Raw genomic sequence first — 230,686 nt, 5'->3', positions numbered from 1 at the left:
TAAACGTTAATGTGCCTGAAATAAATGTAAGTGATTTAAATTTATCTAATACTTGTGTCGTTAATATTTCTTTAACATCATAGTCTTTGACATTAAGTCTAATTGTTGATTTTTGATTTATATTTTTAATTGATAAATAACTTGTGTGGTTATTTTTTAAACTGTGCTCAATTTCTTTAAAACGATCATTAATATAAAGTATTTGTTTGCGCACAGACTTGATTGTTTTGTGACTCATACCATTGAAGAATTCTAAAGTCATATTAAGTTTATGAATAATTGAATGTAAATCGTTCAAAATTGGTGCAACGTCAAAATGATAGACAAAATGGAGCTTGTGAACTTCATCGTCATGCACTTCAGAACTTTGAATGATTTCAAAAATAGTAGTGAATAATTGTTCATTTAAATCATGTATCTCATTGACTGTTGTTTTTAACCCGAAAACATCTATAGGCGGTATATCTAATTTTTCAAGTATTCTTTGTTGTTCTAAATGATCGATAGATTTAAGCAGCTTATCATTTTCTGTCTTACCAATTAAGCCGAGTTGATATTTGATATCAGAATAACTCAATTCATTGGTTACTTGGCTTAAAGCATAGTCAGGCAAGCGATGTGCTTCGTCGATAATGCAATCATCAAATAATTGATAAATAGAATTATCATGTGCAGCATGTATTAAATGGGCATGATTTGTAATACCAATTTGAATATTTTGAGCATTTCGTTTAATGAAGTTGAAGTAATGTATATCATTTCGAACAGGTACATAAGTCTCTAGCTTTTGTTCGAAATACATTTTTTGTCCGCCCTTTAAGTCTAGCTCTTGAATATCACCTGTGTCTGTTTCGGTAATCCAAATTAATAATTGCATTTTTAATATACCGACTTCATAATTATTGGCTTCTTCTTTCAAGATTTGGCTGATTAAACCTAATGAAATATAATCACGTTTACTTTTTATTAAAGTAGCATTTATTTTGAAATTTAAAGCTTGCTTAAGCGCAGGTATATCTTTTTCCAATAATTGGTTTTGTAATAATTTAGTATTAGTTGAAATCATTACGTGTTTACCAGTTTCAATGTTATACATTAAAGAAGCGAGTAAATACGCAAATGACTTGCCACTTCCAAGTGGTGCTTCAATCATTGCTTTTTCACTATTCATTAACTGTTCTAAAATAATCTCTGAAAGATATAATTGTTGTGGTCGATAGGTCAAATTAAGTTCCTTAGTAATCAAGGTATATAAATCTTTCAAAGTGCCATCAAAATCTACTGTTGGTGCTTTGAAATCTTTTTGTTTTTTATAAATAATTTGTTCGAATTGGTCATAAACATCCTCTAGTGACTTATCTTTATGATTACGTACCATCTCAAATAAAATATCATGTAAATCATATTTTAAATTCTTACTTAAATAATATAGTTGTTTCAAAGTATCTAAAGGCAACATTTCGAATTTCTCAAATGCGAGTATCATAAGTTGCGCTGTTGTAGCAGCATCTTCGTCAGCACGGTGTGCGTTGTTTAGAACAATGCCATGTGCTTCTGCTAACTCACTTAACTGGTAACTTTTATCTGTTGGAAAAGCGACTTTAAATAATTCTAACGTATCCATTACTTTTTTGGGACGATAGTTGATATCACAATTTTTAAAAGATTTTTTTATAAAGTTCAAATCAAAAGCAACATTGTGTGCCACGAAGATACAACCATCAATTTGTTTATAAATATCTTCAGCTATTTCATGGAAATATGGTGCTTGATTTAACATTGCTTCTTCTATTGATGTTAATGCTTGTATAAAAGGAGGAATTTCTAAATCTGTTTTAATCATTGAATGGTACGTGCCGATTATTTTATTTTCACGAACAAAAGTAATACCTATTTGAATGATTTCATCATAGTCTAATTGGTTTCCTGTTGTTTCTAAATCCATAACGGCATAACACGGTTTTGTCATTCTCATTCCTCCTTTCAACGAGGTTAAAATTCTATATCTGCACTGATTAAACGATGTTGATTGTTTTCTTCATCCAATACAAGTAAAAAACCATCTTCATCAATATCAAGCGCTTCTCCGTGGAATTGTCTACCATTCTCGGTAAATCTTAATGTTTTATTCCAAATATTCGAGGCTGCTATGTATTCGTCTCGAATAGTTAAAAATGGTTCTGCAAGAAATTGTTTATATCGATATTCAATATGACTTACAAGCGATTGTAAAAAATAGTAGCGGTTAATTTTTTCGTCAGCATGAATGCGGACACTTGTAGCTTTTTGTTGTAGTTCATTACTAAAATCTTCTTGTAAATGGTTCATATTAATACCAATGCCGCAAATAACCGCTTCAATACTATCACTATTCGCAACCATTTCTGTCAAAAAGCCACAAACTTTTTGTTTATTTATATAAATATCATTTGGCCATTTAATGGTAACCGGATCGATACTGAACTGTTGTATCGCATCTCTTATGCCTAGAGCCATAAATAAATTAAATTTTGTTATCATTTCAAAAGGTACATCAGGTCTTAAAACAATCGACATCCACAAGCCCTTTCCTTTGGAAGAGGACCAAGGCCTATTGAATCGGCCTTTACCTTGTGTTTGTTCATCACTTAAAATAAGAAAGGTATTTGTATTACCTACTAATTTTTGCTTAGCCAGTAATTGAGTTGAATTAACACTTTCCAATATTTCAACATGATCAAATACATTTTGTGCTTTTAGCATTGGTAATACAATGCCACTATACCATTTATCAGGTAATTGGATTAAGCGATGCCCTTTATGATTCACTGATTCAATCTGACACCCTTCTAATTTAAGTTGATCTATTACTTTTTTTACAGCTGTACGTGAAATGCTTAGTTGTTCTGCTATAAATTGACCCGATATGTAATCAGGTTGGTGCTGATATAACATTTGAACAACACCTTTACTATACTTGGACATGTGTTTTCACCCACTTTAGCAGTTCTGGTTTAAAGTTTTTGACCTCACCTGATAGTATGGCACATTCAACTTGACGTAATATGGGTTTAAGCCATGCACCACTTGGTTTATCTAATACTTGTAATATATCTTTACCATTTATATCCATTTCTTTTCTTGATGAAATCGGTAACTTTTGGCTAATTTCATTGATGGAAGCAGCATTAAAAATCAATGGAGATACTTTTATAATATTATTACTATTGAGCATACGTTCATAACTTAGTACTTGTAGTATATCTTCTTTTCCGAAATCATAAACAAATAACTTCAAACTTTGTTTGCTGTGGATTTCTGGCATTTGTTGTAACATGCGTTCGAGTCTAGTGATATATTTCTTTTCATTGTTGCTAATTTTCAAATCTGACAGCTGTGTGTCAACATCGGGTTGTTGTGCTTTTAAGAATGCAATTAACATTGATAATGATATTGATTCTTCTAATATGAATTTTGATAAGTCAAAACGTTTAAAAAATGGTATATAATTAAATGCATTAAAGTACTTTAAATTATTGAAACTTTGGGCCACATATTGACCTAATGTTAATTTTTTAAGTTCAATTACGATACGTTCAATAGATAAATGCGCAATATCTGCTATATGGGCATGCATACCATTAAATGTAGCTTTCTCCAACGTAAACCCAAGTTGTGATTGAAAGCGCAAACCTCTAATAATACGTAATGCATCTTCGTTAAATCGTTCTGCTGGATCTCCAACTGTCTTGATTAATCGCTGTTCTATATCTTTTAGTCCATCAAAGTAATCATGGATTTGATAATTCACATCCATAGCAATGGCATTCATTGTAAAATCTCTTCGTTTTACGTCTTCGTATAAGTCTCTTACAAAAAAGACTTCATTAGGTCTACGATGATCATCATACTCACCTTCAGCACGAAAAGTTGTCACTTCATATTGATCGCCATTATAGACGACATTAATCGTGCCATGTTCCCTACCAATAGGAATGGTCTTATCAAATACTGCTTCAATTTCATCTGGTGTGGCACTAGTCGTAATATCGATATCATGAATTGATTTTTGCATTAAGTAATCTCTAACTGCCCCACCAACATAAAATGCTTGGTACTGATGTTTTTGTAAAGTTTCTAAAATTGGCTTTGCCGCTTCGAATAATGTTTTAGTCATTGTTACCCTCTAACATTTTTTTGTAGTAATACTCATATTGATCTGCAATTAAGTCAGACGAAAAGCGTTCTGAGACATCTGCTAGCATTTGTGTTTGCATTGTTTTATAAAGCTTTGCATCTGTGAGTAATTTTAAGGCATACTCACTTGCGCTTGTACTATCACCTACATCAACTAAAAAACCAGTATCTTCATGTTTAATGACTTCTTTAATTCCACCAGCCGTAGATCCAATTGGCACTACTCCAGATTTCATTGCTTCAAGTAGTGTTAGACCAAAACTTTCTTTTTCACTTAGTAGTAAGACTAAGTCTGAAATTTGATAAAATTCACTAACCCAATTTTGTTTTCCTAAAAAAAGAACTTCATCTTCAATATTTAGATCACGTGCTTTTTGTTTCATATCCATTAATTCTGGACCATCGCCTAATAATAATAATTTTGACGGCATAGATTTATGTACTTTTGCAAATGTATCGATAATTGTATCAATACGTTTTACACTTCTGAAGTTTGAAACATGAATTAAAACTTTCTCTTCTGGTTTTATTCCATAACAAGCTTTTAATCGTTCATCTTCTTCAGTTTGTACATCGGGTTTTGTTGGAAATTCATTTTCCCGAACAAAATTATATATTGGAATAATTTCTTTGTTTGTTTCAATGATATCATTAGTTTGTTTTGCGAGTGACTGGCTTACACTCGTCACAATATCGCTTTCTTCTATACCAAATTTAATTGCGTTTTTTAAAGAATGATCATAACCTAGTACAGTTATATCAGTCCCATGCAATGTAGTCATAATTTTAATGTCTTTTTTGGACATTTGTTTTGCTAAAATACCACAAACTGCATGAGGGACTGCATAGTGCATATGTAACAAATCTAAATCATACTCATTGATAACCTCAGCAATTTTAGTACTTAAAGTTATGTCATAAGGAGCATACTGAAAAACAGCATACTGATTGACTTCAACTTGGTGAAACGTGATATTTGGTAATGGCTTGCGTATTCTAAAAGGTATATTAGATGTAATAAAATGGATGTCATGCCCACGTTCAGCAAGTTTTATGCCTAATTCAGTGGCGATGATTCCAGAACCACCCATAGATGGGTAACAAGTAATGCCTATTTTCATAAGGTGGGACACCCTTTCTATTTCAAATTAAATTATTTTCGTTCAAAACGATCTTTATCACGTGTATTAAATTTTTTCATTGTTTCATCAAAGCTTTCTGTCATATCAATATCTAAAGAATTGGCAATACATAATAAAACGAATAAATTATCACCTAGTTCTGCTTTAATTGTATTTTCGTCTTCTGTCTCTTTTTTCTTTTTCTCACCATGGTAGTGATTAATCTCTCTTGCCAGTTCACCAACTTCTTCAGTTAATCGCGCAAGATTAGCTAAGGGAGAGAAATACCCTGTTTTAAATTGACCAATATAGTCATCCACTTCAGTTTGCATATTTTTCATAGTCTTCATCATATACGCCTCACATTCTAACGGTTTCTTATATAGTATAGACTAATTTTAGGCTTCATGCATTATTCCTGCAATAGTTAACCGTTATATTATTTACTATTTGACTATAATCGTTTTAATTTGTTTATTTCATTATTACACGTAATTAAGTAGTAACCACTTCTTTTTAAAAGTGAGTAAATTAATATTTTTGCTTAGATGTGTTTTTTGGTGAGATTTAAATCCGAAATAATAAGAATGTCAGTTTAAACAAAAATGGAAGCAAGACAGAAATCTAATTTTTCTAATAAGATTTCGTCGTTTCACTCCTGCAAAGATGACTAAAAAAATAAGGTTGAGACATAATTATATGTCTCAACCTTATTTATATTATTATTCACTTGATCTAGCAATAAGAATAAATCTTGCAAGCTCTGCTAATGCAACTGCAGTTGAAGCAACATAAGTCATTGCCGCTGCTGTAAGTACTTTTTTAGCATGGCGGTGTTCTTTTTCATTAACAATGTCTAAGCTTTTTATTTGTTTCATAGCTCTACTACTTGCGTTAAATTCAACTGGTAGTGTAACAATTGAGAATAATACTGCAAGAGACATGAATGCAATTCCAATCCATAATGCTGTAGAACCTAAAGTACTTTGCATAGTAGTTAAAATAATACCTGCAAATACTGCTAAGTAACCAACTGAGCTACCTACGTTAGCTAGTGGTACTAAAGATGTTCTGAATCTTAAGAAGAAATAACCTTCTGCGTGTTGTATCGCATGACCAACTTCGTGGGCTGCAATTGCTGTACCAGCAACTGAAGGTCTACTGAAGTTAGCTGGTGATAACACGAGAACTTTTTTTCTAGGGTCGTAATGATCTGTTAAGAACCCTTTTCCTTCAACGACATCAACATCATAAATGCCGTTTGCATGAAGTATTTCTATAGCAACTTCTTGACCTGTCTTACCACTTGTCGATCTTACTTGTGAATATTTTTCATAATTAGACTTAACTTTGTGCTGCGCCCATAAAGGCAATACCATTAGAATAACAAAATATATAATCATATAGATAAAAGACAAAAATCCTCACTCCTTTATAAACATTTTACTGTGAACGTTAATGATGGTCAAATATTTTATCCTTTTTAAATCGAGTTAAATTTAAATATAGCACTAAAGGTATGACACTTAACCAAAACGCGAGGTAAGCAATACCTTCAACATGGTTAGCAATGAAATCATAGTAAGGATATTGCATAAATACATAATCAATAATGTCATTATGGAATACCCATATCACAGCAATAGTAAAAGCAAGAATAGTAATTTTAAATCTTGGGTAAAAGAAAAATGCCTCTATAGCCATAATACCGTGAGAAAATATAAGCATACAGCCAATAATTGTAACTGAGTCGTATTGTATAAACATAATGATGTTCATAATAACTGCCCATACACCATATTTTATCAGCGATACAAAAGCTAAAGCTTCAATAATTGGTAAGTTCTTACCTGCGATAAGTCCGATTAATGCAATACATAAAAATAATGAAGCGGTTGGACTGTCTGGCACAAACGGTATGAACTGCCAACTCGATACACTCAGTTGATTACCATACCATATATAACCATATATCGTGCCTAATAAATTACAAATAAGCAGAAAGTAAAGTACACCTTTATTATAAATGAGTAAATGCCATAAAGATTTTATATTCATAAGGTCAATCCTTCATTGTTTTATTTACATTTCTTAACTCAAAAGTATTAAGGATTTGAGTTAATTGATAAAACAGTGCTTTATCATGCAATTGTAAACTTAAATCAATATTATCTTGTAAATGCGTGATAATAGAGGACTCGCTTTGCTTTGATAGCGGGATACTATAGATGTCTTGCATATACATAGCATAGTATGGTGAATGTAACAATTGCATTAATAATAATTCATCTAAACGAGTCTCTCGAGATTGTGCTTTGCTAAAATGCAGTTTGATATCAAAAGACACAGCATCATTTGCTATATAATTGAAGATTTCGTCACTATTAATCAACTGCTGGTTTTTAAGTGTAAACCTGATTCCTTGTTGCTCAGTATCTTCCATAGCAATTTCCAAAATATGATGATCGGAAATGAGTTCATCCACAAAATGAATTTGTTGTAGTAACTCAGGTGAAGACTTAATTAAGTTTAATACCCACACACTAATCCTAGATTTAAACTGATATTGAAAAAGCAGATATTCAATGAAATTAGCTTTCACTTGTTGTAGGGTATTACTCATCTTACTCACCTTCCTTGACTAGAAAGATAATAATCTTTCTGCTTCATCATGCCATGTTTCATTGCTTGGATCTAATTCCAGTAATTGATTTAGCATTGTTTTTGCTTGTTCAATTTGTCCGATTTCAACTAGATAGAAATAATAATCACTTAGAAACGCAGATTGCGTGTGCAATGTTGGATATGCTAATTCAAAGAAATGTTGTGCTTCTTTGTCACGTTCCTCTTGTCCTAACGCAAATGCTAAATGCCACATAAACACGGGATCTAAATCTTCTTCATCAACATATTTCAATAATGCTATAAGTGCCTCGTAGTCTTCTTCTTGTCTATATAAATCACTTAGGATTAAAAGTGGTTCTTGGTAAGCATTATCAACTTCTAAGGCTTGCAATAATAATTGTACACCTTCATTAGCATCGCCATGTTCAATTGCTATACTGCCTGTTGATACCATCAACTCTTTATAAAATTGACTTAATCTCAAGCCTTCTTTACCAATTTCAATGGCTTCTGCATGGTTATGTTCATTTTCATAAAGTTGTTGCAGATAAAAATAGCCTTGTAAGAAGTCAGGATCTTTAGATAATAGTGTTTGAACTAAATTAATTGCTTCTTGAGAGAGCTCATTTTTTTCATAAGCAATCGCTTTTTTAAAGTAATCTTCAGAAACCATTTCTTCTTCATTGATTTCATCGAACATTTTAATCGCATCACTGTAGTTTCCACTTTGCAAACTACAATCTGCTAAGCGAGAAAATAAATTTGTGCCATTCACTTGATATTCGCCTGTTTCAAGCACAGTTTCGTATTCAGAAACTGCACGTAAGTATTGTCCGTCAAAATACAATAATTCAGCAAGTGCATAGTGTATAATTGGATCATTTGGTTCTATATCTATGGCGTCGACTAATTTATCTATCGCAACTTCTAACATATTTAATTGTTGATATAAATCAGCTTCTAACATTAAACGTTCAGTTGATAATTCAACTTGGTTTAAATATTCTAAAGCTTCATCAGTTTGATTCTCAGCCATTAAACCTTCGATGAAGTAGATAAGTAGTTCACTTTCATCAGGATATTTATGGTATAACGTACGGAATACTTCGAGCCCTTGAGGCATTAAACCGTAATTATATAACGTTTCACCAAGTATAAAAAGTGCATCGTCCTTTGGAGAACTTAATGCTTCATTCACACGAGTGTCTAAGTTATCTAATTTTTGTAAGTTGATATCGTCTATGAGTTTATAGATATCTTCCATACTTTTATCCCTCTTTTTCTAATTGTTTTAACTTCGTTAAGAAACCTGGGAAAGAAACATTTACAGCATCAAATTGATTAATAGTTAACGATTCATCTGTTAATAATGATGAAATAGCAAGCATCATACCTATACGATGATCAGTAAAACTATCGACTGTTGCTGTTTGCTCCATAGTTGAAGGATGTATAATCATACCATCGCTTGTTGGTTGTAACATAAATCCTAATAAATTTAGCATATTCGCAGTCGTATCAATACGATTTGTTTCTTTAACTTTCAATTCTTCTGCATCTTTTACAATACTTGTACCTTCAGCTTGTGAACATAGTAATGCTACAATTGGAATTTCGTCAATTGCTCTTGGCACTAAATCTCCATCAATTTGGAGTGGTTTCATATCAGGTGAATATTGTATGCGGATTGAAGCAGTTGGTTCTGGACCATCTGTTTGATTGAATAGCGTAATGTTCCCTTCCATTTGTTTCACGATATCTATAATACCTGAACGTGTTGGGTTTATGCCAACATTGTGAATTGTAATATCACTGTCTTTTGTTATCAAGCCCGCCACTATAAAATATGCTGCTGAAGAAATATCACCTGGCACATGAAAATCTACGGATTGAATATGTTCGATTCCTCGTTTTGGCATTTCTATCGTTTTCCCATCAGTAGTAATAGGAATATGGAAATGTTGGAACATCGTTTCTGTATGATTGCGTGTTGTACCTAATTCTTTAACAGTTGTCGGCTCTTCTGCAAACAAACTGGCGAATAAAATTGCACTTTTCACTTGTGCACTCGCAACTTCCATTTGATAAGACATGCCGTTAATTTGTGCAGGTTTAATGATTAGCGGTGTGTAATTATTATCGACGCCTGTTATATTAGCGTTCATTAAGCTTAAAGGTTTCATAATTCTGTCCATCGGTCTTTTACCAATAGATTCATCACCTGAAATAACAGTTTCAATGCCTAAACCACTTAACAGACCAGCCACCAAACGTGTCGTTGTACCAGAATTACCTGTATAAAGTACTTGATGAGGCGTTTTGAAGTGTTTATAACCAGGAGAATTAATTTCTATTTTATCTTCGCCAACAGTAATTTCAACACCTAATTGTTGGAAAATTTCCACTGTATTCAGGCAATCTTCACCAAGAAGTGGTTTATATATTGTAGAGGTGCCAGATGCAAGAGAACCTAACATAATGGCTCTATGTGTCATAGATTTATCTCCTGGTACTTCTATTTCACCAATCAATGGTCCGTTAATATCAATTGTTTTACTGTTTGTCAAAAAATCCACCTACTTTTTAAAATATGTTAGGAAATCTGTGAATGCATGTAGAAGTGTTGGCTTATCTATGTGTTTTACCACAGGATTGCCAATGCCATCCAATAATACCATTTGAATCCCTTGTTGATCATTTTTCTTATCTTTTAACATGAGTTGATATAAGGTTTCAAACTCAAATTCATTAATGATATCTAATGGGTAATTTAATGAGACTAAATAATTAAAATAATGAGATATATCAAAATCTCTATTTAAGACTTTATTAGCAACAATAAATTGATAAATAATGCCTATCATCACTGCATGGCCATGAGGAATTTTAAAGTTGTATTCAACTGCATGTCCAAATGTGTGACCTAAATTTAAAAATTTACGGACATTGGATTCCTTTTCATCTTTGACGATAATATTTAATTTCGTTTGGATTCCTTTAAATAAATAATATTCAATTTCATTTAACGAAGCGAGTGCTGGCTGATCAGAGTATTGTGTTTCAATATTTTGTACAGCTTCCATGTCACTCAATAAGGCATGTTTATAAACTTCTGCATACCCACTTAAAATTTCTCCATAGGGTAAAGTTGTTAGAAAGTTCAAATCATAAATAACGGCATTAGGTCTATAAAAGGCGCCTATTAAATTCTTACCATGTTTAGAATTAATACCTACCTTGCCTCCTACACTTGAATCATGTGCAAGAATAGTCGTTGGTACTTGAATAAAATCTACACCTCTTAATAAGGTTGCAGCAAGGAATCCTGTAAAATCGCCAGTAGCACCACCGCCAACTGCGATTAAACAAGTATCACGTGTTAATTGTTTACTGAGTAATACTTCAATCGTTTCTTCATAAAAGGCTAACGATTTTGTCGTTTCACCAGAAGGAATGATAAGTTTATGTGCGCCATATTCAGAACTGATAAAATCTATCTTTTCATTCCAATTATTATTTACCGTTTCATCAACTACCAACACAACATCTTTATAATCATTTATATATTGATGTAATTGATCTAATGCATGGTGTTCTACAATAATTGGATAGTTATTGGATGTATAAGTAGTTTCTAATTTCATATGCTCACCTAGTTACTTCATAAATTTTAAATTGCTACTTAGTATTCTATATTTAATAAACGACGCTCATCTATTTGTGATTTTAACTGTTCTATATGATTACTTTGAAATTCTTCAAGTAATGCTTTTGCAATTTCAAATGCTACAACATTCTCAACTACAACACTTGCTGCGGGTACAGCACAGCTGTCAGAACGCTCAATAGAAGCTTTAAATGATTCTTTTGTATTAATATCAACGGAGTTTAGTGGTTTGTAAAGTGTTGGGATTGGTTTCATTACACCATTAACCACGATAGGCATACCATTAGACATACCACCTTCGAATCCACCTAAATGATTTGAACCTCTGTAGTAACCATTTGTAGTATCATACAAGATTTCATCTTGAATTTCACTGCCTGGTTTTTCAGCTGCTTTGAATCCTTCACCAAAGCTTACCCCTTTAAATGCATTAATACTTACAACGCCTTGGGCAATTCTACCATCAAGTTTACGATCGTAATGTACATAACTGCCAATACCTACTGGTAAGCCTTCGACAATTGTTTGAACTACACCGCCTATTGTATCGCCTGCTTTTTTAGCTGAGTCAATTTTATCACGAATTTCTTGAGCTATCTCATCATTTACAACACGAACATCATTTTTATCAATATTAGCTTTAATCGTTTCAAGGTCATATTCGATATCATCTTTGATGCCACCAATTTCAACCACTCTACTATAAAAGTTAATATCTAATTGTTTTAATAAAATTTTAGAAACTGCACCTACTGCAACACGTGCAGCAGTTTCTCTTGCTGAAGAACGCTCTAACACGTTTCTTAAATCTCTATGATTGTATTTCATACCACCAATTAAATCAGCGTGGCCAGGGCGTGGTTTAGTAATTACACGTTTCATATTGTCTTGATCTTCTTCACTTATTGGATCAGCACCCATGATTTTCTTCCAATGTGTAAAGTCATCATTTGTAACAATCAATGTGATTGGACTACCTAAAGTATAGCCATTACGCACTCCTGAAACAATTTCAACTGCATCCTTTTCAATTTGCATACGACGACCTCTGCCGTATCCACCTTGTCGTTTAAACATTTCTTCATTAATATCTGCTACGTTGATTTCTAGATTTGCTGGTACACCTTCAATAATTACAGTTAACTGTGGTCCATGTGATTCACCAGAAGTTAAATATCTCATACTTTTCCCACTCCGTTCCTTTAGTACTTTAAATTATAATATTCTCTATATCTTATCACATTCAATTGTTCAAATTAACAGAAAAATTTACAAATATTGAATCTTATGAAAACTTCCATGTTTTAAGTGTAACATTTGAATATTTTTTATAGTAATAACTTTAGATTTTATATAGAAATATTAACATTTTCCAATATTATCTATTTAATAGGAGGAAAAGAAAGCAAAGGTTCAATTTGATTTCTTACTCTCCATCTACAACATTTTATACACTATACTAAGTATAGTGTATAAATAAATGTTAAACATAAAATAAAAAAGCTAACTGAATTTTTCAGTTAGCTTTTTTATTATAATAATTCATTTCATAAAGCCTATGATTTATTGAAGTTAACGTTATTCGTATAACCATGCTTCACGTGATCCAGTATAATCACTTAATTCTTCAGCTTTAAACCAAAGGTTAATTTCTTTTTTAGCTGATTCTACCGAGTCTGAACCATGAATAATGTTTCTACCTACAGTTAAACCTAAGTCTCCTCTAATAGTGCCTGGTGTAGCTTCAGATGGATTAGTTTTACCAATAATATGACGCGAAATATTTACTGCATCTTCACCTTCAACTACCATAGCGAAAACTGGTGCAGAAGTGATGAAGTCAATCAATTTGTTATAGAACGGTTTATCTGTGTGTTCTGCATAATGTTCTTCTGCAAGTGACTGTGGTACAGTCATAAATTTACCGCCTACAAGCTTTAGTCCTTTACGTTCAATACGAGAAATGATTTCTCCTACCAAATTGCGTTGTACCGCGTCTGGTTTGATCATTAGAAATGTTCTTTCCATAATGTGTGAATCCCCCTGTTTGTTATGTATCAATTGTACAGTAATAATGTACATGACTATGTATCAATAAAATATTATGTTTTGAGATACATTAATATATTAACAGGTAATTAAAGCGCTTTCAATGCTTTTCATGTAATTATAAATTTCTTTTCCCCACTTTTTTAATTAATTTCTTAAATAAAGGTTTAGCAGCTTCGCTTTCCAATTGATCAAGTAGGTTTAATGCTTTTTCTAAATATTTATCACTGATTACTTGTGATTCTTGTATAACATCAGATGATTGAATGCGCTGGATACAATAGTCAAACGTCTCTTGATCTGTATCTGGAGTAAGTTGTTGTATTTGTGCTTTAAACTCTGGGTGCTTTCTCATTTCTAATAATACAGGTAAAGTGATATGACCATTCATTAAATCACTACCAACTGGTTTCCCTAATTTTTTTTCTGTACTTGTAAAATCGAGGATATCATCAACAATTTGAAAACTCATGCCAATATAATGACCAATCATTTTTAAATTATGAACTGTTTTCAAATCAGCACCAGAAGCAATCGCACCTACTTCTGTAGATAATTGTATCAGTAATGCTGTTTTGCGATTAATTCTGCGCAAATAACTCGTGATTGTTTGATAACCATTAAATTGATCTTGAAATTGAAATAGCTCCCCCATACATACTTCAACGATGGCATTTGAAATCACCGAATGAATACGGTTATCTTCAATGCTAGAAATATGTTCAAGCGCTGATGCAAGTAAAAAGTTACCGGCAAGAATAGCAGTATTTTGATCCCACTTTTTAGCTATAGTCAAGCTTCCTCGACGTTTATCACTCTTATCTACGACATCATCGTGAACTAAAGTTGCCATATGAATTAATTCAAGCGCAACAGCTACACGATAAACATCCTCATTCATTTCTTTACCAAACTGGCTACTTAAAATTACAAAGGCAGGTCTAACGCGTTTACCACCTGAAGAAAACAAATGATAAGAAGCATCTTCTAGTACTTTATCATTGCTTATAAGAGATTGTTCTAATCGCTTTTCGATTTTCTTTATTTCACTATTCATGTTTAACTTTGACACGTTAATCACCTTTGGTTGATTCATTTTTATTTATAGCCAAGGTGCATCGCTGCAACGCCACCTGTAAAGCTACGTATTTTTATATTACTGAAACCTGCTTGAGTAAACAGACGTTTTAACTTTTCTTTATCTGGAAAATCAAAAGTAGATTGTTGTAACCATTCATACTCATCTTTGGATTTTGCAAAAATTTTACCGAAAATAGGCATTATAAATTTAAAATAGAGTTTATAACCTTGTTTGAATACTGGTGTTGTAGGTTGGCTAGTTTCTAAACAGACAACCATACCGCCTGGTTTAAGCACTCTGTATAATTCTTTAAGTGTAGCTAAATAGTCAGGTACATTACGTAAACCAAATCCAATGGTTACATAATCAAATTCATTGTCTTCAAATGGTAGATTCATTGCATCGCCATGTACAAGTTGTATATTATGCATATCTTGTGTTTTACCTTTGCCGACTTCGAGCATGTTTTCACTGAAATCTACACCAATGACTTCGCCTGTGGGGCCTACAGCCTTACTGAGTGAGATAGACCAATCAGCAGTACCACAACATACGTCTAAAGCTTTACTACCAGGTTTAACGTTCATTTCTTTCATAACCCGTTTTCTCCAAGTCTTATGTTGCTCAAAGCTAATAATATTATTTAGGCGATCGTATTTGCCAGAAATATTTTGAAAAACGTCATGTACTTGTTCTTTTTTTGCTTTATTATCTGCCATAGTTAATTACCTCTTTTTTGAATGTATTTCAGTCTTTATTTCACCTAAAAATGTAATTAATTCATCTTTAGAAAATTTACTTAAATAAGAAGGATGTTTTTTAGCTAAGTTCGCTAATAATTTATCATTGAGTGATTCAAGATTGGCATCAGGAGCAAAATGTTGAATTGTAATACGTGGAAATAGGTTTTCAACTTTTAATATATATTGACTGATGTTCTCTTTAGTAAGTGCACCGTGATGTATTGACGACTTCATTTCGTTCACTTCAACGATTGCTGCACTTATTTCTTTTTGATAAGTTGGAGCGTTTAACTTTGCTAATAATGTATAAAAATGTGCGCTCAATAAGTCACCAATTAAAATAGACTTTTTAGACGATAACGTTGTAGAAACTTCGTCTAAATGACGCATCGCAGTATCTATTGTGAGGCAAGCCAATCTAGCTTCTTCAGGAATATCATATGAATCGAGAATTTGCGCTAAGTTTTCATCAATAGCTATAGATTCATAATAATGTATACCTTTAAGTCTATATACAATTTGTTTTTCTAATATGCTTAATGTCGTTTCCATGTTCACACCTCACGTTATTATCCATATACATATTAACATTATATAGAGAAAAATAAAATCAACGATAGTTATAGTGGTAAATATTTATGTATGAAGTATTTGTATAAATACATTTTTAGAGTGATGAAGCGATTAATATTTTGACTTATGTATGTATAATTTAATTTATATTAAGCGCTGTGACAATTATAATATTTAATTTATTTCAACGTTATATCGAATGATATCATATTAAGTATAAATAAATGCAAATTGTTTAACGTTCTTAAATTAAAAGTGTATAAAAAAAGAAAAAGCCCCTTATAAAAGGGCTTTAGTTTTAGTAAAGAATTATTTAACTGCGTCTTTTAATGCTTTACCAGCTTTGAATGCTGGAACTTTGCTTGCAGGGATATCAATTTCTTTACCTGTTTGTGGGTTACGGCCTTTACGAGCAGCACGTTCGCGTACTTCGAAGTTACCGAATCCAATTAATTGTACTTTTTCACCTTTAGAAAGTGATGATTGAATTGATTCGAATACTGCATCTACAGCTAAACCAGCCTCTTTTTTAGTTAAATCAGCTTGCTCTGCAACAGCATTAATTAAATCTGTCTTGTTCATTATGAATTCACCTCCCCTAGGGTTTATAATGATACTTAATATCATTATGGTATGACTTTAACACAACGAATACTGCAACTGCAATGATTTATGCGCAGAAAACGTTGAAATAATAGGATTTTAACAACAAATTGCTATATATTTGTTAAAAAGTGTAATAATGCTTCATTATTCTGATTTTTTTCCACGGCCCATAAGATCTTTAACACTCTCATCTACAGGTCTGTTTTCAAATAATACACTGTAAAGTGCATTCGTTATTGGCATGTCAACATCTTGCGCTTTTGCTAAATGATAAACTGATTTTGTGGTGTACACACCTTCGACAACCATATCCATCTCATCTAACGCTGTGTCTAATGATTTTCCTTCACCCAATTTAAATCCTAAAGTGTAGTTTCTAGAATGCGTAGATGTACATGTAACGATTAAGTCACCAATGCCCCCTAAACCTAAGAAAGTAATAGGATCAGCACCTAGTTTTTCACCTAAACGGCTAATTTCAGCTAAACCTCTTGTCATGAGTGCTGCTTTAGCATTATCACCAAAGCCCATACCTGAAATCACACCGCTTGCTACAGCGATGATATTTTTTAAGGCGCCACCTAATTCAACGCCTACAAGATCATCATTTGTGTAAACACGTAAATAATCATTCATGAATAAGTCTTGTGTTAATTTACTTACTTCAGGTGACTTAGAAGATGCAGCAACTGTCGTTGGTTGTTTAATGACAACTTCTTCTGCATGACTTGGGCCTGATAATACACCGATACCTGCATTATGTTCTGCTGAAATAGAATCTTCTAGCATTTCAGAGACACGTTTATAAGTATCATTTTCTATTCCTTTTGCTACATGTATAAATGTTTTTGGAGTTGATAAAAGTGAATCAATTTCGCTTGCTACTGTTCTAATAGCTTTTGTAGGCAATGCCATTAAAAAAACTTCAGAAAAATTTATAGCAGCTTTAATATCTAATGTTGCTTTGATTGAATCATTAATCTTAGCTGTTTTTAAATATTTACTATTGATGTGTTGTTTATTAATTTCATTGATTGTTTGTTCATTTTTACCCCACATCAATACTTGGTGTCCATTTTCAGCTAAAACATTTGCTAAAGCTGTACCGAAACTTCCTGTACCAAAGACTGTTACTTTAGACATGAATATCTCCTCCGATAATTAATTTCTCTTTCTAGGTATAATATGCACAGGTGTACCTTCAAAACCGAATGCTGCTCTGATTTGATTTTCCAAATAACGTTTATAAGAAAAGTGCATTAATTCTACATCATTTACAAAAACGATAAAGGTTGGTGGTTCAATTGCTACCTGCGTAGTATAGAAAACGTTCAATCTACGACCTTTATCAGTCGGAGTTGGGTTCATAGAAATAGCGTCAGTGATTACTTCATTTAAAGTTGAACTCTTCACGCGTTTTTTATGGTTTTCGCTGGCTTGTGTAATATAAGGGAATAACGTTTTAAGTCTTTGACTTTCTTTTGCAGAAACAAATGCAACTTCAGCGTAATCTAAGAATTGGAATTCTTTACGAACCTCATCTTTGAATTTTTTCATAGTATTCGTTTCTTTATCAACTGTATCCCATTTATTTACTACGATTACAATAGCTTTACCTTCTTCATGAGCATATCCGGCCACGCGTTTATCTTGTTCTATAATGCCTTGATCAGCATCAATAACAACTAAAATAACGTTTGAGCGTTCGATGGCTTTTAGGGCACGTAATACAGAATATTTTTCCGTATTTTCATATACTTTACCTTTTTTACGCATACCCGCTGTATCAATTAAGACATAGTCTTGGTCGTCATAAGTATATTGAGTATCGACTGCATCACGTGTTGTTCCTGCTACGTTCGAAACGATAACACGTTCTTCACCTAGTATTGCATTGACTAAGCTAGATTTACCAACATTTGGACGTCCGATAATAGATAAGCGAATCGTATCGTCATCATATGGATCAGGTTCTTCTTCTTTAAAGTGTTTGACAACTTCATCTAAAAGATCACCTAGACCTAAACCATGCGAACCAGAAATTGGATAAGGGTCGCCAAAGCCAAGCGCATAGAAATCATAGATTTCATTTCTCATTTCTGGATTATCTACTTTATTAACTGCTAAAACAACAGGTTTTTTTGATTTATACAACATTTGAGCAACAACTTGATCACTTTGTGTTAAACCTTCACGTACGTTAACCATAAAAATAATGACATCAGATTCATCAATTGCAACTTCTGCTTGTGCTCTTATTTGTGTTTGGAATGGTGCGTCACCAATTTCAATACCACCTGTGTCGATGACGTTAAAATCATGTGTTAACCATTCGCCTGATGAATAAATTCTGTCTCGAGTCACACCGGGTGTATCTTCTACGATAGATACACGCTCACCTACGACTCTATTGAAAATTGTAGATTTGCCTACATTGGGCCTGCCTACAATTGCTACTATAGGTTTAGTCATAACTAACTTCCTCTCTTTTTTAATCTCTATAATTCTATCATAAGGGGAAAGCAAATCAAAAGAAATATTTAATCTGTACTAATATTATTAGGTTAGCTTTAAAAAAACTGTTTTTAGAGATTACATAAAAATAAATCTTGTCCTAAATAGATGTTAGGACAAGATTTAAAATTGGTGTTAAATTTATACGTTAAAACTTGAAGTCTTTTAATTTATCTCCGAAAACATCACCTAAAGTAGGGTTGTCATCATCGTCAGAACCACTTTCCAAGTATGATTTCGTAGTGGCACTATCACTTTCAACTACATTTTCCGCTTCTAATGTTGCTTTAATAGATAACGAAATACGTTCTTTTTCTACGTCGACACCTAGTACTTTGACACCTACGACTTCTCCAGGCTCTAATACTTCGCTTGGTGAACCGATGTGAGTATGTCTTATTTCAGAAATGTGTACTAAACCTTGAACGCCTGGTTTAATTTCAACAAAGGCACCGAAGTTAGTTAGTCTAACAACAGTTCCTTCGATGACATCACCTTCGTTAAACTCACCTTTTATTGATTCAAATGGACTTGGTAAAGTATCTTTAATTGATAATGAAATGCGCTCTGAATCTCTATCAACTGATTTTACTTTTACGTTAACTGTATCTCCAATAGATACTACGTCTTCTGGAGATTTAACGTGTTCATGAGATAATTCAGAAACGTGAACAAGTCCGTCTACGCCGCCGATATCTACAAAAGCGCCAAAGTTAGTTAAGCGTGCAACTTTACCTTCGATAACATCGCCTTCATTAAGTGAATTTAATAAATCGTCTTTTTTCTCTGCATTTTCTAATGCCTCTACAGCTTTACGACTAAGAATGACACGATTATTAGCAGGATCTAGTTCTTCCACTTTTAGTTTAAGAACTTGTCCTTCGAAATCAGAGAAATCTTCAATGAAGTCTGTTGAAATTAATGAAGCTGGAACAAACCCTCTTTGACCAACATCGACTACTAAACCACCTTTTACTACTTCAGTGACTTTAGCTTCAATCGTTTTATTGTTGTCTAATTGTTCTTGTAAAAATTCATATGATTTTTCTGTTTCAAGTTGACGTTTAGAAAGAATATAAGCACCTGTCTCATTTTCTTCGTCATACTCTACTTTTGTAACATATGCACCAATTTCATCACCAACTTTGACAGCATCACCTGGGTTGTCTATATGATGCGTAGAAAGTTGACTAATAGGGATAATACCATTAAATTTAGCACCGTTAATGTTTACAATTACTTGTTTTTCATCAATTTCTTGAATCTCACCAGTAACCGTATCCCCTTCTTTAATCTCTTTGATCATTGATTCGTTGAATTCTTCAGTCATCTTGTCTGCCTCCTTATTACACTACATAATTATAACATCTTATAAACTGACAGAATTGTCAAGAAATTCCCCTTTATTATAGGAATTCAAATTCTATTTGTTAAAAAGTTGTAAAATCAGGGTTTATAGCTAACTAAAGCTTTGAAATTTTTACCTAAAATTTACATTTATTTATATATATGCAGATCTAATTGATATAAAAATGTACCTTATTTATATACCCTACATTAGTTATTATATAACCTTTTTACACAATTTAAAAAGAAACGGCACTATAATACGCTGTATTTATAAAAAAACTATTATTTTATTTAATTTCAGTAACTAATGATAAAATTTCTTCAGTTACTTTTTCAATACTTTTACCAGTTGTATCTACCGTAATTGCATCATCCGCTTTTTTCAAAGGTGAAATTTCACGTGTCATGTCATAATTATCTCGATCCGCAATTTCTTGCTTTAATTGTTCTACATTAGAGTCGATGCCTCTTTGTTCATTATCTTTTTGTCTACGCATTGCACGTTCTTCAACAGAGGCAATCATATAAATTTTTAAATCTGCATCTGGCAATACAACTGTTCCGATATCTCTACCATCCATAACAATGCCCTTTTGAGCTGCTAATTCTTGTTGCTTCTTAACTGCAAAAGTACGCACAGCTTCTTTAGATGCTACAAAGGAAACATTGTTTGTTACATTATTTTCTCTTAAAAAATCAGTAACATCATAGTTATCTAAAATGACTCTCTGACCTTTTTCTTCATCATATGTTAATGATAATTCAGATGAATCTATCAATTGCGAGAAGTCTTCAGTCTTGTTTTGTTGTAAATATTTATAAGTTATAGCTCGATACATTGCGCCAGTATCTACATAAATCATAGATAATTGTGCAGCAACGCGTTTAGCTATTGTACTTTTCCCTGCTGCAGCAGGTCCATCAAGTGCGATATTAATTAATTTCATTTTAGTAAACCTTCCTTGTTGTTTTATGTATAATATTTTATCATAAATATGTAAGTTATAAATAGGAGGAATGCCCATATGAAAAAACTTCTTCTCATACATACTGGTGGGACGATTAGCATGTCACAAGATGAAACTAATAAAGTAGTAACAAATTCAGACAATCCAATATCCAACCATCAAGACATTATTAAACAATATGCTGATGTAACAGAAATTACGCCATTTAACGTTCCATCCCCACATATGAATATAAAGTATGTAGAAACATTAAAGCTTATTATTGAAGATGCTAATAGGGATGAAAATTATGATGGGTTTGTTATTACACATGGTACAGATACGTTAGAAGAAACGGCATACTTATTAGATCTTACTATAAATGTTTCAAAACCGATAACAATTACGGGTGCTATGCGTTCTTCAAATGAAATTGGCTCAGATGGTTTATATAATTTTATCTCAGCTATTAGAGTGGCTTCAAGTGATAATGCAGCAGATATGGGTGTTATGGTTGTATTTAACGATGAAATTCATACTGCACGAAATGTGACTAAAACGCATACCTCCAATACGAATACATTCCAGAGTCCTAATCATGGACCATTGGGCGTAGTGACAAAAAATAGTGTTCAATTCCACCATAAACCATACGAACATTTAGTTTTAAATGATATTAACCATGATTTAAACATTCCTTTAGTAAAGGCTTATATGGGTATGAATAATGATGTATTAAACTTTTATAGTGAGCATCAAGTTGATGGTATTATTATCGAAGGTCTAGGACAAGGCAACCTTCCACCTACTTGTTTGGAAGGCCTAGAAAAGTGTTTAGATAAAGAGATACCAGTTGTGCTTGTCTCACGCTCATTTAATGGTATTGTTGGCCCAATTTATGCCTATGAAGGTGGCGGTGCTACCTTAGCTGAAAAAGGCGTTGTTTTTTCAAATGGATTAAATGGACCGAAAGCAAGACTTAAACTTTTAGTAGGTTTAAGTAACCAATTAAACGCTAAGCAGTTAAAAAAATATTTCGAATCACAGTTATAATGATTTAAAAAAAGAAATGATGGTTTCTACTTTATTAAACGTAGGAACCATCATTTTTTAATTGATTTTGCAGAGCTGGGCATGAGACAAAAATGTCATTAGAAAAATTTAATTTCTGTCTTACGCTCTAGTTTGTTATATTATTATGATTCAAGTGGTGTTTGTTTTTTAGATAAAATACTTTGAGTGATAATACCGCCGTGGTATTTGCCGTTTTCTATAAATATTGTATTTGCATCATTGCCTGCCGCAATGACACCAGCGATATAGCAATTTTCGACATTTGTTTCATAAGTTTCTCTATTATAAACTGGTGCAGTACCAAACTCATTACTATTGATATCTATACCAATTGATTGTAGGAAATCATAGTCTGGATGATAACCAATCATAGCAAAGACATAATCATTAGGAATTTCAATTGTTTGATTTCCTTGCTCATAAAACACACTATCTTCTGTTATTTTAGTAACATTTGAATTAAATGCCATGTTAATTTTTTCATGACGTACTAAAGATTCAAAATTCGGTAGAATCCAAGGTTTAATTGCTTTTGGATAATCTTCTCCGCGATAAATAACTGTTACGTTTGCTCCAGCCTTTTCTAACTCTAGAGCAGCATCTACAGCTGAGTTTTTACCTCCGACAATTACAACATTTTGGTCAAAGTAAGGATGTGCTTCTTTAAAATAATGCATTACTTTTGGAAGCTCAGCTCCATCTACTTCAAGATGATTATGATGACCATAATAGCCAGTTGCTACAGTAAGGAATCTACATTGATAGACATCTTTAGTTGTTGTAATCGTAAAACGGTTATTAATTTTTTTCACTGTGAGGACCTCTTCGAAAGCGTTAACTCGCAATTGATGATGCTTAACCACTGCTCTGTAATATACTAAAGCTTGATTTCTGTGTGGTTTGCTTTCTTCAACAATAAATGGAATATCCCCAATACTTAATTTATCACTTGATGAAAAGAAAGTTTGATGCGTTGGATAATTATAGATTGCATCTACAACATTTCCTTTTTCAATAACTAAAGTATCAATACCTTTTTTCTTTTGTTCAATAGCAGCACTTAATCCGCAAGGACCGCCACCAATAATTATACTTTCAACTGTTTGCATAGTTTATTTGTCCTCCTTATACCACCAATATATTATACCAGTAGTTTAGAAAAAACCAAATGATAGAAATCGAATATTCTTGCACAAATTATATTGACGCTTTATTAATCTTAAAAACTAAATACAAAAACGACCAAACTCACTAATTTAAAGAGTTTGGTCGTTTAATAGGTTTTTACTTATAACATGATGAACTATTGTGGAATAACAAGGCGTTGTCCATTATGGATTTCATTTCCTTGTAGATTATTGGCTTGTCTGATTTTTTCAACGTTTTCTGGAGAACCACTACCATAATATTGAATAGCAATTCTATATAGATTTTGACCATTGACTACATGTGATTGTTGGCCAGAGTTACTATTTGCTTGTTCGCTATCTTGGTTGTTAGTTGCTTGTGATTGATCTGAAGATGAATTGCTTTGAGCGTTAGATTGATCACTTTGTTGATCTTGACCGCTCTGACTGTTTTGGTCGCTTTGACCTTGACTGTCTTGCGTACTATTTGTTGCATCTTGTGAACCGTTGCTAGCTGAATCAGAATTAGCATCACTGTTTGCTTGGTCAGCGTTTTCGCTATCAGAATTGGCAGAATCTGAACCACTATTGCTGTCTTCTGAGTTTGAAGATGAGTCATCTTTGTCTTCATCTTTATTGGCTTTATCATCTTCTGATTTTTTATCTTCATCTTTATCTTTTTCAGAATCAGACTTACTATCTTTATTATCAGCTACTTTTTTGTCATCGCTATTTTTGTCACCTTCGTCATCGCCAGTTAAAGCCATGCCACCGAAAATAGCAATTGCAGCTAATATTAATATCGCAGCCAATATTGGTAATAATTTACCTAATAAACCGCCTTTTTTCTTTTTCTTATTATCGTCGTCATTGTTATCACCATTATTACCATTGCCGCCATTACCATTACCGCCGTTGCCATTACCATTACCGCCGTTGCCATTGCCACCGCCAGCTTTAGAATGTGCCGCTGCGGCAGCACCTGTTCCGGCAGCAGCTGCTCCACCAGCTACAGCAGCGCCTTTTTTCTTAGAACCATTTTTTTCTTTGTTCTTTTCATCTTTATCTTGTGCTTCGTTTTCGCTGTGATTATCTTTATTGTCTTTGTTGCCTTTGTGCTTGCCAGCAGCATAAGCACCTGCACCAGTTGCAGCGGCACCTCCAGCTACAGCAGCACCTTTTTTCTTAGAGCCTTCTTTATCTTGATCTTTTTTATCTTGATCTTCTATATCTTGTTCATTTTTATTCTGCTCGGTTGCTTTATTGTTATTATCTTGGTTGTTATCTTGGTTATGTTCATCTTTATTATCGCTATGCTTTCCAGCAGCATAAGCACCTGCACCGGTTGCGGCAGCGGCACCTCCAGCTACAGCAGCACCCTTTTTCTTAGAACTATTGTTATCATTTTCTGAATGCGAAGCATCATCTGATTTGTCTGCTCGTTCGTTATCAGAGTTGTTGATATTTTGTTCATTATCATTTAAGTCATTTTCTGCTGAATCTTTATTATCATTGTGCTTTCCAGCAGCATAAGCACCTGCACCAGTTGCAGCAGCGCCACCAGCTACAGCAGCACCTTTTTTATTAGATTCATTATCTTTTTGTGATTCAACGTTTTCGTTGGAATCATTTTGGTTTCCTTTGTTATTTTGATTGTTCGTAGATTCGGGGTTTAAATCATTATTCTTCGAAGGATCTTTTGTTGAGTTATTATTATCATAATCTGCTTCTGATGCGTTATTATCTTGTAGTGATTGATCATCGCCTTGAACTTCACCTTTATCTTGTTCAGGCTGATTATTTGGATTCTGATTTGTTGCTGTGTCACGTCTGCGCTGTCTTCTTTGAGCGTTTCTAGGAGGGAATTGTTCGTCTGTCTTATCAGAAACTTCCTCTTTTACGTTGTCAACTGAACCGTTAACGGAATCCTTTGCATTGTCTTGATGTTCTTTTGGATCAATGGATTGACGATTTTTTTCAAAATCATCTTTAAAATTGTTGTTAGACAAATTCATCATCCTTCCTTGTTTTAATTTAAGTATATACTGTTATACCCTAAAAATAAGTAAATATGTATAACTTTTTATGCAAAAAATTACTATTAAGCTAGTATATATGTAGTATTATAGCTTGTTTGAAAAAGTGAAGTAAAGTATTTGTCTATTATTTAAACAAATTTTGTATTTTTTCATTAAAATCCATTTTTCTTTTTACTTTTTTTCTATTAATTAAATTAATTACATTTAAATCAGAATCATTATCACAGCATTGATCAGGTCTTTTACTTAACGTTTCACCAAAGAATTCCATCATATAAGTGCGTCGGCATTGGTCTAGGTTTTTGTATCCTAGCATACGTATATAACCTTGGCGTTTTCGCTGATAGGTCCTGTCGAATATCGTACGTAACTCAGCAAATGAGTAATAGCTATTTAAAATTTCTAATATTTCAAATTTGTCCGGAGTTACAAAGGCACCTGTTTCAAAAGCATCTATGTCATTAGTGGTCATCATATCCGTAAATAATAGTGTTTCTAGTAAAAAACTATCATCAGGTTGAAATAAACTAATTGCTTGACTGTCTGCCCCATCACGACCAGCGCGACCAATTTCTTGCATATAGTTTGATGGACTTGTCGATAGGTGGTAATGAAAAATAGAACGTATATCTTTTTTATTAATGCCCATACCAAATGCACTGGTTGCCACGATGATAGGTATTTCATTATTTAAAAATTGATGCTGAACTGTGTGCCGTTCTTGATAAGATAAATCTCCATGATATATTCCTGTTAAAAAACCATAATTATATATTTCTTTTGCTAAAGTTAGACACACTTTTTTAGAAGAAACGTAAATAATTGTAGGTCCTGAATTTTCTAATGCTGGTAGTAACCATTTTAATTTAGCTTCATCATCTTTGAAATTTTTATGTGCTAAAGAAATATTGTCTCTGTTCATACTCGTTTTAATAACATGAAAAGACTTTTTTAACATATTGTTTAAATCATAAGTTAAATAATTCGGTGCAGTTGCTGTAAGCGCAAGCACGGTTGCTGTCGGAAAACGGGAGATAATTTTACCTATAAGTGCATAGTGAGGTCTGAAATCATATCCCCATTCAGATAAGCAATGTGCTTCATCTAATACGACCATGCCGATATCCAAATTTTTAATGAGTTTAAAATTTTGTGGTTGGAGTATAAATTCTGGACTTAAATAGATAAAACGACTTTTTGTTAGTGCTTCAATGTTTCTTTTTCTCTCGTTTTCATCCATACCTGAATGAATACAACAAACATGATGTTCACCGTGTAATTTGAGTTGCATGACTTGATCATCCATCAAAGAAATGAGGGGTGAAATGATGAGTGTCGGTTGTTGACGTATGTAGGTTGGTAATTGATAACAAAGACTTTTACCACTTCCTGTAGGTAAAATACCTAATGTATCTTCATTGTTCAATACACTTTCTATAATCTCTTGTTGACCAGGTTTAAAATCCTCAAATCCGAACCACTTTTTCAGCTCATGTTGCAACATTGATTTCACCTCTCTCAATTCCAACGATAATCAATTTCAATTCAAAATAGCTGAGGTCCGGAAATATTTCTTTATAATTGCGTAGCCTCTCACTACGATGTGAAATGTAGTAAGTCATGAAATCAGTATAAGTTGAATGTGTTAAATAATCTTCATAATTCGATATGTAGCCTTTTATAAATAGTTCTAAAATATGATCATCTATCGTATTAGGTTTAACATTTTGTTGTGCAGCCAGTTGTTCGAAGTTTAATCCATTTTGTAAACCTAAGTAAGTTTGCTCTGTTTTATTTAATAATGATGGTAGCACAATGAGTTTGTTTAACAGTGGATAGTTAGACTCGTGCTCAATCTCGTACATTAAAGTGACCAAATCTGTAAATTCTAATTCAAATAAGTGTTCTTGTGGTATGTCTTCTATTAAACTGATTTGTTGTCGTGTATACATACTTTCTTCAAAACCTTGTAGGTAATAGTGAATATATATTGTATTATTTTTATTCAGTATAGATTGGAATAATGTTGTAAGTTCTGCAACGAATTGTTCTTGTAATTGATTGCTTATAATTTCTTTATATACAAATTTAACTTGTTGGTGTACAGTACTATGTTGAGTAATAGGTACGAATTGATAGACCTTATGTTGTGTGTTAGATAGGGTCTGAGTTAACAATTGTATGGCTTTAAATGTATTGGTTAAACTATCAAACGTATGTCTCGGATGATTAACGATATTTTGATAGCTATTATGTTGATCATTAAATTGATTGAGGTATCGCTCGAACGACTGATATTTCAAGTTAGGCATGCTGTGATATAATGATAAGAGTTGTTGACTACAGGCATCAAAAAAAGTTTGATGTGACTTTTTCCCTGTGATAATATTAAATATACTTTTTTCAGTTTTGTAATTGTGTGCATGTGTTTGTGCAAATTGGATTATATTATACATGTTTACTCCCTCATTTTATAAAACGAAAACATTTGAAAAAACTTAGTACAGTGACTACAATAATAATTGTGCTATTAGTGTAGCATTTTTGTCAAAGGAGGCGAAGAAATTGGCTAAATATACAATTGTTGATATGGATACATGCATTGCATGTGGTGCTTGTGGTGCCGCTGCCCCTGATATATATGACTATGATGATGAAGGTATTGCCTATGTGATACTAGATGACAACAAAGGTACAGCAGAGGTGCCGGAAGAATTATATGAGGATATGGAAGATGCGTTAGATGGTTGTCCTACTGATTCAATTAAAATTGAAGAAGAATCATTTGATGGAGATGCATTAAAGTTTGAATAAAAGCAAGGTTAGTTCCATAAAAGTAAGTATTGCCGTTTATACTTAATTATATATAATAAGCATTTGCCTGAAAACAGTGATTACTATCTATAATTACTAATGGCTATGTTTAAGGTTAGCGTGTTCTCATTATGTGGAACATGCTAATTTTTATGTCTAAGATGGTTCTGAATTATTAATAGTTAATTTAAAATATAAAAACAGGGTGATTTCTGTATTACTTCAATAGAAATCACCCTGTTTTTATTTATCTGAGTATTAATCTCCAGATATTTTTAAATTTATTTTGGTAATACATTTTTTAAACGTTTAAATAAAACAATGAACACTATAGAAATAATAGCGCCTTTAATAATGTTGAATGGAATAACGCCAGATACAATAACAATCTTAACGTTTTCAACAACATCAGATAAATTCATAATCATGCCATATAAAGGTAACAACACAAAGTAATTTAAGATACTTAAAATAATTGTCATCACAATAGTTGCTACAGTAAAACCTATAATTTGTGATTTAAGGTTATATTTGTTTTTAGTGACATAATAAGCTGTCAGTAAAAAACTGGATGCTGCTAAAAAGTTAGCAACTGGACCAACTGGATCTCCAAGATTGAATAAAAAGTTCAATAAATTTTTTATAAATTCCACAATAATACCAGCGAGCGGTCCGAGTGTGAATGTAGCTAATAATGCGGGTACATCACTAAAGTCTAAAGTTAAATAAGGCGGTAAAAATGGTATTGGAAATTTTATAAACATCAATATAAAAGAAACCGCACTTAACATACTTATCGTAATAAGTCGTTTTGTTTGTTGTTGCATATTAAATTATCTCCTTCCATTCATCTTTTATCGAATAGGAGGATTTAATAGCACAACAAACAACCCTCCATCTTCTCCCATCCAGACTTTACTGTCGGCTCTAGATTTTCACTAGATCAGCCATTTATTTAAATGAAAATAAATGGGTCGCAGGCTTTAATTACTGCCGGTTGGGAATTGCACCCTACCCCGAAGATGAATATCTTAAATTTTTATAAATATATCATAGCTTATTACTCAGATAAAAACAATACTATTGCTCTAAATATGTTAAAAAGGAGTGAAAGCGACTGAATTATAGGAAATATACACTCTTTAGTAAGTTTGTAAGCATAATTGATAATAAAGACCGACGAAATAACAATAATGATTTCGTCGGTCTTTATATTATTGTTTAATTTAAACAGTAACACTCAAGTAAGTGCTATAACATCTCATTATCAGTTAACTTTGGTAATTTGATAATAAAGGTTGTTCCTTGACCTAGTTTACTTTTAACGTCAATACTGCCTCCATGTTCATCTACAATCATTCGACATATAAATAAACCTAGACCTGTACCTTGTTTACCACGTTTACGTGAAGAATCAACTTTATAAAAACGTTCGAACACTTGTTGTAGATGTTCTGGCGCAATACCAGAGCCCGTGTCAGTAATATATAATATATTTTCTGTTTCTGACTCTCCATAACTGATAGCGATGGCATCTCCTGTTTCGGTATACCTTGTTGCATTGTCTATCAAATTAGTTAATACTTGTTCAATTCGATCTAAATCATAATACCACAACTGTTCGTGCGTATTTGGATTTAAATTGATGCTTAAACCTAAACTTTCTGCATGACTATGGTATTTTTGTTGCATTTTATTTAGTAATGTATCAATAGGCTGAACAGATTTTTCTACTGATAGACCCTCAGCATCCATACGTGCAACACTGAGTAGCTCATTTACGAGTCGATTTAAGCGTTTAGTTTCATCTAGTACAATAGAAAGTGATTCATGTATCTCATCAGGCTCTGTGACGATTCCATCCACAATAGACTCAGTATACCCTTGTAATAATGAAATAGGCGTACGTAATTCATGTGAAACATTAGCAATAAAATCTTTTTTCATTTGATCTATGTTATGTTCGTTTGTCATATCACGAATAATAGCGACAATACCACTACGACCATCTGGCTGAATTTGATCAATATAACTCGTTATTATTACTAAATAACGTGTGTTTATTTCATATTCTTCAAATTGTGTTTGCTTGTTTTTGAAAGTACGTTCATTTTGTTTATCAAGCTTTTTCAGTTCATGTTCATCCAGTATTTGAAGTGTATTTTGAGCCATCTTATTAGAAATTATAATTTCTTTTTTATCATTGTATCCTAATACACCTTCAATCATAGAATTGATTAGGCTATCACGAATATTTTTAGAAGATGATAAGGCATCTATATGTTGTTGAATTTCTGAACTCATCGTATTAAACGTACGAGATAATTCACCAATTTCATCACGTGTATTGACAGGTACGACTTGCGCATAATCTCCTTTAGAAACTTTCAAGGCCTGTGTCCGTAAATTTCGTAACGGTTTTGTTATACGAGATGATAAGAAAAAGGCAAAAACGGTTGTAATAGCTAAGAAGATAATAGCTATAATTAAAATAATAACTGTAATTACGTTATTGGTTTCTTCAACAGTTTTTAAATCTTGATATATAAATACGCCACTGTAGTTATTATTTTGATTATTATCTTGTTCAGTCAAGTTTTTAGCAGGATAACCAATTAACACATAAGTTCGCTGTTGCCCATTGATTTTAACAGTAACATGTTCCGAAATTTGTTTTCCTTTATCAAACACTTGGTTATAATCTTTATTGTTTTTAATTTCTTTAAACATCTTGTCTTTAATTTTATCTTTATGTTGGCTCACCATATGCTTATCATTCATAATAATAAGTCCATCTGGATTTTCTATCAATTTACGACTGTATTCAATAGCTGTAGCTTTGTCATCAGCGCTTTCCACCAATTGACTGATACGCTGTGCATCTTTGAGTAATGAATCTTCAGTTTCTTGCGTAAAATAGGACTGAATAAATGTTATGAGTGCAGCACTTAGTAAAATTAAAACTGTCGTTACTATTAAAATAATAGTTAACCACAGTTTTATCACTACATTATTTAGCCGATTCATCATTGGACTTAACCTCGAATTTATAACCGACGCCCCAAACAGTTTGAATCATTTGAGCTGCCGCATCAGATACTCGATTTAACTTTTCTCTTAAACGTTTAACGTGAGTATCTACAGTACGCAAGTCACCGTAGAATTCATAATGCCATACTTCTTTTAGAAGTTGTTCACGATCAAAGACTTTGTTAGGTGTTTTAGCTAGAAATATTAACAGTTCGTATTCTTTTGGTGTTAAATTAACTTGGTTATTATCTGCTAATACTCTGTGTGCATCGTTATCAATGACAAGGTGGTCAAATTCAATTAAATCACGTGCATGTGGTTCACTTTGTTCTGTATGCGCTACTTGTGTACGTCTTAACAACGCTTTGACACGTAATACCACTTCACGAGGAGAAAATGGTTTCACGATATAATCGTCTGCACCAGATTCGAATCCTTCTACCCTATTTGTTTCCTCACCTTTAGCAGTCAACATAATAATTGGTGTTTCTTTGTGTTCTCTGAGACGTGAGGCTACAGTGATACCATCCATCTCTGGAAGCATGAGGTCTAATAAAATACATGAATAATCATGTTCCATCGCCATTTTATATGCTTCATTACCATCACTTGCTTCATATATCTCAAAAGATTCTCTTTCAAGGTATAATTTTAATAATCTTCTGATTCGATCTTCATCATCTACGATAAGTATTTCATTTGACATACGTATGTACCTCCCACACTGCTAACTTTCAATTTAATCACATTATATCATACGTTTAGCAGGAAAAGTGATTACGAAGGAAAAGATTGTGAAACCTTTCTCATAGTTTGAATCAAGCTAAACGTAATAACTATTATTTACCGTGTTCTGCAAGTTGACGCATCACTTTTACTTCATGAGGTGTTAAGACTCTGCCCTCACCTGCATTAAGCCCTTTAAGATTAAGTGGTCCAACTTCAATACGTTGTAATTTTGTAACTTCGTGACCAAAGTGTTCAAACATGCGACGGACTTGTCTATTGCGTCCTTCTGTAATTGTAATTTCAACAAGTGTTGAATTTTTATCTTTGTCTTGGTTTTTTACTTTTACAGTAGCTGGTTGTGTATGACCATCTTCCAGTTCAACACCATGTTCTAAAGCTTTAACTTCTTCACGCATTAAATAGCCTTTCAATTTAACGACATATTTTTTCTTAATTTTATAACTCGGATGTGTCATTAAATTAGTGAATTCGCCGTCGTTAGTTAATAAAAGTAAACCTGATGTATCATAGTCTAAACGACCCACTGGATAAATTCTTGTTTTAATTTGTTTAAAGTAATCTGTAACCACTTTTCTACCTCTATCATCAGATACACTAGTGATAACTTGTGCTGGTTTATAAAATAAAATATATAGTTTATCTTGTTGTTCCAATTTAATACCCTCAACTTCAATCGTATCAGAAGGTTTAACTTTCGTACCTAATTCTGTTACAACTGAGCCATTAACTAACACTTTGCCCTCTGTGATTAATGTTTCAGCTTTTCTACGTGAGGTGTGACCACTGTTTGCAATACGCTTTTGTAATCTTTCTGTCTCTTTATTCATTATTTTCTCCTTTTTGATTTACTAAATTACTGAAGAAAGCTTCTATTTCTTCATCTTCCTCATCAGTTGTTGGTAAATCATCTAAATGTTCAATGCCAAATACGTTTAAAAATAGTTCTGTAGTATAGAGTTGTTGACTTCTGGAATCCGCTTCGTCTTTAGCTTCTATTAATCCTCGAGCGATTAAAGTTTTAACAGCACCGTCAGAATTTATACCTCTAATCATCTCGATATCGCTTCGTGATAAAGGTTGATTGTAGGCAATAATAGACAATGATTCCATTGCTGCTTGAGATAATTTCATTTTTGATTTTTGTTCTATTAATTTTTCAATATAATTTGCTGCATCCTTTTTTGTTGTAAGTACATAAGTTTGACCAAAATGTTGAATTTCTAAGCCATCTGATATGTATTCAGAAACGAGTTGTGACAATTGTGTTTGGTCTATGTCTAAAATTTCGAGTAATTGTTTTTCATCTAAACCTTCGTCACCTGCTGTATAAAGTAATGCTTCTAGTATACCTTTATCGTTCAATGCCATAGTTTACACCTCTTATAATATTGATATCGTCGAAATTTTTGAGTTGTTCTATATTTACAATGCCTGATTTAGACATTTCAAGTATTGCTAGAAAATGTGTGACTACCATTTCAACAGGTTCTGTAAAATTAAACAAACTAAAAAAATTAAACGAATCATGTTGTTGTAAACGCGCATTAACTTGAGAAGTTGCTTGTTGAATCGTAAATGTTTCTTTACGGATATCTACAGTTTTTGGTGTATTGAATTCAACGCGATTTTTAACTTTTTGATAAGCGATGATTAAATCTGTTAAATCAATTGTGTTATTTGAATCCCAAGTTTCATTAGATTCTAGGTGTGTTAAATCAGTTGGATGCTTTGAAAAGTAAAAAGCACGCTCAGATTTTTTTTCGTTTAGAATCTCAGTATATTCTTTATAATTTTGATATTCAATTAATCGTCCCACTAGGTCTTCACGTGGATCCTCTTCTAATTCGTCGGATTCTTCTGTTTGAGGCAACAGCATTTTACTTTTAATCATAAGTAGTTCAGAGGCCATAACCAAATATTCACTAGCGACATTAATCTCTAATTGATTCATCGCATGTATATATTGCATATATTGTTCTGTTAATTCTTTCATGGGAATATCATAAATATCAATTTCAATTTTTTGAATGAGATGCAATAATAAATCTAAGGGACCATTAAAAGCATCTAGTTTTACTTCATACATAGTATCTACCTCATATAGCAAGTTATGTGCGTATTTCACTAAAATATTATAGCATGTTTAATGAAAACATTTAAATTTGGAGCGGTTTTAATTATGGAAAATGCATTGCAAGATTTTTATTATCAATTTCATACGGAACAACATTATTTTTTGTGTCACGACATTTTAGAAGAAGCTTGGAAAGAGAATCCGCAATTCAGTAAAGATGATGCGATTGTAAGTTTGATTTTGTTAGCAACCGGTTGCTATCATTATCGTAGACATAACAATGTTGGCGCGTTACGTTCTTTTAAAAAAGCATTAAGTGTTATAGAACAAAGTGAACAATCCATTGATTTAGGTATCTATACAGATGAATATATAAAAATTATTTTAGAATTAATTCAGTCTGTGGCTAATGCTAAGCAATTTGTGCCTATTCAATTACCAATAACCAAAGAAATGGAACAGGATATTTTAAAAAAATACCCTAATTTTGTCAAAATGCCACATGTGATAGAAGATAGTTATATTGTAAATCATCATTTAGAAAGAGATCGTTCAGAAGTTGACAAAGCGCGACAACAGGCACTTGATATACGCCATGCAAACAAAGAATAAATTTAAGTCAAATGAATAAAACAAGTCCTATTAAAATGATGGCGCAAACAAAAAAACACAAGCTAGCTATTCAACGAATAAACTGGTTTGTGTTTATGCACGTGGATGAAATTCATTATACATTTTGCGGATTTGTGATTTTGAAACATGTGTGTAAAGTTGTGTTGTCGAAATATCAGAATGACCTAACATTTCTTGTACAGCACGTAAATCAGCACCATTTTCAAGTAAATGTGTAGCAAACGAATGTCTTAATGTATGTGGTGTCAACGTTTTATTGATATTCGCTTTCACACCATTTTGTTTAATCATTTTCCAAATAGCTTGTCTTGATAAAGGTTTACCATGCATATTTAAAAACAATACATTTGTCACAGTACGCTTCAATAATTGAGGGCGCGTTGTATCTAAATATGTATTTAAATATTCTATAACTGCATCACCTAATGGGATAATGCGTTCTTTGTTCCCTTTACCAAATACTTTGACGAAGCCCATGATTAAATTGATATCTTCAAGTTCTATGTGTATAAGTTCAGAAACGCGCATGCCTGTAGCATATAATAATTCTAACATTGTACGATCTCTATAACCGTTAATTTTTGATAAGTTCGGAGTCTCTAGCAAAGCAAGTACTTCATCTATTTCTAAGACATCCGGTAATTTCCTATCATATTTTGGTGTTTCAATTAATACAGTTGGATCTTTTGCAGCATATTTCTCTCGTAATGCGAATTGATGAAAACTTCGTACTGTAGATATGAAACGTGCCAATGATTTTGCTGAAGCACCCTCGTCGTGTAAATAACCAAGACATTGGTTAATTAATTGTCTATCTACAAAATCTATATGTCCTATTTTTTGTTCTTCTAAAAATGTGGCATATTTTTTTAAATCTCTTCTATATGCGCCAATTGTATTCGAACTCAACCCTTTTTCTAGTTGGATAAATCTCAAATATTCCTCAATTATAGTATCCAATGGTACCACCTCTATTTATTAAATAGTGTATGATGTTGAGCTTATTTGCCTAGAGCTTGACAATCTGAGCATACACCATGGAATGTTAAGCGATGGTCTGAAATTCTAAAGTTAAAATCTTGCTCTACTTTTTCTTCCACTTGAGGCAATAAATCTTCTTCGATTTCCTCTACTTTACCGCATTCCATACAAACAAGATGATGGTGGAAATGTTTAGCGCCTTCTTTACGTAAATCAAAACGGGCAACACCATCACCAAAATTAATTTTATCCACAACTTTTAATTCTGCTAATAATTCTAGCGTCCGATAGACAGTCGCAAGTCCTATTTCAGGTGCTTTATCTTTAACTTTTAAATAAACGTCTTCAGCGCTTAAATGATCTTTCTCATTTTCAATTAAAACTCTTAAAGTTGCTTCGCGCTGCGGAGTTAATTTATAAGATGATTGTTGTAATTGTTGCTTCACGCGATTTAATCGTTCTTCCACGGAAGCCTCACTCCCCTACTAATAATTATAATCATTTCAATTTACATAATGATTTATATATATAAAATACCAATAATTGATAAAATACGCAAGTTTGTAGGCGAGTTATTTATAATGATTATAATTAAGTAATAGATATTGTAAAGCAATAATCGTTTTAGCATCTTCGATTTCTTTGTTTTGGAGCATGATTGTTATTTCTTCAATATTATATGTTTCGATTTCAATAAATTCATCATCATCTAAATTCATTTCACCTATTTTAAGGTCTTTGGCAAGATAAATAGAAATCTTTTCATTAGAGAAACCAGGAGAACCATACATTTCAGTAATCAATTCCAAATTTTCGGCAATATAGCCCGTTTCTTCTTCTAATTCTCTTTTGGCAGCCGATTCTCTTTCTTCATTAATTTCTAATTTACCAGCTGGTATTTCTAATAATGTTTTTTCAGCAGGTTTGCGATACTGTCTGACGAGAATAACTTGATTATCTGGATTTATTGCACATACTGCAACTGCCCCATTATGGTAGACCAATTCACGTTTTGACGTTTGTCCATCGGGTAATTCTATATCATGGACTTCTAAATCAATAATTGCGCCTTTGTAAATGGACTCTTTATGTAATGTTTTCTCGAATAGATTCATTATAATCACGTTCCTTTTATTTGAATTAGGTTATTGTTAAGATTAACACGATAGTGTTTCAGGCGATAGCGAAAGCGATAAAAGCGATATTTATAGAAATCTAAGTGCTAATATTTCATTTCTATCTAAAGTTTTTGCGCAATGTAATAAAGTAATTCATAACGACTTACTTTATTACATCTATGCCCTATCATTAAGTGTATCGAAAGGAGAAACGACATGCAAAAAAACATTTTAAAAAGTGGTATCGAAATCTCAGAATTAGGTTTAGGTTGTATGAGTTTAGGCACTGATTATAAAAAAGCAGAACCAATTATAGAACGTGCGATTGAACAAGGCATCACATATTTTGATACGGCTGATATTTATGATAAAGGTGTAAACGAAGATATTGTTGGAAAAGCCTTGAAAAAATATCAAAATAGAGATGATATTGTGATTGGCACAAAAGTGGGTAATCATTTAGCTGATGATGGTACTACATTTTGGGATCCTTCTAAAAACTATATCAAAGATGCTGTGAAGGACTCATTACAAAGATTAGGATTAGATCACTTAGATTTATATCAATTACATGGTGGCACAATCGACGATCCACTAGATGAAACAATTAGTGCATTTGATGAATTGAAAAAAGAAGGTATTGTGCGTGCGTATGGCATATCGTCAATTCGACCTAATGTGATCGATTATTATTTAAAACACAGCGATATCGAAACTTTAATGTCTCAATTTAACTTAATTGATAATAGACCAGAAGTATTATTAGATGATGTGCATGCTAAAAAGGTTAAAGTACTTGCGCGTGGTCCTATTTTCAAAGGATTGTTAACTACTAATAGTAATCAAGCGTTAGATTCAAAATTTGCAGAAGGTATATTTGATTACACTTACCAAGAGTTAGGTGAAACGATAGCTTCTATTAAAGAAATCGAAAATAATTTAACTGGTTTAACATTTAACTATCTTACGTCACATGATGCTCTAGGATCTATTATTATGGGAGCTAGCAGTGTTGATCAATTAGATGAAAATGTGAAGAATTACGAATTATCAAAAGAAATAAGTTTAGAAAAATTAAAAGCTGCACGTAATCGTGTTAAGAATTTGGAATATACACAACATTTAAAATAATAAATCACAACACTAAAAAGAGTTAGTTTGATGCTTGTGAAAGTAGATGTCATGTTCTTCATCTATTATCGTTAAAGTACAGCTAACTCTTTTTATATTGCCATTTAAGTTCATAATAGATAAATAGAATAGTAGTAATTAAGCTTTATTTTTAAACAACATAGTGAAATGTTTTTCGATAAAGCGTGGTGCAAGTTGATACAGTTTTAACATAAAATGCATCCATTTAGGTTCGTTAATTTCTGTTTTGTTCGTGAGCATCCCTTTTACGACTTGCTGAGCCAATTTATCTGAATCTAGCATGATACTTTTATATTTTTGTGCAAATGCTAAAGATGGATCTGCCTTTTCATGAAATGGTGTAGCAATGGGACCAGTATTTACAGTTAAGACATGATAGTTGGGCTTTTCAATGCGAAGTGCATTCAAGACTTGGTTAAAAGCTGCTTTACTTGCCCCGTAATGTGCAGCATAAGCTTGTGTTAAAAAAGCAGACTGGCTGCCAATACCAACGATAGATGGATGAGTGCTTAGAAATGGTTGTATTGCAGTCATAAGTATATTGAAGTTCATTATATTTAAAGTATACGTTTCTAACATTTCATCAATACTATGTTGTTCTATTGATTTAAAATAACCTAACCCAGATGAATAAATTAAACCATCGATTGATTGGTCTTGAAGATGATGCTTAAGCTTTAGAATTTGAGCTTGTGATTGTAAGTCGCATTGTATGATTGATAAATGTTCTGTACCATATTGCGCAATAATATCATCTAATTTTTGTGGATTACGTACGATTACTGTCACAAACACTCTTTTTTTTAATAGTATTTTTAATATTGCTTTACCTAAACCACTCGTTCCTCCAGTTAAAATATAATGTTTGCCAATCATAATTATCCCTACCCTTTGTCAATGTACAGTTAGTATAATTGAAATGGCTATGGTATGTCATGTATATAATATAAATATTAGTTATATTATAAATCTATGTTAGTATAGAAACATAAAAACTAAGAGGAAGTGAAATATTCACATGAAACTAGTATTTTATGGTGCTGGTAACATGGCTCATGCCATTTTTACAGGTATCGTTAATTCAAAAGTGATTGATTCTAACAATATTTATTTAACAAATCGTTCTAACGAAGTTGCACTTAAAGATTATGCAGAAAAATTAGGTGTGAATTATAGTTATGATGATGAAGCATTATTAAAAGATGCTGATTATGTATTTTTAGGTACAAAACCTTATGATTTTGATGTATTATCTGAGCGTATTAGACCTAATGTAACAGAAAATAATAAATTCATTTCTATTATGGCTGGTTTACCAATAAGCTATATTCGCGAAAAAATTGGTGCTGATAATCCAATTGCTCGTATTATGCCAAATACAAATGCGCATGTAGGTCATTCTGTAACAGGTATTAGTTTTTCTAATAATTTTGGACCAAAATCTAAAGAAGAAGTTGATGATTTAATCAATGCATTTGGTTCAGCAATAGAAGTTTCTGAAGATAACTTGCATCAAGTTACTGCGATTACAGGAAGCGGTCCAGCCTTTTTATATCACGTATTCGAACAATATGTTACTGCGGGCACGCAACTAGGTTTAGAGAAATCTCAAGTCGAAGAATCTATCCGTAATTTAATTATAGGGACAAGTAAAATGATTGAACGATCTGAATTGAGTATGGAACAATTGAGAAAAAATATAACTTCTAAAGGTGGTACTACCCAAGCAGGCTTAAATGCGTTATCAGAACATGATATTGAAGGTGTGTTCGAAGATTGTTTACGCGCTGCTGTTAATAGAAGTATTGAATTATCAAGTCAAGATGACGATTAGTTAAATTAAAGTATAAATACAAGTGCTATTTTAACTCATTTATAAATATAAAATAATAACACTAATTCATTGTATGTTGCATATGAATTAGTGTTATTTTAATTTCGTAATATTTCATCACTTTATTTTACAACTAAACTCGTGGAAAGTGTGCACAAAGCATGGAGTAACATAATGTCAATATATATTAAAGGCACTGTTGATATCTTGAAAGCGCAAGTTCCTAAATTAAGAACTTGCGCTTTCGTTATATATCTATATTACTATTTTAAATTAGCTGTAATTAAAATGACCATGAATCAAAATCGTTAACAAACATGAATGGTGGTGTTGTGTCTCGTGATTTTAATGACTGACTGATCGTTTCTACTTCTTCTTTTGTATAGCGATTACTTATGTGTGTAATTAAACTATATTCAACTTGAGCTTCATCAATTAAATCAAATACATCGTCAATATGACTGTGGTGATAATTGTTTGCTAACATTTTATCTCCTTCTATATAAGTACTTTCATGTACCATTACTGTTGCATCTTGAGCAATTAACAACTCATTTTTACAAGGCATCGTGTCGCCAAATATAGCGATAACAGGACCTTTAACAGCATCGCCTTTAAATTGATTAGAATCATAAATTAATCCATTATGTTCAAAAGTTTCATTAATTTTAATATCTTGATACTTAGGTCCCGGTTCCAAACCAATATCCTTTAAGGCTTGAACATCAATTTTCCCCGGGGTATAAGGCGCTTCAATTCTGTAGCCATAAGATGTAATCCCATGATTTAATAGATGCGCGTTCACATTAAAACCGTTGTGATGGTAGTTTAATTGTTCTTCAATTTCTATGTATGTGATTGGATAATTTAATCTGGATTCAGATAGTTGTAAGGCCGTCTCTATAAATTGTTGAATACCCTTTGGTCCAACTACAGTGAGTGGCTTACCTTCTCCACCCTGAAATGAACGACTCGTTAGTAGTCCGGGCAAACCAAATATATGATCCCCGTGCATATGTGTAATAAAAATATGATCAACTTTACCCAATTTGATTGAATGATGCAGTATTTGATGTTGAGTCCCTTCACCCACATCAAATAACCAAACATTATTTGAGTATGGTTCTAAATTTAATGCAATTGCTTGGGTGTTTCTTTCTTTGGTTGGTAGACCTGCACTCGTGCCAAAAAATGTGATTTCCATGCATATGCCTCCTCTTCTTGTTCACATTTTATCACACAAAAGAATAAAAAATATATTAAAATTAAATACTTCCGAGCAAAATTGTAGGAACAATACTGAATATTGGTCTATAATAAATAGAGATTTATAAAAAGAATTGAGGTTTTGATCTTGAATACTAGAAACAAAGATATTCCATGCTTAATAACAATTTTTGGAGCAACTGGTGATCTTAGTCACAGAAAATTATTTCCATCATTATTCCATTTGTATCAACAAGAAAACTTAAATGAACAAGTTGCAATCATTGGGATAGGTAGAAGAGACTTAACAAACGATGATTTCCGTAGTCAAGTGAAATCATCAATTCAAGAACATGTTAAAGATACAAAACATCTTGATAAATTTATGGAACATGTGTTTTATCATAAACATGATGTCAGTGATGAAGCAAGTTATCAATCATTACTAGAAGTGAGTAATAAATTAGATACTGAGTTCCAACTTCAAGGTAATAGATTATTCTACCTTGCTATGGCTCCTAATTTCTTTGGTGTGATTTCTGATTATTTGAAATCATCTGGATTAACCGATACTACTGGTTTCAAACGTTTAGTTATCGAAAAACCATTCGGCACAGATTTAGAGTCAGCAGAGCAACTTAATGAACAATTACGTCGTTCTTTTAAAGAAGAAGAAATTTATCGTATTGACCATTACTTAGGTAAAGACATGGTACAAAATATAGAAGTACTTCGTTTCGCAAATGCGATGTTCGAACCTTTATGGAATAATAAGTACATTTCTAACATTCAAGTAACATCTTCAGAAGTATTAGGTGTTGAAGATAGGGGTGGTTACTATGAATCAAGTGGTGCTTTAAAAGATATGGTTCAAAACCATATGTTACAAATGGTTGCATTATTAGCAATGGAAGCACCAATTAGTTTACACAGTGAAGATATACGAGCTGAGAAAGTTAAAGCGCTCAAATCATTGCGTAAATTAGAATCAGAAGAAGTTCGTCAAAACTTTGTTCGCGGTCAATATGACGAAGGTACAATTGATGGTCAAAAAGTAAAACGTTACAGAGATGAAGAACGTGTTGCTGAAGATTCCACAACCCCTACTTTCGTTTCAGGTAAATTGACTGTCGATAACTTTAGATGGGCTGGCGTGCCATTTTATATTAGAACAGGTAAACGAATGAAGAGTAAAACGATTCAAGTCGTTGTAGAGTTTAAAGAAGTTCCTATGAATTTATATTATGAAACAGATAAAAAATTAGATTCAAATTTACTTGTCATCAACATCCAACCTAATGAAGGTGTATCATTACATTTAAATGCGAAGAAAAATGTTCAGGGGATTGAAACAGAACCTGTTCAATTATCTTATGCAATGAGTGCACAAGATAAAATGAATACTGTCGATGCGTATGAGAATTTATTATTTGATTGTCTAAATGGTGATGCTACTAACTTTACCCATTGGGAAGAGTTAAAATCTACTTGGAAATTTGTAGATGCAATACAAGAAGAATGGAACCAAAATGAACCTGAATTCCCGAACTATGAAGCGGGATCAAACGGTCCATTAGAAAGTGAATTACTCTTAAGTAGAGATGGTTTCCATTGGTGGGACGATATTCATTAAGATGTTTATCTTTCTATAACATAAGGCAACAGCACAAGTGTAAAACATCACTTGTGTTGTTGCTTTTTTCTTAACCTTTTTTTGTGTTATGATTTAATCTATTGAGTAAATTACATAAATTTTACAACTTTACTTATTTACATTTTACTCTATTCAATATTTTTGAGATGTAAGTATAAGTGAAATGATGTAGAATATAATTAATTAGGTAAACAATGCTAACGTTTTCCAACAATAAATTTAAAAGCAATGATGACGAATGAGTCATTTGAAAATTAGGAGTGAAAGTTTTGGACGTTATCAAGCAAATACAACAGGCAATTGTTTTTATAGAAGATCATTTGCTAGAGCCTTTTCATTTGCAAGAACTCAGTGATTACGTTGGTCTTTCACCTTATCATCTTGATCAATCATTTAAAATGATTGTTGGTCAGTCTCCAAGTGAATATGCGAGGTCACGTAGAATGACTTTAGCAGCAAAAGAGATTATTAGTGGTTCAAGTCGTTTAGTGGATGTAGCTAAAAAATACAATTATAGTGATACAAACGCCTTCGCCAATGATTTCAGTGATTTTCATGGGGTGTCACCCATCCAAGTTAATACCAAACGCGAAGAACTTAAAATGCAACCAAGACTTTATATAAAACTGACAACAACAGAAACTGCACCTTATAATTACAGATTAGAAGATACGCAAGGCTTGTCATTAGTAGGTTACAATCAATTTTTAGATGCAGATGAATTAGAAAATCCATATAAAGTGCCTGATTTTTTAGAAGATTTATTAGTCGATGGAAAAATAAAAGAGCTTGAACGTTATAATGATGTAAGTCCACATGAGTTATTCGTAGTTAACTGTCCACTAGATCAAGGCATGGAAATATTTGTGGGTGTACCAAGTGAAAGATACCCTGCTCACTTAGAAAGCCGTTTCCTACCTGAAAGACAATATGCTAAATTTAACTTACAAGGTGATTTAGACTATGTCATTAACGAAGCTTGGTATTACATCGAAACAAGTCTTCAAATGACCTTGCCATATGAGCATAACAGCTTGTATGTGGAAGTTTATCCCTTGGAATTATCTTTTGATGATGCTGTGACTAAAGTTCAGCTATGGATGCCTGTAGATCAAGAACAATATCATGACAACGAACTATAAAAACCTCTGACATAATTTGAATTCAAAATAATTCAAATATCGTTAGAGGTTTTTTGTAGACTTAAATATAATAATTTTTTATAAAGCTATTACAAAAGCTTCAAATGGACGTAATGCATTTAAATTTAATTTGTTGTCTTTGTAATTATGCAATTCAATATTATTTTCATTTATCGTTTCATTGAATTCCAATGTGGCAGACTTATCAGTTAAGTTTCCTACTACAAGTACACGTTTCCCATCTAATTCTCTAATATAAGCAAATACATGTTCATTTTCAGCATCTATCAGATTGAACGTACCATACGTAAAAATATCATGTGATTTTTTCAGTTGTATAAGAGATTTGTAAAAATTCAATATTGAATTTGAATCCTGTTGCTGTGATGATACATTAATTTCAGTGTAATTAGGGTTAACTGGGAACCAAGGTTCATGTTCAGAAAAACCACCGTTTATACCGTTAGACCATTGCATTGGTGTACGAGAATTATCTCTATTTTCCATTTTATGCTTGTTTAATAGTTCGGTTAAATCGCCACCTTGAGCCTTAACAATATTATATTCATTCACTACTGCAACATCGTTAAATGTTTCCACACTTTCAAATGGATAATTTGTCATACCGATTTCTTGTCCTTGATATATGAATGGTGTGCCTTGCTGTAAGAAATATACAACCGCATGACTTGTAGCTGACTCATACCAAAATCTTTCATCATCACCCCATGTAGATACACGTCTAGGTTGATCATGATTTTCTATAAACAATGCATTCCAGCCTATATCTTCAAGTTTTTTTTGCCATCTATTTAACACATCTTTATATGCTTTAACATCAAATTTAATATCCCCCGTATTCCATAAACCTAAGTGTTCAAATTGGAAAATCATATTAAACTTACCTTTGTCTTCACCGACCCATTCATCAGCATTATCAGGATTCACACCATTTGCTTCACCTACTGTCATAATATCATAATGACTTAAGGATTCATCCTTCATTTCTTGTAACCAATCATGTATGCCAGGTTGGTTCATATCTACGTCAAACGCGGGTGTATATGTTTTGCCTTCAGGAACTGGTAAATCCCCAGCTTCGAATGTTTTCTTAATATGGGTAATTGCATCCACTCTGAAGCCATCAATCCCTTTTTCAAACCACCAGTTCATCATGTTAAAAACAGCTGCTTTAACGTCTTTATTCTCCCAATTTAAATCAGGTTGTTTTTTACTAAATAAATGGAAATAGTATTGACCAGTTGTTTTATCATATTCCCATGTAGAACCATTAAATATACTTTCCCAATTATTAGGTTCAGATCCATCAGCTTTTGGATCCTTCCAGATATACCAGTCTCGTTTTGGATTATCTTTACTAGATTTAGATTCTATAAACCATGGATGTTCATCCGATGTATGGTTGACTACTAAATCTAGAATGAGTTTCATACCGCGTTGGTGTACACCATCTAACAATTGATCGAAATCTTCCATCGTTCCGAATTCATCCATGATATCTTGATAATCACTAATATCATAACCATTATCATCATTTGGTGATTTATACATCGGACTTAACCAGATGATATCGATACCTAAATCTTGTATATAATCTAGTTTTTCAATAACCCCTTGTAAATCACCAATCCCATCGTTATTTGAATCGTTAAAGCTTCTAGGATAAACTTGATAAGCTACTGCCTCTTTCCACCACTGTTTATTCATATTATTGCTCCTTTTTTAAATATTGAGTTGATACCCTTTTGATAATATCTGTTGGAATAACTTTGTTAAAATCGACAATATGTTCTCCGCTAATTAATTGAATGATTGCGTCGCCTGCTGATTCACCTAATAAGTCAGGATGAATATTGACTGCAGTTTGTGGTGGCGCTGCAAATTCAGTTAAGTATGAATCATTGAAGGTTGCTGTTTGTAAATCTGTTGGTACACGAATTTGTAATTCATACAATACGCTAAGAACAATATGGTTGAACATCGTATCTGATGTAATAATGACTGAAGGTAGTTCGTTATGTGTGAGTAAATGATGAAAGTATGATTTTATGCTTTGGTAATTCATATCAAAATATTCAATAAGGCCTTTTTGTGTATGTTGTTTAAGAACATTGGTAAATCCTTCGATTCGATCTTTAACAACTTCATAATTTCCACGTTCAGCTAAAAATAAGAACTTAGTATGCCCTAGACTTACGAGATAGCGTGTTAATTGCTCAGATGCTTCAACATTATTGTTATCTATATGAATGATTTGTTTATCTAATAAAGGTTTCCCCACCACGACGTATGGCATACTTTGTTGAGTGAGTATCTGTTCTATCACATCGTTTTCTTTTGAGTATAATAAAATAAACCCATCTACTGCATGATAAGAAATCATGTGACTTACTTCTAATTCTATATTTTCGTATTGTTCATTTGTGGTTGATATTGTTGCATAACCATGTGCTTTGCATGATTTATATATACCTGAAAGGACATCTATGATAAATGGATTTTGTCTTGTTTCATTACGTCCGCTTTTTTGAATGATACCTATTGTTTTAGATTTTTTTGTAACTAAGGTCCTAGCTGCATGATTTGGTTGGTAGCCTAGTTCTTTCATCACCGACAATACTTTTCATCTAGTGGTATCACTTATACGATTGTTACCACTGATGACACGTGAAACTGTCGATGGAGCTACATTTGCTGCTTTCGCAACATCCTTTATAGTTATCAAGATTAAGTCATCCTTTGCTAATGTGTATAAGTGGAGCGTTTTCAAGTCTATAATTATAATGATAAGTAAGTATAAAAGGAAAGTCAAAGGATTTGTGCAAACGATTGCACATAGTTGGTGTTTTTTGTAATTATGGATTAAATTTTTTTAGAAATTACATTAATTGCTAACTCAATGTAATAGTAAGCCTGATTTTGAAAATCTGCATAAAAAAACTACTAGTAAAGTCCGTAGACTTTGCTAGTAGTTTCAAACGCGAAGTAGCTTCACGTCTTTTATAATGTTATATGAAGATGTGAATTAGTCTTCAATCCATTGTGTATGGAATACGCCTTCACGGTCTTTACGTTCGTAAGTATGCGCACCAAAATAATCACGCTGAGCTTGAATTAAGTTAGCTGGTAAGTTTTCTGAACGATAACTATCATAATAGTTAATACTTGCAGAGAAACCTGGTGTTGGAACACCATTTTGTACACCAGTAGCTACAACATCACGTAATGCATCTTGATAGTTTGTTACGATATCTTTGAAGTATGGATCTAATAATAGATTTTGTAATTCTGTATCATTATCATATGCTTCTTTAATTTTTTGTAAGAATTGTGCACGAATAATACAACCTTCACGCCAAATCATAGCAAGCTCTCCAAGTTTTAAATTCCATTCATTGTCATCACTAGCTTTTCTCATTTGAGCAAAGCCTTGTGCGTATGAACAAATTTTACTCATATATAGTGCTTTACGGATTTTTTCAAGGAATTCTTCTTTGTTTCCTTCAAATTTAGTACTTGGTCCATTTAATTGTTTCGAAGCATTCACACGTTCTTCTTTAATTGAAGAAATAAAGCGTGCAAATACTGATTCAGTAATAATTGTTAATGGAATACCTAATTCTAAAGCGTTAATAGAAGTCCATTTACCTGTACCTTTTTGGCCAGCAGTATCCATGATTTTTTCAACTAATGGACCATTACCATCATCATCTAATTTAGTGAAGATGTCACCAGTGATTTCAATCAAGTAACTTGAAAGTTCACCAGCATTCCAGTCTTTGAATGTTTGTGAAATTTCTTCATGTGACATACCAAGTAAGTCTTTCATCATTGCGTAACTTTCAGCAATTAATTGCATATCTGCATATTCAATACCATTGTGTACCATTTTAACGTAGTGACCGGCACCATTAGGTCCAATATAAGCTACACATGCAGCGCCATCTTCAGCTTTAGCAGAGATTGCTTCTACAATGTCTTTAACTTTATCAAATGCTTCTTGTTGTCCACCAGGCATTAATGAAGGACCAGTAAGCGCACCAACTTCACCACCAGAAACGCCCATTCCGATGAAGTTAACACCACTTTCAGCTAGTGCTTTATTACGTCTGATTGTATCTTGATAATTAGTGTTACCACCATCGATTAAAATATCATCATTATCTAGTAATGGTAATAAGCTATCGATTGTTGCATCTGTTGCTGGTCCTGCCTTCACCATTAATAAAATCTTACGGGGTTTTTCTAGAGAATTCACAAACTCCTCTATAGAGTACGTCGGATGTATATTTTTACCTTCAGATTCTGTTACCATTTCATCTGTTTTAGAAGATGAACGGTTAAAAACTGAAACGCTATATCCTCGTGATTCAATATTCCAAGCAAGGTTTTTACCCATTACGGCTAAACCTACTACACCAATTTGTTGTGTCATTTAACTAACCTCTCTTATTAAAGTTTTCTCATATATTGTATCACAAAGCATCACTCATATTCACTTAATCAGTTTTCAGATTTTTGAGTAGTTATTTCAACTATTTTTATAAGCTGTTCTGCTAGAAGATTTAAAGCATTAATTGACATACGTTCTTCAGTTGTATGTATGTGTTCGTAACCTACACCTAAGATGACAGTAGGTATACCCAATTGATTAATTATATTACCATCAGATCCCCCGCCAGCCATAACTGTGTTCGGTGTTAATCCTAATGCAATTGCGCTGGCTTTAGCTACGTTAGTAACTATGGCATCTTGTGAAATTTTAAAGCCAGGATAACTATTAATAATTTCAACTGTAGCTGAGCAACCATATTTTTCTGCTGTTTCTTCAAAAATAGATTTCATATGAGCTACTTGAGCATTTATACTTTCGTCTGAATGTGATCGAGCTTCAGCCATAAGTGTTACTTTGTCAGCTATAATGTTTGTTGCAGACCCGCCTTCAAAACGTCCTATATTAGCTGTCGTATATTCATCTATTTGACCTAATTTCATCGCACTTATAGCTTTAGCGGCAATATTAATCGCGCTTACACCCTTGTTAGGTACACTCGCGTGAGCCTTTTTGCCATGAATTGTAGTATTGATTTTCATTTGTGTGGGAGCATTGATAACAGTTGTTCCTACGTCTACACTTGCATCGATAGCATAGCCGTATTTAGCATCGAGTAAAGATGTATCTAATGCTTTTGCCCCTTCCAAACCAGATTCTTCCGAAACAGTAAGTACAAATTGAATCTTACCATGTGCTATGTCTTGTTCAGTTAATATGTAAATTAATTCTAAAATAGTAGCTAATCCAGCTTTATCATCAGCACCTAAAATCGTAGTTCCATCTGAATAGATATAACCATCATCTTTAACTATTGGCTTTACATTAATCCCCGGCACAACTGTATCCATATGACTTGTGAAATAGATATTATCTATATTGTCATCATTTGTCGTTGCTTCTAATGTGCAAATTAAATTATTTGCTCCCAAATTTTCATGTTGCCCAGCATTGTCTTCAACTACCTTTAACCCTAAGTTTGCAAATTTAGATTTGAGTAACTGTTGAATTTCAATCTCATTCCCACTCTCAGAATTAATTTGCACTAATTCCAAAAAAGTAGCTAGGAGTCGTTGTTTATTTATCATTTGAAAATCCCCATTCCATTTTTTATATGCTTTATGTTTAAGTGTAACGAAATGTGTCCGTAAGCAAAACTAATATGTTTCAATTCTAGAGGATTCATATGATATAATATTATTATAAAATAGTTTAAAATTGAATATGTTGTAATTGAATTATATTGATATTTACAGTGTGCTTTATCTATTTTTTAATTCCATATTCTAGATTTGGAGGAATCATCTGTGAGTAACAACAAAGTTTTAAGAGTTATTATTATAGTTATGTTAGTAGCTATTATTCTTGCACTGGTATTGACAAGCGTTGTTCCATTAGTGAATTAATCATAATGGATTTTGAAAGCATCAATTTTTAACTAAACGTTATTTTATTATTTAAAGCGATAAATCACTAATATATGCATAGTCGAAGAATACAGTTACAAAAATGAATAAAAGCCATACAAAATCCTTAAATTATAAGAATTTTGTATGGCTTTTATATTTAGGTTGTTGTGATTTTAGAATCATTATGTAATCTTAATGATCCAAATTGTGATTTTAATAATAAATATGATTCAAGTTCATTTAAAAGTTGTAATAGGTTTGCACGCGTTCGAAAAGCTTCATGTGATGTAGGTAAGTCTAATTCATTTAATTCTATTCGAATTTCATATAACGAATGCAATCTTAACGCAGTATAATCATTACTATTTACATTTGTTCCTACTTCAGCAAATAAATTAGATATTTTGGATAATAAGCAATCTTTGGTTTCAATATTTTGAAGGATTAGAGCCATTCTTCGTAATAGTTCTAACTGTTCTTCCCGCATATCAAAATAATGATAATAAGAATTTTCATTTCTAACATAGTGATTCTTAACATCTCTAAATGCGATTGATTTAGCTTTGCGAATCGTAACTTTTAACTTTTCAAAAGATATATCTAAGCTGGGATTTGGATTTTTACAAGCTTTACTGAACATTTGAAAAATTTCAGTAAATTGATTTTCAATCTGTTGTTTATATTGTTTTAAATTACTATCTAAGCTTGGCATAATAACGTTCATTAAGAATGCGATGCCGAGCCCAACAATTAATAAGATAATTTCATTGAAAAATAAATCCATGTCAATCGTTTTAGCATTGAAAACATGAAGTAAGATAACACAACTTGTAACAACACCTTCTTGAACTTTAAATACAACAGTTAAAGGAATAAAAAGTAGTACAATAATACCTAAAACAATTGCGTTTTGTCCTAATAAATTAAAAACAATAGAGCCAAGTGCTAGTATCATAAGACAAGATACAAAACGAGATACAATTGCTTGTAGCGAATGAACCTTTGTATGTTTAATACAAAGAACCACTAAAATGGCACTAGATGCAAAATTATCTAAACCGATTAATTTTGCAATAATAATACCTAGTGCCATTCCAATTGCAGTCTTTATCGTTCTAAATCCGATGCGGTATGGATTCAAACGTGTCATGTGTTAGTCCCTCTATTTTTCGTCACAATAAGTGTCGAATGTGTTTTGTAATTGAGTGATGACATCCATTACGTCATGACCTTCAATTTGGTGACGTTCTACCATTTGAGCAATTTTACCATCTTTGATTAATGCAAATGATGGACTTGATGGTGCATAACCTTCAAAATAATCTCTTGCTTGTTGTGTTGCTTCTTTGTCTTGACCAGCGAATACAGTTACAAGGCGGTCAGGTGTTTTATCGTAATGTAGAGCATGTGTTGCTGCTGGTCTAGCGATACCTCCAGCACAACCACATACTGAGTTAACCATCACAAGTGTCGTTCCTTCTTGCTGTAATACTTTATCTACTTCTTCTGGAGATGTTAATTGCTCATATCCAGCTTGTTCTATTTCATTTCTTGCTTGATTAACAACATCAGTCATATATAAATCAAAATTTAAATCCATATTAACGTCACCTTTCATTTCTGAATTATTACTTTTATTCTACTAATATATGCGCAATACTTCAACATGTGTGATTATTATATATAATAATATTGCTTAAATTCATAAAAATTATATCGTGAACGGTTGATAAAACATATGTTAATTCAGCAAATTAAATGAAAAATGAGTGTGAAACTTTAGTCTCACACTCATTCTACAGAGTTAAATATATTAATATATGCTTGTATGTTCAATTGAATATTGTTCAATACGTGTTTTTACAAAATTCATGAATCTACCTGCTTGAAGGCCATCTAAAATACGATGATCAATCGATAGACATAAATTAACCATATTGCGAATTGCAATCATATCATCAATTACGACAGGTTTTTTAATAATAGATTCAATCTGCAATATTGCTGCTTGAGGATGGTTGATGATACCCATAGATGAAACAGAACCAAATGTGCCTGTATTATTCACAGTAAACGTACCACCTTGCATATCGTCAGAGCGTAATTTTTTGTTACGCGCTTTATTAGCAAGCTCATTAATTTCACGGGCAATACCTTTAATTGATTTCTCGTCTGCATTTTTAATTACAGGAACATATAATTTGTCTTCATCTGCGACAGCTATAGAAATATTTATATCTTTATGCATAACAATTTCTGAATCTAACCAGCTACTATTTAACAGTGGATACGCTTTTAAGCCTTCTGCAACAGCTTTTACGAAAAATGCAAAGAAAGTTAAATTATATCCTTCGCTATCTTTGAAGCTTTGCTTATGATAATTACGTGTTTTCACTAAATTTGAAGCGTCCGATTCTACCATCATCCATGCATGTGGTATTTCATTAACACTATTTACCATGTTTTGAGCGATTTGCTTACGAACGCCATTAACTGGAATTGATGATCCTGGAGAAGGTTCATTGTAATACGCTTGTTTTGTAACTTTAGGTGAATCTTTAGGTGCTACAACTGTTGAAGGCGTTTTGTTTGTGCCTTTTTTAATTACTTTTTCAATATCTTTTTTCGTAACTCGACCTTCAAACCCAGTACCAATCACTTCAGATAACTCGATTTGATTTTCTGAAGCAAGTTTAAATACCACTGGTGAAAAGCGACCATTGTTTTTAGGTTTATTTTCATTTGAAGCATTATTCACATTATCATCTATGTCATTTGAAGCAACATCTTGAGCTTCATTAGATTCTGTTGCTTGATGTGTAATTGGGTTGTTCGTTTCCTGAGATTCATCACCTATATCAACAAGACATATGACTTCATTTACTGCTACTGTTGCGCCTTCTTCTACTATAATTTCTTTAATTGTTCCAGAAAATGAAGACGGCACTTCTGCTGTCACTTTATCAGTGATGACTTCGCATAATGGATCATATTCTTCAACTGTGTCGCCTACAGATACAAGCCATTGTTCTATTGTTCCTTCATGCACACTTTCACCGAGTTTAGGCATTTTAATTTCCATGATTGTGCCTCCTTAAAATTCTGCAAGTTCTCGCATTTTAATTTTTATCTTATCTGGATTGATCATAAACTCGTCTTCAAGAGTTGGTGCAAATGGCATTGATGGAACGTCTGGTCCAGCAAGTCTCATTATAGGTGCATCTAAATCAAATAAACAGTTTTCAGATATAATCGCAGATACTTCAGAAATAATACTACCTTCTAAGTTATCTTCTGTGACTAATAATACTTTACCAGTCAATTTAGCACGTTCAATAATTGTTTCTTTATCTAAAGGATAAACTGTTCGCAAGTCAACAACTTCTACATTAATTCCATCTTCAGATAACATATCTGCTGCTTGAATACAGTAATTTACACATAAGCCATAAGTGAACACAGTAATATCATCGCCCTCACGTTTAACATCCGCTTTACCTATAGGTACAGTATAATAGTCTTCTGGTACTTCTTCTTTTAGTAAGCGATATGCCTTTTTATGTTCAAAGAAGAGCACTGGATCATTCGTCTCAATTGATGACAATAGTAAACCTTTTGCATCATAAGGTGTAGAAGGAATAACAATAGTCAAACCAGGTGTCGATGCAAATATCGCTTCAACACTTTGCGAATGATAAAGCGCACCATGAATTCCGCCACCAAACGGCGCACGAATTGTAATCGGACATTGCCAATCGTTATTGGAACGGTATCTCATCTTAGCAGCTTCACTAATGATTTGGTTTGTAGCTGGTAAAATATAATCAGCAAACTGAATTTCAGCAACAGGACGTTTACCTAACATTGCAGCACCTATACTTGTACCAACTATATTAGATTCTGCTAATGGTGTGTCTAATACACGCGCTTCACCATATTTTTCTTGTAATCCTAAAGTGACGCCAAATACACCACCTTTTTTGCCAACATCCTCTCCTAATACGAAAACGTCATTATCTTTTTCCATTGATTGGTCTAGCCCTTGTTGGATGGCTTCTAAATAGGATAATTTAGCCATTGTTTGAGCCTCCTTCTTCATAAACATGCGTATAAGTTTCTTCTGCTGATGGATAAGGTGCTTGCTCAGCTTCTTTAGTTGCTTGATTGACTATTTCTTTATGTTCTTTCTCTAAATCATCTAACCAGTCTTCATCAATAAAACCTTCTTCAAGTAAAAATGCTTTAAATTTAAGGTTACAATCTAAAGATTTAAGTTCATCACGCTCTTCTTTTGGACGATACTTATCATCATCATCAGATGAATGAGCAGTCATTCTTGTACACATAGCTTCAATAAGTGTTGACCCACCACCATTTAAAGCGCGTTCTCTAGCTTCTTTCATTACTTTATACATAGCTATTGGATCATTTCCATCCACATGCTCACCATGTATTCCATAGCCAATGGCGCGGTCAGAAAGTTTTTCAGCACCATATTGAAGTGAATCAGGTACTGAAATCGCGTATTTATTATTTTCGATTACACAAATAAACGGTAATTTATGTACTCCTGCAAAGTTCAAACCTTCGTGAAAATCACCTTGGTTTGAACTGCCTTCACCGACAGTTGTCATTGCTATGTTCGGTTTCTTATCCATTTTCAAGGATAAAGCAGCACCAACAGCGTGTAAAATTTGAGTTCCTACTGGAGAACCTTGAGAAAGCATGCCTATGTCACTTTGACCAAAATGAGAAGGCATTTGTTTTCCACCCGAGTTGATATCATCACGTTTACCAAAAGCAGCTAACATAGAATTTAGTGGTGTCATACCTAAATAAGTTACAAGTGCTAAATCTCTATAATAAGGTGACGAAATATCACCTTTTTGCATAGCGTAAGCCATACCTATTTGTGTTGCTTCTTGTCCTTGGCAGCTAATGACAAAGGGGATTTTGCCTGCACGATTTAGTAGCCACATACGTTCATCTATTTTACGACCTAAGTCCATCCATTTGTACATTGCTTGTAGGTCTTCTTTTTCTAAGCCTACTGATTTATAATCAAACATTTTATTGCCTCCTTATTAAACGTGAATCGATCTATTCTCAACTTTTAATCCTAATTCCATTAGTACTTCAGAAAGAGAAGGATGTGCATGGGTTGTTAAACCAAGTTCTAATGTTGAACCATTCATAAATTGGAATAATGATACTTCATTTATCAGTTCTGTAACATGAGGTCCAATCATATTCAGTCCTAATACAGTATCATTTTCTTGATCGATTACGACTTCACAAAAACCACTTTGATTTCCTGTTTCCTCAATTACCGCTTTACCAATTGCTTTAAACGGCACTTTTACTGCACGTGCTTTAATATTTTCTGCTTTGGCTTGTTCTATATTTTTGCCAATACTCGCTACTTCAGGTTTACTATAAACACATCTTGGCATTTTTAGATAATCTACCGGTAGTGGCGATGATTCAAACATATGTTCGATAGCGGTGATCCCTTCTTTTGAACCCACGTGTGCAAGTTGCAATTTACCAATACAATCACCAGCAGCGTAAATATGCTTATCTTCAGTTTGTTGATATTCATTGACGGTGATATGGTTTTTATCAGTCAGCTTGATTTTAGTATTGTTTAGTCCGATATCATCAGTATTCGGTTTACGACCTATCGAAACAAGAGCCTTATCGAATGTAATTGATGCATCATTCAGGGTTATTGTAATTTTATTTTCATCAATTATAATATTTTCTTCACCTAGTTGCGTATTTTCATAAAACATTACGCCGCGCTCAGTTAATTCTTGCTTTAATACTTTTGCTACTGATTTACTTTCAGTTGGTAGAATACGTTCTCCAGCTTCAATCACTGATACATCGACACCAAAATCTACAAGTAATGATGCAAATTCTAAACCAATTACACCACCTCCAACAATTGCGATAGAACTTGGTAGATGCTCAAGATTTAAAATATCGTCACTAGATAGGACGATATTATGATCAAATGGCAAAAATGGTAGTTCCATTGGTTGAGAACCAGTACAAATCAACACGTTATTATTAGGGATTAACTCTGACTCACCATCTTCAAATTCTACTGAAACAGTACCACTTTGTGGTGAAAATATTGAAGGTCCTAATAAACGACCCGTACCATTAAATACATCTATTTTATTATGGTCCATTAAATGTTTCACACCGTTAAACATTTGATTTACGACTTCATGTTTACGTTCCTGAACGCGTGAAAAGTTCAATTTAAAATCGTTTATATCAACGCCAAATTCACTTGAATTTTTAACTGTATGCATAACTTCTGCTGATTTTAAAAGTGCTTTTGTCGGGATACATCCTTTATGTAAACAAGTGCCTCCAAGTAATGACTTTTCTACAAGTGCAACTTTTTTGCCAAGTTGAGATGCTCGGATTGCCGAGACATAACCGGCTGTACCTCCGCCTAATATTACTAAATCATATTTTTCTTCTGACATGCTTGCACTCCTAACTATAAACTTTAGCACTTTCTATACCTTCTAAAACAAGCGATGTGCGAGTCGCTAAAGCATCCATTTCTTTTTCACCGGGATAAATTGTTACTGGTGCTATCCAATCGACATAAGATTGGATTAAGGATGTTAGTGTTTTATTATAACTCAGTCCTCCAGTAAGGATGACTTGATCAACGTTTCCTTTAAAAACGATTGCGCGTTCGCCAATCGCCTTCGCGACTTGATATGCTAAAGCATCAAACGCTAGTTTTACATCATTATCTGATTCATATTTATGTGACAACCCTTTTAAATCATTTGTATTAAACATATTAACAAAACCACCTTTTTTGCTCAAAAAGTGATTCATTTCTTGTGGTGTAAAATTGCGTTTATAGCCATATTCATATAACAAATCATTTGGTATCGAACCTGCACGTTCAGGACTAAAAGGACCTTCGCCTAGCAAGCCTACATTCACATCAACGACAAGACCCTGTTTATGTGCTCCAACAGTTATACCACCACCCATATGCGCAACAATAACGTTAACTTGTTTATATGTTTTATTGGATGTATTTGCATATAAGCTTGCAACAGCTTTTTGGTTTAATGCATGAAAAATACACCTTCGTTTTATACCTTTAATACCTGTAACTCTAGCAATATCCATTAATTCATCTACAACTACAGGGTCAATTGTAAAAACAGGTATTTGAAGATCTTGACTTAATTCATAACCGATAACACCACTTAAATTAGATGCATGGTTGCCGTATTTAAATGTTCGAAGATCATTATACATTGTTTCGTTAATTGTATAGACACCGCCACGTATAGGTTTTAATAATCCTCCTCTACACGCAATTCCATCAAAGTCGCTAAAATTTACGTCAGCTACTTTTTTCACAAAATGTTCAATTTCAAATCGTCGATGTTTGATTTGCTCTATCAGATTTAAGGAAGTAATTTCAAAATCATGCCGTATTGTTTCGTTATAATTGCAATACGCATCTGTGTAAATAGCAACCTTAGAAGATGTGCTTCCTAAATTAAGCACTAAAATTTGAGACATTGCCTCACCTTCTTTATTGAAAATAAAATAGAAAGTATTAACTCTATCTGCTAAGAGAACATAGTTTATTTATTATTATGCAACGGCTAGTTTACAAGATTCAAATTTGAAATAAGTAGTCAATATTGAAAAGTCATCGCACATAAAAGGATTATATTAAACTATTTATAATATCCACTTATATTTTACATCAAATAGACAAAATATAAAATTAATAACCTATTTTTAATCGCAACAAGTAAAATGAGGCTTTCATAGCAAGGTTAATTTAAAACTTTTAGGGCTAACAACAATGAATCGAGTTTATTTTGTTTATTATCAGCTCTAGAAGTAAGTACAATTGGGAATTTTGCGCCTAAAACTAGACTTGCTACACGTGCATCAGCAAAGTATGTGAATGATTTGTATAACGCGTTACCAACATCAATATGCGATACAAGCAATGCATCTACGTCACCAGCTACTGTAGACTTAATATTTTTCTTAATAACACTTTCCATGCTTATCGCGTTATCTAAAGCTAGAGGACCGTCAACAATTAAATAATCATCCCAATCTCTATTAAAAATATTTTTGATTTTTTCAGAATCTGTAGAAGATGATATTTTTCTTGTAACTTTTTCGACAGATGATAATAAACCTACTTTAAACTGTTCATAACCCAATGCCTTACTAAATAGCGATAAATTTTTAATGATTTGTCTCTTTTCTTCTACTGAAGGTGAAATGTTTAAAGCAACATCACTCATCATTAATGTTTTATGATAATTCGGTATATCGAAACATGCGACATGACTTAGAAAACCATGATTTTCTAAGAAATTTTTATTACTTAAAACAAAAGATAATAATGAGGAAGACGTTAAATTACCTTTCATTAATATCGAAACTTTTCCGCGTGATAAATCTTGTGCACATTGTTTAAATAATTCATTTTCATCTTCAAATGTATAAATGTGAATTCTGTTTAATAATCGTGCATCTATATTAAAAGATCTTATGATTTCAGTTAAATCATGTGTATCATATAAGAACACTTCTATATCTGTTAAAGTTAGTGCTTCTGTCACGACTGAGAGCATCTTTTCATCATTTGCATATAAAATGGCTATATTACCCTTTAAAGTTGTAGTCGGATTAATTAAATGTTGATATTGCATGAAAACCAACACCTTTCCATATAAGTAAAGTAGTATTTATACGTTCGCATTATTAATCATTAAGATGATTTTGTTCTATCATTTCCTTAGCATTTTGACGCGTAAGCTCAGTAACACTAGCTCCGGAAATCATTCTTGCTACTTCATCAATACGTTCTTCACCGGATAATTCTTTAACATGAGTAGTAGTTCTATCATCTTTAGAAGTTTTACTAATAAATAAATGTTGATCACTCATTGTAGCTACTTGTGGTAAATGAGAAATGCAGATTACTTGTATGTGTTGTGCTAGGTCTTTCATTTTCTGAGCCATTTTTTGTGCTGCTTGACCTGAAACACCAGAATCTACTTCATCAAATAAAATAGCTGTTTGACCTCTTGTTTTTACAAAGATTGTTTTGAGCGCCAGCATAATTCTAGATAATTCTCCTCCAGAAGCGATTTTATTTAAGCTTTTAAGCGGTTCACCTTTATTAGGACTAATTAAAAATTCTACAAATTCAATGCCTTCACGGTTAGGTGCATCTAAAGGTTTAAAGGAAATTTCTAAGTTCGCGTCCTTCATTTGTAAGTTTTGAATTTCATCCACAATATTGTCTCGCAGCGACTGAGCTACAACACGACGTTCTTGAGATAATTTTTTACCTAATCTGAAAACTTTATCATAAAGTGATTCTATTTCTTCACGTAATTGTGACGTACTCTCTTCATAATTCTCAATTTTGTTGATTTCATCGTCCAATTTATCTTGATAGACAATGAGTTCACTAATATCTTTACCATATTTACGTTTCAAGCTATTTAATACGTTCATTCTAGCTTCTAGTTCATTAAGATATTGTTCGTCAAATTCAGTATTTGTGAGTTCATCATATAGCTGATGTTTCGCATCATCTAAGGTGTAATAAAATTGATCTACATCTTCTTTAAGTCGATCATATTTATCAGGTAAGATATCACTAATTGACTGAAGTTGATTACTTAACTCATACAAACGATCGGTAATTGCATGTTCATCAGTTAATGTTAGATGTGCATTGTTTAGAGCTAAGCTTAAATTTTCAGAGTTTTGAATGCGTTTAATGTCTGTTTCAAGTTGTGAAACTTCTCCATCAGTTAATTGTGCTTCCTGTAATTCCTCATATTGAAATTTAAGTAAATCTAGTCGCTGAAGTAGTGCTTGATCTGCAGTTTGCAAATCTTCAAGCTCTTTCTTTTTAGCTCTATATTGATCAAAAGTAGATACATAATCATCAAGCAAAGGTTTATATGTATCCTCTGCATAATTATCTAATAATTGTAAATGATATTTTTGCTTTAATAATGATTGCGTTTCATGTTGACCATGTATATCTAACAATTCTTGCATTATTTTTCGCAAGTCTTGTAGTGTAACAATTTGATTATTAATTCTACACATACTTTTTCCAGAACTAAAGATTTCTCTTTTAACTAATAAAAAATCTTCGTCTATATCAATTGATAAATCACGTAAAATGGAAATAGCTTCTTTACTTTCATCGATGTCAAAGATACCTTCAATAATTGATTTCTTTTCACCATGCCTTACATAATTTGAAGAAGCACGCATGCCAATGAGTTGACCAATTGCATCAATGATGATAGATTTTCCTGCGCCTGTTTCACCACTTAATACTGTTAAGCCCTCACCAAAATGCACTTCTAATTCATCAATGATTGCAAATTGCTTAATAGATAAAGTTTGTAGCATCCTTATATCACTTCCTTATACTTATAATAAATTAAAGATGCGTGTCTTAATTTTTTCGCTCGCAGAATCATCTCTACAGATAATTAAACAAGTATCATCACCACAAATAGTCCCTAAAACTTCTTCCCAGTCAATTTGGTCTAAAATTGCACCGATTGATTGAGCATTACCAGGTAATGTTTTTAGAACTAGTAAATTGCCTGTTCCATCAATGTTTACAAAAGAATCCATTAAATATCGACCTAATTTTTCTAAAGGATGATATTTTCGATCATTTGGCAAACTATAGACATATTGTCCTGCAGGCGTCGGTACCTTTATAAGTTGTAATTCTTTAATGTCTCTTGAAACTGTTGCTTGAGTTACATTCAACTCGTACTCATTTAAACGCTTTACCAATTCATCTTGTGTTTCTATCTTTTCATTTGAAATAATTTCTCGTATCTTTATATGTCTCACTGATTTTTTAGCCATGTATAGCACCTCTATAAACGAATATTTATACATTTATTTTACCACAAGCATGTGAATTCTACTACTAAAGTTAATTCGAAATATCGTTAAATATATTACGTTAATTATGCTATATATCAGTAAAATGTCACTATAAAGCATACATATAATTGTTGTGAAAATTTAGTATATTATGTAAAGAAATTATTGAATTGATGAATAATTATTGAATAATATATATTTAATCAATAAAAAATCACACTACATATACGTAGCATGATTTCTTGAGCAGTTAATTGTTTTCTTCTACTGAGCAATATTTAAAGGTAGAAAACGTTATAAATAATTATCTAAAGTGTCGTATTATGATTCACGATTATTAAATAATTCAATAATACTTTCAAGATCTTGAGTATTATATGATTCTGGCAATTCATTTAAGCACTGATATGCAGCATCAGAGTGAAATTTCAGCTTCTCTTCTGCGCCAGTTTGACCTAATAAAGATACGTAAGTACTTTTATCATTTTCAATATCACTACCTACTGCTTTGCCTAATTTTGTTTCGTCGCCATAGATATCCAGTAAATCATCTTTAATTTGAAACATTAAACCTAAATGTTCACTGTATGTTTCTAACAAATCTGCCACAGCTTGCTCTGGTTCTGCAATATCTACTGCAGCCATAACCGCAAACTTAAGTAACTCACCAGTCTTAGCTTTATGAATTTTTTCGAGTGTATTTAAATCTATAGATGAGCCTTCACTTTGCATGTCTAATGCTTGTCCACCCACCATACCTAAGTGCCCACTCGCATAAGATAAACGTTTAACCAGTTTGATTTTAACTGTATCAGTTAGACTAGTGTCATTGGTAATGATTTCAAAGGCTTTGGTAAGTAGCGCATCTCCAGCAAGTATCGCTTTCCATTCGCCAAAAACTTTATGATTTGTAGGTTTTCCTCTACGATAATCATCATTGTCTAACGGTGGCAAATCATCGTGAATTAATGAATATGTGTGAACTATTTCTAAACCTAAGGCAGATGATAATCCGGATTTATATTCATTTGATAACATATCTAAAGTTAGTAATAATAAGACAGGTCTTATTCGTTTACCGCCTGCTTCTAAAGAATAACGCATACTTTCTTCAATATTAGTGTTGAGTGAAGACTCTGGAACAGTTGTAGATAACTTTTGATTAATTTCTTCTATTAAATTATTCATTTTGTTATTCGCCATCGTTATCAATCGTCTCCTCATTTTCAACATTTTCATCAGTCATGAGCTCATTAACTTTCTTTTCAGCATCTTTTAATGTTTCATCACAAGTGGCAGATAATTTCATACCACGTTGATATAAATTTAATGATTCTTCTAATGAAACATTTTCATTATCAAGTTTTTGAACGATGCCTTCGAGTTCTTTCATCATTTCTTCAAAACTTTGTGAATTACTATTACTCATCTTTACACCTTACTTTCTTAACTTGTGCATCAACAACGCCATCTTTCATCGTTAATACAATGTTATCATTTTCAGCTAAGTCATTCGTACTCGTTATTACATCATCATCTTTATTCACAATTGTATAGCCACGTAACATTGTGTTTGTTGGACTGAGATTATTTAAGCTTTCTAGTTTACTAGTAAGTTTATTTTGTTGATTGGTAATAAAATTATTTATGACTTTATTTAAATCTATGCGCTTTTGATTATTTGTTAATTGTTCTCTATTAATATTTTGTTTGAAATTCTTCAAGTTAAATTTATTAGTTAATAGTTGTAATTGTTGCTGTTCATTTTTAATTCTCAAATTCATTGATAGGCTTAACTGCTTTTCTAGGTCATCACGTTTTTGAATTTGTTGGTCATATAACAAAGTTGGTGTTTGAAATTTGTAATATGAAGATACATGTTCTAAGTGTTTTCTTTGTTGTTGCATATGTTGTTTGATAAAACGGGTGAGTGAAAGGTTCGTTTGCTTTAAATATTGACGTAATTCATATTGATCTGGTGTAGCCATTACTGCTGCTTGTGTTGGTGTAGCAGCACGCACATCAGCTACGAAGTCACTTAATGTAAAATCAGTTTCATGTCCAACAGCGGATATGATTGGTGTTTCACAAAAATATATTGCTTTCACAACATCTTCTTCGTTAAAGTTCCATAAATCTTCTATAGAACCACCACCACGACCTATGATAATTGTATCAACATTTAATTGATCAGCCTGTTGTATCTTTTCGACTATATCATTTTTAGCTTGTTCACCTTGTACTAAAGTATTAATTTGAACTTGTTCAGCTAGTGGATATCGACTATTTATCGTTGTATGAATATCTCTAATTGCCGCTCCAGTACCTGCAGTTAACACTGCTATTTTTTGGGGGAATTTAGGGATTAACTTTTTATGATTTTGATCAAAAAAACCATCTTTAGTTAATTTCTTTTTTAATTGTTCTAATTTTTGATATAAATTACCTACCCCGTCAATATGCATTTTATTAACATAGATTTGATAATTCCCTCTACGCTCATAAACAGAAACGCGTGCTTCTAATAGTACTTCATCACCTTCTTTAGGATCGAAATCAATTTTAGAAGCATTGCCTTTAAACATCATTGCACTAATGACACTGTTTTTATCTTTGACATTGAAATAAAGATGACCACTGCTATGCTTTTTAAAGTTAGACAGTTCCCCTTTAATCAATACAGATTGTAAATGTGGGTCTTGGTCAAATTTGTATTTAATATATTTAGTTAATGCGGAAACACTTAAATAGTCTGCCATTTTATATCACTCTTTTATTCAATATTGCTCAATACACCATTGATAAATTTATAATGATCATCATCGCTGAATTGTTTCGCTAACTCAACAGCTTCATTTATAATTACTTTTTGTGGTGTTGAACTATGTAACAATTCAAAAGTAGACATTCTTAAGATAATGCGATCTGTTTTCAATAAACGGTCTAGTGTCCAATCTTTTAAATGTGGTTGGATTTTTTCATCTAAAATCGTTTCATGATCTTTTACTCCAGTTACTAACCAGTTGATAAAATCGAATTCTAAGTCTGGGTTTTCATCTTTAATAAAACTAATTGCTTCTTCAATTGTTAATTCGCTATTTTTCATTTCAAGTTGAAAAAGAGTTTGAAAGGCTTGTGTTCTGGATTCTTTTCGACTCATTATAAACTCCTTCAAGCATTGTATTTTTATAAATCATTTGAGAAACGTAATAACAAATACATTAAAATATTCGTTATTACATATCTACAAAATGTATTTAAAGTAAATTTGCTTATATAATTTTAATTGGTTGGTTCAATATGTGTAATATGAACATTGATTTGGCTAGGTTCAATTGTAGTCATCGTTGTTACAGAATTAAAAATAGTACTTTGGATTGTTTTCGCTGTTTCTGAAATATTGATACCGTAAGACAATGAACAATATATATCAATATAGATACCATCTTCTCTTGTATCAACTTTAACACCTTTGCTCAGTTGCTTTCTAGTGAATTTTTCAATACTACTATTCTTTAATTCTTTAAAATGACCTTGTATACCTTTTATTTCAGCTGTTGCAATACTTGCTATAACTGTTAATACCTCAGGTGCAATTTCTATTTTTCCTAAATTGGAATGTGAGGTTTCTGATACTTTGACCATTTCACATACCTCCTATTTAGTTTGATCATCCATGATATTATATTTTTCAAGAAACTTAGTATTAAACTCTCCGCTTTTGAAAATGTCATTATTTAACAAACGAATATGGAATGGAATCGTAGTATCTATACCTAAAACGAGATACTCACTTAAAGCGCGTATACCTGTCATAATCGTTTCTTCTCTAGTTGGCTCATGTACAATGAGCTTAGCAACCATAGAATCATAATATGGTGGAATCGTATAATTAGTATAACATGCTGATTCAATTCTAACGCCAAAGCCACCTGGTGCTAAATATTGAGTGATTTGACCTGGTGAAGGCATGAAGTTTTTATATGGGTTTTCAGCATTGATACGGAATTCCATTGCATGACCTTCTATTTTGATATCTTTTTGTTTGAATGGCAATTTTTCGCCTCTCGCAACTTTCAATTGTAATTTAACTAAATCTACACCTGTAACCATTTCTGTTACTGGGTGCTCAACTTGGATTCGTGTATTCATTTCCATGAAGTAAAAATCATTAGAATCCAAATCATATATAAATTCAATTGTACCTGCATTTTCATAATTAACAGCTTTTGCTGCTCTGACTGCAGCATTACCCATTTCTTGACGTTTTTCTTCAGATAAAATTGGAGATGGTGCTTCTTCCACAAGTTTTTGCATTCTACGTTGTATTGTACAATCGCGTTCACCTAAATGGACAACATTACCAAAACTATCACCCATGATTTGAATCTCTATATGTCTGAAATTCTCAATAAATTTCTCGAGATAAAGTCCACCATTACCGAATGCAGTTTCCGCTTCTTGTTGTGTCATTTTAAAGCCAGTTTCCAATTCTTTTTCATCACGAGCCACACGGATACCTTTACCACCACCGCCAGCAGTTGCTTTAATAATAACTGGGTAACCGATATTATCAACAATGCCTTTTGCATCGTTGATATCCTTTACAAGACCTTCGCTACCTGGGACAACAGGTACTTCCGCGCGTTTCATTTCTTCCTTAGCAACGTCTTTAATACCCATCTTTTGGATAGATTCGTAACTTGGACCAATAAATTTCAGTTGACAGGCTTCGCATAGTTCAGCGAAATCACCATTTTCCGCTAAAAATCCGTAGCCAGGATGTATACCGTCACAACCTGTCGATGTTGCGATAGATAAAATGTTTGGGATATTTAAATAAGAATCTTTAGATTGTGTTGGGCCAACGCAATATGCTTCATCAGCAATTTGAGTATGTAAAGCGTCTTTATCTCCTTCAGAGTAAATAGCCACAGTTTGTAATCCTAAATCGTGACATGCACGAATGATTCTTACCGCAATCTCTCCTCTATTTGCAATTAATATTTTATTCATTATTTCACCTTGAATAACGGTTGGCCATACTCTACCATTTGACCGTCTTCTACTAGAATTTCAGCAATTTCTCCAGTTACTTCAGCTTGTATTTCATTAAACAATTTCATTGCTTCTAATATACACACTGTTGATTCGTTTGTAACTGAATCTCCAACTTGTACATATGCACTTTCTTCAGGTGATGGTGATTTATAAAATGTCCCTACCATTGGTGCGTTAATTGTTTGTAAGTTGTCTTCCACTGCGTTTGTATTTACTTCCTCTGAACTTTGCGTGCTTACAGGAGCTGACATTACACCTTGTTGCGGTGAACCTTGTTGCATTGGTTGTTGTGAAATTTGAGGTGTAATGATTTCAGTTTCTTTTTCTTTTTTTAAATTAACAACGTTGCCTTTATCTTCTATATTGATTTCAGTCAAGCTAGATTGATCAAGAATTTCTATTAATTCTTTAATTTCTTTAAAATTCATAAGTACTGACTCCTTCAGATTGTTTTCATTTACCTAGTTTATTTTACTTTAGTGAAATGTTCAATTCAAGCATATACATGCTTTCAATAATAAAGTGTTTATCCTTTATGTAGTTGTATATAGATATAATTTAATGAGAATTCTATTTATTATAACGTTTTTTTAACGGAATGGGGCTATGTTATTGTAATTAATTGATATAAAGTTTAATTTTTTTGAATAACACTACTATAACAGTCGTTTGTTTAATATAAAATGAAAAAAATAAAATAACCTTTCCAACGCTTCGTGAATTGGAAAGGTTATTAATAGGTATGAGATAAACTAAAAAATAATAACTATGATTATTTTTATAAGTATTAACCTCTTGAAATATAGCTACCGTCGCCTGTGTTAATTATAAGTGTGTCGCCTTCATTTACAAATAACGGCACATTTAATGTGTAACCAGTTTCTACTGTAGCTGACTTAGTTGCTCCGTTAGCAGTATCACCTTTGATACCAGGTTCTGTTTCTGTTACTGTAAGTTCAACAGTTTTTGGTAATTCAACGCCAAGTGTTTCACTTTCGTAAGTTTGAATTTGAACTTCCATATTAGCTTTTAAGAAATTCAATTCATTTTCTAAATAATCGGCTGCTAATTCTGTTTGTTCAAAAGTTTGATTATCCATGAAAACATGTGTATCACCATCTGCATATAAATATTGCATGCGGTGATTTTCAATCATAGCAGTTTCGACTTTTTCGCCGCCTCTGAATGTTTTCTCTTGAATAGCACCAGTTCTTAAATTACGTAATTTTGAACGCACAAATGCAGATCCTTTACCTGGTTTTACGTGTTGGAAATCTAATACTTTCCATATACCATTATCTACTGCAATTGTTAAGCCTGTCTTAAAATCATTAACCGAAATCATTCAGTTTCCTCCTCAATTATAAGGTCTTCTATAAAATAATAAGGTTTTTAGCGCATTTAGTAAAGCATTCACAACCATTTTCTGTAATTAAAACGTCATCTTCAATGCGAACGCCACCTAATCCGTCTAAATAAATACCAGGTTCAATTGTAACACAGTTATTTACCTCTAATTTAGCTTCTGATTTTCTAGATAAATTGGGTCCCTCGTGTACATCTAACCCTATACCATGTCCCAGTGAATGGCCAAACGCTTCTCCATATCCTTGTTCAGTAATATAATCCCTAGCAATAGCATCTAAAGCTTTGCCTGTAATACCTTGTTTAGCGGCTTCAATACCTTTAATATTAGCTTCTAAGACAATATTGTATATTTCTTTGAGTTTAGGATCTGGTTCACCTATAGCAAATGTACGTGTGATATCAGATGAGTAGCCTTTATAATATGCACCGAAATCTAAAGTAATCAGTTCGCCTTGATTAATAACTTTTTCACTTGCGACACCATGTGGTAATGCACCTCTGGCTCCTGAGGCAACAATTGTATCAAACGAAGTACCTTCTGAGCCAAGTTCTAACATTTTACTTTCTAATTTAGCTTTTAATTGCTGTTCAGTCATACCTGCTTTTGCAACAGTTAAGATGTACTCATATGTCTCATCAACAATTTCAGCAGCTTTTTGAATAAGTTTAATTTCACTATCATCTTTTACTTCTCTGATTTTTTCAATTAGACCAGAAACGCTGATTAAGCTGATGTAGGATTTACTTAATTGTAAGTATGTATCATAGCTGACTAAATCACCTTCAAAGCCTACATTCTGGACGTTTAACTTTTCTAATTGTGCTTTTACTTCTTCTATGAGACCACCTTTTTGTTTAATGATCTCAAATTGAGTGGCTTGGGATGTTGCTTGCTCTATGTACCTAAAATCTGTAATTAATAAGTTTTTATCTTTTGTAATAACGAGCGCGCCGCTCGTACCTGTAAATCCTGATAAATACCTTCTATTAAAATCGGTTAATACAACAATTGCTTCCAAATGTTTTGTTTCTAAGGCAGAATTCAGTTTATCTATTCTAGTCATCTGTCTTCCTCCTATTCAATAAATTTGTACATTTTCTTTTTATACATTAAAATGATAGCATAATTATTATGTGAATATATAGTTTTTGAATTAGGAGAGAGTTATGAAGAAAAAAATTGTAGCTATATTAAGTGCTTCATGTTTACTAGTAGGTTGTGGTAGTCAAAATTTAGGTCCTTTAGAAGAAAAGACCACACAACTCCGTGATGAAAATCATAAATTAAAAAGTAATATTCAAGAATTAAAACAAACTATCGACAAAGAAAAAACAAACGTCGCCTCACTAAAGAAAGACAAAGAAAACATTAAACAGGCTAAAAGTAATAAAACGAAAGTAACAAATTTAAAAGCATCATCTAAATATTATCAAAATATAGCAAAAGCAATTGATCAATATAATGATATTGAAAGTGATGTATCAAAAAATAAAAATGATAAAAAGGTTCTTAGCAAGTTGACTGACATAACGAATAAAATCGATTCTGCACACACTACATATGAAAATGATATTGATAAAGATAAAATGAGTGATGAAGATAAGAGTAAAAAGAAAAACATCACTAAATTAAATAAAGACCTTAGCTCAGCAATGAATGATATTAGAGATGGTTATAGTGAGAAAGATAAGAAAAAACTTAAAAAAGGACAAAAAACCCTATCAACTATTAGTATTGATAATAAACAGAGTTAACAACTAAATAGGAGTGTTATAAATTGAAACGAGCAATTTTTTATATAATAATCGCAATCGCAGCAATTGGGTTAATTCTCAATTTAGATGCGTTTATATTCAGTTTTGTTAGTATGGCAATTAGTTTTGCTGTATTTGCAGGGATTATATATGCGATATATTACTTCTTCTTTTTAACAGAAGATCAACGAAAGTATAAACGCGCACAAAGAAAGTATAAAAGACGCAATAGAAAAAAATAATTTTATTGCGCTATCTTACTCTTAAAACTTTTATTTAAATCTATCTAACTTTATATGTATAAAAAATGTGAGGATGCAGTCGTTAAAGACTGTACCCTCACATTTTTTGAGTCTAAACATATTATTTACGATAGTTCCATTCGTCAGCTTTATATTTTTCAATGAGTACATTTACTTCTTCTTGTTGTTTATGCGTTAGATTTAGTGGTTTAAAATCAATATTCAATCCTTTCTTAAAACCTATCTCAAAAGCCTCTTCCATTTCGGGTATTGTAATATGTCGGTCTGAGATATCATTAATCGCCACTGCTTTTTCTAGAAAAGATTGTTTCATTTTATCTTTTAAACGCTCGTTTTTAAAAATGAACATATCGAATAAATCATCAATGTCGACGTCTTGTAACAAGGAACCATGTTGTAAAATGACTCCTTTTTGACGTATCTGCGCACTACCCGCTATTTTACGACCTTCTACAACTAACTCATACCAACTAGGAGCATCAAAACACACAGCACTTCTTGGTTGTTTTAATTTCTCACGTTCTTCCTTTGAACGAGGAATTGAAAAAGATGCTTCGAAGCCTAAAGCTTGAAATCCTTCTAACAAACCTTCAGATATCACTCTGTATGCTTCTGTTACGGTCGAGGGCATCTCCGGATGTGATTCTGGTACAATAACACTATATGTAAGTTCTTTATCATGTAGCACGCCTCTGCCACCTGTTTGACGTCTGACTAAACCATATCCTTTTTCTTGTACTTTTTCTATATCTATTTCTTTAGTCAGTCTTTGGAAATAACCGACAGATAATGTTGCTGGATTCCACGTGTAAAATCTTATAACTGGATCAATTTCTCCTCTAGAAACAAAATTAAGCAGCGCTTCATCCATTGCCATATTGAAATATGGATCATTACTTCCTGTATTTATAAAATTCCAAGATTCAGTCACACTAAAAACCCCAATCAATAAATTAAATTGTTTTAATCCTCATTTTATGTTATCGTTTGCAATAATTGTCTAAGTTTGTCAGCATTATCCAATAAATTAAATGAAAAATTTTGATAAATTGTGCTAACAGTCTTATAATATATAATATCGGTTAATTAGGGAGGATGCAAGATGAGTAATTTTTGGTTTATAGCGTTAGCAGCATTAATAATAATCATCGCTTACATGCTAATCAATTATCTTCTTAACAAGAGAGCAGTCACAGAATTAAACCAAAATGAATTTCATAATGGTTTGCGTAAAGCTCAAGTTATTGATGTAAGAGAAAAAGTGGATTATGATTACGGGCACATTAACGGTGCACGTAACATTCCAATCACAATGTTTAAGCAAAGATATCAGGGATTGAGAACAGATCAACCTATTTATCTATGTGATGCAAATGGCATTGCAAGTTATCGTGCTGCTAGAACATTAAAGAAGAATGGTTATACAGATATCTACATGTTAAAAGGTGGATATAAAAAATGGACTGGAAAAATTAAGTCGAAAAAATAAATGTATAAATAAGTATTGCGTTTATAAAACTTGATGTGCATTAGCTTAACTCTACATAATCATTTTTATAGCGGATTATTGACCTTATTGGGTGAATAATCCGCTATTTTTAATATATATATAAATGTATCAAAAAATTTAGTCGTCGTTTCTTTACTGGATTTATTACTTTTTAAAATGACTATTATTATTTGATATAAGATACTTTGTAATGAAAAGCTTTTGATTAATCATAAGAATTTAATATAAAAAATACTACTCCTATTATAATTTTAAAGGAGTAGTATTTATATTATAGAAATAAGAATGCATTACTCAGACGTTCTATTCTTTTTCTGAACGTAAATTTTCAAATTTCAATACTGGATGGCGTGCAGCTTTCGTTTCATCCAATCTATCTATAATTGTAGTGTGTGGTGCTTCCAAGACTTTGTCCGGATCTTCTTTAGCTTCATTAGCTATTTCTATCATTTTATCACAGAAATAATCTAGAGTTTCTTTTGATTCAGTTTCTGTCGGTTCAATCATCATACCTTCATCCACGTTAAGTGGGAAATAAATTGTAGGTGGATGAACACCGAAGTCTAGCAAACGTTTAGCCATATCTAATGTACGCACACCGTGTTCTTTTTGTTTTGAACCACTTAACACAAATTCGTGTTTACAATATTGTTCATATGGTATTTCAAAGTGGTCTTTTAATCGAGCTTTAATATAGTTAGCATTTAACACAGCAGCTTCTGAAACTTCTTCAAGACCTTTATTACCCATCGTACGAATGTAAGTATATGCTCTTAAATAGATTCCAAAGTTACCGTAGAACGGTTTAACGCGACCAATTGAGTTTTCAATATCATTATCATATTTATATTCGTTATCTTCTTTGATAACCATAGGTTTTGGTAAGAAACTAGCAAGTTCTTTCTTAACACCTACTGGACCTGAACCTGGTCCACCCCCACCGTGAGGGCCTGTGAATGTTTTGTGTAAGTTTAAGTGTACAGCGTCAAATCCCATATCCCCCGGTCTTACTTTATCCATAATTGCATTTAAATTTGCACCATCGTAGTATAATAAGCCGCCTGCTTCATGAACGATATTTCTGATATCCATAATATTCTTTTCAAAAATCCCCAAAGTATTAGGGTTAGTTAGCATAATTGCTGCTGTTTTTTCATTAACTAAGCGTTTCAAATCATCAATGTCAACTTCGCCGCGCTCATTTGATTTCACAGTAACTGCTTTGAATCCTGCAAATGCAGCTGAAGCTGGATTGGTACCGTGAGCTGAGTCAGGAACAATAACTTCGTCACGGTGTCCTTCACCATTTTTTTGATGATAGGCTTTGAAAATCATTAATGCAGTCCATTCACCATGTGCACCAGCAGCTGGTTGTAATGTAACTTCATCCATACCTGTAATCTCTTTTAACTCTTCTTGCAGACTATGAATAATTTCTAATGAGCCTTGAACTTGTGATTCATCTTGTAATGGATGTGATTCTGCAAATCCTGGTATTCTTGCAATTTTTTCATTTATTTTAGGATTATATTTCATCGTACATGAACCTAATGGATAAAATCCTGAATCAACGCCAAAGTTTTTGTTTGAGAGTTCGGTATAATGGCGAACCAAATCTAATTCTGCAACTTCTGGTAATTCTGCTTTGTTTTTTCTGATGAATTTATCATCTAGTAATTTATCTACAGCACCATTATCAATTTCTTTCTGTGGTAACGAGTACGCATAACGATCCTTTTTAGAACGTTCAAAAATTAGTGGACTAGATTTACTTACTACCATTTAATTCACCTGCTTTCTTAACAAATGTGTCTATTTCATCTTTCATTCTTAATTCTGTTACTGCAATTAACATATGATTATTAAAGTCTTCAGAAGCTTCACTTAAGTCAAATCCTCCGATAATTCCTTCTTCAATTAGAGCATCATTAACTTCTTTTACTGATTTGTCGAATTTAACTACAAATTCATTAAAAGATGTACCGTTAGCAACTTCAAAACCAGCTTGTTTGAATTGATCTTTAGCATAGTTAGCATTTTCAAAGTTTCGTACCGCGATATCATAAATACCTTGTTTACCTAAAGCTGACATACAAATTGAGGACGCCAAAGCATTTAATGCTTGGTTTGAACATATATTTGATGTCGCTTTATCACGACGAATATGTTGTTCACGTGCTTGTAAAGTTAATACAAAACCACGATTGCCATCTCCATCTTCGGTTTGTCCTACCAAACGACCAGGTATTTTTCTCATTAATTTTTTAGTTGTTGCGAAGAACCCACAATGAGGCCCACCAAATTGAGCAGGTATACCAAATGGTTGTGTATCTCCGACAACAATGTCCGCTCCGAAACTACCTGGAGGAGTTAATAAACCTAATGCAAGCGGGTTTGCGTATACAATCATTAAAGCCTTTTTGTCTTCAATAAATGAATTGATTTTTTCTAAATCTTCAACAGAACCATAGAAGTTTGGATATTGTACAGCAACTGCTGCTGTATCATCGTCAACTGCTGCTTCAAGCTTGTCTAAATCTGTAATCGTACCATCTAAATCAACTTCAACGATTTCAAATTCTTCACGTGTTTTAACATAAGTTCTTAATACCTGTAAAGCTTGATAATGTAGCCCTTTTGATACAACAACTTTGTTTTTACGTGTTTGATTGAAAGCTAAAATACATGCTTCTGCAAAACTTGTAATACCATCATACATTGACGAGTTTGCTATATCCATATCCGTTAATTCACAAATTAACGTTTGAAATTCGAAAATCGCTTGTAATTCACCTTGAGAAATTTCTGGTTGATAAGGTGTATAGGCAGTATAAAATTCTGAACGTGAAATCATTGAATCAACAACAGCTGGAGCATAGTGATCATATACCCCTGCACCTAAAAATGATGAATGCGTTTCTTTAGTGATGTTTTTGTTTGCAATTCTGCTTAATCGCTTACTTAATGTTGTTTCTGATTCAGCATCAGGTATAGCTAATTCTCTTCCCAGTAAGATATCTTTTGGAACGTCTCCAAAAAGTTCTTCAATAGAATTGGCTCCAATAGTATCTAACATTTCCTTTTTATCTTGCTCTGTTAATGGAATATAACGATGACTCATAGTAACACCCCTTTGAATTATTTAGTAATTTGGTTTTTCTTAACAATTTTAGCTTTAAGTTGTCTTTTTCTAACTTGTACAATTACTTCTTTACCCATTTCAAAAGCATCGCGATTGATTAAAGCTAACCCAATTGATTTACCACTCAATGGAGACTGTGTACCAGAAGTGATTTCACCAATTTCATGGCCATCTAAATCATAGACTGTGTAACCAGTTCTTGGAATACCTTTGTCTATCATTTCTAAACCAACAGTTCTGCGTTTAGAACCATTTTCTTTTTGGTCTTTGAGTACGCTTTTACCAATAAAGTCAGCTTCAATCAATGGTTTTGCAGCAAATGCAATACCAGCTTCATATGGTGTTATAGACTCAGTCAAATCTTGACCATGCAGTGGCAGTCCAGCTTCAAGTCTTAATGTATCTCTTGCACCTAGTCCACAAGGTTGTACATTAAATTCAAGAATTTTTTCCCATAAGTAAGGTGTATCTTCTGCATTACAATAAATTTCAAATCCATCTTCACCTGTATAACCTGACTGTGAAAGGATTACATTCTTTCCAAAGAATTCAACGTTTTGTTTAAAATCAAAAGGCTTCATTTCTGCTACGTCAACGTTAACATGTTGTTTAACTAAATCACGTGCTTTCGGACCTTGAACTGCTAATTGACCATAATCATTTGAAGCATTAATTACTTCTGCATCAAAATTTTTGGCATGTTCTTTCATCCATTCAAAATCTTTATCTGTATTTCCAGCATTTACTACTAATAAATAAACTTTTTCATCTAATTTGTAAGTAATTAAATCATCAATAATTCCACCATTTTCATTACATAGCGCAGTATATTGAGCTTTAGTAGTAGTTAAGTTTTCAATATCATTTGAAAGAAGATATTGTACTAATTCATCTGCTTCAGAACCTTTAATAATAATTTCTCCCATATGGCTTACATCAAACAAGCCAATGTCAGTTCTTACGGCATTATGTTCTTCTTTTATACTTGAAAACTGAACTGGCATTGCCCAGCCACCAAATTCCACAATTTTAGCCCCGCTATCAACAAAATTTTGATAAAGCGGTGTATGTTTAAGTTCGTTAGACATGAAGAAACCTCCTAAAAATTTTATAAAAAAAAACAGAGTAGACTAAGCTACCCTGTTTATGATACTCCAGGAATGCGTCACAGTATTATCCTTTTGCCTGAGAGTTTCGTTGAACTTGCACCTTCGGCGATGGTCTAATGTTATATATAATATAACCTACCATTCTCTCTAATACTGGTCATTCGCATGTTAGCTCTTTCATGATTTCTTTGTGTAAATCTGAAAGAGGATTACTACTATTTACTTTTTTGAATGCGATTTCATTATATCTTGAAACCCTAGATGAATACAAGCTTTTTAAATCAAAAAGTGATTTATTATTAGCATTCGGTCTATTATTATCATTCTTAATTCTATTGTAAACAATTGTCAAATCACAATCTAACCAGATAATTTTAGTTTGTTGCTTTAACAAGGCATATGACTTCTCGCCTTCTATAATGCCACCACCAGTAGAAATGATATCAAAACGATCAATACACTCTGTTAAATATTTATATTCTAGTGATCGAAAACCACTTTCACCTAGTTGCTCAAAAATATCAGGGATTGTATTGTTCTCTTGTTGAACGATATAGGCATCTAAATCGACATAAGAGAGGTGATTAGCTTTAGCAAGATATTTACCTAAAGTTGTTTTGCCAGTCCCCATAAATCCTATAAGAATAATTGGCTCTAAAATGTTATTTTTCAAAAATATCTTCCTTTTTTATAAATAAGTTGATTTGTTTTTCATAATAAGATTCAATATTATCTAACGTTTTTAGCTGAGCGCTAAATTGGAACGTGTAGTTTGTTATTAAAGATAAATATAGCACAAATATGACCATCACAAAAGGATATATATAGCCAGATATATTAAAATTGAATTTGTTTTTCAAATGTCTTATCCTTATCAAAAATTTTTAAGTTAACAAGTAAAGATTTATTTTTTTAGAATTCGAAATTTTATAGCCTTTACGTTATTAAGTAATGTGATATTTCCCTTCCCATTAATAGACTTAACAATTTTATTATTTTTAAAGCTATAAGATATAAGTTTATTTTTGTCTTTAATAGAAAGTTGAGTTACTTTAGATTTATCTATCATTATATCCCCCTTGTTATTCATTAAATCTTGCGTTAAATCTCTCGCAAAAAATTCACTTTCTATATTTAGATGATCATTTGCTAGAACACTTAAGGCTGTAGTTGATTTGAATAATGAAGGAATTATAGTTAGTAACAATACAGTTATCATTAATGCAAAAAGCACTTCGATATAAGTGAAAGCTTTAATCTTTTTATAATAGCAAATTCCATTTTTTGTTTCCCTTTTTATTATACAAATTTTATTTTCTTTAAGAGTTAAACTATATTCATCCAAAATCAAACCTCTTTTCAATTCAGGTTCACTGTAATTATGCAATGAAAGTAATAGGATTCTTTTCATTTCAATTTCTGATAACTTTTCTTTTGTAGCTTGATTTAATTGTAATAGCATTGGTAAAAACACTAAACAGATAGTAGTGATGATTGAGAAAGAAATAATAGCATCTAAAAATAAAGAAGCCGTGACATTATATTTTTTCAAATCTCATCCTTCCTTTTTCAATATGGAAAATGATTTTATATAGTCGACCGTTTGTAGATAGGTAAAGTGTTCCGAATTTATTAGTATCACCATTTTTATCAAAAGTTAAATAATTTATATTTGTTCTCGGATGAATATAAGTATTTTTAGTTAATTTTATATGAGGATTTTCATGTTGGGGTTCTCTAACAATAATTTTCGAGGAAAAAGTATTGAATATTAAAGTAATTGGTTTATTATCTTTAATTGCTTTCGATTTTAAAAAATTAAATTGCATAATTAGATTAGTCATAGAGTGATTATTTGATTGGGGTGCGGAATTATTTATAGAGATATATCTTACTTGTAAAAATAATAATAAACTTATTATACCTAAAACCATTAACATTTCTATATAAGTAAAAGCTTTATTAGTTAGCAACTGCTTCACCATTATTTATTGAAATTGTCGAACCAGTTTTACATCGCTTTTGACTTTCGTTAATATATCCTTCTGAGACGAGTTCATCGATTGATGTTGGCTTTTTATTATATTTTAATGAATAAGCTTCAATTTGACTGTTTATCATTTTTATTTGAGCTTCACAACCAGCAGTTTGTATATGTGATGATTGTTTTGCAATGTTAGGTATGATTAAAATAAGCAATAAACTTATGATTAATAAAACAAGCAACATTTCTATAAGTGTAAATGCTTCTTTATTAAATAGTTTTTTTAAGTTTTTCAAAAAATGCATAGGCTCCTTTCCTTTTCATTTAATTGTTTGCATTAAATCAAACATTGGTAACATAATAACGAGATATAAAGATACGATGAGAAAAGCTAATAATGTGAAAATACAAGGTTGAATGAATTTTATGAGGAGTTGTAAATAACGTTCTATTTGTGCAATGACTATCTCACTATATAATTTCAATTCTATTTCAACTCTACCTTTTTTCTCGCCTTCTTCTATAAATTCTGTTAATTCTTTTTCAAAACATGCGATGTTAGTTAAAATTTCACTGAGTGTTAATCCATTTTGTGTTCCAAGTGTTATGCGATCAGCTAAAAAATTTAGATATTTATCATTGCGTTGTTCAGCATAAATTTGCACTATTTTTTGCAAATTTACGCCATTTTTATAAAATAAAGAGAATTCAGAAGCAATTCGATACGTTTTATAAAGTTTGAAAAATTTACGTATGATAGGCAATGCTAAAACAAGCTTATGTTTATGCTGTATTGATAAAGTATTGTAATAAAGGATAAAGGCTATTGTAGTAATGAACAGTAATATAATAAGGTAAGATATGAAAGTAGGAAAACAGAGAATACATGTTGACAAAAATTGTTGTAAAGTCGATATTTGGACATCCATATTGTTATATAAATTTTGAAATTCTGGAATAATCGTATGATTTAAAACGATCAACATAGTTATGAATAACGTTAATAATAATAATGGATATTGAAGTGTTTTTAATAAGGCTTTTTTAGCATTATAATTTCTCAATAAATAATCATGTGCATGGGCTAAACTCACAGGTAAATCACTAAATAGCTCTGAGAAATAAATAAGCATCACAACAGGTTGTGGATATTTTAATATTCGAAGGATTTGATGACAGTTTGCACCATTTTTTAATTCTTCTTCAATTAATGCAGTTACTTTAGATGATTTAACTTTAATATGTTTTAATAAAAACCTAAAGGCTTCAGAAAGTGTAAATCCATGTTCTAGTAAATCTTTCAATCTTATTAAAAGTTCTATTTGATTTTTTTCTGCTATTATCTTTTGTTTGGGTATTTTAAATATAGCGATCAACAGTTTCTTCACAAATAACACCTGCTTTAGACATTTGCTTTAAATGAAAGGATAAATTATGAAAATGGTTTGGTAATGTGTAATCATTATTTAAAAAATAACTTATATCGTGTTGTAGTAACTGTTCATAAATTAATTTTCTTTCACTGTTATATATTGTGATTAGTCTTTGGTTTAACACACTCAAAATAGATTGGTTAATTTCTTGTTTTGTTATGCCCATTTCTAATAATCTTAATAACGCGCCCTTACAATTGTTAGCATGTATTGTAGTTAATACTAAGTGACCACTTAAACTTGCTTGTATAACGTATTTTGCTATCGTAGGATCTCTAACTTCTCCAATAAGTATAATGTCTGGATCACACCTTAGTATTGCCTTAAAAGAACTCTCATAATTAATACCTGCCTTTTCATTGATAGAAACTTGAGTAACGCCCTCAACTAATTGTTCCACCGGATCTTCTACAGTTATGATATTTAAACCTAACTTTTCCTTTGCATACATAACCATTTGATACATTAAAGTACTTTTACCAGATCCAGTTGGACCGCTAAATAGTATTAAACCTTGCTTTTTATTCATTAATGTATACAGTTTTTCAATATCATGAGTGATATTTTGCTTTTGAAAATATTGAGGAATGATTCTTACAACACAACTTTCATTACCGAGAGACAATGGTAACGTAGAGATTCTTAAATAAAATATTTGTTTTAGTTTATATATGTATCTTCCACTTTGTGCCGAATTATGTTTTGATACATCTAATCCAGCTTGATATTTCATATAAGTAAGCAGCTTTCTATAAACATGTGTCCGAATTGATTCAATAAAAGTTAAATCATCCTGAATTCTAAATTTGATATACACTTCCTTTTCAGAAGGTATAAAGTGTATATCAGTAGCATTTCTCTGAATTGCTTTCTCAATTATGTTGTTAAATAATAGCTTCAAAAAAACACCTCCTACTTATAAACACGTAGGAGGTGATAGAATTACTTTACCTATTTTATTTTCAATCGTTTTTATAATTTGAATTGACGTGACGATATATTAACCGTGTAAATAAGGATTTAATTGCTCATCCTCTACTGTAGTGTGCGGCCCATGACCCGGGAATAGTGGTAAATCAGCGTCTAATTTGAACAATTTATCTAATATTGAATTAACCAAAGTTTCATAATCACCTTTATATAAATCAGTTCTGCCTATACCTTGATTAAATAATGTATCACCAACAACTGCAAATTCATTAAAGACGAATGATAAACTACCTGGAGAATGTCCTGGCGTGTGAAGCACTTCGAAATTAAAGTCAGCAATTTGTGCTTTACCCTCTTTAAGTTCTGTTGGTGTCGCTTTACTTTTTATAATTGGCATGCCGTATTGTTTGAATTTTTCAGAACCATTTTTTTCTGTATTTGTTAAAAAATCAAATTCTGATTTATGCATATAAACTGGCACATCATATTTTTTTATAATATCATCTAAAACACCAATATGATCAAAATGTGCATGTGTTAACAATACCGCTTTTAGTGATTTATTAATTTGATTTAGTTTTTTAATAATTAACTCGCTATCACTAGCAGGATCTACTAAAATGACTTGCTTATCATTTTCAATAAAATATGTGTTAGTATCAACTAAACCTAAGCTTAAACTCGAAATCCTCACCCTAGTTGCCTCCATTTTCCAAATGATTTTGGACAGCTTTTACCTTATCATTCATTTTGCGAGATTTATCACGACGATCATCAATCCTTATATTCGTACAGACACGGTCTAAACCTTTATCAAAAGGTAATTCATGAATTACTTGAACAACCTCTAATAGATCTTTTAAGTCACCTTCGATTAATGTGTTCATAGGTGTCAATTGATAATCTATTTTGCCTTGTGCTTTATATTCTTTTAATTTTGTTTGTATTTCTGCAATATATTTACTAACACTCGGACCATCTGTACCAACTGGTATAACAACTACATCAACAATAGCCATTATTTAACACCATCCTTTTCAATTATATAAGTATAAATTAACCCGGCTGCTCCGGTAATGCCAGCATCATTTCCAAGTTGTGCTTGAACTATTTCTGTACCTTGTTGTGCTGGTGTAAATGTTAAATTATGATACTCTGTTTTAATATTTTCAATTAATATCAAACCAGCTGTAGACATGCCTCCACCTAAAACAATATATTTAGGGTTACTTGTAACGCTAATAATACTACATAAGTAGGCAATATAATTTGCTACACGTTCCGTAATGAAAATACAAAATTGATCTCCAGCCTTAGCCGCATCGAATACTGCTTTTGCACTTACTTCATTATCTTTAATTAACTGCAAAATTGATGATTTAAAAGTTAATTTAGGATAATAAAAATTGACCAAATTAACTACACCAGTTGCAGACGCTACGGTTTCAATACAACCTGACTTGCCACAATTACAACGGAAACGCTGATCCTGATCTACTCTAAAGTGTCCAATCTCTGCACCAGAACCGTTATGACCGTGAACAATTTCTCCATTAGAAATAATACCGCCACCTAATCCGGTTCCTAGTGTTATAGCCACAACATCATCTGAACCATTTCCAGCGCCTTTATGTTTTTCACCTAAGGCTGCAACGTTCGCATCATTATCAACGTATACTGGACAATCTACAAACTGTTGGAATATATGTCGCACATTAACACTTTCAGTCCAATATAAATTAACTGCTCCATTTACTTCACCCGTTTCGAAATTCACGGGACCTGGGACACCTATGCCGACACCAAGGACGTTTGAAAAAGTATATTCAGATTCATCTATGTAATTTACGAAAGAATCATAAACCTTTTTTAATAGTAAATAGCCAGTAGCATCAGACGTATCTGTATCAATTGACCATTTTGCTAAACGATCAAGTTTTTCGTCAAAAGCACCTAATTTACATGTTGTTCCACCAATATCTGCTGCTAATATGATTTTATTCATTAATTTATTCATCCTTCTCTGTTTTTTTGAAAGGGTATGCTATCTTTCACTGTAGTTCAAAAACGCTTATATATCAAGGGGTTTGGAGATTTTACATCAATAAGTACTTCATATTTTTTTAGTGTTTTTAAAATAATACGTCCTTTTTACCCTTAAAATATTACTAGATATTTCCTTATGTACATTTTAATCTTAATCAATTATCAATTGCAATTATAATGAACAATAAACCCCTGTTTATCTAGTTAGGACTTTACTAATATTTATCTAATTTCATAAAATCTGATTATAATTTTATATTGTGGTGACTTATAAATAGAAAAAGGCAACACACATACGTGCATCATCCAATTAAGCCCGTTAAAAAAACCGTGGCATTATTCTTAAATTATATACGTAATAACCATCGAACCTACTTAAGTTAGCGATGGTTATTTTACTAAACTAATGGTTTATAACACAACCATCAGCATTTCATAATCAATCATGCTAGCCCTTTCTAGGCGTATGATCTAGCATGAAATTTTGGTCTTTTTAATCCTCAAAATAAATTTCCCCCTGTAAACACAAATGTTATAAGGTGGAAATTTTATTTATTCATTCTTCTTTGATTAATAATTAATATACATTTCAAATATTCATCATTTGTTAATAATTTATAATCGTATAATGATTTTATTTCTTGTTCCATCATTTCATACATATCATTTTTGTCTTTAAAATATATAATAAAACCAAACTTTTTTAAAAGCTGAAGTACATCATAAAAATTATTAATCTTTTGGTTCACTATTATCGCTCAATTCTTTATTTAAATTAATATAATCATTATTGCTAGGGTCTGCCTTTAACGCAGCTTTTATATATTTTTTTGCTTTATCATCATCTTCAAGAGACCTACTTGCAATCGCTAGTTGATAATTTAATAGACCAGAGTCAGGAAAATACCTTAAGCCCCTTTCCCAACTTGCTACACCTTCAGATTTTGAGTTTAAGGTTGCATTAATTAGTCCATGCAGATAATATGTTTCATCATCTGCATAGTTCTTATCTATCGTATCTTCAACCATGTCTTTAGCCTCATTATATTGACCTTGCTTCATTTCATTTGAAATAATTGTATTATATATATTATCTTCATTAATCGTGAAAATACGAATTTGTGCTGCAATAAATAATACAAGCATTAGAATTAATAAGAACCAAAATCTGTTTTTATTCGCTTTAAAATAATAGCCGATTAATGTAATTAATAGACCACCTACAAAGCCACCAATATGTGCGACAATGTTAATATTTTGCATAAATAAGGATAATCCTATCATTATTACAAGAACAATTAGTAACTGACCAATAAGTTTACGATTAAACTGTTTACCTACATACATAAATCCAAATATTGCACCAATCAAACCGAATATTGCACCACTTGCACCTGCAGAAACAGTGTCAATATTGAATGACAATGATGCAAAATTACCAAATAATCCAGCAACAATGTAGATGACAAGCATTCGCCAATGACCTACGATTGATTCCACAATTTTACCAAAAATGAACAAACTCAGCATATTCATTAAAATATGTTCAAAATCGTAATGTAAAAATATAGATGAAATCAATCTATACCATTCACCATGCACAACATTAAAGTGCACAAGCCCTCCTACATCTAACATTTTCAAATCTGAAAATCGATTTAAAAACAGCACCATTGCAAGCCAGATGATAATGTTGACTGCAATTAATGTGTAGGTTACAGGAGAAAACTTTAACATATGTTTCTCAATGGGATTATTATTTAACGCACGTTGTTTATATTGATATTTTGTAAGTTTAGTATCTCGATTATAAATTTTCTTCATTATGAAATTTGGCATTATTCTTTCAGCGTGACTTGCTTCTCTAATAATTTTCACTTTAAATTTCAGTGGTTGTATTTCATTTAAATTTTCATCAGTAAAAGTTTTATCAGTGAATATATATAATTCATAATTTTTAGGTGAAAAATCTAAAAATGAAACGATATTTTCTTCGTTTTCTTGAATTCTACTTTTAGCAAATCTAACTTCTTGAGTGGAATTAGCACCAAATTCAAAGATAGCAACAGACTGTTTTTTCTTGTTTGCTAACCAAATTTCACTATCATCTTGATTACGATGAACAACATGATAATTAAAATATTTAATCCAAGTGTAGATACACTTCCAATAATGTTTTTCTGTAATCATTTCTGCCTCCATAATTAAGTTGTTGCTATTATTAATTTTTCAACGGGCTGATCATGTGATTCAACCTCAAAGTCACCAAGTTGGAAATCATAAAGCAAACTTATCGTCGGTTGTGTATTTTGACTTAAAAACTTATCAAAATATCCCCCACCGTATCCAATGCGATATCCACTATGATTAAAGACCACTCCAGGAACAATTAATAAATCTAATTGATTTGAAATTTCTGTATCAGCTTCGACATGATTAATACCTTTATCATCTGGTCCGATATGATCAAGACTATCTACATGTTTAAATGCCATTTCTTTACTTTGATAGTTTGTTTCAGGTACAAAAACAGTCTTACCTTCATTAATCATTTGCTCAATGATAGAATATGTATTTACTTCATGTGGCATAGATAATACAATGCCTACACGCTTTGCTGATTTATATTCACTTGTATCAAATAAATGATTTGCAAGATATTGATCTGAAGATTGTTTTTTATCATTTGACATAAAAGATTTCATTAATTCAATTTTATCATGGCGTAACGCTTTTTTACTCATAACATGCACCTTCCCGTTAATTATACTCTTATTATTATAACGTTAATGAATTACAATGTCATTAAACTGCAATTTTAAAAGATTGGTCAATTTAATTTTCATAAAAAATAACCAGATTCTAATAAAAGAATCTGGTTCAAAATATAAATTATTTTGTTTCACGGTGCATAGTGTGTTTGTTGTCACGAGCACAATGTTTTTTCATTTCTATACGTTCAGGATTAGTACGTTTATTTTTTGTAGTAATGTAGTTTCTTTCTCCACATTCAGTACAAGCTAGAGTTACGTTTACGCGCATGCTAATTCCTCCTTACCTTTTCAAAATACGACCTACTAATCATACCATTTAGTTATAAAATTGAAAAGTATTAATTTTTCAATAAACACCACTATGTCGGTATTTTTAATAAATAGTACCTTAAAATGATTTAATCTTTGTCTTTTTCTTTAAAATAATAATTTATAACATCTTTACCTAAATCTCCGCCGTTTAACCAAGGTTCAGGTACAGGTTGGTTGGTATATACGATTGAAAATGCTAATTGTGGATTTTCAATTGGTGCATAGCCAACATATGTTGCATTTACTTTAGGATCGCCATCTTGGAATACTTCTGCTGTTCCTGTTTTACCTGCAGAAGGCACTTCAGTATCATTAAAGCTTTCATATCCTGTTCCTTCTTCTTCATTAAAGGCCATTTCAAATCCTTCTTGCACTTGGTTAACTTCCTCTTCAGTGTTATTAACCTTATTAAGTACATCACCTTTGAATTTCTCTTTTACTGGACCAAGAGTGTCTTTATTAGTAGCATCTCTTACTTCCAAACCGATATGCGGTTGTACTCTATAGCCATCATTAGCAATGGTAGAAACGTATTGTGATAATTGTAACGGTGTATATGTGTCGTACTGACCAATTGCTAAATCTAAAAAGTTACCTGGATTATCAGTTAATGGTTCAATTTGTCCACTTGTCTCATTAGGTAAATCAATACCTGTTTTAACGCCTAATCCAACTTGGTTTAAACCTTTACGTAATTTTTGACCTGCTTCTGAAATATCTGATGGCAATGTCATATTTGGTGTATAAGCAGATCCAGCGATTTTCAATGCTGTTTTAAACATATAAACGTTAGAAGAATGCATCAATGCTTCTTTATCATCAATAGTCACTTTACCATCTTGATTAAAATAAGAACTTTTCTTAAGTCCGCCAGCAAATTCTAATGGTTGGTCGACCATCTCATCGCCTACATCAATTGCATCGTTTTGGTATCCGGCTAACAGTGTACCACCTTTTATAGAAGAACCTACTGCATATTGTGAAGTAAATGTACCGATATCATAATCTGTTAAATCGCCATTCTTATCAATTTGTTTACCTGCCATTGCTAAGATATCGCCATTGTTTGGATTTTGGACTACAATCATTGCATTATCCATATCTTTAGCACCTTCACTGCGCAATTTGTCAATTTGTTTTTCTAGATACTCTTCAGTTTTTTTCTGGAGTTCTATATCAATACTAAGAACTAAATCATCACCACGTGAGCCTGGATTTATAACTTTCGAGTCAATAACATCTCCAGATTTATCTGTAGTATATTTCATTTCTTTCTTCTTACCTTTTAGAATGTCATCATATTGATATTCTAAATAAGATTTACCTACTCGATCATTACGTGAATACCCTTTAGATAAATACTTTTCTGTTAATTCTTTTGGTATGCCTTCTTCACTTGTAGAAACGTCACCAAATATACCTCTCAAGGTATCATCATATGGGTATTTTCTATCCCAATCCATTGTAGTATTGACTCCTGGCAATTCTGATAATTTTTGAGATACTGCTGCATATTCTTCGTCACTAACGTCTTCGTTTTTAATCATTTGTGGATCTAAAGCTGATCCAGACATCATTTCTCTATAAATAGATAGTATCTGCAAATCTTCATCAGTTAATGTATCGGTTTGTTTAGCACCAATCTTTTTATATAATGCTTCATCATAGTCATCTTGAGAAATACTGCCATCTTCTAATAACGCTTGCTCTTCTTTCATCAAATCTTCAGCTTTATTAGGGTGAATTTGAATCCAATAATCTTGCTTATCTCTGTCTGTAATTTTATCTGTATCCATTTCAATTAAGCGAGACAAATCTTTAGCAATTTTTAAAACTTCTGATTGGGATGTTTTTCTGCCTCTTGCATATGTAATCGCCTTTTTAGATGCATTATCAACGAGAACTTTACCATTTCTATCTAAAATTCGGCCTCTTGGCACAGCTTCATTAACAGTTAAATTTTCACTATTTTTAATAAGTTGCTCATAATGAGATCCTTCAGCAATTTGTAAATAACCCAATCTTAAAACAATTACTGCGAAAATGAATACAATAACACCAAAAACAAAACTAATTCTTTTATTCATTGTATTTCTAATCTTTTCATCATTTGATTTTTCTTTTAGTCTTTTTAGCAAAACAACATACCTCTATTCAAAAGTTCTCACTACAAATGATATATGAAATCAGACAATATTTCTATTATTTTAGTTAAAAAAATGACGACCTTCGAAAAGGCCGTCATAATCTACTGTTTAATTATTTAGCAGCGCTATATAATTCGTCAACTTTTTCCCAATTTACAACGTTCCAGAAAGCACTAATATAGTCTGGACGTTTATTTTGGTATTTAAGGTAATAAGCATGTTCCCAAACATCTAAGCCTAGGATAGGTGTTTTACCTTCAGTTAATGGGTTATCTTGATTAGGTGTAGTAACGATTTCCAATTTACCATCGTTTACAACTAGCCATGCCCAACCTGAACCGAAACGTGCTGCAGCTTGGTTAGCAAACTCTTCTTTGAATGCATCTAAAGAACCCCATTGTTCTTTAATTTTATCAACAACAGTACCTTTTTCTTCAGAGTTTGGAGTTAATAATTCCCAGAATAATGAATGGTTTAAGTGTCCTCCACCATTATTGCGAACAGCTGTTTGAATGTTTTCTGGTACACTGTCTAAGTTTGCAACAATTTCTTCGATTGATTTAGATTCTAAATCAGTTCCTTCAACTGCTGCGTTTAATTTAGTTACATAAGTGTTATGGTGTTTGTCATGGTGAATCTCCATTGTTTGTTGATCAATGTGTGGTTCCAATGCATCAAAACCATAAGGTAAGTTTGGTAATTCAAAAGCCATAAATAATCATCCTCCTAATTAATCTTAAATAAAGCATAACAAGTTATATTAGTGACAACAATTAATATGCTTGTGGAAGCAATTAATAGTCATAAAATAATATTTGTCATCTTTAGTTCCTTTATTAGTATATCTCAAATCAGACCTATTTAAACATATTTGACGAACTATTTTAAAAATTCAATTTAATTCATACTAATGACCTATGTTTAATTATCTCATTTTTTGTAGAAAGAATTATTTTGTGGTGATTTACAAGTTGTAAAGAAAGGTTTTTGTGTACTTATCTATTATGCAACTTATTCATGCATGTTTACCTAGTACTTAAATAAGTAGTCCATTACATTTATATAAAACAGCTTAACCTGTTAATTTTAAACGTAAAAATAAGCCAAACGTGTTTATGAACGTCGGCTTATTTTATATGTTCTGCGCTTAGTTTAAAAGAACTTAAGCTTTTTGGCATAATTCACAAACACCATAAACCTCTAATTTATGTGTATGAATATCTACTTGTGGTAGAAAAGCTTTAATTTGTTCAATTGGGCAAAAATCAATCACTTTAGTATCACCGCATGATTCGCAAATAAAATGATGATGGTGATGATCTGTACAAGCGATTCTAAATTTCATTTCTCCATCAAGTTCTGTACCTTCCACAATTCCTAAATCTTTAAAAAGGTGTAGGTTTCGATATATTGTATCAAAAGAAATACCAGGATAATTTCCATCCATTTTTTGTTGAATATGTTTTGCATTAATATATTTATCTTCAGCAACAAAAATATCTACCATTTCTCGTCTTTTGTTTGTATATTTATGACCGTTTGCTTTGATTATGTCAATAGCTTCTTCAGTTTTCATTTTTAACAGCCCCTTTTACCGCTCTTATTTTAAATTTCTGATACATCATCGTTATTGCGAGAATAAGCACTAGTAATACTACAATCACACCACCAGGAGAAATGTTCATATAAAACGCTAAGACCAATCCACTGATAACTGACAGTTCTCCAATAACAACACTTAAGATGATTAACTGTTTAAAACCTTTCGTCATGCGCATTGCGATAGCTACAGGTAATGTGATTAATGCACTTACCAATAAGATGCCTACAACACGCATTGAAGCTGATATGACCATAGCCACAATAATTATAAATAGAAACTGTATCCATTTAGGAATGCCAATGACTTTACTGTACTCCTCATCAAATGACAATATAAATAATTCTTTATAAAAAGATAATATAAAGGTAATCACAATGATCACAATAACGATAATAGTAACTAGATCACTTTCAGTTACTGCACTAATCGAACCAAAGAGTAAACCAACAATCTCTTGATTAAAACCATCGGCAAGAGATATAAAAATCGCACTCAGTGCTATACCTGCACTCATAATGATAGGAATCGCAATTTCTTGATAATTACTGTATGAAGTTCTAAGGTTTTCAATTAATAGTGCTCCTATAATAGCAAAAAGAATACCAAACCACATAGGATTTATAAATGTGAAGGCTGGTATAATTGTAATGACAAACATACCAAATGAAATACCACCTAAAGTGACATGACTTAATGCATCAGCAATAAGTGATAACCTTCGTACAACAATAAAAGCACCGATTAATGGTGCAATAAGACCAATAAGTACACCACTAATTAAGGAGTATCGCATGAAATCAAAATTAAGTAATGCTTCTATCATGATGAACAACACTCCCTACTATGCTGGTGATCTACAAATTGGATAGGGTGTCCATATATTTTCGATATTTCAACTTCATCCAGTGATTTAAAATCTTCAGTAGAACCGTGAAAATGTAAATGCTTATTCAAACACGCAACTTCAGTAGCTGTATCAGCAACAACACCTATATCATGTGTCACTAAAATTATTGTTACACCTTCATGTTTAAGTGTTTCTAGAGTTTCATAAAATTCACTTACATGCTTGGCATCGATACCACTTGTAGGTTCATCTAATATCAACACTGATGGCTCGCTAATTAATGCTCTAGCTATTAATACACGTTGCTGTTGTCCTCCTGAGAGCTCAGCTATGTTTTTATCTATCAAGTGTTCAATATTCAATCTTTGTAATACTTTTTTCACTTTTCCTTCATCGGTTTTATTAAACCATTGAATCATTTTTTTACGTTTAGTTAGTCCACTAATTACGACCTCTTTAACGCTTGCTGGAAACCCAGCTTTAAAAGCTTGCGCTTTCTGGGAAACATAACTGATTTTTAGCATAGATTGTTTTCCATTGTAATCTTTACCATCAACATAAATTTGTCCTTTTTGTATGGGCAATAATCCAAGTATAATTTTTAGCAAAGTTGATTTACCTGCCCCATTTGGGCCTACGATTGCTAGAAACTCCCCACGATTAATTTTGATATTTATATTTTCAAGTACTTGTTTATTGTCAAAATAATAATCAATATTTTTTAATTCGAATACTGGCGTAGACATGTTTTCACCTCATTTTATACTATACAACGTAGATGTCATTATGTAAATAGTAATCTTTACGACTTATCAAAAAAACGAACACTTTTTATTGATAAAAAGTGTTCGTGCTTTATATTAATTTTATTGATTTAAAAGTTTGTTTTGCAATTCAGGATCAAATTGTTGTTGCTTTAACATTTCAATCTCAAGTTTGTAAGGTGGCTTTTTACTTTTCTTATCTTCCCCTACGAAAGGCGTTTCTAAAATCTTAGGAACGTCTTTAAAACTATCATGATGAACGATGTAATTTAAAGCGTCAAATCCGATATAACCAAAACCAATGTTTTCGTGTCTATCTTTATGAGCACCAATATCGTTTTTACTATCATTCACGTGTACAACTTTAATTCTATCCACACCAACTATTTTATCAAATTCATTTAGTACACCATCAAAATCTTCTTTAACATTGTAACCTGCATCGTGCGTATGGCAAGTGTCAAAACACACTGATAATCTTTCATTATGATTGACGCCATCAATAATTCGAGCTATTTCTTCAAAATTTCTTCCGATTTCTGAACCCTTACCGGCCATTGTTTCTAATGCAATTCTTACATTATTATCATTAGTTAGCACTTCGTTAAGGCCTTCAATAATTTTTTTAATACCTACGTCAGCGCCTTCACCCACGTGTGACCCAGGATGAAGCACAATATCTTTTGCACCCAACGCTTGTGTACGTTCAATTTCACTTTGTAAGAATTCCACACCTAAATCAAAAACATGTGGTTTTATAGTATTAGCAATATTAATAATATATGGCGCATGAACAACAATATTTGAAAGGCCATGTTGTTCCATAATTTCATGACCTTTTTCAATATTTAATTCTTCGATGGGCTTTCTTCTAGTGTTTTGAGGCGCACCTGTGTAAATCATAAAAGTAGATTCGCCTAATTTATATGCTTCTTCTGCTGAACCTTCTAACATTTTTTTACCATTCATAGATACATGAGATCCCAATAACATAGTAGTCACCTATCCTTTTTTATTTTTCCTTTGTTGTCGACTTTGTTGTTTGCTATATTGTTTACGCTCTTTTAATTTTAAATCATCTAAATCACGTTTGAATTTCTTTTTATAACCAGGTTTAACTTTTTTCTTATTACTTTTCACTTTATGTTTTAATTCATTTGTTAAATGATCATCTTTATTTCTACGTTTTCGACGGGTATTGTGTGCTTTTACAGCTTTTAATTCACCATCTTTGATGTCGACATTTTCAAATTCATAACCACGTTGTTCAATCAAAGTAACATTTTCTTCTTCATCCGGGCTATATAATGTAATTGCGACACCTTTATATTGGCCGCGTCCAGTACGTCCAACACGATGGGTAAAGAAATCAATATCTCTCGGCACATCAAAGTTAATTACATGACTCACACCATCTATGTCTATACCACGTGAAGCTAAGTCACTCGCTATAACAAATTGGAATTCTAAGTTTCTAACACGTTTCATTTGTTGTTTACGTTCTCTTGGTGTTAAACCACCGTGAATCATCCCTAATTTCAAACCAGACGCAGCTAATTGTTTTGCTAATTCGTCTGCACTATCGCGACTATTACAGAAAATAATACATAGATAGGGATTTAAAATATCAATAAGTTTCAAGGTTTTTTCAACTTTCGCTTCACCTTTTGTTGGAATTAAATAGAACTCTATATTCTTTTTATTTTTTTGAGTATTTTCGATTTCAACATACTCGGGATTTTCTAAGTATTTGTTTAAAAATGGGTGCAATGATTTTGGTATAGTGGCACTGAAAACTGCAATATGCGCATTTTCATCTAATCTTGTAGCCACATAATCTACTTCTTCGATTAAACCTAAATCAATCATTAAATCTGCTTCATCAATAACCAAATAAGAAGCTAAATGAACATGTAAATCCCCATTTTTAGCTAAATCATTTATGCGTGTTGGCGTACCAATAACAAGTTGTGGTTGGTTTTTCGCTCTATTACGGTCTTTTTCTATATCTGTACCACCAATAAATAGCTTTACAGAGACTTCGTTTTTAAATTTGGCTAAGTGACTAGCTACATCAAATAATTGTTGTGCTAGCTCTCTTGTAGGGGCTACGATAATTGCTTGTGGTTCTTTATATTCTGTATTGATTGCATTCATTAGTGGTAATAAAAATGCATGTGATTTTCCTGTACCAGTCTGTGATTGACCTATTAAATTTACCTGCTTCATTATTTTTGGAATTACTCGACTTTGTATTTCAGTTGGTTGAGTAAAATTCAAATCCTTCACAGCGTCTAATAGACTTGGTTCTAAATTAAATTTCTCAAATGGGTGATTCGCCATGTCTTGGCCTCCTTAAATCTTCATCTTATCTATTATAAAGCATTAGCTTAAAATTTTGAACTAAATTATTTAATCATATTGCATATCGCATTCATTCGTTGTAAATAATAATAACTCGAACCTACCTGTCATAAGTAAATTCGAGTTATTCACGTATTATATATATTCAAATGGGTCTGTATTTAATTGAGATGCATTTATGTTGAAATCAATTTCTTCATCGTCTAACCATGTAATTAAAAGTTGACGCAACCCATCTTTCATCACATATTCGCTATAATGGTTAATATCTAATAAATTAATACCTGCAATTTTAGCGTCTAAAGCATCATGATACTTAATATCTCCAGTTACAAATATATCTGCGCCTTTTTTAGCTGCAGCATACTCAAAACCAATACCGGAGCCACCAATTACAGCAACCGTTTTAACCTGTGAGTTTAAGTCACCAGTAAATCGAACACTAGGCATATGCAATTGTTTTTTAACGTGCTTCACAAATGAATTTGCTGACATAGATGCTTTAAGTTCACCAATCATACCTAAACCATAATTTGATTCTTTTTCCATTTTTATAAAATCATAGACAGGTGTTTCATATGGATGATGTTGCGTGATTAATTGTTGCGTTAGATCGCGTTGATTGGCTTCTATCATAAATTCTAATTTATACTCTTCAACATGTTCTACAGAACCTAATTCTCCAATATGTGGATTTGCATGACCTACAGGTTTAAATTGTCCGTTACCTGGGCTTTCAAAGAAGCAATATTCATATTCGCCTTCTTGTGCTAATTCTGCTTCACTCAGACGTTTTTTGAAAGTCTCTAAATTTACTTTTGGAATAAATACTTGGACTTTAAAATATGGAATTGTTTCTGGGTTTAAAATATGTTGATTGTGTAATTCGATTTTATTAGCGAGCATCGCATTAACACCTTTTGGATAAACATCTAAATTTGTATGCAAGGCAATTAGATTAATGTTGTTTTGAATTAACTTACGTATGATAGCACCATAGCCATCTTGTTGTGTAATGTTTTTAACCCCTTTAAATATAAGCGGGTGATGACAAACTATTGTATTACATTGATTCGTCATTGCTTCCTCAACTACATCATCAGTACAGTCAAGCGCAGTCAAAACGCCTGTAACTGTAGAAGATGTATCACCAATAAGTAAGCCTACATTATCCCATGATTCAGCCGTATTCAATGGTACATGCTTATTAATAATGCGAAGTAATTGTTCGATATTCATTTATATCACCTCATTAATTAAATTAATTTCATTATTGATTTCATTTAAGCGTTCGGCGTGATGTTGTGGATTTAAATTCTGTTGTATTTTATATAATGCATCGCGTTCGCGTTCCCATTTTTTGAAAAATAAATTATTTTTATTTTTCAATAATTCAGGACCAAATTTTAATGCTTGTGATGATAACGGTTCAACATCTTCTAAATAATCTGCAACAATAATTTCATATATATGACCTTTTTCTTCTAATATATCCTCAGCTATAATATTGTAATTCATTTTCACAAGTTGTTTTCGTATGGCACCAGATTGGATGTTACTTTGCAAAATTAGTCTTGGTTGATTTGTTAATTTTTCAGAACCCTCATCCAGTATTTTAGCAATTAAAGGCCCGCCCATACCACAAATAGTAATCGATGAAATATCATCACTATTTTGTATGACAGATAAACCATCACCGAATCTAACATCAATAACTGAATTTAGTTGTTGATCAATGACATTGCGCTTTGATGCTTCAAACGGTCCTTTGATCACTTCACCAGCAATTGCCTTTTGCGTTAAGTTGTTTTCAATTGCAAAAATTGGTAAATATGCATGGTCCGAACCGATGTCCGCTAGACAATCGCCTTGTATATAAGTACTTACTTTTTTTAATCTTTGATTTAATGTAATCATAAAAAGTTCTCCTCTATGTATATGTAAAAAGCTCTTTTGTACATCGTTGTACAAAAGAGCTAAAAAGTTAGTCCATAAAGTCTTTTAGACGTTTACTTCTGCTTGGGTGTCTTAATTTTCTAAGTGCCTTAGCTTCGATTTGACGAATACGTTCTCTAGTTACACCAAACACTTTACCAACTTCTTCTAATGTACGAGTTCTACCGTCATCTAATCCAAAACGTAAACGTAATACATTTTCTTCACGGTCAGTTAGTGTATCTAATACATCTTCTAACTGTTCTTTTAACAACTCATAAGCTGCATGATCTGATGGGCTTTGGGCTTCTTGGTCTTCTATGAAGTCACCTAAATGACTGTCATCTTCTTCACCAATAGGTGTTTCTAAGGAAACTGGCTCTTGAGCTATTTTCAGTATTTCTCTTACTTTTTCAGGTGGTAAATCCATTTCTTCACCAATTTCTTCTGGTGCTGGATCACGGCCTAAATCTTGTAATAATTGTCTTTGCACACGAATTAATTTATTAATTGTTTCAACCATGTGAACCGGAATACGTATCGTACGTGCTTGGTCAGCAATCGCACGCGTGATAGCTTGACGTATCCACCATGTTGCATATGTTGAGAATTTGAAGCCTTTATTGAAATCGAATTTTTCCACGGCTTTAATAAGTCCCATATTACCTTCTTGTATCAGGTCAAGAAACAGCATACCGCGTCCTACGTATCTTTTGGCTATACTTACTACAAGACGTAGATTTGCTTCAGCTAAACGTGATTTAGCAACTTCATCGCCTTTTTCAATTCTTTTAGCCAATTCAACTTCTTCTTGTGCGTTTAATAAATTTACTCGTCCGATTTCTTTTAAATACATACGGACTGGATCATTTATTTTGACACCTGGAGGTGCACTTAAATCATTTGGATTTAATTTTGAATCTTTGTCTGAACTATCTTTTTCATTAACTAAACTTATATCATTATCTGTTAATTGGTCAAAAAGTTCGTCCATTTGATCAGAATCCATTTCGAAGTTTTGCATTTTTTCAGCAATTTCTTCATGACTCAAGTGTCCTTGCTTTTTACCTTTTTCAATCAATTGTTTTTTTACATCTTCTAAAGTTAGAGATGGGTCGATGGTTTGCTTTTTAACTTTAACTTTATTTCCAGACATGAAAAGGCCTCCCGAATATATAATATCAACTTGATACCAAAATATTTTATAGTCAAAATTTATAAAACTGAATTAAAATAACATTCTAGTATACAGGCTGTTAATCCTATTAATATACACATACATTCATTATTGAATTAATTCATCCTATTTTTATTATGATTTACAATTTTTTCTAAATAATATTTTTGCAATTCTAAATCACCTAACCTCGAAGCCTCCCGTAGCTTATGATTAAGCGATTCTATCGTTTCTTCATTTCTATTAGATGTTAGTGTATTTACATAGTCATCAATTTCATATTCAAATGGTTCTTCATTTATCATATAGTTATCTAATGATATAAATGCTTCCTTAATTTCATTGGAATCAATGTACTGTAAAACGTCACTAATATTAAATGTATCATGCTCAGAGTAAAACTGGTGTAAAACATTAAATATACGCTTAAAATACTCATTTGTAAAGTCTTCTACTTGAAGTAATTTGTGATAATTCAAGAAAGTGTCTTTATCATTCATAAAATGTTTTAATAAAGCACGTTCTGCTTTTTCGTTTTTGTTTAAGTTATTAAATTGTGGGACTGTTGGTAATTGATAGGATTGAGGTTGATAATAATCTTGTTGGTGTCCTACTTCATTATTTAGACTATCCAAGCTAACTTTAAACAATTCCGATACTTCTTGCAATATCTTTTTACGAAGTATTGATGACTTCATGAGTGATATATCATTCGTTATCTCTTTTAAATATCTTTCATAAGATAAATCATTATTGTCTATTTCATCTTGATGTATATGCACTTTATATAAAATATATGATTTCTTTTCATGTTCTACATAATAGTTAAATGCATCGGCGCCGTGTTTACCAATATATTCATCTGGATCCATATCTTTTGGGAGTTGGACCACAAATACATTAAATCCTTGTTCCAATAATGCTTGACCTGATTTTAATGTTGCTTCACTACCTGCAAAGTCACCATCAAACATTAAAGTTACATTAGATGTGAGTTTCTTGATGAAGGCAATATGTTCTTGTGAAATTTGTGTACCCATGCTGGCAACGACTTGTTTGATTCCAGCTTGATCAACTTTAATGACATCCATAAATCCTTCTAATAATATAATTTCATCATTTTTTCTTATCGATTTTCGCGCCTTATCAACATTGTATAACAATCTTCGTTTCTGGAAGATGGGCGTTTCAGGACTATTAAGATATTTGGGCTCTTGATTTGTATATGTTCTACCGGAATACCCTACAGTTCTACCTTGAGCGTTCATCAGTGGAAACATAACTCGATCTCGAAAGCGATCATAGTAACTAAAGTTCTCTTCATTTCTTGACAATAAACCCGCTTCATAGGCTAATTGAATGTCGTACCCTTTCTTTTGTAAAAAATCATGGCAAAAATGAGAATTCTTTGGTGCATAACCAATTTTTCTGGCATCAATTAATGCATCTGTAAAGCCACGTTCTTTTAAATAAGTTAAAGCTGCTTCACCTTCAACTGTTTTCTTCAGTGCATAGTGATAATATTCTTGCATAAGTTCATGCATTTCAATCATTTGCAAATCTTCAGATGCGACTTGGTGTGTATCATCTTGCCCTGAAGCACTTTGGTCAGTTTCAACTTCAATATTTACACGTTCACCTAATTCTTTTACTGCTTCTGTAAAAGATATATCTTTTATTTCTTGAGTAAACTGAAAAACATTACCACCTTTTTTACAACCAAAGCAATGACAAATTTGTTTATCTTCTGACACTGTAAATGACGGTGTTTTTTCATCATGAAAAGGACACAAACCAATGTAATTGCGTCCCCTTTTTTCTAATTTGACATACTCGCTAACTAAGTCGAGTATGTCAGTCTTATCTTTTATTTCATTTATTGTGGATTGTTCTATTCGCAACTTAATCACCTATTAGACATTAATTACAATATTATAGCTTTTTTCATTGATTTTTGAAACTATTTTGCTCAATAATGCTAATAATATCATTTGCAGTTTCTTCTATCGCTTTATCAGAAACATCAATAACCGGACAACCTATCTTATCCACAAGTTCATGGAAGTAATTTAATTCTTCTTCAATACGTTGTTCAGTCGCATATCTTGCACTGTCACCTAAACCGAGTTGTTTCAAACGTTCTTTACGAATACGGTTTAGCTTTTCCTCACTTATTTTTAAGGCAATGCATTTTGATGGGTCAACACTAAATAAGTCGTCTGGTGGCGTTACTTCTGGAACAATAGGTATATTCATCACTTTATAACTTTTATGTGCAAGATATTGTGAAAGTGGGGTTTTGGACGTTCTAGAAATCCCTAGTAATACGATATCTGCTTTTGATAAGCCTTTAGGATCTTTACCATCATCGTATTTTACGGCAAATTCAATTGCATCAATTTTTTTGAAGTAAGCCTCATCTAATTGATGTACTAAACCTGGTTCGAAATAAGGCTGTTCATCAATTTTATCTAAAAGAATATTCATCAATGGTCCCATGATATCTACAGATTTGATTTCATACTCTTTAATTTTTGCTTCCATATATTTTCTTATTTCCGGTTTAACTAGTGTGTAAACAACAATAGCTTCTGTATCTTTAGCTACTTGGATAACTTCATCTACGTTTTCTAAAGCCTCAATATATGGATATCTATTAATTTCACTATCGCATTGATTTGGATTAAATTGTGAAATACATGCTCTTGCAACAAGTTCGGCTGTTTCTCCTACCGAGTCTGATGCGACTATAATTTTTATATTTTCCATAAGTTAAATACCACCTATTCGTTTAATAATGAGACAAAGATTTTTGTAATTGTAGTTTTTGATATACGTCCTTTGACTTCATACTTGCCATTTTCTTTTTTTGTTACGATGGGTAACGAATCAATCTCTTTTTCAATCATTAAATTCGCTGCAAAAACGACTCTTTCATCTTCAAGAATAAAGCTTAAATTCGGCATGCGTGTCATAATAATATTCACAGGCATAGTGTGTATATCCTCACCAATCATAGATGCTCGTAATAAATCCTTACGTGAACAAACCCCAATAAAATCTCCATTACTATTGATTACGAATAATGTACTGACATCTTCTAAAAATATTGTACATATTGCATCATAAACTGACATTTCATTTTTGACCACAACAGGATGTGATGCATAATCTTTTACTATATATTGTTTTAATTGATCAGCTAATAATTTATTCTTTGGTTTACCAGAATAATAATAGCCTACACGTGGCCTAGCTTCTAAAATACCGGACATTGTTAAAATGGCTAAGTCAGGTCTTAATGTGGCACGTGTCAAACTAAGTCTTTCTGCTATATGCTCGCCAGTTATAGGACCGTTGTTTTTGACAATTTCAACTATTTGCTGTTGTCTTTTACTTAGTTCTATTGGACTTCACCCCTTCACTCATTCTTCTTAATTATACATGGAATTTTTAATTGCTACAAATACATATAATTACTTGCTAATAAACGCACAATACATTAATATTGAAATTAAAGCGAGTTGGGGATAGTGAAAGCCTAACAAGAACTATTGGCCACAACTAAATGATAGACAAAAGCGAGTGTACACACTAAGTTGGGTGGAACCGCGGGTTATCAAGAATAATTTAAATAAGCACGTATTTTTTATATGTGATTAAAATGATTAACTCGTCCCAAGACAATGATTAAGTTTTTTTGGCTTTTTCTTTGTCTTGGGGCGTTTTTATGTTAAAAAGGAGAGTTTTTTATGACAAAAGATATGGAAACAATTGTCTCATTAGCGAAACATAGAGGTTTCGTATTCCCTGGTAGCGATATTTATGGTGGTTTATCAAATACATGGGATTACGGTCCACTTGGTGTAGAATTAAAAAATAATATTAAAAAAGCTTGGTGGCAAAAATTCATTACTCAATCACCCTATAACGTTGGTATTGATGCAGCTATTTTAATGAATCCAAAAACTTGGGAAGCTTCAGGTCACTTAGGTAACTTTAATGATCCTATGATTGATAACAAAGACAGCAAGATTCGTTATCGTGCTGACAAAATTATTGAAGATCACATGGCAAATGTTAAAGGCGATGAAAACTTTGTAGCTGATGGCTTAAGTTTTGACGAAATGAAACGCATTATCGATGAAGAAGGTATTGTTTGTTCTGTAAGTGGTACAGCCAATTGGACTGATATTCGTCAATTTAACTTGATGTTCAAAACGTTCCAAGGTGTAACAGAAAGTTCTACAAATGAAATTTTCCTACGTCCAGAAACTGCACAAGGTATTTTCGTTAACTATAAAAATGTACAACGTACAATGCGTAAGAAATTACCATTTGGTATTGGCCAAGTTGGTAAATCATTCCGTAACGAAATCACACCTGGTAACTTCATTTTCAGAACACGTGAATTTGAACAAATGGAATTAGAATTCTTCTGTAAGCCTGGTGAAGAAATTGAATGGTATAACTACTGGAAAACATTTGCAAGTCAATGGTTAAAAGATTTAAACTTAAGCGAAGAAGCTACACGTTTACGTGATCATGACGCAGATGAATTATCTCACTATTCTAATGCTACAACAGATATTGAATATCGTTTCCCATTTGGTTGGGGTGAATTATGGGGAATTGCAAGTCGTACAGACTTCGACTTGAAACAACACAGTGAACATTCAGGTGAAGATTTCCAATACCACGATCAAGAATCAGGCGAAAAATATATTCCATATTGTATCGAACCTTCATTAGGTGCTGACCGTGTTACATTAGCTTTCTTATGTGATGCATACAACGAGGAAGGCGTTGAAGGAAGTAAAGATTCTAGAACTGTACTACACTTCCACCCTGCTCTAGCGCCATATAAAGCGGCTATCTTACCTTTAAGCAAAAAATTATCTGGCGAAGCTATCAAAATATTTGAAGAACTAAGTGCTAACTTTGCAATAGATTTCGACGAATCACAATCTATTGGTAAACGTTACCGTCGTCAAGATGAAATCGGCACACCTTATTGTATTACATTTGACTTTGATTCATTAGAAGATCAACAAGTTACAGTACGTGACCGTGATTCAATGGAACAAGTACGTATGCCAATTTCAGAACTAGAAGCATTTTTAACTGAAAAAGTAAAATTCTAATCTATTAATAAAATATACATCTACGATTTAACAAATAACTAATAAATGATAAGGCTGAGACAAAATACATGTCTCAGCCTTAATTATTAAAACTGAAATAATCCATGTTATTAATATAAAAAGAGTGCACCTTGAATTTAAAATCCAAGATGCACTCTTTTTTGAAATATACATTATTCTATTACCCTATTACCTCAAATCATTAAAGATTACTATCTAACCTATGTAGTTGGTTAATTAACTTTTGACTTTTAAAAAACATACCTGCATATTCACTATATAACATAATCATTAACTCTGACATTTCATCTACCACATCATCATGAATACTCAAAGAACTCATTTGACTAATTGGCAATTTTTGCAATATATCCAATAGATAAAGCGTTTTATTCATTAAAATGAGTGCATGTGGATCTTGATGTCTCACATTCGCAGAAATAGCACCATCAAATTTAAAACTATAGCCAATTAAACGAGATTGATCGTCATTATCTGTGATTACACATTTATCAAAAATTGCATTAAAGCCAAACTTTGTCATACATTTCAATAAAACAACGACTGACATGAGTTGGGCAGATACACCGTCTTTAATTTTCGACAATACAAAATGTAATAAATCATAACTATATTGAGAAATTTCATCACTTTCAATCGAGCGGTCAATTGTTTCAGCACTTAAACTCGCAAAACTACTTTCATAAATGTCTAAACGAAGGTTGTAATTTTGGTCTATTACATCCACAGAACTCAGTGTTCCCATACCCTTCCATTTAGAATAAATAAATAAGCCATACACAAATAATTGTGTATTAGCTTGTAAACCACTTTTGCTTTTTTTAGCTCTTCGTACCATAAGCGGCACTTTTGCACCATGTTCATTTAAAATTGTGATAATTTTATCGGATTCGCCATAATCAACCGTTTTAATAATAATACCTTTTTGCTTGATTAACACATTAGCTCACCGACTCCCAAATTAATCTCTATCTTCTAAATAACCCATTTGACGAATAAAGTTAACTTTATTTCGCCAATCTTTTTGGACTTTTACCCAAAGTTCTAGGTAAACTTTAGATCCTAGTAACATTTCGATATCTTGACGCGCACGTTTACCAACTTCTTTAAGCTTTTTACCGCCTTTGCCAATAACAATACCTTTTTGTGAATCTCGTTCAACAAATATTGTTGCTTCAATTCGAACTCTGTCTTCATCTTCTTTAACCATGCGATCTACATTTACACCAATAGCATGAGGGATTTCTTCACTCGTTAAATGTAAAATCTTTTCACGAATTAACTCGCCTACAACAAATTGTTCTGGGTGATCAGAGATTTGGTCGTCTGGATAGTATTTCGGTCCTTCTGGTAGATAAGATTTTATTACATTTATAAAATGATCTACATTTAAGCCTTCCAATGCTGAAATCGGTACAATTTCAGTGAAATCCATATATTTTTTGTATTTTTCAATTCTTGGCATAAGTTCATCTGGGTGTACTAAATCAATTTTATTTAATACTAAAAAGACAGGTGTTTTAATTGTTTTAAGCATATCCATAATATACTCATCACCACGACCTATATCTTCATTTACATTTACCATGAACATAATAGCATCTATTTCAGATAACGTGTTCGTAGCGACACGCATCATATAGTCGCCTAATTTATGTTTCGGTTTATGAATACCAGGTGTATCTAAGAAAATGATTTGAGCATCTTCTTGTGTCATAACGCCTTGAATTTTGTTTCTTGTCGTTTGTGCTTTATCAGACATAATAGCTATCTTATGTCCGATTACACGGTTAACAAATGTAGATTTCCCAACATTGGGTCTACCTATAATTGATATAAATCCTGATTTATGTCCTGTCATTAATTTAAATCCTTTCCAGAAAATCCTAATGGTAATAAGTCATTTACGGTTGATTCTATCATATCGCCCTTATGATTAGTCATATATACTGGCATATCATCATCGCATAGTTCTTTTAACACCTGACGACATTCGCCACAGGGTGAAGATGGCGCATCTGCATCAACAGTAACTGTAATTGATTCAAAATCACCTGGTTTATAACCATCTGATATTGCAGCAACCAAACTTGATCTCTCTGCACAAATAGCCATTGAGTATGCTGCGTTTTCAACATTTGCTCCATGATAAACTTTACCGTCTTTCGTTCTTAAATATGCACCAACTTTAAAATTACTATATGGTGAATATGAATTGGCTTGAGCATTTCTTACTTCTTTAAAATAGTGTGGTTGATAAGCCATAGTTAACACGCTCCTATTCAATATTAAGTGTTATTAAAAAAATCCACTTTATTATCTGTTTAATTACTTTGTTCTTTAAGTATAAACAAATTCTATAAAATTGCACTACAATTTAGAACACATATGGTAAAAAAACCACGAGTCCAATTGCAAATGCTGTAATAGAAGCTAGCACAACACTAAAAGCAGCGATATCTTTAGCCTTTTTGGCTAATATATGATATTCACCTGTAACTAAATCAACCACATATTCTACTGCTGTATTGATAGCTTCAAAAGCAAGTACAATACCTATCGCTATAATAATAAAAAGCCATTCTAATTGACTAATACCAAAAACAACACCACAAATAACAGTGGCAAGTCCTAATAAAAGATGCATTAAAAATTTGCTGTCTTTATTTAGTAATACTAACATACCTTGAAAAGCGTATTTAAAACGTTTCATGACTACCTCTAATCTCTTGTTAAACCATAAGCATTTAGAATTTGATCTTGTCGTCCAAACATTTCTTTTTCGTCTTGTTCATCTATATGATCATAACCTAATAAATGTAAGAAACCATGGAGCGCAAGGAAGCCTAATTCTCTTTCAAAAGAATGACCATAAGAATCAGCTTGTTCCTGAGCTACGTCAGTACAAATAATAATGTCGCCTAATACTCTTGGCATATCAAGTCCAATAATTTCTGGTTCATCTTCTTCTAAAGCAAATGATATAACATCTGTTACTTTATCTTTATCGCGATACATTTTATTAATTTCTTGTATTTCAGTTTTATCTACAAAAGTTACAGATAACTCCGCATCGCTATCAATTTGTTCTTGTTCTTTTGCAAAAGTGAGGAGTTTGTCAATCTGAGTTAACCATTCACTTTTAACTATCTCAGTATGATCACTAAAGTCTATTGTAAACATTTACTCTTCTCCTTCATAACGGTCAATAATTTTACTTACTAATGGGTGACGGACAACATCACTTTGATCCAGATAATGCACACTTAAGCCTTTAACTTCTTTTAACTTTTTAACAGCTTCTTTAAGACCACTTTTAACTCCTTTTGGTAAGTCTACTTGAGTTTGGTCTCCAGTAACTACCATTTTCGAATCAAAACCTAGTCGAGTTAAGAACATTTTCATTTGTGCTTGTGTAGTATTTTGTGCTTCATCTAAAATAACAAAAGCATCATCTAATGTTCTACCGCGCATATAAGCTAGAGGCGCAATTTCTATGATACCTCTTTCTATAAAGCGAGCTGTTTGTTCTCTTCCTAGAACAGTATTTAAACCGTCATACAGAGGTCTTAAGTATGGATCTACCTTTTCCTTTAAATCTCCTGGCAAGAAGCCTAGTGACTCTCCTGCTTCCACTGCAGGTCTTGTTAGCACAATACGCTTTACATTGCCTTTTCTTAACTGTTTCGCAGCATACACAACAGCTAAGAAGGTTTTACCAGTACCAGCTGGCCCTACGCCAAATACTAAATCATTATGATACATAGCATTTACATACATACGTTGACCCATTGTTTTTGCACGGATGGTCTTTCCGTATGCATCTTTAGTTATTTCTTCATCATATAAATCTAATAAGTATTGAATCGTACCATTATTTGCCATTTTCACTGCTGCTTCAACATCTTTTGAAGAGATTGAAATACCTTGTTGAATGACTTTCAAAAGGTTAATGAGTACTGATTCTGCTTTTTTAACATGCTCTACTTGCTCTCCTTTTACGGAGATTTCTTGACCTCGAGCATGTACAATGACATCAAACCCTTCCTCAACTAATTTAAGGTGTTCATCGTTATTTCCAATGAGCGCTTGAGCTTCATTGATGTCATCTATTTGAATAATTCCAGGCATATAGGTGCTCCTTTACAAATATATTCGTTTCATCTTATTTTATCCTATTAGATTTTAACTTACAAAAATTATTATCGTTCATTAAATTATTTTAAGCATTTAACAAATCAATCATATAATGATGATTACACCATCATTATATCACGAATTAACTATATATTATTTCAAAGTGTATTAAATAGAAGCTCATTTATCAAATTTTACATGATGTTTACATTCTTATTAGTCGTAAACTATTAGTTTAATTTATTATGGTTATTTACTCATTGAAATTATTGCAAAAGAAACACAAAAACGCCTTACAGAGTCATTATATATCGACTCCATAAGGCGTTTAATTCATAGACTATACTGCGCTATAATCTTTTGGGTCTTTCTAATACTTCTGACCAAATAATACCATTTACAACTTCATCTTCTGCAAACCTGTATTTTTCATTACCAACTGGACTCTGAATTGCCTGTGCGTCCATTAACTGTTTTAAACGGAAACGTTTTGTTCTCTCAGATAAATATTTATCTGAAATAATAGCACGTGCTCTTCTTTCAGTTCTCTTCAGTTTTTTCTCGTTTTCACGATCTATTTCTGTACGCACATCTTGTAACTCGCCCATTAAATCTGCTTCAAGTTCTTTCTGCAGTTTATCCTCTTCTTGCTCTTGCGAACGTTTTAATTTTTCTGCTTCAGTCTCGTTGTCTGTACGCATTGTTCGAGTCGATTGTTGAGGATTAGGCGATTCCATTTTTTCAGCTCTAGTTTCAACTGGTCTTGCAGGTTCTGTAGTTTTTTGCGGTTGCTGTTCAATATCTTTCCTCGTTGGTCCTTCATTCATTTGTTGTTCTATTTCTTTGAATGCTTTACCAATTTCATCTAGGAAACCGCCTCTTTTAGGTTGCTCACCATTTCGGTTAGGTTGATTGTTTATTGGTGGTTTTTGGTTTTTTCTATCTTTATGGCTATTATCGCTAATAGCGCTGACTATTGTAACAATCACAGATATTACAAAGATAATAATAGCTATATTCATTTAATCACCCCTAATTAATTTTCCGGTGATTCATCATCTTTTTGGTTCGTACGTTCATTGATTGAATTTCTCATACCTGTATCTGCTTCAACATTCTTAAGATTATAATAATCCTTAACGCCTAAGTTACCAGAACGTAAAGCTTCTGCCATAGCAAGTGGAACTTCTGCTTCTGCTTCAACAACTTTAGAACGCATTTCTTGAACTTTAGCTTTCATTTCTTGTTCTTGAGCTACAGCCATTGCTCTACGTTCTTCTGCTTTAGCTTGTGCAATGTTTTTGTCAGCAAGCGCTTGTTCAGTTTGTAAGTCTGCACCAATGTTTTTGCTAATATCAACGTCAGCAATATCGATTGATAAGATTTCAAACGCTGTACCAGAATCTAAACCTTTGCTAAGTACTGTTTTAGAAATATTATCTGGATTTTCTAGAACTTGTGTATGGTGTTCACTAGAACCAATTGTTGAAACGATACCTTCACCAACACGTGCAATAATTGTTTCTTCACCAGCACCACCTACTAAACGAGCGATGTTAGCACGAACAGTAATACGCGCTTTAGCTTTTACTTCGATACCGTTCATCGCAACACCTGCGATAAATGGAGTTTCTATTACTTTAGGATTAACAGACATTTGAACAGCTTCTAATACATCACGGCCAGCTAAATCAATAGCTGCGCCACGTTCAAATGGTAAGTTGATGTCCGCTCTTTGTGCTGCAATGTTAGCATCAACTACACGGTCAACGTTTCCTCCTGCTAAGTAATGTGATTCAAGTTGGTTTGTTGTTAAATTCAAACCAGCTTTATGTGCCTTAATTAATGGTGAGATAACTTTTCGTGGTGAAACTCTACGAAGTCTCATACCAACTAATGTACCAATACCTACTTTAACACCAGCAGCTATTGCTGAAATCCATAATCCGACTGGAACAAATGAAAATAGTAATAATAAAGCTATTACTACTATGACGACGATAACAACTAATCCGATCATACTTTCTCTCCTTTATGATTCGTTTTCTCTAACAACAACTCTAGTACCTTCAACTTCTAAAATGGTTACTGCTTTATTTCGCAAAATAAATGATCCATCAGAAACTGCGTCGATACGTTCATTGTTGAGTGTAATGATTCCTGCTGGTCTTAAATCTGTTAACGTAGTAGCAGTAAGACCAACTAAATGAGAGCGATCTTCATGTGAAGTGTAGCCTGCCTCTGCATTTGTAGAATCCTTCAAAACTACTTTATCTAAAAACGGTATCTTACGTTTGAAAATTTTCACTAGTATCACCCACTCTATGATTGATAATATCAATGCTACAACTACACTAGCAATCATATAAATTAAATTGTCACCTAAAGTAATAATACTAAAAATTATTAGCCCCATACCGATAATACCGATAATCGCACCAACAACAAAAAGTTCTATTATTACCAATATGACACCGATTCCAAATAAGATGATTGAATACAAGTTGACATCGCCTTTTACAAAAAACCCTAAAAAGAGTATTAATAAGGCTAATGTGGCAACGATACCCACAATATTTATCTTATTAGAGTATAATTGATATAAAAATCCTAGGAAGATAATACAAGTTAAAATTAAAGCTCCAAACGGACTGACGATAACGCTTGCAACATTATCAATCCAATTTCCTTGTTCAACAAAGTTGACTGAAAATATTGTATGTATACTACTCGAAGGAATCACTCTATCACCTCGCTCTCAACTTGATTATACATGAAATGAATGTATGATTATAGCGTTTATAGCATAAATGTTAATTATATTAATTTTTTCAAATCATGAACCTGAATTTATAAAAAAATAATAGTCTTAGCTGTTGAACAACTAAGACTATTACTATTTATAATTAATGTTGGTGTTGAGGGAGTCAACGACACAATTAATTATTAGAATATTCGTTTACGTGCAAGCTACTGTTAGTAAATACTATTTACGTTTACGCGCAGCTTCTGATTTTTTCTTACGTTTAACACTAGGTTTTTCGTAATATTCACGCTTACGAACTTCTTGAATTGTACCGCTTTTAGAAACTGTACGTTTGAAACGACGTAACGCATCTTCAAGTGATTCATTACTCTTAACTGTTGTTTTAGACATGTGTATTTCCCTCCCTCCAAATATCAACGAAACTTTATTATCATTTCATGGTTATGACCATGTATTAATCAGTATAATATATCTGATTAAAGTGGTCAATTAGTAAAATTTACATTTTTTTAATTTAAAGCATAAATTTGTACTGAAATGTAGACATCGAATAATTTAATACATGATAATTTTTAATGTTAATCTAATAAATCTTTTTCAAAACTTACAGCACTTAATACATAAAGTGGTGCAGTTTCTGCTCTTAAAATCCTTGGCCCTAGACCAATTTGATACGCCTTACCATCGAACAATGCCACTTCATCTTCTGATAAACCACCTTCTGGCCCAAATATAACTAATACATGGTCACCAGATTTCATTTCACGAACTACAGACTTAAAATTGTGTGTTTCACCAGTTTTCGCAGCATTTTCATAAGCGATGAGTACATAATCGTATTCATCGATATAATCATAAACTACTTTTAAACTCGCTTCATAAGTTATGGATGGTATTGCTAAACGATAGCTTTGTTCAGCTGCTTCTTTAATAATCTTTTGCCAGCGCTCTAATTTTTTATCAATCTTACTATCATTTAATTTAACCACTGAACGTTTCATACCAGCAGCTATGAAATGATTTGCGCCTAACTCTGTCGATTTTTGGAGCATCCACTCATATTTATCAGCTTTAATTAAACCACTACAAATCGTAATATGTTGAGGTAATTCAGTATCAATATCAATTTTTTCTACTAATGAAAGTTCAATACCTTCAGTAGCTATATCGATAATTTCACACTTATAAACATTCTGATCCACAAATGTAATAATTATTTTTTCACCAGTTTGATGACGCATCACATTGGATATATGATGTATGTCACCTTTATCAGTAATGAAAAAACGCTGATTTACATCAGCGTTTTGGTCAATAAAGTATCTTTGCATTGTTATTCGCTCACTTTCTGTCCAACGATACAAACCCAACTGTTATCGTGATTAATAGAAACAATTTCAAAACCACTACGCTTCATATGATTTACAATAGATTCATGTTTTTCTTCTATAATACCAGAAGTTATAAAATAACCATCTTTATTTAAAACGTTATAAGCATCTTCGATCATTTCTTCAATAATATGAGCTAAAATATTGGCGACAACAACATCAAATTTTTCAGTTTCCTCTGTTAGTAAATTTCCAGGAACTGCTTCAATTGCCTTATCACAATGATTTTTCATAAAATTTTCTTTAGCAACTTTCACTGCCATTTCATCAACGTCTAATGCTTTAATACGTTTAACACCTAAAAGATGTGCAGCAATACTTAATATCCCTGAACCTGTACCAACATCTATAACTGAATCACTCGGCTCCACATAAGTTTCAATTGCTTTTAAACACATGCTCGTTGTAGGATGATCGCCTGTACCGAATGCCATACCTGGGTCCAATTCTATGCACAATTCACTATCATCTTCTTTTTGATATGTTTCCCAACTAGGGACTATCGTAAATTGTTTTGATGCACGAAATGGATGAAAATAATTTTTCCATTCATTTTCCCAATCTTGTTCTTGAAGCATTTGCTCTTCGTAGTTAAAACTAGAGTTATCTAGAGATTCAACTTGCGAAATTTCATTGAAAAGCGCTTTTCTAAACGTTTCAGTATATTTCAGTTCATTGAAATACGCTTTAAGCCTGACCCCTTGCTTAGGATAATCATTAGCATTAAGCGCATATAGCTCGCCATATTTATCCTCAAAGTCGTGATTTAAGTCATGAGAGTCCTCTATAACGACACCATTTGAACCAAAATCTTCCAATATATTAGTAATTATAGGCGTTGCTTCATGATTAGCGATGATTGATATCTCGGTCCAATTCATATTCTAATCTCCTTTAAAGAATCTTTTAGCTTTGTCTCTAAAATTTGATGCTTGTTCAGAAATTTCTTCACCATCAATTTCGGCAAATTCTCTTAATAATTCTTTTTGTCGATCACTCATTTTACTTGGTGTTACGACATTTATATTGATAAATAAGTCGCCATAGCCGTAGCCATGAACATTCTTAATTCCTTTTTCTTTTAGACGGAATTGTTTTCCAGTTTGCGTACCTGCTGGAATTGTTAACATCACGCTACTATTAAGCGTCGGCACTTTAACCTCGTCACCTAGTGATGCTTGAGCGATACTAATATCAAGTGAATAATAAATATCATCGCCATCTCTTTCAAATTTTTCTGAAGGTTTAACTCTAAATACAATATACAAATCACCTTGAGGGCCACCATTTTCTCCAGGAGCACCTTCACCAGCTAATCTAATTTGTTGTTCATTATCTACACCTTCAGGGATTGTGACACTGATTTTAACATTTTTATTCTCAGTACCTTTACCTTTACATGTTGGACATGGTTCTTCAAACTCTTGGCCAGAACCACTACATACTGGACAAACTTTTTCAGTTCTAACTCTACCAAGTATTGTATTTTGTTCTACAGACACATGTCCAGCACCACTACAGTATTGACAAGTTTTCTTTTTAGTTCCTGGTTTAGCACCTGCACCATCACAAGTGTGACAAGACACATCTTTACGGATCGAAATTTCTTTTTCACTACCGAAAACAGCTTCATCAAACGTAACTGTCATCGTATACTGTAAGTCATCGCCCTTTCTTGGAGCGTTAGGATCACGTTGTTGACGTCCGCCACCAAAGAATGAACTGAATATATCTTCGAAACCGCCGCCACCAAAGCCACTAAAGTCTTGGCCACCGAATCCTTGGCCGCCAAAGCCACCTTGAGGACCATCATGTCCAAATTGGTCATAATTTGCGCGTTTATTTTCATCACTTAATGTTTCATAGGCTTCAGAGATTTCTTTAAACTTCTCATCAGAACCTTCTTCTTGATTAATATCTGGGTGATACTTCTTTGATAATTTACGATAAGCCTTTTTAATTTCATCTTTAGAAGCGCCTTTGCTGACACCTAAGACTTCATAATAATCTTTTTTGGCCACTAATATCTCTCCTTTTACAGTTTTATTAAATCATTTTTAAAAAAGGAAAAAGTCAAAGCCAATGTTCAATTGACTTTGACTTAATTTGGCTAAGCAATTGTGTCATATTTTTCTATTAATAACAATTAATTAGTCAATGACTATACTTATTTTTGGTTGTCTTGGTTGTCGTCGTCTTTTACTTCTTTGAAATCAGCATCTTCAACATCACTATCTTGAGAAGCATTTGCTTCTTCACCTTGTGCTTGTTGTTGAGCTTGAGCAGCTTGTTCGTATACTTTTGTTGATAAGTCTTGAACTACTTTTTCTAATTCTTCTTTTTTAGCTTTGATATCTTCAATATCTTCGCCTTCAAGTGCTGATTTTAATGCTTCTTTTTTCTCTTCAGCATTTTGTTTGTCTTCTTCGCTGATGTTTTCACCTAAATCAGTGATCGTTTTTTCAACTTGGAATACTAAGCTGTCTGCTTCGTTTCTTGTATCACTTTCTTCGCGACGTTTTTGGTCAGCGTCAGCGTTTTCTTCAGCATCTTTAACCATACGATCGATTTCATCATCTGATAGTGAAGAGCTAGATTGGATTGTGATATTTTGCTCTTTATTTGTTCCTAAGTCCTTAGCAGTAACGTTTACAATACCATTTTTATCGATATCGAAAGTAACTTCGATTTGAGGTACGCCACGTGGAGCTGCTGGAATATCAGTTAATTGGAATCTACCAAGTGTTTTATTGTCTGATGCCATTGGACGTTCACCTTGTAACACGTGAATATCAACTGCTGGTTGGTTATCTGCTGCTGTTGAGTATACTTGTGATTTAGATGTTGGGATTGTCGTATTTCTTTCGATAAGTGTGTTCATACGTCCACCCATGATTTCAATACCTAATGATAATGGTGTAACGTCTAATAATACTACGTCTTTAACATCACCAGTGATTACGCCACCTTGGATTGCTGCACCCATAGCAACAACTTCATCAGGGTTAACGCCTTTATTAGGTTCTTTACCTACTTCTTTTTTAACAGCTTCTTGAACTGCTGGGATTCTTGTAGAACCACCAACTAAGATAACTTCATCAATGTCTGAACTTGATAAACCTGCATCGCTCATTGCTTGGCGAGTTGGTACCATTGTTCTTCTGATTAAATCATCAGCCAATTCTTCAAATTTAGCACGAGTTAAATTAATTTCTAAGTGTAATGGACCATTTTCTCCAGCTGAAATAAATGGTAGTGAAATTTGAGTTTGAGAAACGCCAGATAAATCTTTTTTAGCTTTTTCAGCAGCGTCTTTAAGACGTTGTAAAGCCATTTTATCTTTTGATAAATCTACGCCGTTTTCTTTTTTGAATTCAGAAACTAAATAGTTAATGATTACTTCATCAAAGTCATCTCCGCCTAGTTTGTTGTCACCTGCAGTAGAAAGCACTTCGAATACGCCGTCACCTAATTCAAGGATTGAAACGTCAAATGTACCGCCACCTAAGTCAAAAACTAATACTTTTTCTTCTTGTTCTGTTTTGTCTAAACCGTATGCTAAAGCTGCTGCAGTTGGTTCGTTAATAATACGTTCTACTTCTAACCCAGCGATTTTACCAGCATCTTTAGTTGCTTGACGTTCACTGTCGTTGAAATATGCAGGAACAGTAATAACTGCCTTTTCTACTTTTTCACCAAGATAATCTTCAGCTGTACCTTTAAGGTTTTGTAATACCATTGCTGAGATTTCTTGAGGTGTGTATGATTTACCTTCAACATCAACTTTGTAATTCGTACCCATGTGACGTTTAATTGATTGGATTGTATTAGGGTTTGTGATTGCTTGACGTTTAGCAACTTCACCTACTTGAGTTTCATCATTTTTAAATGCAACTACTGATGGTGTAGTTCTTGCACCTTCAGGGTTTTGAATTACTTTTGGCTCATCGCCTTCTAAAATTGAAACACATGAATTTGTTGTACCTAAGTCAATACCTATTACTTTACTCATAAATAATTTCCTCCTGTTTGTTTGTATAAATTGGTGTTTTCATCAATATTAAAACCTATTGATTTACTTTAACCATTGAAGGTCTTAATACACGTTCTTTTAGTTTATAACCTTTTTGTAGCTCTTGAGTGATTTCGCCTGATTCAAAATCAGGGTTATCATCTTGAACTACAGCTTGATGAACGTTCGGGTCAAATTGATGACCTTCAGTTTCAATTAATTCTAAACCATTTTCTTTTAATGCATTAATTAAGCTTTCATGAATCATTTCCACACCTTTTTTAAGTGATTGGAATTGTTCATTTTCGCCTTCAATTTGTAGCGCACGCTCAATGTTATCTATTGTTGGTAAAATATCATTAAGCACATCTTGCGCTTTATATGCTTTCATTGTTTGATTTTCTTTTTGGATTCTACGCTTGTAATTTTCAAACTCTGCGTATAATCTTAAATACTTTTCTTCATTTTCTTGAACATCTTGTTTTAATTGTTGAATTTCTTCATCTTTAGGATCCACATCTTCAGTAGTTTCTTGTGAATCGTCCTCCTGCAGATTATCTTGTGATGCATCTGTAGTTTCATCAGTATTTACAGCAGATGTATTTTGCTCGTTATCTGTTACATCTTCATTTGCTTCTTGATCAAATACTGATTCATTTTTTTCTGTCATTTTCCGCCCTCCAATACAATACTTAATTACCAAATCGTATTTAGTAATCGTATTACGTTCTGATAATTCATTGCTGTTGGTCCGATAACCGCAATTTGCCCTTTTAATCTATCGTCAATGTGATACTGACTTGTGACGATAGAAATACCACTCAAACTTGATTCTATTTCATGTCCAATTTTGACGTTTATTGTCGAATTAGACATATCATCAAGTAATTGTGTAATTTTATTCGATTCTATATATTGCAAAATAGGTTGAATCGATGACACGTTCGTTTCATTCAACGCATCAATTAGTTTAACCTTTCCGCCCATAAAAATGCCATTACTTTGATTATCAAAATGAATCTCGATTGTACTTAGCATATCTTTGATAAAATGCTTCTCTAATTCAGAATTAACAAAAGCATCTAACTCATTTTCAAAACGATGATGATTCCATTCATCATATTTAGCAGTAACAAAATTCGAAATTTTTGTTAGTTCGTCATTAGATAACGGAACATCGGATGCTAAATGCAGATGTTCTACATGACCGGATGTGAACACGACTACCATTATAACCAAATAGGCATTTGCTCGAATCAAATGAATGTTATTAATTATATCTTTTTTGTGATTTGGACGCATTACCAACGTTGTATATTGAGATGCAATTGAAAGTTCATTTGCAAATTCGCTCAGTGCTGAGGAAATGTCATAATGATTATCAACTAGTAAATCACTCAAACGTTGAATTTTTGTTTGCTGTTGATGAGATGTTTGTTGCAATAATTGATTCACATAATATCTGATGCCTGACTGTGATGGTGATCGCCCTGATGAAGTATGTGTCTTCTCAATCAATTCAAGGTCTTCGAGATGCTTCATCTCGTTTCGAATAGTTGCAGGACTAAAATTCAATTTGTGTCGTTCAATCAGCGTTTTTGAACCAATTGGATGACCTAAATCAACATAATCTTCAACAATTGCATTAAGTATGCTCAATTGTCTATCGCTAATCATGTTTTCACCTCATTAGCACTCTTTTGTTCCAAGTGCTAATTATAATTTATCAAATTGGTCAAAGTAAGTCAATGTTAAAGCATTCAATTTTAATTTTTTTATACATTTAATAAAAATGCTTCAAAGACAATATTTCCAATGACTTTTCCACGTTCAGTCATTGTGATATGTCCGTTTTGCTCAATTAAAAGTTCACGTTGAATTAAGTCTTCTATAGTTTGACCATAGACTTCTTCTAATGTTTTTCCAAATTTCTGTGAAAACTTGTCTTTATCCACACCTATATTCATCCGTAAGCCTAAAAACATTTCTTCTTCCATTTGCTCTGTTTCGGTAGGAAATGTTGAATCTAATAAGGGGCGTTCATTATTTTGTACTTTTTTAATGTAATGGTTTACTGGATTTACATTATTATAACGCTCTCCATTTACATAACCACTTGCGCCAGCACCAAAGCCATAATAGCCTTCATTTTTCCAATACACTTTATTGTGTTCGGATTCATGTCCAACTTTACCAAAATTAGATATTTCATATTGATGCATCTCTGATTGTTCCATTCTTTCTAGTAGATATTCGTACATTTCTTCACCAATATCTTCATTAGGAACTTTCAATTGGCCTTTTCTATACATATTATAAAATTTTGTTTTTGGTTCTAATATCAAACCGTAACTCGATATATGATCAATATCCATCGACAAAGCCTTTTCTAGACTATCTTGAAAATCTTCTAGAGTTTGGTTCGGTAAATGATACATTAAATCTAAACTAATAGATGGAATGCCAACTTGACGAGCATTAGCAACCGATTGATAAATATCTTCTGTTTTGTGTGTTCTACCGAGTATGTCTAATAATTCTGGTTTAAATGTTTGAACACCCATAGACAACCTATTAACACCATAATCTTTAAGCAATTGAACTTTTTCAATTGTTAATTCATCGGGGTTTGCTTCAAAGCTAAATTCTCCTTTTATTTCAAAAGTATCTGTAATAGCTACTAATAATTTTTTGAGTTGTTGATAATCAAGTGCTGTAGGCGTACCGCCTCCAACAAAAACTGTTTCTAATTTTCTGACTTCACTTTGCTGCATTTCAGTGATTAAACAATCTAAATACGTATCAACTGGTTGGTTTTGTATAAAGTACTTGTTGAAATCACAATACGTACAAATCCTCACGCAAAAAGGAATATGGATATAAGCACTTTTCACTTCCATATTGCGTTCACCTACTTTCATTTTTTGAAGATGTGAGAACACAACAAAAAACTGGGGCATAAATCGAATGGATTTAAGGCCCCAATGTTTAATTTATATTAATCTTCATCCATCTTAAGAACTGCTAGGAATGCATCTTGAGGAATCTCAACGTTACCTACAGATTTCATTTTAGCTTTTCCGGCTTTTTGTTTTTCTAATAATTTTTTCTTACGGCTGATATCTCCGCCGTAACATTTAGACAATACGTTTTTACCCATCGATTTAATATTTGTACGTGCAACAATCTTTTGGCCAACTGCTGCTTGAACAGGGACCTCAAATTGTTGTCTTGGAATTAGTGTTTTTAATTTTTCAACTAACATTTTGCCACGGTCATATGCGAATTCTTTATGTACTATAAAGCTTAAAGCATCTACTTTTTCGCCATTTAGCAATATGTCCATTTTTACTAAGTCACTTTCTTTGTTATCAATAAATTCATAATCAAAAGAAGCATAACCTTTAGTATTAGATTTAAGTTGGTCGAAGAAATCAAAAACCACTTCTGATAATGGAATTTCGTAAATAATATTTACGCGAATATCATCCATGTATTCCATATTTACAAATTGTCCACGTTTACTCTGACATAATTCCATTACAGCACCAACATAATCATTAGGTACCATCATAGTAGCTCTAACAAATGGTTCATAAATCGTATCAATTTTGTCTCTTTCAGGCATATTAGCTGGATTATCAACAGTAACTTCTTCGCCTGTTTTCATAATACATTGATAGATTACTGACGGTGCTGTTGCAATAAGTGCAATACCAAATTCACGTTCAATACGTTCTTGAATAATTTCCATATGAAGCATACCTAAGAAACCAGTACGATAACCAAAGCCTAATGCTTGTGATGATTCAGGTTCGAATTCTAATGAGGCATCATTTAATTGTAATTTTTCTAATGCCTCACGCAAGTCATTGTAATCTTTGTTATCTATAGGGAATAAACCACAGAATACCATCGGGTTCATTTTTTTATAACCTTGTAGTGCTTGTTCTGCAGGACGTCTGACATGCGTGATTGTATCACCAACACGTGAGTCGTCAACATTTTTAATACTAGCTATAATGTACCCTACATCACCAACAGTAAGTTCTTCTACAGCTAATTGTTTTGGCGTATTAATACCAACTTCAGTAACTTCGAAATCCTTACCTGTAGCCATCATTTTAATGCGGTCTCCAGGTTTAACCGTACCTTCCACAACTCTTATAGATGAAATAACGCCTCTATAAGGATCATACTCAGAATCAAAGATAAGTGCTTTTAACGGTGCTTCAGGATCGCCTTGTGGTGGAGGAACAACTTCAACAATTTTTTCGAGTATATCTTCTATACCAATATTAGATTTTGCACTTGCTAGCACAACCTCGTCTTTATCGATACCGATGACATCTTCTAATTCCTGCTTCACACGTTCTGGCTCTGCTGCAGGTAAATCTATCTTGTTAATTACAGGCAATAACTCCAATTCGTTATCTAGAGCTAAGTAAACGTTAGCTAATGTTTGTGCTTCAATTCCTTGCGCTGCATCAACTACTAAGATTGCTCCTTCACAAGCAGCTAATGATCTAGACACTTCGTATGTAAAATCTACGTGTCCAGGTGTGTCAATAAGATGGAATGTGTATATTTCACCATCTTTAGCTTCATACTTTAAGCGAACAGCATTTAATTTAATTGTAATACCACGTTCTTGTTCTAAATCCATGGAATCTAGCAATTGCGCGTGCATATCTCTCGATTCAACTGATTTCGTGTTTTCTAAAATCCTATCAGCTAACGTAGATTTACCATGGTCTATATGTGCGATAATAGAAAAGTTTCTAATATTTTCGCGTTTATTGAAACGGTCTTGTTTATCCATGTATTATCCTTCTCACTTTCATAATTCTAGCCCGTAAATATGTATGACATTCTTTGATATAATAACGTTTTTAGTAGGTAATTGCAAATTTACTACGATTTTTTACTATTTTCCGTAAATAATTGATATACTTGATATTGTATTCTACTTTGCATTATAGAGTGAATGTTCTTCTTTTCCAAATAGTATTGTACCATTTTCATCGATTCTATGCGCCTGCGATAAATAAATGATTGCAGAAAGGCGCTCATTTTGATAAAATATTTCTTGTTGTAATCAAATTCATTTTGATAGCGAAATCATTATTAGGAGGTGACACACATGCCAAACATCAAATCTGCAATTAAACGTGTTAATACAAACCGTACTGCTGAAGAGCGTAACATTTCACAAAAAAATGAAATGCGTACAGCAGTTAAAAGAGCACACACAGCAATTGAATCAAATGCTGACAACAAAGCTGACTTAGTAAACTTCGCTTTGAAAAAAGTAGATAAAGCTGCTCAACGCAACTTAATCCACTCAAACAAAGCTGATCGTATCAAATCTTCACTTATGACAGCTGCTAAATAATAAAAAAGTTCAAGCCATGGCTTGAACTTTTTATTTGCGTAAATAAATATACGAATAACAAAGAAGTCTGAGCCACTGTGGCTTCAGGCTTTTTTGTATTATTAAAGAATTTAAACTTGTATTAACTTTCAAATAATATTAGCTCAAACATTTAAAATTAAAGTGATAGAATAAATAATTCTAATATTAAATGTTTATCCATATAAGAAGATTTTAATTTATAGTCTGTCTCCGCACAATTATCAATAATATTCAATAAACCTTCTAATTGATAATGTCTTGCCTGATTTAATGCTAATTTCACTCTATAAGGGTGTACATTTATTGTTTTTGCAATTTGTTGTCCACTATAACCCTTTTGACTCAATATTTTACTTTGATAAAATAAACGATAATTACTCGTAATAAGTGCTAATAATTTAATAGGTTCTTCCTTCATTGCAATTAAATCTTTTACTAATCGTATTGCTTTGGCCTTATTATTTTTTTGGATGTATTCTGTCAGTAAAAACACATTCTGTTCAAGACTCCTGTTTACAATTTGTTGGACATCTTGTTTGTTTATCGTTGGTCTATCTCCTAGAAAAAGAATCAATTTTTCAATTTCTTGCTTTACTATATTGAAATTAATACCAGTTAATTCTATAAATAAATCTAAAGCATCTTGTTTTATATCTTTATAATTTCCATGCAATTCATTTTTAATCCAATTTTTAATTTCATCTTCAGACATTTGTTCAATTTTTTTTAATTGAGCATGCTTCTTCAGAGACTTCACTAATTTTTTTCGTTCATCAAGTTTAGAATGATAAACTTCGAAGACAATCATGCTCTCACCATCGTATTTTTCTATAAATTCCATGAGTTGATCTATATTATGATTTACATCTTTAGGCGCTTTTTCACCAGTAAATACATATGCATTTTGAACTAATACTGCCTTTTTATCTGAGAAAAATGGCATCGTTAAAGCTTCTTCTATAATTGGCGATAAATCGCTTTCATATAGGTTATATTTAACAAAATTGAAATCATCTTTTGGAGTATCTAAATATTTTTCAATTACTTCTGTAGATTTCTTTTCAATTAATTCAGGCACTTCTCCGTATATTGTAATTATATTATTGCTCATATGTAGCACCCTTTCATCACTATTACACATTTAATCATTATATCATGCAGTGCTTTATCTCTCTACATAAAATCATTGTTTCAGATTAGCACTAAGTTCAAAATTAGAATTTAATGTAATAGAAATTTCTCCATTTTCACTTGTTTGTAGAACTTGAGAATTAATGCTTTTTAAGCGTTCTACTATTTCTTTGTTGGGTAATTTATATCTATTATTTCGACCAACAGAAATCAGACTTATTTTCGGCTGAAGTGTATCTATAAAAGATGCGCTAGAACTTGTTTTACTACCATGGTGTCCTACTTTTAAAATATCAATATTTTCAAGGTGATACTTATTTAACAATAACTGTTCATTATTTTTTGAAGCATCACCCATAAGTAAAATCTTGAATTTATCATATTCAATTAATGTAATAATTGATTGTTCATTTAGATCATTCGATGTTGTAATTGTGGCATCTAATAATTTAATTTTCGCTTTGTTAAGTGAAAAACTTTGCATTGATTTAAAGTCCAATAATTTTATGTTATAGCTTTTGCATATATTAACTAATGATTTTAGTTCTTTCAAATGGTAACTTTTTTTATTAATTATTATATTTTTTACAGGGTATTTTTCAATCAAAAAATTAAGTTCTCCCATATGATCTATATGTGGGTGAGTAACAATTAAATAATCTATTTTTTTAATACCATGTTTTTTCAAAGTCGGTAGTATATGAAACTTTGAGATATTGTGTTGGCTTGACTCTCCTTCTTGCAATAACTTGCCACCCGTATCAATCAATAAACTCTCTTGTCTATTTGTCTCAAATAAAATAGCATCTCCCTGCCCAACATCAAGCATTGTCAATTTATAATCATTAGATAATGGCAATATCGTAACGACTATATACAATAAAACAAATGAACAAATAAATAGACTATAAAATCTATGTGCAAATAATATTAAACACCCAAATATGAGCACAAATCCTAAAGTGATATTTAAGTCATTTAACTCTGGTATATACCATTTGTATGAACTTAAATTAATAAATATTTCCAAAAGAAAATCATGTAACTTTAAAATTAAATTAAGCAAATAAGTTAAAGTCATTATTTCAAATGGAAAGTGGCTTATAATAAAAAAGAAAATTACAAGTGGAAATAGTACAATAGTGTAAAAAGGAACAAAAATAAGATTTGCTAAAAAACCAAGCCATTGAATCTGGTTAAAATAAATAGCGATAATCATAAATGAGCCTAACTGAGCTATTATAGTAATAATTAGTAGCGATTTTATCGGTGAGGATTGAGCTATTAATGGCAATGTAAAAAGTATGAAGAATGTAATTAAAAAAGAAAATTGGAAGCCTATATTATAGGCGTAAGCAGGAGAAATAATCGTTAAGATTATAAATAAAAGTGCGAGTACATTCATTGGATTTTTTATAATTGCTTTAGGAATTATAATAATTATTAAGGCTGCTAAAATTGATCTCACAGCACTAGGAGCTAAATCAGTATAAAGAGCATATATCGGGAGAATAATAAATAATATCATCTTGATATAGGCTAACGGACACTTAAAAATATTTAATACGTATATTAAAATGCCTATGATCGCTGCAATATGAGTGCCACTTACTGCTAATAAATGATATATACCAATTTCTTTGAATTTATCTAATTCATTATTATTAATTTTTGAGGTATCTCCACTAATTAATGCAATAATTTTCTCTGGATGTTTGATCTTGGTGTGACTTAAACGTTCGAAAATATATTGTTTATGCCTATCTAAAATAGCATGATAATTCGAATTGTTTACTTTGCAACTTTCAAAATCAATTGTATTAATAAAAAGTGAAACCGGGCTATATGAGGACTGATTTAATGGTTTTAATATTGCTTTCACGTTACATGTCTTTTGATATAGCTGTATGTATTTATTACTGTTAATGTTGTTATTAACATAAAAGTAATAGTTATATTTTTTATTATTAATTTTAACTTTACCATGTAGCTTTTGATGTTCCAGAATAGGTTTAGTCACAAATTGTGCACCTACTTCGATATTTTGATTTAAGTAGGCTGCACGTGCTTTATTCTCACTTATTAAATTACTCTGAAACATCATATAACTAATGAATGGTATGATTAAAACAAATAAAATTTGGAACCACTTTAACCTTTTAAGTATCACTAAAAAAATTAAGATACCACATAAAAATATCGATAATAATTTAACATGTAGCCATAAAAGACCAACTAAATAAGCAATTACATAGTAAATCAGTGCCTATTTATTGGTAAGGTATTGTGCTACATGCTCTTGATTAAATGCTATTTTTTTATAATCGATACCTGATTGGTCTAGTAACTTTAATGCATATGAATGATTGTGATAGTCTTCAGCGTAATAAATTGTTTGAATACCAGCTTGGATGATTGATTTCGTACAATTTAGGCAAGGGAAATGTGTGACATATATCGTTGCTCCGTCTGTTGACACCCCTTGTTTGGCACATTGTAGTAATGCATTCATTTCAGCATGTATTGTACGTATACAATGACCATCCTCTAACAAACAATCCTCATCAATACAATGAACTTCGCCCGAAACTGAGCCATTGTAACCACCAGCAATGATTCTATTATCTTTAACAATTGTTGCGCCAACAGATAAACGTTGACAAGTGGAACGTAACGCCAATAAATGACTTTGAGCCATAAAGTATTCTTCCCATTTAATGCGATCCATGATGTTATACCTCCGTTAATAGTAATTATTTATTTTATGAGTAACTATAGGTTAATTTGTATTGAGTTATATTGCAATAAAAATCTATGTTGTAAAATATGAGCCTAATTTTTCAAGCGTCTTTGCTCCAATTCCTTTAACTTCTGTTAATTGTTCGATAGATTCAAAAGCACCATTTTGCTCTCTATATTCTAAAATAGATTTAGCTTTTGAAGGACCGATGCCAGGAACTGTTAATAGCTCTGGTTCTGAAGCAGTGTTAATATTTATTTTTTCCTGATTAGCGCTATTGTCAGTAACTTTTGTTGAATTTGAACTTACATTTTTATTTGTGGTATTAGTTTCATTGATTTGTTGATTTGAATTTATCGTTTCCTCTTTCTTTGGGATATAAATCAACTTTTGATCCACCAACTTTTCAGCTAAATTTATTTTTGACAAATCAGCATCCTCAGTAACGATTGCTCTATCTAAAAGTTGCTTAATTCTATCAGAAGATTTCATCATATAAATATCAGGATGCTTCACAGCACCTTTGATGTCCACAAAAATATCTTCTGTTTTAATCTTTTTAGCTTGTTCAGTACTATTTTTTGTATGCTTTGCATTGGTTTCTAGTTGTGTTTCTGTATTTGTGGTAATATCATCATTCGAATTTACTATTTTATGATCATTTTCATTTGTAAAAGTACTTTGTAGCAACCAAGCGATTAAAATGACCACGATAATTAAAATTGCTATAGCTACTGCTTTGTATTTACAAATGATTTCTTTTAGATTGTTCCACTGATCTAGCAATAAAAAATCACTCCTTTATACTATACACGTATAAAGGAGTGATTTTACTTTTATTTTTTGACAATGAAAAACAATCGATGTCCTTCATGACTATTATTCTTAATATCAAAATCGACAAACGTAGTAATTTGGCTAAACCCTACATTATTAAGCATTTCAATATAATCTGCTTCTGCGTATGTGCGTTGATAATGAGATTCATCGAACCTTGCATATTGATTGTCGTCTTGTTTAATAAAGAATGACATATCATGCCAAACGCTCAGTGGTTCCTCGCCTTGTACAGCTTCCCAAGCAAGAAAAACCTTTTCAGATTCATCGATATAACTTTGGTTATTAAATAATGTATTCATTTTAAAAGGTGTATGAACATCAAACATAAACACACCTTCTGTTTCTAAATGGTTAAAAACATGACTAAATGTGGTGAAGACATTATCTTTTTCAGGTAAATAATTTAAAGAATCACAAAAAATCGTAATTACATCAAATTTCTGATTCAATTCAAATTCAGTCATATCACCTTCTATCCAATTCACTTTGTTAGATTTCTGAGTTGCTATTGAAAGCATATCAACACTTAAATCCATACCTGTGATTTGGTCAAAGTCTGTTAGCAATGATGTTAAGCTGCCTGTGCCACAACCAATATCTAATATAGACGTCCTATTTTCAGCAAAATGGTTTACAATTTCTAACCATGATTCATAGGGTTGATCTAACGTTAGTTGATCATAGAACAAGCTCATTTCTTCATATTGCACCATAATTAATAAACAACCTGTCTATAACTCTCAAGAGGCGCATCACGATATAATTTCTCAATATTATAGTAATCACGTTCATCTTTATGGAATACGTGAACAACTACATTAGATAGATCAATAAGAATCCATCTGGCATCATTAAAGCCTTCCATTCGTTTTACTTCGATTTCAGCTTCGCTTGCTGCATCTTTTACCGAACGAGCTATAGCTTGAACTTGTTTTTCGTTATTACCATGACAAACTACAAAATAATCAGTCATGTCACTAATGCCTTTCATTTTTAAAGAAATAATATCTTCTGCTTTTTTATTCTCTGTTGCTTCGACAGCAATGTTTAATAATTGATCTGAATTCATTTAATCATCCTTTACTCTTTCGTCACTGTAATTGTAATAATTCAAGCATGCAATCGTGGCATCATAAACATTAATATCTTTATTAATTAAATATAGAACTGTTCGCTTAGAAATTTCATAAATGGTTTTATCTAAGCTACCTTGATTGTATGCTAAATCTCTAATTTCTTCAACGCCTGGGGTCTGACGACCTGGCTCTATATAATCAGCTATGAATATCAATTTCTCAGTTTTTGTCATTTGAGCGCGTCCAGTTGTATGATTTTTAATCGCTAATAAGACTTCTTCATCAGTGACATCAAACTGTTGATTCATTATTATAGCTGCTACTGGGCCATGTAATATTTCGGAACCATAACTCAGTAAATTACTATCTAATTCATTCTGTGTAACGATTTGATACATTGATCCTAAATCATCATATTTACAGTAATCATGTAATATACCTGCAAGTTCAGCCTTGTCTTTGTCGCCATCATAGATTTCTGCTAATTTCACAGCTGTTTCAGCAACTCTCAATGAATGGTTAAACCTTTTCTCGGGTAATTTATCTTTAACTAAACTAATTGCTTGATCAATTTTCATATAAACCTTCCTCTCGGATATATTGTTCTACACTAGGAGGAACTAAAACTTGAATATTTTCGTCGTTTTTAATTCTATCTCTGATTAATGTTGAACTAATATCAATACGCGGTATATTTATCGCTAACATACCAGGCTCTACTTCTTGAGCTGATTTATCTCTATTAACAATTACAAAAGTAATTAATGATTTTAACTCATCAATTTTATACCACTTTTCAAGTTGATTGTATTGGTCAGTACCTATAACAAAGTATAGCTTAGATTGAGGATGCTGCTTTAAAATATGCTCTACTGTATCATAAGTGTAGCTTTGCCCTTTTCGTTCAATTTCATCAAGACAAATTGTTCCAAATCCAAGTTCATTAATCGCACACTGAATCATATCTATTCTATACTGCACGTCTAAAAAATCATTATGCTCTTTTAATGGAGACATATAGCTCGGTATAAAATAGAACTTCTCAGGTTTTATTACGTTATTCACTTCACTTGCAACAACCATGTGAGCTGTATGAATCGGGTTAAACTGCCCACCATATAATACAATTGACTTAGTCATTATGGTAATTGTATTTGTTTGTTATCTTGAGATTCTTTGTACAATACAATCATAGACCCGATTACTTGTACGACATCACTTCTCGTCGCATCACTTAAGCTTTGTGCTAAATCATTTTTATCTTCATAATTATTTTGTAAAACATGTACTTTAATTAACTCTCTATTTTCTAAAATATCGTTAATTTGACTAACCATGTTATCATTTATACCTGATTTCCCAATTTGGAAAGTTGGGTCTACGTTATTTGCTTTACTTCTTAAAAATCTTTTTTGTTTACCTGTTAGCATAATATGCTCCTTTTATAAATGTTTTAGTACTGCTTCTTTCATTACTTGAATGTCTGGTGTTTGTTCGGTCCAAATCTCAAAACTTTCTGCGCCTTGGTAAACAAACATGTCCAATCCATTGTGTATAGGATTGCCTTTTTCTTCTGCTATTTCTAAAATTGGCGTTTTAAAAGGAATATAAACAATATCACTCACTAATGTATGTGAAGCTAATTGGTCGAGACTTATGGCTACATCTTTGTTTTGATTCATACCTGCAGGTGTAGTATTAATAATAATATCAAATTCAGCCAATGATTTTTCTGCGTCTGATAAACTAATCTTATTGATATCTAAATCCCAGTTATCAAAGCGACTCATAGTTCTATTAGCAACAGTTAATTTAGGTCGAACGTGTTTATTCAGTTCGTTTACAATACCTTTACTGGCACCGCCTGCACCTAAAATGAGTATATACGCATTTTGTAAATCCGGATAAGCCTGTTTAAGTCCTGTAACATAGCCTATGCCATCTGTATTGTAGCCTATCCATTTTCCGCCTTCAATTTTAACTGTATTAACTGCACCAACTGTTTTAGATTGGTCATCAATTTCATCTAAATAAGGTAAAATACGTTCTTTATGAGGTATTGTAACATTAAATCCAGAGAGCGCTTTGTCTTCTATGATTTCTTTAATAAGATGAAAATGTGCTTCAGGAATATTAATCGCTTCATATGTTGAATCATCATTTAAAGTCTCAAAGTTCGCATTATGCATAACTGGTGACAAAGAATGATCAATAGGATTGCCTATTACTGCATATTTCATATTAAACACACCTTACATTATTGAATTTCTTAATACAACATCTACATTTTTAGGTACTCGAACTATAACTTTGGCACCTTCATCAATCGTTATAAAACCTAATCCAGAAATCATCACATCTCGCTTCTCTTTACCTGTTTCTAATCTTACTGCTTTAACATTTTGTAAATCAAAATTATCAGGATTATGAGGTGGTGACAATAATGCACCTAACTGATTTTTCCACAATTCATTAGCATTTTCAGTTTTAGTTCTATGAATATTGAGTTCGTTTGAAAAATGACATACTAATGAACGTCTGCCACCACTAACATAGTCAATACGCGCTATCCCACCAAAGAATAAAGTTTGACCTTCATTCAATTGATATACACGTTGCTTAACTTCTTTTTTAGGCATAATCGTTTTAAGTTCATCGTCCGTTACCACATGTGTCATTTGATGTTCTTGAATCACGCCTGGAGTATCAAACATAAATGATGTATCATCTAACGGTATGTCAATCATGTCTAGCGTTGTTCCTGGGAATCTAGATGTAGTAACAACATCTTTTTCACCAACACTGCGTTCAATTAATTTATTTATAAGCGTAGATTTACCAACATTTGTAGTTCCTACAATATAAACATTGTCGTTATTACGTAATGTGTTAATAGATGCTAATAAATCATCTATTCCTTCATTTTTTTCTGCAGATATCAATACAACATCTTCAGTTTCTAAACCATATTTTCTTGCTGTTTTCTTCAACCATTCTTTAACTCGACGTTTATTAATCTGTTTAGGCAATAAATCTAACTTATTGGCTACTAAAATGATTTTTTTATTACCTACAATACGTTTGATTGCATTAATGAAAGATCCTTCAAAATCAAAGACATCTACAACATTTACTACAATTCCTTTTTCATCTGCTAAACCGTTCAATAAATTTAAAAAGTCTTCACTATCTAAACCAACATCTTGAACTTCATTGTAATTTTTTAGTCTAAAGCATCTTTTACATATGACATCTTCACGATGTAAATTATGTTCTGGCACATAGCCTGCCGCATCTGGATCTTCAGATTGAAGTGGCGCACCGCATCCGATACATTTTAAAATTTCAGTCAATCAATTTTCCTCCCATTTGATATAGCCTTTTTTTCTAAAGTGTTGTAATAATCTTCGCTCTATCATTCGGTTGAATTTCGTAATAAAACCATCCGTTTGTTTCACGGGTACCACCATAATTGTGAAGAGGCCACGTCTATTACCTCCAAATACATCTGTAAGCATTTGGTCACCAATCACAACAATTTCAGAAGGTTTTAAGTGCATTAATTGTGCGGCTTGATTAAAAGCACGACCTCTTGGTTTTTTTGCTTTGAAAATATAATCAACATTCAATGATTTTGAAAAACTACCAACACGTTTTTCATTATTATTAGAAACAATCGTAATTGTGATACCTAATGCATTTGCTTTCTCAAACCATTGTTTTACTGCTGCAGTCGGGTCTGCTTCGTCCCATCCTACAAGTGTATTATCTAAATCTGTAATAATTCCTTTCACGCCAGATGCTGCTAGTTTATCAATATCTATTTGAAAAACGGACTGCACATATTCATTTGGCATAAAATAGCTTTTTATTATACCCATTATTTATTTTCACCTTTTTATATAGTTTTAATTAAACGCTCAACAATTTCACTAGAAGATATTGCTGCTTTTTCTAAAAATACATCGAACGTAATACCAGCATCGCCGTCAGCTAAATCTGAAATTGCACGCGTAATTATGAATGGCAAATTAAATTGATAGCAGGTTTGTGCAATTGCAGTAGCTTCCATTTCTGCAGCCATTGCTTGTGGGAAGTTCGTTTTAATCGTCGTACGTTGCTCAGTTGTACCAATAAAGCTATCTCCACTCACAATTAACCCAGTTTTAGCTACAAGTTGTTGTTCATTTATTGCATCTGTTGCCTTTTTAATTAAATGCTCATCAGCAATAAATTGTGCTGGCATTTGCGGTATTTGTCCTAACTGATAACCAAACGCTCTTGCATCTGCATCATGATAAGCAACCATATCACTGACAACAACATCACCAACATTTAATGTTTTGTCTAAAGCTCCTGCAGAGCCTGTATTAATAATTACATCAGGTTTAAATTTCTCAATTAATAATGTCGTAGAAATTGCAACATTCACTTTACCAATACCACTTTGTGTAAGTACTATCTCTTTATCATGTAGACGACCTTTATAGAATATTACATGCGCAATTTTTATTTCTTCTAATGTTTCAAGTTTATCTTTTAAGATTGCTACTTCTTCTTCCATAGCACCTATAATACCTATCATTATAATTCACCTCATATTAAAATCCTAGCCTTAGTTATTCTACCACATTTATGTTCAGAGCTCGATCATTGTTCAACTTTTTATATTAAATTCTATATGTTATTTTCCCTATTTTTAAGTTAGTAATATTAATTTTTTTATACATTTGAATTCTTTATTTTTTTCCATATAAAAACTCTGAACAATACATTAGCAGTATGTATCGTTCAGAGTATTAAAATATTGATATATTAACTACCAAATAAACCTGATAAGCTTTGTAGAGAGAATAATGCTGCAGCAATTGTAACTATTACTGCCAATATACCAAAGAGTAACATCCACGTTGGATGATGATAATCTCCGACAATTGATTTTCGTTTACTAGCTATTAAAATCGTACCTAACGTAATTGGTAGAATAAAACCGTTAAGTGCGCCAGCAACAATTAATAAAGTGACTGGTTGACCTATGAATAAAAATACTAGTGAAGAAACAACAATAAAACTAATTACGATTATATTGGTTTTATTGTATATCGATTTATGTAGTGTTTTTAAAAATGTCGCACTCGTATAAGCAGAACCAATTACAGATGACATTGCAGCTGCGAATAATACGACACCAAAGATACTACGTCCAACTGGTCCAAGTACATGTTCAAAGACTGAAGCTGGTGGGTTTTCTGAACTTAAAGTAACACCTGTAACAACTACACCCAGTACCGCTAAGAATAATAAAGCTCTTAAAACGCCGGTAGTCAATATGCCAGAGATGGCGGCTTTGTTAATAAATGGTAAATATTCTTTGCCTTTAATTCCAGAGTCTAAAATTCTATGCGCCCCTGCAAAAGTAATATAACCACCAACTGTTCCACCTACCAAAGTAATAATCGGTAATACAAGCGCCAATGGTTGTTCTGGCATAACTAAATGTTTAGCCGCTTCTGCATATGGCGGATTGGCCTTGAACATTACGAATGCTATGACTACAATCATGAGCATACCTAAACACATTGTGACAAAGTCCATAATCTTTTGACCACTTTTACTAATAAAGATACCGATCGCTAGAACTGCTGTAATCGCAGCACCAATCTTCACATCTAAACCGAAAATGGCATTTAAACCAAGCCCAGCGCCTGCTATATTACCGATATTGAAAGCTAATCCTCCAATGGCTATCAGTATTGAAATAATTGTACCTAGCCCATTGAATATCTCATTTGCTACTTCTTGACCACGTTTACCGGTAACTACTAATACTCTCCAAATATTTATTTGCGCTCCAATATCTATAATAATAGATAATAGAATAGCAAATGCGAAACTTGAAGTAAATTGTGCAGTAAATACTGCGGTTTGAGTTAAAAATGCTGGTCCTATAGCAGATGTTGCCATTAAAAATACCGAACCTAATAATAACCTTTTATGGTTTTTTGTGAACTCAAAACCTTTTTCTTCAGAACTTAATCTTTCTTTCATAGGTTAGCCCCCTAGACTTTTTATAGAAACGCCTTCTTTCGTTAATCTTTCTCTAATTTGTGTTACAAACTCGAGAGCATGTGCACCATCTCCATGCACACAAATTGTATCAGCTTCTATGCTGATGGTCTTTTGGCTTTTTGCGACAACGGTTTGCGATTTCACCATGTTAACTACTTGCTCAATTGCTTCATTTGTATCCGTAATTAGTGCATCGTGTTCTTTCCTACTTACAAGTTGGCCATCGTCTTCGTAACGTCTATCTGCAAAGACTTCTGAAGCTGTTGTTAAACCAACTAATTTAGCTTCAGAAATTAATGACGTGTTAGATAATCCCACATATATTAGGGTCTTGTCAATATCAAATACTGCTTGTGCGATTGCACGAGCTATATCTTTATTTCTAGCTCCCATTTGATAAAGGGCACCATGCGGTTTTACGTGATTAATCTTCACGTTATGAATTTTACAAAATCCACTTAATGCACCAATTTGATAAACAACAATATCATAAATTTCATTTGGTGATAAATCCATATTTCTACGTCCAAATCCTTGTAAATCTGGCAATCCTGGATGAGCACCGATTCCTACACCATGTGCTTTGGCTAATTTAATTGTTTCATTCATTACATGTTGGTCACCAGCGTGAAAACCACAAGCGATATTTGCTGAAGTAATTAGTGGGATGATTTGTTCATCCCCTCCAAATGAGTAATTACCGAATGCTTCACCGAGATCACAATTTAAGTCTACTTGCATTAAGATACCCCCTTGATAATTTGATGTCTATCTAAAAATTTTATATCTACTTCTTTTGCATCTCCATCTGCATACAATGGATATGATAATACTGCGTATAAAAAGTCAGCAGTTGTTGTAAAACCGTCTATCACCATTTCATCTAAAGTGACTTTTAATTTATTGATTGCACGTTGTCTGTCGGGTGCTTTTACAATCACTTTTGCTACTAAAGAATCATAGTAAGGAGAAACAGTATAACCTTGGTAAAGTAAACTATCTACACGTACGTTAAATCCTTGTGGTAAGTGTAATGCTTCTACTTTACCTGGTGAAGGTTGGAATTGTCGTTCTGGGTTCTCTGCATTAATTCGTGCTTCGATTACATGTCCATCAAAAACTATATCTTCCTGTGTAAAAGGCAATTCACCATTTATCATCAAGTATAGTTGAGCTTGTAGTAAATCCCTATTCGCTCTCATTTCAGTCACCGTATGTTCTACTTGAATACGCGCATTCATTTCAATGAAATAATATGCTTCGTCTGTTACTAAAAATTCGATTGTGCCTGCACTTCTATAATTAGAAGCATTTGCGACTTTGACAGCATCAGTACACATTGCATTTCTAGTCTCTTCTGTTATTGCTGCACATGGTGATTCTTCAATTAATTTTTGGTTTTTTCTTTGTACAGAACAATCTCTTTCCCCTAAATGTATGTAATTATTCTTACCATCACCAATGACTTGAACTTCTACATGTTTCGCTACGGGAATGAACGATTCAACATAAATACGATCATCACCAAAATACTTTTCTCCCTCACTCTTGGCTTCTTTAAAAGCTTTAGCTAATTCACCAACTGTTTTAACAATTCTAATACCTTTACCACCGCCACCGCTAGCAGCTTTTAAAACTAGAGGGAAACCAATATCTTTTGATATTTTCTTCACTTCTTCAATTGACTCCACAGCATTCGTAGAACCAGGAATAATTGGCACGCCCGCATCATCAACTGTTTGACGAGCGGTGATTTTATCACCCATCATTTCCATCGTCAATTGTGTTGGGCCAATGAAATCAATATTATTTTCTTCTACTTTTTGTGCAAAAGAAGTACTCTCTGATAAAAAGCCATACCCTGGATGTATTGCAGTAGCGCCACTGATTTTGGCGGCGCTAATAATTCGATCTTGATTCAAATAACTCTCTAGTGGATTTGCCTCACCTATGCAAATAGCTTGATCAGCTAAACTCACATGTAAACTCGTTTCATCCCCTAATGCATATATAGCTACTGTTTCAACATCCATCTCTCTACATGCTCGGATAATTCTAACAGCTATCTCTCCTCTGTTTGCTATTAAACAACGATACACAGCAAACGCCCCTTTCTTTCACTTATTTTATTTTAATAATCGTCTGATTATATTCGACATTCTCACCATGTGCTACTACGATTTCCTCCACTACACCATCTATGTCACTTTTCACTTCATTCATTACTTTCATCGCTTCAATAAAACCAATCGTATCACCTTTATTTATTTCATCACCAACACGAATGATTGGCTCAGTAAGCTCCTTTTCATCTTGTTGGAAGAACGTACCTACCATTGGTGATTTAACTTCTTTAAAGTTGTCATGCTCCTTTGTTTGGCCGTCCGCTACACTTTGATTTTGAGTGAATGCTTGGTTGGCTAAAGTTTGTGAACTATGATCGGAAGAAAATGAATGTAATTTATTGTCATTAAAATCTATAGATATTTCACTTTTGCTATCTTTGTATTCAAATTTTTTAACTTCGTTTTCTTTTACTAATTTTATTAATTGCTCGATTTTTTCAAGATTCATTTTAATTCCCCTTTTAATAATTTTTTGATACGTGAAGCCGTTGGTCTGAATTGCGCTGTATTATAAATAGGTGTATCGATTGTATTTTCTAATACTTTCTTGAAATCTAATTCTTGTTGTTTTAATTTATTTGTTGCTTCTTCAATCGTTGTCCATTCAAAATGTAGCATGTCCCCCGGTTGTTTCTGTGCTAAAATATGTAAATCTGAAGCACATACAGTAGCAATTTTTGTATAACCACCAACTGTTTGTTTATCATTCAATAGAATAATTGGATTGCCATCGTTCGGAACTTGAATGCTACCTAAAGCTACTGGTTCAGAAATGATATCCGCAGAATTAATTGGTGAAATTATCTCACCTTGTAATCGATATCCCATGCGGTCTGATTTTTCTGAAATTTTAAAATCAACTGTTGTTAATTTATCTTGCGCATCTTGAGTGAATCGATTTATTTGTGGTCCTTCGATTATTTGAATTGTATCTTTATTAAATGATTCAGTATTTAATTCTAAACTGTACCCTATTTGGGAAAGGTATGTATCGTCTTGTTTACACAAAATTACATCGTATCCTTTTAAGGCACGTCCTTTATATCCTCCGATATGACTACGTGTATGCGTTGCATAACTACCAGCTACAATTGGAACATCTATCGGTTTACCAAACAAAATATAACCTCTTGCACCATTAACTACAGCACCTAGTTCCAATACATCCCCTTTTTTCACTGAAGTTACTGTTTGAACATCAATCACTTCATCATTTATCTTGGCATTAAATTGCGCACCAGTGATAATAAAAGAATTATCTTCTAAAAATTGAAGTGTTGGCCCAATAATTGTGCATTCAATTGCAGGTCCATTATTTCCAATAAGTGTTTGACCTAATCTATATGCATATTGATCTAACACGCCTGCATTTGAAAAGCCTTGATTTTGAAAACCAATTCTACCTTGATCTTGTATTGTGCTAAATAGTCCAGGATTTAAAATTTTTATAGACATATTAAATTTTCACCCACTTTTCTATATCAAAATCGTCATATTGTTGTTCATCTAATATACGATGGTATGTTTCTACTTCAATAGCATAAAATTTTATATAGTCTCCTGCGTCATATAAACACATAGGTTCTCTATGAATATCAAACACTCTAATAGGCGTACGTCCTATAATTTGCCAACCACCAGGCGATTGTTTTGGATAGAGACCTGTTTGATTATTAGCAATACCTACAGAACCTGCATGAATGCTTGTCCTCGGTTCTTGACGTCTTGGCGTATGTAATTGCGTATCTAATCCTCCTAAAAAAGGAAAGCCAGGCATAAAACCTAGCATATAAATTAAATAAGTATTTTCAGTATGTATTCGTATAACCTCTTTAGTAGTTAAATTATTATGCGATGCTACCTCTTGAATATCTTGTCCATAACTTCCACCATATAACACTGGTATATTAATTGTTTGTGTTGGTGTAGCTGTATCATTAAATTTTGTTATGTCCATTTGATTTAAATTAAGCGCTTTAATTATATAGGTTAAATCACTTTTAGTGATATCAATGGTTAACATAATTGCGCGATACGAAGAGACTACTTCAATAATCGCTGGATTGTTTTGTGCTTTAATATATTGTTCAACGCGTTGTACCTTTTGAAACGTATCAGGATCAATACGCTCTTCAAAATATATCATAATCGTTTGTTCATTAATTAATTTATAATTCAAAGATTATGCCCCCTTTATTACATTTACAATATAGTTTATCTTCAAATAAACTATATTGTGCACATGCTATTCATAGTATATCATTTATTTTAAAATTGTGTTTAATACAAAAAGTTATTACTAATAATAAGTAAACGTTTATTAAACAAAGTATATTAGTAAATAAAATAGCAATATTATTCTAAAACTTGATTCTTATCATTAAGTTAACAAAATGTTACCATCAAGTATATAATTACTTTTATATAGTGTAAAATCCCCTTAAACATATATATGTTTAAGGGGATTTTTTTATTTAATATTTTTAATAATAACGTTTATTTCGCCACCATTAGGTAACGGTACACGTACTTCTTCTTCTAATTTTTTACCAATTAAACTTTTAGCCATTGGTGATTCATTAGAAATTTTACCATTGAATGCATCAGATTCAGCCGAACCAACAATTTGGTATTCTTCTTCTTCTTCGCCTGGTAATTCAACAATTGTTACTGTTTTACCAATTTTAACTTCATTGTTATCACCAGTATCTTCGATAATCTGTGCATTACGTAACATATGTTCTACACGTTGAATATCTTGTTCGATAAATCCTTGTTCGTCTTTTGCAGCATCGTACTCTGAGTTCTCAGATAAGTCACCAAAAGAACGTGCTACTTTAATTTTTTCAACGACTTCTGGTCGTTTAACTGTTTTTAATTCTTCTAACTCATGTTCTAGCTTCTCAAAACCCTCTTGAGTCATTGGATATTGCTTTTGATTTTCCATTATGTCATCTTCCTTTACATATACATACTATTGTTTACTTACTAAAGTTTGAATCTTTGTCGTCATTATATCGATTGCTACTTTATTACTGCCACCTTCTGGAATAATAATATCTGCATATCTTTTAGTTGGCTCTATAAATTGATTATGCATTGGTCGCACCACATTTAAATACTGATTTATAACAGAATCCATAGTACGGCCTCTTTCTTCAGTATCTCGAAGTAACCGCCTTAAGATACGCAAATCAGCATCAGTATCAACATAAATTTTGACATCCATTAAATCTCTTAATGTTTTGTTTTCAAGCGCAAATATACCTTCCACGATAATAACATCTTTTGGCTTAAATGCAATCGTTTTATCACTTCTCGTATGATTTGAATAATCATACGTTGGAACTTCAATTTGTTTCCCATTTCTCAAATCATTTAAATTCTCGATTAACAAATCATTATCAAATGCAAACGGATGGTCATAATTGGTTTCCAAGCGTTCATCAAAAGTTAAATGCGATTGGTCTTTATAATAATAGTCTTGAGCCAATAGTGCAACACTATGACCTTCTAAATTCTTCATAATTTCATTTGTTACTGATGTTTTCCCCGATCCGGAGCCGCCTGCAATTCCTATAATTGTCGTACTATTCATTATCCAATTTCCTTTCTCATCATGTTGTTGGTATAAATTGGATGATCGACTTTGATTTGCACGATTTGCAATGGGTGGCGTGCAGCATCAAGTTCATTACCTTCTTCATCATAAATTGTATCCACAACTTGTCTAAATGTTTCAATTTCAGGGCCAAAAAATTCGATTTCTTGTCCAGGTTCAAATTTATTACGTTGTTGCACTGTGGCTATATGGGTAGAACTATCATAGTCTAATACTAAACCACAAAAGTCAAATGATGCATTCTTTTTATTTTGTTGCCCAAACATTTGTTCTTCATAGCCTGGCGTGCCTTCAATAAACGCTGAGGCCGTATCTCTATTGGCACATTTATCTAATTCGATTAACCATTCTGGCTTGATTTTAAAATGTTCTGGATCCTCCGCATAAGCATCGATGACTTTGCGATACACAGAAACAACTGTTGCAATATAATGAATAGATTTCATACGTCCTTCAATTTTTAAAGAATCAACGTCAATATCCATCATTTTTGGTATAGCTTCGATTAGTTTTAAATCTTTAGGACTCATTGCAAATGGCGCAACTTCATCATCGTCATAGAACAAATCTAACTCGCCGTGTTGATCTACTTGTAACAAGTCATAATCCCAACGACAACTTTGACAACAACCACCCCTATTGGAATCACGCGCTGTCATATGATTGCTTAAAGTACATCTTCCTGAATAAGCAATACACATCGCACCATGTATAAAAGATTCGATTTCAATATTTACTTTTTCCTTCATCTCTTTCATTTCCATTGCTCCAGTTTCACGAGCTAATACCACTCGATCTAAGCCTTCTTCTTTCCAAAATTCAACGGCTTTATAATTTGAAAGAGATTGCTGTGTAGATAAATGTATCTCTAATTTAGGTGCCACACGTTTACATGTTTCAATAATAAGAGGGTCAGCAACGATAATGCCTGTTGCACCAGTTAAGGCTAAATTACGCAAATAATCATCTAATCCATTTATATTTTCATCATGCGCAATGATATTGGTAGTAACATAAATTTTAGCACCATAGCGTTGTGCAAATTCAACGCCTTCTTTAATTTCATCCATTGTAAAATTATCTGCATTTGATCTTAAACCGTATTCTTGTCCACCGAGGAACACAGCATCTGCTCCATAGTGTACTGCAATTTTTAATTTTTCTAAATTACCAGCCGGAGCCAGAAGTTCAGGTTTATTCATTTTAGGTTTATTATGTAATTTAACTTCTTCTAAAACTTTCACTGTTAAACCTCCATCAATATACTGTTTGTTTAAATAAAAAGCCTTCGTCAAACGGACGATGTTCTGGTTGTATAGCTTCAATTGGGTCGACAAGCATAAATTTTTCATCTTCATAAACTTCAGGATCTTCGTTATATAAATCAATGGCTTCTCTATATTGTTCTGTACATACATTAATATAGGTTTCTGATTGTAATACACCATCTATTTTCAATGCATCTATACCTGCTGCTAAAAGTGGCTCTAACTCTTCAATGAGACATATATCATTAGGTGACATGATATGTGTACCATTATAATCCTCATACACCGGATATTTATTATCACGTTCTTCATCGTATAATAATAATTCATTTGCTTGTTTATTTCTTTCAATTTTCATTTGTCGTTCTTGAAATGTATAATAATTGCCTAATAGCATACGTTTAGATTGGAACATGCAAGTCATTCCATGCACTTGAACTTCAATCTCAACATCAGCATTTTCCTTAATATTAATAATCTCTTCTAAACTAAGCTCTCTAGCTAATTGAGCACGTTGAGCACCTTTTTTTCCCCAATAATTACATTGAAAATAATTGGTAACAAGTGCTTCAGCATCCCAATTTAATGGGATTGGATGTGCTTGTTCTTTTACAAACATAACCACTGCCGGGTCACCAAATATAATTCGGTCTACTTTAATTTCATGCAAAAAATTAATATAAGACGCTAATGCGTTCAGATGATAATTATGAAAAATGCCATTAACAGCAGCATAAGCTTTTTTACCTTGACTATGTATTAAATTCACAGCTTTTATCATGTCATCTTTATTAAATTCACCTGCAAGCCTTAAGCCGAATTTTTGTTCGCCAATTACAAAAGCATCAGCACCTTTTCCAATTAATGTTTCAATATGTGCAACAGATTTTGGTGTTACTAATAATTCTGTCATTTTGATTCCCCTTTAATTGAAATTGCCAAACCATCATCCATGTTTAAAAAATTAGTAGTATAATCCGTGTGGTTCATTAGCCATTCATTGTAATCTTGTACTTTCTTTACCATTTGTCGGACATTTCTATTACGAACGACAGAAATATCAGATACAAAACCGTGATAAAGTACGTTGTCAGTAACTACGATGCCCCCTACTTTTAATAAAGGCGTATAAAGTTCAAAAAACTTTTTGGATTGTGCCTTCGCTGCATCAATAAATATCATATCATAGCTGCGATCATCCACATTTTCAACTTGCTCCAATGCATCGCCTTCAATTAATCTAATTTGGTTATAATATTGAAATAACTCAATATTTTCTTTCGCTTTATCTTGCATTTCTACATTACGTTCAATTGTAGTCACATTAATTTTTTCAGAAATAGAGGCAAATTGCATAGCGCTATAACCAATTGCAGTTCCAATTTCTAAAATATTAATAGGTTTATGTAATCTAATAATTTGTTTTATCATTTCTAAAGTGAGCTTATCAACGATGGGCACTTGATTTTCCTCTGCATAGGTTCTTAATGATTCAATATCTTTATCAGTTTGCTTATGCAAATTTAACAAATATAATTGATTATTATCCATTTTCATAACTTCCTTTGTTGTAAAATGATACTTTCGATTTAAATAATAAAATAAATCAGTCAGAATAAATTGACTGATTGTCTTTAATAAAAGTAATTGGTTACTCGCTTTTTATAAGGGTACACGTTCAAGTATTGATACAGAGATATATCATAAATATACATAACGTACGATTGAAATTAACTTTATATATTTTACCATAAACTAGCATAAAATATAAGTGTAAATTGTGCTTTGAAGCTGTGGTGAGCTTTATGTTGTGTTTACCAAAACGGAAGTCTCTGTTTAGAATATGAACTGGACGGGGACTTATGCCAACGATAAAAAAACTGTCAACAAAACTTCACACGTTTGTTGACAGCAAGAAAGGATGATTTCTAATGAAATCATCCTTTAGTTATTTATTAGTCCTATACGAGACTATATGTGGCTTTTATAGTTATTTTATTCGTGGTCGTGATCGTGGTCATGATCGTCCATTTCAGTATTAACTACTTCTTCAATCATATCCCACTCCTCATCTGTTTCAACAGGTAAGAATTTACCACCTTCACCATTTTCGTCTGGTTCGTTGATCATTGGTACTAATTCAATTAAATCTTCATCATCAGATTCAGCGCCTTCTTCAGCAAGAATGACATATTCTTTTTTGAATTCTGGGTGGAAAAATTCTAGGACTTTACGGTATAAAACTTCATTACCTTCTTCATCATATAGTGTTAATAATTCCTCTTCGTTGTTAATTTCTAATTCTGCATCTTTATTCTGTTCTGTCATTATTAAACGCTCCTTTTTATTGAATAGAGTCTAAATAGCCTTGCAATATAAAAACTGCTGCCATTTTGTCTATTACTTTTTTTCGTTTCTGTCTAGAAACATCTGCTTCCAGTAAAGAACGTTCTGCAGCCATGGTACTTAATCGTTCATCCCACATAATTATCTCTACAGATGGCAGTGCTTCTTGAAGTTGCTCCTTGTATTGTAACGAAGCCTCGCCTCGAAATCCAATAGAATTGTTCATATTTTTAGGTAAACCTATAACAACAGAGCCAACATTCTCTTTTTTTATAATTTTTACTAATTGTTCAATACCTAGTTCATTGTTTTCTTCGTCTATACGGAGTGTGTCTAATCCTTGGGCTGTCCAACCCATTAAATCACTTACTGCAATGCCTACAGTCTTACTTCCAACGTCTAAACCTAATATCTTATGCTTTAACATATATTATTTTGAATTCTCTTGTAAATAATTCGAAACAAGTTCTTCCATAATATCGTCACGATCTATGCGGCGTATTTGGTTTCTAGCCTCGTTATTACGAGGTATATAAGCTGGATCACCTGATAGTAAATAACCTACGATTTGATTTACAGGGTTATATCCTCTTTCTTCCAACGTATTATAGACATTTTTCAATACTGTTTTGACATCTTCTTTTGGAATTTCATCGTAATTAAACTTCATTGTTTTATCAAAATTTTCCATTCTTTTAGCACTCCTTCGTATCAAGTAAAAAAAGTTCTTATTTACATTCTACATTACTATGCATTGAAGTTATAGAGATTTAATGTAATCTTTAATGAAACGTAATGATTCTGTGATGTTTTCAGGTTGAGTACCTCCACCCTGAGCCATGTCAGGACGGCCTCCGCCTTTTCCACCTACAATAGGTGCCATGTTTTTAATAATATCTCCTGCTTTCACTTTAGCAGTTAATTCTTTTGGTACAGTGGCAACTAATGATACTTTTCCATCTACGTTACTTACTAATACGATTACTGTATCTTGTAATTTCGATTTAAAGTCATCCATCGTTTCACGAATTGCTTTGGCATTTGCAACTTCAACTTCTGTCGCTAAAACTTTCAAGCCATTTATATCTTCAACTTGGTCAGTGATATCACCCATTTTTAAGGCTGTAACTTCCTTGTTTTTTTGCTCTAATTGTTTTGTAAGTTCTTTTTCATCAGATTGCATTTGCACTATTTTTTCTAATACTTGCTCATCTGTTTTAACTTTAACTTGAGTCTTAACAGCATTAAATTTCTCTTGTACAGATTCTAAATATAGAAATGCTGATTTACTTGTAAATGCTTCGATACGACGCACGCCTGCACCTGTACCTGATTCACTAACAATTTTAAACAATCCAATTTCAGAAGTATTATTCACATGGATGCCACCACATAACTCAATAGAATATGGTGCCATATTTACAACTCTTACTACATCACCATATTTTTCACCAAATAGTGCCATAGCACCTATTTGCTTAGCCTCATCTATTGGCATTTCTTGGATATTAACATCGATGCTATTCCAAATCTCTTCGTTAACACGTTGTTCAACACGATCAATCTCTGCCTGGCTCATAGGTCCGAAATGTGAGAAATCAAATCTTAAACGGTCTGCTTCAACCAATGAACCAGCTTGATTCACATGATCACCTAACACTTCTTTTAAAGCAGCATGTAATAAGTGTGTGGCACTATGGTTTTTCTTGATTGCACGGCGGTCTTCGTGATTCACGCTTGCAGAAACTTCAGCATCTTTTCTAACTGTTCCAAACTGAACTTCACCTGTATGTAAGTTCTGTCCATTCGGTGCTTTCGTTACTTCAGTCACGACAATTTCAAATTGTTCGTTACTGATTATGCCTTGGTCTGCAACTTGTCCACCACTTACAGCGTAGAAAGGTGTTTCACTTAATACAAAATGAATTGTTTCTCCAGCTTCAACTGTATCTACTAATTCTCCGTTATAGATAATATCAGTAATCGTTGTTGCTTTATCCATGATGTCGTAACCCACAAACTTACTTTCAGTAGTTATTTTTTTCAATACTTCACTTTGAATCTGCATAGATTGAGAACTTTGACGTGCTTGTCTTGCTCTATTCCTTTGTTGTTCCATTTCAATTTCAAAAGTCTGCATATCAACAGAAAGGTTTTCTTGTGTTGCGATTTCTTCAGTTAATTCAACTGGGAAACCATAAGTATCATATAATTTAAACGCATCTTTACCATTGATTTCCTGAGTTGAATCTTTAGCTTTTGCAACTAAATTATTTAATATTGCAAGCCCTTCTTCTAAAGTTTCGTGGAAACGTTCTTCCTCTGATTTAATAACACGTTTAATAAAATCTGATTTTTCTTTTACGTTTGGATAATAAGGTTCCATAATATCCGCAACGATATCAACCAACTGATACATAAATGGTTCATTAATTTCTAGAGATTGACTGAATCTTACAGCACGTCGTAACAATCTACGCAATACATAACCTCTGCCTTCATTAGCAGGTAAAGCACCGTCAGCAATGGCAAACGCAATTGTACGTATATGATCAGAAATCACTTTAAAGGCAACATCATACGTATCTTTTTCTAAGTATTTTTTGCCAGAAACTGCTTCAACTTCATGAATAATAGGCATAAATAAGTCAGTTTCATAATTTGTACGTACATTTTGGGCGATAGAAGCCATTCTTTCTAGACCCATGCCAGTATCAATATTTTGGTTTGGTAATGGTGTATAAGTGTGATCTTTATTATGATTAAACTCGCTAAACACTAGATTCCACACTTCTAAAAAGCGTTCATTTTCTCCACCTGGATACATTTCTTCTTCAGGATCATCATGACCAAATTGATCGCCACGATCATAGAATATTTCAGTGTTGGGACCAGAAGGACCTTCACCTATATCCCAGAAATTACCTTCAATTCGGATAATTCTACTTTCTTCTAATCCCATTTCTTCATTCCAGATTCTATATGCTTCCACATCTTCAGGATGAACTGTGACATAAAGTAATTTCGGATCCATTGCCATCCATTTCTCACTTGTTAAAAATTCCCATGCAAATTGGATTGCTTCTTTTTTAAAATAATCGCCAATTGAGAAGTTTCCTAACATTTCAAAGAACGTATGGTGTCGTGCAGTAAAGCCTACGTTTTCAATGTCATTGGTACGAATCGCTTTTTGTGAATTCACGATACGAGGTTTTCTCGGTGTTTCTCTACCATCAAAATATTTTTTCAATGTCGCAACACCAGAGTTAATCCATAGTAAAGAATCATCATCAATAGGCACTAACGGCGCTGAAGGTTCAACCATGTGTCCCTGTTCAACGAAATAATCAATAAAACTTTGTCTAATTTCACTAGCTTTTAAGTTTTTCATCCTTAAAATTCCTCCATCTCAAATCAAGTTATAACAGTTATAAGAAAAAATTGAAAATAAAAAACGCCCATCCTCATAAAAGGGACGAACGTTTCGCGGTACCACCCTGGTTATAAGCATTAGTAAATCTATTTCTATCTAAATTTTAAAGATTTACATATCAGACGATAGTTATTCTTAAAATTTACTAACTCACACTTATCACTTAATTAGTTATTATTTATACTGACATAAAGCAGCGTTCAACTGTATTATCTGTACTTTCCACCAACCAGTACATCTCTTGTTGTCTAACACAGTCTACTCACCTTTATGCTAAGTTAATTATATTGTATTTACTTTCGTTACTAATGTCAATCTTCTACAAAGTCATATGGTGAAATGTCTCCCATGTTGATCATAGGGTTAATTTTAAAGATATTATCTTCAGTCAAAATGATATCTGCATCAATTGTTTTACTGATTGCAATACTATCTTCAGCATCTTCAGTTACTTCGTTATTGAAATAAGTTTTCAGAAATGTACATAATTGTGTCATTCTCACTTGACCGTGTGTTTTCAATCCAATATCAAATGCTTGTGGGTCACCTAAAAATATAAGCGACTGTTTCGCTCGAGTAAGCCCTGTATATAAAATAGGTTTTTGTAACATTCTAAAATATTGCTTGACCATTGGCATGATGACTATAGGAAACTCAGAACCCTGAGACTTATGAATAGATGTGCAATATGCATGTGTTAATTCTAATAAATCTTTTCGAACAAACGTTATTTCATTGCCCTCAAAATCAACGACAAGTATGTCTTTATTTAATGCATTTTCTTTCGCCCAAAATATACCTACGATTACACCGATATCACCATTAAAAATATTATCACTTGGTCGGTTCACAAGTTGTAAAACCTTATCTCCTTTTCTAAAAACAACATCACCAAACTCAATTTCTCGAGTATCTTTGTCTTTAGGGTTCAATATATCTTGCAAGACCGTATTTAGTTTTTTAATACCTGCGGAACCTTTATACATAGGTGCTAATACCTGAATATCACTCATGTCATATCCTTTATTTACTGCACTTGTCACTACTTTTTCAACTACTGTGGGTATTTGTTCAGTCGTACATTTGATAAAGTTACGATCATGGAAACGCTGTGTAATATCAATTGCTTCGCCCAATTTCATTCTATGTGCCAACTCAATAATACTAGAACCGTCTTGTTGGCGGTATACTTCAGTTAAATTGACACGTGGGATAACTTTTGAATCGATTAAATCTTTAAACACTTGTCCAGGACCAACAGATGGTAATTGATCTTCATCACCTACTAATATAACTTGTGCGTCTATAGGTACTGCACTCAAAAATTGATGAAAAAGCCATGTATCAACCATCGACATCTCATCTATAATAATAAGTTTTGCAGATATTTCATTTTCTAAAATATCTTCAGGTTGTGTATCTTGATTCCAACCAATGAGCCGATGTATCGTCATTGCTTCTAATCCTGTAGATTCTGCAAGCCGCTTTGATGCTCTGCCGGTAGGTGCCGCAAGCACAACAGGGTAATCGTCATTTTGGTAATCATCATAGTCTAACGATAAACCATGAATCTCTGCATATAGCTCTACGATACCTTTGATTACTGTCGTTTTACCAGTACCTGGACCACCAGTTAGTAGCATGATTTTAGTATTGATTGCAGTTTGTAGCGCGTCTCTTTGTGAGTCGGCATATGTTACTTCATTACGGTTTTCTATTTCACCAATTTCAAGCAATAATTCTGATTGCTCAATTTCTTTTAATTTATTTGTATGCGTAAAATTGCGATATAAGTTTTGAACACTTTTCAACTCTGAATAATACAAACTTGGTATAGCAACTTCATTTTCTTGTTGGATTAATTTCGTATCATTTACTAAATCTTGCAATACATTTATAAGTTGTTGTGCATCAATCATTTCTGCTGGTGGTTGAGACAACATATCTTGTGTCATTTCCATAACATTATTTGTAGGTAAATATGTATGGCCTTGTTTAATACATTCTTCTTCTAAAACATATAACAAACCAGCTTTCAGACGTTCATCATCATTAAATTGAATTCCCACGTTACGTGCTAAAGCATCTGCTTTATTAAAACCGATTCCTTTTACATCATAAACCAATTGGTATGGTGTATTTTCAACAACTTTAAGTGTCTCACCTAAATAGGCTTGGTATATTGCCATAGCAAGCTTCGGACCAAAACCTAAGTCGTGAAGTCGTATAATGATTTGTTCTGTTTCTTGATTACTAGCGATTTGTTCTGCGATTTGCTTTTGTTTCTTTTTTGGTAGACTCGGTACTTTTTCTAAAACAGCAGGATCATTTAATATATCACTAATGGCATTCTCGCCTAACTTATTTACAATACTTTGTGCAGTTTTTTTACCAATACCTTTAAAAAGATCGCTGGATAAATAACTAATGATTGCTTCTTTTGTTTGCGGCAACTCTTTTTCAAACGTTTCAGCTTTGAGTTGCTTACCATATTTAGAATGTGTTACAACTTGGCCTTTAAACGTGTAGACATCACCTTCAGCAATTTCCGGGAAAAACCCTACAATTGTAGGCATTGAATCGAAATCTTCATTTGTTTCAATTGTATCTACCTTTAAAACCGTATAAAAATTTTCTTTATTTTGAAATAAAATAGCATCCACGGTTCCTTTAATCATTGAATTGTTAAATAATGTAGGGTCTTCCATTAGTTATTCCTCCTCTGCTATAGATTTAAAAGTTTTGATTGCGTGTTGACTCATCACATGTTCTGGATTTGCTTCAACTGCACGTTCGAAAATTTGAATTGCTTGTGTTGTATCTTCAGTTTGCATATAAGTAGCTAAGCCTAGATTATATAAAGCATCTGAATGCTTCTCATCTAAAGTTAATACATAGTTCAATTGAGTGATTGCTTGTTCAAACATTTCTAAATGACATAATACAAGACCATATTGAAATTGAACTTCTACGTCTTTACGGTCATCTTTTTCAGCGGCAGTCATTAGGAACGGTAATGCTTCTTTAAATGCCTCTAGTTGATTAAATGACATACCAATCATATAATTGGTATCCACTAAATCTACATTGTATTTTAGAGCTTGCTGATATAGTTTGATTGCTTCACTAAATCGTCCTTCATTATAATATACATTGCCTAAATTATAATAAATCGCACCATTTTCTGGATCGAGCGTTATTGCTTTTTGAAAAAACTTTTCAGCCTTTTCAACTTCACCCGCTTCGGCTATTAAAATACCTGCATTTATATAGTTTTCAACTTCTTTGGGATTTTCTTCAATATTTGCAAATAATGCTGTTAACGCTTCTTCAATATTACCTTGTTTAATTAATTTATATATTTGTTCTTGATCCAATTTAAACCCTCATTTCTGACTATTCATTATAACATTTGCTCATCTTTTTTAAATCATATTTCAGAAAAAGAAATCGTTAGTTACTATAATATATAGCTTACTAACGATTTCTAAGTAAAATGTATTATACGACGTAACTTAACTGACCTGATTCTTTAAAGACATCATCAATTGTAGCGCCACCCAAACATACATCACCATCGTAAAGGACGACAGATTGACCCGGTGTGATTGCTCGAACTGGTTCAGCAAATGAAACGCGAATTGCATTGTCATTTTCTTTTTTTACAAATACTTTAGTATCTTTTTGACGATATCTAAATTTAGCAGAACATTCAAAGCCTTCTTCTAAATCAACTGTATTCACAAATGAAATATCAGAAGCGATTAAATAGTCACTGTATAATGCATCATGATGAAAACCTTGTTCTACATATAATACGTTGTCATCTAGATTTTTACCAACTACAAACCATGGATCTCCATCTCCGCCAATACCAAGGCCATGACGTTGACCAATTGTATAATACATTAAACCTGCATGTGTACCGATTTTATCTCCTGTTAATGTAACCATATCGCCAGATTGAGCTGGTAGATATTGAGATAGAAATTCTTTGAAATTACGTTCTCCTATAAAACAAATACCTGTAGAATCTTTCTTTTTAGCAGTTGCTAAATCTTGTTCTTCAGCAATGCGACGTACTTCTGATTTTTCAATATCCCCTATTGGGAACATAACGCGAGATAATTGATCTTGTGATAATTGATTTAAGAAATAAGTTTGGTCTTTATTATTATCGACACCACGTAACATTTCGACATGACCATCTTCATGACGTCTTACGCGTGCGTAATGACCAGTTGCAACATAATCTGCACCTAGTTTTAATGCATGCTCTAAGAAAGCTTTAAATTTAATTTCTTTATTACACATTACATCTGGATTAGGCGTGCGTCCTTTTTTATATTCATCTAAGAAATAAGTAAATACTTTATCCCAATATTCTTTTTCGAAATTAACTGCGTAATAAGGTATACCGATTTGATTGCAGACGGCAATTACATCATTATAATCTTCTGTAGCCGTACATACCCCATTCTCGTCAGTATCATCCCAATTTTTCATGAATATACCTATGACATCGTAACCTTGTTCTTTTAATATGTGTGCCGTTACAGAACTGTCTACGCCACCTGACATACCGACTACCACACGTGTATCTTGATTTGACAACTATATTTCCTCCTTAAATTTATGATAAATTTTGTGTATTTCTGCAGTTATATATTTAATTTCTTGTTCAGTCGTTTGTTCATTGAAACTAAATCTTACAGAGTGTTTTGCACGTTCTTCATTGCCATACATTGCTACTAAAACGTGCGATGGTGTCGTTGTTCCTGCTGTACATGCAGAACCTGACGAGACATATATATTAGATAAATCCAATAAGGTAAGCATCGTTTCTACATCAACGAAAGGCAAATATAAATTAACGATATGCCCTGTTGAATCTGTCATAGAACCATTCAATTCAAATGGAACTGAGCGCTCTTGTAATGTAACGAGAAATTGGTTTTTCAAATTCATTAAATGAACATTATTATCGTTTATATGATTATTCGCTAAAGTTAAAGCTTCAGCTAACCCTACAATTTGTGGGAGATTTTCTGTGCCTGCTCTTCGTTTTGCTTCTTGTTCCCCACCTAATTGTGGAAATTGTAATTTTGTATCATCTTTGACTAATAAAGTCCCCACACCTTTGGGACCTCCAAATTTATGTGCGGTGATACTCATCGCATCAATGTTAAATTCATGAAAATCTATTTCCAAGTGCCCTATCGCTTGAACTGCATCAACGTGAAACAAAGCGTTAGATTCAGCAATGATATCGTCAATATCATACATAGGTTCGACTGTACCTATTTCGTTATTAACAAACATGATTGACACTAAAATTGTTTCGTCCGTGAGTGCTGCTTTTAATTGGTCAAGTTGTATTAAGCCTTCGTGATCCACATCTAAATATGTTACTTCAAAGCCTTCTTTTTCGAGTTGTTCAAAAACATGGAGTACAGAGTGATGTTCAATTTTAGATGTAATGATGTGTTTACCTTTATGTTGACGTTCGTACGCAATACCCTTTATTGCAGTATTATTAGATTCAGTAGCGCCACTGGTGAATATAACTTCACTTGGCTTAGCATTAAATATCTTCGCTACCGTTCTGCGCGATTCATCGAGATATTTTCTTGCGTCTCTTCCCATACTATGAATAGAAGACGGATTACCATAATGAACGCTATAAACATCCATCATCTTATCTATAACTGCTTGTTTGACTGGTGTTGTTGCAGCATAATCTGCATATACTTCCATGTTTGACACTCCTAACAATTTTATCAATGTTCCAATGATAGCACCATCTAATCAAATTTTCTAGTTCTCTGTTTCAAAATGTCCACTTTCATCAATTGTTTTGTAATCATCTAATAATTTCAAAGTATCAACGGTATTTGTCTTACGATATTGATTGAGCGTCAAATTATGAAGTTGCTTATTGGATACTTCCCAATGCGTCGCTGTGAATCGTGATTGTAAGTACTGGTCATGTGTGACAATGAGCACTTGACCACTAAAACTATGAATCATGTCCATAATCAAGTCTTGTGTTGTGATATCAAAATAGTTTGTTGGTTCGTCTAATATCAATAAATTAGGATTTGAGAAAAATAATAATACAAACTGCAACCTACTTTTCTCTCCCATTGACAAATAAGCAACGGGTTCAATAATTTTATCTTGGTCGAAACCAAATGCAGCTAAAATCGTTTGGGCCTGGCTACGTGTCATACCTTCTAAAACTAACAAAGTATTTAAAGGTGTCTCACGATACGTTAAATTATTATTTTGTTGATCGAAATAACCTATTTTAAGTGAAGGTGTAATATGGATAAAGCCTTGATCAGGTTTTATTTTTTGTCTAATCAAGTTGATTAATAGTGATTTTCCACTGCCATTAGGTCCAGTAAGTAAAATGTTTTCATTATTCTTAATTTCGAAATTCGCTTGATTATAAATACAAAGATCATTTATTGAAATACTGAAATCTTCTAACCTCAATAAATAACGTTTACGCTTTTTTTCATGATGTTCGAAACGAAACTTTCTATTATCTTTTTCGGGTTCTTCGATATTTTTTTCGTTTAATTTTTGATTTAATTGTGATTCTTTTACTTTTGATTTTTGTGCTAATTTACTCAATCGTTTTTGCATAGAGGGATCGCGAACACTCGTTGTTTGCTTAGAAGCAGCATGCCATTCTTTAACTCTTTTAATGGTGTCTTCAAGCTTCTTAACTTCTTTCTGCTGTTTTTCATAAGCATTCACTTGTGTTTGAAACTCTAAATCTATAATTTCTTTATACTGGTTATAATTACCCGTAAATTTCCTTGTCTGTGTTCGATTTATCTCTATGATATGACTAGCAGTTGCATTGATAAAGCCACGGTGATGAGATACATAGATTATTGTACATTTTGATTTATTCATGTGAGTTATCAAATCATTAAGCATAGTTTGATCAAGATGATTAGTTGGTTCATCTAATAAAATCAAATCTTTCTCTGAAATAATCGAACGTAATAATGCGACGCGTGTTTGTTGTCCTCCACTTAAAAGACCCATTTGTTTGTCTAAATCAGTTTCGGTTAAATTAAATAAATTCGCTTGTGTAATAATTTTTTGTTCTACTTCATAACCATTATATGCTATATAATCAGCTATTTTTTCATAATTATAAGTTATCTCTTTTTTTAATTTTAATATTTCTGGAAATAAAGATAAAACAAATTCCATTCCAGTTTCATTATAATAATCTGTCATATCTTGCGTCATAAGATATGCATTATCTCTATACTTTAAGTATAATTCACTCAGTAAGGTTGTTTTACCAACACCATTATCACCCACGAGCGCTATGTGTTCTCCTATTTCAACACTTATATTCACGTGATTTATCAACGTTTTACCATATTTTTCAAATGGTTTTTGAACATAATAAAAAGACATATCAATTTCCTCACTTCCGAGGATATGACATGCCATAAATATATACTGCAATCATTATATGCGGTTGCTTAATAATAGTTCATATTATTTACGACATGGACATATCCTATAACTTTCTCATTTAAATGTAGTTTTGTTAATTTATTTTCTTGATATTTATCCAATGTCTTCATCGCCTTAATTAAGCCACCTAACGTTTTTAATTTCCATCATTATAACAGTGAGCAGTTTCTTACGCAAGTTTTATAACGACTGTTATACTTCAATATAATAACAATCAATGAGGAGGACAACGATAAACATGTACAATTTAAAATTATCAGCGCTTAATCTTGTACCTATTCGAGAAGGAGAAGATGATCAAGCTGCGATTAAAGATATGGTTAAATTAGCTCAAAATTTGGAGACGTTAGATTATGAACGCTATTGGATTGCAGAACATCACAATGCACCAAATTTAGTAAGTTCTGCTACTGCTTTGTTAATCCAACATACATTAGAGCACACATCTAAAATCCGAGTAGGCTCAGGTGGTATCATGTTACCAAATCATGCACCATTAGTAGTTGCCGAACAGTTTGGTACGATGGAAACAATATTTCCAGAGCGTGTAGATTTAGGTTTAGGACGTGCTCCTGGCACTGATATGATGACTGCTAGTGCCTTACGTAGAGATCAACATAATGGTGTTTATGAATTTCCGGAAGAAGTTGAACAACTTGCCAAATATTTTGGTCCTGGTAATCAGCAAGCATATGTGCGAGCTTATCCCGCTGTAGATAAACATGTACCACTTTATATCCTAGGTTCATCTACTGATTCTGCCCATTTAGCAGCACGAAAAGGACTTCCTTATGTTTTTGCTGGTCATTTTGCACCACAACAAATGAAAGATGCAATCGAAATTTATAAAGATTTATTTGAACCTTCCAATGAACTTAGCAAACCTTATGTCATCGTTTGTTTAAATGCCATTGTTGCTGATACTGATGAACAAGCTGAATACTTATCAACAACTCAAGCACAAGTTATGGTCAGTATAACAAGAGGCAGAATGCAACCACTTCAACCACCTACTGATGATTTAAAAGGTATCTTAACACCTACTGAATTTGAAATTGCCCAACAACGTATGAGTTCATCACTTATCGGCTCTGAAGAAACTGTAAAAAATAAAATTAAAACATTTATAGATGAACATGGTGATATTGATGAATTAATGGCTATCAGCTATATTTATGATCAAGAAGCCCAACTTGATTCTTACCATAAACTAAAAAACGTGGTAGATACGCTATAAAATTCAAGTAAATAAAATGATAAAATCCCAATCTACAAGTTTGTAGATTGGGATTTTATCATTTTACAAATTAATTTTAGCAAAGATTATTTTTCGTCTTTGTTATCTTCACCTTTGTTATCTTCTTCTTTGTTATCGTCACTGCCACCAGTGAATTTATCAATTTGTTCTGAAGCTTGTTGTGCTTTTTCATTGTCAGACCCTTTTAATTTTTCAGATACAGTTTTTGCAGTTTCTTTTGCTTTGTCTAAGAAATTTTCAGCCATAGTAATTACTCCTTTTAAATTAAATTATTTTTTGAATTTATCAATAGCGTCATTCGCTTTATCTTTTGCATTTTCTACGAATTCTTTAGCTTTACCAGAAGTTTTATCTTCCTTGCCTTCATTTTCTAAATCTTTATTGTCAGTTACATTACCGACTGTTTCTTTCACATTACCTTTTGCTTGTTCGAATTTATTTTCATCTGCCATGTAAATTACCTCCTTAGCAATGTATACAAATTAAATACCACTAATCATTCTGTCTAAACATGAAAAAGAAAATAAATCCAATATTTTCATTAAAAGAAATCATTCTGAACTATAAAATTATAAATTATATTACATTTTAAATATAAAACATATAACCATCTAAGTCATCAGTTTCTTTAAAATCGGCTAGATATTGTAAAGTTGTATTATCAAGTACTTCTCTAACAGCATCTCTCATTCTAATCCAAAGTTCTTTTTGCGCAGGTGGCTCTGATTCAATACTTTCTACAAACGTAATTGGACCTTCTAATAAACGTATAATATCACCAGCTGTAATTTCTTCCGCTGGTACTCTTAATTGGTAACCGCCTTTTGCACCACGAACACTTCGAATTAATCCAGCATTCCGTAAAGGACCGACTAATTGCTCTAGATATAGATCACTTAAATTATTTTCTTCTGCTATAGATTTTAATGATACGCACCCTTGTCCTTGTTTTTTAGCTAGGGAAATCATTAATGTTAACCCATATCTTCCTTTTGTTGAAATTTTCATTATATTACCTCACTTAATTCGAATACTATATATTAACATTCTATCATTTTTTACGTTAATATAGAATTAGAAAGGTGTGACAGATTGTGACGAACGAACCACTTGCATCTAGAATGCGTCCGAATAACATAGATGAAATTATTTCTCAAAAACATTTAGTAGGTCCAAAAGGAATTATTAGAAGAATGGTTGAAACAAAAAGATTATCTTCAATGATATTTTTTGGTCCTCCTGGTATAGGTAAAACAAGTATTGCAAAAGCGATATCTGGCAGTACACAATTCAAGTTTCGACAGCTCAATGCTGTAACGAATACAAAAAAAGATATGCAGTTAATTGTGGAAGAAGCTAAAATGTCTGGACAAGTAATTCTATTATTAGATGAAATACATCGTTTAGATAAAGCCAAACAAGATTTTTTATTACCGCACTTAGAAAATGGGAAAATTGTATTAATTGGCGCGACAACATCTAATCCTTACCATGCAATTAATCCTGCTATACGTTCAAGAGCTCAAATTTTCGAATTATATCCATTAGATGACAATGATGTCAGAGTCTCATTAGAGAGAGCAATTAATGATGCTGAACGTGGGCTCGCTACTTACAATCCAATTGTTGATGATGAAGCAATGACTTACTTTACCACACAAAGTCAAGGCGATGTTAGAAGTGCACTCAATGCTTTAGAATTGGCTGTATTAAGTTCTAAAGTGACTGATGGCAATAGGCATATCACACTAGAAGATGCAAAAGATTGTTTGCAAAAAGGTGCTTTTGTAAGTGATAAAGATGGAGACATGCACTACGATGTAATGAGTGCATTTCAAAAATCAATTAGAGGTAGCGATGTTAATGCTGCATTACATTACCTTGCACGTTTAATCGAAGCTGGAGATTTACCAACAATCGTTCGACGTTTATTAGTAATTAGTTTTGAAGATGTCGGTTTGGCGTCACCAGCAGCTGGTCAACGTACATTAGCAGCAATAGAGTCAGCTGAGCGTTTAGGTTTCCCCGAGGCTAGAATTCCTTTGAGCCAAGCTGTAATAGAACTTTGTTTATCACCAAAATCTAACTCAGGTATTTCAGCTATTGATGCTGCACTATCAGATATACGTAAGGGACATGTTGGTCAGATTCCTGACCACTTAAAAGATGGTCATTATGCAGGTGCTAAAGAATTAGGTCGGGCAATCGGTTATAAATATCCGCATAGTTATGAGAGCGGATTCGTTTCACAACAATATTTACCCGATAAACTTAAAAATAGAATTTATTATGAGCCCAAAACAACCTCTAAAAGTGAACAGCAATTTAAGTCTGTTTACGACAATATTAGTCATTCACAAAAAAAGAAATAAAATATAAATCAGTATAATCCATAAAAGGTAGCTCCCAAAAACAGGAAGCTACCTTTTTAAATAGTTATTAATGAATGAACATTTTTTATTTTTTGTCTTTAATACGCGTAACGGGAATGTCTTTTAGAATATCATTAATTACAAAACCTGCACTGATTAATCCAACTACACTAGGCACAAAAGCATTTGAAGATGGTGGCATTTGCCCTTTTCTTGTTGGTGCATTAGCATCACCCACTGTATCTTTAACATCTTCTCTAATTACAATTGGACTTTCATCTGAATATACAACAGGTATCCCTTTATGAATACCTAATTTTTTTAATTTACGTCTTATAATTTTAGCCATCGGATCTGTATGCGTTTTAGAAATATCTGCAACTTCAAAACGTGTTGGATCAATTTTATTGGCAGCACCCATGCTTGAAATCACGGAAATACCTCTATCTAAACACTCTTTCATTAAGTGTACTTTATAAATGATTGTGTCACTTGCATCTACAAAATAATCGATATCATACTCACTGAACAACGCTTCATAAGTTTCTTCTGTATAAAACATATGTAATGAAGTCACTTTACAATCAGGGTTAATTAATTTAATACGTTCCTCCATCAAAGTCACTTTACTCTGACCGATTGTAGTCGTAAGCGCATGCAATTGACGATTGACGTTAGTGATATCAACATCATCTTTATCAATAAGAATGATATGACCAATATTCGTTCGTGCCAAAGCTTCAGCGGCAAATGAACCAACCCCACCTACACCAAGCACAACAACTGTCTTTTCTTTTAATAATTCCAAGCCTTCTTGACCATAGGCTAATTCATTTCTAGAAAATTGATGTCTCATCTAAATACTCCTTATTATTATTAATATGCTATAACAAAACTATTATAACATTATCATATATTTATATTTACAAAATGCATTATTTATCTTACATTATTTGAAATCGTAGCATACACATTTTAAATTTCAGCAAAAAAAATACGCAAGACCGAAGTCTTGCGTACGATAGAGTCCGTTAGTGCCGTAGTTATAAAGTGCTTGATCATTCGGCCTGCTTATAACAGGTGGGTGCCCTGTTTCTTGTTTTGCAAGTCCTCCTTTGAGGCGTGTGCGCTGCAAGAAAACCCATTGGGCTCCCGGATCAAAGAGTGTTAGGCCCAAATATGAAGCAAACTTACGAACACTTCAGATGACTATCTTATGTGAACATCATAACACATAATTTCAAATTAGCAAGAATTAAAACTTTTTGCGCTAATTAATGACGAATACGTAATGAAAGTTCTTCTAATTGATTTTCTGATACTTCACTTGGTGCATCTGTTAATAGACATGTTGCAGATGCAGTTTTAGGAAAGGCAATTGTATCACGTAAGTTTGTGCGATTCGTTAATAACATAACTAAACGGTCTAATCCTAATGCTATGCCGCCGTGTGGTGGTGCACCATATTTAAAGGCATCTAGCAAGAAACCAAATTGTTCTTTTGCTTGTTCGTCTGTGAAACCTAAAACTTCGAACATTTTAGCTTGTAAATCAGCATCATGAATTCTGATAGAGCCCCCGCCTAATTCATAACCATTCAAAACAATATCATATGCATTAGCTTGAACATTCTCAGGCTCAGTGCTTAATTTTTCAATATCTTCTTGTTTCGGTGAAGTGAATGGATGATGTGCTGCAGTATAACGTTTAACATCTTCATCATATTCAAGTAAAGGCCAATCTGTAACCCATAAGAAATTCAATTTCGTTTCATCAATCATGTTTAATTCTTTCGCAAGTTTAAGACGTAAAGCGCCTAAACTTTGTGCAACAACACTTGGTTTATCTGCTACGAATAATACTAAGTCACCTGCTTGTGCTCCAGTTAGCGATTGTAACTTTTCAACATGATCATTTTCAAAGAATTTGGCGATTGGCCCATTTAAGCCATCATCTACAACTTTTACCCAAGCTAAGCCTTTAGCACCATAGATGTTTACAAATTCAGTTAAAACATCTATATCTTTTCTTGTATATTTGTCAGAAGCGCCTTCAGCTACAATTGCCTTAACTTGACCATCTTTATTGATGGCATCTTTGAATACTTTAAAGTCCATGACTTCACCAAGTTCTGAAACATCGATTAACTCCATGCCAAAACGTGTATCTGGTTTATCTGAACCATAACGACTCATAGCTTCGTTATATGTCATTCTTGGGAATGGACGCGGTACTTCAACGTCTTTCACATCTTTAACAACATTTTGCAACATTTCTTCGCCCATATCGATCACATCTTCTTGATCCACGAAGCTCATCTCAATATCTACTTGAGTGAATTCTGGTTGACGATCAGCACGTAAATCTTCATCACGGAAACACTTAACAATTTGGTAGTATTTATCAAAACCACTAATCATTAATAATTGTTTGAATATTTGTGGTGACTGAGGTAAAGCATAAAATTCACCGCCATGTACACGTGATGGTACTAAATAGTCACGGGCACCCTCTGGCGTAGATTTATTTAATACAGGTGTTTCTATATCATAAAAACCTTCTTGATCTAAGTATTGTCTAATAGAACGTGTTGTTTGGTGTCTCATTTTAAATGTTTGTGCTAACTCTTGACGTCGTAAATCAAGATATCTATATTTTAATCTGATATTTTCATCTACATTTTGATTTTCTTCATTTAAAGCAAATGGAGGTGTCTCAGATTTATTGATAATTTGAATATCTGAAACTTGTACTTCAACTTGACCAGTTTCAATTTTTGGGTTTACTGTTTGAGGATCACGTTGCTTAACTATTCCTTTAACTTCTACCACATACTCTGATCTAACAGTTTCTGCAATTTGTAATGCTTCTGCTGAAAAATCTGGGTTAAATACGATTTGGACATAACCTTCACGGTCACGTAAATCAACAAAAATTAAGCCACCTAAATCTCTACGGTTGTGTACCCAACCTTTTAATGTTACTTCTTGGTCTAATAACGACTCAGTTACTAAACCACAGTATGTTGTGCGTTTACTCATGATATCTCTCCTTAATTTTTGAAATAATTAACCATTTCATCTAATTTAATAGTTTCAGTTTCGCCTGATTCCATATTTTTTACATTAATTTTATTTTCTTCTAGCTCTTGCTCGCCAACAACTATTGTATATCTCGCATTTAATCTATCTGCTTGCTTCATTTGGCCTTTAACTTTACGTTGTAAATAATCTTTATCTGCCTTCACACCATTTTTACGTAAATCATTTAATAGTTTAACAGCATAACGGTCCGCTTTATCGCCCATTGTTACAATAAATAAATCAAATTCATGATTGGCATTAAGTTCAATTTGTTCTTCCTCTAGTGCAAGCAACAATCTTTCAATACTTAACGCAAATCCTATACCAGTTTGACTTGGTCCATCTAATAATTCCAATAAGCCATTATATCGTCCGCCACCACATAATGTAGTAATCGCACCATCATAATTAGGGTTATCCATCATTAACTCGAAAGCAGTATGTGTATAGTAATCTAATCCTCTAACTAAGTTCGGATCTTCTACATACGGAATACCTAAATCATCTAAATGTTGTTTTACTTCTGAATAATAAGCTTTTGATGATTCATTTAAAAATTCTGTAATACTTGGAGCTGTTTTTATTTCTTCTTTATCTTTATCGATTTTACAATCTAAAATCCTCATCGGATTTGTGTGTAAACGTGATTGACAATCACTACAAAATTGATCGATTACAGGTTCAAAATGATTCACAAGTGCATCATTATATTCTTTACGAGAATTTATATCACCAATACTATTAATAACGAGTTTTAAGTGTTTCAATCCAAATGACTGATAGATATGCATTGCCATTGCTAATACTTCTGCATCAACACCTGGATTTTCAGCGCCAATAGCTTCTACACCAAACTGAGTGAATTGGCGGTATCTACCTTTTTGTTTTCGTTCATAACGAAACATTGGTCCGTTATAGTATAGTTTAATAGGTTGGTTCGCAATACCTTGCATTTTATTTTCTATATATGAACGTACAACTGCTGCTGTGCCCTCTGGACGTAATGTGATATTTCGGTCACCTTTATCTTTAAAGGTATACATTTCTTTTTGAACAACATCCGTTGAACCACCTACACCACGTGCAAATAATTCAGTACTTTCAAAAATTGGTGTACGAATTTCTTCGTAATTATACAATTCCATGAGTTGATCTAACTTTGCTTCAATATAACGCCATTTCTTTGTTTCCTCTGGTAAAATATCTTGAGTCCCTCTAGGTATATTTATCATAGAACCTCTCCTTTTAAGCAATAAAAAAACCCTTGCATGACTAATAGTCATACAAGGGACGAATTTCCGTGTTGCCACCCTAATTGGTTATAAATATTTAAATTTATAACCCACTTCATACGAATAACGTTCGTTACACGGCTTTATTTTTAAAGCACCTCTTCTTGTGTTAAATTTCTAAATTACTAAGCATAATTTTTCAGCCAGGAATTATGTCTCTTCGCATTGTTTAAATGTTACCATTTCGTTTAGAATTTTCAAGAATCATAGCGGTTTTAATATAGAATTCATATTTAATAATAACGAGTTTATGACTAATATGCAACCCTTTTATTCTGAGAAGTATGCACGTAGTCCATCAACTACTGCTTTTTCTACAATTTGTCGATGTAATTGATCTCTAATCATATCTTCATCTGTAGGATTACTAATATAACCTAACTCTAATAATACTGCTGGTACATCTGTTTGTCTCAATACTTGGAAGTTTTCTTGTCGTGCGCCTTTATTTGTTAATAAAGCTTTCTTTTGTAAGCTTGCACTCAACGTCTCTGCTAATGCTTTTTGATTTTTCTTAAACCAATAAACGGTACTACCGTTTGCTTTAGCTGATTTTAATGAATCGTTATGTATACTAATATAAGCATCACCTTTAATATTTCTATCGCTAAGACTGACATATTCATCTGAACTACGTGTCATATTCACTGTTGCACCTTCTTTTTCTAAAAGTACTTTGAGTTCTTTAGCGGTTTTTAAAGTGTATACTTTCTCTTTACTATGTTTGTTTGTATTACTTGATGCCCCCTGATCACGTCCACCGTGACCAGGGTCAAGTACAATTATTTTATCTTTCAAAGGTTTAGCATTCTTGTTAGTGTCTGCTTGAATATTTAAATTCGTATGCCAACCAGCCACCCAGCCTTTTTCATTGTTACCGGATTCTACTTCAATCCACTTACCAGATTCGCCAATTTTATGGAAGTTTTGTCCCTTTTTGATTGAATTAATTTCTGGATAAACAGCGTTAGGTCCAGTTCTTAATTCTGCATCTTCAGTAATATAAATCGTACTACTGTTTTCATCATTATGATTTAAGAAAGCAATAATCATAATAATGAAAATGACAAATGCTACTGCGACAATAAATGTGGGGATATTTCTAAGATTATGTTTTTCTAACCAAGTATCGAGTTTTTTCATACTATTTTGCCATCCTGACTTTCATAAATCACTGTTACAGGTCCATCATTAGCAATATTCACTAACATATCCGTACCAAATTCGCCTGTTAACACGTTTATTCCATAAGAACGTAATGCATCGTTAAACAATTCGTAATATTCATTTGCCTGTTCGGGAGGCATAGAATAAGAGAATCCTGGTCTGTTCCCTTTTCTAACGTCTGCATACAATGTGAATTGCGATATAGATAAAATTTCACCTTCAACTTGTTGAATATTTAAGTTAAGCTTTCCATCATTATCTTCAAATAACCGTGCATTCACAATTTTTTTTGCTAATGCCAAAATATCAGCCTCGGTAGATGTTTTACCAACACCAACAAATAAGCAATATCCTTTTTTTATTTTATTTTCAATATTTTCATTAGAAACCGAAGCTTCTTTTACTCTTTGTACGACTATTTTCATGTATGTTGCACCTCTAATTCCAAACTCTTGTGACAGTATATACATCGCCGAGTTGTTTAATCTTGTCTACAACTTGGTAAACTTCGTTAACATTTTTTACCATAACACTAATATTAATTACAGCATTTTTATCGATATCTGACTTACCAGATACTTTCACTAAATTACTTTTAGTTGAATTTACAGCTTGTAACACTTCATTTAGAAGCCCATTTCTATCGTAAGCAGAAACTTCTAAATCTACCTGATAACGTTGAGTAGCGTCTTTAGAACGTACCCATTCTACATGAATCAAGCGGTCTTTTTCACTTTTAATATTAGGGCAATCTGTTCTATGTACTTTAATGCCATGCCCTTTAGTGATATAACCAACAATATCATCACCTGGGATTGGATTACAACATTTTGATAATTTGATTAAGACATTTTCAATACCTTCAACATATACGCCACTATCCGTTGTAATGTCTTCTTTAATAGGTACTGATTTAGAAATTTCTTGTGCTGAATTCAATGCTTTTTGTTTATCTTGAATACGCTGTTTTTCAGTCAATTTATTCACTATTTGTAAAGCTGTTACGCCACCAAAACCAACTGCAGCAAATAAGTCATCATCGTTAGCAAAATTATATTTATTATTTACTACGTCAATGTTTTCTTCATTTAATACTGTGTCTACTCTGAAACCTTGATCTTTTATTTCCGCTTCAATCATAAATTTACCCTTTTCAATGTTTGAAGAGCGATCTTGTTTTTTAAAGAAACTGCGAATTTTACTTTTCGCACTTGATGATTTTACAATTTTCAACCAATCTCTACTTGGACCGTAAGAATGTTTGCTTGTTCTAATTTCAACAATATCTCCAGTTTGCAATACATAGTCTATAGGTTCGATCTTACCATTTACTTTTGAACCTATCATTTTATTACCTACTTCACTATGAACTGCATATGCAAAATCAATAGGAACTGCACCGTAAGGCAATTCTACAACGTCACTTTCTGGTGTAAATGCATATACTTTGTCACTTTGTAAATCAAATTTAAGTGTTTCCATAAATTCTTCAGCATCCGAAGTAGTATTGTCTGTTTCTGCAAACTCTTTAATCCAATTTAATTTTTTATTAAAGTTTTGTGCTTTCTCAGTTACTTTTTTGCCTTCTTTATATGCCCAGTGTGCTGCTACACCATGTTCAGCGATTTCATGCATTTCAGAAGTTCTGATTTGTATTTCAAGCGGATCGCCGTTTGGACCAACAACAGTTGTATGCAGTGACTGATACATATTTTGTTTTGGCATCGCAATGTAATCCTTAAATCTACCAGGCATCGGTTTCCAAAGTGTGTGTACTAAGCCCAGTACAGCGTAACAATCATTGATAGAATTTACGATAATTCTAACAGCTAATAAATCGAAAATTTGATCAAACTGTTTCTTTTGTTTAACCATTTTTCTATATATACTATATATGTGTTTAGGTCGTCCATTGATTTCTCCAACAATATTCATACTAGACATATCTGCTTGTATACGATTTATAGCATTTTGAATGTAATCTTCTCTTTCACTACGTTTTTTCTTCATTAAATTAACAATTCTGAAATATTGAACGCTATCTATGTATCTAAGCGCTGTATCTTCCAATTCCCATTTAATGGTATTGATACCTAATCTATGAGCCAAAGGTGCATAAATTTCGAGTGTCTCTTTAGAAATTCTAATTTGTTTTTCTCTTGGCATCGGTTTTATTGTTCTCATATTATGTAAACGATCTGCCAATTTAACTAAAATCACACGTACGTCTTTAGCAATTGCGATAAATAGTTTTCGATGATTCTCCGCTTGCTGTTCTTCTTTCGAACGATATTTCACTTTTTTTAATTTTGTTACACCTTCTACAATAACTGCAATTTCTTCATTGAACATACCTTGAACATCATCAAATGTATATGGTGTATCCTCGATTACGTCATGTAAAAATCCCGCAACAATTGTTGGCCCATCTAAATGCATTTCAGTTAATATGCCAGCAACTTGAATTGGATGCATTATGTATGGTAAACCATTTTTTCGAAATTGACCTTCATGTGCCTCATAAGCAATATGATAACTTTTTAACACATATTCATAATCTTCTTTTGACAAATATGATTTGGCTTTGGATAGTACTTCATCAGCACTATATGGATATTCATTGTTCACTTAAGACACCCCTATACTAAATATTAATCGTTATTAGATACCCAGTATTATATTTCGTTAGCTTTATCTAATTTTATTTAACTACGATTGTAACGTATTTTCATTTTATTAGGTCAAATTTTGTATAATAGTTATATGATACTACATGTTATTAAATAAATAAATGAGTTCATGTGCGTATTGGGAAAATAAAGTTTATTTTTAAATATTATATAGTGTGTTCAAGTGTATGTCATTAATATGAAAGACTCAAATGTTTTAAAATTTCAAAAAAAATGAAATAGCTTAAGACAAAAGGCCTTAAGTAACTCACCGACGATTCGCTCTAATGTAATAAATTATATATATTTTAAATAAAAAAGAAGCTAGAACATAAATACATGTCTGAGCTTCTTTCGTTATCTTACTATTATATTTTATTCGTCGTATGAGATTAAACTCATTACGTCGTAATCTTCTATTTTTTCAATACCGTTAAGATATTTAAGTTCAATGATAAATGCAATACCTACAACGATGCCACCTAATTGTTCAACAAGTTTAATTGCCGCTTCAATCGTTCCACCCGTAGCTAATAAGTCATCGGTAATTAACACACGTTGACCTGGTTTAAGCGCATCTTTATGCATTGTTAACACATTTGTCCCATATTCTAAATCGTATTCGTAGCGAATTACTTCTCTTGGTAATTTGCCTTCTTTTCTAACTGGCGCAAAACCAATACCCATTGAATAAGCTACTGGGCAACCTATGATAAAGCCACGCGCTTCTGGTCCAACTATCACATCTACATCACGGTCTTTAGCATAATGGACAATTTGATCTGTAGCATAACCAAATGCTTCACCGTTATCCATAATTGTTGTAATATCTTTAAAGTTAACTCCAGGCTTTGGCCAATCTTCTACTTCCGACACATACTGTTTTAAATCCATTCAAACTTCCTCCTATTTATCTACCAGTTCAGACTTAATCCATTGCTTTAATTTAGTAAAATCTTCATAAAGCAACATTTTTTCAACTTCAATTCTTTCCAAACGACCTTGATAATACTTACTCGATTCAATTGCTTTCTTAGTGGAGTCGCTATTTATCTTAATTATACCATTTTCATCTTTGATAAACTCTAAATCAAGGAAAACTTTCAAGATGAATTTAAGCATACTAGACTGTATATTTAAGTATTGGCAAAGTTGCATACCATCTTTAGCTAAATTAGTTTCTTTTTTCGTAGCTAACGCTTTAAAGCATTGTTTGAATGTTTCCATTTTGGGCATGCCTTCGAAATAAATCGAGCGTTCATGATTTAAAACAAGGTAAATTTGGGAAACCTCCACAGTTTTCAAAGTATCTCTGATTTCTTGTATCGAAGCAGGCAAATCACGGAACACATATTTATCATAATTTTGTTGAATTTCATCACCATAAAAGTAATAATTCTCGCCTAGTTTTTCACTTTTTTTATGAATAAGATAAGCTACATCCGTTGAATTTTGCTCAAAGCCACTCACTTTACTTTTACTTCGATAATCAAGAATTTGTAAGTTATTACTTGATAAGTCTTGTATCATGAATTGAGGAGATTGAAAACCATTCCATTCATTAATCTGCAACGTACCGATACAATTAATCGGTTGTTGTTCTCCTAATTCTTTAACAAGGTGCCCGTTTTGCCAAAAGATAGCCTGTAATTGACTTTCACCCATTACGAGTTTCAGATGTTTCTGTTCTTGGCCAATTCCTTTTGCTTGATTGACATTAACATCTTGTAATTCAAAGCATGGACTTGAAAAATCTGTACCAAAAGGACGTAGTCTTTGAATATCTTGAATATTTTTTATTGTTATATCAGCTTCTGAAATTTTAACATCTACTTTTTTACGTGGTTCAAGTGATGTTGTTTCAGCAAGTTGAGTCATCCAATCATTTAGTCCTTGTCTCAGTGTTTCAATGTGTTCTATAGGCATCGTTACACCTGCAGCCATATGATGACCACCAAATTTCGAAATTAAATCACCATGTGCATTCAAAACTTCGAACATTGAGACTTGAGCTATGCTACGAGCTGAGCCTTTTGCATGGCCTTGCGCCTCATCGACATTTAATATAAGCGTTGGTAAACTATACGTTTCTACAACTTTAGAAGCCACTATGCCTAAAACACCTTCATGCCAATTAGGTTCAGCTAATAATAAAAATTTAGCGCCTTGTTGTACTTGTGCTTCAGCAACTTGTAATGCTTCTTCAGAAATTTGTGCAACGATATCTTTACGCTCTTGATTAAAGAATTCAACTTGTTCAGCTAAAAAATCAGCTTCTTCATCTGTTTCAGCCATTAATAATTCTGCAGCAAGCGCAGCATCTTCAAGTCTACCTACTGCGTTTAAGCGAGGGCCGATGATAAAACCGATTGTTTCTTCATTAATTTCATCACTGTAACCAGCTTGTTTTAAAATCGCCCTTATAGATGGTGGACAATGATCATTAAGAACTTCTAATCCTTGTTGAACTAAAGTTCGATTTTCATCCGTTAAAGATACTAAATCAGCAATTGTTCCTATAGCAACTAAGCCAAGGAAATATGCAGGTGGCTCATCCAATAAATTCTGTGCTAATTTATAAGCTACGCCTGCACCACATAAATACTTGAATGGATAATCAAATTCCGGATGCATCGGATGTACAATTGCATAAGCATTAGGCATTGTTCTACCAATTTCGTGATGGTCTGTCACAATTACATCGACACCTAAATCTTGCACCATTTGTATTTCTTCATGGCCTTGTATGCCATTATCTACAGTAATAATGAGTGAAATCTCTTCTTCATAAGCATTTTTGAACGCCATTTCATTTGGACCATAACCTTCAGAGAAACGATTCGGTATATACCAACCTACATGTGCGCCCAACTCTTTTAACGTGTTTACGAGTATAGTTGTAGACGTTACACCATCTGCATCATAATCACCATACACTAAAATCTTTTGATTTTGATCTATCGCCAAATTAATACGTTCGACAGCTTTAGTCATATCGCTCATTAATAATGGATCATGTGTGACTTGAGTGCCTTTTAACAAAGCCTCAATTGATGGTTTATCAGTTAATCCTTTACTTTCTAAGATTTTCTTTACAATAGGAGTTAGCTTTAATTCTGATGAAACTTCCTCTGTAATCTCAGTTTCTGGTGCGTTAACATCCCAAGTATACTTGGATTTAATCATACTATTCTCCCTCATTTCCACAAGCAATTATACAAAAGATATTCGAAAATAAAAAGTACTTACATTTAAATAAGACTTTCTATTATATTTATACAGCGAATACCATGTTTTTTAAAAAATTCACAAATACATCTTAACATGAAAAGCACTATACTTTAGCTTAATAAACATCATTCGTCTTTAAAATTACTATATTCGTTAATACCTTTTTAAACACATAAAAAAACAGCCCGAATTTTTAATTCGAGCTGTTTCACTTTCTTTAACATATTTTAGCTATAGTTTTCACTAGATTCAAAGTACTTACATCCTGTGCAACTTATACTAAGATTTTTTCATCATTTGATTTTTTCTCTTTATAAACGACAATCTTATGATCATCTGATTTTTTAAGTTGACGTTTCTTCATAATGCCCCATAACGGTACTGCGATAAACACAGATGAGAACACACCTGAAATCAGACCGATAAGTAAGGCTAATGAGAAGTTAAAGATACTTGGTGCACCAAATGCCAGTAACGAAATAACTACGATAACTACTGTTAAAACAGTATTGATAGAACGTGTCATTGTCTGACGAATCGATCTATTAACAATATCGTCTATTTGAGATTTCTTCGTAATTACTTTTACTTTGTGTAAGTTTTCCCGGACCCTATCAAATGTAACAATCGTATCATTGATAGAGTAACCAATAATCGTTAATACTGCAGCGATAAAGGTAATATCCACCTCTAATCTGAATAAACTAAATACAGCAACAATCATAAATGCATCATGTAGTAATGCAATTACGGATGATAGCCCCATACGCCACTCAAATCTAAATGTAGTATAGATAATAATACCAATAGCAGCATATACAAGTGCAAACATAGCATTTTTAGCAAGTTCCCGACCAATTACAGGTGAAACCGTATTGACCGTTGGATCATTACCAAATTCATTATCTATAGTACTCTTAATTTTAGCAACTTCATCTTTAGACAAATCATTTTTAAATTGCACGGTTGCATTTTGTCCATTTTCACCTAATGAAACCTGAGATGGTTTGAAATCTTTATCTTCAAGTGTTTGAGTTACTTTTTCCTCTGACACTTTATTTTCAGATTCAAAATCAACTCTCGTACCACTTGTGAAGTCAATACCTAAATTTAATTTGAAAATGAAGAGAATGATGGCACCAACAATGATAATAATGGCGCTTAATGATAACAATGGTTTCGCTAATTTCATAAAGTCCCAGCGCTCATATGGTGTTCTCAAATCATGAATATCTTTTTCTTCATTGATATTATGAATATCTTTCTTGTTTACACCAAATAACCAATATGATTTTTTGAAGTAATTAGATGACACAAGTAGTGATAATAGCCATCTTGATAGGAACACTGCTGTTACGAAGATCATTAAGATACCAATAAGTAACATAGTTGCGAAACCTTTAACTGAACTTTCACCAAAGAAGAACAACACTGCGGCTGCGATAACAGTTGTTAACTGTGCATCGAAAATGGTTAAGAAAGAACTCTTATTCGCCTTTTTATAAGCTTGTTTGAGCGTCCGTCCAATTTTGAGCTCATCTTTAATCCGCTCATACATTATAATGTTCGCATCGACAGCCATACCGACACCTAACACTAAAGCTGCTAAACCTGGTAATGTAAGTACACCAGATATAAAGTTAAATGCTACCATTGTTAGGTATATATACGCCGTTAGTGCAATAATTGCTACTAAACCTGGTAAACGGTAGAAACCTAACATGAATAGATAAATTACTGCGATACCAATTATAGCAGCAAATACTGTTTTATCTAATGCATCTTGACCAAATTGGGCGCCAACTGAATTAGAATAAATCTCATTTAAATCTACTGGTAAGGAACCTGCATTTAATAAATCAGCAATTTGTTTAGCCTCTTTAATGCCTTCTTCACCGTTAAATCCACCTGAAATTTCAACACTATCAGAGTTAATTGGTTTATCTACTGAAGCAGCTGAAACGAATTTCGGATCTTTTTTAGTCACTTCTTTATGGTAAGAATCGCCTTTTTCGTAATCTAACCAAACAACCATGACGTTTTCATCTTTTTTCGAAATTTCTTCAGTTACTTTTTTAAATTTATCACTATCTTTTAATTGGAAAGTAACTGCTGGTTGATTCGTATTCTCTTTGAATTCTTGTTTTGCTGAACCTTGTTGAATATCTTTACCAGTCAATTTGATATTATCATCTGCATCACGAATCGTTAAATTTGCTTGTGATGATAAAACATCCCGCGCTTCAGACTGGTTTTTAACACCAGCAAGTTGAACACGAATCCTATTTTTATCTTCGACTTGAATTTTCGGCTCGGAAACACCTAAGACGTTGACACGATTTTCAAGCGTTTTCGCTGTTGATTTAACCGCTTTATCGTCAATTTTATCATCTTTTTGTAAAGGATCTACTTGATATAAGACCTCAAATCCACCTTGTAAGTCTAAACCAAGACTAACGTCTTTAACTACACTCTTATAAGTAAATGCCATAGCTCCCAACAACAGAGCTACCAACACTATGAATGCAACTATTCTACTACTCTTCTTCACTTAAACACCTCATTGTAAGCTTATGTTATAAGAATACTTGATTAAATCATTTTAATACAATTTTATACAATCTATACGTTTTTCTAAACGACCTTATTATCTTAACATATTACAACGTGTGTAAAAACTAACTCAACTATTTTGTATTCATAACTTAATTGTAAGCGTTATTAACTTTTTAAATTGTTACAAGAATATTACTCGTTTATACGTTAAGCTATGATGATTATATACTAGGTCATTTTAAATTATAACACTATATCAGCATATTGTTTAAGAAAGTATATATGATTTCCATTAATGTTTCAGTAGAATATGTCAATAAAAAAAGAACTGATATTTTCATATCAGTTCTTTACTTTATTATGAAGGATCAACTTGTTTTATAGCAGGTTTTTCTAAAGTGATTTCAGTACCGTTGCCATTTAAAGTTAATACTACTGTAGTTTCATCTACTGCACGAACAGTACCTTTGATACCACCGATTGTAGTTACATGTTGGCCAGAACTTACTTGGCTAATCATTTCACGATGCTCTTTCGCTCTTTTTTGTTGTGGTCTGATTAAGAAAAACCACATTAATGCTAATAATAAAATTGGTAATATTAATGAAGTAAATTGCATTATTTTATTTCTCCCTTGTTAAAAGTTTTTTGGGTTGTCTACATTAAGTCCATACTGTTCAAAGAATTCTTCTTTAAAATCAAGAAGACGATCTTCACGAATAGCTTGTCGTACATTTTCCATTAATTTTAGCAAGAAATGTAAATTATGATAAGTAGTAAGACGGATACCAAAAGTTTCTTCTGCTTTAATTAAATGTCTTATGTAAGCTCTACTATAATTTTTACAAGTATAGCAGTCACAATTTTCATCAAGTGGTCCTAAATCTTCTGCATATTTAGCATTTTTAATAGTCACTCGTCCATGTGAAGTCATACAAGTACCGTTACGTGCGATACGTGTTGGTAGTACACAGTCAAACATGTCTATACCTCGAATACTACATTCAATCAATGCATCTGGTGAACCCACACCCATTAAATAACGTGGTTTATCCTTCGGCATAAATTGTTCAGTATGCGTCACCATATCGTACATTACTGGTTTAGGCTCTCCTACAGACAGGCCACCAATTGCATATCCTGGAAAATCTAAAGCAACTAATTCTTCAGCGCTTTGTTTTCTAAGATCTTTATATTCTCCGCCTTGTATAATACCAAACAAAGCTTGATCTTCAGGTCTCTTATGTGCTTTCAAACATCTCTCAGCCCATCTAGTGGTTCTTTCAATAGAATCTTTCACATATTTATATTCGGCAGGCATTGGAGGACATTCGTCAAATGCCATCATAATATCTGAACCTAAATCATTTTGAATCTCTGTAGCTTTCTCAGGACTCAAAAATAGTTTCGATCCATTTTTGTGATGACGGAACTCTACGCCTTTTTCAGTAATGTTTCTCAAATTACTTAAGCTAAATACTTGGAAACCGCCAGAATCAGTCAGTATAGGACCATTCCAGTTCATGAACTGATGTAATCCCCCACTCTTTTTGATAATATCATTTCCTGGCTGTAACCACAAATGATAAGTATTCCCTAAAATGATTTTCGCTTCCATCTGATGTAATTCTTCTGGACTCATTGTTTTAACAGTTGCTTTTGTTCCTACTGGCATAAACATCGGTGTTTCAAATGATCCATGAGGTGTGTGTACAATACCTAAACGCGCACCTGATTGCTTACAAGTTTTAATATGCTCATACGTTACTGCTGGCATATAAAATCTCCTTTCATTCCCTAAATAATTAACATTGCATCTCCGAAACTAAAGAATCTGTATTCTGATTTTACCGCTTGTTGATATGCATTTAAAATATAATCTCTACTACTGAAAGCAGATACTAGCATTACAAGCGTTGATTTTGGTAAATGAAAGTTTGTAATTAAACCATCAATTGCCTTAAATGTATAGCCTGGGAAGATAAAGATATCTGTCCAGCCGCTTTGAGCTTTAAATGCCTCATTTGTTTGCATAATCGTTTCTAATGTCCTAGTTGAAGTTGTACCTACAGAAATTACACGATGTCCTTTAGACTTGGTTTCATTTAACAACTTTGCTGTTTCTTGGTCCATTTGATAATATTCACTGTGCATTTCATGATCGTCAATATTATCTACACTTACAGGTCTAAATGTACCTAAACCAACATGTAGTGTAATGAATGCGATGTTAATACCTTTTGCTTTTATACGATTTAATAATTCGTCAGTAAAATGTAACCCTGCTGTTGGTGCTGCTGCAGAACCAGATGCTTTGGCATAAACAGTTTGATAACGATCTTGATCATCTAAGCGTTCTTTAATATAAGGAGGTAACGGCATTTCACCAAGCTCATCTAAGCGCTCTTGTAATATGCCTTCGTAATGTAGTCTCATTATACGACCACCTTGATTTAACTCCTCAATACACTCAGCAACTATTTTGCCATCACCGAACGATAATTTGTTACCAACTTTGATTCTTTTTGCAGGTTTTAATAATACTTCCCAATCATTACCAGAGATTTGTGTCAGCATTAGCATCTCTACTTTTGCACCGGTTTCTTCTTTCAAACCAAACAAACGAGCTGGCATTACTCTTGTATCGTTTAATACAAGTGTGTCACCTTTATCTAAGAAATCAATGACATCTTTAAAATGTTTATGTTCAATATCACCAGTTTGTCTGCCAAGAACTAATAATTTACTCTCATCTCTGTTTTTCAGAGGTGTTTGTGCTATCAATGCTTCAGGCAAATGATAATCAAATGCTTCAATATCCAAACTTATTCCCTCTTTCCATTCTTGCTAAAATGTTCAAATGCATAAGGTGTCGCTTTCCGTCCTCTTGGCGTACGCTCAATGAATCCTTTTTGAATTAAAAAGGGTTCATATACATCTTCAATTGTAATGCGTTCCTCACCAATAGAAACAGCTATCGTATCCAAACCAACAGGTCCGCCTTTATACTGCTGCAATATACAATTCATCATTTTATGATCAATGTAATCTAGCCCTTCATCATCTACTTGTAATAACTGCAGAGATTGCTTTGTAGTATCTATGCTAATTGATTCATCTTCCTTCACTTGTTGAAAATCACGTACACGTTTTAACAAACGATTGGCAACCCTTGGCGTACCTCGACTACGTTTAGCTAATTCCGTTGCACTTTCTTTATCGATAGACGTTCCCAATACTTCAGCAGTACGCACAATGATTTCTTCTAATTCAGGTTCTTCGTAATACTCTAATCTGAGATGAACACCGAATCTATCACGTAAAGGAGCTGTTAAACTACCCGCTCTTGTAGTAGCACCTATTAAAGTAAATGGAGGCAAGTCTATACGAATACTTCTCGCTTCTTCTCCTTTACCAATAACGATGTCCAAAAAGAAATCTTCCATTGCGGGATATAATACTTCTTCAACAACACTACTTAACCTGTGAATTTCATCAATAAATAAAACGTCTCCTGGTTGTAAACTAGAAAGAATCGCCGCTAAATCACCTGGCCGTTCTACAGATGGCCCAGAAATCGTTCTAATATTTACTTCCATTTCATTCGCAATGATGTTAGACAAAGTCGTTTTACCTAATCCAGGGGGGCCAAATAATAGGACATGATCTAACGGCTCTTGTCTCATTTTAGCTGCTTTAATAAACACTTCTAAATTCGATTTAATCGCTGATTGTCCAATATATTGACGTAACCTTGTTGGTCGTAAAGAAAGTTCAAATGAAGATTCCTCTTCATGTACTGATTGGTCTACCATTCTATCATCCATTACATTCCCCCCTTTTTAAATATAGTAATATTTATGATATAAGTAATTGTAATCCTCTTTTAACTGCATCATCGACAGATTCAAATGATTCTTTAGTTAATGTTTTTTCGACTTTAGTCAATTCACGTTTAGAATAACCTAATGCTTCTAATGCTAGCATTGCTTCTTTAACAATTGCAGTTGCGCCATTACTATCAATCCCCATGTTTAATAGCTGACTGCTATCTACTTCATTAATCTGAACCTTACCTTTAAGATCCAAGACAATTTGGCGTGCAGTTTTTTTACCTATTCCAGGGAATTGTGTTAAATAAGCATCATTTTCATTCTCGATGGCAATTTTGACGTCATTCGGAGAACTACTTGCTAAAATAGCTAGTGCAGATTTCGGACCTATGCCAGTTACTTTTATCAAGCTTAAAAACATATCTTTTTCTTCTTGATTTATAAAGCCATAGAGCAACTGTGCATCTTCTCTTACGATAAGTGAAGTGTGAATCACAACTTCTTGATCCATTTGTTTTTGAAAACGATAAGAATTAGGTGTTTGAATCTCATATCCTACACCTGATGCTTCAACCACCACGTGTGTAGGATTCAATACTGTTAATGTGCCTTTAATATATGCGTACAAGTTTACACTTCCTTATATAGTCATACTAATTAATTCAACTTTAGAAATATGATCAATAATTTTTAAAGCTTCCATTACATCATCAATTTCCAAATCCGTACCCTTCGCATCTAATGAAAGTGTGATTGTTGCTCTTCCATCCATTGGAATACTTTGGTGAATGGTTAATACAGATAACTGTAAACTAGATAATGTATTTAATACTTGTGCCAACATGCCTACGATATCATTGACATACAATATTAATGTAAACTCTCTCGTTGATTCCATTTTTTCATCAATCGGAAATATAGTATCTCGATATTTATAAAATGCACTTCTAGATAAATCAAACTGTTTGACTGCTTCAAATATGGACAATGACGGATTATTTTTTAATACATCTTTAATTTTTAAAGTTTTTACAACTGATTCTGGTAAAACATCTTCTCTAATTAAATAAAACTTTTTATAGTCTTTTTTGTCCAAATTAAGCACTCCTATTCAACAAATTCAAATTCTCCGCCAAGTATCCTTACAATATCACCATTTTCACAACCGCGTGCTCTCAACGCCTCATCAATGCCCATAGAGCGCATTTGACGTGCGAATCTACGTACTGCCGGGTCACTATTGAAGTCAGTCATCTTGAACATTCTTTCAATTGCTTTACCACTTACAACGTATGCAGCATCATCATCTCTAGTAATTGTGAAGTTATCTTGACTTGGCGTATGTTTATACAACACTCTGTTAACACCCAAATCTTCCTCTTCTTCTTTACTAAAGTCAATGTCTTTCACTTCTTCTAATTTATCTGCAATTGCATATAAGAGTTCGTCTATATGATCATGCATTACTGTAGATAAAGGAATAATATGAATACTATCATCATTCAATTCTTCTTTAAAAATTTCTAAGTTATCTTCAGCATTTGGCATATCCATCTTATTTGCTACAACGATTTGAGGTCTCTCTTCTAGACGATGTTCATAAGCACTTAATTCTTCATTAATTACTTTATAATCTTCAAATGGATCGCGACCTTCAGAGCCACTCATATCAATCATATGAACAATAACTTTTGTTCTCTCAACGTGTTTTAAAAATTGATGACCTAATCCTACACCTTCAGACGCACCTTCAATAAGACCAGGTAAATCTGCCATTACAAAACTTCTTTGATCTTTTGTGGAAACAACACCTAAGTTAGGTTTAATTGTAGTGAAATGATATGCACCAATTTTCGGTTTGGCTTTAGATACTATTGAGAGTAAGGTAGATTTACCCACGCTCGGAAAACCTACTAATCCTACATCGGCTAGCAATTTTAATTCTAGCGTAACCTCTATTTCTTCACCTGGTTCTCCATTTTCACTAAAATCAGGTGCAGGGTTTCTTGGAGAAGCGAAACGAGAGTTACCTCGGCCTCCACGACCACCCTTAGCTACAGTTGCACGTTGACCATCTTCAACTAAATCTGCAACAACTTCCTCTGTTTCAACATTTTTCACAATTGTGCCTGGCGGTACTTTTAGAACTAAGTGATCTGCATTTTTACCATGCATATTACTTGTTTGACCAGCGCCACCTCTATTAGCCTTGAAATGTGTTTGATATCTAAAGTCTAATAAAGTTCTTAACCCTTCATCAACTTCAAATATAATTGACGCACCATTACCACCGTCGCCACCAGCTGGGCCACCAAATGGAATATATTTCTCTCTACGATAGGCTGTTATACCATTACCGCCATCACCTGCTTTGAGTGATATTTTAACTTGATCGACAAACATGATTTCACCTCTTTTTCTAAAAACTTAATTTCCATATCTTTTATATTATATCATTATCTTGCCTACTAGAAAATAAAGACAAAAAAATTAACACCAGAAGTCATAACTTCTGGTGTTAATGGTGACAAAAACTACTCAGCTGCTGCGTAAACAGAAACTTGTTTTTTGTCGCGACCTTTACGTTCAAATTTAACAACGCCGTCGATTTTAGCGAATAATGTATCGTCGCCACCACGACCAACATTTTCACCAGGATAGATTTTAGTACCACGTTGGCGGAATAAAATTGATCCACCTGTAACGTATTGACCATCAGCACGTTTAGCACCTAAACGTTTTGACTCAGAGTCACGTCCGTTTCTTGTAGAACTTACCCCTTTTTTAGATGCGAAGAATTGTAAGTTTAATTTTAACATTGGGTTGCACCTCACTTATAATTTAGTCTGATATTTTCTTTATATTCTTCTTCAATTGTTTGCAATGATACTAACATTGCCTGAAGAATTAATTGCGCTTTTTCATTTGTAGCATCGACACTTCTTACGTGGAAATGTCCACCGTCATCATTGTAATCAATGTCTGGCTTTTCGCTTGTTAATCCCATGATAGCATTAACGCTTCCGAAAATAACTGCGGATGCACCAGCACAAACTATATCATGCCCGTATTCGCCATGTTCTGCATGACCATCCATAATAACATCAGTTACTTGACCAGCTTCGTTCAATGTAACATCAACAGTAATCATGATTAAGCGTTGATTTTGTCGATAGTTAATTTAGTGTAAGGTTGACGATGACCTTTTTTACGTTTTGAGTCTTTACGACGTCTGTAAGTGAATACAGTGATTTTTTTACCGCGTCCTTCTTTATTAGCAGTAGCAGTAACAGTAGCACCCTCAACTGTTGGCGCACCAACTTTAACTGAGTCTCCACCTACAAATAATACTTTGTCAAAAGTGAATGTATCACCTTCGTTTAAATTTAATTTTTCAACGAAGATTTCTTGTCCTTCTTCAACTTTTAATTGTTTTCCACCTGTTTCGATAATAGCAAACATACTTTGCACCTCCTATAATTTTAAGTCACGCCAAATGCAGGTGACATAAATGTACTTGAACCTGAATCTGAGCGGTTGTATGTAGCTATGAACTACTCAACTACTGCATTTTAGCATTAGGATTTCTTACTGTCAATCTTCAATTGCACTTTTCTTAGGAATTTCATAATAATTGGGAATAAAATTGTAAGTAAAATTAAATTTAATATAAATGTAGGTATTAATCTAAATATAATAAAATCTATAAACACAAAATTAATAAGCCCTAAAATACTATACATAATTGCTACATAAATTTCTAAGAAGACTGTACTAAGTACAATAATGATAAACAGCATTGTATGATCTCTATAAAATGTTTTGAAGAAAAAGTCCATGATGACTACAAATAAAATATAGCCAAATAGATATAGACCATAAAAACTGCCGAAATATAAATCTGTAATTAGGCCTAATACTACTGATAAAACCATCGCTACACCAAAACTTCTATACACACTTAGCATCAAAATGTACATGATCGTTAAATGTGGCACGAAAATAATATCTTTATCTCCTATTTGCATTGGTATAACAAGTCCAATTGCAGTATCAATATAAAACAATACAATACCAATAAGAAAGTAGTATAATGCGCGCATTAATTATCCCCGCTTTCATTATCTGGTATTGTTTTAGGGTCTCTTTTAGCAACATAGACGTGATTTAAGTCTGCTAAACTTGCAGCTGTCTTCACTCTTACTTCTTTAGATAAACCGTACTCATCATTTTCAACTTTAGATACTTCACCTATGTAAATACTGCTAGGAAGTTGATCTGCTAAGCCGCTCGTAACAACTTTATCTCCTTTTTTAATACTATCTTTATTATTTATATCTGTAATTACAAGTTCTTCATTCTTAGCATCATAATGATCTATTAAACCAAAAACGTTTTCTCCATCATGTTGGATGTTTACAGACAATCGATTAGCACGAGTGTTCGTTGAGATTAAATCTACTTGAGACGAGAATTGATTTACTTTAGAGATGCGGCCAACTAATCCTTCTGAAGTCATCACAGCCATATTGTTTTCTATTCCATCTTTAGAACCTTGGTTTATAACCAATGTATTCATCCATTGGTCAGGATTTCTAGATAGTACTGTGCTAGAAATCGGTTCATATTTTGAAATATCTTCAATATCTAATTCTTTTTTGTAAGTTTTATTTTCTGCTTTTAATCTTTCATTTTCAGCTTCTAATTGCTTCACCTTACTACTTTGTTCTTCTGAACTTTCTTTTGCAAAGAGATTACCGATAGATCCTGTTACAAAATGTACAGGATAGCTGACTGCTTTTTGACCAAAAGCAACAGTATCTCCTACATACTGTTCTACTGGTGATTGCGTTTGTGAACGCAAAGATACACCAATTAAGGCTATAAACACAATGATTGCACACAGTATAACAATCAATTTGTTGTTTTTAAAAAACTTTGACAACCTGAACACCTCTATTAACCAACTATTTTATATTCTTATTATCATTTTATATCACTAGTGTTACGAAATAAAGCACGAACCCTAATATTCCACAACAAAATTTATCCTACGTTGAATCACTAGTTTAACTAGATTAAGCGAATACACTTCATGTTTTGATTAAAATGAAATAAATTAAACGATACATTGTATTATAACAATACTTACAGTCAATAGTGTATTAAAAAATTTTGATTTTCTGAATAGTAATTAATATATTATTTTTGTTTAAAAATTAAGTTTAAATACTTTTTGAGGCAAACACATGCATTTATGGCTTATACACTTAATCTTTTTATATATGCTCATATAAGAATTACAATTGCCTTTAAGTTTTAAAGCATAAAAAAACGCCTCTACCATAAGAGACGTAAACTTACTTTAGTTATTTTCTTTTTCATCTGAATTGTTGTCGTCAGTTGATTTTTTAGCTTTTTTCTCATCTTCTTCATATAATGTTTCTTTTTTACGCCAACGTGCAAATAAATTTTGTGCTTTAGCTTGCTCAGCCATTTTCTTATCTTTAGACTGTTCACTCATAATTGGACACCAACCTTTAACGTTTTTACTTATTTAAGGCTAACGCATTTTACCCTATAATTCAAACGCATTACTCGTAGTTAGATTGTGGTTGTAGTTCAATATGCGCTCCTAATTGATTTAAATCTTGTTCCATTTCAATTTCTGTCTTATAAACACGAAGTGAATCTGAGCCAAATTTATAGATAATAAACTCATCGCCACGTTGACCAGCCAAGTATTCATCAGTATAACCCATTCTTTCTAAACCTGAAACTGACATAAACTCTTTTTTATTAATCCAATCAAACACATTTTTCGTTTGACTAAATGGTACATTATTAAGGATGTCATTATCTTCTACTGAATACCGTTTGCCACCTGTCAAATTTTGTTGAGGTGCTTCATTATTCATAGATGGCTTATCGTCATGTACTGGGTTCCATTCTTGGTCTTTTAAAAAAGGTGCATATTTTAATGCGAAAAGTACAATTGCTACTATCGCTATGACAGCTATAATGTTTTTAACAATACTGAAAATAAACCGCATGAACCATCCTCCTATTAAGTCACTCTAAATTATAATTTTTCACGGTCGAATTATCATCAGTCTCTAGAAGTATTTAAAACTTAACTATAGACTGATGCATATGCCATATTTTCATAGTACAATGTTTTTAAAGGGAGTGAATACAGAATGAGTATTTTATCTATAATCCTGCTTGCACTCTTAGTCATACTACTATTTAGAGTAGGTTTATCAATTTTAAGATTTATAATATATATTGGGATTATTGTGTTATGTATATATTTGGGTTACCAAGGTATTCTTTGGTTAATGGAGAATTTTAACACTTATTTCAATTTCATAAATTAAAATTTTAGCGCTTAAGGATTAAATTATCCATTAAGCGCATTTTTTGTACTATTAGATTTAAAAATTTTAATACTTTTACTTCAAATATGTAAAAATTACAAATTACCACTTACAAAACTTAACATATACTATAGAAACTTGTCATTTACTTACTTTCCTACACCATTACTTAACACTTGATAAACATAATAACAGCCACTTAATAATAGTGCCCATATGATCGCTACCGCTATAGCACTCAATAAATAAATCCATATCGAAGTTGAGGTGTGATTAAATACAACGAATAAAATAGTTGTAATTACAACCCCTATAACTGAAACAACTATGGCAATACCTGTTCTTTTCAAATTAATTGCTTGGCGCTTTTTGGTAAGTTGCATAAGATACACTACAGGTAACAATAACCCGATTAATAAGATACTTCCCAATATATAATCCTCCTTATATAACATCTTGATTATACATTACCTTGACGCATACCGGAAGATTAATGTACTCCATAAAACAAATATGTCATATGTAAAAAAAGACATCCCTTCATAAGAACAGGATGTCATTAATATATAATGTTGATTTAAATGCTTAAACAAACTCTTCATATTCACGCGGATTTTGACCTTCAACACGACCGCTTTCACCTTGATCTAAAGCATCAATCTTATCTAAGTCTTCTTGTTCTAATTCAAAGTCAAGATAATTATAATTTTCTTGTTGATGTACGTCATCACTCGATTTAACAATTGGAAATACGTGGTTTTGATTAACCCAGTTAATAATCACTTGAGCGGGCGTACGATCATATTTATCAGCAATAGCTTTAATCGTATCATTCGTAAGAACATCATTAATTTCACGTCCTAAAGGACTCCATGCTTCTGATAAAATACCTCTTTTATCATTTTCTGCTATTAAATCTTTATTATTGAAATACGGTTGTATCTCTATTTGATTGGTAGCTGGTGTCACTCCTGTTGCTTCAATAATTTCATCTAAATGTTCAGGCATAAAATTAGAAACACCAATTGTTTTAATTAAACCATATTTCTGTGCATCGACTAATGCTTTCCAGGCCTCAACGAATTTACCTTGTTTCGGATTCGGCCAATGTATTAAGTATTTGTCAAAATAATCTAACCCAGTACGATAAAGTGACTCTTGAATTAGATTAATCGCTTTATCATATTCATGAGCAGCGCCTGGTAATTTAGCACTTACATAAATCTGTTCTCGAGGAATTGACGAACGACGAATTGCTTCGCCTACCATACCTTCATTGTTATAATTAGTTGAAGTATCTATTAAGCTATAGCCTATATCAATTGCATTTATTACTTGATTAACGCCTTTTCCGCCTTGAATATTCACCGTTCCTAATCCTATATGAGGTAAAGTTGATCCATCATTTAAACGAAACTCATCATACATTGTCATTCATAATCCTTCCCTTCTTCCATGTATTTAAAAATCAGCATAAACAAGTTGATTTTATATTCGTTACTTTCTATTTCTACCCGTTTTAATAATTTAATAATCTGGGAAAATATTCAGACTATCAAAACCGATGGATGTTTTAATTTATATAATCGTTATATTATTTTTTCAACGACAAAAGACAAACTAAGTAATAACTGTATTAGTTTGTCTCCTTTTGATATAAAGTTAGTTTTTAGTACTCATTACTCTCTACTTCATACTTAATATTTAATTGTTTTAATAACTTATTTATTTCCAATTCCAATAACGGTTGTTCAATGTCTCTAACTAAATTTATATAAAACTTATTATCATAACTTAACATACTGCAGTTGTATGGCGTTCGTGATCGAGTGTTAAGTATACAGTCTACTCTATCTATATATTTATCCATTTCCGTTGGCATTCGAATTAATCCTAAATTCGACAGAGTTAAGCATGTTGTTTTTTCGCTAAATAAAAATGAACGCTTAAGAAAATATTGCTTGATAAATAATGGCATCATTTTAATGAATATACTATTCTGTATGCTCACATTTTTCTGAATCCTTGTTCGTAAATTATCTTCCGATAATCCTGACTTAAGTTGATTATCAATAATTTTAATAATTTCATTCAAAGTATAATCTTGAACTTTAGGATTAATTTGAGGTTTCATATAGAGGACAAAATTACGTAACGTATTTTTATGGAACACATTTCTTAAATCAATAGGCAAGAAGATTTTAATATCTTTCTGACTTTGTGTTTTCATTTCCTCTTTTTGCAAATTTATTAGCCCCATAATTATCATTGAAGCTACTAAAACAGTTAAACTTATATTCATGTCTTTAGCTATTTTCTTTATATCTACTATATCAATAATATATTTTTCTGTTTTTAATTTGTTTATTGTTTTCCCTTTTAATTGGTACACTTGGTTATTCTTAAAAGTAACTTTATTTTTTTGTTTTATTTTAATATCTTTGTAGTTGTCTGCTATTTCATCTTTACTAGGATGCTCATTAGTATCTAATATATCTTCTCTATCTTTTAAATGTAGGCCTTCTTTTCGTTTAAGATATTCATAAACTAATGATTTCAAAAATACCATGCCACCTTTACCATCAGTCAATGAATGAAATAATTCAACATGTATACTTTTTTCTGAATATAATACGCGAAAACTACTTTTATATAAATCCTTTTTCGACATATACTTTAATAGTTTTGTATCTTTTTCTATAATGGGTGCTTTATAAACTGGTTCTAGATAATACCAAAAAATACCTTTGGATATTCTAGCTGCAATTGTAGGGAATCTTTCTGTAACTACATTTAAAGCCTCTTGTAATATGGCTGGGTGTATTTCTTCTTTTAAAGTAATAGATAACCTAAATATATTTAACCAGCTTTTATTATGAGAAGCCATATGAATAATTGCTGTGTTATCAAGTTTTACTTTATACTTTTTTCGATTTTGCATATATTACACTCCTCTTAATAGTTTAGATTACCTATAAATATTCTGTATATATGACATGAATGCTATATTAAAAAGCAATTTCATAACAAAATTCTAATTTTCTATAATAATCATTTTCAACAAAATCAGTAGGTTTAACCTTAGTATTATTTGCTTCAAAATACTCTAGATTAGCTATTTTCAAAATGCTGTACACAAATTGAGAACAGAACATAATATTAGGTCTAATAGATGCCTTAGTTACAAGTCCTACTAAATTATAAGCACTACCGGCGTTATTTATTTCATTAATTTTTTCAATTATACGTTTCTTTTGTTCTTTCGTAGCTTTTATTTTATATACCATTATACTAGCGTCACTTTTTTTATTAAAAGACTCTAATTGTTCTTGGTTTAAACCAGGTAGAGTTAGATTTTCTCCACCATTGTAACTAATTGTTGTTTTCAGTTCTTTATCCAAACTAAGAGAAACATGATTATAATTTTTTTGAGTGAAAAGTGAAATTAATTCACTTGCAGAACTGCCTGTGCTAGATAAAACAATATACAAGTTTTCATCATTTAAACTTTTTTCACATTCTGCGAAATAACTTTCACTCAGCGCATTTCTATTTAAATATTTAATATAACTATGCCTAGGAATATCATTCGCAATTTCATAAATATTTTCTTTAGATAAAGCAGTTTTACTTTTACTAACATTCTTTTTTAAACTGTTCCTTTTATTATTTATTTCTCTAATCATATCAAAACTAATTGATGTTTTACTGATCATTGAAAATTGATGTTCAAGTGTGTATATATAATGTAAGTACCTTACAAAGAACGGTACAAATATGATAATAATACCAATGATATTTTTTACTAAAAAGGCGAGCCAAATACTACTATTATTAAAAAATGTAGAAGATATAAAAACTTCTTGTAGAATTAAGATTAAAGTATATATTGAAATGAACATGATTTTCACTTTCCACGAGTTCTTCGATACCAATATATGTATAATAAGAATTGAAGCTGATAAAGCAAATATGACTGCAAATATTGCAGTTGACTTAGTAAATAATAAAGATATTAATAAAATAATAATTAAAAATTGAATCAGTAATAAATATACTTTTTTGACTCTCATATAAATGTTCTCCTCCATAACTTTCTTTAATATAAAGTATATTTAAAAAATCAACAATCCAAAAGGTCTTTTAATTATCAAATTAATATGTTTTTAAAATATAGGATAAGTAATTTATGTTCTACTCATGTAAATGAATTAAACTTGGAAACAGAACTAAAATATTTCAGTTACTCTAAAAGTCCTCAGTTAAAATAACCTTCTTCAACCATGCTTAAATAGATATGGTCACCTATAATAATATGATCTAATAAATCAATTCCTAGCACTTGACCACATTTTTTTAATCTTTCAGTGGTTTTAATATCTTCGTTTGAGGGCGTAACGTCACCTGAAGGATGATTATGTAGTACTATAATAGCATTACTCGCACATTTAATAGCTTCACTAAATATTTCGCGTGGATGCACAATTGAACTATTTAAAGTGCCAACAAATATGGTTTTTTGCTTAATAATTACGTTTTTAGAATTCAAAAACAACGCTATAAATTTCTCTTGTGTCAAATGCTCCATTTTACCCATCATAAAATCCGCAACATCTTTAGGACTTGAAATTTGAATCTTATCATCTACGCTACCTGAATGCATGCGTTCTCCTAACTCAAATGCTGCTTTCAAAATAAGCGCTTTATATAAACCTACACCTTTGATTTTATTTAAGTCGCTGATAGATAACATTTTTAATTCTTTTAAGTTATCAACTGACTTCAACAATTCGTTTGCAATATCTATACTCGAACTCCCTTTTCGACCAGTATTAATTAGTATGGCTAATAACTCAGCGTGTGATAAATGTGAGGCACCATGACTTAACAAACGTTCTCTCGGCTTCTGGTTATCTGCAAGTTCATTTATTCTCAAATAAGACCCTCTCCTAAAGTTAAATATTGATGAAATATCATCGTTAAATTAAAAGCAACAAAAATAAAAGGTATCAGTGGTATTCTTTGTTTCAAATTACGAAAAAGTATCATACTAAATAAAGCAAAAATACCTCCACAAATAAACGTAAAAAACATTATTAACACAAAATCTGAATATGGCAGTAAATAAGAAAGCAATGAAAAAAGAAGAATGTCTCCGTAACCAATGCCGTGACGTATTAAAAAATATAAAAGATGTAATACCGTAGTCATGATTAAAAAATGGTATACATTTCCTTGTCCAATAAAGTAGGCACACAATGAAAATATAATGTACAGATGGATTGGTAATGCAAAAGTTTTGATGTCATACATCGTAAATACAAGTAGGAATATATAAATAAGTAAAAAAGTGGTGTGATCTAGAGGGAATGATAAATAAGAAAGAACAAATGCAGGAACAATCGATAAAAATTCTCCAATTAAATATAAAGAGCTCAACTTACTTTGACAGCAATTACTTCTCCCTTTCAAACATAAAAAGCTTATAATTGGTATTATTTCGGTAAATTTAAGTTCTCTATGACAATAATCACAACGAGAACGTAAACCAAAGTAATTTAATTTTAATTGATTCACATAGCTCAACTGATACAAATAACTAAATAGAACTGGACATAATAAAAGTTGTTTGATCAATAATATACCTCCTTATAAAAATTATATCATGTCCGTTTTAATTTAATAACAAAAATATCACTTAGTTAAAAATTTTAATTGTAAGTTTGATAAAATAAATTTTTAGTACATAAAAAGCGCATAACCTCTACAATTTAAATGATTAATCAATTAAATAAAATAAAGATTACGCGCTTCTGTATAATAAACATATGTACATTTAACTATGGATACAGAAAAACACAATCAGCCATTCTGTATTCATAAATTAATATGCTATTTATTGTTGTTATTTTTAAAAATAACATAATTCATTATTTTCGATACTATTTTTTCTTAACTTCTTCTACAGTTTCTTCCACTTCTTTACGTGTTATTTTTTCACGGCCATTTTTCATAGCTTTTAAAGATTTATGTGCAAGTGCTAAAGGTAAACGTGCGAATAATATAATCGTTCTCTTATTGAGTGAATCGATATATGCATCTGCTTTTGCTAAGTTTTCATCTGCATAATCAAACAGGTCTGCACGACTCCAACCATCCGGTACAAAACTCACACCACGTTCATCTAAATCTTCTTTCTCATTTCGTAAAATGTTAACAGCTTGAAGTCCACGTCCATAACCAATGGCTAAATCGCGGTCTGTTTTTTCACCAGCACACAATTCCCATAGTTCTGACAGCATGACACCAACACGTCCTGCAACGTAATATGTATATTCATCTAAATCTTCTCGTGTATGAACATCCCAGTTTGCTTTCGCCCATTTTGCCATACCGAATGCCATCTCGCTTGAACAATCTAAAACAATTGGCAAAGTTCTGTCAGGACATGCGTCTATCCACTCACTTAAACGGAGTGTAACTTCAGGCATGAAATCTTTCACAGGACCTAGTATCTCTAGATATTTTTCTTCATCGAAAGGTTCTTTAAATAATTCACTCACTTGCATTAAAATTGTATATTTTAAATCATTATCTACTTCTTCATGATCCTCAATCTCATCAATTGCTCGTAGTATTAAATATGCAGATGCTACTGAATGTTTTAATTCTTTTTCTAAAAAGGTAATCGGAATATAAAACGTACGACTTGTTTCTTTCAGTACACGCATTGCATCCTTTGGAAATTTCTTTTCTGTCATGTTAATCTTTCCCTCCCTTTTGTAAATACTATCATATTATTACAAATTAAAATAGGAATTGCTAAATGGATAAAAAAAGCACTAATAATCATCTGATTTAAACAACGTATAAATTACAATTTATACAAAATATAAAAATATTCAACTTTTTAAAATTTTCCATAAATCTACTATATAAAAAAGCTAGTTACTTTTGCATTAAAGTTAGAATAAATCATTAATCCTGACTCAATAACGCAAAATAATAACTAGCTTTCTCATTGAATAAATATTTATTTAATCAATATCAGCACAGTTTCACTGTTGTTAAATAATATCTAAAAATTAACTTTCGCTTTAACTTCACTAATGAAATATAAACTTCCAGTTATGATTAATCCATCACCTTCATATGTTTCAATAAACTTCACATAATCATCAACAAGTTCTTTTTGATCAAATCGTATTTCTTCAAAAATAGCATCTTTAGTTAATGCTCGAGGAAAATCAAAATCAGTAACATAAAACGTTGAAGCAATTGTTTTAAGTTGGTCTACCATCGTATTAATTGGTTTTCCTTTCACTGCAGAAAATAATATATCTAGACTATCAACGTGATAATAATCTTTCATTGTACTAATCAAAGCTTCAACGCTTTCAACATTATGCGCACCATCAACAATCATTAAAGGCTTTTCTTTAACTTGCTCAATTCTCCCAGTCCAGCTTACTGATTCAATACCATCTATCATCTTATTGAAATCTAAATCAACAATACCTGATTCGTTTAGTTCAATAAGTGCAGTTATTGCTAAAGCTGCGTTTTCTTTTTGATGCTCACCCAACATATTTAATAGTAAGGTTTCTAATTCATAGTCTTTATAACGATAAGTAAATTCTTCTTCTTGTGAAACGATACTAATATCACGATCAAACTCTATGCCTTCAGTATTCTGTTGCTCAACGCAGCCACGAATTACTTTAAGCGCATCTTCATTTTTCACTGCATAGATAATTGGCGTATTAGGTTTAACGATTGCGCCTTTATCTTTTGCTATATCCGTATAAGTATCTCCTAGAATTTCAATGTGGTCTAGTCCTATACTTGTGAGAATTGTTAATATCGGTTTAAAAACGTTCGTTGAATCATTTTTAATCCCTAATCCCGCTTCAACTATTACAAAATCAACGGGGTGTAATTCACCAAAGTATAAAAACATCATCGTAGTAATGATTTCAAATTCAGTGGCTGTTCCAAGCTCTGTTTCAACTTCTAATGCTTCGCTTACTGGTTTTACTTTTTGAACTAATTCAACAATATTGTCATCACTAATCGGTATCCCATTTAAACTTATACGCTCATTAAAGGTTTCAATAAATGGCGAAGTGAAAGTACCCACTTCATATCCATTATCAACAAGCGCTGATCTTAAATATGCAACTGTGGATCCTTTTCCATTTGTGCCACCTACATGAATACCATTTATATTAAATTGAGGATTGTTTAATCGTTCTAACATCCATTCCATACGCTTAACGCCTGGTTTAATGCCAAATTTAGTTCTTTCATGTATCCAATATAAGCTATCTAGGTAATTCATGTTTAGGACTCCTATGCTTTTAATTGATTAATTCGTAATTTAACACCCTCGTATTTTTCTTGATACGTTTGTTTTTTCTCACGTTCTTCATTGATTACTTTTTCAGGTGCTTTATTAACGAAGTTATCGTTTGCTAATTTTTTATTAACACGATCCAATTCTTTTTCCCATTTCCCAAGTTCGTTTTCTAATCTCTCAATTTCTTTATCCATATCGATTAAACCTTCAAGTGGTAAGACAACTTCACCAGCTGTAGTAATAGATGTCATTGCTTTTTCAGGTATTTCAACTGCTGTATCGATTGTAAGTTCACTAGGATGACAGAATCTATCTATATAATTTGAATTATTTAATAGTGTATTTTTAATATTTTCATCTTTTGCTTTAATGAAAATAGGTATTGCTTTAGATAATGGTGTGTTTACTTCCAAACGTGATTGTCTAACAGATTTAATTATTTCAACAAGTTGTTGCATCGTTTCTTTACTTTCATCAAAAATCAATGCATCGTTCACTTTAGGCCAAGGTGCATTAACAATTGTTTCACCTTCATGTGGCAGATTTTGCCAAATTTGTTCAGTAACAAATGGCATGAATGGGTGTAACATTCTCATAGTATTATCTAACACATAAGTTAGTACAGAACGTGTTACTTGTTTCTGAGCTTCATCATCGCTATTCATTGGTATTTTACTCATTTCAATATACCAATCACAAAAATCATCCCAAATGAAATTATAAAGCGTACGACCAACTTCACCAAACTCATACTTGTCACTTAAATCCGTAACGTTAGCAATCGTTTCATTTAAACGCGTTAAAATCCACTTATCTGCTAATGATAAATTACCTGATAAGTCTACATCTTCAACTTTAAAGTCATCGCCAATATTCATTAAACTAAATCGAGCTGCATTCCAAATTTTATTGATAAAATTCCATACAGATTCAACTTTTTCAGTAGAGTAACGTAAATCATGACCTGGTGAAGATCCAGTTGCTAAGAAATATCTCAGACTATCTGCGCCATACTCATCGATAACATCCATTGGATCAACACCGTTACCTAGAGACTTACTCATTTTACGTCCATCTTCTGCACGGACCAATCCATGTAATAATACATCATTAAAAGGACGTTTTCCAGTAAATTCTAATCCTTGGAAGATCATTCTTGCAACCCAGAAGAAAATAATATCATAACCAGTTACTAATGCATTCGTTGGGAAGTAGCGTTGGAAGTCTTCAGCTTCAACATCTGGCCAACCTAATGTTGAAAATGGCCATAATGCACTAGAGAACCAAGTGTCTAATACATCTTCGTCTTGCGTCCAATTTTCAATATCATCTGGTGCTGCTTCACCGACATAAATTTCTCCAGTTTCATTGTGATACCATGCTGGAATTTGATGTCCCCACCATAATTGGCGTGAAATTGTCCAATCTCTAATTTCTTCCATCCAACGGTTAAATGTTTTTTCGAATCTTGCAGGTACAAAGTCGATTCTATCATCAGTTTTTTGATTATCTAATGCTTGTTCTGCTAAAGGTTTCATTTTTACAAACCACTGTGTAGATAAATAAGGTTCTACAACTGCCCCAGAACGTTCAGAATGTCCAACAGAATGTTCATGCTCTTCTATTTTAATAACTAAACCTTCAGATTCTAAATCTTTTACAAGCTGTTCACGGCAGTCAAATCTATCCAAGCCTTCGTATTTACCAGCTTTGTCATTCATCTTACCAGATTCATCCATGACAATAATACGCTCTAAGTCATGACGATTACCGATTTCAAAGTCATTTGGATCATGCGCAGGTGTCACTTTCATTGCACCACTACCGAATTCAATATCCACATAATCGTCTGCTAAGATAGGCAATTCTCTACCAAGTATTGGTAATATAACTTTTTTACCAATGACATCTTTATAACGATCATCATTAGGATTCACAACAATCGCAGTATCACCAAGCATTGTTTCAGGGCGTGTCGTAGCGATTTCTATATATCCTTCGCCATCTGCATAAGGGTATTTAAAATGATAAAATTTACCTTGTACATCTTCATGAATAACTTCAATATCTGATAATGCAGTACGAGCGATAGGATCCCAGTTTATAATATATTCTCCGCGATAGATTAAATCTTTATTATACATATCAACGAATACTTTATTAACTGCTTTACTCAAACCATCATCTAATGTAAATCTTTCTCTGCTGTAGTCTAAACCTAATCCTAGTTTAGCCCACTGTTTTCTAATAAATGTAGCGTATTCTTCTTTCCAGTCCCACGCTTGTTCAAGGAATTTTTCACGTCCTAAATCATGACGAGATAATCCTTGTTCATTTAATTTAGCTTCTACTTTTGCTTGTGTTGCTATACCAGCATGGTCCATACCTGGTAAATACAAAGTATCATAACCTTGCATACGTTTCATGCGTGTAAGTATATCTTGTAAGGTTGTATCCCAAGCGTGCCCTAGATGTAATTTACCAGTTACATTGGGTGGCGGAATAACAATTGTGTAAGTTTCTTTGATATTATCTTCAGATGCTTTAAAATAGCCTTTATTAAGCCATTCTTCATAGCGCCCTGACTCAACTTCGTTCGGATTATATTTTGGTTTCATTTCCATTCGTTAAAATCCTCCTTAAAATAAAAAAATCCGCCCTATAAATATTATAGGACGGATTTCCCGTGGTACCACCTAAATTCAAGAAATTAGTTCACTAATTTCAAGCACTTAAAATTATGATTAACGCTCAAACACGCTTCAACCTAATTTACATACAATCACCTTGTAGTATTTCAGCTAAAGTTCAATGTGGGCTACCTTCAATAAGTTAAACTGTACATTTTCAGCAAACATGTACTCTCTGTTAAATCTAAGCCTATTTACTCTTCCCAGTAGACAATATTTCTTTACTTAATTATAGTATAATGGATGTTAAGATAAGTCAATGGAATGGAGTGAAAATATATGAATGAATGCGCATTTGGTACAAAAGATCCGACCTATCTCGAATATCATGATGAAGTGTGGGGCCAACCACTTTATGATAGTTTGAAATTATTTAAACTGATGGCTTTAGAATCACAACATGCTGGTCTTTCCTGGTTAACAATTTTAAAGAAAAAAGCATCTTATGAAGCAGCTTTTTATGACTTTGATCCAGAGCTTATCTCTAGAATGACAACAGATGATATAGATCGCTTGATGACATTTCCTAATATCGTGCATAATAGAAAAAAGATAGAAGCCATTGTAGGACAAGCAAAAGGATATTTTGAAATAGAAAAAGATTTCGGAAGTTTCAGCGATTTTCTTTGGTCATATGTAGATCACCAGCCCATCGATTGTGGATATACAAATCCAAGTGATCGTATAACTGTAGACACACGCGCTACGGAATTATCGAAAACATTAAAGCAGTATGGTTTTAAATTTTTAGGGCCAGTGACAGTTTATTCATTTTTAGAAGCTGCCGGTTTATATAATGCACACATGCAAGCATGTCCTAATAATCCAAAGCATTATCAGGATAAGGGCTTTAGTTAGCCATATATTAATTCCTTTCAAGGAAGGTTTGTTTTTCAATTTTTTTACTATAATCCAACAAAGTTCTACGACCAAACTAAGAATATTTCTCTAGAAAATTAAAAAATGCCAACAAATCCATAAGGTTTTGTTGGCATTTTTTAATTGTAAGTTCACAGAGTAACGATTCTACATTTCTATATTCTTTATTTTCAAATAAATAGTAAGGTCTTTAAAATTTCAAAACCTTTATAAATCTCGTTTTTTGTGACTATTTTTAACAATCTTTTTATTTTTATACAATCTAATTATAAGTAAAGTCAATAACACTGCGACGATACCTTTAACACTATCGTAAGTCAGTATGACATTGACCCATAGAAGAATAATGGCCATGATATAATTAAATTTCATAATATATGTTAGAAATACTTTATTACTTGCGACTTTTGTTTCACCATATTCGCTCAAAAAGCAGAGTCACTTTAACTTTAAAAGTTATTTGATATGCCTATATCACATTTTCTAACACGGTCTCACCCTCTCTATATCATAGTATTGTGTATAAAAGTAGTAATATATAATTGTGCTGATATTGTTCAAATGTCTAATTAAAAATATCATCTGTTTAGTTAAGTTTTTTTTCACGATGTTTCAAGAACACGTTTATCGCTGGAGCAATTAAGAATAAAATAAAGAATATTCTAAAGATATGATAACTAGAAATCAATGCGACATCCGCACCTGTTTCTAACGCTACAATAACAATTTGACTCATGCCACCTGGAGCAGCGCCCAAGAATAATTCATTTACTGAATGAGTCGAAAATGTAGAGATAATAAGCACCATTACGAAAGCTAATAATATGAGGAATGTATTTTGAAAAGCGATTGCGACGGCAATCCGTCCTTTCATCTGATCTAATAAGAGTGCAATTTGAACGCCAATTCTAATCATATATATGACTTGTGCAGCTGCAATAATATAATTATCTAATGTAAAGTTAGCACCTGTCAACAAATTCCAACATATTAAAACAAGAACTGGTGCAAGTATCTGTTTAGTTGGAAAATTAATTTTACCCATTATGACATAAACAATGATTACAGCTAGTGTCAAAAATATGATACTAGGAATTGATAAAGCTTCAGTCAATATTGCTGTTACTTCAGATCCACCAGTCGCTAATTCTTGTGCGTCTTTAAAAAAATATGAAATGAAAGGCACGAGAATAACCACAAATATAATTCTCGAAGTTTGGGTCAAACTTACTACCATAATATCTGCTTTTTTATTTTCTTCAGCCATAATCAACATTTGACTCAATGCGCCTGGAATGACACTAAGTATTGCTGTTTCAGTATTCACTTTTGCTATTTTTTTGAAAAAATAAGCAATGATTAATGCGAGACCAAGTAATAACACTGTAATTATAACAATGGTAAACCAATCATCTTTAATATCTAAAATAACTTCTTTAGTAAAAGTAGAGCCAATTTGAACACCTAATAACACTAAACCAATCTGACTTAGCCAAAATGGCCAATTTACTTCTAAATGCAAATATCTCACGCAGATAATACTTGCAATAATAGGACCAAACATAAATGGTAATAATATATGGGCCGCGTTAAGTATGAAACTTAAAAATAAGGCTAATGCTAAAACGATGATATTGTTTCTTAATTGCTTATTCATGTACTCACAACTTTCATAGGTATCATTATACTTCATTGTACTTTACATATAAAAGAGCCCGATCAACACATGGTTGTTCGGGCTAAAAATAAACTTTATACAATTCGACTTAGAGCAGTATCAAATGCTTGTATTGTTTGTTCAATATCAGCTTCTGTATGCGCTGTTGAAAGAAATGTTCCTTCAAATTGGGAAGGCGGTAAGAATACGCCTTCTTTTGCCATTTCTCTATACATTTGACTAAACAATTCTAAATCGCTCTTATTTGCTTGTTCAAAGTTTGTAACCGGCCCTGCATTTAAGAAATATCCTATCATAGAACCAGCACGATTTACAGTGATTGGCACATGATGTTTTGCAAAGACCTCTTTCAAACCTTCTTCTAATTTGTCACCTAATTTATTAAAATAATCATATGACTCAGGAGTTAATTGACTTAGTGTTTCATAACCACTTGTCATAGCTAATGGATTCCCTGATAACGTACCAGCTTGATAAATATCACCAGCTGGCGCAATTTGATCCATAATTTCTTTCTTACCACCAATAGCACCAACAGGCAAGCCACCACCGATTACTTTACCCAAACAAGTTAAATCTGGTGTTACATTGAAGTAACCTTGCGCACAATTGTATCCAACTCTAAACCCTGTCATCACTTCATCAAAAATAAGCAATGAACCATATTCTGTAGTGATGTCTCTTAAGCCTTGTAAAAATCCTTCAACTGGAGGTACAACGCCCATATTACCAGCTACAGGTTCTACTATAACACCAGCAATATCGTCTCCAAATTCTTCAAATGCGACTTTTAGCGCATCTAAGTCATTATATGGGACTGTGATTGTATTTTTTGCAATACCTTCAGGAACACCTGGAGAATCAGGTAAACCAAGTGTTGCGACGCCAGACCCTGCTTTGATTAATAGTGAGTCACTATGACCATGATAACAACCGATAAATTTAATGATTTTATTACGACCAGTATAACCACGTGCTAAGCGTAATGTATCAAGTGTTGCTTCAGTACCAGATGACACCATACGTATTTTTTCAATAGATGGCACACGATCAATAACGAGTTCGGCTAATTTATTTTCTTGGAGTGTGGAAGCACCGAAACTTGTCCCTTTATCCACTGCTTCATGAATTTTATCAATCACCTGCTTGTTTTTATGTCCTAAAATTAATGGTCCCCAACTTAGAACGTAATCGATGTATTCATTACCATCAATATCATATATTCTTGAACCTTCACCATGGTCCATAAATATTGCTGGTGTATCTACTGATTTGAAAGCTCTTACTGGACTATTGACACCGCCAGGCATCAATTGTTCAGCTTTTACCATCGCTTTTTCAGAATTTGTGTAACGCATTCTAAATAACCTCCTTATTGTTCATCAATATATTTACAAATATCTTTTGAAAAATACGTAATAATTAAATCTGCGCCTGCACGCTTCATTGAAATCATTTGTTCCATAACTACCGCTTTTTCATCAATCCAGCCATTTAGCGCTGCTGCTTTTGTCATGCTATACTCTCCACTTACATTATAAGCGACTACAGGTACGTTTGTAGTATTTCGAACATCTCTAATGATATCTAAGAAACTTAGAGCAGGTTTAACAATCATCATGTCTGCTCCTTCGTTTAAATCACTATCAAGCTCTCTAAGTGCTTCTCTTCTATTTGCAGGATCCATTTGATATGTTTTGCGATCACCAAACTGTGGTGCAGATTCTGCTGCATCACGGAATGGACCGAAGAAACTAGAAGAATATTTAATGCCATAACTCATAATTGGCACATTATAATAACCAGCTTCATCTAGACCCGCTCTAATTTCAGCAACGAATCCGTCCATCATGTTACTTGGCGCAATAATGTCAGCACCAGCTTCAACTTGAGAAATTGCAGTCTTAACAAGTAATGGTAGTGACTTATCATTATCAACATCTTTCGTCTCATGATTAATCACACCACAGTGACCATGGTCTGTATATTCACATAAACACGTATCCGCAATGATTAATAAGTCATTGTACATAGACTTCGCTTTTCTTGTTGCTTCTTGAATGATGCCGTTATGATCATAAGCACCTGTACCAACTTCATCTTTTTCATTTGGCACACCAAAAAACATGATGCCTCTTATACCTAATTCATACGCTTCTTTAATTTCTTCACCTAATAAATTTAAACTAATTTGGTAAATGCCAGGCATAGATTTAATTTCTGTTTTCACATTATCACGTTCAACTACAAAGATTGGATAAATTAAATCTTCTTTGCGAACGTGCGTTTCACTCACCATGTTTCTTAGTGATTTACTACTACGTAATCTTCTGTGTCTATCAAATTGCATTATCTTCCCAACTTTCTAAAGTTTTTTGAATTAATGATTCTAAAGTTTGAATTTCTGCCATCGTGCCCTGAACATTAAATGTATTTAATGTGTCCAATGTTTGTTGACCAATGACAAAATAATTATTAAAAGGTATATAGTGATGACTTTCAAAAAAATATCGCACAGCTGAGGAACTCGCAAAAGTAATAGCATCTACTTTATTTTCAGCTATGAGATTTAAGACTTCATTTATATTCTCAGTATGTGGAACAGGTTTATATAAGTCAATTTTTCTAACTAAATAACCTTGCTGTTTTAAACCATTTTGTAATAAGGTTCTTGCTGCTGCGCTTGATGGTAGTAAAATGCGACTGCCTTTTACCGCTTCAAACTCCTCAAGAAAACCTTCTTGTGAATAATCTGTGGGACAAAACGAAACATCTAGACCTAAAGTTTTGCAATAATCAGCAGTTTTTTCACCAATTACTGCAATTTTTTGTATATTTAACTTATGTAAATATGATTGAAAATGTTTCACAGCTTTTTTAGACGAAAAAATAAGCCAGTCATAGTTAACATCTAGCAAATTCAAATCAAAGGATAAAGGCTCTACATCTATGAAGGGCTTGTGTAGAATACATGTATCTTCTTTGTTAAATTCACTAGTTTGTGTCATTACTATCACTGGTCTCATTATTTTCACCTCAAACGATTATTGTTCTTCGTTTAGTGCCTTTATTATTTCATATGCACCTTGTGCATTTAAAACTTCAGTTACTTTTTCACCGATTTCAACTGGATTCTCTCCACGCTCAGTATGCTCATAACGTTCTTTACCGTCTGGAGACATAATTAAGCCTGTGAATTCGATTGTACCATCATTACTTTTCGTAGCATAGCCGCCGATTGGAACTTGGCAACTGCCGTTCATACGCTCTAAGAATGTTCTTTCAGCAGTAACACAATCCGCTACATCTTCATTGTGAACTTGCTTAAGTAATGCTAACAGCTCTTCATCATCCGCACGACATTCAATACCTAATGCGCCTTGTCCAATGGCTGGTATTAAAGTCTCTTTATCTAAATAAGTTGTCACGATATCATCTGACCAGCCCATACGTTTCAAACCGGCAGCTGCAAGTAAAATTGCATCAAAATCTTCAGTTTCTAACTTACTTAAACGTGTATCAATGTTGCCTCGTATCCATTTTATTTGTAATTTAGGATATTTCGCAAGTATTTGAGCACCACGGCGTAAAGAGCTTGTACCTACGATACTATTATCAGGAAGTTCATGTAAAGGGACATGATTCTTAGCAATGTACGCATCATATGGATTTTCACGATCTGGTATGCAACCTAGAGTTAATCCTTCTGGTATGACGCTAGGCACATCTTTTAAGGAATGTATCGCCATATCTATACCATGATTAAATAATTCATTTTGAATTTCTTTTACAAACAGCCCTTTACCGCCTACTTTAGATAATTGTTTATCTATAATACGGTCACCTTTTGTTACTATTTCTTTAATTTCAATATCTAATTCTGGATCAACAGCTTTTAATTTTTCAATAAATTGTTGGCTTTGTGTTATAGCTAACTTACTTCTACGTGAACCAACGATTAACTTACGCATCAGGCGCAACCTCCTAGAAATGACTATATTTAACAATTAACCTTTTCTATCTGTAATCATATTCCTGTCCATTGATGAAAATCGGATATATGAGAAGCAAAAATCAAATTAATCATACTTAAGCAAAATAAGCTGAGATTAAAATAAATCAAATTATGTTTGCTTAACGTATGTCTTACTCTAAAGATGATATATATACCATACAGCAATGCAATAATTATAGACATCACTACTTTGGGATCATTCAATATGTGTAATCCTAAAGTATTTATACCCCATTGTGTACCTAAAATGATACTTAATATGATAAATATAAAACCAATTAGACTACTATAAAACACAACTTGTTCTAGTGTAGCTACACTACCGATTCTAAAATATTTTTGATTAAATCTTTTTTGCTTTAAATTTTTATACTGTATTAAATATAATATACAATTAACAAATGCAAAAGCAAACAGGGCATAACTTATAATTGCAAAGGCAATATGTACTATTAACAATTCGTTTATAATACTTAATTTATCTCCTGCACTCTGATAATGCATAGGTTGAAACGTATTTATAGCAATTAATACAAAACCAATTAAATTAAATAAAAATATCGAAAAATTTATTTGCTTGATCACACTAATCACTATAGAAATAGAAATAATCAACCAAGCTAATGCAAAAAATACATCAAAAACATTACCTAATGGAATCTGTTTCGTTACATTAGCATAAATAGATAAAGAGATTGTTTGTAACACCCAAACAATCCCTAATGTAACAAAACCAATTTTTCTAACTTTATAATGCTTTTTCACAAAATCAAAAAAGTAACAAGCAATACTAATTAAATAAATTAATAATATAAGTTCATTTAATCTTATAAATGAAAATTCTTGCATATTATCACCATTTGCTTATGCTTATTCAAAACTTAATATTTGACTAGTTGGCACTTCACTTCTTCTTTTTTTAGGTTCATAAGCTTGTTCAGCTTCAATGTCAAAAATGTTTTGAAACAGCTCTAATTTTTCGTTACTATTTCTATCATTACTCAATTCTTTTGCTTGTTTGATTGGATCTTTCAACATTTGATTTATGATACTTTTAGTATGTTTTGAAATGATTTTACGTTCTCTCTCACTGAGTGCAGGCAATTTTCTATCAATACTATTCATAGTATCTTCCTGTATATTCATAGCTTTTTCTCTTAAGGCACGAATAACAGGTACAACACCTAACATACTTACCCATTCGTTATGTGCTACAATCTCACCAGGGATACGTTGCATAATGTCATTTGCTGCTATTTGACGTTCTCTAAGATTAGCATCCACTAATCCTTTCAAGTCATCTACATCATAATTAAATACATCTTGAACTGTATTAATATTAGGTTCTATGTCTCTTGGAACAGCAATATCTATTAAAACAAGTGAATCACTTTTGCGTTCTGTTGAAATAGAACGCATCATATCATTTGTCACAATATATTCGTCTGAACTTGTTGAACTGATAACAATGTCCACATTAGCTAAAAGTTTTGGTAATGATTCCATTGATTCAAATTTCACATGATGTTTCATTGCTAATTTTTGAGCTTTACTCAATGTTCTATTAACAACTGTAATATCTGTGACACCTGAACCAATTAAATTCAAGAGTGACAATTCACTCATATCCCCTGCACCAATAATCAAAGCTTGCTTGTTGTCAATTTTGCCAAATACTTTTTTGCTTAGTTCAACAGCCGCATAAGAAACACTTACTGCATTGTCTGCAATATCTGTTTCATTATGAGCTTTTTTCGCAAAAGTAATTGCTTGTTTAAAAAGATGATTAAATATAGTACCTGTTGTATCTTCTTCTTGAGCTAATAAGAATGCATCTCTAATTTGTCCAAGAATTTGAGTTTCACCAAGAACAACAGAATCTAAGCCTGAAGTAACATGCAATAAATGATTTACTGCGTCGTCCCCCACTTTTACTTCAGTCATTTCTTTAATATCTTCAACATCAAATCCAAAAGATCTCGCTAAAAATCGTTGTATATAATAACGACCTGTATGAATTTGATCCGCAACTGCGTATACTTCTGTGCGATTACAAGTTGATAATATAACATTTTCTAAAATAGATTTTGTTTCAAATAAATCAACATTGGCTGAACGTATGGCATCATCTTTAAAAGCAACTTTTTCTCTCAATGCTACATCTGCTGTACGATGATTTATGCTAACCGCAATTAAATGCATTTATAACGCCCTCCATACATATTACAATAAGTAAATTATAACACAATTACGACATGAGTTAACCATCTTGCTCGAGTAAATTATAATTCTTCTAATTTACATTCAAAATGTTGACATAATTGTACTAAATTCAACCTATTTATAGCAAAACATATTTCTTCAATGTAATGATTACAAATAACTTTCAATCATATCCCATATTTTTTGTTGTTTGTCTTTTTTAATTGAAGAATAGCTTATAATCTCGTCCTCAGCTTCCATTTCTAATTTTTGCTGAATCTTCGCTAAATGCTTCTGTACTTTACCCTTAGCAATTTTATCTTCTTTCGTAGCTACAACTAGTGTTGGAATTTCATAGTATTTAAGATAATTGTACATAATAATATCGTCTTCTGTTGGGTTATGTCGTAAATCAACAAGTTGAATTACAAGCTTCAATGATTCTCTTTGTGAAATATATCTTTCAATCATTTTACCAAATGCTTCACGTTGCGATTTGCTTACTTTCGCATAGCCATAACCAGGCACATCAACAAATACAAGTTGATTATCTATATTATAGAAATTAAGTGTTTGTGTCTTACCAGGTCGTTGAGATGTTCTTGCCATATTCTTTCGACCAATCATACTATTGATAAACGTTGACTTACCTACGTTAGATCTACCACTTAGGCCAACTTCACTTAAACCGGTTTCTGGATACTGTTCCGGTTTTACTGCACTAATTAATAATTCTATTTCATTAGGATTAACTTTCATTATCGTCCCTCTTTTCTTCTTAACTCATTGTTTATTATATTACACTATGACTTATATGAATATGTATTTTTATTTTACCTATACTTTCTTTTTAAAAATAAATGCCCTAAGTTGCATATATACAACTTAGGGCATTCGATTCACCTAATTTAAGCAGAAGTTTGTTCCTTGTTTACAAGGTTGCCTTCTTTATCGTATAGTTCAGGATTTTTTTCTTCATTAATTGTTTCTTCTGTAATCACGACTTTTACAACACCTTCAGATGAAGGCACGTCATACATAATATCAATTAACGCTTCTTCTATAATTGAACGAAGACCACGTGCGCCTGTTTTACGTTCAATTGCTTTATCACTGATTGCAGATAATGCTTCGTCAGTAAATACCAACTCTACATCATCAAGCTCTAACATTTTAGTATATTGTTTCACTAAAGCATTTTTAGGCTGAGTTAGAATATTTTTCAGGGCGTCTACATCTAATGTTTCTAAGTTAGCAACAATAGGAACACGACCGATAAATTCTGGAATCAAACCGTAAGATTGTAAATCTTCAGGTCTGATTTGTTCAAGTATTGCATCTTCATCATATTTTGAAGCTTCACTACTTGCAAATCCGATTACTTTCTCACCTAATCTACGTTTAATTACTTCATCTATACCATCAAAGGCACCACCAAGAACAAATAAAATGTTAGTTGTGTCAATTTGAATTAACTCTTGGTTAGGATGCTTACGACCGCCTTGCGGTGGTACGCTTGCAGTTGTACCTTCTAATATTTTAAGCAGTGCTTGTTGTACACCTTCACCAGATACATCACGAGTAATAGATGTATTTTCTGATTTTCTAGCTATTTTGTCAATTTCATCGACATAAATAATACCTTTTTCAGCTTTATCAATATCAAAATCAGCTGCTTGCATTAAGCGTAGTAAGATGTTTTCAACATCGTCACCTACGTAACCAGCTTCAGTTAAACTTGTAGCATCAGCAATTGCAAAAGGTACGTCTAATGTTCTAGCTAATGTTTGTGCTAAAAGTGTTTTACCACTACCAGTAGGTCCAATTAAAGCGATATTACTTTTTTGTAATTCAACTTCATCTTCATTTGGTCCTAAATTCTGTACACGTTTATAATGATTGTAAACAGCTACAGCTAATGATTTCTTAGCCTTTTCTTGACCGATTACATAATCATTCAATTGGTTCATAATTTCTTTTGGAGTTGGTAATTCAGTTAACCCTTCAGGTTCCGATTGAGCTAATTCTTCTTCTACAATTTCTGAACATAACTCAATACACTCATTACAAATATAAACGCCACTTCCTGCAACTAGCTTTTTAACTTGATCTTGGTCTTTGCCACAGAAAGAACATTTTAAATTTTCTTCATCTTCGTTGAATTTGAACATTCTATTTACACCCCTATTCCCTAAAGACTATACTAAATAGCATTTTAATATGCAACTTACAACTTTCACAAGTTATTTGCTTTAAAAATAGTGTAGCAGATACATTATTTGAATGCATCTGCTACTGGTTTACTATATTAAACGACCAACATATAATTCACAAAATAATTTGCTCTTTTTATATTTAGTTACGCTTCAGTGTCATCTTTAGATGGTTCTACTAATTTTGCTTCTTTAACTAATAAATCGATAACATTTTGGATACGAACATCATTTTTAACGATATCAGTATTACCAAGTGTTTGTTTAATATCTTCTACTGACATATTAAATTGTCCACTCATTTTTTCTAGTTCTTTATCGATATCAGCTTCAGTTACTTCAATTTCTTCTGCATCAGCAATAGCAGTTAATGTTAAGTTTGTTTTAACACGTTCTTCTGCATCATCTTTCATTTGTTCTCTTAATTGCGACTCATCTTGACCAGAAATTTGGTAATAAGTTTCTAAATTAAGACCTTGTTGTTGCATACGTTGTCCAAATTCTTGAACCATACGATCTAACTCAGTGTTAATCATAGCGTCTGGAATTTCAACAGAAGCATTATTTGATGCTTTGCTAATTGCTTCTTCTTTTTGATTATTCTCAGCGTCAGTTTCTTTTTGCTCAGTTAGTTTTTTACGTAAGTTTTCTTTGTATTCATCAACAGTGTTTGCTTCTGCGTCTAATTCATTCGCAATCTCATCTGTTAGTTCTGGAACGTCTTTATATTTAATTTCATTTACTTTAGCTTTGAAAGTAGCTTCTTTTCCAGCTAATTCTTCAGCATGGTATTCTTCTGGGAAAGTTACAGTAACATCTTTTTCTTCTCCAATTTTAACACCAACTAATTGTTCTTCGAATCCTGGAATAAATGAACCTGAACCAATTTCAAGGTCATAGCCTTCAGCTTGTCCACCTTCAAATTGTTCGCCATCAACGTAACCATCAAAGTCGATGTTAACTGTGTCACCATCTTCAACAGCACCATCTTCTTTAACTACCATTTCAGCTAAGTGACCTAATTGGTGATCAATTGATTCTTGTAATTCTTCTTCAGTTAATTCAACATTTTGTTTTTCAATTTCAAGACCTTTATAGTCTCCTAACTCAATTTCAGGTTCAACTACTACACTCGCTTCGAATGTCATATCGCTACCTTTTTCCATTGTAGTTACATTGATTTCTGGTTGATCAACTGGTTTAATTCCAGTTTCGTCAATAGCTTCACCATAAGCTTCTGGTAATAAGATATCAACGGCATCTTGATATAGTGCTTCTACGCCAAAGCGTTGTTCAAAAATTTGGCGAGGTACTTTCCCTTTACGGAAACCTGGCACGTTTATTTGTTTAACTACTTTTTTGAAAGCTTGATCAATTGCTTTGTCTACTTTTTCTGCTGGAACTGTAACGGTTAATACTCCTTCGTTACCTTCCTTTTTTTCCCAAGTTGCTGTCATGTATAAAAACCTCCATGAATATCCTATTTTATTTTTTCAACTTCATTATTATATCATACGTCAATGCTCTACACAAACACTGAGTTTACAAATAATATTGAATGAATAATTGAAATTAATTTAATTATTATTTTACTACTATTATTAATTACCCAAAAATTTAAACATTAATTATTCATGCATATCAATTGAAGTAATTAAATTAACAATAGTATTAGTTGTGTCTAAGCTTTCTAAACCTAACATTGATTTGAAATAGTTTGTGTAAGCTTCAATCCATTCATTTTCAGATGCTATGCTCTCTATGTCTAACGGGTAAAGTAAAATAGCATGGTTGTTCATAAGATGAAGTGCTTCTTCTACAATTTGTGCTGCATCATCTTCCATTTGCTTAATGACTTCTGGAATAATTTTAATCTTAAACAGCGTTTGTTCAAGACCGGAAAGATGATTTGGATTCACTTCAACTGTATAACCAAATTTCTGAACACGAATGTTTTGATTGTATCCGGCAAAACGTAAATATTCAAGCATTATACTCACAACATTCGGTGCAAGTTCAATTTCATTAATAATATTTACCACTGTTTCTTGATAACGATACTGATTATGATCTATTAAAGTTAAGATTGTACTAATTTGTTCACGTAATGACAACGACTCAAAATCACGGAGCATTTCTGCTGCATGCGCATTATGTTTATCAATTTGACTTAGGGCATATTCTTTTAATGGAAATAGTTCCATTCTCGTTTTATGATCATTGACTTCATCAATAATTTGATTAATGACGTCAACGACTTCAAAATATTGTCCTAACCCGTTTAAACTTTTTACATAATAAACCATAAGGTCATCATACTTAGTAATACCTTGTTTCAGTAAAATAATAGCTTCTTCACGCAATTCAAGATAATGTCCCATTTTGTATAACATGGCACATTTCAATAGAGACATTTGCTCATCTAATTCAAATTGTTTTTCAAAATCTTCAAACAGGTCATACATTTGATCTAATTCATTATTGTTAAAAGATTGTTTGATTTCTCTTATTAGTTTATCTTTTGAACGTGGAAAGGGAATGATATCAGACATTTTTATGCACCTCTATTGTATTGACTGTAATATTAACGTACTCCATGTTTCAAAATCATCATAATTATCTATTTTACTTTGATTCACCCATTTTATTTTTAAAGTATCTGTTTCTTTAGCTTCAACATCATTACTATTCACTTTAATTTTGAACACTACACCTAAATGAACTTCGCCAACTTCATTTGTATCATCATTAATAAAACCTATGTATGCTAAATTTTGTGTTTTACTATCTGACAGACCTACTTCTTCTTCAAGTTCTCTTTGTGCATTAATGCGCAATACTTCATTGATAGATTCAGCACCTTTTACATCGTTCATATGTCCACCGACACCGATTGAAGATTGACCATGCAAACGTGATTCTCCACCACCTGCTAATCTCTCATACACTAAAATTTCATCATTCTCATTTTCTAAAATACAATAAGATACCAATTGTTTATATGTCGGATCTTCCTCCATATCTCCACGACGCTTAATTTCATACTTTGAAAGTGCGTCAAAGATATCTTGACCCTTTTCAGAATTTTTATCAAGAAAACCGTTAAATTGATTCTTTTCACTATTAAATAAAATTGTTCTTGGTACTACCGTAATCATTTCATCAAATTTAGACATAAATTTCTCCTTCATATATGGCTTCTAAGCCATTTTATCAAATGATAGTTATTTATCAAAACGTTAATAGATACAAAAATAAAGAGATGTACGAATTGTACATCTCTTTATTTGAGAATTATTTTAAAGCGTCTTTAGCTTTAGCAACTAATTCACCGAAAGCTTTTTCATCTGAAATAGCAATTTCAGAAAGCATTTTACGGTTAACATCGATTCCAGCTTTTTTCAAACCGTTCATTAATCTTGAATAGCTCATGTCATGTTGACGTGCAGCTCCATTAATACGTGTAATCCATAATCTACGGAAATCACGTTTTCTTTGACGACGGTCGCGGAATGCGTACTGTCCTGATTTCATTACTTGTTGTTTTGCTACTTTATATAAAGTTCTTTTTGAACCAAAGTAACCTTTAGCTAATTTAATCGTCTTTTTACGACGAGCTCTTGTTACCGTTCCACCTTTAACACGTGGCATAATAAATTCCTCCTCAAAATATCTTCAATCTTTTTTATCTGTCGTTACTTATTTTTTATAAGCTAATAATTGTTTAACGCGTTTCATATCTGATTTGCTCACTAATGAAGCTTTACGTAATTTACGTTTTTGTTTAGTTGTTTTGTTTGCAAACATATGTGAAGTGAAAGCTCTAGAACGTTTTAATTTACCTGAACCAGTTCTTTTAACACGTTTTGCTGCTCCACGGTGTGTTTTCATTTTAGGCATGATTCAATTCCTCCTGTAGTATCTTTTTATTTTTCGTTAAGTGGGTTAAGCATGATGAACATTTGGCGTCCATCCATTTTAGGTCTTTGCCCAATTGTAGCGATATCTTTACATTCTTCTGCAAATTTTTCTAATACGCGTTGACCAATTTCTTTATGCGTAATAGCACGCCCTCTGAAACGAATTGAAACTTTACATTTGTCGCCTTTTTCTAAGAATTTACGTCCGTTCTTCAATTTAGTTTGGAAATCATGTTCCTCAATTGTTGGACTTAAACGAATTTCTTTAAGGTTAATAACTTTTTGTTTCTTCTTCATTTCTTTTTCTTTTTTCTGTTGTTCGAATTTGTACTTACCATAATCCATGATTTTCGCAACAGGTGGTTTAGCGTTAGGCGACATAATAACTACATCGAGTTCTACGCGCTCTGCCATTTCTAAAGCTTCTGCTTTAGATTTAATACCGATCTGTTCTCCGTCATGTCCGATTAAACGTAATTCTTTTGCACGAATCTTTTCGTTAACTTGAGTCTGATCTTTTGCTATGGTTGACACCTCCAAGATTTTTACGAAATTATCCCAAGAAAAAGAGCGAGTATATAATATACCCGCTCTTCTTTACACACAACAATGTCGTATGTATATAGACCTGCCAACTACTATTAGTGTCGCAACAGGTGAGAAGCGGGAGCTTCTACTTGGTTCGTTTCGTATTCAACATTACCTATCTTAGCAACAATTCATTAGCAAGTCAACAACTTTTCTATTTATTTATCGTCCATTTTAACATTTTGTCTTAAATCCACTTGTTCTAATGGTATTATTTTTGTTTTATAACGTAGTTTATGATAAATGAAGAATGCTAAGAATACTGGAATACCCATATATGTGATAACAAATCTATTGAGATCAAAATCTCCTGATTGGATGAAATCAACATCTTGTCCAATAATTACAAGTACACACAAGACACCTGCAAAAATAGGCCCGAATGGGAATAATTTAGCTTTATATTTTAATTTTGATTTATCATAGTTTTGTTTATCAAAAGCTTTTCTAAATCTGTAATGACTGACTGCAATACCAACCCATGCAATAAAACCAGTCAGACCACTTGCAGCAACGATATATTCATAAGCGTCACCGCTTAAATGTTGTAATACAAAGATAATTACTACGATTACTGCTGTAGCGAGTAATGATACATACGGTACACCACTTCTATTTGTTTTACCAAATATAGGATATGCAAGCTTATCTTTACTCATTGAATATAGCATACGTGTTGAAGCATACATACCTGAGTTACCTGCTGATAATACCGAAGTCAGTATAACAGCATTCATGAATGAGGCTGCAAATGCTAGCCCTGCATTTTGGAATACAAGTGTAAATGGTGAAGTTGAAATATCATCTCCGCCACCCATAAGTGATGGACTATCGTATGGTATCAACATACCAATTACAAAGATTGCAAGAATATAGAATATCAATATTCTCCAGAACACTTGTTTAATTGCCTTAGGAACCGCGCGCTCTGGATTTTCAGACTCTCCTGCTGTAATACCAATAAGTTCAGTACCTTGGAATGAAAAGCCTGCTACCAAGAACACACCTAAAATCGCTAAGATACTTCCTCCAAAGCCATCACCTAAAATAGGACCACTACCTTGAGTGAACGTGTCAAAACCAACAAACTCTCCACCCATGATACCAACTATTGTCAATAAACCGATTGCAATAAAGATAATCACAGTAACTACTTTAATCAAAGCAAACCAATATTCACTTTCGCCAAATACTCTAACGGACAATGCATTCAGTCCAAATATAATAATTAAGAATAGACAGCTCCAACTCCAAGCTGGAATACCTGACATTGGTGTCCAATACTGTATTACTTGTGCAGCAATCGTTACATCGGCTGCAACAGTAATTACCCAGTTAAACCAATAGTTCCAACCTAATGCGAATCCTAGAGATGGATCAACAAAACGTGTAGCATATGTACTAAATGATCCTGACACTGGTAAATATGTTGCCATTTCTCCTAGAGAAGTCATGAGGAAGAATACCATCGCTCCAATGATTGCGAAGGCTAAGAGCGCACCTAAACCACCTGCATCATGTATTGCACCACCAGAAGTCATAAATAAACCAGTCCCAATACAACCTCCAATTGCAATCATGGATATATGGCGATCTTTCAGCCCCCTTTGAACACCATCATTTTGATTCACTTGTTTTGCCATAGACGCTTCCCTTCCTTAAATATAGAGGTTAACTTACTATATGATTAAGATTCATACTATTTATAGTTTGAGCAGTAGTTCATTGTAATTAACTATATGAATTACACAACAATTATAATTTTCGCTCTTTCCCGTTAACGTATTTATGATAATCATTTGACTAAAAATAAAATGGTTGCATACCTATTAGATATGCAACCATTTTAATAATAGCATTTATATAGGTAGCACATCACATATGTGACAGTCCAGTTTCTTTCGATAACTGGCCCAACCTGTATAGTTAATGGACAATACAAGTTTCGGCATCTTCACCTTTCTATTATTCAACATATGCCCCATTCGGCTTCTGAATAATTACTCATTGAAAATGCAACCTCTAACTCAAATTTAATTTTAATATGAATGTGAACTAACTTCACTATTCTGTAATATACATGATTTCTTCAAGAGTTTCAAGACTATCTTTGTTTTTTCAATCTAATCTCATCGAGTAAATTCCAAATGAATTCTTCTTTTTCTAACGTTTCTTGATCTTGGGAACCATATTTTCGTACATTTACTTCATTGTTTTCTACTTCTTTGTCCCCTACAACGAGTTGGTAAGGTATTTTTTGCATTTGTGCTTCTCTAATTTTATAACCCATTTTTTCATTACGATCATCAATTTCAACTCTTACACCTTGAGATTTAAGCTCGTCTTGAATGTGTCTAGCATAATCATAATGTAAATCAACGTTAACAGGTATAATTTCTACTTGTTTTGGTGCTAACCATGCAGGGAATGCACCTTTTGTTTCTTCAGTTAAGAATGCGACGAAACGTTCCATAGTAGATACTACACCACGGTGAATGACTACTGGTCTATGTTGTTCTCCATCATTACCAATATAAGTTAAATCAAATTTCTCTGGTAACAAGAAGTCTAATTGGGCTGTAGATAATGTTTCTTCTTTGCCCATAGCAGTTTGAACTTGTACGTCAAGTTTCGGACCATAGAAGGCTGCTTCGCCTACTGCTTCTTCATAATCTAAACCAAGTTCGTCTACCGCTTCTTTCAACATACTTTCTGCTTTATTCCACATGTCATCGTCATCGAAATATTTTTCTTTATCTTCAGGATCTCTATAACTTACACGGAACTTATAATTTTCAAAGTTGAAATCTTTGTATACATCAACAATTAAATTTACAACACGTTTGAACTCTTCTTTAATTTGGTCCGGACGTACAAAAATATGCGCATCATTTAATGTCATTCCGCGGACACGTTGTAAACCAGAAACCGCACCACTCGCTTCATAACGATGCATAGTACCTAATTCAGCAATTCTAATAGGCAATTCACGATATGAATGTGGTTTATTTGCATAAATCATCATATGGTGCGGACAGTTCATTGGTCTTAAGACCATTTCTTCATGTTCATCTAATTTCATTGTTGGGAACATGTCTTCTTGATAATGGTCCCAATGACCTGATGTTTTGTATAAATCAACGTTGGCCATTACAGGAGTATAAACATGGTCATAACCCATACTTACTTCTTTATCTACAATATAACGTTCAATTTCACGACGAATTGTAGCACCGTTAGGCAACCAAAGTGGCAAACCTGCACCTACTAAAGGGTTGTTAGCAAATAGTTCTAAATCTTTGCCAATTTTACGGTGATCACGCTCTTTGCGTTCCTCCAACATTTTCAAATGTGCTTTCAATTCTTTTTTATCGAAAAATGCTGTGCCGTATATACGTTGTAACATTTTATTGTCACTATTTCCACGCCAATAAGCACCAGCTGTAGATAATAATTTAAATTCTTTTATTTTAGAAGTAGATGGTACATGAACACCACGACATAAATCAGTGAACTCTCCTTGGGAATATAAAGTCACATTTTCATCTTCTGGAATAGCATCGATTAATTCTTGCTTATATGGGTCGTCTGAGAAAAATGATTTAGCTTCATTTCTAGAAACCACTTTACGTTCAATTGGATAGTTTTCATTAACAATTTGTTTCATTGTTTTTTCTATTTTTTCAAAATCATCTGATGAAATACTTTCTTCCATATCAAAATCATAATAAAATCCACCATCAATTACCGGACCAACACCAAAATGAACATTACCATAGAGGCGTTTTAAGGCTTGTGCCATAAGATGTGCAGTAGAATGACGTAATACTTCTAGCGCTTCATCAGAACCAGGTGTAACGATTTCAATTGAGCCATCTTCGTCAATTGGTCTAGTTAAATCAATGAGTTGTCCATTTAATTTACCAGCTACAGCTTTTTTTCTTAATCCTGGACTTATAGAATGTGCAATATCTTCTGTAGTTGTACCTTTATCAAACACTTTTGAATTGCCATCTGGAAATTTAATATTTATTTGCTCCATAAAAACCCTCCTATTTATTCAAGCACTTAAATCAAAATGAAATGATGTTTATACTGAATTAGACTCAAAAACAAAAAGACCCCATCCCTAAAAAGGGACGAGGTCTTCGCGGTACCACCCTAAATTAAAGTTATGATGTAATAACTTTACTCTACGTAAGATAACGGTCTTGAGCCGGATGTTCATTACAACATCAATTATGAAGTAGTAATGAATAAACTTACTTACCAGCATCTCATCTTTTACTGGTTCTCTGTAAAGTAGTGGCTTATTCATCTCGTCTTCATTTCATTTGTTATGATTTAGATTTAATTATATTATACAACATTTATTTTAGATTTCAATCGTTCCTGTAATTTTTTCCTTCTAAGAAATATGGTGTTGATAATGTTTTGATTCTTTCCATGATTCTTGCAGACTTAGTTTTTTCTGTGCCGTCTCGCGTGACAGAGAGATGATATTCTAATTCTTCAAAACTTAAATTAGAACTGAAAAATGTAGGTAACTCTTGAACCATACGATAATGTAACAGTGGGCCAATCACTTCATCTCTTGCCCATGGTGTAATGTCTTCAGCACCTATATCATCTAACATTAATATATTTGCTTCTCTTACTCTAGAGAGTTTCGTTTCAAAAGTACCATCTTTAAATCCGCCTTTAAGTGAACGGATGAATTCTGGTAGATAAACAATTGTAGATGGAATTTTTTCAGTTTTTAATTGATTTGCAATTGCGCCAAGGATAAATGATTTACCAGTACCAAATGGGCCATGTAAATACAAACCTTTAATTTGGGGCTCTTTATTTGTTATTTTTTCACAAATTTGGTTAGCAGCCATTGCGACATCTAATCGATCTCTTCTATCCATATATATATCTTCAAGTTTTGCGTCTAGTGTGTCACGTTGCATATGGTGCGATGTAATTAAATGTTTATTAAACCGTTCTTCGTCGTGTTTAATTTTACAAGGACAAGGTAAATAGCGAATTTTTATATGATTATGTTCGATATATAATTCAGGAATATGACCTGTCACAAAATTGGGACAGTCTTTTAGTTTATGACCATCATAACGCTTTTCTTGATCTTTATATTCTTGTAAAATATTCAAATCTTCATCTATCATCGCATTTGTCAGTTCAGCTTTATGCGACTCTAAAAACTGTTTAACGTCTGGATCATTGACGACATCTTTTTTTATCTTGGCAATTTTTTTTGATAAATCATTTGAATCACCCATAATTTGATTAAATGGTTTCATCTACTTGTCCTCCTTCCATCTATCTTTAAGTTGATTTAAAAACTGTTCTCTATCATTCTTCAATTTTTCATCATCTTCATTATTATTTGAAGTGTCAGTTTCTGTTTTATTATCTCGTTCTTCTAACCATTTAGGTGTCATTTCTCTCGATGCTAATTGTTTTTGTTTATAATAAGACTTAGATGATTTGTTTTCCGTCTTAGGTTGATTCACTTTTATCGCATAATTATATGCTTGTTCAGCTGTTTTGATGCCTTTTTTCTTCCAATTTGATGCTATTTCAAAAATGTAAGTCTTCGGTAGCTTCATATCTTCTTTCAACATCACAAATTGTAACAGTATATTAATGACACCGAATGACAATTGTTCACGTTCTACTAATTCTTCAATCATATACTTTTGTTGTGTTGTTGGTTCAGATTCTGACCAAGACGCTAACATATCTATGGGACTTGTTTCTTCTAATTGTTTTAGCCAAGTAACAGATTTTTCCTCATCTTGCGTTTGGTTGTTATTCTGCACTTGAGTAGCTTGAGTTGTACTATCTGCATAATTGTTAGTTTTGATATTTAAAGATGGCATTTGTTGTTCATGCTCCATCAAATAATAAGTTCTTGCATGTTTTCTTAATTCTTCAAACGAAAGTTCTTGCGCGCTTGTTATCGATTTTAAAATGATACGTTTCATCGGCTCCGGCGTCAAACCATATAAAGTCGCGATTTGTGTAATTAAAGCTTTGGCTTCTTTATCAATAATTTTTGTGCTGATAAAGTGGTTTTGCAATAAATCATATAATGTTTCAAAATCAAAGTGCACTTGTGACAAGTTTAAACCTTCATATGCCGTTTCACTTTGGATTTCATTTGTATTGTCATCTAATGACTTGTTAGGTACTTTAAACACATCAGTGAAATTTCGTGTCACATCTTGATACTTGCTAAAGTCAATTTGCTTTTTATGTTCAAAATGGCGTTTCAATTGTTGATAGCGTTGTTTGCTTACTTCACTAAACAAATACACTGATAACATTGGATCACTGAAAAATTGTTTTGCTGATGGTGGTTGGACAAGCTGATAAACAAAAGACGAATGCTGCGCATCATGATTCACTAATGTTTTAACTAAACCAATTCCCTCTAATAAGTCCATATCTTTTCTAAATTCTAATAAATTAATCTTTAACTCACTCATAATTATATAGTGCGTCAATACAGAATCCGTTTCATATTCAACAAACTGATTCAAATAATGATATAAACCAATTGCATTTGCACCAATCATTGGTGTAAACAATCTATTTAAAATTTCTAAATGCTTACTGTTCAAATAGAAATTGCGCACAACAGTAAAATTATCATGTGGTCTCAAACCATAATCATATGATTGTAACCCCATTTAAGAATCACTCCGTTTATTTCCAGCTAAAATACCTTGCATAGATTGTAATAGTTGATCTACATCCTTAAACTCTTTATATACAGATGCAAATCTTACATACGACACTTGGTCTACGTGCATAAGTAAATTCATCACATGCTCTCCAATTTCACTTGAAGAAATTTCTGCATGTCCTTCATCACGTAACTTCCATTCAACATTATTCGTAATATCTTCTAATTGTTGATAACGGACTGGTCTTTTTTCACATGAACGCACCAATCCATTTAAAATCTTTTCACGTGAAAATTGTTCTCGCGTACCATCTTTTTTTACTACAATGAGTGGTATTTTTTCTATATGTTCAAAAGTTGTGAATCTCGTACTACACTTTTCACATTCTCTTCTTCGTCGAATCGCATTAACTTCATCTGCATGTCTAGAGTCTACAACACGAGAATGAGTCGAATTACATTTCGGGCATTTCATCGAATTATCACCCTCTCGTTTTGATTACTTATCATTATACTATAAATATGTATGTCACAAAAGAATCACTATGACACATGTAAAATACTTATTGCATTATGTAATTTTTATCACTAATATTCCAAATATTGATAGAATTTAACATGCTAATTGCGTCTCTATGATAGTAAGTTTAACATGCTAAGTAATTTCATCATTACTTTTTTCTACAATCATCTAGTATATAGGTTTAAACGACAAATTGAAAACTCCTTTCAAAGTAAGCACTAACAATGTGCATTACTTCAAAAGGAGTATATATAACACTTTCTATCATCATGTCGTACAGTCTAAACATTATGGATTCTTAGCATTTAATCAATTAGTTAATTATTAAATGTTATAAATGTGTACTTTAATTTGTGACAGCGCCAACATCATTTTTGAGTAATTGACCTATTTGTTCAGCCACATCTACAACTCTATTTGAATAGCCCCATTCGTTATCATACCAAGCGATTACTTTGACTTTATTGTCACCCATAATCATTGTGCTTTGTGTATCAATAATTGCTGAATGTGGATTTGTATTAAAGTCCATAGATACTAAAGGTGCATCTTCTGTTGCAATCACACCACCTAAGTCATTATCTTTAAATGCTTGATTGACTTGTTCAGCCGTTACATTCGTGTCTAAATCAACGACTAAATCTACTAATGAAACATTCTTCGTTGGCACTCTTAATGCCATACCATGTAATTTACCATCTAATTCAGGTAGTACTTCTGTTAATGCCTTTGCAGCACCTGTTGAAGTTGGAATAATACTTTCATTACAAGAACGCGCACGTCTTAAATCTTTATGCGGATTATCTATATTATTTTGATCATTCGTAATGGCATGAACCGTTGTCATCAAACCATTTTGTATACCAAATTGATCATTTAATACTTTAGCAACCGGACCAATACAGTTAGTCGTACATGAAGCATTGCTAAATATGTCATACTGTTCAATGTCTAATTGTTTATTATTAACACCTTTGACAATCATTTGGACTTCTCCACCTTTAGATGGACCCGTGAGCAATACTTTTTTAGCACCTGCATTAATATGTGCAACAGCTTTATCTCCATGATTGAATTTTCCGGTAGCCTCAATAACGATATCGATGTTTAGCGTTTCCCAAGGTAAGTGCTCAGGATTTCTTTCTGCTACAAGATTAATCTCATGGTTATCGACTTTGACCCCATTTTCTATAGGCTCTACTTTTAAATCGTAAGCACCATGAGTTGTATCATAATTAATTAGGTGGGCAATCGTTTCAGGTGGGTAGCTCGCATTAATTGCTACTACATTTAAATCCTTATTTTTCAAAGCGATTCTTAATACCATTCTTCCTATTCTACCCATTCCATTAATTGCAATATTTGTCGTCATTCAAAGCACCCCTTATTTTTGTGTTATACTTTATGGAAATAGTATAACATAAATAAAAGTACAAGAAAGCGTTTTCTAAAATAAAATCAAAAAATTTGCATTCCGCTTACCTAAGAGCTTAAAGAGACCTTTTCGAGATAATTTCATCTGTATAATTTGAAATCATAGTAAAAAAGTACTACTCAAACTTAGATTATAAGTTGAGTAGCACTTCAGAATACACTTATTAAACCATACTAATGTATATTAAATCAAGCATACGATAATTATCATTTAAAAACTCACTTAAAAAGATGATTTACTGCGCTTCTTCTTCAGTATTGTTGTGAATATAGCCTTCTTCTACAAGCATTCTTTCTAAGTTCTGCTTCAATTCTAATTTCGTATCACGGTTATCAATTTCACGATCCGCCATTCTACGTTTTTTATCGATTGAAATTTGACTATAAACACGTGCTTTCGCATCTTCCATTGATAAATTATTACGTTCCATCAATCTATCAATTTGAATACTTTCAGAAGTGTATACTAACCAAACCTCATCCACTGTATCTTGTAAGTCATTTTCAAATAATAACGGAATATCCATAATGACATTATAGCCTTGCTCAAGATAAGCTTCTTTTTCTTCTTCCATGATGTCTCTAACAATAGGATGAATAATTTCATTTAATTCCAATCTTTTCTCTGGATGATTAAATATGACATCTCCTACATATGATCGATTCATATTGCCATCTTCATCTATCGCTTCTTCTCCAAATGCTTCTTTAACTTGTTCTAGTCCTTTGGTACCTTTTTCTACTGCTTGGCGTGATGCAACATCTGCATCTACGACTTTAAAACCATGTACGGTTAATAATTCCGAAACACTGGATTTACCTGATGCGATACCACCTGTTAGTCCTATAACCTTTGGCATAATATCACTCTTCCTTTATTTTTGACATGTAGCGCAGAAATGACTATTTCTCGTTGCAATAACTTGAGTTTCAATATCACTTCCACACACTTTACATATCTTTTGTTTATAAACATTAAGATGTAATTGCATCGTACCTGTACTACCGTCTGCATGACGATAATCAGATATGCTCGTTCCACCATATTTTATACCCGCTTCTAATACATCTCGAACATAATAAAATAATATTTCTCGTTCTTGATTATTCAACTCTTTTGATAGACGCGCTGGATGGATACCTGCTCTAAAAAGCGCTTCACACGCATAAATGTTACCACAGCCGGAAATGACCCGATGATCTAAAATCATTTGCTTAATAGGCTTGTTTTGGTAAAGTTTTTTATTAAACCATGATAAATAATGTGGCATTGCTTCTTCATCAAATGGTTCTGGAGCAATTTCTAAAAATGAGGGATACGCCTCAAATGATGGCACATTTCTAATTTCACCGAAGCGGCGAATATCAGAATAGACAAGCAACTTATCATTATTTAATTTAAATATAACATGCCAATGTTTACGATAATTTGGAACACTAATATCCTCTATCTTATCGACCACAAAGAAACCACCAGCCATACCTAGATGGCTAATAAGTATTCTTTCTTCACCGTTTTTCTCTAAGTAGAAAACGATATACTTACTTCGTCTATCTATATCACTAATTGTAAAATGCTCAGTAAAGCGTCTGAACGTATCTAATTCTAAACCTTTAATTATCGTCTCACGTTGGTTTGCTTTACCTTCATGCACTTTGTCAGAAAAAGTAACTGATTCAATTGTTTGTCCTTTAACAAAAGGCTTAATACCTCTTTTTACATGTTCTACTTCTGGTAATTCAGGCAATATAATACCTTCTTTCTATTTTGCATCGTACCATGTTTGACCATAGCTAGATTCAACTTTTAATGGCACATCTAACTCTATCGCATTATCCATAATCTTTTCAATGAATTTTTCAAACGCTTCTACTTCTTCTTTAGGTACTTCAAAAATCAATTCATCGTGCACTTGTAATAATAGTTGTGCATGGAAATCTGTTTCTTTAACTTCATTTGCAAAATTAACCATGGCTAATTTAATAATATCTGCAGCTGTACCTTGAATTGGTGTATTCATTGCAGTTCTTTCTGCAAAACCTCTCAAATTAAAGTTTCTACTTGTGATATCTGGTATATATCTACGACGATGTAATAACGTTTCAACATAGCCCTGAGCTTTGCAGTCTTTAACAATATCTTCCATATATTGTTTAACCCCAGGGAAACTATCTAGATAATCATCAATAAATTGTTTCGCTTGTTTTCTTGTTATGCCTAAACTCTGGCTTAGACCATAATCGCTTATGCCATAAACAATTCCGAAATTTACTGCCTTCGCTTGCCTACGCATCGTGCTATCAACGTCATCTGGTTGTACATTGAATACTTTCATAGCTGTAGCTGTGTGAATGTCTTCATCATTAATAAATGCTTGTTTCATACTTTCATCTTGCGTGATGTGCGCCAATACTCTTAATTCAATCTGCGAGTAATCGGCTGCAAATATGACATTGTTTTCGTTTGTAGATTTAAAAGCTTTTCTGATTTTTCTACCTTCTTCTAAACGAATAGGTATATTTTGTAGGTTAGGATCAATAGATGACAATCTACCAGTTTGTGCAAGTGTTTGGTTAAAGCGTGTATGGATACGATTATCCTCAGCGATCACTTTTTGCAATCCTTCTACATACGTAGACTGTAATTTAGCAAGTTGTCTATACTCAAGGATATGCTCAATAATAGAATGTTCACCTTGTAATTGTTCTAACACATCTACTGCTGTGGAATAACCTGTCTTCGTTTTTTTAATTACAGGTAACTCTAATGTTTCAAATAATACAACACCTAACTGTTTTGGTGAATTGATATTAAATGGCTCTCCTGCAGCTTCATGTATATTTTTTATTAACACATCTAATTTACTTTGAATCTCTTTTTCCATTTCTTTTAAATCATTAGCGACTGTATAAATACCTGTTTCTTCCATTTCACTTAAAATACGTGCCAATGGTAATTCTAAATCATTTAGTAAATCTGTTTGATTATATTCATCTAGTTGCTTTGCCATTTTGGGCTTAATTGCACTAATTGCTTCTATAATGGTTGCTACATGGTGATTCAGAACATCATCTTCAGGCAATTGTCTTTTTTTGCCTTTACCATAAACAGCGATGGTTTGTTGTACATAATATTGACCATAATTCGTAACAACTGAATTGACATCATCTATTGTACGTGATGGGTCAATAATATAACTTGCTAACATCACATCAAACACAATGTGTTTAATCGCAATATCTAATCTATGTGCAACAACATATGATTTTTTAGCATCATATACATTCTTTTCTGTAGTACTATCTTCTAACCATGCAATAAGTGCTGGATAATCATGCATCTTATGTGCATCAATAACAACATGGTGCGTGCCATCATATAAAGCAAACTTTAATATGTCATCTTTTAAGTAATTAGAACCATCTAACTCAAAATGTATAGATGCAGCGTCTAAGTTGTTAAAATCAACCTGTGCAAAATCACTTGCTATATTGATTTCCATTTCTTCCACACTTGAGCTACTGCCATCAACGTCTATTTGGTCTAACAACTGTTTAAACTCTAATTTTTTAAATAATTCAATTTTATCATTTGTATCTGGATTTTCTTGCAATTTAGTCTCGTTTAAAGATACTTCAATTGGACTTTCACAATTAATTGTCGCAAGTTCCTTACTCATTAAGGCATCATCTTTGCTATTTTCAAGTTTCTCTTTTAATTTCTTCCCAGAGACTTCATCTAGATGTTCGTAGACATTTTCCACATTTGAAAATTGTTTCAATAATTTAATCGCTGTTTTTTCACCAACACCTGCAACACCTGGAATATTGTCTGAAGTGTCACCCATTAAGCCTTTCATATCAATAATTTGTTCAGGTACCAAACCATCATATTTTTCTGAAATAAATTCCGGTGTGTAATGATCAACATCTGTCACACCTTTTTTAGTGTAATAGATTGTAACGTCATCTGTAGCAAGTTGTGTTAAATCTCGGTCACCAGTTACAATAATTGTTTGGAATTTTTCTTCATTTGCTTGTTTACTTAGCGTACCGATAATATCATCCGCTTCATAATTCTCTAACTCATAACGTTTAATTTGATAAGCATCTAATAATTGTCTGATATAAGGAAATTGTTCACTTAATTCAGGCGGTGTTTTTTGACGTCCACCTTTATACTCACTATATTGTGAGTGTCTGAACGTGGTCTTTCCAGCATCGAATGCAACTAAGAAATGTGTGGGCTGTTCTTCTTTTATAATTTTTTCAAGCAACATCGCAAAACCATACACGGCATTGGTATGAATACCTGCCTTATTTTGTAACAATGGCAAAGCGTAAAAAGCTCTAAAGCTAAGACTGTTACCATCAACTAAGATTAATTTATTCAATGTTTTAACCTCCAACACATATTTACTATCCATTTTATCACAAATTATAACTCTACCCGTATTGATACGACATATCTTCTGGTTTTCATTGCAATATAAAAAAATCGACCTAACAACATAAAGTTAATTAGATCGACTATCATTTTAATTTTGTATAAAATCACACAACAATTATAAATTTAAAGTATACTTATTCTGTTTCAAAAAATGTAATTCTAAATGTTGATCCTTCATTCGGACTACTAATTACATTAATTCTACCATTATGGGCTTCCATAATATGTTTTGTAATAGACAATCCTAAGCCTGTGCCACCTGAATCTCTACTACGTGCTTTATCTACTCTATAAAAGCGTTCAAAAATATGTTTTTGGTCTTCTTCACTTATACCCATACCGAAATCTTCTACTTCTAGTATACGCTTATTGCCCTCTTTATATACACGCACAATAACTTCATCCGATTCCTTAGAGTAACTAATTGCATTGGATAGTAAATTGATAACAACTTGTGAAACTTTATCATTATTTGCATCAATGACAATATCAGGTGTCACTTCATTAACAATTGTTATATCTTTACTTTCAGCAATCGTCTGCATATTTTTAATCGTTAGTTCCGCAATGTCAGACAAACTAATATATTCAGTTTCTATTTCAGATTGTTGTTCGACATGAGATAAATCTAGTAAATCAAAAACTAAGGTTTCTATGCGATTAGATTCTTTAGAAATGATTTGTAAAAAATCATCTAATGCCTGTTCATCATTTTTTGCCCCATCTAGTAATGTTTCAGCAAATCCTTTTATTGAAGTAATAGGTGTTTTTAATTCGTGTGATACATTTGCTACAAATTCACGACGTAAATTTTCAAGCTTTTTAAGGTTTGTGATGTCATGCATAACAATAACCATGCCATATAAATTTTTCTTAGTTTTTGACAAAATTGGTACGCAAGCAGTATCAAAATATTTCTGATGCACTTGATCTATGGTTAATTCTACTTGATCATAAATAGGTTTTTCTACTTTAAACGCATCAACAATAAGTTTTTGGATTTTAACATCGATAAACTCAACATAACTTTTATGCTCTACTGCTTCTTCAGGCGTAAATAACTCATAATATGCTTTATTTGCTACAACAATTTCACCATATTTATCAATCATTAATATGGAACTCGGAATACTTTCTACAGTTGTTTTTAGCCTATTGGATTGTAGCTTTTGCTTATGATTTAAACGTTGTAAACGTCTAGCTAATTCATTTGTAGTAACGAACAACTCTCTCGTCTCTTTTACGTTGCTCTCTGGCACCCTCACATGATAATACCCCTCAGCCAAAAGGTTCGTGGCATACGTTACTTCATTAATAGGTCTTATATACGTTCTATTGATACTTCGAACGACAAAGAAAATAATCACTAAAACAATTAAACCAATTAAAGCCGTGTATTTCCACAGTTCAATTTGTAATTCTAAGATTTCATTATTTACACCACTAATCAAAACATCTTTATCTTTGATTGAAGTCTTGAATGTATATCTTCGATCATCAGCTACTTTATCATAAATTAAGTTCGAAGGAATAGCATCATTTCTTATATCTTCATTTATCTCAGTTCCTTGTTTTGTGGACAACAAGACATCGTTACCTTTTTCAATAACTACAGTATATTTTTCACTTTCAGCAATATCTTTGATTTCAGCTATTTTATCATGGTTGTACAAACTAACGAAATGCTCTGAACGATGCTCTAGGTCCCCTTCTTGACCCGTAGTAACCGTGTTATAAATAACATGTGTTATGATTGCGCCTAACATAATAAAGCTAATGATAACGATGGTACATAATAAAAATAAGAGGCGGTGATGAAACTTCAGCATTAAACCTTAGGTCTCTCCAACTTATATCCTAAACCTCGTACTGTTTTGATAAGTTTAGGTTGTTTTGGGTTTTCTTCTAATTTATCTCTTAAATGACTAATATGTACATCCACAATTCTAGAGTCACCCGCGAATTCATAATTCCATACTGAATTTAACATATGTTCACGTGTGATCACTCTACCCTGTCTTTCGATAAGATATAATAACAGTTCAAATTCTTTTGGTGTTAATTCTAATAATTCATCTTCTCTATACACTTCAAAATATTCTGGTCTAATTCTGATTGAACCAATAAGTATGTCATCTTCATCATTTTCAATTTGAGCTGCTTCTGTAACCATCGCAGATCTTCTTAAAATAGCTTTGACTCTTGCTACTACTTCTCTTGGTGAAAATGGTTTAGTCATGTAATCATCTGCACCAAGTTCTAGTCCTAGTACACGATCAAATTCATCATCTTTAGCTGTCAGCATTAAGATAGGTACAAGATTTTTATCAGAACGAATCGTTTTACAAACTTCTATTCCATCTTTTTTTGGAAGCATGACATCTAACACAACTAATTCGGGATTTGTAGCATTGACCTTCTCCAGTGCTTCTTCTCCATCATAAGCTACATCCACTATATACCCAGCTTGTTCTAAATTATATTTTAATAAGGTTACGATTGATTGCTCATCATCTACTACAAGTACTTTTTGTGACATAGTATACCTCCATATTTGTGTTTACAAATTAATTATAACTTATATTTAAATAAAAATAACATACTTTAAATTCTTTTCACATAAACTTTACAATACCTAGAATAAAGGATCAAATTAAGTATTCATGAATTTAATGTAATTGTGATGTTAACAATCTGTTGCGCTGTTGATTTCATTTCACTGATTTTTTTAAAAATCATACGTTAACAAAATCTTAACATTTAATTAACAACATGAACACTTATATCATTGAAAATATGCAATCCAGAGAAATTGTTCGAGTTAATATACATCAAACAACGTTCTTAAATTTACAATTTACATTAAAAAATGTGGATTAAATGCTATTTGTGAGGCACTTTTTACTAACTTATGAAAATCACAAAAAAATACCAACAAAATCCTAAGATATTGTTGGTATTTTTAAAATCAATTCGTATTGAATCTTTAAAGACTCAATACGAATTTGGATTATTTGATGTTTTTAATAAGTTCATCTGCAAACTCAGAAGTAGAAACTTCTTTAGCACCGTCCATTAAACGAGCAAAGTCGTAAGTTACCACTTTAGAAGCAATTGTTTTCTCAATTGATTCAGTGATCTTATCTGCAGCTTCTTGCCATCCTAAGTGTTCTAACATTAATGTTGCACTTAAAATTTCAGATGATGGGTTAACTTTATTTAATCCTGCATATTTTGGAGCTGTACCATGTGTAGCTTCAAAAATAGCATGACCTGTTTCATAGTTAATGTTTGCACCAGGTGCAATACCAATGCCGCCAACTTGTGCTGCTAACGCATCAGATACATAGTCACCATTTAAGTTCATTGTAGCTACTACATCATGATCTGATGGACGTGTTAAAATTTGTTGTAAGAAAATGTCAGCAATTGAATCTTTAACGATAATTTTGCCTTCTTTTTCTGCTTTTTCTTGCGCTTCGTTTGCTTTGTCTTTACCTTCTTTTTCAACAATTTCATCATATTGCTGCCAAGTAAATACTTTATCACCAAATTCGTTATGTGCTAAGTCATAACCCCATTGTTTAAATGCGCCTTCAGTAAATTTCATGATATTACCTTTGTGCACTAATGTTAATGATTTACGATTATTTTCTAAAGCATATTGTATAGAAGCACGTACTAAACGCTCTGTACCTTCTTTAGAAACTGGTTTCACGCCAATACCTGATGTTTCTGGGAATCTAATATTTTTAGCGCCCATTTCATTTTGTAAGAATTCAATTAATTTCTTAACTTCAGGTGTGCCTTCTTGGAATTCGATACCAGCATAAATGTCTTCAGTATTTTCACGGAAAATAACCATATCAGTGTCTTCAGGACGTTTAACTGGTGATGGAACGCCTTGGAACCAACGTACTGGACGTAGACATGTAAATAAATCTAATTCTTGACGTAAAGCAACGTTAAGTGAACGGATGCCGCCACCAATTGGTGTTGTTAAAGGACCTTTAATAGCAATTAAATATTCATTAATCGTATCAAGTGTTTCTTTAGGTAACCACTCGCCAGTTTCATCGTAAGCTTTTTGTCCAGCTAATACTTCTTTCCATTCGATTTTCTTTTCACCGCTATAAGCTTCTTCAACCGCTGCATCGATTACTCTGCTAGCCGCATTCCAAATATCTGGTCCAATACCATCACCAATAATAAATGGGATGATTGGATTATTTGGAACTGTTAAACCTTCTTGTGATTTTACTATTTTTTCTCCTGACATGTAAAAAAACCTCCGTGTTTTGTTTTTGATTAAATATTTTCTAAAAATATTGTTTGTACATTCATTATTACAATAAATATTTTAATAATGAATGATTAAACTTATTATCTTTTTTCTATTGGTTCATATTTTCTATCTGTTTCACCAATATACTCAGCTCTTGGACGCATAATTCTATTATCTCTATATTGTTCTAAGATATGTGCAATCCAACCAGAAGTTCTACTTACTGCAAAAATTGGAGTGAATAAATCATGTTCGATGTTCATACTATGATAAACGGTCGCACTAAAGAAATCCACATTGGCTATTAAGCCTTTTTCTTCTTTCATCTTATCAGCAATTTTAACGGAAATATCAAACAATTGACTTTGACCTGTTTCTGCTGTAATTTTTCTACTCATTTCTTTTAAGTATTTCGCTCTTGGATCACCATCTTTATATACGCGGTGTCCGAAGCCCATAATCTTTTCTTTATTTTCAATTTTTTTATCGATGTAATTATCAACTTCATCAATTGATTTCACTTCAGATAACATGCTCATGACACGTTCATTTGCCCCACCGTGAAGTGGACCTTTCAATGAACCAACTGCAGCAACAATACCTGAATACATATCGGATAATGATGAAACAGCACATCTTGCTGTAAATGTTGAGGCATTTAACTCATGGTCTGCGTGTAATACAAGCGCTTTGTTAAACGCTTCGACTTCGATATCTGTAGGCAATTCTCCTCTTAACATATATAAGAAGTTACCAGCATAATTTAAATCGCTATTTGGTTTTACAACATCTTTACCTTCTCTAACTCTTGCATATGCTGTAACAAGAGAAGCTATTTTAGCTTGAATACGTATCGCACGCTCCATTGTTTGTTCATCGCTTTCAGTTTCAGCATGTTCATCAAAATGGGCAATATAAGACACAGATGTTCTTAACGCTGTCATTGGATGCACGTTACTAGTAGCGTATTCTTTAAAGTGGCTATACACTCTAGGATTTAATGTCATGTATCCAAAAAGTTTTTCTTTTAATTCTTTTAATTCTTCTTCATTAGGTAATCGGTAGTGCCATAACAAGAAGACAACTTCTTCAAACTCAGCATTTTGAGCTAAATCATCAATATCATAACCTGCATATGTTAATTGACTATCAATGATAGAACTTACTTTAGTTTGAGATGCAATTACCCCTTCTAAACCTTTTTGTAACTCTGCCATATATAAATTCCCCTTTTCTATTTCGTTATGAAATGGCTTTCATTAACCATTATATCCAATTTCGTCCCTTTTGTGAATATTTAAAGTTTAATCCTCTTGCCAGAACACTAAGAAATAAGTATTTGTTTATATACCCTTAAAACACATCATGATATTAAATGGTGTTATAAACTCATTCTAGTATGTAAAGCCTTACAGTTCAATTTTAATTACTTTTCATTTGGTTATCATTATTAATAACTAATTATTAATGTAGTTTTACCCTTAATTTTTTTATGGTTCAGTTAAAAAACAGTTGTAATATTTTAAAGACAGTTGCATAATAATAAAACGACAAAATGAAGGAGTAGTAGATTATGTCAAACAATGAATTACAGAGAGAACTAAGCAACCGGCACATCCAGCTGATTGCAATTGGTGGCGCAATTGGTACAGGTCTGTTTTTAGGAGCTGGTCAAACAATCGCGTTAACTGGCCCTTCTATTTTACTTACATATATCATCATTGGTTTTATGCTATTTATGTTTATGCGTGGCTTAGGAGAAATGCTTGTAACAAATACTAATTTTAAGTCTTTCGCAGATGTCACGAATAAGTACATTGGTTCTTTTGCAGGTTTTGTGACTGGTTGGACTTATTGGTTATGTTGGATTATTACTGGTATGGCTGAGGTAACTGCAGTTGCTAAATATGTAAGTTTTTGGTTTCCTCACATTCCAAATTGGATCAGTGCATTATTCTGTGTACTTGTACTTATGTCACTTAATTTATTAAGTGCTAAACTATTTGGTGAATTAGAATTTTGGTTTGCAATCATTAAAATAGTAACGATTCTTGCTTTGATTGTTGTTGGTGCAATTATGATTATTATGGCCTATGACACACAATTTGGACATGCTTCATTATCTAATTTATACAATAATGGCATATTTCCTAAAGGTGTTAATGGATTTTTAATGTCATTCCAAATGGCTGTATTCTCATTTGTGGGTATCGAATTAATAGGTGTTACTGCAGGCGAAACTAAAGATCCGACTAAGACTCTACCGAAAGCAATTAATAGCGTTCCTTTACGTATATTAGTCTTTTATGTTGGTGCATTAGCTGTAATCATGTCAATCATCCCATGGAATGCTATAAATCCTGACGATAGTCCATTTGTTAGATTGTTCGCACTAATTGGTATTCCATTTGCAGCAGGCATTATTAATTTCGTTGTTCTAACTGCAGCGGCGTCTTCTTGTAACAGCGGCATTTTTTCTAACAGTCGTATGCTCTTTGGTCTTTCTAATCAAAAACAAGCACCGCCTTATTTTGCGTCAACGAATAAAAATGGCGTTCCGCACATTGCAATATTTGTCTCATGTGCATTACTGATGATTGCTGCTTTATTAAATTATATTGTCCCGAATGCGACACTCGTCTTCACTTATATCACCACTGTATCTACAGTGTTGTTTTTAGCTGTTTGGGCATTAATCATTGTTGCTTATATTAATTATACTAAACGTAACCCAGAAGCTCACAAACAGGCTAATTTTAAATTAGTAGGCGGTAAATATATGGGATATATCATCTTAATATTCTTCTTGTTAGTATTTTGTTTATTGTTCGTAAATGAAGTTACAAGAACAGCGGTATTTTTAACACCAATATGGTTCGTTATGCTAAGTTTAATGTACTTAAGATATAAAAAAGTAGCACGTACTCAAGGTAAATAAAAAACAGATATTTTCAAAATGAACTATCTATACACATTGCTTGCGAACCAATGTGTATAGATAGTTTTTATTATAATTAAAATCAAGAATACTTTGTTATTTCATATAAAGTTGAGTGAAAATTAAAAAGAGAGTTAATTGAATTTAAAATTCAATTAACTCTCAACTTCTTATATTATTTCAAACAGGAATTTACAACTACCTATTAGTTTATATTCGTAAATCTATTATAGAACGTTAGCATAACCTTCAAAGATTTTACCTTGATTTGCATCAATAGTAACTAAAACATCATTTTGTATTTCTTTAGTTGCGTTTTCAACACCAACAACTGTAGGAATACCTTTTTCTAAACCAATGATTGCACTTGGTGAAGTGATGCCATTTTCCTCTGTGATTAAACCAATTGCATTTTCAATATAAGGTACAAGTGTTTCGTCTACTGAAGACGTTACAATAATTGTTTCAGATAGATCTTTACCTTCTAACTCATTTGCATTATTAACAACAAGTGTTTGGCCAACAACTGAATTTCTACCAATACCTTGTCCTTTAGCAAGTTCATCTCCTACTAAATGTAATTTCATCATGTTAGTAGTACCTTTTTCACCTGTTGGAACACCAGCAGTGATAATAATTAAATCACCATTTTGAACTTTTTCAGTTTCAACTGCAGTTGCTACAGCATTATTTAATAATGCATCTGTAGTTTTACGTCCTTCTTTGATTACTGGATGAATTCCCCATACTAGAGCACATTGGCGTGCAGTTTCTGGATTAGGTGTTACTGCGATAATGTCTGATTGTGGACGATATTTAGAAATCGTACGAGCAGTTGAACCACTTTCTGTAGCAGCAACAATTGCTTTTACATTTAAGTTTAATGCTGTATGTGCAACTGAAACACCAATTGCGTTAACAAGTGACGTTTCTACTAATTTAGTGCGATCTGACAATAATTTTTTATAATCTTGTGCACCTTCAGCAGAAACTGCAATATTACGCATTGTTTTAACTGCTTCTTCAGGATAAAGTCCAGCAGCTGTTTCACCAGAAAGCATTACTGCGTCTGTACCATCATAGATTGCGTTGGCAACATCACTTGCTTCGGCACGTGTAGCACGTGGGTTTCTTTGCATAGAATCAAGCATTTGTGTCGCAGTGATAACAGGTTTGCCTAATTTATTACATTGTCTGATTAAATCTTTTTGCACCATAGGTACTGATTCTGGTGGAATTTCAACACCCATATCACCACGTGCAACCATTAAACCGTCTGAAACTTCAAGAATATCTTTGATGTTGTCAATACCTTCTTGGTTTTCAATTTTAGGTATAATGCTGATTGTTGTATTTTTTTGTGCTTCAAGTAATTTACGGATATCAAGTACATCACTTGGACGACGTACGAAACTAGCTGCGATGAAATCAACGCCTTCGCTAATACCAAAATTAATATCTTCAGCATCTTTATCAGTAATACCAGGTAAACTTACTTTAACGCCTGGTAAGTTTACGCCTTTTTTATTTTTTAATTCGCCAGTGTTTAATACATCACAAACAACTTCGCCATTATCTTTGTCGATACGTTTAACTTGTAATTCAATTAAACCATCATCTAATAAAATATATGAACCTTCTTCTACATCATTGATTAAATTATCATAAGTTACTGAGAATTTTTCAGGTGTACCTTCTACTTCTGTCATGCTTACGATGACTTCAGTATCTCTTTCAAGTTCAATACCGCCATCTTTCATACTGTGTGTACGAATTTCAGGTCCTTTAGTATCAAGTAAGATTGCAACAGTTTTACCTAATTTTTTAGATACTTTACGAATCGAGTCAATTCTTGCTTTATGTTCTGCATGATCACCATGTGAAAAGTTTAAACGTGCAACATTCATTCCGGCTTTCATTAATTTCTCAAGCATTTCTTCCGATTCTGACGCTGGTCCAATAGTACAAACAATTTTAGTTTTTCTCATTAATAATGCCTCCAAGTATTTTATATAGATAATTCATTTGTTAATTCATAAGTTTCAAAATCGAACTCATGTTGATCTGATCTAAATATTTCTTCAAATGGTGTATCAGTTAATTCATTATTACGGATTCCCACACCAATAGCAGTTTTCCCTTGTAATAATAAATCTACTGCATGACCACCTAAACGTGACGCTAACACACGATCTGCTCCACTTGGGCTACCACCACGTTGGATGTGACCCAATACAGAAACACGTGCATCAACATTAATATACTTAGTTAACTCTTGAGCGCAAGCCTCTCCAGACATACAACCTTCTGCTACCATGACGATTGAATGTTTTTTGCCTCTTTTAATACCATTATCGATTTTTTCAGCTACATCTTTGATGTCTGTTTCTACCTCTGGAACGATAATTGTTTCTGCACCTACAGACATGCCTGCCCACAATGCTAAGTCTCCACAATCACGTCCCATAACTTCTATAATAAAGGTTCTAGCATGACTCGATGCTGTATCACGGATTTTATCAACACAATCAATAATAGTGTTTAATGCTGTATCAAATCCAATTGTAAAATCTGAACCATTAATATCATTATCAATCGTACCAGGTATTCCAATTGTCTGGATTTCTTCACATTCTTCACTTATACGTTGCGCGCCTCTGTAACTACCGTCTCCACCGATAACTACAAGGCCTTCGATTCCTCTTTTACGTAAGTTTTCTATACCTTTCTTACGCATTTCTACTTCTTTAAATTCAGGACACCTTGCTGAATATAAAAAAGTGCCTCCGCGTTGAATTGTATCCCCAACAGAACCGAGTTCAAGCTTTTCGATATCATCGTTTAATAAACCTTGATAGCCTTGGTAAACACCATAGACTTCAATGTTATTAAAAATCGCTTTTCTAACTACAGCTCTTATAGCTGCGTTCATGCCTGGAGAATCTCCACCACTTGTCAACACTGCAATTTTTTTCATGACGACAAACCTTTCTAACATGTATTTCTTATTCTAAAAATACCATAAATAATACAATGGTGCCATTAAAATAAGGCTTTGTGCCAAATGTAAACGTTTTAAAGTAATCTAAACTATTAATTTATAAATAGTAAGCGTTTACTATAATTTTCGGCAAAAATGAAATGAGCGCTCTTATGTATTTACCTTTAAATTATATTTCTTAAACAATATATTTATTTTTTAAATAAAATAAATATTTGTGTTTACTCAATCTACTTCTCTACAACTATAAAAATGGCTGTGAAAAAATCTATCGTCATAGATTTTTTCACAGCTCATCTCAATATGTTTGATATTATTCGTGAAATGCTCCAATATTTCTAAATTTTGCATAACGGTCATCAACAAGTTGTTGTTTACTTAGCTGACTTAATTCTGCTAAATGATATTCAAAACCTTTCTTGATGTTTTGTGCTTGAATTTCAACATCATGGTGTGCACCACCTAATGGTTCTTTAATTACATCATCAGCTATATTGAGTTCACGTAAATCTTCAGCAGTAATCTTCATTGTTTCTGCAGCAATTTTTGCAAGATTACTGTCTTTCCATAACAGTGCAGAAGCACCTTCAGGTGAAATAACAGAATACGTACTATTTTCAAGCATCAATATACGATTTGTAATACCTAAACCTAAAGCTCCTCCACTACCACCTTCACCAATCACAATAGAAATGACTGGCACTGTTAACGAAGCCATTTCAACTAAGTTTCTAGCGATAGATTCACTTTGTCCACGTTCTTCTGCTGCTTTACCTGGATACGCACCTTTAGTATCGATAAAAGTAATAATAGGTCGATTGAATTTTTCCGCCTGTTTCATCAATCTAATTGCTTTTCTATAACCTTCTGGATGTGCCATCCCAAAATTACGATAAATATTATCTTTGGTATCTTTACCACGTTGTTGTCCAACTACAGTAACAGCTTGGCCATTCAAATAACCAATGCCACCAATCATTGCAGGATCATCTCTATAATTTCTATCACCATGAAATTCCATGAATGAATCAAATATATAAGGTATGTAATCTAAAGATGTAGGTCTTTCTTGTAAACGTGCTAATTGCACACGATCCCATGGTTTAAGGTTTGTATATACCTTTTCAGTCTCTCTCTCTAAAGAAGCTTCGAGCATATCAATTTCTTCTTGAAGATCTACATCATTCTTTTCTTGAGATTCTTTTAATGATTCAATTTTATTTTTTATTTCAAAAAGCGGCTTTTCAAAATCAAGCATTTGTTTTCACCTCTTGGTGCATTTTTAAGATATTAGATAACGTTGTTTTCATTTCTTTTCTATGTACTACTTTATCTAATTGACCATGTTCTAATAGAAATTCTGCAGTTTGGAAATCATCTGGTAATTTTTCATTAATAGTTTGTTCAATGACACGTCTTCCAGCAAATCCAATTAACGCTTTTGGTTCACTAAGATTAATATCACCTACAGAAGCAAAGCTTGCAGAAACACCACCTGTAGTTGGATTAGTGATGTAAGAAATATACAATAACCCCGCATCCGCGTGTTTCTTCAGTGTCACACTCGTTTTACCCATTTGCATTAACGATATAATACCTTCTTGCATTCTAGCTCCACCGCTTGCTGAAAATAAAATAAATGGCAAACGATTTTCAATACAATGCTCAATAATTCTACAAATTTTCTCGCCTACTACAGAACCCATGCTGCCCATTCTGAATCTAGCATCCATAACAGCAACACCATAACTTATACCTTCTAAATTTGCAGTTCCAGTCACTACTGCTTCGTTCAGCTCAGTTTTTTGTCGATCTTTTTGGATTTTTTCTTCATAACTTGGGAAGTCCAATGGGTTTGCCGAAGTCATGCCTCTATCAAATTCTTTAAATGTACCTTCGTCGGAAATAGCTTCAATACGTTTATAAGCTGTAAGTGCAATGTGATGATCACAGTTAAAGCAAACGTTTAAGTTTTCAGCTAATTCTTTCGTATACATAATTTTTTTACATTTAGGACATTTCGTCATAATACCTGCAGGAACATCACTTTGCTTTGAATCCGATACGGTCACGTACTTTTTCTTTTTACTACTTCTATTGAAAAAATCTTTAAACATTGGTAAACCTCCACATAAATATCGCAATCTTTCTCTACACTTAACTGTAAGTCACGTATTGAGTTCAGGATTAACGAATATTATTTATCTAAGTCTGTTAATTTCATTGTCTTTTCATAAATTTCCTCTGGATCCATATCATTTCTAGCAACGCCAGACTCCATTGCTGCTTTTGCAACTTCTCTAGCGACTGATGGTGCTACACGCTTATCAAACGGACCAGGAATACAATAATCAGGATTCAATTCTTCTTG

General features: G+C 32.6%; 228 protein-coding genes, 1 other RNA gene, 3 riboswitches and 3 other annotated features (2 of these 235 only partly in view). Of the genes, 18 read left to right on the top strand and 211 right to left on the bottom strand.

Annotated features, from left to right (window positions below):
- The 21 genes from NSR03_RS05245 to cmk all read right to left on the bottom strand — a co-directional run.
- Window positions 1–1,969 carry the 5' portion of a helicase C-terminal domain-containing protein gene (locus NSR03_RS05245; protein WP_069820849.1) on the bottom strand. The gene continues 731 nt to the left of window position 1, outside the view, so 1,969 of the gene's 2,700 nt are visible here — the first part of the coding sequence; it begins with the start codon at window positions 1,967–1,969; its stop codon lies off the left edge, out of view.
- 23 nt (window positions 1,970–1,992) lie between these two features.
- Window positions 1,993–2,964 (bottom strand): biotin--[acetyl-CoA-carboxylase] ligase, encoded by a 972-nt coding sequence (locus tag NSR03_RS05240; RefSeq protein ID WP_069820850.1) that lies wholly within the window; start codon window positions 2,962–2,964, stop codon window positions 1,993–1,995.
- Window positions 2,951–4,156 (bottom strand): CCA tRNA nucleotidyltransferase, encoded by a 1,206-nt coding sequence (locus tag NSR03_RS05235; RefSeq protein WP_021339207.1) that lies wholly within the window; start codon window positions 4,154–4,156, stop codon window positions 2,951–2,953. Before NSR03_RS05235 ends, NSR03_RS05240 begins: the two co-directional genes overlap by 14 nt.
- Window positions 4,149–5,297 (bottom strand): N-acetyl-alpha-D-glucosaminyl L-malate synthase BshA, encoded by a 1,149-nt coding sequence (gene bshA, locus NSR03_RS05230; protein ID WP_021339208.1) that lies wholly within the window; start codon window positions 5,295–5,297, stop codon window positions 4,149–4,151. Before bshA ends, NSR03_RS05235 begins: the two co-directional genes overlap by 8 nt.
- A 32-nt stretch (window positions 5,298–5,329) precedes the next feature.
- Complete coding sequence (locus tag NSR03_RS05225) at window positions 5,330–5,647, bottom strand: nucleotide pyrophosphohydrolase (RefSeq protein ID WP_002512428.1); 318 nt, start codon at window positions 5,645–5,647, stop codon at window positions 5,330–5,332.
- 372 nt (window positions 5,648–6,019) lie between these two features.
- On the bottom strand, window positions 6,020–6,715 hold the full coding sequence (locus NSR03_RS05220; protein ID WP_002512429.1) for a zinc metallopeptidase: 696 nt from the start codon (window positions 6,713–6,715) through the stop codon (window positions 6,020–6,022).
- Between the two features lie 37 nt (window positions 6,716–6,752).
- Window positions 6,753–7,355, bottom strand: coding sequence for a DUF1405 domain-containing protein (locus NSR03_RS05215; RefSeq protein WP_002507575.1), 603 nt, complete (start codon window positions 7,353–7,355; stop codon window positions 6,753–6,755).
- Window positions 7,356–7,359: 4 nt separating this feature from the next.
- Window positions 7,360–7,920: a YpiB family protein gene (locus tag NSR03_RS05210; RefSeq protein ID WP_021339209.1), complete on the bottom strand. Its 561-nt coding sequence runs from the start codon at window positions 7,918–7,920 to the stop codon at window positions 7,360–7,362.
- Between the two features lie 18 nt (window positions 7,921–7,938).
- The gene (locus tag NSR03_RS05205) at window positions 7,939–9,186 is read right to left on the bottom strand and encodes a tetratricopeptide repeat protein (RefSeq protein WP_021339210.1); all 1,248 of its coding nucleotides are present in this window, start codon (window positions 9,184–9,186) and stop codon (window positions 7,939–7,941) included.
- A gap of 4 nt (window positions 9,187–9,190) precedes the next feature.
- Window positions 9,191–10,489 (bottom strand): 3-phosphoshikimate 1-carboxyvinyltransferase, encoded by a 1,299-nt coding sequence (gene aroA / locus NSR03_RS05200; protein ID WP_021339211.1) that lies wholly within the window; start codon window positions 10,487–10,489, stop codon window positions 9,191–9,193.
- 9 nt (window positions 10,490–10,498) lie between these two features.
- Window positions 10,499–11,566 (bottom strand): 3-dehydroquinate synthase, encoded by a 1,068-nt coding sequence (aroB, locus tag NSR03_RS05195; RefSeq protein ID WP_002507571.1) that lies wholly within the window; start codon window positions 11,564–11,566, stop codon window positions 10,499–10,501.
- A 38-nt stretch (window positions 11,567–11,604) separates the two neighbouring features.
- Window positions 11,605–12,771, bottom strand: coding sequence for a chorismate synthase (gene aroC, locus NSR03_RS05190; protein ID WP_021339212.1), 1,167 nt, complete (start codon window positions 12,769–12,771; stop codon window positions 11,605–11,607).
- A 396-nt stretch (window positions 12,772–13,167) separates the two neighbouring features.
- Window positions 13,168–13,617 carry a nucleoside-diphosphate kinase gene (gene ndk / locus NSR03_RS05185; RefSeq protein WP_002507569.1) on the bottom strand — a complete coding sequence of 150 codons (450 nt, stop codon included), beginning with the start codon at window positions 13,615–13,617 and terminating at the stop codon, window positions 13,168–13,170.
- A gap of 139 nt (window positions 13,618–13,756) precedes the next feature.
- Window positions 13,757–14,710 (bottom strand): polyprenyl synthetase family protein, encoded by a 954-nt coding sequence (locus NSR03_RS05180; RefSeq protein WP_169926928.1) that lies wholly within the window; start codon window positions 14,708–14,710, stop codon window positions 13,757–13,759.
- Window positions 14,711–14,736: 26 nt separating this feature from the next.
- Window positions 14,737–15,438 carry a demethylmenaquinone methyltransferase gene (locus NSR03_RS05175; protein WP_002507567.1) on the bottom strand — a complete coding sequence of 234 codons (702 nt, stop codon included), beginning with the start codon at window positions 15,436–15,438 and terminating at the stop codon, window positions 14,737–14,739.
- A 6-nt stretch (window positions 15,439–15,444) separates the two neighbouring features.
- Window positions 15,445–16,014 (bottom strand): hypothetical protein, encoded by a 570-nt coding sequence (locus NSR03_RS05170; RefSeq protein ID WP_021339215.1) that lies wholly within the window; start codon window positions 16,012–16,014, stop codon window positions 15,445–15,447.
- A 330-nt stretch (window positions 16,015–16,344) separates the two neighbouring features.
- The gene (locus NSR03_RS05165) at window positions 16,345–16,617 is read right to left on the bottom strand and encodes an HU family DNA-binding protein (RefSeq protein WP_002483248.1); all 273 of its coding nucleotides are present in this window, start codon (window positions 16,615–16,617) and stop codon (window positions 16,345–16,347) included.
- Between the two features lie 168 nt (window positions 16,618–16,785).
- Window positions 16,786–17,784, bottom strand: a complete 999-nt coding sequence (locus NSR03_RS05160) for an NAD(P)H-dependent glycerol-3-phosphate dehydrogenase (RefSeq protein ID WP_021339216.1) — start codon at window positions 17,782–17,784, stop codon at window positions 16,786–16,788.
- Window positions 17,785–17,802: 18 nt separating this feature from the next.
- A complete protein-coding gene (gene der / locus NSR03_RS05155; protein ID WP_021339217.1) occupies window positions 17,803–19,113 on the bottom strand; it encodes a ribosome biogenesis GTPase Der in 1,311 nt (436 codons plus the stop codon).
- A 190-nt stretch (window positions 19,114–19,303) separates the two neighbouring features.
- The gene (rpsA, locus tag NSR03_RS05150; protein ID WP_002512432.1) at window positions 19,304–20,485 is read right to left on the bottom strand and encodes a 30S ribosomal protein S1; all 1,182 of its coding nucleotides are present in this window, start codon (window positions 20,483–20,485) and stop codon (window positions 19,304–19,306) included.
- A 307-nt stretch (window positions 20,486–20,792) separates the two neighbouring features.
- Window positions 20,793–21,452 (bottom strand): (d)CMP kinase, encoded by a 660-nt coding sequence (cmk, locus tag NSR03_RS05145; RefSeq protein WP_031265979.1) that lies wholly within the window; start codon window positions 21,450–21,452, stop codon window positions 20,793–20,795.
- Window positions 21,453–21,530: 78 nt separating this feature from the next.
- Between cmk and NSR03_RS05140 the strand changes: the two genes are divergently transcribed.
- Window positions 21,531–22,505, top strand: a complete 975-nt coding sequence (locus NSR03_RS05140; protein WP_021339219.1) for an asparaginase — start codon at window positions 21,531–21,533, stop codon at window positions 22,503–22,505.
- 143 nt (window positions 22,506–22,648) lie between these two features.
- Here the strand turns inward: NSR03_RS05140 and ypdA are convergent, their stop codons facing one another.
- From ypdA to NSR03_RS05120, 4 genes are all read right to left on the bottom strand, one after another.
- A complete protein-coding gene (gene ypdA / locus NSR03_RS05135; RefSeq protein ID WP_002507560.1) occupies window positions 22,649–23,635 on the bottom strand; it encodes a bacillithiol disulfide reductase YpdA in 987 nt (328 codons plus the stop codon).
- Between the two features lie 194 nt (window positions 23,636–23,829).
- Window positions 23,830–25,668, bottom strand: coding sequence for an elastin-binding protein EbpS (gene ebpS / locus NSR03_RS05130; RefSeq protein WP_069820851.1), 1,839 nt, complete (start codon window positions 25,666–25,668; stop codon window positions 23,830–23,832).
- A gap of 148 nt (window positions 25,669–25,816) precedes the next feature.
- Window positions 25,817–27,196, bottom strand: a complete 1,380-nt coding sequence (locus NSR03_RS05125; RefSeq protein WP_002507558.1) for a RecQ family ATP-dependent DNA helicase — start codon at window positions 27,194–27,196, stop codon at window positions 25,817–25,819.
- Entirely contained in the window at window positions 27,183–28,148 is a 966-nt protein-coding gene (locus NSR03_RS05120) for a helix-turn-helix domain-containing protein (RefSeq protein WP_021339221.1), read from the bottom strand. Before NSR03_RS05120 ends, NSR03_RS05125 begins: the two co-directional genes overlap by 14 nt.
- A 109-nt stretch (window positions 28,149–28,257) precedes the next feature.
- Between NSR03_RS05120 and NSR03_RS05115 the strand changes: the two genes are divergently transcribed.
- A complete protein-coding gene (locus NSR03_RS05115; protein WP_002507556.1) occupies window positions 28,258–28,506 on the top strand; it encodes a ferredoxin in 249 nt (82 codons plus the stop codon).
- Window positions 28,507–28,787: 281 nt separating this feature from the next.
- Here NSR03_RS05115 and NSR03_RS05110 read toward each other — a convergent pair whose 3' ends face one another.
- The 6 genes from NSR03_RS05110 to NSR03_RS05085 form a co-directional block, all read right to left on the bottom strand.
- Window positions 28,788–29,333, bottom strand: coding sequence for an ECF transporter S component (locus NSR03_RS05110; RefSeq protein WP_002507555.1), 546 nt, complete (start codon window positions 29,331–29,333; stop codon window positions 28,788–28,790).
- A 65-nt stretch (window positions 29,334–29,398) separates the two neighbouring features.
- Window positions 29,399–29,534, bottom strand: a riboswitch (FMN riboswitch).
- Window positions 29,535–29,757: 223 nt separating this feature from the next.
- Entirely contained in the window at window positions 29,758–31,533 is a 1,776-nt protein-coding gene (locus NSR03_RS05105; RefSeq protein WP_069813674.1) for an ATP-binding protein, read from the bottom strand.
- Window positions 31,517–32,242, bottom strand: coding sequence for a response regulator (locus NSR03_RS05100; protein WP_021339222.1), 726 nt, complete (start codon window positions 32,240–32,242; stop codon window positions 31,517–31,519). Before NSR03_RS05100 ends, NSR03_RS05105 begins: the two co-directional genes overlap by 17 nt.
- Before the next feature lie 133 nt (window positions 32,243–32,375).
- The gene (locus tag NSR03_RS05095; RefSeq protein ID WP_002507552.1) at window positions 32,376–33,113 is read right to left on the bottom strand and encodes a pseudouridine synthase; all 738 of its coding nucleotides are present in this window, start codon (window positions 33,111–33,113) and stop codon (window positions 32,376–32,378) included.
- Window positions 33,106–33,648 (bottom strand): SMC-Scp complex subunit ScpB, encoded by a 543-nt coding sequence (gene scpB, locus NSR03_RS05090; RefSeq protein ID WP_031265982.1) that lies wholly within the window; start codon window positions 33,646–33,648, stop codon window positions 33,106–33,108. Before scpB ends, NSR03_RS05095 begins: the two co-directional genes overlap by 8 nt.
- A complete protein-coding gene (locus NSR03_RS05085; protein ID WP_002507550.1) occupies window positions 33,638–34,372 on the bottom strand; it encodes a segregation and condensation protein A in 735 nt (244 codons plus the stop codon). Before NSR03_RS05085 ends, scpB begins: the two co-directional genes overlap by 11 nt.
- A gap of 93 nt (window positions 34,373–34,465) precedes the next feature.
- On the opposite strand from NSR03_RS05085, the gene NSR03_RS05080 reads away from it, so the two are divergent.
- Window positions 34,466–34,972 carry a DUF309 domain-containing protein gene (locus NSR03_RS05080; RefSeq protein ID WP_021339223.1) on the top strand — a complete coding sequence of 169 codons (507 nt, stop codon included), beginning with the start codon at window positions 34,466–34,468 and terminating at the stop codon, window positions 34,970–34,972.
- Between the two features lie 93 nt (window positions 34,973–35,065).
- On the opposite strand, the gene xerD is transcribed toward NSR03_RS05080, so the two are convergent.
- The 3 genes from xerD to NSR03_RS05065 all read right to left on the bottom strand — a co-directional run bounded on the left by xerD (window position 35,066) and on the right by NSR03_RS05065 (window position 37,089).
- Window positions 35,066–35,953, bottom strand: a complete 888-nt coding sequence (xerD, locus tag NSR03_RS05075; RefSeq protein ID WP_002507548.1) for a site-specific tyrosine recombinase XerD — start codon at window positions 35,951–35,953, stop codon at window positions 35,066–35,068.
- A 41-nt stretch (window positions 35,954–35,994) separates the two neighbouring features.
- Window positions 35,995–36,441, bottom strand: a complete 447-nt coding sequence (gene fur / locus NSR03_RS05070) for a ferric iron uptake transcriptional regulator (RefSeq protein ID WP_002507547.1) — start codon at window positions 36,439–36,441, stop codon at window positions 35,995–35,997.
- 105 nt (window positions 36,442–36,546) lie between these two features.
- Entirely contained in the window at window positions 36,547–37,089 is a 543-nt protein-coding gene (locus tag NSR03_RS05065) for an NUDIX hydrolase (protein WP_021339224.1), read from the bottom strand.
- Window positions 37,090–37,308: 219 nt separating this feature from the next.
- Here NSR03_RS05065 and NSR03_RS05060 point away from each other — a divergent pair, with 219 nt between their 5' ends.
- On the top strand, window positions 37,309–38,223 hold the full coding sequence (locus tag NSR03_RS05060) for an aldo/keto reductase (RefSeq protein WP_021339225.1): 915 nt from the start codon (window positions 37,309–37,311) through the stop codon (window positions 38,221–38,223).
- Window positions 38,224–38,361: 138 nt separating this feature from the next.
- Here NSR03_RS05060 and NSR03_RS05055 read toward each other — a convergent pair whose 3' ends face one another.
- Window positions 38,362–39,120 carry an SDR family NAD(P)-dependent oxidoreductase gene (locus NSR03_RS05055; RefSeq protein WP_021339226.1) on the bottom strand — a complete coding sequence of 253 codons (759 nt, stop codon included), beginning with the start codon at window positions 39,118–39,120 and terminating at the stop codon, window positions 38,362–38,364.
- A gap of 142 nt (window positions 39,121–39,262) precedes the next feature.
- On the opposite strand from NSR03_RS05055, the gene proC reads away from it, so the two are divergent.
- Entirely contained in the window at window positions 39,263–40,078 is an 816-nt protein-coding gene (gene proC / locus NSR03_RS05050) for a pyrroline-5-carboxylate reductase (RefSeq protein ID WP_002507543.1), read from the top strand.
- Between the two features lie 283 nt (window positions 40,079–40,361).
- On the opposite strand, the gene rnz is transcribed toward proC, so the two are convergent.
- Window positions 40,362–41,282 (bottom strand): ribonuclease Z, encoded by a 921-nt coding sequence (rnz, locus tag NSR03_RS05045; protein ID WP_002507542.1) that lies wholly within the window; start codon window positions 41,280–41,282, stop codon window positions 40,362–40,364.
- A gap of 150 nt (window positions 41,283–41,432) precedes the next feature.
- Between rnz and zwf the strand changes: the two genes are divergently transcribed.
- Both zwf and NSR03_RS05035 read left to right on the top strand, forming a co-directional pair.
- Window positions 41,433–42,917: a glucose-6-phosphate dehydrogenase gene (gene zwf, locus NSR03_RS05040; RefSeq protein WP_002507541.1), complete on the top strand. Its 1,485-nt coding sequence runs from the start codon at window positions 41,433–41,435 to the stop codon at window positions 42,915–42,917.
- A gap of 290 nt (window positions 42,918–43,207) precedes the next feature.
- Entirely contained in the window at window positions 43,208–44,080 is an 873-nt protein-coding gene (locus NSR03_RS05035; RefSeq protein ID WP_002507540.1) for an AraC family transcriptional regulator, read from the top strand.
- A gap of 78 nt (window positions 44,081–44,158) precedes the next feature.
- On the opposite strand, the gene NSR03_RS05030 is transcribed toward NSR03_RS05035, so the two are convergent.
- From NSR03_RS05030 to NSR03_RS05015, 5 genes are all read right to left on the bottom strand, one after another.
- Window positions 44,159–45,808, bottom strand: a complete 1,650-nt coding sequence (locus NSR03_RS05030) for a glycoside hydrolase family 13 protein (RefSeq protein WP_340719182.1) — start codon at window positions 45,806–45,808, stop codon at window positions 44,159–44,161.
- Window position 45,809: 1 nt separating this feature from the next.
- Complete coding sequence (locus tag NSR03_RS05025) at window positions 45,810–46,709, bottom strand: LacI family DNA-binding transcriptional regulator (RefSeq protein ID WP_021339228.1); 900 nt, start codon at window positions 46,707–46,709, stop codon at window positions 45,810–45,812.
- Between the two features lie 15 nt (window positions 46,710–46,724).
- On the bottom strand, window positions 46,725–46,826 hold the full coding sequence (locus tag NSR03_RS14440) for a LacI family DNA-binding transcriptional regulator (RefSeq protein ID WP_231111033.1): 102 nt from the start codon (window positions 46,824–46,826) through the stop codon (window positions 46,725–46,727).
- Window positions 46,827–47,126: 300 nt separating this feature from the next.
- On the bottom strand, window positions 47,127–48,536 hold the full coding sequence (gene gndA, locus NSR03_RS05020) for an NADP-dependent phosphogluconate dehydrogenase (protein WP_021339229.1): 1,410 nt from the start codon (window positions 48,534–48,536) through the stop codon (window positions 47,127–47,129).
- A 68-nt stretch (window positions 48,537–48,604) separates the two neighbouring features.
- Window positions 48,605–49,741: a M20/M25/M40 family metallo-hydrolase gene (locus NSR03_RS05015; RefSeq protein ID WP_065367451.1), complete on the bottom strand. Its 1,137-nt coding sequence runs from the start codon at window positions 49,739–49,741 to the stop codon at window positions 48,605–48,607.
- Between the two features lie 219 nt (window positions 49,742–49,960).
- Here NSR03_RS05015 and prli42 point away from each other — a divergent pair, with 219 nt between their 5' ends.
- A complete protein-coding gene (gene prli42 / locus NSR03_RS05010; protein ID WP_002512439.1) occupies window positions 49,961–50,059 on the top strand; it encodes a stressosome-associated protein Prli42 in 99 nt (32 codons plus the stop codon).
- A 160-nt stretch (window positions 50,060–50,219) separates the two neighbouring features.
- Here the strand turns inward: prli42 and NSR03_RS05005 are convergent, their stop codons facing one another.
- The 19 genes from NSR03_RS05005 to NSR03_RS04915 form a co-directional block, all read right to left on the bottom strand.
- Window positions 50,220–51,212, bottom strand: a complete 993-nt coding sequence (locus NSR03_RS05005) for an aromatic acid exporter family protein (protein WP_021339231.1) — start codon at window positions 51,210–51,212, stop codon at window positions 50,220–50,222.
- 12 nt (window positions 51,213–51,224) lie between these two features.
- Window positions 51,225–51,662 (bottom strand): bacilliredoxin BrxB, encoded by a 438-nt coding sequence (brxB, locus tag NSR03_RS05000; RefSeq protein ID WP_002507534.1) that lies wholly within the window; start codon window positions 51,660–51,662, stop codon window positions 51,225–51,227.
- A 213-nt stretch (window positions 51,663–51,875) separates the two neighbouring features.
- On the bottom strand, window positions 51,876–53,144 hold the full coding sequence (locus NSR03_RS04995; RefSeq protein ID WP_021339232.1) for a dihydrolipoamide acetyltransferase family protein: 1,269 nt from the start codon (window positions 53,142–53,144) through the stop codon (window positions 51,876–51,878).
- A gap of 12 nt (window positions 53,145–53,156) precedes the next feature.
- Complete coding sequence (locus NSR03_RS04990; protein ID WP_002512442.1) at window positions 53,157–54,140, bottom strand: alpha-ketoacid dehydrogenase subunit beta; 984 nt, start codon at window positions 54,138–54,140, stop codon at window positions 53,157–53,159.
- The gene (locus NSR03_RS04985) at window positions 54,133–55,131 is read right to left on the bottom strand and encodes a thiamine pyrophosphate-dependent dehydrogenase E1 component subunit alpha (protein ID WP_002507531.1); all 999 of its coding nucleotides are present in this window, start codon (window positions 55,129–55,131) and stop codon (window positions 54,133–54,135) included. Before NSR03_RS04985 ends, NSR03_RS04990 begins: the two co-directional genes overlap by 8 nt.
- Window positions 55,132–55,146: 15 nt before the next feature.
- On the bottom strand, window positions 55,147–56,568 hold the full coding sequence (gene lpdA / locus NSR03_RS04980; protein WP_021339234.1) for a dihydrolipoyl dehydrogenase: 1,422 nt from the start codon (window positions 56,566–56,568) through the stop codon (window positions 55,147–55,149).
- Between the two features lie 10 nt (window positions 56,569–56,578).
- Window positions 56,579–57,640 (bottom strand): butyrate kinase, encoded by a 1,062-nt coding sequence (buk, locus tag NSR03_RS04975; protein ID WP_021339235.1) that lies wholly within the window; start codon window positions 57,638–57,640, stop codon window positions 56,579–56,581.
- Between the two features lie 263 nt (window positions 57,641–57,903).
- Entirely contained in the window at window positions 57,904–58,800 is an 897-nt protein-coding gene (locus NSR03_RS04970) for a phosphate acyltransferase (RefSeq protein ID WP_021339236.1), read from the bottom strand.
- 52 nt (window positions 58,801–58,852) lie between these two features.
- A complete protein-coding gene (gene recN / locus NSR03_RS04965) occupies window positions 58,853–60,532 on the bottom strand; it encodes a DNA repair protein RecN (protein WP_021339237.1) in 1,680 nt (559 codons plus the stop codon).
- Between the two features lie 21 nt (window positions 60,533–60,553).
- Window positions 60,554–61,006, bottom strand: a complete 453-nt coding sequence (gene ahrC / locus NSR03_RS04960; protein WP_002507526.1) for a transcriptional regulator AhrC/ArgR — start codon at window positions 61,004–61,006, stop codon at window positions 60,554–60,556.
- 342 nt (window positions 61,007–61,348) lie between these two features.
- Window positions 61,349–62,230 carry a polyprenyl synthetase family protein gene (locus NSR03_RS04955; protein ID WP_021339238.1) on the bottom strand — a complete coding sequence of 294 codons (882 nt, stop codon included), beginning with the start codon at window positions 62,228–62,230 and terminating at the stop codon, window positions 61,349–61,351.
- Window positions 62,220–62,456, bottom strand: a complete 237-nt coding sequence (locus NSR03_RS04950; RefSeq protein WP_002507524.1) for an exodeoxyribonuclease VII small subunit — start codon at window positions 62,454–62,456, stop codon at window positions 62,220–62,222. Before NSR03_RS04950 ends, NSR03_RS04955 begins: the two co-directional genes overlap by 11 nt.
- Window positions 62,449–63,786: an exodeoxyribonuclease VII large subunit gene (xseA, locus tag NSR03_RS04945; RefSeq protein WP_021339239.1), complete on the bottom strand. Its 1,338-nt coding sequence runs from the start codon at window positions 63,784–63,786 to the stop codon at window positions 62,449–62,451. Before xseA ends, NSR03_RS04950 begins: the two co-directional genes overlap by 8 nt.
- Window positions 63,787–63,800: 14 nt before the next feature.
- Window positions 63,801–64,187 (bottom strand): transcription antitermination factor NusB, encoded by a 387-nt coding sequence (nusB, locus tag NSR03_RS04940; protein ID WP_002507522.1) that lies wholly within the window; start codon window positions 64,185–64,187, stop codon window positions 63,801–63,803.
- Between the two features lie 122 nt (window positions 64,188–64,309).
- The gene (locus NSR03_RS04935; protein WP_021339240.1) at window positions 64,310–64,672 is read right to left on the bottom strand and encodes an Asp23/Gls24 family envelope stress response protein; all 363 of its coding nucleotides are present in this window, start codon (window positions 64,670–64,672) and stop codon (window positions 64,310–64,312) included.
- Between the two features lie 12 nt (window positions 64,673–64,684).
- Window positions 64,685–66,043 (bottom strand): acetyl-CoA carboxylase biotin carboxylase subunit, encoded by a 1,359-nt coding sequence (gene accC / locus NSR03_RS04930; RefSeq protein WP_021339241.1) that lies wholly within the window; start codon window positions 66,041–66,043, stop codon window positions 64,685–64,687.
- A complete protein-coding gene (accB, locus tag NSR03_RS04925; protein ID WP_021339242.1) occupies window positions 66,043–66,516 on the bottom strand; it encodes an acetyl-CoA carboxylase biotin carboxyl carrier protein in 474 nt (157 codons plus the stop codon). The genes accC and accB overlap by 1 nt, the downstream gene beginning before the upstream one ends.
- A 359-nt stretch (window positions 66,517–66,875) precedes the next feature.
- Window positions 66,876–67,433 (bottom strand): elongation factor P, encoded by a 558-nt coding sequence (gene efp / locus NSR03_RS04920; RefSeq protein WP_002507518.1) that lies wholly within the window; start codon window positions 67,431–67,433, stop codon window positions 66,876–66,878.
- Between the two features lie 28 nt (window positions 67,434–67,461).
- Window positions 67,462–68,520: a M24 family metallopeptidase gene (locus tag NSR03_RS04915; protein WP_064782891.1), complete on the bottom strand. Its 1,059-nt coding sequence runs from the start codon at window positions 68,518–68,520 to the stop codon at window positions 67,462–67,464.
- Window positions 68,521–68,623: 103 nt separating this feature from the next.
- Here NSR03_RS04915 and NSR03_RS04910 point away from each other — a divergent pair, with 103 nt between their 5' ends.
- Together NSR03_RS04910 and NSR03_RS04905 are read left to right on the top strand one after the other, a co-directional pair.
- Window positions 68,624–69,211 carry a hypothetical protein gene (locus tag NSR03_RS04910; RefSeq protein ID WP_021339244.1) on the top strand — a complete coding sequence of 196 codons (588 nt, stop codon included), beginning with the start codon at window positions 68,624–68,626 and terminating at the stop codon, window positions 69,209–69,211.
- A gap of 23 nt (window positions 69,212–69,234) precedes the next feature.
- Window positions 69,235–69,453 carry an SA1362 family protein gene (locus NSR03_RS04905; RefSeq protein WP_002507515.1) on the top strand — a complete coding sequence of 73 codons (219 nt, stop codon included), beginning with the start codon at window positions 69,235–69,237 and terminating at the stop codon, window positions 69,451–69,453.
- Between the two features lie 121 nt (window positions 69,454–69,574).
- Here the strand turns inward: NSR03_RS04905 and NSR03_RS04900 are convergent, their stop codons facing one another.
- Window positions 69,575–70,405 (bottom strand): lipoate--protein ligase family protein, encoded by an 831-nt coding sequence (locus NSR03_RS04900; RefSeq protein WP_002507514.1) that lies wholly within the window; start codon window positions 70,403–70,405, stop codon window positions 69,575–69,577.
- 171 nt (window positions 70,406–70,576) lie between these two features.
- Between NSR03_RS04900 and NSR03_RS04895 the strand changes: the two genes are divergently transcribed.
- Window positions 70,577–70,963 carry a rhodanese-like domain-containing protein gene (locus NSR03_RS04895; RefSeq protein ID WP_002507513.1) on the top strand — a complete coding sequence of 129 codons (387 nt, stop codon included), beginning with the start codon at window positions 70,577–70,579 and terminating at the stop codon, window positions 70,961–70,963.
- Window positions 70,964–71,287: 324 nt separating this feature from the next.
- Here the strand turns inward: NSR03_RS04895 and gcvPB are convergent, their stop codons facing one another.
- The 29 genes from gcvPB to NSR03_RS04750 form a co-directional block, all read right to left on the bottom strand.
- Window positions 71,288–72,766: an aminomethyl-transferring glycine dehydrogenase subunit GcvPB gene (gene gcvPB / locus NSR03_RS04890; RefSeq protein ID WP_002507512.1), complete on the bottom strand. Its 1,479-nt coding sequence runs from the start codon at window positions 72,764–72,766 to the stop codon at window positions 71,288–71,290.
- Window positions 72,753–74,105, bottom strand: a complete 1,353-nt coding sequence (gene gcvPA, locus NSR03_RS04885; RefSeq protein WP_021339245.1) for an aminomethyl-transferring glycine dehydrogenase subunit GcvPA — start codon at window positions 74,103–74,105, stop codon at window positions 72,753–72,755. Before gcvPA ends, gcvPB begins: the two co-directional genes overlap by 14 nt.
- 17 nt (window positions 74,106–74,122) lie before the next feature.
- Window positions 74,123–75,214: a glycine cleavage system aminomethyltransferase GcvT gene (gene gcvT / locus NSR03_RS04880; RefSeq protein WP_021339246.1), complete on the bottom strand. Its 1,092-nt coding sequence runs from the start codon at window positions 75,212–75,214 to the stop codon at window positions 74,123–74,125.
- A gap of 75 nt (window positions 75,215–75,289) precedes the next feature.
- Window positions 75,290–75,396: riboswitch (glycine riboswitch) on the bottom strand.
- Window positions 75,393–75,866 carry a shikimate kinase gene (locus NSR03_RS04875; RefSeq protein WP_236593604.1) on the bottom strand — a complete coding sequence of 158 codons (474 nt, stop codon included), beginning with the start codon at window positions 75,864–75,866 and terminating at the stop codon, window positions 75,393–75,395. It overlaps the preceding riboswitch by 4 nt.
- A 273-nt stretch (window positions 75,867–76,139) precedes the next feature.
- The gene (gene comGF, locus NSR03_RS04870) at window positions 76,140–76,787 is read right to left on the bottom strand and encodes a competence type IV pilus minor pilin ComGF (RefSeq protein ID WP_340719181.1); all 648 of its coding nucleotides are present in this window, start codon (window positions 76,785–76,787) and stop codon (window positions 76,140–76,142) included.
- Complete coding sequence (gene comGD / locus NSR03_RS04865; protein WP_031265987.1) at window positions 76,774–77,220, bottom strand: competence type IV pilus minor pilin ComGD; 447 nt, start codon at window positions 77,218–77,220, stop codon at window positions 76,774–76,776. The genes comGF and comGD overlap by 14 nt, the downstream gene beginning before the upstream one ends.
- Window positions 77,198–77,515 (bottom strand): competence type IV pilus major pilin ComGC, encoded by a 318-nt coding sequence (comGC, locus tag NSR03_RS04860; protein WP_031265988.1) that lies wholly within the window; start codon window positions 77,513–77,515, stop codon window positions 77,198–77,200. Before comGC ends, comGD begins: the two co-directional genes overlap by 23 nt.
- Window positions 77,516–77,539: 24 nt before the next feature.
- Window positions 77,540–78,607 carry a competence type IV pilus assembly protein ComGB gene (gene comGB, locus NSR03_RS04855; RefSeq protein WP_021339252.1) on the bottom strand — a complete coding sequence of 356 codons (1,068 nt, stop codon included), beginning with the start codon at window positions 78,605–78,607 and terminating at the stop codon, window positions 77,540–77,542.
- Window positions 78,579–79,553 (bottom strand): competence type IV pilus ATPase ComGA, encoded by a 975-nt coding sequence (gene comGA / locus NSR03_RS04850; protein WP_021339253.1) that lies wholly within the window; start codon window positions 79,551–79,553, stop codon window positions 78,579–78,581. Before comGA ends, comGB begins: the two co-directional genes overlap by 29 nt.
- A 99-nt stretch (window positions 79,554–79,652) precedes the next feature.
- Complete coding sequence (locus NSR03_RS04845) at window positions 79,653–80,276, bottom strand: MBL fold metallo-hydrolase (protein ID WP_069820852.1); 624 nt, start codon at window positions 80,274–80,276, stop codon at window positions 79,653–79,655.
- Window position 80,277: 1 nt separating this feature from the next.
- Entirely contained in the window at window positions 80,278–80,601 is a 324-nt protein-coding gene (locus NSR03_RS04840; protein WP_021339254.1) for an MTH1187 family thiamine-binding protein, read from the bottom strand.
- On the bottom strand, window positions 80,601–81,587 hold the full coding sequence (locus tag NSR03_RS04835) for a glucokinase (protein WP_021339255.1): 987 nt from the start codon (window positions 81,585–81,587) through the stop codon (window positions 80,601–80,603). Before NSR03_RS04835 ends, NSR03_RS04840 begins: the two co-directional genes overlap by 1 nt.
- 589 nt (window positions 81,588–82,176) lie before the next feature.
- The gene (locus NSR03_RS04830; RefSeq protein WP_002512453.1) at window positions 82,177–82,377 is read right to left on the bottom strand and encodes a YqgQ family protein; all 201 of its coding nucleotides are present in this window, start codon (window positions 82,375–82,377) and stop codon (window positions 82,177–82,179) included.
- Entirely contained in the window at window positions 82,361–83,818 is a 1,458-nt protein-coding gene (locus NSR03_RS04825; RefSeq protein WP_021339256.1) for a rhomboid family protein, read from the bottom strand. The genes NSR03_RS04830 and NSR03_RS04825 overlap by 17 nt, the downstream gene beginning before the upstream one ends.
- 14 nt (window positions 83,819–83,832) lie before the next feature.
- Entirely contained in the window at window positions 83,833–84,372 is a 540-nt protein-coding gene (locus NSR03_RS04820) for a 5-formyltetrahydrofolate cyclo-ligase (protein ID WP_021339257.1), read from the bottom strand.
- 148 nt (window positions 84,373–84,520) lie between these two features.
- The gene (rpmG, locus tag NSR03_RS04815; protein WP_002483181.1) at window positions 84,521–84,670 is read right to left on the bottom strand and encodes a 50S ribosomal protein L33; all 150 of its coding nucleotides are present in this window, start codon (window positions 84,668–84,670) and stop codon (window positions 84,521–84,523) included.
- A 130-nt stretch (window positions 84,671–84,800) separates the two neighbouring features.
- On the bottom strand, window positions 84,801–86,852 hold the full coding sequence (locus NSR03_RS04810; protein ID WP_021339258.1) for a peptidoglycan D,D-transpeptidase FtsI family protein: 2,052 nt from the start codon (window positions 86,850–86,852) through the stop codon (window positions 84,801–84,803).
- A gap of 121 nt (window positions 86,853–86,973) precedes the next feature.
- Entirely contained in the window at window positions 86,974–87,573 is a 600-nt protein-coding gene (locus NSR03_RS04805) for a superoxide dismutase (protein ID WP_002507495.1), read from the bottom strand.
- Between the two features lie 450 nt (window positions 87,574–88,023).
- Window positions 88,024–88,437, bottom strand: coding sequence for a Fur family transcriptional regulator (locus NSR03_RS04800; protein WP_069820853.1), 414 nt, complete (start codon window positions 88,435–88,437; stop codon window positions 88,024–88,026).
- A complete protein-coding gene (locus NSR03_RS04795; RefSeq protein ID WP_021339259.1) occupies window positions 88,427–89,287 on the bottom strand; it encodes a metal ABC transporter permease in 861 nt (286 codons plus the stop codon). Before NSR03_RS04795 ends, NSR03_RS04800 begins: the two co-directional genes overlap by 11 nt.
- Entirely contained in the window at window positions 89,284–90,057 is a 774-nt protein-coding gene (locus tag NSR03_RS04790) for a metal ABC transporter ATP-binding protein (RefSeq protein ID WP_021339260.1), read from the bottom strand. The genes NSR03_RS04795 and NSR03_RS04790 overlap by 4 nt, the downstream gene beginning before the upstream one ends.
- A gap of 120 nt (window positions 90,058–90,177) precedes the next feature.
- On the bottom strand, window positions 90,178–91,068 hold the full coding sequence (locus NSR03_RS04785; protein ID WP_021339261.1) for a deoxyribonuclease IV: 891 nt from the start codon (window positions 91,066–91,068) through the stop codon (window positions 90,178–90,180).
- Between the two features lie 9 nt (window positions 91,069–91,077).
- Window positions 91,078–92,418, bottom strand: a complete 1,341-nt coding sequence (locus NSR03_RS04780) for a DEAD/DEAH box helicase (protein WP_021339262.1) — start codon at window positions 92,416–92,418, stop codon at window positions 91,078–91,080.
- 156 nt (window positions 92,419–92,574) lie between these two features.
- Window positions 92,575–93,678 carry a Nif3-like dinuclear metal center hexameric protein gene (locus NSR03_RS04775; protein WP_021339263.1) on the bottom strand — a complete coding sequence of 368 codons (1,104 nt, stop codon included), beginning with the start codon at window positions 93,676–93,678 and terminating at the stop codon, window positions 92,575–92,577.
- Window positions 93,679–94,356: a tRNA (adenine(22)-N(1))-methyltransferase gene (locus tag NSR03_RS04770; protein WP_002507488.1), complete on the bottom strand. Its 678-nt coding sequence runs from the start codon at window positions 94,354–94,356 to the stop codon at window positions 93,679–93,681. It abuts the gene before it with no gap.
- A gap of 67 nt (window positions 94,357–94,423) precedes the next feature.
- Window positions 94,424–95,530, bottom strand: coding sequence for an RNA polymerase sigma factor RpoD (rpoD, locus tag NSR03_RS04765; RefSeq protein ID WP_002507487.1), 1,107 nt, complete (start codon window positions 95,528–95,530; stop codon window positions 94,424–94,426).
- 137 nt (window positions 95,531–95,667) lie between these two features.
- On the bottom strand, window positions 95,668–97,452 hold the full coding sequence (gene dnaG / locus NSR03_RS04760) for a DNA primase (protein ID WP_002507486.1): 1,785 nt from the start codon (window positions 97,450–97,452) through the stop codon (window positions 95,668–95,670).
- Between the two features lie 43 nt (window positions 97,453–97,495).
- Window positions 97,496–98,320, bottom strand: coding sequence for a pyruvate, water dikinase regulatory protein (locus NSR03_RS04755; RefSeq protein ID WP_021339264.1), 825 nt, complete (start codon window positions 98,318–98,320; stop codon window positions 97,496–97,498).
- Between the two features lie 14 nt (window positions 98,321–98,334).
- The gene (locus tag NSR03_RS04750; RefSeq protein ID WP_071561808.1) at window positions 98,335–98,958 is read right to left on the bottom strand and encodes a helix-turn-helix transcriptional regulator; all 624 of its coding nucleotides are present in this window, start codon (window positions 98,956–98,958) and stop codon (window positions 98,335–98,337) included.
- A gap of 345 nt (window positions 98,959–99,303) precedes the next feature.
- Between NSR03_RS04750 and NSR03_RS04745 the strand changes: the two genes are divergently transcribed.
- A complete protein-coding gene (locus tag NSR03_RS04745) occupies window positions 99,304–100,695 on the top strand; it encodes a glycine--tRNA ligase (protein WP_002507483.1) in 1,392 nt (463 codons plus the stop codon).
- A 202-nt stretch (window positions 100,696–100,897) separates the two neighbouring features.
- Here NSR03_RS04745 and recO read toward each other — a convergent pair whose 3' ends face one another.
- From recO to lepA, 18 genes are all read right to left on the bottom strand, one after another.
- Window positions 100,898–101,656, bottom strand: a complete 759-nt coding sequence (gene recO, locus NSR03_RS04740; protein ID WP_021339265.1) for a DNA repair protein RecO — start codon at window positions 101,654–101,656, stop codon at window positions 100,898–100,900.
- Between the two features lie 21 nt (window positions 101,657–101,677).
- Window positions 101,678–102,577 carry a GTPase Era gene (gene era, locus NSR03_RS04735; protein WP_002507481.1) on the bottom strand — a complete coding sequence of 300 codons (900 nt, stop codon included), beginning with the start codon at window positions 102,575–102,577 and terminating at the stop codon, window positions 101,678–101,680.
- A complete protein-coding gene (gene cdd / locus NSR03_RS04730) occupies window positions 102,577–102,981 on the bottom strand; it encodes a cytidine deaminase (RefSeq protein ID WP_021339266.1) in 405 nt (134 codons plus the stop codon). Before cdd ends, era begins: the two co-directional genes overlap by 1 nt.
- 112 nt (window positions 102,982–103,093) lie before the next feature.
- Window positions 103,094–103,429 (bottom strand): diacylglycerol kinase family protein, encoded by a 336-nt coding sequence (locus tag NSR03_RS04725; protein ID WP_021339267.1) that lies wholly within the window; start codon window positions 103,427–103,429, stop codon window positions 103,094–103,096.
- An 8-nt stretch (window positions 103,430–103,437) separates the two neighbouring features.
- On the bottom strand, window positions 103,438–103,899 hold the full coding sequence (gene ybeY / locus NSR03_RS04720) for an rRNA maturation RNase YbeY (RefSeq protein ID WP_021339268.1): 462 nt from the start codon (window positions 103,897–103,899) through the stop codon (window positions 103,438–103,440).
- On the bottom strand, window positions 103,900–104,847 hold the full coding sequence (locus NSR03_RS04715; RefSeq protein WP_002507477.1) for a PhoH family protein: 948 nt from the start codon (window positions 104,845–104,847) through the stop codon (window positions 103,900–103,902).
- Window positions 104,848–105,203: 356 nt separating this feature from the next.
- Window positions 105,204–105,875, bottom strand: a complete 672-nt coding sequence (locus NSR03_RS04710; RefSeq protein ID WP_021339269.1) for a hypothetical protein — start codon at window positions 105,873–105,875, stop codon at window positions 105,204–105,206.
- 14 nt (window positions 105,876–105,889) lie between these two features.
- A complete protein-coding gene (floA, locus tag NSR03_RS04705; protein ID WP_002507475.1) occupies window positions 105,890–106,873 on the bottom strand; it encodes a flotillin-like protein FloA in 984 nt (327 codons plus the stop codon).
- Window positions 106,874–106,885: 12 nt separating this feature from the next.
- Window positions 106,886–107,596, bottom strand: coding sequence for an NfeD family protein (locus NSR03_RS04700; RefSeq protein WP_002507474.1), 711 nt, complete (start codon window positions 107,594–107,596; stop codon window positions 106,886–106,888).
- A 243-nt stretch (window positions 107,597–107,839) separates the two neighbouring features.
- Window positions 107,840–108,010: a 30S ribosomal protein S21 gene (gene rpsU, locus NSR03_RS04695; protein ID WP_002507473.1), complete on the bottom strand. Its 171-nt coding sequence runs from the start codon at window positions 108,008–108,010 to the stop codon at window positions 107,840–107,842.
- Between the two features lie 188 nt (window positions 108,011–108,198).
- Window positions 108,199–108,951, bottom strand: coding sequence for a 16S rRNA (uracil(1498)-N(3))-methyltransferase (locus NSR03_RS04690; RefSeq protein ID WP_021339270.1), 753 nt, complete (start codon window positions 108,949–108,951; stop codon window positions 108,199–108,201).
- Between the two features lie 2 nt (window positions 108,952–108,953).
- Window positions 108,954–109,892 (bottom strand): 50S ribosomal protein L11 methyltransferase, encoded by a 939-nt coding sequence (prmA, locus tag NSR03_RS04685; RefSeq protein ID WP_021339271.1) that lies wholly within the window; start codon window positions 109,890–109,892, stop codon window positions 108,954–108,956.
- Between the two features lie 3 nt (window positions 109,893–109,895).
- Window positions 109,896–111,032: a molecular chaperone DnaJ gene (gene dnaJ / locus NSR03_RS04680; protein WP_002507470.1), complete on the bottom strand. Its 1,137-nt coding sequence runs from the start codon at window positions 111,030–111,032 to the stop codon at window positions 109,896–109,898.
- A 146-nt stretch (window positions 111,033–111,178) separates the two neighbouring features.
- Window positions 111,179–113,023: a molecular chaperone DnaK gene (gene dnaK / locus NSR03_RS04675; RefSeq protein ID WP_021339272.1), complete on the bottom strand. Its 1,845-nt coding sequence runs from the start codon at window positions 113,021–113,023 to the stop codon at window positions 111,179–111,181.
- 55 nt (window positions 113,024–113,078) lie between these two features.
- Window positions 113,079–113,693, bottom strand: a complete 615-nt coding sequence (gene grpE, locus NSR03_RS04670; RefSeq protein ID WP_021339273.1) for a nucleotide exchange factor GrpE — start codon at window positions 113,691–113,693, stop codon at window positions 113,079–113,081.
- A gap of 26 nt (window positions 113,694–113,719) precedes the next feature.
- Window positions 113,720–114,700, bottom strand: coding sequence for a heat-inducible transcriptional repressor HrcA (hrcA, locus tag NSR03_RS04665; protein WP_021339274.1), 981 nt, complete (start codon window positions 114,698–114,700; stop codon window positions 113,720–113,722).
- A gap of 98 nt (window positions 114,701–114,798) precedes the next feature.
- Window positions 114,799–115,923 (bottom strand): radical SAM family heme chaperone HemW, encoded by a 1,125-nt coding sequence (gene hemW / locus NSR03_RS04660; RefSeq protein ID WP_021339275.1) that lies wholly within the window; start codon window positions 115,921–115,923, stop codon window positions 114,799–114,801.
- Between the two features lie 98 nt (window positions 115,924–116,021).
- Window positions 116,022–117,845, bottom strand: a complete 1,824-nt coding sequence (gene lepA, locus NSR03_RS04655; RefSeq protein WP_021339276.1) for a translation elongation factor 4 — start codon at window positions 117,843–117,845, stop codon at window positions 116,022–116,024.
- A gap of 321 nt (window positions 117,846–118,166) precedes the next feature.
- Here lepA and rpsT point away from each other — a divergent pair, with 321 nt between their 5' ends.
- The gene (gene rpsT, locus NSR03_RS04650; protein ID WP_002507464.1) at window positions 118,167–118,418 is read left to right on the top strand and encodes a 30S ribosomal protein S20; all 252 of its coding nucleotides are present in this window, start codon (window positions 118,167–118,169) and stop codon (window positions 118,416–118,418) included.
- A gap of 157 nt (window positions 118,419–118,575) precedes the next feature.
- Here rpsT and holA read toward each other — a convergent pair whose 3' ends face one another.
- From holA to sal, 33 genes are all read right to left on the bottom strand, one after another.
- Complete coding sequence (holA, locus tag NSR03_RS04645; RefSeq protein ID WP_002507463.1) at window positions 118,576–119,550, bottom strand: DNA polymerase III subunit delta; 975 nt, start codon at window positions 119,548–119,550, stop codon at window positions 118,576–118,578.
- Window positions 119,551–119,622: 72 nt separating this feature from the next.
- Window positions 119,623–121,671, bottom strand: coding sequence for a DNA internalization-related competence protein ComEC/Rec2 (locus NSR03_RS04640; RefSeq protein WP_241957913.1), 2,049 nt, complete (start codon window positions 121,669–121,671; stop codon window positions 119,623–119,625).
- 165 nt (window positions 121,672–121,836) lie between these two features.
- Window positions 121,837–122,298, bottom strand: coding sequence for a ComE operon protein 2 (locus NSR03_RS04635; RefSeq protein WP_002507461.1), 462 nt, complete (start codon window positions 122,296–122,298; stop codon window positions 121,837–121,839).
- An 84-nt stretch (window positions 122,299–122,382) separates the two neighbouring features.
- Window positions 122,383–123,096 carry a helix-hairpin-helix domain-containing protein gene (locus NSR03_RS04630; RefSeq protein WP_021339146.1) on the bottom strand — a complete coding sequence of 238 codons (714 nt, stop codon included), beginning with the start codon at window positions 123,094–123,096 and terminating at the stop codon, window positions 122,383–122,385.
- Between the two features lie 50 nt (window positions 123,097–123,146).
- On the bottom strand, window positions 123,147–123,863 hold the full coding sequence (locus NSR03_RS04625; RefSeq protein WP_021339145.1) for a class I SAM-dependent DNA methyltransferase: 717 nt from the start codon (window positions 123,861–123,863) through the stop codon (window positions 123,147–123,149).
- Window positions 123,864–123,865: 2 nt separating this feature from the next.
- On the bottom strand, window positions 123,866–124,219 hold the full coding sequence (gene rsfS, locus NSR03_RS04620; protein WP_002507458.1) for a ribosome silencing factor: 354 nt from the start codon (window positions 124,217–124,219) through the stop codon (window positions 123,866–123,868).
- On the bottom strand, window positions 124,220–124,804 hold the full coding sequence (gene yqeK, locus NSR03_RS04615) for a bis(5'-nucleosyl)-tetraphosphatase (symmetrical) YqeK (RefSeq protein ID WP_069812930.1): 585 nt from the start codon (window positions 124,802–124,804) through the stop codon (window positions 124,220–124,222).
- Window positions 124,794–125,366: a nicotinate-nucleotide adenylyltransferase gene (locus tag NSR03_RS04610; protein ID WP_002507456.1), complete on the bottom strand. Its 573-nt coding sequence runs from the start codon at window positions 125,364–125,366 to the stop codon at window positions 124,794–124,796. The genes yqeK and NSR03_RS04610 overlap by 11 nt, the downstream gene beginning before the upstream one ends.
- The gene (gene yhbY, locus NSR03_RS04605) at window positions 125,366–125,656 is read right to left on the bottom strand and encodes a ribosome assembly RNA-binding protein YhbY (protein ID WP_002507455.1); all 291 of its coding nucleotides are present in this window, start codon (window positions 125,654–125,656) and stop codon (window positions 125,366–125,368) included. The genes NSR03_RS04610 and yhbY overlap by 1 nt, the downstream gene beginning before the upstream one ends.
- A gap of 12 nt (window positions 125,657–125,668) precedes the next feature.
- A complete protein-coding gene (gene aroE / locus NSR03_RS04600; RefSeq protein WP_021339143.1) occupies window positions 125,669–126,466 on the bottom strand; it encodes a shikimate dehydrogenase in 798 nt (265 codons plus the stop codon).
- A gap of 12 nt (window positions 126,467–126,478) precedes the next feature.
- Complete coding sequence (gene yqeH, locus NSR03_RS04595) at window positions 126,479–127,579, bottom strand: ribosome biogenesis GTPase YqeH (RefSeq protein WP_002507453.1); 1,101 nt, start codon at window positions 127,577–127,579, stop codon at window positions 126,479–126,481.
- Window positions 127,580–128,107: a YqeG family HAD IIIA-type phosphatase gene (locus tag NSR03_RS04590; RefSeq protein ID WP_021339142.1), complete on the bottom strand. Its 528-nt coding sequence runs from the start codon at window positions 128,105–128,107 to the stop codon at window positions 127,580–127,582.
- A 17-nt stretch (window positions 128,108–128,124) separates the two neighbouring features.
- The gene (gene mtnN, locus NSR03_RS04585; RefSeq protein WP_021339141.1) at window positions 128,125–128,811 is read right to left on the bottom strand and encodes a 5'-methylthioadenosine/S-adenosylhomocysteine nucleosidase; all 687 of its coding nucleotides are present in this window, start codon (window positions 128,809–128,811) and stop codon (window positions 128,125–128,127) included.
- A gap of 230 nt (window positions 128,812–129,041) precedes the next feature.
- Window positions 129,042–130,274, bottom strand: a complete 1,233-nt coding sequence (locus tag NSR03_RS04580) for an NRAMP family divalent metal transporter (RefSeq protein WP_021339140.1) — start codon at window positions 130,272–130,274, stop codon at window positions 129,042–129,044.
- A 3-nt stretch (window positions 130,275–130,277) separates the two neighbouring features.
- On the bottom strand, window positions 130,278–131,036 hold the full coding sequence (gene pxpA, locus NSR03_RS04575) for a 5-oxoprolinase subunit PxpA (protein ID WP_002512464.1): 759 nt from the start codon (window positions 131,034–131,036) through the stop codon (window positions 130,278–130,280).
- On the bottom strand, window positions 131,036–132,394 hold the full coding sequence (locus NSR03_RS04570; protein ID WP_031265963.1) for an acetyl-CoA carboxylase biotin carboxylase subunit: 1,359 nt from the start codon (window positions 132,392–132,394) through the stop codon (window positions 131,036–131,038). The genes pxpA and NSR03_RS04570 overlap by 1 nt, the downstream gene beginning before the upstream one ends.
- Window positions 132,395–132,416: 22 nt before the next feature.
- Entirely contained in the window at window positions 132,417–132,869 is a 453-nt protein-coding gene (locus NSR03_RS04565) for an acetyl-CoA carboxylase biotin carboxyl carrier protein (RefSeq protein ID WP_021339137.1), read from the bottom strand.
- Window positions 132,866–133,876, bottom strand: coding sequence for a 5-oxoprolinase subunit C family protein (locus NSR03_RS04560; RefSeq protein ID WP_021339136.1), 1,011 nt, complete (start codon window positions 133,874–133,876; stop codon window positions 132,866–132,868). Before NSR03_RS04560 ends, NSR03_RS04565 begins: the two co-directional genes overlap by 4 nt.
- A gap of 1 nt (window position 133,877) precedes the next feature.
- Window positions 133,878–134,600, bottom strand: a complete 723-nt coding sequence (gene pxpB, locus NSR03_RS04555) for a 5-oxoprolinase subunit PxpB (RefSeq protein ID WP_021339135.1) — start codon at window positions 134,598–134,600, stop codon at window positions 133,878–133,880.
- A gap of 291 nt (window positions 134,601–134,891) precedes the next feature.
- Entirely contained in the window at window positions 134,892–135,368 is a 477-nt protein-coding gene (gene greA, locus NSR03_RS04550) for a transcription elongation factor GreA (RefSeq protein ID WP_002512467.1), read from the bottom strand.
- Between the two features lie 27 nt (window positions 135,369–135,395).
- The gene (udk, locus tag NSR03_RS04545) at window positions 135,396–136,019 is read right to left on the bottom strand and encodes a uridine kinase (RefSeq protein ID WP_002507444.1); all 624 of its coding nucleotides are present in this window, start codon (window positions 136,017–136,019) and stop codon (window positions 135,396–135,398) included.
- A complete protein-coding gene (locus tag NSR03_RS04540; RefSeq protein WP_021339134.1) occupies window positions 136,019–137,287 on the bottom strand; it encodes a peptidase U32 family protein in 1,269 nt (422 codons plus the stop codon). Before NSR03_RS04540 ends, udk begins: the two co-directional genes overlap by 1 nt.
- A gap of 13 nt (window positions 137,288–137,300) precedes the next feature.
- Complete coding sequence (locus tag NSR03_RS04535; RefSeq protein ID WP_021339133.1) at window positions 137,301–138,224, bottom strand: peptidase U32 family protein; 924 nt, start codon at window positions 138,222–138,224, stop codon at window positions 137,301–137,303.
- Window positions 138,221–138,862, bottom strand: a complete 642-nt coding sequence (locus tag NSR03_RS04530; protein WP_021339132.1) for an O-methyltransferase — start codon at window positions 138,860–138,862, stop codon at window positions 138,221–138,223. The genes NSR03_RS04535 and NSR03_RS04530 overlap by 4 nt, the downstream gene beginning before the upstream one ends.
- Before the next feature lie 444 nt (window positions 138,863–139,306).
- The gene (locus NSR03_RS04525) at window positions 139,307–139,639 is read right to left on the bottom strand and encodes a DUF1292 domain-containing protein (RefSeq protein WP_002507440.1); all 333 of its coding nucleotides are present in this window, start codon (window positions 139,637–139,639) and stop codon (window positions 139,307–139,309) included.
- Window positions 139,640–139,655: 16 nt separating this feature from the next.
- Window positions 139,656–140,084 carry a Holliday junction resolvase RuvX gene (gene ruvX / locus NSR03_RS04520; protein ID WP_002507439.1) on the bottom strand — a complete coding sequence of 143 codons (429 nt, stop codon included), beginning with the start codon at window positions 140,082–140,084 and terminating at the stop codon, window positions 139,656–139,658.
- A 3-nt stretch (window positions 140,085–140,087) separates the two neighbouring features.
- Complete coding sequence (locus NSR03_RS04515) at window positions 140,088–140,348, bottom strand: IreB family regulatory phosphoprotein (RefSeq protein ID WP_002507438.1); 261 nt, start codon at window positions 140,346–140,348, stop codon at window positions 140,088–140,090.
- Between the two features lie 69 nt (window positions 140,349–140,417).
- Window positions 140,418–143,048, bottom strand: coding sequence for an alanine--tRNA ligase (gene alaS, locus NSR03_RS04510; RefSeq protein WP_021339131.1), 2,631 nt, complete (start codon window positions 143,046–143,048; stop codon window positions 140,418–140,420).
- A 353-nt stretch (window positions 143,049–143,401) separates the two neighbouring features.
- Entirely contained in the window at window positions 143,402–145,798 is a 2,397-nt protein-coding gene (gene recD2, locus NSR03_RS04505; protein WP_021339130.1) for an SF1B family DNA helicase RecD2, read from the bottom strand.
- Between the two features lie 3 nt (window positions 145,799–145,801).
- The gene (locus tag NSR03_RS04500) at window positions 145,802–146,467 is read right to left on the bottom strand and encodes a tetratricopeptide repeat protein (protein ID WP_002507435.1); all 666 of its coding nucleotides are present in this window, start codon (window positions 146,465–146,467) and stop codon (window positions 145,802–145,804) included.
- Between the two features lie 124 nt (window positions 146,468–146,591).
- Window positions 146,592–147,704 (bottom strand): tRNA 2-thiouridine(34) synthase MnmA, encoded by a 1,113-nt coding sequence (mnmA, locus tag NSR03_RS04495; RefSeq protein ID WP_021339128.1) that lies wholly within the window; start codon window positions 147,702–147,704, stop codon window positions 146,592–146,594.
- Window positions 147,705–148,847 (bottom strand): cysteine desulfurase family protein, encoded by a 1,143-nt coding sequence (locus tag NSR03_RS04490; RefSeq protein WP_021339127.1) that lies wholly within the window; start codon window positions 148,845–148,847, stop codon window positions 147,705–147,707. It lies immediately after the preceding gene.
- Between the two features lie 60 nt (window positions 148,848–148,907).
- Window positions 148,908–150,539 carry a Sal family ABC-F type ribosomal protection protein gene (gene sal / locus NSR03_RS04485; RefSeq protein WP_081329720.1) on the bottom strand — a complete coding sequence of 544 codons (1,632 nt, stop codon included), beginning with the start codon at window positions 150,537–150,539 and terminating at the stop codon, window positions 148,908–148,910.
- A 301-nt stretch (window positions 150,540–150,840) separates the two neighbouring features.
- Between sal and NSR03_RS04480 the strand changes: the two genes are divergently transcribed.
- The gene (locus tag NSR03_RS04480) at window positions 150,841–151,839 is read left to right on the top strand and encodes an LLM class flavin-dependent oxidoreductase (RefSeq protein ID WP_021339125.1); all 999 of its coding nucleotides are present in this window, start codon (window positions 150,841–150,843) and stop codon (window positions 151,837–151,839) included.
- An 86-nt stretch (window positions 151,840–151,925) separates the two neighbouring features.
- On the opposite strand, the gene NSR03_RS04475 is transcribed toward NSR03_RS04480, so the two are convergent.
- From NSR03_RS04475 to cymR, 3 genes are all read right to left on the bottom strand, one after another.
- Window positions 151,926–152,105 (bottom strand): hypothetical protein, encoded by a 180-nt coding sequence (locus tag NSR03_RS04475; RefSeq protein WP_021339124.1) that lies wholly within the window; start codon window positions 152,103–152,105, stop codon window positions 151,926–151,928.
- Window positions 152,106–152,129: 24 nt separating this feature from the next.
- Complete coding sequence (locus NSR03_RS04470) at window positions 152,130–152,312, bottom strand: CsbD family protein (RefSeq protein ID WP_002507428.1); 183 nt, start codon at window positions 152,310–152,312, stop codon at window positions 152,130–152,132.
- A 136-nt stretch (window positions 152,313–152,448) separates the two neighbouring features.
- Window positions 152,449–152,868, bottom strand: a complete 420-nt coding sequence (gene cymR / locus NSR03_RS04465; protein ID WP_002507427.1) for a cysteine metabolism transcriptional regulator CymR — start codon at window positions 152,866–152,868, stop codon at window positions 152,449–152,451.
- A gap of 86 nt (window positions 152,869–152,954) precedes the next feature.
- Between cymR and NSR03_RS04460 the strand changes: the two genes are divergently transcribed.
- Window positions 152,955–154,232 carry a replication-associated recombination protein A gene (locus NSR03_RS04460; RefSeq protein WP_021339123.1) on the top strand — a complete coding sequence of 426 codons (1,278 nt, stop codon included), beginning with the start codon at window positions 152,955–152,957 and terminating at the stop codon, window positions 154,230–154,232.
- Window positions 154,233–154,317: 85 nt separating this feature from the next.
- Here the strand turns inward: NSR03_RS04460 and NSR03_RS04455 are convergent, their stop codons facing one another.
- The 24 genes from NSR03_RS04455 to NSR03_RS04340 form a co-directional block, all read right to left on the bottom strand.
- Complete coding sequence (locus NSR03_RS04455; RefSeq protein WP_002507425.1) at window positions 154,318–155,088, bottom strand: tRNA threonylcarbamoyladenosine dehydratase; 771 nt, start codon at window positions 155,086–155,088, stop codon at window positions 154,318–154,320.
- 165 nt (window positions 155,089–155,253) lie between these two features.
- Window positions 155,254–155,443, bottom strand: a non-coding RNA gene (gene ssrS, locus NSR03_RS04450) — 6S RNA.
- A 63-nt stretch (window positions 155,444–155,506) separates the two neighbouring features.
- Window positions 155,507–157,273: an aspartate--tRNA ligase gene (gene aspS / locus NSR03_RS04445; RefSeq protein ID WP_021339122.1), complete on the bottom strand. Its 1,767-nt coding sequence runs from the start codon at window positions 157,271–157,273 to the stop codon at window positions 155,507–155,509.
- A gap of 11 nt (window positions 157,274–157,284) precedes the next feature.
- Window positions 157,285–158,547: a histidine--tRNA ligase gene (hisS, locus tag NSR03_RS04440; RefSeq protein WP_002507423.1), complete on the bottom strand. Its 1,263-nt coding sequence runs from the start codon at window positions 158,545–158,547 to the stop codon at window positions 157,285–157,287.
- A 330-nt stretch (window positions 158,548–158,877) separates the two neighbouring features.
- Window positions 158,878–159,750, bottom strand: coding sequence for an N-acetylmuramoyl-L-alanine amidase (locus NSR03_RS04435; protein ID WP_021339121.1), 873 nt, complete (start codon window positions 159,748–159,750; stop codon window positions 158,878–158,880).
- Window positions 159,747–160,199: a D-aminoacyl-tRNA deacylase gene (dtd, locus tag NSR03_RS04430; protein WP_021339120.1), complete on the bottom strand. Its 453-nt coding sequence runs from the start codon at window positions 160,197–160,199 to the stop codon at window positions 159,747–159,749. The genes NSR03_RS04435 and dtd overlap by 4 nt, the downstream gene beginning before the upstream one ends.
- Before the next feature lie 13 nt (window positions 160,200–160,212).
- A complete protein-coding gene (locus tag NSR03_RS04425) occupies window positions 160,213–162,402 on the bottom strand; it encodes a RelA/SpoT family protein (protein ID WP_002507420.1) in 2,190 nt (729 codons plus the stop codon).
- 416 nt (window positions 162,403–162,818) lie between these two features.
- Window positions 162,819–163,337: an adenine phosphoribosyltransferase gene (locus tag NSR03_RS04420; protein ID WP_021339119.1), complete on the bottom strand. Its 519-nt coding sequence runs from the start codon at window positions 163,335–163,337 to the stop codon at window positions 162,819–162,821.
- Window positions 163,338–163,349: 12 nt separating this feature from the next.
- On the bottom strand, window positions 163,350–165,629 hold the full coding sequence (recJ, locus tag NSR03_RS04415) for a single-stranded-DNA-specific exonuclease RecJ (protein WP_069801588.1): 2,280 nt from the start codon (window positions 165,627–165,629) through the stop codon (window positions 163,350–163,352).
- A gap of 319 nt (window positions 165,630–165,948) precedes the next feature.
- Window positions 165,949–168,225, bottom strand: a complete 2,277-nt coding sequence (secDF, locus tag NSR03_RS04410; RefSeq protein ID WP_031265961.1) for a protein translocase subunit SecDF — start codon at window positions 168,223–168,225, stop codon at window positions 165,949–165,951.
- A 363-nt stretch (window positions 168,226–168,588) separates the two neighbouring features.
- Window positions 168,589–168,849, bottom strand: coding sequence for a preprotein translocase subunit YajC (gene yajC, locus NSR03_RS04405; protein ID WP_002507416.1), 261 nt, complete (start codon window positions 168,847–168,849; stop codon window positions 168,589–168,591).
- An 18-nt stretch (window positions 168,850–168,867) separates the two neighbouring features.
- Window positions 168,868–170,007 carry a tRNA guanosine(34) transglycosylase Tgt gene (tgt, locus tag NSR03_RS04400; RefSeq protein WP_002507415.1) on the bottom strand — a complete coding sequence of 380 codons (1,140 nt, stop codon included), beginning with the start codon at window positions 170,005–170,007 and terminating at the stop codon, window positions 168,868–168,870.
- A 20-nt stretch (window positions 170,008–170,027) separates the two neighbouring features.
- Window positions 170,028–171,053, bottom strand: a complete 1,026-nt coding sequence (queA, locus tag NSR03_RS04395; protein WP_069820855.1) for a tRNA preQ1(34) S-adenosylmethionine ribosyltransferase-isomerase QueA — start codon at window positions 171,051–171,053, stop codon at window positions 170,028–170,030.
- 2 nt (window positions 171,054–171,055) lie between these two features.
- On the bottom strand, window positions 171,056–172,057 hold the full coding sequence (gene ruvB, locus NSR03_RS04390; RefSeq protein WP_021339116.1) for a Holliday junction branch migration DNA helicase RuvB: 1,002 nt from the start codon (window positions 172,055–172,057) through the stop codon (window positions 171,056–171,058).
- 31 nt (window positions 172,058–172,088) lie between these two features.
- Complete coding sequence (gene ruvA, locus NSR03_RS04385; RefSeq protein ID WP_002507412.1) at window positions 172,089–172,691, bottom strand: Holliday junction branch migration protein RuvA; 603 nt, start codon at window positions 172,689–172,691, stop codon at window positions 172,089–172,091.
- 12 nt (window positions 172,692–172,703) lie between these two features.
- The gene (locus tag NSR03_RS04380; RefSeq protein ID WP_021339115.1) at window positions 172,704–173,159 is read right to left on the bottom strand and encodes an ACT domain-containing protein; all 456 of its coding nucleotides are present in this window, start codon (window positions 173,157–173,159) and stop codon (window positions 172,704–172,706) included.
- Window positions 173,160–173,170: 11 nt separating this feature from the next.
- Window positions 173,171–174,466, bottom strand: coding sequence for a GTPase ObgE (gene obgE / locus NSR03_RS04375; RefSeq protein ID WP_021339114.1), 1,296 nt, complete (start codon window positions 174,464–174,466; stop codon window positions 173,171–173,173).
- 131 nt (window positions 174,467–174,597) lie between these two features.
- Window positions 174,598–174,882: a 50S ribosomal protein L27 gene (gene rpmA, locus NSR03_RS04370; protein ID WP_002507409.1), complete on the bottom strand. Its 285-nt coding sequence runs from the start codon at window positions 174,880–174,882 to the stop codon at window positions 174,598–174,600.
- Window positions 174,883–174,893: 11 nt separating this feature from the next.
- Window positions 174,894–175,214, bottom strand: a complete 321-nt coding sequence (locus NSR03_RS04365) for a ribosomal-processing cysteine protease Prp (RefSeq protein WP_002507408.1) — start codon at window positions 175,212–175,214, stop codon at window positions 174,894–174,896.
- Window positions 175,215–175,216: 2 nt separating this feature from the next.
- Window positions 175,217–175,525 carry a 50S ribosomal protein L21 gene (rplU, locus tag NSR03_RS04360; protein ID WP_002507407.1) on the bottom strand — a complete coding sequence of 103 codons (309 nt, stop codon included), beginning with the start codon at window positions 175,523–175,525 and terminating at the stop codon, window positions 175,217–175,219.
- A 13-nt stretch (window positions 175,526–175,538) separates the two neighbouring features.
- Window positions 175,539–175,612, bottom strand: a sequence feature (ribosomal protein L21 leader region).
- 29 nt (window positions 175,613–175,641) lie between these two features.
- The gene (mreD, locus tag NSR03_RS04355) at window positions 175,642–176,166 is read right to left on the bottom strand and encodes a rod shape-determining protein MreD (RefSeq protein ID WP_002507406.1); all 525 of its coding nucleotides are present in this window, start codon (window positions 176,164–176,166) and stop codon (window positions 175,642–175,644) included.
- Window positions 176,166–177,008, bottom strand: coding sequence for a rod shape-determining protein MreC (gene mreC, locus NSR03_RS04350; protein WP_002507405.1), 843 nt, complete (start codon window positions 177,006–177,008; stop codon window positions 176,166–176,168). The genes mreD and mreC overlap by 1 nt, the downstream gene beginning before the upstream one ends.
- 420 nt (window positions 177,009–177,428) lie before the next feature.
- On the bottom strand, window positions 177,429–177,587 hold the full coding sequence (locus NSR03_RS04345; protein WP_021339112.1) for a hypothetical protein: 159 nt from the start codon (window positions 177,585–177,587) through the stop codon (window positions 177,429–177,431).
- 70 nt (window positions 177,588–177,657) lie between these two features.
- Window positions 177,658–178,116, bottom strand: a complete 459-nt coding sequence (locus NSR03_RS04340; RefSeq protein WP_021339111.1) for a DUF4930 family protein — start codon at window positions 178,114–178,116, stop codon at window positions 177,658–177,660.
- A 147-nt stretch (window positions 178,117–178,263) separates the two neighbouring features.
- Here NSR03_RS04340 and NSR03_RS04335 point away from each other — a divergent pair, with 147 nt between their 5' ends.
- Window positions 178,264–178,443: a hypothetical protein gene (locus NSR03_RS04335; RefSeq protein WP_071561853.1), complete on the top strand. Its 180-nt coding sequence runs from the start codon at window positions 178,264–178,266 to the stop codon at window positions 178,441–178,443.
- A gap of 149 nt (window positions 178,444–178,592) precedes the next feature.
- Here the strand turns inward: NSR03_RS04335 and NSR03_RS04330 are convergent, their stop codons facing one another.
- The 9 genes from NSR03_RS04330 to NSR03_RS04290 form a co-directional block, all read right to left on the bottom strand.
- Window positions 178,593–178,874 (bottom strand): hypothetical protein, encoded by a 282-nt coding sequence (locus NSR03_RS04330; protein ID WP_002507402.1) that lies wholly within the window; start codon window positions 178,872–178,874, stop codon window positions 178,593–178,595.
- A gap of 154 nt (window positions 178,875–179,028) precedes the next feature.
- On the bottom strand, window positions 179,029–179,877 hold the full coding sequence (locus NSR03_RS04325) for an aldo/keto reductase (RefSeq protein WP_021339109.1): 849 nt from the start codon (window positions 179,875–179,877) through the stop codon (window positions 179,029–179,031).
- 235 nt (window positions 179,878–180,112) lie between these two features.
- Window positions 180,113–181,384, bottom strand: coding sequence for a hypothetical protein (locus NSR03_RS04320; protein WP_069820856.1), 1,272 nt, complete (start codon window positions 181,382–181,384; stop codon window positions 180,113–180,115).
- A gap of 67 nt (window positions 181,385–181,451) precedes the next feature.
- Window positions 181,452–182,516 carry a hypothetical protein gene (locus NSR03_RS04315; protein ID WP_069801592.1) on the bottom strand — a complete coding sequence of 355 codons (1,065 nt, stop codon included), beginning with the start codon at window positions 182,514–182,516 and terminating at the stop codon, window positions 181,452–181,454.
- A 185-nt stretch (window positions 182,517–182,701) separates the two neighbouring features.
- Window positions 182,702–183,379 (bottom strand): RadC family protein, encoded by a 678-nt coding sequence (gene radC / locus NSR03_RS04310; protein WP_065367458.1) that lies wholly within the window; start codon window positions 183,377–183,379, stop codon window positions 182,702–182,704.
- A complete protein-coding gene (locus NSR03_RS04305; protein ID WP_021339105.1) occupies window positions 183,376–184,080 on the bottom strand; it encodes a prepilin peptidase in 705 nt (234 codons plus the stop codon). Before NSR03_RS04305 ends, radC begins: the two co-directional genes overlap by 4 nt.
- A 305-nt stretch (window positions 184,081–184,385) precedes the next feature.
- Window positions 184,386–185,204 (bottom strand): squalene/phytoene synthase family protein, encoded by an 819-nt coding sequence (locus NSR03_RS04300; protein WP_021339104.1) that lies wholly within the window; start codon window positions 185,202–185,204, stop codon window positions 184,386–184,388.
- 317 nt (window positions 185,205–185,521) lie between these two features.
- Window positions 185,522–186,784, bottom strand: coding sequence for a bifunctional folylpolyglutamate synthase/dihydrofolate synthase (locus NSR03_RS04295; RefSeq protein WP_021339103.1), 1,263 nt, complete (start codon window positions 186,782–186,784; stop codon window positions 185,522–185,524).
- A gap of 11 nt (window positions 186,785–186,795) precedes the next feature.
- The gene (locus tag NSR03_RS04290) at window positions 186,796–189,426 is read right to left on the bottom strand and encodes a valine--tRNA ligase (protein WP_021339102.1); all 2,631 of its coding nucleotides are present in this window, start codon (window positions 189,424–189,426) and stop codon (window positions 186,796–186,798) included.
- A gap of 44 nt (window positions 189,427–189,470) precedes the next feature.
- Window positions 189,471–189,712: a binding site (T-box leader), on the bottom strand.
- Window positions 189,713–189,771: 59 nt separating this feature from the next.
- Between NSR03_RS04290 and NSR03_RS04285 the strand changes: the two genes are divergently transcribed.
- Window positions 189,772–190,350: a DNA-3-methyladenine glycosylase I gene (locus tag NSR03_RS04285; RefSeq protein WP_340719180.1), complete on the top strand. Its 579-nt coding sequence runs from the start codon at window positions 189,772–189,774 to the stop codon at window positions 190,348–190,350.
- Between the two features lie 228 nt (window positions 190,351–190,578).
- On the opposite strand, the gene NSR03_RS04280 is transcribed toward NSR03_RS04285, so the two are convergent.
- The 29 genes from NSR03_RS04280 to NSR03_RS04140 all read right to left on the bottom strand — a co-directional run bounded on the left by NSR03_RS04280 (window position 190,579) and on the right by NSR03_RS04140 (window position 223,593).
- Complete coding sequence (locus tag NSR03_RS04280; protein ID WP_021339100.1) at window positions 190,579–190,800, bottom strand: hypothetical protein; 222 nt, start codon at window positions 190,798–190,800, stop codon at window positions 190,579–190,581.
- A 157-nt stretch (window positions 190,801–190,957) separates the two neighbouring features.
- Window positions 190,958–192,028 (bottom strand): AbrB family transcriptional regulator, encoded by a 1,071-nt coding sequence (locus NSR03_RS04275; protein ID WP_002507391.1) that lies wholly within the window; start codon window positions 192,026–192,028, stop codon window positions 190,958–190,960.
- A 95-nt stretch (window positions 192,029–192,123) separates the two neighbouring features.
- On the bottom strand, window positions 192,124–193,407 hold the full coding sequence (hemL, locus tag NSR03_RS04270; RefSeq protein WP_064782850.1) for a glutamate-1-semialdehyde 2,1-aminomutase: 1,284 nt from the start codon (window positions 193,405–193,407) through the stop codon (window positions 192,124–192,126).
- Window positions 193,408–193,421: 14 nt separating this feature from the next.
- Complete coding sequence (gene hemB, locus NSR03_RS04265) at window positions 193,422–194,399, bottom strand: porphobilinogen synthase (RefSeq protein WP_021339098.1); 978 nt, start codon at window positions 194,397–194,399, stop codon at window positions 193,422–193,424.
- Window positions 194,389–195,075: a uroporphyrinogen-III synthase gene (locus NSR03_RS04260; RefSeq protein ID WP_002507388.1), complete on the bottom strand. Its 687-nt coding sequence runs from the start codon at window positions 195,073–195,075 to the stop codon at window positions 194,389–194,391. Before NSR03_RS04260 ends, hemB begins: the two co-directional genes overlap by 11 nt.
- Before the next feature lie 18 nt (window positions 195,076–195,093).
- Window positions 195,094–196,020 carry a hydroxymethylbilane synthase gene (gene hemC / locus NSR03_RS04255; protein WP_021339097.1) on the bottom strand — a complete coding sequence of 309 codons (927 nt, stop codon included), beginning with the start codon at window positions 196,018–196,020 and terminating at the stop codon, window positions 195,094–195,096.
- A gap of 56 nt (window positions 196,021–196,076) precedes the next feature.
- Window positions 196,077–196,913: a cytochrome c biogenesis protein gene (gene ccsA / locus NSR03_RS04250; RefSeq protein WP_069820858.1), complete on the bottom strand. Its 837-nt coding sequence runs from the start codon at window positions 196,911–196,913 to the stop codon at window positions 196,077–196,079.
- Window positions 196,914–196,934: 21 nt separating this feature from the next.
- A complete protein-coding gene (gene hemA, locus NSR03_RS04245) occupies window positions 196,935–198,266 on the bottom strand; it encodes a glutamyl-tRNA reductase (protein WP_021339096.1) in 1,332 nt (443 codons plus the stop codon).
- A gap of 171 nt (window positions 198,267–198,437) precedes the next feature.
- The gene (gene yihA, locus NSR03_RS04240; RefSeq protein ID WP_002507384.1) at window positions 198,438–199,025 is read right to left on the bottom strand and encodes a ribosome biogenesis GTP-binding protein YihA/YsxC; all 588 of its coding nucleotides are present in this window, start codon (window positions 199,023–199,025) and stop codon (window positions 198,438–198,440) included.
- 149 nt (window positions 199,026–199,174) lie between these two features.
- Window positions 199,175–200,437, bottom strand: coding sequence for an ATP-dependent Clp protease ATP-binding subunit ClpX (clpX, locus tag NSR03_RS04235; RefSeq protein ID WP_002507383.1), 1,263 nt, complete (start codon window positions 200,435–200,437; stop codon window positions 199,175–199,177).
- 188 nt (window positions 200,438–200,625) lie between these two features.
- Window positions 200,626–201,936 (bottom strand): trigger factor, encoded by a 1,311-nt coding sequence (gene tig / locus NSR03_RS04230; protein WP_002507382.1) that lies wholly within the window; start codon window positions 201,934–201,936, stop codon window positions 200,626–200,628.
- A gap of 171 nt (window positions 201,937–202,107) precedes the next feature.
- Window positions 202,108–203,031 (bottom strand): hypothetical protein, encoded by a 924-nt coding sequence (locus NSR03_RS04225; RefSeq protein WP_021339095.1) that lies wholly within the window; start codon window positions 203,029–203,031, stop codon window positions 202,108–202,110.
- Between the two features lie 12 nt (window positions 203,032–203,043).
- Complete coding sequence (locus tag NSR03_RS04220; RefSeq protein ID WP_021339094.1) at window positions 203,044–203,655, bottom strand: NUDIX domain-containing protein; 612 nt, start codon at window positions 203,653–203,655, stop codon at window positions 203,044–203,046.
- A gap of 118 nt (window positions 203,656–203,773) precedes the next feature.
- Window positions 203,774–204,130 (bottom strand): 50S ribosomal protein L20, encoded by a 357-nt coding sequence (rplT, locus tag NSR03_RS04215; RefSeq protein ID WP_002507379.1) that lies wholly within the window; start codon window positions 204,128–204,130, stop codon window positions 203,774–203,776.
- A 48-nt stretch (window positions 204,131–204,178) separates the two neighbouring features.
- The gene (gene rpmI, locus NSR03_RS04210) at window positions 204,179–204,379 is read right to left on the bottom strand and encodes a 50S ribosomal protein L35 (protein WP_002507378.1); all 201 of its coding nucleotides are present in this window, start codon (window positions 204,377–204,379) and stop codon (window positions 204,179–204,181) included.
- Window positions 204,380–204,405: 26 nt separating this feature from the next.
- Window positions 204,406–204,933: a translation initiation factor IF-3 gene (gene infC / locus NSR03_RS04205; protein ID WP_002507377.1), complete on the bottom strand. Its 528-nt coding sequence runs from the start codon at window positions 204,931–204,933 to the stop codon at window positions 204,406–204,408.
- A 22-nt stretch (window positions 204,934–204,955) separates the two neighbouring features.
- Window positions 204,956–205,084, bottom strand: a sequence feature (ribosomal protein L20 leader region).
- A gap of 61 nt (window positions 205,085–205,145) precedes the next feature.
- The gene (locus NSR03_RS04200) at window positions 205,146–206,630 is read right to left on the bottom strand and encodes an amino acid permease (protein WP_021339092.1); all 1,485 of its coding nucleotides are present in this window, start codon (window positions 206,628–206,630) and stop codon (window positions 205,146–205,148) included.
- A 217-nt stretch (window positions 206,631–206,847) separates the two neighbouring features.
- Window positions 206,848–207,020, bottom strand: a riboswitch (Lysine riboswitch).
- Window positions 207,021–207,091: 71 nt separating this feature from the next.
- Window positions 207,092–209,029 carry a threonine--tRNA ligase gene (gene thrS / locus NSR03_RS04195; RefSeq protein WP_002507375.1) on the bottom strand — a complete coding sequence of 646 codons (1,938 nt, stop codon included), beginning with the start codon at window positions 209,027–209,029 and terminating at the stop codon, window positions 207,092–207,094.
- Window positions 209,030–209,369: 340 nt separating this feature from the next.
- The gene (gene dnaI / locus NSR03_RS04190) at window positions 209,370–210,293 is read right to left on the bottom strand and encodes a primosomal protein DnaI (RefSeq protein WP_021339091.1); all 924 of its coding nucleotides are present in this window, start codon (window positions 210,291–210,293) and stop codon (window positions 209,370–209,372) included.
- Window positions 210,294–211,688, bottom strand: coding sequence for a replication initiation and membrane attachment family protein (locus NSR03_RS04185; protein WP_021339090.1), 1,395 nt, complete (start codon window positions 211,686–211,688; stop codon window positions 210,294–210,296).
- Window positions 211,689–212,159, bottom strand: coding sequence for a transcriptional regulator NrdR (gene nrdR, locus NSR03_RS04180; RefSeq protein ID WP_064782843.1), 471 nt, complete (start codon window positions 212,157–212,159; stop codon window positions 211,689–211,691). It abuts the gene before it with no gap.
- Window positions 212,160–212,553: 394 nt separating this feature from the next.
- Window positions 212,554–213,579, bottom strand: a complete 1,026-nt coding sequence (gene gap, locus NSR03_RS04175) for a type I glyceraldehyde-3-phosphate dehydrogenase (RefSeq protein ID WP_064782842.1) — start codon at window positions 213,577–213,579, stop codon at window positions 212,554–212,556.
- 298 nt (window positions 213,580–213,877) lie between these two features.
- Window positions 213,878–214,501: a dephospho-CoA kinase gene (gene coaE, locus NSR03_RS04170; RefSeq protein ID WP_021339087.1), complete on the bottom strand. Its 624-nt coding sequence runs from the start codon at window positions 214,499–214,501 to the stop codon at window positions 213,878–213,880.
- Window positions 214,502–214,516: 15 nt separating this feature from the next.
- Window positions 214,517–215,389 (bottom strand): bifunctional DNA-formamidopyrimidine glycosylase/DNA-(apurinic or apyrimidinic site) lyase, encoded by an 873-nt coding sequence (gene mutM, locus NSR03_RS04165; protein WP_002512483.1) that lies wholly within the window; start codon window positions 215,387–215,389, stop codon window positions 214,517–214,519.
- Window positions 215,390–215,404: 15 nt separating this feature from the next.
- Window positions 215,405–218,035, bottom strand: a complete 2,631-nt coding sequence (gene polA / locus NSR03_RS04160; RefSeq protein ID WP_064782840.1) for a DNA polymerase I — start codon at window positions 218,033–218,035, stop codon at window positions 215,405–215,407.
- A 190-nt stretch (window positions 218,036–218,225) separates the two neighbouring features.
- Window positions 218,226–219,920 (bottom strand): two-component system histidine kinase PnpS, encoded by a 1,695-nt coding sequence (pnpS, locus tag NSR03_RS04155; protein WP_002512485.1) that lies wholly within the window; start codon window positions 219,918–219,920, stop codon window positions 218,226–218,228.
- Window positions 219,920–220,630 carry a response regulator transcription factor gene (locus NSR03_RS04150; RefSeq protein ID WP_002507366.1) on the bottom strand — a complete coding sequence of 237 codons (711 nt, stop codon included), beginning with the start codon at window positions 220,628–220,630 and terminating at the stop codon, window positions 219,920–219,922. Before NSR03_RS04150 ends, pnpS begins: the two co-directional genes overlap by 1 nt.
- Window positions 220,631–221,101: 471 nt before the next feature.
- The gene (gene icd, locus NSR03_RS04145; protein WP_021339085.1) at window positions 221,102–222,370 is read right to left on the bottom strand and encodes an NADP-dependent isocitrate dehydrogenase; all 1,269 of its coding nucleotides are present in this window, start codon (window positions 222,368–222,370) and stop codon (window positions 221,102–221,104) included.
- A 104-nt stretch (window positions 222,371–222,474) separates the two neighbouring features.
- Complete coding sequence (locus NSR03_RS04140; RefSeq protein WP_021339084.1) at window positions 222,475–223,593, bottom strand: citrate synthase; 1,119 nt, start codon at window positions 223,591–223,593, stop codon at window positions 222,475–222,477.
- 356 nt (window positions 223,594–223,949) lie between these two features.
- Here NSR03_RS04140 and NSR03_RS04135 point away from each other — a divergent pair, with 356 nt between their 5' ends.
- Window positions 223,950–225,314: an amino acid permease gene (locus NSR03_RS04135; protein WP_064782839.1), complete on the top strand. Its 1,365-nt coding sequence runs from the start codon at window positions 223,950–223,952 to the stop codon at window positions 225,312–225,314.
- Window positions 225,315–225,541: 227 nt separating this feature from the next.
- Here the strand turns inward: NSR03_RS04135 and pyk are convergent, their stop codons facing one another.
- From pyk to NSR03_RS04110, 5 genes are all read right to left on the bottom strand, one after another.
- Window positions 225,542–227,302, bottom strand: a complete 1,761-nt coding sequence (gene pyk, locus NSR03_RS04130; RefSeq protein ID WP_002507362.1) for a pyruvate kinase — start codon at window positions 227,300–227,302, stop codon at window positions 225,542–225,544.
- Window positions 227,303–227,322: 20 nt separating this feature from the next.
- Window positions 227,323–228,291: a 6-phosphofructokinase gene (pfkA, locus tag NSR03_RS04125; RefSeq protein ID WP_002507361.1), complete on the bottom strand. Its 969-nt coding sequence runs from the start codon at window positions 228,289–228,291 to the stop codon at window positions 227,323–227,325.
- A gap of 337 nt (window positions 228,292–228,628) precedes the next feature.
- Window positions 228,629–229,573 carry an acetyl-CoA carboxylase carboxyltransferase subunit alpha gene (locus NSR03_RS04120; protein WP_021339082.1) on the bottom strand — a complete coding sequence of 315 codons (945 nt, stop codon included), beginning with the start codon at window positions 229,571–229,573 and terminating at the stop codon, window positions 228,629–228,631.
- Window positions 229,566–230,432 carry an acetyl-CoA carboxylase, carboxyltransferase subunit beta gene (gene accD / locus NSR03_RS04115; RefSeq protein ID WP_002507359.1) on the bottom strand — a complete coding sequence of 289 codons (867 nt, stop codon included), beginning with the start codon at window positions 230,430–230,432 and terminating at the stop codon, window positions 229,566–229,568. Before accD ends, NSR03_RS04120 begins: the two co-directional genes overlap by 8 nt.
- An 80-nt stretch (window positions 230,433–230,512) precedes the next feature.
- Window positions 230,513–230,686, bottom strand: partial view of an NAD(P)-dependent malic enzyme gene (locus NSR03_RS04110; protein ID WP_021339081.1) — the 3' portion only. 1,059 nt of this gene lie beyond the right edge of the window; 174 of the gene's 1,233 nt are visible here — the last part of the coding sequence; the start codon falls outside the window, past its right edge — the gene reads right to left on this strand; the stop codon is at window positions 230,513–230,515.

Origin of the sequence: Staphylococcus sp. FSL W8-1207, from assembly GCF_038003745.1 — a bacterium.
Lineage (GTDB): Bacteria > Bacillota > Bacilli > Staphylococcales > Staphylococcaceae > Staphylococcus > Staphylococcus equorum.
The sequence above is the reverse complement of the archived record's forward strand: the minus strand, read 5'-3'. Positions and strand labels throughout refer to the sequence as shown.

Bases quoted from the DNA above. Each gene is read 5' to 3' on its own strand.
- NSR03_RS05240 (WP_069820850.1), bottom strand. From the start codon at position 2,964: ATGTCCAAGTATAGTAAAGGTGTTGTTCAAATGTTATATCAGCACCAA.
- NSR03_RS05235 (WP_021339207.1), bottom strand. From the start codon at position 4,156: ATGACTAAAACATTATTCGAAGCGGCAAAGCCAATTTTAGAAACTTTA.
- bshA (WP_021339208.1), bottom strand. From the start codon at position 5,297: ATGAAAATAGGCATTACTTGTTACCCATCTATGGGTGGTTCTGGAATC.
- NSR03_RS05225 (WP_002512428.1), bottom strand. From the start codon at position 5,647: ATGAAGACTATGAAAAATATGCAAACTGAAGTGGATGACTATATTGGT.
- NSR03_RS05215 (WP_002507575.1), bottom strand. From the start codon at position 7,355: ATGAATATAAAATCTTTATGGCATTTACTCATTTATAATAAAGGTGTA.
- NSR03_RS05210 (WP_021339209.1), bottom strand. From the start codon at position 7,920: ATGAGTAATACCCTACAACAAGTGAAAGCTAATTTCATTGAATATCTG.
- NSR03_RS05205 (WP_021339210.1), bottom strand. From the start codon at position 9,186: ATGGAAGATATCTATAAACTCATAGACGATATCAACTTACAAAAATTA.
- aroB (WP_002507571.1), bottom strand. From the start codon at position 11,566: ATGAAATTAGAAACTACTTATACATCCAATAACTATCCAATTATTGTA.
- aroC (WP_021339212.1), bottom strand. From the start codon at position 12,771: ATGAGATATTTAACTTCTGGTGAATCACATGGACCACAGTTAACTGTA.
- ndk (WP_002507569.1), bottom strand. From the start codon at position 13,617: ATGGAAAGAACATTTCTAATGATCAAACCAGACGCGGTACAACGCAAT.
- NSR03_RS05175 (WP_002507567.1), bottom strand. From the start codon at position 15,438: ATGGCAGATAATAAAGCAAAAAAAGAACAAGTACATGACGTTTTTCAA.
- NSR03_RS05170 (WP_021339215.1), bottom strand. From the start codon at position 16,014: ATGGAAACGACATTAAGCATATTAGAAAAACAAATTGTATATAGACTT.
- NSR03_RS05165 (WP_002483248.1), bottom strand. From the start codon at position 16,617: ATGAACAAGACAGATTTAATTAATGCTGTTGCAGAGCAAGCTGATTTA.
- NSR03_RS05160 (WP_021339216.1), bottom strand. From the start codon at position 17,784: ATGTCTAAAGTAACAGTCTTTGGTACAGGAAGTTTCGGTACAGCTTTA.
- der (WP_021339217.1), bottom strand. From the start codon at position 19,113: ATGACTAAACCTATAGTAGCAATTGTAGGCAGGCCCAATGTAGGCAAA.
- rpsA (WP_002512432.1), bottom strand. From the start codon at position 20,485: ATGACTGAAGAATTCAACGAATCAATGATCAAAGAGATTAAAGAAGGG.
- cmk (WP_031265979.1), bottom strand. From the start codon at position 21,452: ATGAAATTAATTAATATCGCACTTGATGGACCTGCTGCAGCAGGGAAA.
- NSR03_RS05140 (WP_021339219.1), top strand. From the start codon at position 21,531: ATGAAAAAACTTCTTCTCATACATACTGGTGGGACGATTAGCATGTCA.
- ypdA (WP_002507560.1), bottom strand. From the start codon at position 23,635: ATGCAAACAGTTGAAAGTATAATTATTGGTGGCGGTCCTTGCGGATTA.
- ebpS (WP_069820851.1), bottom strand. From the start codon at position 25,668: ATGAATTTGTCTAACAACAATTTTAAAGATGATTTTGAAAAAAATCGT.
- NSR03_RS05125 (WP_002507558.1), bottom strand. From the start codon at position 27,196: ATGTTGCAACATGAGCTGAAAAAGTGGTTCGGATTTGAGGATTTTAAA.
- NSR03_RS05120 (WP_021339221.1), bottom strand. From the start codon at position 28,148: ATGTATAATATAATCCAATTTGCACAAACACATGCACACAATTACAAA.
- NSR03_RS05110 (WP_002507555.1), bottom strand. From the start codon at position 29,333: ATGCAACAACAAACAAAACGACTTATTACGATAAGTATGTTAAGTGCG.
- NSR03_RS05105 (WP_069813674.1), bottom strand. From the start codon at position 31,533: ATGAATCGGCTAAATAATGTAGTGATAAAACTGTGGTTAACTATTATT.
- NSR03_RS05100 (WP_021339222.1), bottom strand. From the start codon at position 32,242: ATGTCAAATGAAATACTTATCGTAGATGATGAAGATCGAATCAGAAGA.
- NSR03_RS05095 (WP_002507552.1), bottom strand. From the start codon at position 33,113: ATGAATAAAGAGACAGAAAGATTACAAAAGCGTATTGCAAACAGTGGT.
- NSR03_RS05085 (WP_002507550.1), bottom strand. From the start codon at position 34,372: ATGTATGAAGTAAAACTAGATGCTTTTAATGGTCCCTTAGATTTATTA.
- NSR03_RS05080 (WP_021339223.1), top strand. From the start codon at position 34,466: ATGGAAAATGCATTGCAAGATTTTTATTATCAATTTCATACGGAACAA.
- NSR03_RS05065 (WP_021339224.1), bottom strand. From the start codon at position 37,089: ATGAATCTATTCGAGAAAACATTACATAAAGAGTCCATTTACAAAGGC.
- NSR03_RS05060 (WP_021339225.1), top strand. From the start codon at position 37,309: ATGCAAAAAAACATTTTAAAAAGTGGTATCGAAATCTCAGAATTAGGT.
- NSR03_RS05055 (WP_021339226.1), bottom strand. From the start codon at position 39,120: ATGATTGGCAAACATTATATTTTAACTGGAGGAACGAGTGGTTTAGGT.
- proC (WP_002507543.1), top strand. From the start codon at position 39,263: ATGAAACTAGTATTTTATGGTGCTGGTAACATGGCTCATGCCATTTTT.
- rnz (WP_002507542.1), bottom strand. From the start codon at position 41,282: ATGGAAATCACATTTTTTGGCACGAGTGCAGGTCTACCAACCAAAGAA.
- NSR03_RS05030 (WP_340719182.1), bottom strand. From the start codon at position 45,808: ATGAATAAACAGTGGTGGAAAGAGGCAGTAGCTTATCAAGTTTATCCT.
- NSR03_RS05025 (WP_021339228.1), bottom strand. From the start codon at position 46,709: ATGAAAGAACTAGGCTACCAACCAAATCATGCAGCTAGGACCTTAGTT.
- gndA (WP_021339229.1), bottom strand. From the start codon at position 48,536: ATGACACAACAAATTGGTGTAGTAGGTTTAGCCGTAATGGGTAAAAAC.
- NSR03_RS05015 (WP_065367451.1), bottom strand. From the start codon at position 49,741: ATGATAAATAAACAACGACTCCTAGCTACTTTTTTGGAATTAGTGCAA.
- NSR03_RS05005 (WP_021339231.1), bottom strand. From the start codon at position 51,212: ATGACACGTTTGAATCCATACCGCATCGGATTTAGAACGATAAAGACT.
- brxB (WP_002507534.1), bottom strand. From the start codon at position 51,662: ATGGATTTAAATTTTGATTTATATATGACTGATGTTGTTAATCAAGCA.
- NSR03_RS04995 (WP_021339232.1), bottom strand. From the start codon at position 53,144: ATGGAAATTAAAATGCCTAAACTCGGTGAAAGTGTGCATGAAGGAACA.
- NSR03_RS04990 (WP_002512442.1), bottom strand. From the start codon at position 54,140: ATGGCTAAATTATCCTATTTAGAAGCCATCCAACAAGGGCTAGACCAA.
- NSR03_RS04985 (WP_002507531.1), bottom strand. From the start codon at position 55,131: ATGTTTGATTATAAATCAGTAGGCTTAGAAAAAGAAGACCTACAAGCA.
- lpdA (WP_021339234.1), bottom strand. From the start codon at position 56,568: ATGTCAGAAGAAAAATATGATTTAGTAATATTAGGCGGAGGTACAGCC.
- buk (WP_021339235.1), bottom strand. From the start codon at position 57,640: ATGTCTCAAATTTTAGTGCTTAATTTAGGAAGCACATCTTCTAAGGTT.
- NSR03_RS04970 (WP_021339236.1), bottom strand. From the start codon at position 58,800: ATGCAATATCAACATTTAATTAATCCGACTACAACTTTAAAGGGTAAT.
- recN (WP_021339237.1), bottom strand. From the start codon at position 60,532: ATGCTACAAACTTTATCTATTAAGCAATTTGCAATCATTGATGAATTA.
- ahrC (WP_002507526.1), bottom strand. From the start codon at position 61,006: ATGGCTAAAAAATCAGTGAGACATATAAAGATACGAGAAATTATTTCA.
- NSR03_RS04955 (WP_021339238.1), bottom strand. From the start codon at position 62,230: ATGGCGAATAACAAAATGAATAATTTAATAGAAGAAATTAATCAAAAG.
- NSR03_RS04950 (WP_002507524.1), bottom strand. From the start codon at position 62,456: ATGAGTAATAGTAATTCACAAAGTTTTGAAGAAATGATGAAAGAACTC.
- xseA (WP_021339239.1), bottom strand. From the start codon at position 63,786: ATGGCAGACTATTTAAGTGTTTCCGCATTAACTAAATATATTAAATAC.
- nusB (WP_002507522.1), bottom strand. From the start codon at position 64,187: ATGAGTCGAAAAGAATCCAGAACACAAGCCTTTCAAACTCTTTTTCAA.
- NSR03_RS04935 (WP_021339240.1), bottom strand. From the start codon at position 64,672: ATGGTCAAAGTATCAGAAACCTCACATTCCAATTTAGGAAAAATAGAA.
- accC (WP_021339241.1), bottom strand. From the start codon at position 66,043: ATGAATAAAATATTAATTGCAAATAGAGGAGAGATTGCGGTAAGAATC.
- accB (WP_021339242.1), bottom strand. From the start codon at position 66,516: ATGAATTTTAAAGAAATTAAAGAATTAATAGAAATTCTTGATCAATCT.
- efp (WP_002507518.1), bottom strand. From the start codon at position 67,433: ATGATTTCGGTTAATGATTTTAAGACAGGCTTAACAATTGCAGTAGAT.
- NSR03_RS04915 (WP_064782891.1), bottom strand. From the start codon at position 68,520: ATGACTAGAATAGATAAACTGAATTCTGCCTTAGAAACAAAACATTTG.
- NSR03_RS04910 (WP_021339244.1), top strand. From the start codon at position 68,624: ATGAAGAAAAAAATTGTAGCTATATTAAGTGCTTCATGTTTACTAGTA.
- NSR03_RS04895 (WP_002507513.1), top strand. From the start codon at position 70,577: ATGAGTAATTTTTGGTTTATAGCGTTAGCAGCATTAATAATAATCATC.
- gcvPB (WP_002507512.1), bottom strand. From the start codon at position 72,766: ATGGTAGTAAGTAAATCTAGTCCACTAATTTTTGAACGTTCTAAAAAG.
- gcvPA (WP_021339245.1), bottom strand. From the start codon at position 74,105: ATGAGTCATCGTTATATTCCATTAACAGAGCAAGATAAAAAGGAAATG.
- gcvT (WP_021339246.1), bottom strand. From the start codon at position 75,214: ATGTCTAACGAACTTAAACATACACCGCTTTATCAAAATTTTGTTGAT.
- NSR03_RS04875 (WP_236593604.1), bottom strand. From the start codon at position 75,866: ATGGGGACTGGCAAAACAACTTTAGGTAAATATCTTGCTAAAGCTAAT.
- comGD (WP_031265987.1), bottom strand. From the start codon at position 77,220: ATGGTGAAGCAGTTGCTAACTAATAAAGCTTTTACTTATATAGAAATG.
- NSR03_RS04840 (WP_021339254.1), bottom strand. From the start codon at position 80,601: ATGGCTATTGTTGATGTAGTTGTTATACCAGTTGGTACAGATGGTCCG.
- NSR03_RS04835 (WP_021339255.1), bottom strand. From the start codon at position 81,587: ATGAATAAAATCATATTAGCAGCAGATATTGGTGGAACAACATGTAAA.
- NSR03_RS04825 (WP_021339256.1), bottom strand. From the start codon at position 83,818: ATGATTACAGAAAAACATTATTGGAAGTGTATCTACACTTGGATTAAA.
- NSR03_RS04820 (WP_021339257.1), bottom strand. From the start codon at position 84,372: ATGAGTAAAAAAGCGTTACGCCATGATAAAATTGAATTAATGAAATCT.
- rpmG (WP_002483181.1), bottom strand. From the start codon at position 84,670: ATGCGCGTAAACGTAACTCTAGCTTGTACTGAATGTGGAGAAAGAAAC.
- NSR03_RS04805 (WP_002507495.1), bottom strand. From the start codon at position 87,573: ATGGCTTTTGAATTACCAAACTTACCTTATGGTTTTGATGCATTGGAA.
- NSR03_RS04800 (WP_069820853.1), bottom strand. From the start codon at position 88,437: ATGAAAACTGAAGAAGCTATTGACATAATCAAAGCAAACGGTCATAAA.
- NSR03_RS04795 (WP_021339259.1), bottom strand. From the start codon at position 89,287: ATGATAGAAGCATTACTTAATTTTGATTTCATGCGATACTCCTTAATT.
- NSR03_RS04790 (WP_021339260.1), bottom strand. From the start codon at position 90,057: ATGTCTACGCCAGTATTCGAATTAAAAAATATTGATTATTATTTTGAC.
- NSR03_RS04785 (WP_021339261.1), bottom strand. From the start codon at position 91,068: ATGTTATTGGGATCTCATGTATCTATGAATGGTAAAAAAATGTTAGAA.
- NSR03_RS04780 (WP_021339262.1), bottom strand. From the start codon at position 92,418: ATGGCGAATCACCCATTTGAGAAATTTAATTTAGAACCAAGTCTATTA.
- NSR03_RS04775 (WP_021339263.1), bottom strand. From the start codon at position 93,678: ATGAATATCGAACAATTACTTCGCATTATTAATAAGCATGTACCATTG.
- NSR03_RS04770 (WP_002507488.1), bottom strand. From the start codon at position 94,356: ATGATTACATTAAATCAAAGATTAAAAAAAGTAAGTACTTATATACAA.
- rpoD (WP_002507487.1), bottom strand. From the start codon at position 95,530: ATGTCTGGAAATAAAGTTAAAGTTAAAAAGCAAACCATCGACCCATCT.
- NSR03_RS04755 (WP_021339264.1), bottom strand. From the start codon at position 98,320: ATGGAAAATATAAAAATTATAGTCGCATCAGACTCGGTAGGAGAAACA.
- NSR03_RS04745 (WP_002507483.1), top strand. From the start codon at position 99,304: ATGACAAAAGATATGGAAACAATTGTCTCATTAGCGAAACATAGAGGT.
- era (WP_002507481.1), bottom strand. From the start codon at position 102,577: ATGACAGGACATAAATCAGGATTTATATCAATTATAGGTAGACCCAAT.
- cdd (WP_021339266.1), bottom strand. From the start codon at position 102,981: ATGGCTTATCAACCACACTATTTTAAAGAAGTAAGAAATGCTCAAGCC.
- NSR03_RS04725 (WP_021339267.1), bottom strand. From the start codon at position 103,429: ATGAAACGTTTTAAATACGCTTTTCAAGGTATGTTAGTATTACTAAAT.
- ybeY (WP_021339268.1), bottom strand. From the start codon at position 103,899: ATGTTTACAATAGACTTTAGTGATCATACTGAGATAGTTAAAAGTGAA.
- NSR03_RS04715 (WP_002507477.1), bottom strand. From the start codon at position 104,847: ATGCCTGGAATTATTCAAATAGATGACATCAATGAAGCTCAAGCGCTC.
- NSR03_RS04710 (WP_021339269.1), bottom strand. From the start codon at position 105,875: ATGAATATAGCTATTATTATCTTTGTAATATCTGTGATTGTTACAATA.
- floA (WP_002507475.1), bottom strand. From the start codon at position 106,873: ATGATCGGATTAGTTGTTATCGTCGTCATAGTAGTAATAGCTTTATTA.
- rpsU (WP_002507473.1), bottom strand. From the start codon at position 108,010: ATGTCTAAAACAACAGTTAAGAGTAATGAATCACTTGAAGATGCGTTA.
- NSR03_RS04690 (WP_021339270.1), bottom strand. From the start codon at position 108,951: ATGCAAAGATACTTTATTGACCAAAACGCTGATGTAAATCAGCGTTTT.
- prmA (WP_021339271.1), bottom strand. From the start codon at position 109,892: ATGAATTGGACCGAGATATCAATCATCGCTAATCATGAAGCAACGCCT.
- dnaK (WP_021339272.1), bottom strand. From the start codon at position 113,023: ATGAGTAAAGTAATAGGTATTGACTTAGGTACAACAAATTCATGTGTT.
- grpE (WP_021339273.1), bottom strand. From the start codon at position 113,693: ATGACAGAAAAAAATGAATCAGTATTTGATCAAGAAGCAAATGAAGAT.
- hrcA (WP_021339274.1), bottom strand. From the start codon at position 114,700: ATGATTAGCGATAGACAATTGAGCATACTTAATGCAATTGTTGAAGAT.
- hemW (WP_021339275.1), bottom strand. From the start codon at position 115,923: ATGGAAGTGAAAAGTGCTTATATCCATATTCCTTTTTGCGTGAGGATT.
- lepA (WP_021339276.1), bottom strand. From the start codon at position 117,845: ATGGATAAACAAGACCGTTTCAATAAACGCGAAAATATTAGAAACTTT.
- rpsT (WP_002507464.1), top strand. From the start codon at position 118,167: ATGCCAAACATCAAATCTGCAATTAAACGTGTTAATACAAACCGTACT.
- holA (WP_002507463.1), bottom strand. From the start codon at position 119,550: ATGAGCAATAATATAATTACAATATACGGAGAAGTGCCTGAATTAATT.
- NSR03_RS04640 (WP_241957913.1), bottom strand. From the start codon at position 121,671: ATGTTTCAGAGTAATTTAATAAGTGAGAATAAAGCACGTGCAGCCTAC.
- NSR03_RS04635 (WP_002507461.1), bottom strand. From the start codon at position 122,298: ATGGATCGCATTAAATGGGAAGAATACTTTATGGCTCAAAGTCATTTA.
- NSR03_RS04625 (WP_021339145.1), bottom strand. From the start codon at position 123,863: ATGGTGCAATATGAAGAAATGAGCTTGTTCTATGATCAACTAACGTTA.
- rsfS (WP_002507458.1), bottom strand. From the start codon at position 124,219: ATGAATTCAGATCAATTATTAAACATTGCTGTCGAAGCAACAGAGAAT.
- yqeK (WP_069812930.1), bottom strand. From the start codon at position 124,804: ATGAAAATTGATCAAGCAATTAGTTTAGTTAAAGATAAATTACCCGAG.
- NSR03_RS04610 (WP_002507456.1), bottom strand. From the start codon at position 125,366: ATGACTAAGTCAATTGTATTATATGGTGGGCAGTTTAACCCGATTCAT.
- yhbY (WP_002507455.1), bottom strand. From the start codon at position 125,656: ATGCTAACAGGTAAACAAAAAAGATTTTTAAGAAGTAAAGCAAATAAC.
- aroE (WP_021339143.1), bottom strand. From the start codon at position 126,466: ATGAAATATGCAGTAATAGGCAATCCTATTGATCATTCTTTGTCACCA.
- NSR03_RS04590 (WP_021339142.1), bottom strand. From the start codon at position 128,107: ATGGGTATAATAAAAAGCTATTTTATGCCAAATGAATATGTGCAGTCC.
- mtnN (WP_021339141.1), bottom strand. From the start codon at position 128,811: ATGATAGGTATTATAGGTGCTATGGAAGAAGAAGTAGCAATCTTAAAA.
- NSR03_RS04580 (WP_021339140.1), bottom strand. From the start codon at position 130,274: ATGAAAGAAAGATTAAGTTCTGAAGAAAAAGGTTTTGAGTTCACAAAA.
- pxpA (WP_002512464.1), bottom strand. From the start codon at position 131,036: ATGCAAGTAGACTTAAATTGTGATCTCGGTGAAGCATTCGGTAATTAC.
- NSR03_RS04565 (WP_021339137.1), bottom strand. From the start codon at position 132,869: ATGAATCTTGAAAAAATCGAGCAATTAATAAAATTAGTAAAAGAAAAC.
- NSR03_RS04560 (WP_021339136.1), bottom strand. From the start codon at position 133,876: ATGTCTATAAAAATTTTAAATCCTGGACTATTTAGCACAATACAAGAT.
- greA (WP_002512467.1), bottom strand. From the start codon at position 135,368: ATGGAAAATCAAAAGCAATATCCAATGACTCAAGAGGGTTTTGAGAAG.
- udk (WP_002507444.1), bottom strand. From the start codon at position 136,019: ATGAATAGTACGACAATTATAGGAATTGCAGGCGGCTCCGGATCGGGG.
- NSR03_RS04535 (WP_021339133.1), bottom strand. From the start codon at position 138,224: ATGACAGAATTATTAGTAACACCAAAATCTGTTGCACATATTGAAACA.
- NSR03_RS04530 (WP_021339132.1), bottom strand. From the start codon at position 138,862: ATGGATAATAATCAATTATATTTGTTAAATTTGCATAAGCAAACTGAT.
- NSR03_RS04525 (WP_002507440.1), bottom strand. From the start codon at position 139,639: ATGACAGAACAGAATAAAGATGCAGAATTAGAAATTAACAACGAAGAG.
- ruvX (WP_002507439.1), bottom strand. From the start codon at position 140,084: ATGTTAAAGCATAAGATATTAGGTTTAGACGTTGGAAGTAAGACTGTA.
- NSR03_RS04515 (WP_002507438.1), bottom strand. From the start codon at position 140,348: ATGGAAAATTTTGATAAAACAATGAAGTTTAATTACGATGAAATTCCA.
- alaS (WP_021339131.1), bottom strand. From the start codon at position 143,048: ATGAAAAACTTAAAAGCTAGTGAAATTAGACAAAGTTTTATTGATTAT.
- recD2 (WP_021339130.1), bottom strand. From the start codon at position 145,798: ATGGAAGACCCTACATTATTTAACAATTCAATGATTAAAGGAACCGTG.
- NSR03_RS04490 (WP_021339127.1), bottom strand. From the start codon at position 148,847: ATGGAAGTATATGCAGATTATGCTGCAACAACACCAGTCAAACAAGCA.
- sal (WP_081329720.1), bottom strand. From the start codon at position 150,539: ATGTCTTTTTATTATGTTCAAAAACCATTTGAAAAATATGGTAAAACG.
- NSR03_RS04480 (WP_021339125.1), top strand. From the start codon at position 150,841: ATGTACAATTTAAAATTATCAGCGCTTAATCTTGTACCTATTCGAGAA.
- NSR03_RS04475 (WP_021339124.1), bottom strand. From the start codon at position 152,105: ATGGCTGAAAATTTCTTAGACAAAGCAAAAGAAACTGCAAAAACTGTA.
- NSR03_RS04470 (WP_002507428.1), bottom strand. From the start codon at position 152,312: ATGGCAGATGAAAATAAATTCGAACAAGCAAAAGGTAATGTGAAAGAA.
- cymR (WP_002507427.1), bottom strand. From the start codon at position 152,868: ATGAAAATTTCAACAAAAGGAAGATATGGGTTAACATTAATGATTTCC.
- NSR03_RS04455 (WP_002507425.1), bottom strand. From the start codon at position 155,088: ATGAGACATCAATTTTCTAGAAATGAATTAGCCTATGGTCAAGAAGGC.
- aspS (WP_021339122.1), bottom strand. From the start codon at position 157,273: ATGAGTAAACGCACAACATACTGTGGTTTAGTAACTGAGTCGTTATTA.
- hisS (WP_002507423.1), bottom strand. From the start codon at position 158,547: ATGATAAATATACCTAGAGGGACTCAAGATATTTTACCAGAGGAAACA.
- NSR03_RS04435 (WP_021339121.1), bottom strand. From the start codon at position 159,750: ATGAAAAAACTCGATACTTGGTTAGAAAAACATAATCTTAGAAATATC.
- dtd (WP_021339120.1), bottom strand. From the start codon at position 160,199: ATGAAAATAGTCGTACAAAGAGTAAAAGAAGCTTCGGTTTCTAATGAA.
- NSR03_RS04420 (WP_021339119.1), bottom strand. From the start codon at position 163,337: ATGGATTTAAAACAGTATGTGTCGGAAGTAGAAGATTGGCCAAAGCCT.
- recJ (WP_069801588.1), bottom strand. From the start codon at position 165,629: ATGATTAAATCCAAGTATACTTGGGATGTTAACGCACCAGAAACTGAG.
- yajC (WP_002507416.1), bottom strand. From the start codon at position 168,849: ATGCAATTTACTTCATTAATATTACCAATTTTATTATTAGCATTAATG.
- tgt (WP_002507415.1), bottom strand. From the start codon at position 170,007: ATGCCAGCAGTAACGTATGAGCATATTAAAACTTGTAAGCAATCAGGT.
- ruvB (WP_021339116.1), bottom strand. From the start codon at position 172,057: ATGGATGATAGAATGGTAGACCAATCAGTACATGAAGAGGAATCTTCA.
- obgE (WP_021339114.1), bottom strand. From the start codon at position 174,466: ATGTTTGTCGATCAAGTTAAAATATCACTCAAAGCAGGTGATGGCGGT.
- rpmA (WP_002507409.1), bottom strand. From the start codon at position 174,882: ATGTTAAAATTAAACTTACAATTCTTCGCATCTAAAAAAGGGGTAAGT.
- NSR03_RS04365 (WP_002507408.1), bottom strand. From the start codon at position 175,214: ATGATTACTGTTGATGTTACATTGAACGAAGCTGGTCAAGTAACTGAT.
- rplU (WP_002507407.1), bottom strand. From the start codon at position 175,525: ATGTTTGCTATTATCGAAACAGGTGGAAAACAATTAAAAGTTGAAGAA.
- mreD (WP_002507406.1), bottom strand. From the start codon at position 176,166: ATGCGCGCATTATACTACTTTCTTATTGGTATTGTATTGTTTTATATT.
- NSR03_RS04345 (WP_021339112.1), bottom strand. From the start codon at position 177,587: ATGAGTGAACAGTCTAAAGATAAGAAAATGGCTGAGCAAGCTAAAGCA.
- NSR03_RS04340 (WP_021339111.1), bottom strand. From the start codon at position 178,116: ATGCGGTTTATTTTCAGTATTGTTAAAAACATTATAGCTGTCATAGCG.
- NSR03_RS04335 (WP_071561853.1), top strand. From the start codon at position 178,264: ATGAGTATTTTATCTATAATCCTGCTTGCACTCTTAGTCATACTACTA.
- NSR03_RS04325 (WP_021339109.1), bottom strand. From the start codon at position 179,877: ATGACAATGTATGATGAGTTTCGTTTAAATGATGGATCAACTTTACCT.
- NSR03_RS04320 (WP_069820856.1), bottom strand. From the start codon at position 181,384: ATGCAAAATCGAAAAAAGTATAAAGTAAAACTTGATAACACAGCAATT.
- NSR03_RS04315 (WP_069801592.1), bottom strand. From the start codon at position 182,516: ATGAGAGTCAAAAAAGTATATTTATTACTGATTCAATTTTTAATTATT.
- NSR03_RS04300 (WP_021339104.1), bottom strand. From the start codon at position 185,204: ATGACAGAAAAGAAATTTCCAAAGGATGCAATGCGTGTACTGAAAGAA.
- NSR03_RS04295 (WP_021339103.1), bottom strand. From the start codon at position 186,784: ATGAATTACCTAGATAGCTTATATTGGATACATGAAAGAACTAAATTT.
- NSR03_RS04290 (WP_021339102.1), bottom strand. From the start codon at position 189,426: ATGGAAATGAAACCAAAATATAATCCGAACGAAGTTGAGTCAGGGCGC.
- NSR03_RS04285 (WP_340719180.1), top strand. From the start codon at position 189,772: ATGAATGAATGCGCATTTGGTACAAAAGATCCGACCTATCTCGAATAT.
- NSR03_RS04275 (WP_002507391.1), bottom strand. From the start codon at position 192,028: ATGAATAAGCAATTAAGAAACAATATCATCGTTTTAGCATTAGCCTTA.
- hemL (WP_064782850.1), bottom strand. From the start codon at position 193,407: ATGCGTTACACAAATTCTGAAAAAGCGATGGTAAAAGCTGAACAATTG.
- hemB (WP_021339098.1), bottom strand. From the start codon at position 194,399: ATGCAATTTGATAGACACAGAAGATTACGTAGTAGTAAATCACTAAGA.
- NSR03_RS04260 (WP_002507388.1), bottom strand. From the start codon at position 195,075: ATGAGACCAGTGATAGTAATGACACAAACTAGTGAATTTAACAAAGAA.
- hemC (WP_021339097.1), bottom strand. From the start codon at position 196,020: ATGCGTAAGTTAATCGTTGGTTCACGTAGAAGTAAGTTAGCTATAACA.
- ccsA (WP_069820858.1), bottom strand. From the start codon at position 196,913: ATGCAAGAATTTTCATTTATAAGATTAAATGAACTTATATTATTAATT.
- hemA (WP_021339096.1), bottom strand. From the start codon at position 198,266: ATGCATTTAATTGCGGTTAGCATAAATCATCGTACAGCAGATGTAGCA.
- yihA (WP_002507384.1), bottom strand. From the start codon at position 199,025: ATGAAAGTTAATCCTAATGAAATAGAATTATTAATTAGTGCAGTAAAA.
- clpX (WP_002507383.1), bottom strand. From the start codon at position 200,437: ATGTTCAAATTCAACGAAGATGAAGAAAATTTAAAATGTTCTTTCTGT.
- tig (WP_002507382.1), bottom strand. From the start codon at position 201,936: ATGACAGCAACTTGGGAAAAAAAGGAAGGTAACGAAGGAGTATTAACC.
- NSR03_RS04225 (WP_021339095.1), bottom strand. From the start codon at position 203,031: ATGTCTGATATCATTCCCTTTCCACGTTCAAAAGATAAACTAATAAGA.
- NSR03_RS04220 (WP_021339094.1), bottom strand. From the start codon at position 203,655: ATGTCTAAATTTGATGAAATGATTACGGTAGTACCAAGAACAATTTTA.
- rplT (WP_002507379.1), bottom strand. From the start codon at position 204,130: ATGCCACGTGTTAAAGGTGGAACGGTAACAAGAGCTCGTCGTAAAAAG.
- rpmI (WP_002507378.1), bottom strand. From the start codon at position 204,379: ATGCCTAAAATGAAAACACACCGTGGAGCAGCAAAACGTGTTAAAAGA.
- NSR03_RS04200 (WP_021339092.1), bottom strand. From the start codon at position 206,630: ATGGCAAAACAAGTGAATCAAAATGATGGTGTTCAAAGGGGGCTGAAA.
- thrS (WP_002507375.1), bottom strand. From the start codon at position 209,029: ATGGAGCAAATAAATATTAAATTTCCAGATGGCAATTCAAAAGTGTTT.
- dnaI (WP_021339091.1), bottom strand. From the start codon at position 210,293: ATGAAACCATTTAATCAAATTATGGGTGATTCAAATGATTTATCAAAA.
- NSR03_RS04185 (WP_021339090.1), bottom strand. From the start codon at position 211,688: ATGGGGTTACAATCATATGATTATGGTTTGAGACCACATGATAATTTT.
- nrdR (WP_064782843.1), bottom strand. From the start codon at position 212,159: ATGAAATGCCCGAAATGTAATTCGACTCATTCTCGTGTTGTAGACTCT.
- gap (WP_064782842.1), bottom strand. From the start codon at position 213,579: ATGACGACAAATATTGCAATTAATGGAATGGGTAGAATAGGAAGAATG.
- coaE (WP_021339087.1), bottom strand. From the start codon at position 214,501: ATGCCAAAGGTTATAGGACTAACAGGTGGTATCGCATCAGGTAAATCC.
- pnpS (WP_002512485.1), bottom strand. From the start codon at position 219,920: ATGCTGAAGTTTCATCACCGCCTCTTATTTTTATTATGTACCATCGTT.
- NSR03_RS04150 (WP_002507366.1), bottom strand. From the start codon at position 220,630: ATGTCACAAAAAGTACTTGTAGTAGATGATGAGCAATCAATCGTAACC.
- icd (WP_021339085.1), bottom strand. From the start codon at position 222,370: ATGTCAGGAGAAAAAATAGTAAAATCACAAGAAGGTTTAACAGTTCCA.
- NSR03_RS04140 (WP_021339084.1), bottom strand. From the start codon at position 223,593: ATGGCAGAGTTACAAAAAGGTTTAGAAGGGGTAATTGCATCTCAAACT.
- NSR03_RS04135 (WP_064782839.1), top strand. From the start codon at position 223,950: ATGTCAAACAATGAATTACAGAGAGAACTAAGCAACCGGCACATCCAG.
- pyk (WP_002507362.1), bottom strand. From the start codon at position 227,302: ATGAGAAAAACTAAAATTGTTTGTACTATTGGACCAGCGTCAGAATCG.
- pfkA (WP_002507361.1), bottom strand. From the start codon at position 228,291: ATGAAAAAAATTGCAGTGTTGACAAGTGGTGGAGATTCTCCAGGCATG.
- NSR03_RS04120 (WP_021339082.1), bottom strand. From the start codon at position 229,573: ATGCTTGATTTTGAAAAGCCGCTTTTTGAAATAAAAAATAAAATTGAA.
- accD (WP_002507359.1), bottom strand. From the start codon at position 230,432: ATGTTTAAAGATTTTTTCAATAGAAGTAGTAAAAAGAAAAAGTACGTG.